Source organism: Ruegeria sp. ANG-R, from assembly GCF_000813985.1.
Taxonomy (GTDB): Bacteria; Pseudomonadota; Alphaproteobacteria; order Rhodobacterales; family Rhodobacteraceae; genus Ruegeria.
The window spans coordinates 226,741-389,936 of sequence record NZ_JWLJ01000011.1; the positions used below are offsets into that span (position 1 = coordinate 226,741).

A 163,196-nucleotide genomic window follows, 5' to 3' on the forward strand; every position below is an offset into this window, starting at 1 on the left:
ATCCGCTTTGATCAGGAGGATCAGAACGCGTTATGGCTCTACCGCATGGACGGCCCTGAGGCCGAGCGCGGCTTCCGTAAAATCCTGACCGGCCCGGCCCATCCAGACTATGAACCGTTCTGTCAGGGTCCGGGGCACGGCACAGGCTATCAGGATCAGATCATCATCGAAGCGCGCGATTTTCTGCACGCGATCGAAACGGGCAAACCGGTCTGGCCGACCTTCCGTGACGGGCATGAGGTCAACCGGATCGTCGCTGCGGCGCTGGCGTCGGCAGCGGACGAGAACTGGAAAAACATCGAAGATTTCTGAGCATCGGAGACAAGACAAGATGAGCATCAGAATTGGCAATGCGCCCTGTTCCTGGGGCGTGGAATTTGCGCAGGACCCGCGCAATCCGCATTGGAAAACCGTTCTCAGCGAATGCGCGGAGGCCGGGTATAAGGGTATCGAACTGGGCCCTGTGGGCTTCATGCCCGAGGACCCTGCGGTTCTGGCCGACGCGCTGGCCGAGCATGACCTTGAGCTGATTGGCGGCGTGGTCTTCCGTAATTATCACGATCCGGATGCGTGGGAAGATGTGCTGGACGCCACCCACCGTACAGCCCGCGCATTAAAGGCACACGGGGCGCAGCATCTGGTTCTCATCGATGCAATCTCTCCTCGCCGCGCGCCCACCGCTGGCCGCGCCGAAGAGGCCGAGCAGATGGACAAGGCGGAATGGGCGGCTTATCGCGACCGGATTGCCGAAAGCGCACGGATTGGGTCCGAGGAGTACGGGTTGACAGTGGGCATTCACGCCCATGCCGCAGGTTTCATGGATTTTGAGCCGGAACTCATCCGATTGCTGGATGAGGTTGATGAAAATCTTCTGAAGATATGCTTCGACACAGGGCACCATTCCTATGCCGGGTTCGATCCGGTGAACTTCATGCAGCGCTACGTTGACCGGATCTCGTACATGCATTTCAAGGATATTTCGCCAACCGTGAAGGCGGATGTCATTGCCAATCGGACGGGCTTCTATGACGCCTGCGGACAGGGGATTTTCTGCAATCTGGGTGAGGGCGACGTGGATTTTCCGGCGGTCCGTCAGGTGCTTCTGGATGCAGGCTTCACCGGGTGGTGCACGGTCGAACAGGACTGTGATCCGACGCTTGATCCCGATCCGGTGGGCGATGCACGGAAGAACCGCGAATACCTCGAATCCATTGGTTTCAATTAAGGAGGCCCGGGCGATGACCAAGCTGAAATGGGGTATGATTGGCGGCGGAGAAGGCAGCCAGATCGGACCGGCGCATCGCATGGGTGCTTTGGCGGATGGACGGTTCGACTTCACCGCCGGGGCGCTGGACCACCGACCCGATGTTGGTCGCGAATACGCCCAACGGTTGGGCATCGCGGCAGATCGCGCCTATGGCGATTGGACCGAGATGCTGGCCGGTGAACGCGGGCGCGAGGACCGGATTGATCTGGTGACTGTGGCCACACCGAATGCGACGCATTTTGAGATCACCAAGGCTTTCCTTGAGGCCGGGTTCAATGTGCTGTGCGAAAAGCCCATGACCATGACCGTGGAAGAGGGTGAAGAAATCGTCAAAATCGCCGAGAAATCCGGGAAGATCTGCGCGGTAAACTATTGCTATTCTGCCTATCCGATGGTGCGTCAGGCCCGCGCGATGGTGCGCGCAGGTGAGATTGGCAAGGTCCGTCTGGTCGTCACCAGCTTCAGCCACGGCCATCACGGAGATGCCACCGATGCCGACAATCCGCGCGTCCGCTGGCGCTATGATCCGGCGATGGCGGGCGTTTCCGGTCAGTTTGCCGATTGCGGTATCCATGCGCTGCACATGGCCGGTTTCATTGCCGACGATGAGGTTGAAACCCTGTCGGCGGATTTTGCATCGACCATCCCCAGCCGAGAGCTGGAAGATGACGCGATGGTGAATTTCCGCATGTCGAATGGTGCGGTCGGGCGTCTTTGGACCTCCTCGGTTGCGATCGGCCGGCAGCACGGGTTCGACATTCAGGTGTTTGGTGAAACCGGCGGGCTGCGCTGGGCGTCCGAGCAGCCCAACCAATTGATTTATACACCTGTGGGTGGTCGGACTCAGATCATCGAAAAAGGCGAAGGCGGCTTGCACGAGGAAGCTCAGCGCCTCAGCCGCGTGGCGATTGCGCATCCCGAAGGGTTTCCGCTGGCCGTTGCCAACATCTATTGCGATCTGGCGGATGCGATTGCCGGGGAAGCCCGTGACGGTCTGCCCAACGCGGCAGACGGTGTGCGTTCGATGGCTGCCGTTCATACTGCCGTGGCCTCGGCGAAAGGGGGCGGTGCTTGGATGGATGCCCGGCCACCGATGTTCCGCTGAGCTTAGGGAGCGGGGCGCAATGTGCCCCGTTCGATCACGGAACAGGGAAATATCCGTGCCTCGGGATATCGATCAGGCTCGTTCAGTGTCGCCACCATCAACTCGATTGACGAACTGACGATCTGGCGGATCGGCTGATGGATGGTGGTGAGATTAATATTCTCCCATCGCGCCATTTCCATGTCGTTCAGGCCGATGATCCCGATATCCCCCGGCACATCCAGGCCGCTGTCCAGGATCGCAGAAAGCGCCCCGATGGATAGCACGTCGTCGCCGCAGAAATAGGCTTCGGCTGGTTTGCAGTTCAACAATCGCAGCATCTCGCGTCGCCCCGCGTCGAAGGAATAAGCGTCGGCGAATGAGCAGGCCACCTCGATCTGCGGGTGCTTTGCCAGTTCTGACATGAACCCGGAATGACGGTCCTGCGTCGAGGTTGCAGCTTCGGGTCCGCCAAGAAAGGCAACCTTCGAATATCTGCGGGCCACCAATTCACGAGCGGCCATGCGCCCGCATTCCACATTGTCGATACCGACGACATGGACCTGAGGCGATGAAGATGATCGGCCAAAGCTGTGTACCACCGGCACACCCGCATCCCGGAACGCCTTGGAAAACCCCGGCGGCAAGGTAGAGGACGCGACGACCACGCCATCGACGGAATACTGTCGCAGCATCCTTACGGAATTCGCGGGGTCGACCTCGTCCGTCAAATTGACCAGCAGCGGACGCAGGCCGCGATCCTGCAAGCCGCGGGTGAACTGGTCGAAAACCTCCAGGAAAATCGGGTTATGGAAGTTGTTCGAAACCAGCCCGATCAGCTTGGTCCGCCCTGTGGTCAGTGACGACGCCAGTGCGTTCGGGCTGTAGCCCAACTCCTGTGCGGCCTTTTCCACCTTGCGGCGCATCTTGTCGGAAACCGAGGCCCCATCCGTGAAAGTGCGCGACACGGCAGAGCGGGAAACACCCGCGCGTTCTGCAACCTCTTTCAACGTGACAACCATGCTCTGTCCGGCCTTCCTAATCCTTTGTGGCAGCCCTTCTACCCATTTTCTCTGGCAGATGCAGTATGAAACACTCTCAATTCAAATTGCAACCGGTTGCAAAAATTTGACAGATATGTTCTAACTCGAGTCGGAAAGGTGCAGAGGACCGCCTTGTTCCGGAACAACGACGAGTTTTTGGGAGGACATCATGACTTCACTGACGAAAAAGCTGGCGCTGGCAGCAGTAGTGGCGGTGACGCCGCTGATCGCGGCCACTGGAGCAGCGGCGGAAGGTGAGAAATACATTCTGGTCAGCCATGCGCCGGATAGCGACAGCTGGTGGAATACAATCAAGAATGGCATCGCTCTTGCGGGTGATCAGATGGGCGTCGAGGTCGAGTATCGCAACCCGCCCACCGGTGACATTGCGGATATGGCACGCATCATCGAACAGGCCACAGCCTCAGGCCCGAACGGCATCATCACGACGCTGGCGGATTATGATGTGTTGAAAGGCCCGATCACGGCGGCGGTGGATTCCGGTATCGATGTCATCATCATGAACACCGGTACTCCGGATCAGGCCCGCGAAGTGGGTGCCCTGATGTATGTGGGACAGCCCGAATATGATGCCGGTCTGGCGGCTGGCCAGCGCGCCAAAGGCGATGGCATTGCCAGCTTCCTGTGTGTGAACCACTCGATCCAGCAGCCGACGCTTGCCGAGCGCTGCCAGGGCTTCGCGGATGGTCTGGGTGTGGAACTGGGCAATTCGATGCTCGACAGCGGTACCGACCCGGCGGAAGTTAAGAACAAGGTGCTGGCCTATCTGTCGGCGAACCCCGAAACCGACGCCATTCTGACGCTTGGTCCGGTCTCGGCAGACCCGACCGTTGCTGCGCTGAATGAAAACGGCATGGCCGGCGACATCTATTTCGGGACTTTCGATCTGGGTGAGGAAATCGTCAAAGGCATCAAGGATGGGACCATCAACTGGGGTATCGACCAGCAGCCCTTCCTGCAGGCTTACCTGCCCGTGGTGATCCTGACCAACTATCACCGTTACGGCGTATTGCCGGGCAACAACATCAACTCGGGCCCCGGTTTCGTTACGGCTGACGGCCTGACCAAAGTCGAGGAATTCGCGGGCGAATACCGCTGATCCTCATGGGTGGTGCCTGAACGCACCACCCACTCGATCCCCCATAGTTTTTTTGTGGAGACACCCCATGTCCACCACCAGTCAAGTCACTGACGAACGCGTCAAGGAAATGTCAGCGCTGCGACGTTGGCTGATCCGGCCCGAACTGGGCGGGATCGTCGGAACGGTCGCCGTATTCACCTTCTTCCTGCTCTTTGCCACCGATTCCGGCATGTTCAACGCACAGGGCATCATGAACTGGAGCACGGTTTCGGCGCAATTCGTCATCATCGCCGTCGGTGCCTGCCTGCTGATGATTGCAGGTGAGTTCGATCTGTCCGTCGGCTCGATGATCGGGTTCTCGGGTATGCTGATCGCGATCTTCCTTGTGATCCTCGGCTGGCCGGCGTGGATGTCGATCATCGTCACCTTCATCCTGTGCATGTTGATCGGCGCCTTCAATGGCTGGATTGTCATCACCACCGGGCTTCCCAGTTTCATCGTGACGTTGGCATCGCTGTTTATCTTGCGTGGCTTCACGATCTACCTGCCCCAGACGATCGAAAACAAAACCATCATCGGCGGCATTCGCGACGCAGCCGAAGGCGACTGGCTTGCGCCGGTCTTCGGTGGAAAGATCGGTCAGGGCATTTTCCAGTGGATGGGTGACAATGGGTGGATCGCGGTATTCGAACGCGGCTCTCAGCAGGGCAAACCGGTGGTTGAAGGCGTCCCGATGCTGATCGTCTGGGCAATCATGCTGGTCATCATCGGGCATATCGTTCTGACCCGCACCCGTTTCGGCAACTGGATATACGCCGCAGGCGGCGACGCGGAATCGGCCCGTAACTCGGGCGTCCCCGTGAACCGTGTGAAAGTGACAATGTTCATGTTCACCGCATTCTGCGCGACTGTTTTCGCCACCTGCCAGGTGATGGAGTTCGGTTCGGCCGGTGCTGACCGCGGCCTATTGAAAGAGTTCGAGGCGATCATTGCCGTGGTCATTGGTGGTGCGTTGCTAACCGGCGGATACGGTTCGGTTCTGGGCGCAGCGCTTGGCGCGCTGATCTTTGGGGTGGTCCAACAAGGCCTGTTTTTTGCAGGCGTGGAAAGCTCACTGTTCCGCGTGTTTCTGGGCGTGATCCTTCTGGGCGCGGTGATCCTCAACACCTATATCCGCCGCATCATTACAGGGGAGCGCTAAGATGAATCCCGAACACGCACCCATTATCCAGATGAAAAACATCGAAAAGCACTTTGGCAGCGTTATTGCGCTGGCAGGGGTGTCGGTCGATGTTTTTCCAGGCGAATGCCACTGTCTGCTTGGTGACAATGGCGCAGGTAAATCGACCTTCATCAAAACCATGTCCGGTGTGCATCAACCCACCCATGGCGAAATCTTGTTCGACGGCAAACCGATGCATTTCGCCGACCCGCGCGATGCCATCGCTGCGGGGATTGCGACGGTCCACCAGCATCTGGCTATGATCCCGCTGATGTCGGTCAGCCGGAACTTTTTCATGGGTAATGAGCCTGTGAAAAAAGTCGGTCCGATCAATTTCTTCGACCATGACTATGCCAACAAGGTCACGATGGAAGAGATGCGCAAGATGGGCATCAACCTGCGCGGGCCGGATCAGGCCGTGGGCACGTTGTCTGGTGGCGAGCGTCAGACGGTTGCGATCGCGCGGGCGGTGCATTTCGGGGCCAAGGTCCTGATCCTGGACGAGCCGACCTCGGCGCTGGGCGTGCGACAGACTGCAAATGTTCTGGCGACCATCGACAAGGTGCGCAAACAGGGTATCGCCGTGGTATTCATCACCCACAATGTCCGTCACGCGCTGGCGGTTGGCGACCGGTTCACTGTGCTTAACCGGGGTCAGACGCTGGGCACGGCGCAACGGGGACAGATTACCCCGGATGAGCTGCAGGACATGATGGCAGGTGGTCAGGAACTGGTTGAGCTTGAGGGGAGCCTTGGCGGCACCGTCTGATCCTTTGCACCTCGCTGGCCTTGCTGGCGGGGTGACTATTTTTTCTCGAAGAACAGAATAACCTCGCCCAGCCGCACGCCATAGCGCGAGACGTAGGCCCGGTTCAGCAGCCGGTCATCGGACAAGAGCCACATCCAGTCATCGAAATTCACCCGTATGGTGCCGTCTTTGACCGGCAGGTCGATCTTGTATGTCCAGTTGAACGTATCGCCCCGCTCAATTCCGCTGGCTGAACCCAGTACACCGGGCGCAGTGCCGGTCCAACTGTCCTCTCCGGTCTTGGTCAGGGTCCAAACGCGCTGTTCGGTTGCGCCGTCGTCATAGACGAAATCCTCGACCAACGTCAGCGTTTCACCGTCCCATGTTCCGTTGATGTCGACGGTGAAGCGACGTGGGACATTGCCCAATACATCCTGAAACTGGCCATATGCGACAGTCTTGCCCTCAAAGAACTCTTCAAGGTTCAGCTGACGGTCCGACAGGAACGTCTTCGGGACGCGTGGTTTGGCCGAGCAAGCGGCAAGCACCGCCAGCCCGACGAGAGTGACGATTGCAACAAGAGAGCGGCGGGCCATCATTGCAAAACCCTCAGTTCAGAGTCTGTATCGTGGCCATTTGCACCGTGCAGATGAGTCGATTTTACCTCGGGGGCCGGGCGCATCGTGGCGACCAGTTCGGCAACCTTGATGCCGAACTTGCGCATCTCGGATCGGTTCATGATCGCTCCGTTATCGGTCAGATACATCCAGTCGGTCACATCCAGCGTATGCCCGCCGGCGTCCTCGGGCAGGATGATCCGATAAGTCAGTTTCACGGTTGCGCCCGAGATCACGCCCTTGCCCTCGCCTACGATGTCGTCCGCAGTTGCAGTAAATGTGTTTCCCGTGCCCAGCGTCAGATACCATTTGCGGGTCATCTGTTTGCCGTTGGAATAAGTGAAATACTCGGACAATGTGCCGGTATTCCCGTCCCATTCGCCCACCATACGCGCGACAAAGCTGTTCGACATCTTGCCATTGGGACCGTAGATCAACCCTTCCGAGAGGATCTCGCCGTTCAGGTTCTTTTTCAGCGAAAATTCGGGCCCGGTGCCGCTGTAATCGGTTGGTGATTGCGACCGGAAGCTGAGGAAACGGTTTTTCACAGCGAACACAGCAAAAATGGCAAGCAGACAGAACAGGAGCGTTTTCATTTGGCAGAGACCTCTGTCGGGAGGGTCAGGACCAAGCCAAACGCTCCGAGTTTTAAGATGCAGGGCAGGACAGCATAGGCGAGCGTGAGAGTGTTCAAAGCCTCAGCCGAATTGGCCTGTCCGGGGGTGAAGCCGCTGCGTTCCAGCAGCGGCAGCGTGAAAAAGGCGGCTAAGGCGAGCCCCAGCTTGCCCGCGAAGGACCAGATGCCGAATGCGGCAGACGCGTTCAGCCCGGCGCGGGTCAGAACAACCGAGAACATGGCGGGCAGGACAACCATATCCGCGCCAAGCGCCGCACCCGAGGCGAGGCAAATGACCGCGAATCCGGTCAGATTGCCGGGCGCCAGCAGGGCGGCCCCTACAAAGCCGAGAATGGCCAGGGGCATCGCGATGATCAGAGTCTGTTTCGGGCCAATCCGGTTGCTGAGCCGCGCCCAGAACGGAACGCTGAGCCCGGCGCTGAGGAAGAACAGGATCAGCAGCGGCCCCGCTTTCCCCGGCAGTTGCAGCCGGTCTTCGACAAAGAACAGAAAAAGGGTTGAGGTGATCGCGACGGGCAGGCTGTTGATCAGCGCGAGGCTCAGCAAGCGCAGCGCCCCTGCCTGCGCCAGCCCGGTGTAGGACAAGCCTTGACCGGTGATCGGTGTACGCCTCCACATGGGCAAGGTTATGGTCAGTATCACGACGGCCAGAACGCCAAGGAACAGGCCGAAGGCAGGATAGCCCTGCGCCGTGGCGCCCAGAGCGACAAAGACGGCAGGTGTAGCGGCTGCGATGATCACACCTGCCAACTGGCCGCCCTCGCGGAAGGCCGCTTGTCTCATCAGCTCTTTCGGGCTTGCCTCTTTCGCAAGCGTCGCGCTGCGACCGTAAAGCAGGATGGTTCCAAGGCTGTACGCTGAGAACAGCAGGATCAAAATAGACACTAATACGGTAATATTTGCCCCATCCGGCAAACCAAAGAGCAAAGGAAACCCGATTGCCAGACCCAACGCGGCAGTGGCGGCAAACAACATCTGTCCACCGGGCCAGCGGTCAATCGCCCAGCCAATCAGCGGGTCTTGCACCAGATCGACCAGCCGGATGACCAGCAGAACGGTCCCGATCACACCCAGGCCGATGCCAAGGTTCACGGCAGCAAATCGCGGCAGGTGGATGTAAAGCGGGATACCCGCCGCAGCCAGCATCAATGCATAGAGGCTGACGCGCGGGTACAGCATCAGTTGCCTCGCAATGACCGCGTGAAGGCCGCCGAGCGGGTGTTGTCGCCCAGAAAGATCGACATGAAGCTTCGTTTGATCCCGGGATAGGATATGGTGCAGACTTTGCGCCCGTTCAGCCAGAAGCCGACCTTGTTCGGCCCCTGCGAGATCGCGAGATAGCGATCACCTTTGCTGACGGCGTCGAAACAGACCTCAAGCTGGGCGCGCACCGGGGCAGCGCGGCCGATCCGCTTCATCTCGTCCAGCGTCGAGTTCACAAGGGCCTTCTTGGAGAGTTTCCGGCGATACCGCAGCTCAAGACCGAAGTCTTTGCTCCAGTTCAGAGGTGTGCCTCCTGGCGTGAAAAGCTGCGCATCATAGATTGGGAAACCCAAGTAGCGGAAGGTTGCGGTACCGCGTAACTCGGCATCGTTGAGGGCGCCAAAAACGGGTGACGCTGCCAGTCCTCCAGGGGCCAGCAGCATCAGCGACACCAACGTCGCGGTCAGATTAGGCCGAGGCAGGAACGGCGAGTTCTTTCTCAGAAATACCATTGTCAGCTCCGATTATTTGCGGGGTGCCGGTGATGCGCTCGACCACGTGCATTGCGCTGGCAATCCCGTCTTCGTGAAAGCCATGCCGGTTGTAAGCTCCGGCGAACCATGTTCGGTTCTGTCCCTGTATCTCGCGGATTTGCCCTTGCGCACGCAAGGCGGCTTTGTCGAACACCGGGTGGGCGAATTCGACCTCGTCATAGATTTTGTCCGCGGGAATGTCTGAGGCGGCGTTCAGTGTTACAAACAGCGGATCGCTGTCGGGGATGTTCTGAAGCCGGTTCATCCAATATGTGACCCCAACATTGCCCTTTTGTGACCGGTAGGTCCAACTGGACCAGCAAGCGCGCCGACGAGGCATCTGGCGAGGATCGCAGTGAAGGATGGCTTTGTTCGGTTGATATTTGATCGCGCCGAACGCGTTTCTTTCGGCCTCGGTCGCGGCATCGCCCAGAATGGCTAGCGATTGATCAGGGTGGGTGGCCAGAATGATTTCGTCAAATAGAACGGCCTCGCCGCCCGAATGAACGGTCACACCCAGATCATGTCGTTCGATCCGCTGCACCGGAGAGGCGAGACGGATGTCAGCACCACGCGCACGCAGTGCGGCCTCGATCCGGCGCACATATTCGATGCTGCCGCCCTTCACCGTGTACCACTGGTGCTGATTGGCACGGCCCGACGCCAGCAGCGCATGGTTGCGGAAGAACTGCACCAGCGAACGCGCCGGGAACTGATCGACAAACTCAACAGGCGTTGACCAGATCGCGCCGCACATCGGCATCAAGTAATTGTGCCGGAACCAGTGGCCGAGGCGCAGTTGATCCACCAGCTCTCCGATTGTGGTGTCATCGTCCTGGGCGGCGTCGGGGGCCTCTTTACCAAAGCGCAGGATGTCGGCAATCATCTTGTAATAGGCCGGGCGGGCGAGGTTGCGTTTCTGAGCGGTCAGAGTGCGCAGGTTGTTCAGACCATATTCGATGCGGCCATTGTCGATGGTTGCACCAAAGCTCATTTCGCTTTTGGTGACTGGCACGTTCAACTCGTCAAACAGCCGGGTCAGATACGGGTATGTGGCATAATTGAAGACGATGAATCCGGTGTCGACCGGCTGATCGCCTTTGCGCCCCGCCATCACTGTTCGTGCGTGGCCACCCAGTCGGGGCTCGGCCTCGAACACGGTAATATCATGGTTTTCGGAAAGGTAATAAGCTGCGGAGAGACCTGAAATGCCTGCGCCTATGACTGCGATTTTTTTGCGTACGCCCCGGGTTTCGTCGAACATTCCATCCTCGTTATTCGGCTTTTACAATAGGATACGCAGGGAATGAGTCTCTGGATCAATCGGATTAGAAGTTTTTTTCCAATGCGCTATGCTTTGAGGTCTGGCCACCTGAATGCTGTACCGAAGGTCGGGCGTGATCCAGAGCGGTCAGCGGGTCGTAATGGTCTCAGAAGTATCGCTAAGGACCGGGTATGAGCAGCTTTGACGGAAAGACCTATTGGATCATCGGTGCCAGCGAAGGTCTGGGCCGGGCGCTGGCCGAAGCGCTGAGCCGTCGGGGCGCGCATCTGATCCTGTCCGCACGCAACGTGACCCGGCTTGCCGAAATTTGCGAGAAGCTACCTAACGCGCGCTCGGTTCCGTTTGATGTAACCGATTTAGAGGCTGTGCGCCGTGCTGTGGCTGATGCCGGTGCCTTTGATGGTCTTGTTTACAACGCAGGTGCCTATGAGCCGATCAATGCGGCAGATTGGAATACCGAAGTCGCTTTGACCATCAGTGACGTCAACTATTCGGGCGCATTGCGCGTGCTGGGCGAAACGGTGCCCGGTTTCGTTCAAGAAGGGCGCGGGGATATCACGCTGATCGGATCGCTGGCCGGATATCATGGGCTTCCCAACGCAATTTCATACGGGTCCAGCAAGGCCGCCCTGATCTCGCTGGCCGAGACCATGCGGCATGATCTGGCGGGCACCGGCGTCACCGTCCGGATCGTCAATCCCGGGTTCATCAAGACCCGCCTGACCGACAAGAACAGCTTTAAGATGCCCATGCTGATGACGCCCGAAGACGCCGCCGACCGCGTTCTGCGCGCCATGTCACGCGGCCGTTTCCGTACGGATTTCCCGGCTCCGTTTTCGTGGCTCGTGCGTCTGATCGACTATCTGCCCGACATTCTGGTGTACCGGGGAAAGTGAACTTACCCGCAGGTTAGTCTCTGAATGGTGCCCGCGCCGTTCACATAAACGTTCAACCGGTCTATGCGATAATCCTGTGTCGCTATGTCATCCGGCCCCAGAACGCGCGACCGCTCGGGAAGCTGGGCCTGAATGGTCGAAACCGGCTGACCAATCGTATCAGCGAACGGTTCACCCTTGCAAAAAGCCAGATCGACCGGTGCTTCTTCCGCTGCAAGCCCCGCTTCTTGCGGCGGCGGTGTTTCGGAACATGCGGTCAAAAGGATCAGGATCGGAAAAAAGCGGTACATTGGCGCAGGACTTTCTGGTGATGTCGTTTCTGAAATATCAAAGATTTAGCCAACCTGTCATGAAAGCGCAGTTGAAAAAACCCTGTATTTGACGCAGGGTCGGGGCAAAACAGACAGGGAGACAAGCCGAATGCGTACCCGTGCAGCCGTCGCCGTTCAGGCAGGCAAACCGTTGGAAGTGATGGACGTAAACCTCGAAGGCCCCAAAGCGGGTGAGGTTTTGGTCGAGATCAAGGCCACCGGCATCTGCCACACCGATGAATTCACCCTGTCAGGTGCCGACCCCGAGGGCCTGTTCCCGGCCATTCTGGGCCACGAAGGTGCAGGCGTGGTGGTCGAGGTCGGCCCGGGCGTGACCAGCCTGAAGCCGGGCGATCATGTGATCCCGCTTTACACTCCTGAATGTCGTGAGTGTGAATACTGCCTGCACCCAAAGACCAACCTGTGCCAGGCGATCCGTGAGACGCAGGGGCAGGGTCTGATGCCCGATGGCACCTCGCGTTTTTCGACTCTGGATGGTGATCCGATCCTGCACTACATGGGCTGCTCGACCTTCTCGAACCACACCGTCCTGCCCGAGATTGCGCTGGCCAAAGTGCGTGAGGACGCGCCTTTCGACAAGATCTGCTATATCGGCTGCGGCGTGACCACCGGCATCGGTGCAGTGATCAATACCGCCAAGGTGGAAATCGGAAGCCGCGCCATTGTGTTCGGTCTGGGTGGTATCGGCCTGAACGTCATTCAGGGCCTGCGCCTGGCTGGGGCCGATCAGATCGTCGGTGTCGACCTGAACCCATCCAAAGTGGAAATGGCCACCAAGTTCGGCATGACCGATTTCGTCAACCCGTCCGAGGTCGAGGGCGATCTGGTGCCCTATCTGGTCAATCTGACCAGGGGCGGCGCAGACTATACCTTTGATGCCACCGGCAATGTTGGCGTGATGCGCGCGGCACTCGAGTCGGCCCACAAGGGCTGGGGTGAATCGATTATCATCGGTGTGGCCCCTGCGGGCGCTGAAATATCGACTCGTCCGTTCCAACTGGTTACGGGCCGCTCATGGCGTGGCACCGCGTTCGGCGGCGCGCGTGGCCGGACTGACGTTCCCAAGATCGTCGATTGGTACATGGACGGGAAAATCGAGATCGACCCGATGATCACCCACACGATGGGTCTGGATGACATCAACCATGGCTTTGACCTGATGCACAAAGGTGAGAGTATTCGGTCGGTCGTCGTTTACTAGGGTTCTAAACCAATCGAACATGCCAGTAGCGGCGCACTTTTCGGTGCGCCGTTTTCATTCTCCCGGTCTTGACGCTCCGGTGTCCGACCGAGGCGACCTGACCCGCAACACCGGCGTGTTGGTCGAGGTCGTGTTCGACCGGCTCTCGCGCCAGACCACGAAGACACCTGACGCGATGATGATACTCGCGCCGATTGCGACCCAGATGTCCGGGTGCTCGTCAAAGAATAGTACGCCGAAGATCGTGGCCCAGATAATCTGACTGTACTGGCTGGGAGCAACGACCCCGGCAGGAGCCGCGCGGTAGGCGAGAATGATCAGATGTTGCGCAATTACCGAGAACACGCCGACCAGCGCCATCATCGCCAGATGCAGCAGCGATGGCGGTTGATAAACGGCCGGTTGTGCGATGCTCATGACGACGATAGCCAGAAGCATCGGATAGAGGATCAGGACCGCAGACCGCTCCTCGTTCCCGATCTTGCGGACCAGTACCGAGGCGAATGCGCTGCAAAAAGCCGCCGTTAGAGCCGCTAGATGACCCAGCGTGATCTCGGTCGTGCCGGGGCGCAACACAATGAGCACACCGATCAGGCCAACGCCGACGGCAGCCCACCTTTGGGCACGGACCACCTCACCCAGAATCGGGATCGAGAGAACGGTGACGATCAGCGGGAAGGAAAACAGCAGCGAATAGACTTCGGCCAGGGGCAGAACTGAAAAGGCATAGAACGCACAGGACATCGCAGTAACCATCAAAGCCGACCGCAGCAGCACCAACCACGGGTGGCGCGGCACGAAGTTACCGGTCGTCCGGTCCGCCAGAATGGTCACCGCCATCGGGACAAACGAAAACAGCGTGGCAAAAAAAATGATCTGCAATACCGAATATGTACCGCCCAGCACCTTGATCAGCACATCATGGGTGGCAAAAACGGCAAAGCCCATGAACGCAAAGGCAAGCCCACGAAGGGTGGTGTTCTGAGCGCTCATCGCAAAGCCTCAATCATGGTTGATTCATTTGGGGTGTTTAATGCCTGCTTAGACCCAAATTGATGCGACGGGTAGCCCTAATTTTACCGCTAACATTCCCTGGCAAGCAGTGTTGTGGAATTTGCAATGCGCAGGAAACGGGTCGAGCCTGAAACCAGCGATCGTCATGATCACCTTGAATCAAGGAGAGACGTCATGCACAGGATTTCAGCTTTATCGACCAAACAGGTTCAGGCCTATCGCGCGGGCGCGCCCGACAGTTATGGGAACCCGCCAGAGCGTGCGATTTCTGACGGCGGGGGAAATCCCTGCCGCCATTGTCTGAAACATATACCGGCGGGCAAAGAGATGCTGGTGTTGGCGCACCGGCCATTCCCGGAAACGCAGCCCTATGCGGAGACCGGCCCGATCTTCCTGTGTGCCGATCCGTGCGCACGCTTTGAAGATGACGAGATGTTACCCGAGGCGCTGACCGACTCGCCCGACTACTTGATCAAGGGGTATGGACCGGACGACCGGATTGTCTACGGAACCGGGATCATCACCCCGCAAGCGCAGCTGCATGAGGCGGCTGACAACATCTTCTCCCGCGCCGACGTCACGTATATCCACGTCCGATCGGCGCGGAACAACTGTTATCACGCACGGATCGATCGCGCCTAAAGCTTGACGCGGTGCATTCCCCGATGCGGCTGGTTCGGGTCGTTGACCGAGACGTCGTCGGCCCGGCTTGAGGTCAGCGCAAGGAACACATCCTCAAGATCGGCCTCTTCCGTGCGGACGTCCCGGATGCGGATATCGGCCTGACGCACCGCCTCGAGCACTTGTTCGGCCGTCGTCAGGGTGCTGTGATATTGCAGCACAAGATCGCCGTTCTCGCGTTGTGTCGCGGTTACGTTTTCGGTCTCTGGAAGAGTCTGCACAGGGCGATCCGGCACGATCACCATGGTCCGGCTGTCCATACGGCCCAGCAGATTGGCGGTGCTGTCCTGTGCAATCTTCTCGCCGTGATTGATGATGGCAATCTCGTCACACATCTCCTGTGCTTCTTCCAGATAGTGCGTGGTCAGGATGATTGTCATGCCCTGTTCGTTCAGCTTGCGCACATTGGCCCACAGCATCTGCCGCAGTTCGATATCCACACCTGCTGTAGGTTCGTCCAGCACCAGAATCTTGGGATGATGTACCAGCGCCTTGGCCAGAAGCAGACGCCGCCGCATCCCACCCGAGAGCGTCCGCGCATAGGCCTCGGCCTTGTCCCTGAGGCCAACGAGGTCGAGAATCTCTTCGCTGCGCCGATCTGACTTGGGAATGCCATATAGCCCGGCCTGAACCTCCAGCGCGCCGCGTGGCGTGAAGAACGGATCAAGGTTCAGTTCTTGCGGCATCACGCCAATGGCCGCACGCGATTGGCGCGGGTTCCGATCCTGATCGAAGCCCCAGATCGACACGTTACCGGATGTTTTGACCACCAGACCCGCCAAAATGTTGATCAGCGTCGATTTACCGGCGCCATTCGGGCCAAGCAGGCCGAAAACCGAACCCTGGGGAACCGTCAGATCGATCCCCTTCAGCGCCTGTTTCTCGGGCTGGCCTTTGCCGCCGCGATAGGTCTTGCGCAGTGCTTTGATCGTGATTGCCGCATCGGCCATGTGGCCCTTGCCCCCGGATTGCTCATCGCTCATAAACGCACCTAATACATGCCCGCGAGGCCGACAACCAAAGAAGGATCGCCAGCCGTGACCATCGAAGCGCCGGAAACCAAGATTGTCGACAAAACCCGTGTCGCCTGCGACGGCGGCGAGGGTGCACTGGGCCATCCGCGTGTCTGGCTGCAGATCCCTGAAGACACAGGCTGGGTCGAGTGCCCATATTGCGATTGCAAATACGTGCTGCGCGGCACTGTTTCAGAGCAGGGCGCATAAGAACCGCCAGCGTAAGCGCGGTTCGGTGCCGGCGAGGATAGACAATAATGCTGTTCACAGCCAAGACGATAGACCTTTCCGACAGCCAGCCAATTGCCAACGGGACCGTACGCAGTGTCTATGGTTTTCCCGGTCACCCCGACCTTCTGATCAAAGTGTTCACCCGGTCCGAGGACCGTGTGTCGCACAGGCTTGGCAAGCGCCTTGCCTGGAAATTGTTCCCCGAGGCGCAATTTCGCAGCACTCTGAAAGAGCTGGAATGCGAACTGCGCGTTTCCCTGAAGCTTGGCACAGGTATTGAGCACTCGCCCCTGTCCAGAATGTTGGGTGTGGTTCAGACCACGCGCGGGGCCGGAGTGGTCGTGGAGCGTATCGCCGGCCTTGATGGTGGTCTTGCGCCCAAGCTTTACGAAGTTTGCCGCAGCGGGTTGGACGACCCGGTGCTGGGTGCGCTGAATGCATTCGTGGGGCAGATGTTCGATCTTCATATCGTCGCGCGTGACGTCAAAAGCTCGAATATCGTTTACGGGACACGGGGCGCAGGGCCGGCATTCTTCCTGATCGACGGATATGGAGAGCGGAACCTCATCCCGCTGCGCAGCCTGTCCCGCCGTCTGAATGATCGCTCGCTGAACAAGCAGTTTGCATTGATCGCGCAAAAAGCGGGTTTGGCGTGGAGTGCGGATAAGCGCACTTTTTCGAATAGCTGAAACCAGACCTCGGGGAAATTAGGTCGGAACGAATTGGTCAAGCGGCCTCGTCTTTCGTTCTGCCCTTCGGTACAACTTGGCGCAACACAGCGCAGGAGCCTCATATGACTAGCACCCAATTCGGAAAAGGCTGCCATCTGCATCTGATTGATGGATCGGCGTTTATCTTCCGTGCCTACCACGCGCTGCCTCCGCTGACGCGCAAATCGGACGGGTTGCCAATCGGGGCGGTCTCGGGTTTTTGCAATATGCTGCAAAAATATGTCGAGGATAACGCGGGGCCGGATGCGCCGACCCATGTGGCGGTGATATTCGACAAGGGGTCACACACGTTCCGCAACGACCTTTATGACCTCTACAAAGCCAACCGCGAGGCGATGCCCGAGGATCTGCGCCCTCAGATGCCCCTGACGCGCGAGGCGACGAAAGCGTTTAACATCGCCTGCAAAGAGCTTGAGGGTTACGAGGCCGACGACATCATCGCAACCCTCGCCGTGCAGGCGCGCGAGGCGGGCGGCCGCGTGACCATCGTGAGTTCCGACAAGGATCTGATGCAGCTGGTTGGCGATGGGGTCGAGATGCTGGACGCGATGAAAAACAAGCGCATCGACCGGGATGGTGTTTTCGAGAAGTTCGGTGTCGGGCCTGAGCGTGTTGTGGATGTTCAGGCGCTGGCCGGGGACAGCGTGGACAACGTTCCGGGTGCTCCGGGGATCGGGGTCAAGACAGCGGCGTTGTTGATCAACGAATATGGCGATCTGGAAACCTTGCTGGACCGTGCCGAAGAGATCAAGCAGCCCAAGCGCCGTCAGACCCTGATCGAAAAACGCGACCAGATCGAGCTGTCGAAGAAGCTGGTGCAGCTGGACGAAAACACCCCGCTGGATTTCACGCTGGACGATTTGGAGGTGAAGGACCCCGAGCCGGACACCCTGCTGGCGTTTCTGGCAGAAATGGAGTTCCGCACCCTCACCAAGCGGATTGCCGACAAGCTGGGCGCTGAGGCTCCGGCCATCGCGGACACCCCCGCACCGGTTGACGAACCAGAGGCCGAGGCGATCCCGTTCGACGCTGCGAAATACGAATGTGTGCGCGATGCAGCAGCTTTGCAGAAATGGATTGACCAAGCCTATGAGCGGGGATGGATCGCGGTCGATACCGAGACCACCGGCCTGAACGAAATGATCGCCGATCTGGTCGGCATTTCCCTTTGCATTGAGCCGGGCGAGGCTTGCTATATCCCGCTGACCCATCGTGAAAGTGCAACCGACGACCTGTTCGGTTCGGATGCGCTGGCCGAGGGTCAGATGCCGCTTGATGAGGCTCTGACCCTGCTTAAGCGCATGTTCGAGGACCCCTCTATCCTGAAGATCGGGCAGAACATGAAGTACGATGCCAAGATATTCGCCCGCTATGGCGTGACCGTGGCGCCGATCGACGACACCATGCTGATGTCCTACGCGATGCATGGGGGTGAGCATGGGCATGGGATGGATACATTGTCCGAACGGTATCTGAGCCACACACCGATCCCGATCAAACCCCTTTTGGGGTCGGGCAAATCGGCGATTACATTCGACAAGGTGCCGATTGATGAGGCCACTGCTTATGCCGCAGAGGATGCGGATATCACGCTGCGCCTCTGGAAGCTGTTCAAGCCGCAATTGCATCAGGTTCAGGTGACCACGGTTTACGAGACGCTCGAGCGCCCACTGGTCCCTGTACTGGCCGAGATGGAGATGCATGGCATCAAGGTGGACCGCGATGTACTCAGCCGCATGTCCAACGCGTTTGCACAAAAAATGGCCGGGTTAGAGGCTGAAATTCACGATCTGGCTGGCGAAAACTTCAACGTCGGCTCGCCTGCGCAGCTGGGGGAAATCCTGTTCGACAAGATGGGTCTGGAAGGCGGCAAGAAGGGCAAGACCGGGAAATATTCGACCGGTGCGGATATTCTGGAAGACCTCGCGACCGAGCATGAGCTGCCGCGCCGGGTGCTGGACTGGCGGCAGCTCAGCAAGCTCAAATCGACCTATACGGACGCGCTGCAGACCCATATCAACCCCGATACGGGTCGCGTGCACACATCCTATTCGATCACCGGGGCGAACACGGGCCGTCTGGCCTCGACCGATCCGAACCTGCAGAATATTCCGGTGCGGACCGAAGAGGGGCGGCGCATTCGCGAGGCATTCATAGCCGAGCCGGGGAACGTGCTGGTCAGCCTCGATTACAGCCAGATCGAACTGCGTATTCTGGCGCATATTGCTGATATTCCGGCTCTAAAGCAGGCATTTGCGGATGGCTTGGACATTCACGCCATGACCGCATCCGAAATGTTTGATGTGCCGCTGGACGAGATGACACCGGATATCCGCCGTCAGGCCAAGGCGATCAATTTTGGTGTCATCTATGGTATCTCGGGTTTTGGTCTGGCGCGCAACCTGCGCATCCCGCGGGCCGAGGCGCAGGGGTTCATCGACCGTTACTTCGAGCGTTTCCCGGGCATCCGGCGCTATATGGACGATACGGTCGCATTCGCAAAAGAGAATGGCTATGTGCAGACTCTGTTCGGGCGCAAAATTCACACGCCCGAGATAAATGCAAAAGGTCCACATGCGGGATTTTCGCGCCGCGCGGCGATCAATGCGCCGATTCAGGGGACCGCAGCGGATGTGATCCGGCGCGCGATGGTGCGGATGCCGGGGGCGATCAATGGTCTGCCCGCCAAGATGCTGCTTCAGGTCCACGACGAATTGCTGTTCGAAGTGGCCGAGGACTCGGTGGATCAGGTGATCGGCGTGGCGCGGGACGTCATGGAGGGCGCTGCAGATCCCGCGGTGAAACTGGATATCAGATTGGTGGCAGACGCAGGGCGGGGCGCAAACTGGGCCGAAGCGCATTGATCGCTGGCACGGCAAGGGTGCCCGTCATCAGGCCCGGCGGGCCCTCTTCCCGGCAGGTCAGGTCTCAGACCTGACCAGTCGATCGATCATCCGTTTCACGATCGGACCCAGCGTCAGGATGACGGTGAAGGCGATGGGCCAGCAGAACGCCCACGAGGCCATCCAGTCGCCAAAGGTTGAAGGGCTGAAACCGATTGCCTTCACCGTGGCGATTCCGGTCACGACACAGGACATCAGGCCGGACATGATCAGGGCGAACAGAGCGTGCGCATATCGGGCTGGAATCATCGGGTATCGTCCTCAGTCTGTCTGGTCATTCATATGCGTGAATTGATATATGATGGCCGGTATTGATACCGGCCCTATTGTCGCATCCAGCCCAGCGATGCCTCGGTTCGCGACGTTGAGGGCGTGTATTCGGCACTCACCCAGCCGGAGTAACCGCAACAATCCATTGCATCGAACAGCGCTGGGAAATCGGTATCGCCGCGCCCGGGTTCGGAACGATCCGGCGCGGCGCCGATCTGTGCGTGGACGATGCGGTCGTGATGACGTTGCCAAGCCGAAAGGGCATCGCCATGGATCATCTGGGCGTGAAAACTGTCGTATTGCAGCCCTATGTTGGGCCGGTTCACCTGATCCAGCACGTCCGCTGCCAGATCATAGTCATTCATAAAATAGCCGGGCTGCGAGACCGGATTGAGTGGTTCAATTGTGAACTGCTGATGCGGTGCGAAATCTGCAGCCCATTGCAGGTTCTGAACAAAACAGTCAAAGGCTTCGGGCCCCTCGGCATAACCTGACATCACGTGGATCAGATCGGGGCGCAGTACCTCGGCATAGCGCAGAACACGGCGGATATCGGATTGGAAGCGCGCCCTGCCCTCAGGTACAGCCGCATAACCCGGTTCGCCACCCGCATAGTTCGGAGGAGGCGCGTTGATCAGTATAAGATCCAGGCCATTCGCCACCAAAGCGCGGCGGGTTTCTTTGGCGGCAACATCGTAGGGAAACAGAATCTCGACCGCGCTGAACCCGGCCCGCGCGGCAGCCTGAAACCTTTCGAGATAGGGGAGCTCGTTGAACAGCAGCGAAAGATTGGCGGCAAATCGGGGCATTGGGTGTTCGGTCTCCTGTTGCATGAAGCTTAACGGCCGAGCTGACCCGGTAAAAGAGACTGAAAACGACAGATTGTCGAAAATCGGCCAGATCATTGACCTCGAATCAGGAACCCTTTGGAGATGCGGCGCTCCGGTGCAGGCGTGCCGTGCTAACAGAAGGTGTGAACACGATGGCAATGAGCCCCGAACCCGTGCGCGGGCATACCCTTGCTATATCCCGCGGGCGTCAAACCGCGTTCACCGGGAATACGTTGGCGGTTGCGTCAATGCTGACATGGGCGGCGGGTTTCCCGGCAGCCGAGCTATTATTGCAGAGCTGGCCGCCTGTTGCGTTATTTGCCGCGCGCATGGTTCTGGCGGTGTCGGTTATGGTGCCGATCTGGATGTTGCTTGATGGACCCCAGCGGGTACTGCGCGCCCGCTGGGGGCACGCGCTGTTTGTGGGCGGTCTGGGGATCGGAGCCGGGATGTTTCTGATCATCGTGGCGCAGAAGCTGACCGACCCGGTCACTGTTGCCATCATTGCCTCTTGCGCACCGTTGATCGCGACTCTGCTTGAGCTTGCGGCGGGAACACGGCGGTTGCGGTGGAATTTTGCGCTCGGCATGGTGATCTCGGTCATCGGAGGGCTGATCGCCACCAGTGCGGTGGCACCGGCGCAGCTGGGGCCGGGGGCGGCTTGTGCGGTGGTGTCGACCGCATTGTTTTGTTGGGCCAGCATGGCCACGGCACGCGATTTTCCCGAACTCAGCCAACTGGGCCGCAGCACCATCACGCTGGCCGGAGGGCTGGCGACCGCAGCCGTGCTGGTTCCGGTCGCTTGCCTGCTGGGGTTCGACGTTATGCCTGCGCGGTCTGTCGATGCCGCGCAGATGGGGATGTTGGTGTTCTATGCGTTGTTTTCGCTGGGCCTCAGCCAGTTTTTCTTTATCGCATCTGTCGGCAAGCTGGGCGTCGCGCTGGCCTCGTTCCACATCAACACCGCGCCGTTCTACGTGATGGTGATCATGTTGGCTGTGGGAGAGGACTGGAACTGGACCCGGGCGCTGGGTGCGGCGCTGGTGGCGCTGGCGGTGGTGCTGGCGCAGGACCGTAAACCCAGACCGGTTCAGCCCTCGAGCGCCTGAGATGCGATGAGCGGAAAGAACTGACCGTCTGACCAGACCCCGAACCAATTGTCGTGATGACTGCCAATCTCGACCAGCCGGTAAAAGCTCTTGCGATCGATGCGGGCTTCAAGATTCGCGCGAACCAATACGTAGGGCGATGGCTCATCCGTTTCTGTATCGAGGACAATGCGGATGGGGTGCTCAGGCCCGGCGACGGCTGTGTCGCCCACCTGCGTCGTGAAAGTCAGGCGCTGAGCCTCACCTTCGCCGTTCTTTTCGAAGTCTGTTGCGATAAACGGCGCATCCTCGACGGTGATTCCCACCTTTTCAACCGGGGTAACCAGATAATACTTGCCGTCTTCTTTCTTAAGAATTGAGGAAAATAGCCTCACAAGCTCGAACCGGTTGATGGGTGAGCCTAAATAACTCCAAGTACCATCTTTTGCGATCCGGATGTCCAGATCGCCGCAAAACGGAGGATTCCATAGGTGAACGGGCGGTAAACCCTGTTTTTGGGCCGCTTTGACCGATGCCGCCAGACCGTCGGGCGAGGGGGTCACGGGTTTTTGTCCGCTCATTGCTTTTGCCATTTCCTCTCAGCGCGATACACTTCAATCATAACAGTCCACGGAAGGGAACCTCATGTCCGAACCTGCCGACCTCGTGTCCGAGATCGAAGCGCTGGAAAACAAGCTGCAAGAGGCCAAATCCTCGATCACCCGCCGCTTTATCGGGCAGGAGAAGGTTGTGGACCTGACCCTGACCGCGCTTTTGTGCGGTGGTCATGCCTTGTTGATCGGTTTGCCGGGCCTGGGCAAAACGCGGCTGGTCGAGACGCTTTCGACGGTGATGGGGCTACACGGCAACCGCATCCAGTTCACGCCCGACCTGATGCCCGCCGATATTCTGGGGTCCGAGGTGTTGGATACCGCCGAAGATGGCAGCCGCCATTTCCGCTTCATTTCCGGTCCGATTTTCTGTGAACTTCTGATGGCGGATGAAATCAACCGCGCCAGCCCACGGACACAATCGGCCCTGCTGCAGGCGATGCAGGAGCGCACGGTGACCGTTGCGGGAGAGGATCGCGAATTGGGCGTGCCCTTCCATGTGCTGGCCACGCAGAACCCGATTGAGCAGGAGGGGACCTATCCGCTGCCCGAAGCGCAGCTTGACCGGTTTCTGGTGCAGGTCGATGTGGAATATCCGGATCGCCAGACCGAGCGTGACATTCTGTTGGCTACCACAGGGGTCGAAGAAGCAGAAGCGCATCAGATTTTCACCAAGGAAGAATTACTAGCTGCGCAGGTTCTGTTGCGCCGGATGCCTGTAGGAGAGTCGGTTGTCGAACTGATCCTCGATCTGGTCCGTGCCTTCCGCCCGGATGAGGCGAGCGCGTCAGAGCGGGTGAAAGAAACGGTTGCCTGGGGTCCCGGTCCACGTGCTGCGCAGGCGCTGATGATGACCGTACGGGCCAATGCAATGCTGCAGGGCCGCTTGGCCCCGAATGCCGAAGATGTGCTTGAGATGGCGCGCCCGGTCCTCAGCCATCGGATGGCGCTGAACTTTGCAGCGCGGGCACGCGGCGACAGCTTGTCTGACCTCATCGAGTCCACCGCCGCCGGTCTTGTCCGAACCGAGGCTGCGGCGTGAACGCCGCCCAGACCTTACGCGAAAGATCCGAGGCCGAGGCGTCCCGGCTACCGCCCCTGTTGGCGCGTGCCGAACATCTGGCCGGGACCGTCTTGCTGGGCGACCACGGGCGCAGGCGCTCGGGTCTGGGGGATGATTTCTGGCAATACCGTCCTGCTCAAATCGGCGACAGCCGCCGTATGATCGACCACCGCCGTTCTGCGCGGGGCGATCAACAGTATGTGCGTGAGCGCGAGTGGCAGATTGCGCAGTCGATCATGCTCTGGGTCGATCAGGGCGCCTCAATGCGGTTCGCTTCCGATAGAAACCTGCCCACCAAAGCCGATCGTGCGCGCCTGCTGGGGCTGGCGACCGCGATCCTGCTGGTGCGCGGAGGGGAACGCGTGGGGCTGACAGGCACCACGTTGCCGCCCCGACGCGGCAATGCTCAGATCATTCGGCTGGCGCAGGCTTGGTCTGAGGATTCTGCAACCGACTATGCCCCGCCCGAGCATCGCGCCATGATACCGCACGCTCGCGCGGTTTTTATCTCAGATTTTCTGGGTCCGCTGGACGAGGTTGAACTGGCCCTGACCAAAGCCGCTGACCGAGGTGTGCGCGGGGTGCTGTTGCAGGTGCTGGACCCCAGCGAGGAGTCGTTTCCCTATGCGGGCCGCACCATCTTTGAAAGCGTCGGCGGTACGGCCCGCCACGAGACGCTAAAGGCGGCGGACCTGCGAGACCGCTATCTGGACCGGCTTGCGCGGCGCAAGGATGCGCTTACGCAGCTCTGCCATGCGACGGGTTGGCAGATGGGGTCGCACCATACTGGCGACAGCGCGCAATCGGCTCTGTTGTGGCTCTATCGTGCTTTGGATGGGGGTGCCCGATGACGGTTTTGGCAGGCATCGGCTTTACCGCGCCATGGGTTTTGCTGGGTTTGCTGACCCTGCCGATCCTGTGGCTGATCCTGCGCGCGGTCCCCCCCGCGCCGATCCGCCGGCTGTTTCCGGCGGTGACCCTGCTGTTGGGTCTGAAGGATGATGAAAGCGTTTCGGACCGCACCCCTTGGTGGCTGTTGCTGCTGAGGATGCTGGCGGCGGCTGCGATCATCATCGGATTGGCTGGGCCGGTTTTGAACCCGTCACGCGACGAAACCGGATCTGGTCCGTTGTTATTGGTTCTGGACGCAAGCTGGGCGGGTGCGACCCGCTGGTCGGCGACATTGGATCAAATCGACGCGCAATTGACCGAGGCGGGCCGGGCAGGCCGTCCCGTATCGATTCTGCGGCTGACCGAGCCCGAGGCCCCTGTGTTTCAGGCCGCAGAGGCGTGGCGGGGCCGTTTGCCGGGCCTGACACCGATGCCATGGCAGCCGGCAGAGCCGCAGATCGCGCAGATTCTTGCGGCGCTGGATCAGGTGGATGGCGGGTTCGACACCCATTGGTTCAGCGATCGCCTCAGTTATGGTGGCCATGATCGACTCGTCACTGCGCTACAACAGCGGGGAGATGTGACGGTGTATCAGTCTTCGTCCCCGGCAAAAGCGATCCTGCCCGCCGTCTATCAGGACGGGGCGATCCAACTCCGCGTTCTTCGGGCCAACCCGGGTCCGGCGGAAACGGTTACCGTTCTGGCGCAGGGCCGCGACCCGGCGGGTGCCATGCGTGTGTTGCAATCGACCGATGTTGAGTTCGAAAGTGGCTCTAAACTGGCGCAAATAGACCTCGCGCTGCCTTCGGAGCTGCGCGCGCGCATCACCCGGTTTGAACTTCAGGGCCAGCGCTCGGCGGGTGCAGTGACCCTCACCGACGACAGTTTGAGGCGGCGCGAAGTGGCTCTGATCGCGGGCACGCTGGACCGCGAAGGGTTGGAGCTGTTATCGCCGCTCCATTATTTGACACAGGTTTTGGTCCCGACCGCAGATTTCGTCGATGGTGGTCTGGGCGAGGTATTGCCCGCCAACCCGGATGTCATTGTGTTGGCGGATGTGGCCAAACTGTCTGAACCCGAACAGGTGGAGGTTATCGAGTGGGTCGAACAGGGTGGCCTGCTGCTCCGCTTTGCAGGCCCCCGTATGGCCGCCAGCGATCTGGGTCGGGATGAAGAGGATGCCCTGTTACCGGTGCGGCTCCGCAGTGGTGGTCGTTCTGTCGGTGGCGCGATGAGTTGGGGTGAGGCCAAGGGTCTGGCGCCATTCCCCGAAAGCTCTCCTTTTTATGGGTTGGCAATCCCCGAGGATGTGACGGTGACCACGCAGGTCATGGCGCAACCAGACCCTAATCTGGCTGATCGGGTCATTGCGTCCCTGTCCGACGGCACGCCGCTGGTCACGCGCAAACCGCTGGGGCTGGGTCAGGTGGTTCTGTTTCACGTGACCGCCGATGCGGAATGGTCCAGCCTGCCGCTATCCGGGCTCTTTGTTGAAATGCTTGACCGGCTGGCGGTCGCCTCAGCCGCCAAATCAAGACAGGAAGCGCAGTTGCTGGGCACGGTTTGGGAACCGATTCAGATACTGGACGGGTTCGGCACCCTGACCGACGCCGGTACATTGGCGGGTGTCGATGGGGTCCAACTGGTGTCGGGCGCGATCGGGCCGGAGTTGCGACCGGGGCTCTATGAAAGCGGCAAGCAAAAGCTTGCGCGGAACGTACTGACCGAGGATGCCGTGCTCGACCCGGCAATCTGGCCTGCCGGTATTCCGGTCCGTGGACAGGAGATCAGCACCGAAACGCCACTGGGCGGCATTCTGCTAAGCATTGCGATGGTTCTGCTGACGATTGATGTGGTCGCGTCGCTGGCCCTCTCGGGGCGGCTTGGACTGGCCCGCGCCGCGGCGGTTGCACTTGGTGCGCTGATCGTTGCGCCTGAAGTGCGGGCTCAGTCGCCCGATGAAATCGACTTTGCCTTAGGGGCAACGCACGAACTGGTTTTGGCCCATGTGCTGACCGGCAACGCACAGGTTGACGAAATCGCACTTGCCGGTTTGCGCGGCCTTGTGCAGACATTGCATTACCGCACTTCAGTAGAGCCCGCCGATCCCATTGGGGTCGATCTCGAACGGGATGAACTGGCATTCTTTCCGCTGCTATACTGGCCGATCACGCCTGATCAGCCGCAACCCTCGGCCGAGGCTTATGCCAAGCTCAATGCCTATCTGCGCTCGGGCGGGATGATACTGTTTGACACGCGCGATGCCGATATTGCCGGTTTTGGCGCCGCAAGCCCGAACGGACGCAAGCTGCAACAGCTGGCTGCACCGCTGAATATCCCGTCGTTAGAGCCTGTTCCACGCGATCATGTGCTGACCCGCGCCTTTTACCTGCTGCAGGATTTCCCGGGCCGTCATTCCGGTGCCGAAGTCTGGGTCGAGGCTGCGCCGCCAGATGCCGAACAGATCGAAGGGATGCCATTCCGCAACCTCAACGACAATGTGACGCCGGTGGTCATCGGCGGCAACGACTGGGCCGGTGCCTGGGCGGTGGATCGCAACGGGCAGGCTCTGTTACCTGTTGGGCGAGGCTATGCGGGCGAGCGTCAGCGCGAACTGGCCAATCGATTTGGCGTCAATCTGGTGATGCATGTCCTGACGGGCAACTATAAGTCCGATCAGGTTCATGTGCCCGCGCTGCTGGACAGGTTAGGACAATGACCGGAACCGTCATCTTTGATCCGCTGATTCCATGGCCTGTTCTGGCCGCTGTGGCTCTGATCGCACTGTTCGGGGTCGTTCTGGCGCTTTGGCGCGGTCTGTCGGGCTGGGCCCTGCGCGCTCTGGCGGCCTTGGTTGTTCTGGCAGCGCTGAGCGGGCCCGTCTATCAGGTGGAAGACCGCGCACCGCTGACTGATATCGTGCTGATGATCGAGGATGAGAGCGCCAGTCAGACCCTTGCGGATCGTGCCGAACAAACCGCTCTGGCAGCCGAGGAGCTGGCGACCGAAATCGAAGCCCGCGACAACACCGAATTGCGTCGTATTCGCGTTGGTGACGGGGACGGGGATGAGGGCACGCAGGTCATGGCCGCCCTGAACGCCGCCCTCGCGGAAGAACCGCGCGCGCGCGTTGCGGGGATCATCGTGGTCTCAGACGGCATTGTACATGACGTGGAACAAGCCCCTGACCTGCCCGCACCGATGCACCTGCTGCAGACCGGGCGCGCATCCGATTGGGATCGCCGCCTGATCGTGCGAAATGCGCCTGCCTTTGCCATTATCGGGGAACCGGTAACCCTGACCTTGCGGGTCGAAGATACCGGCGCTGCACCTGCAGGCATCACAAACGCGCCGCTGGAGATTTCGGTTGATGGCGCCGCGCCCGAACAGTTCACCATTCCCATCGGTCTCGATGTCGAACTTCCGATAACGCTGCCTCATGGCGGACGGAACGTCATCCAGTTCTCGGTGCCGCAGGCCGAGGGCGAACTGACAGATCGCAACAACACCGCCCTGATCCAGATGAATGGGGTACGGGACCGCCTGCGCGTCCTGTTGGTTTCGGGCGAACCGCATCCGGGCGGGCGCACATGGCGCAACCTGCTGAAATCCGACAGCTCGGTCGATCTGGTGCATTTCACCATTCTGCGCCCTCCTGAAAAGCAGGACGGGGTGCCCGTCGATGAGCTCTCACTGATCGCTTTCCCGACGCGCGAACTGTTTCTGGAGAAGATCAACGATTTCGATCTGATCATCTTCGACCGCTACAAACGGCGCGGCATCCTGCCGGCAATCTATCTGGACAATGTCGGTGACTATATCGTCAATGGCGGTGCGGTATTGGTCGCCGCAGGGCCTGATTTTGCCACAGCGGACAGCCTCTTCCGATCTCCGCTTGGTCCGGTTTTACCCGCAAAGCCCAGTGCCCGCGTCTATGAGGAGCGTTATGTGCCGGAGGTTACCGAACTGGGTCAGCGCCATCCGGTGACCACCGATCTGGGTGATGCAGAAACCTGGGGTGCCTGGCTTCGCCAGATCGATGTCAGCCAATTGTCCGGCGATCTGTTGATGACCGGGGTGGATGACCGACCGTTGCTGGTGCTGGATCGCGTGGGCGAGGGGCGGGTGGCGCTCATGGCCTCGGATCACGCCTGGCTCTGGAGCCGTGGCTTCGAAGGCGGCGGCCCGCAGTTGGAACTGTTGCGCAGGCTGGCGCACTGGATGATGAAGGAACCCGAGCTTGAGGAAGAGGCGCTGTGGGCCGAGGCGAACGGCCAGTCCATGCGTATCATCCGCCAAACGCTGGAGGATGAGGTCGGTCCCGTGACCGTGACCCGGCCCAACGGCGACACGCTGGAAATCACTCTGGATGAGGTTTCGCCCGGCCGGTTCGAAGCGCAGTATTTCGGCCCCGAGATTGGCCTCTACCGCCTGGAGGAGGGTGATCACTCCGCCGTGATCGGCCTTGGCCCTGCCGCGCCAAAAGAGTTCGAGCGTACCATTGCGACGGATGAGATACTCAGCCCGGTTCTGGCCAGCCTGCGCGGTGGTGCGATCCGGCTGGAAGAGGGCCTGCCATCGATCCGCAATGTCCGTTCGGGCCGGCCGGCGGCGGGTCGCGGCTGGATCGGTCTGACACCGCGCAATGCCTATGAAACCCGAGATGTCACCCAAGCCGGGTTGTTGCCGCCCTGGCTGGTTCTGTTGCTTGCCGGCGGCTTCCTGCTAGCCGGTTGGTTGCGCGAGGGACGTCACTAGCGCGACTTAAGCACTTTTTCATCCTCACTCGTGATGCTGGGTGCAAAGTATCGCGGGAAAAGCAAACATGAGCCTTGCAGAAAAACTGGCACAGGAACGGCGGGCACGTCTGGCTGCCGAGCGGCTTTTGCACCTGAAACAGGCCGAGTTGTCCGCCGCCAATCGCAAACTGGGCCGCCATGCCATCGCTCTGACGCGCCAGATCGACGAAACGCAGGCCGAGGTCGCCACGGTTCGTGACGAAAACGAAAAGGTCAAATCCGATCTGACCGTTGCGAATGCAAAGGTTGAAGTCGCCGAACGCCGCCTGTGGCACTCGGTTCAGACCATCCCCGACGGGTTTGCCTTTTTTGACGGCAGCAACACGCTGATCGGAGCCAATGCCGCGTATCTGAGCGTGTTTGACGGCATGGACGAGGTCGCGCCGGGCATCGCCTATGCCCGTATTCTTGAAATCCTCACCCATGAAGGAATCGTTGATATCGGGACCGAGCCGGTGGCTGACTGGCAGGCCCGTATGCTGGACCGCTGGGCCCAACCGCACCCTGAGCCTGAGGTGATTCAGCTATGGAACGGTCAGTATATCCGGCTGATCGATCAGCGCGGCCATGGCGGCGATGTCCTGAGTCTGGCGCTGAACATCACCGCTTCGGTCCGGCATGAGGCTGAACTGAACGCCGCCCGCGAACGCGCCGAGGCCGCGAACCGGGCAAAATCCGCCTTTCTGGCCAATATGAGCCACGAAATCCGCACGCCGATGAATGGTATCGTGGGTATGACCGAACTGCTGACCGAAACCCCGATGAACGAGGAACAAAGGCTCTATGTCAGCACAATCCGCAATTCCGGCGAGGCGTTGCTGGTCATCATCAATGACGTTCTGGACTATTCCAAGATCGAGGCCGACAAGCTGACATTGCATCCCGAACAGTTCGATCTGGAGCGCTGCATTCTTGAAGTGGCAATGCTGCTGCAGCCCAGCGTGCGCGACAAGGGGCTGACGTTGCTGGTGGATTATGACCTGTTTCTGCCAACGCTCTTTGTGGGTGATCCGGGGCGGGTACGTCAGATTTTGACCAATCTGGTGGGCAATGCTGTGAAGTTTACCGGGCAGGGCCATGTTCTGATCCGGGTAACCGGGGTGCCCGACGCAGAAGCTGAGAATTGCGATATCCACGTGGCGATCGAAGACACCGGCATCGGCATCGAGCCCGACAAGGTTCCCCACATTTTTGGCGAGTTCAATCAGGTCGAGGATGCCCAGAATCGCCAATTCGAGGGTACGGGTCTGGGGCTGGCGATCACCAAGCGCCTGATTACCATGATGGGCGGGACTCTCTGGGTTGAAAGTGATGCCGGCAAGGGATCATGTTTCGGGTTCCGCATATCGCTCCCCACCGCAGAAGGCCCGCAGCCTGTTCCGCCCGATCTGGCAGGGCAGTTGGGCCATGTTCTTGTAGTAGAAGATATGGCCGTGAACCGCGCCATCCTGACAAAGCAGTTGGGCCGACTTGGATCGCTGGCGTTAACCTGCGCGACGGGGGCCGAGGCGCTGTCGATTGTGGATGACACCATCGATCTGGTCCTGTGCGATCACGATCTGCCGGATATGGACGGTCTGGAACTTGCCACGACGCTTCGCGACAAAGGGTGGGAAAACCTGCCGATTGTGGTTATGTCCGCCAACCCAGGTGTGATTCACGCCGATCCGGCCCATCGCCTCATCGATGGCGTGTTGCAGAAGCCGATCCCGCGCGCCGAGCTGTATTCCCGCCTGATGGCGCTCGGCGCGCCTGTATTCAGGCCGGACCGCAAAGACAAACGTAACGCAGAACCAATGGTGCAAACGCATCTATCGCAGGATCAGAGGCTGATGCGCGTCCTTGCGGCTGAAGACAATCGAACCAATCAGCTGATCCTGAAGAAGATGACCAAGGATCTGAGTATCGATCTGAAATTCGTCTCCAACGGGTTGGAGGCGGTCGAAACCTACTCCGATTTCGATCCGGATCTGATTTTCATGGATATCTCGATGCCGAAAATGGATGGCAAGGAGGCGACGTGTGAAATACGTCGGCGCGAGATTGGAACCGACCGCCATGTACCCATCGTGGCTCTGACGGCTCATGCCATGGCGGGGGACTATCAGGGTATTCTGGCGGCGGGGCTGGATCATTATCTTACCAAGCCATTGCACAAGAAGCTGATCCACCAGATGATACTGGACAATTGCCCCGCCGAGGCCCGGCCGGTTGGTGGCGAGGGAGCAGATTAGGATAGACCTATGACAGATGACCGAGGGTTTCGCCCGCGAGAGTTGGGCGAGATTGCAATACGTTGCGCCGATATGGGCGCAATGGTGCAGTTCTATGAAACTGTGATCGGCTTGCAGCGACTGCACGGCGATCATAACAGCGCCATAACGTTCTTTCGTATTGCGGAAGGGTATGGCGGGCACACGCAGGTGCTTGCGCTGTTCCACCATTCTGTCGGGGTTGAGCCGGGGTCAGACAGGCCCCGGGAAGGGCCGGTTACCGGCATGGCCTCGGCCCTTCACCATATCGCGTTGTCGCTGCCGTTTGCCGAACAGGACGCGGTCATGCGCTGGTACGATAAGATCGGCCAGCCCTACCGGGTTGAACAGTTCGGCTGGATCGGCTGGCGTGGTATCTTCACCCAGGACCCCGAAGGCAACACGGTGGAACTGGTGGCTTACGACCCTTCGATGCTTGATCAGGCCTGATAGGGGCGTACAAAAACGGGTTTGTTTTCTTCCGACAGGTCGGCTCGGTATTCATAGCCGCCGCTATCAAAGTCCAGCAGGCCCTTGGGGTCTGTCAGTCGATGTTGAATGATATACCGGGCCATCGCGCCGCGTGCTTTCTTGGCAAAGAAGCTGACGATCTTGGGAGTGCCGCCCTTATCCTCCATGAAAACCGGGGTCACGACTGGTAACTTCAGCGCCTTCAGATCGACCGCGCCGAAATATTCCTGGCTGGCGCAGTTCACCAGAATCTTGCTGCCGGCCTCAGCGGCCTGGGCGTTCAGCGCCTTGCTCAGTTGATCGCGCCAGTATTCATAGAGGTTCTTCCCGCGCCGTGTTTTCAGCTTGCTGCCCATCTCCAACCGATAGGCCTGAATGGCATCCAGCGGGCGCAATACACCATAAAGCCCGGACAAGATGCGCAGGTGATCCTGTGCCCAGGCCATTTCATCGGTATCCAGCGAAGCGGCTTCGAGCCCTTGGTAGGTATCGCCGGCGAAGGCCAGAGCGGCAGGGCGTGTTGCATCTGCCTCAGGCGCGTCCGAGAATACACGGTACCTGTCCCGATTTAGTCGGGCCAGATCATCGCTCAGGTCCATCAGTTTTTTCAGATCGCTCAAGGTCAGATTACGTGCTGTCTTCGACAGGCGGATCGCGTCGTCCTGAAAATCGGGCTGGGTCACCTCGACGTTTCGTTCTGCCCAATCCAGCCGCTTGGCCGGGGAAATCACTACCAGCATATCCGCCCTCGTTTCTCGCCTGCTCAGGCGTATCTAGCCCGCCTGTTGCAGCACGTCCAGAAACGCCGCGCCAAACCTTTCGTGACGACGATCGCCAAGAACCTGTTCCATCGCCTGCGGATCATCGGGGCGCAGTTGCGCCACTTTGGCCAGTTGCGATGCCGAACAGCTCAGCGGTTTGTCGATCCCGTCAGGTCCGCGGGACAATTGCGACTGAACCCTGAGCAGCTGATCGTATATGTCGCCCTGATTGCGACCGGCCAATTTTCGTCGCGCTGGATGAAGTTCTTCCACCGCGCCGGTCAACACCTCAAGGAAGGTGGCGCCGTAACGTTCCAGTTTTTTCGCTCCGATGCCGCTGATCCGGGCCATATCGTCCAGCGTAGCGGGGCGGGTTTCGGCCATTTCGATCAGGGTGCGATCCGGAAAGATGACATAGGCCGGAACGCGCGCGGATTCGGCCAGCGCACGGCGTTTGGCCTTGAGTGCCGAGAGCAGAGGCGCGTCCTCTTCGGAAACCATCGCCTTGACTGCGGGTCGCCGGGTGGCTTTGCGGATTGTATCCTTGCGCAGATCGATTTGCGCTTCGCCCTTGAGGATCGGCTTGGCGGTTTCGGTCATGCGCAGCGCACCGTGGCGTTCGGGGTCGGGGCGGACAAGATCGTGGCCCATCATCTGCCGAAAGATCGCCTGCCATTGCGGGCGTGACCAGTCTTTGCCGATGCCGTAGGTGGACAGGTTGTCGTGTCGCCGCGCGCGGATTTTGTCGGTTTCATTGGCCAGCAGGATGTCGATCAGATGCCCTGCGCCAAACCATTCCTCGGTCCGAAGGATCGCGGACAGGGCCATGCGAACCGGCGTGGTGCCGTCGAACACTTCGGGCGGGTTGTCGCAGAGATCGCACTTGCCGCAGGGTTCGGCCTGCTCACCAAAATATCCCAACAAGGTCTGGCGGCGGCATTTCAGCGCTTCGGCCAGTCCGAGCAAAGCGTTGAGGCGCGCATGATCCGCCATGCGCCGCTCGGGCGGGGCCAGCCCTTCGTCAATTTGCGCACGCCGCAGACGAATGTCGTCGGGCCCAAACAGAGTCAGCGTCTCAGCCGGCGCGCCATCGCGCCCGGCGCGTCCGATTTCCTGATAAAAAGCCTCAATGGATTTAGGCAGGTCCGCATGGGCGACCCAGCGGATATCGGGTTTGTCGATACCCATGCCGAAGGCCACAGTCGCGATGACGATCAGGCCGTCCTCGCGCGCAAACCGGGTCTCGACAATGCGGCGGTCTTCGGCCTCCATCCCGCCGTGGTAATGGCAGGCAGAATGCCCATCGGCGCGCAGGGCCTGTGCAAGCACCTCGGTTTTGTTGCGCGTTCCGCAATAGACGATGCCAGACTGACCTTTGCGGGCTGCGGCGAAGTCCAGGATTTGCTTGCGTGGTCCATCCTTGGTGGCAAAGGCCAGATGGATATTGGGACGATCGAACCCGCGCAGGAATTTGCGAGGCATGGCGCCATCGAACAGCTTCTCGACGATTTCGTCCTGCGTTTCGGCATCTGCTGTGGCGGTGAAGGCGGCCAGGGGAACGTTCAGTGCGCGTCTAAGCTCTCCGATCCGCAGATAATCCGGGCGGAAATCATGCCCCCACTGGCTGACGCAATGCGCCTCGTCGACGGCGATCAGATTGACGTTGATCCGGCGTAACATGCCCAACGCCGAACCGGCGGCCAGACGTTCCGGCGCCATGTATAGCAGTTTGAGCCGTCCGGCTTCCAGCGCCTCCCACACGGCATCGGTTTCTTCAGGCGTGTTTCCAGATGTCAGCGCACCGGCTTCGACACCGGCCTCCTGCAGCCCGCGGACCTGATCGCGCATTAGGGCGATCAGCGGAGAGATCACGACTGTCACGCCATCGCGTAGTAGGGCAGGTAGTTGAAAACAAAGGGATTTACCACCACCCGTTGGCATGATGGCCAGCACGTTTTCGCCTGCGGTCACGGCGTCGACAATCTCTTCCTGCCCGGGGCGGAAGTCGTCGAATCCAAAGACGTCTCGCAACAAGGGTGCGGAGTCGAACATGCGTCGGAAGGCCCTGTATTAAGGTTTATCTGCTCTTAAGACAGGACCATCACATACTAAGATTCGGTGAACAAGTGGTCAGTAGAAATAGACCGCATTGTTGATCAGGACGATCCGCAGCGCATAGACACCGATCAGCACGACCAGCGGGGTCAGGTCCAGCCCGCCCATATTGGGCAGGATGCGCCGGATGGGGCCATAAATGGGTTCGAGAATGCGATTCAGGCCATACCAGATCTGAGCCACCAGTTGCTGATGCAGGTTAAGCACCTGAAAGTTGATCAGCCAGCTCATGATCACATGGGCGAGGATGATGAACCAGACAATGTCCAGGATCAGCAGCAGAATTTGGATCAGCGACAGCATGGGTAGTTCCTTTTTCGCGTTTTTTGAGACCTAAGCGCAGCAGTGGCAAAGAGCAAGCCTGTCCCAACACAACCCTTGCGAATTGCATCAAAGACCCGTCTTATGAAAGCAACGATAAACAGGGGCAGAGATGGCAGAGATTTCCAGGCGCAAGCGCATTTGGGGGTGGTGGTTTTTCGACTGGGCCAGTCAGCCCTACCACACGTTGCTGGTGACCTTTGTCTTTGGGCCATACTTTGCCGGTGCTGCGGCACAGTTCTACCTGACCTCGGGGCTGGAGATCGAGGCCGCCAGGGCGCAGGCGCAGGTGGTCTGGGCAAATTGCATGACCATCATCGGGCTGCTTATTGCTTTTGGCGCCCCGCTTATGGGGGCAATGGCCGATGTCTCGGGTCGTCGAATCCCCTGGATTTTTGCCTTTTCTGTCATGTATGCGGTGGGGTCTGCCGCGCTTTGGTACATGATGCCGGACGGCTCGAACATGTGGCTGATGCTGTCGGCCTTCGGTCTGGGCTTTATCGGTGCCGAATACGCGCTGATCTTCATCAATTCGCAACTGCCCGATCTGGGCGATGACAGTGAAGTGGGCGAAATTTCGGGTTCTGGCTTTGCCTTCGGCTACTTTGGCGGTTTGATTTCGCTGGCGATCATGCTGACGCTGTTCGTCGAGCAGACCAACGGAAAAACTCTGATCGGCATAGACCCGTTGTTTGGCCTGGATGCTGAAACCCGTGAAGGCACCCGTTTTGTCGGGCCATTTACGGCCGGATGGTTCATTCTGTTCATGGTGCCTTATTTTCTGTGGGTGCGTGACGATCCGAATGCGGAGAAGAAAGGCAGCGTGGCTGAGGCGCTGCGTCTTTTGGGCAGATCCATATCCAATCTGCGATACCGCACCAGCCTGGCCGCTTATCTGGGGTCGTCCATGTTCTATCGCGACGCTCTGAACGGGCTTTATACGTTTGGTGGCGTGTATGCGACATTGGTGTTGGCGTGGGATCTGATCAAGATCGGCGTCTTTGGTATTGTCAGCGTACTGGCGGCAGCCGCATTTTCCTGGGTCGGGGGCAAACTGGACAGACGATACGGTCCCAAACCGGTCATTCTGATAGCGATTTGGGTACTGATCCTTGTCTGCACCACCATTGTTTCAATGGACCGGACACAGGTGTTCGGCATCGTGCTACCCGCAGGTTCGGGTCTGCCCGATATGGTGTTTTTCGGGTGCGGCGTTCTGATCGGCGGCATGGGTGGCATTCTGCAATCTGCCAGCCGTTCGATGATGGTGCGCCATACTGATCCCGAGGCACCGGTCGAGAGTTTTGGTCTGTATGGCCTGTCCGGGCGCGCCACCTCGTTTGCGGCCCCTATGCTGATCGGAATTGCCACGGCGATGACCGGCAGTGCACGCTTGGGGGTGTCACCGATCGTTCTGTTGTTTATTCTGGGGCTATTCCTGATGCGCTGGGTCAGACCGGAAGGGGATCAGAGCAGATGATTTTATTACGTTTTTTGGCAGTTCTGGCAGCTGTCGCCTTGACCGGACCAGTCTCGGCCCAACCTCTTGCGAAACAGTTGTTTGGCGCCCAGAAAGCCAGTTCACAGCAAAAACCGGCTGCGTTTGGCAGTTATTCGCGCGGATGTGCAGCCGGGTCGGTGCAATTGCCCGAAACCGGGCCAACCTGGCAAGCGATGCGCCTGTCGCGCAACCGGAACTGGGGACATCCCGAGGCAATTGACTATGTTCAGGACCTCAGCCGGTTCGCGGCGAAGCAGCCGGGTTGGAATGGTCTCTATATCGGTGACATAAGCCAGCCGCGCGGGGGGCCGATGACCTCGGGACATCGCAGCCATCAACTGGGGCTGGATATCGATATCTGGATGCTGCCCGGTGACAATATGCGCCTGAGTCGCAAGGCGCGCGAGAATATCTCGTCGATTTCCTTGCGTCGCGCAAATGGTGCTTATGTGAATGGCAACTGGACCAAACAACACCATGCGGTGTTGCGTGAAGCGGCGAAAGACAAGCGTGTTGCGCGAATATTCGTATTCCCGGGGGCGAAGGTCCAGATGTGCAATGAAGAGAAGGGCAACCGGGCCTATCTGCGCAAGATACGGCCATGGTGGGGACATCATTATCATTTTCACGTTCGTCTGAAATGCCCGCGCGGCTCGAAAGGATGTGTCAATCAGGACCCGCCGCCCAAGGGTGACGGTTGCGCCGAGGCGCAGCAATGGGTGCGCAATATCCTGAACCCGCCACCACCTGATCCAAATGCGCCCCCACCGAAAAAGCGCCGTGAGTATCGTTTGGCTGATTTGCCCCAGCAATGCACCGCCGTTCTGCAGTCCAACTGATCTCGGCGCTGCTGCTGGCGGGACCCGTCCAGGCGGTCGAGGCCAGGGCAGCCTCGCTGCTTGGCAGCTATAACTGGAGCAATCGTGCGGACTGGTTTGGCGGTTTCTCAGCCATCCATATTTCCGAAAACGGCCAACATATGATCGCGGTTAGTGATCGGTCAAAACTTGTCACCGCGCGGATTGAGCGCGATGGCGATAAGATCAGCGATGTCCGAATCCTTGGTCACTGGCCGATCTTGTCGAGCAGGGGCGCTGCCTTGCGTGGGCGTGCAGGGGATTCCGAAGGGCTGGCGATCGCTGCGGATGGCAGCCTCTACATCTCGTTCGAACGTATTCATCGGGTTGTACATTACGCCGCACCTGACGCCCGGGCGCGAGTTTTACCGCGACCCCAGGCATTTTTGAATTTGGATCAGAACGGTTCATTCGAGGCACTGGCGATAGATGATCGCGGGCGACTTTATACGCTGGCCGAGAAGAGCCGCACGGCGCAGGGCGCCATTCCCGTCTTTCGTTGGGATGGTAGCCGCTGGTCGGCGCCTTTTGTATTGCCCGCGCGCGGTAGTTTTTTGCCGGTTGCTGCGGATTTCGGCCCTGACGGGCGGCTTTATGTGCTGGAGCGTGCCGTGTCGCTGATTGGTTTTCGGTCCCGCCTGCGGCGGTGGGTAATCGACGATGGGGTGCCTCAGGCCGAAGAGATCCTGTTCGAAACCGGCACCGGAAAGCATGACAACCTCGAAGGTCTGTCAGTCTGGCGCGATATGAAAGGCCGGTTGCGCGCCACAATGGTTTCAGATGACAACTTTTTCGCGCTGCAACGGACCGAGCTGGTCGAATACCTGCTGCCTGATTGACACGGACAAAGCAAAAGTCTAGAAGCGCGGCCTGCCTTGGGATGAGCCCTTGGCCAAGTCGCCGCTACCTTGTCAAAACGGGCATCAAAATATGCAACGCAGCTTTATCCCCGGCATTCTTGCCATGGCCGCCATTGTCGTGGCCTCAAACATCCTCGTTCAGTTCCTGATTTTTGACGGGCTGCTGACATGGGGCGCTTTCACCTATCCGCTCGCCTATCTGGTCACCGATATCACCAACCGCGTCTATGGCGTTGGTCCGGCCCGCAAGGTGGTGTTCGCCGGTTTTGTCGTTGGCGTCATCTGCTCGCTGATCGGTAGCCAGATCATGTTGCAGGGTGATGGGTTCACCTATGCCGCCGTTCCTCTGCGCGTGGCAGTGGCTTCTGGGGTTGCATTCCTGGTTGCGCAACTTTCCGACGTGACCGTTTTCAATGCCATGCGCGGTGGGCGCTGGTGGCGTGCGCCGCTGGCCTCGACGCTGGTGGGTTCGGCGCTGGATACGGTTGTCTTTTTCACCATCGCGTTTTCGGCCTCGGTGACGTTCTTCGGCGCCAACGCTGACGCAGCTATCAGCTGGGCTTGGGAGCCTGTGCCGTTCATGCTGTCCGGTCCTGAAGCCCCGCTTTGGGTGACGCTGGCATTTGCGGACTGGCTGGTGAAACTGGCGCTGGCGTTGATCGCGCTGATCCCGTTCAAGGTGATCGTTGCTCGTCTGACCGCGCAGCCCGCATAAAAAAGTGCTTTGAGAATGGCGCATCTTGTGTCAGGCTCAAAGCTAACCGCAACAGATAGAAAAGGAGGTGATCCAGTGTCGAGAAAGAGATTGGAGAGAGGTGTTGGAACAACCGGGGGGATCGCCCGTTAAGGCAGCCCTTGGCGGAGCGCTCGCTCCGGCTGGTCGATTGATCTAACCGACCCGACCTCCTGAACTTTCGAAGGGCCGTCCCGCCGGGGTGGCCCTTTCTGTTTTCTCGTCCGACGGTTATGGTCCGTCTCATGCTGCGCGTCACAGATGATATCACCCTGCAGGATTGGGAAATGACCGAAAGCTTTGTGCGGTCATCCGGCCCCGGCGGGCAGAACGTGAACAAAGTGTCGACAGCCGTGGAACTGCGGTTCGAAGCCGCGCGTTCGCCATCCCTGCCCGACCCGGTCAAGAACCGGCTAAAGCGGCTTGCCGGGCGACGCTGGACCAAAGACGGCGCGATCATCATTCAGTGCGAGGAAACCCGCAGCCAGGCCCGCAACCGCGAGATCGCGCGCGCGCGCCTGGCCGAGATGATTACACGCGCGCTGATAAAGCCCAAACGCCGGATCGCCACTAAGCCTACCTATGGTTCGGTAAAGCGGCGTTTGGCAGCCAAGAAGGCGCGGTCGGATGTCAAATCGCTGCGCGGAAAAGTCTCGGAAGATTAAACTGGCATCTTGCCAAGGCGTTGCTACTCTGCCCCGCACAGATGGCAGGGAGGCAGGGCCATGCGGCTGCAGGGAAAAACCGCAATTGTAACCGGCGGCGCGTCCGGGTTCGGTGCAGGGATCGCGCGGAAATTCCTGTCCGAAGGCGCTCATGTAATGATTGCCGATATCAACGGTGATGCCGCTGACGAAATGGCCGCGCAACTGGGTGTCGGCGCCCTGTCGCAGCAGGTTGATGTATCAGACAGGTCCTCGGTCCAGATCATGGCCGACACCGCCCTCAAGGAGTTCGGGCATCTGGACATTCTGGTGAACAATGCCGGGGTCACGCATTTGCCAACGCCGCTGGAGGATGTCAGTGAAGCCGATTTCGATCGGGTTTTCGCTGTGAACATGAAATCGGTCTACCTGACCGCCCGGGCTTTGATCCCACATATGAAATCCCGCGCTGCTGGCGCAGTCCTGAATGTCGCCTCAACAGCGGGGTTGTCTCCGCGCCCCGATCTCAACTGGTACAACGCGTCCAAGGGTTGGATGATCACCGCAACCAAGACGATGGCTGTGGAGCTGGCCCCTGCAGGCGTGCGCGTGAACGCAATCTGCCCGGTTGCGGGCGAGACGCCCCTGCTGAAATCTTTCATGGGAGAAGACACGCCGGAAATCCGCGCAAGGTTCCTCTCAACCATCCCGCTGGGCCGTTTTTCCACCCCGGAAGATATGGCCAATGCAGCCTGCTTCCTGTGCTCGGACGAGGCCAGCATGATCACCGGCACAGCCCTCGAGGTGGATGGAGGCCGCTGCATCTGATCCGTCTCTTCATCTGGCCATAAATATCCCCGCCGGAGGCAGCGCGCCCCAGCGCGCTTCCCCGCCCAACACCCGAGATCGAAATGACCCCCGGACCCAGAAATTTGATCACCGATGTCCCCGGCTTGAAAGTCGGCAATGCACAGGACGAAACGCTGAAATCGGGCACAACCGTTCTGACGGCAGACCAGCCCTTCACCGCGTCGGTGCATGTCATGGGGGGCGCGCCGGGAACGCGGGAAACCGATCTTCTTGCACCGGACAAATCCGTTGAACGGGTGGATGCGATCGTCCTGTCCGGCGGGTCTGCCTTTGGATTGGATGCCTGCTCGGGCGTCTCGGATGCGTTGCGGACCGAAAGTCGGGGCTTTCAGGTCGGGAGGGCAATTGTACCCATTGTGCCTGGGGCGATCCTGTTCGATCTGCTTAATGGCGGCGATAAGAACTGGACCGAAAACCCCTATCGCGCCTTGGGTATGGCGGCATATCTGTCGGCCACGCCGCAATTTGACCTGGGAACCACAGGTGCGGGCGTGGGGGCTTTGGCGGCGATGCACAAAGGGGGCCTGGGGTCTGCCTCACTGATGCTGGAGGATGGCACAACAGTTGGCGCGTTGGTCGCGGCCAATCCGCTGGGCAGTGTCACCACGCCGGGTGATCGCCATTTCTGGGCCGCGCCTTTCGAGATCGGGAGCGAGTTTGGCGGGCTTGGACCAGACCCGGCATCCGGCCTCGGTCGCGCCCATGTCAGTCGCAAAGCCGAGGCGATTCACCCGGCATCTCCGGACAAGGCCAACACGACAATTGCAATTGTCGCGACCGATGCAGCCTTGTCCAAACCGCAATGCCAGCGGCTGGCCGTGGCGGCCCATGACGGCATCGCCCGTGCGATTGTCCCGGCGCACACACCGGGGGACGGAGATCTGGTGTTTGGCGTCAGCGCCGGGGCGCATGAAGTTGAGGCCAGCGCTCTGGCGTTGCTCGGCCATGCGGCATCGATCTGTCTGGCGCGGGCGATTGCACGTGCCATCTATCTGGCGTCGCCTTGTGCGGGCGATCTTCTCCCCAGTTGGTCCGAGGTACATGACTTAGGTTAAGGACGGCTTGAGTTGTGCTGTGACACAGTGCCATCGCGCGGCAATCTGCGCGTTGACTCTCTGCTGCGCCAGCGGTCCATTCGGTGCAGCCAATTTGTATCGGAGCTAAAAGCTATGAATCGTATCCTTGCCACCGCAATTGTTGGCCTGATGGCCCTTCCAGCCTATGCCGAAGGTGATGCCGAAGCCGGTAAGAAAACCTTCAACAAGTGCAAATCCTGTCATCAGATCGCCGACCCTGCGGGCGATGTGATCGTCAAAGGCGGTAAGACGGGGCCGAATCTCTATGGTGTCGCGGGCCGCACGGCAGGGACTGTGGAAGGGTTCAAATACGGCGACAGCATTGTGGCCGCCGGTGAAAACGGCCTGGTTTGGGATGAAGCCAATTTCGTCGAGTATGCTCAGGACCCGAAGGGGTTCCTGAAATCCTATCTGGACGATACGTCTGCAAAATCCAAAATGACCTTCAAGCTGAAGAAGGGCGCAGCAGATGTCTACGCCTATATCGCAAGCGTTTCCGGCGAATAATCTGATCCACCGATGCGTGTGACTGATGCAAAAGGCCGCAGTCCCTGCGGCCTTTCGTGCGCTTGATCGATGCCCCGAACAGCGTCACTTTGGTGAAAAACCGGTAAGGCCACGCGCACCGGGGATCGCCAACAGGAGACGACAGATGGGAATCATGATCCCGGCCTGGGTTGAGGGCGAACTGACACCAGTCGATAAGCTGGAGGCGCATGAAAAGGGTCTCAAGCACAAGGCTGTGTCGGTCTTTGTCGTACGCGGGACCGAGATTTTGCTGCAGCGCAGGGCGATGGGCAAATATCACACGCCCGGTTTGTGGGCGAATACCTGTTGCACGCATCCCGACTGGGAGGAAAGCGCCTCGCATTGTGCCGTGCGCCGCCTGAGCGAGGAACTGGGCATCACCGGACTTTACCCCGAATATCGCCACAGGCTCGAGTATCACGCCGATGTCGGCAACGGTCTGGTTGAGAACGAAGTGGTCGATGTCTTTCTGGCCCATGTGCGCGGACCGCTGAAAATCGAGCCTAACCCGGACGAAGTCATGGATATTCGCTGGGTCGATTATCATGACCTGCTGGCAGAAGTTAAGCGGCACCCGGACCGTTTCACGCCGTGGCTCAAGATCTATCTGCACAACCACGCCGACACGATCTTTGGCCCTGACCTGATAATCTCGGCCAATTCGTAACCCCGCCTTGCAAGGCACGCGCAAGCGGCATACATCAACGCGTCATGGCCAAGCAGAAGCAGAACACTGACCCGAACTACAAAGTGATCGCCGAAAACCGGCGTGCGCGCTTCGATTATGCGATCGAGGACGATATCGAGTGCGGCATTGTTCTGGAAGGGTCCGAGGTCAAATCCCTGCGCGCGGGCGGCTCGAACATCGCCGAAAGCTATGCCTCCGTCGATGACGGAGAGCTTTGGCTGATCAACAGCTATATCGCGCCATACGAGCAGGCGAAGGTCTTCAAACACGAAGAACGCCGCCGCCGTAAGTTGCTGGTATCGCGCAAGGAGTTGTCAAACCTCTGGAATGCGACCCAGCGCAAGGGCATGACGCTGGTGCCACTGGTTTTGTACTTCAATCACAAAGGCCGGGCGAAGCTGAAGATCGGCATCGCCAAGGGTAAGAAGCTGCACGACAAGCGCGAAACGCAGGCCAAGCGCGACTGGTCACGCCAAAAGCAGCGCCTGATGAAAGACCACAGCTAGAACGCCATGGTCGCCTGAACGGCCCGCTGCCAGCGCGCATAGGCCGCATCTCGGTCCGCTTCGGCCTTCAGGGGCTCAAACCGGCGATCCAGGTCCCAGGTCTCGGCGAATCCTGCCTGATCCGGGTAGACACCTGCTTTCATGCCCGCCAGCCATGCGGCACCCAGTGCGGTGGTTTCCTGCATCACCGGGCGGTCGACGGGCGCGCCCAGAATGTCGGATAGCCCCTGCATGGCCCAGTCCGATGCGCTCATCCCGCCGTCGACGCGCAGGATCACATCGGCGTCGGCCCCCCAGTCACCCTGCATCGCGTGCCACAGATCACGGGTTTGAAATGCGATGCTTTCCAGAGTGGCCCGCGTGATCTCGGCACGGCCGGAGTTACGGGTCAGGCCAAACATGGCTCCCCGGCAGTCGGGTTTCCAATAGGGCGCCCCCAGCCCGGTGAAGGCGGGGACGAGAACAACATGCTGGTTTGGATCAGCCTGCGCGGCCAGCTCCCCGCTTTGCGGCGCGGCCTTGATGATCTGCAGCGCATCGCGCAACCATTGCACGGCAGCTCCCGCGATGAAGATCGAGCCCTCAAGCGCATAGGTTTTCTGGCCGTCCAACTGATAGGCGATCGTCGTCAGCAACCGGTTCTTCGACTCCACCGGCTGCGCACCGGTGTTGAGCAGCGCGAAACACCCCGTGCCATAGGTGGATTTCATCATGCCCGGCTGGAAACAAGCCTGCCCGATGGTGGCAGCCTGCTGATCCCCGGCCACGCCGAGAATTGGGACATCCCCACCAAGCAGCGCGGTTGAACCGAAATCTGCCGCGCAATCCCGCACGTCAGGCAGCAAGGCCAGCGGGATATCCAGCAAGTCGCAAATCTCGCTGCTCCATTCCCCTTTGTGAATGTCGAACAGTAATGTGCGGGCCGCGTTGGTGGCGTCCGTTGCGTGCACACGGCCTTGGGTCAGCCGCCAGATCAGGAAGGTGTCGATGGTGCCGAACAACAACTCTCCCGCCGCGGCGCGGTCGCGTGCGCCGGGGACGGTATCCAGCAGCCATTTGACCTTGGTGCCCGAGAAATACGGGTCCAGCAACAATCCCGTCTGGGCCGTGACGTCATCCTCGCACCCCGCTTTGCGAAGACGCTCACAGATTTCAGCGGTGCGTCGGTCCTGCCAGACGATCGCGTTGTGAATCGGAGTGCCGGTGGCGCGGTCCCAGATGACGGTGGTTTCGCGCTGATTGGTGATCCCGATTCCGGCGATCTGTGCAGCGGATACGCCTGCCGTTTGCATCACTTCACGGCAGACCGTCAGAACACTGTCCCAAATCTCTTCGGGATCATGCTCGACCCAGCCTTCCTGCGGGAAATGCTGCGTAAACTCGCGCTGTGCCGTACCGACACGCTGCATTTGCGCGTCAAACAGGATCGCGCGAGACGATGTCGTGCCCTGATCGATTGCCAGAATATAGGTCATGCCTGCGCCCCTCCCGCTTTGGTTTTGCGGGACTTTAGCGCAAACACTGCCGGACGTGCCAGAGGGGAAATCAGACCTGTGAAACCGGCAGATTGTCGATCAGCCGCACGCCTTCGACCAAGGCTGCCGCAAACAGCCGCGCCGGGCGATCGGCACGGGACAGCGGTTCCAGCGTTTCGGCGCAGCGCAATTGCAGATACTCGACTTCGCTGAAACCGGCGGCCAGAAGATCGGCCTGCGCCTGCGGTCGTAAGACGTCAAATTCTTCGCCATTCTCCAGTGCCTGAACCAGAGTGCGCATGATACGGTGTTTTTTCGCTGCTATGGCCAGACCTGCCTGCGACAGTCGCTGATTGCGCGAGGACATCGCGAGGCCCGAGGGCTCGCGCACTGTAGGGCAGCCGATCACCTCGATCGGGATATCCAGATCGCGGGCCATCCGACGCACGATCATGAGCTGCTGATAGTCTTTTTCCCCGAAATAGGCTCGATCCGCTTGCGTCTGCAGGAACAGCTTGGCGACCACAGTTGCCACACCGTCAAAATGACCGGGGCGGAATTCACCCTCCATCGTGTCTGTCAGGCCCGATACCGAGACGGTGGTGGCGAAGCCTTCAGGGTAGATCTCGTCTGGGTCGGGCACGTAAATCGCGTCGACGTTGTAAGGCGCGAGCTTTTCCGCGTCTTCCTGTTCCGTGCGCGGATAGTTGGCGAGGTCTTCGGGGTTGTTGAACTGCATGGGGTTCACGAAAATCGTTACGATCACCCGGTCGCAACCCGTCTTTGCGGCTTCTGCAAGGGACAGATGCCCCTCATGCAGCGCGCCCATTGTAGGGACAACGCCGATCACTTCGCCCTTTTTGCGCCATTCACGGGTCAGAGCACGCAAATCCGCCAGCCGTCGCAGAATAGGCGCTGTCATGTCTTGAGTCCTTTGGCGGGTGCTGCATCAGCAAAGACATGTTCGTCCGCCGGAAAACTGCGTGCGCGCACTTCGGCGGCGTATTCCGCAATGGCGGCCTCGGCCAACGGGCCAAGATCAGCATAGCGTTTGACGAATTTCGGTTTGAAAGCTGTGAAGAAGCCCAACATGTCGTCCACCACCAGAATTTGCCCGTCACACCCGGCCGAGGCACCGATGCCGATTGTGGGGATCGCGATCTCGGAGGTTATCCGGTTGGCCAGACCTTGCGGAACCTTTTCTAACACGACCGAAAACGCGCCTGCCTCGGCGACGGCATGGGCGTCGGCCAAGACGGCCTCGGCCTGTTCGTCACGGCCCTGAACCTTGTAGCCCCCCAGCGTGTTGATCGATTGTGGCGTCAGGCCGATATGCGCCATCACCGGAATACCGCGTTTCACCAGAAAACGGATGGTCTCGGCCATCTCGATGCCGCCTTCCAGCTTTACCGCGCCTGCGCCGGTTTCGGCCATCAGGCGGGCCGCGTTGCGAAAGGCTTGTGCAGGGTCGTGCTCGTAACTGCCAAAGGGCATGTCGATCACCATCATGGCCTTGTCCAGACCACGGGCCACGGCCTGGCCGTGCAGGACCATCATCTCCATCGTCACCCCGAGGGTCGAGGTCAGCCCGTGCAGCACCATACCGACGCTGTCGCCGACCAGAACGAAATCACAATGGGCATCCATTAGCCGGGCCATCGGCGTTGTGTACGCGGTAAGGCTGACTAGAGGTTCGCCGCCTTTCTGGCTGCGGATATCCTCGGCGTTCGGGGCTTTCTTGCGGGCGGTGGCGCTCATGATCGCTCCTCGCAGGGTTCATGTTGCAGCGCGGCATAGCAGATGCGGCAGGGACTAAGGAACCCCGGTTGCGCGAACAATCCCTTGATTGACCTCGGGTTTGCGGGGACATTGGTCGCAGATCGGCCCGAAAAACGCAGGGTCAGCCATTTTCAGTGGGGAGAGATTTTCATGACAAAGCAGCGCTTTCGCTCGTTCGCGTCGGCCCTGGCTCTGGGCGCCAGCCTGTTTGCCACGCAGACCTTGGCCAAATCGGACATCACCATCGCCATGCAGCTTGAGCCACCGCATCTGGACCCGACCAGCGCTGCCGCGCAGGCTATCGATTCGGTTGTCTACACCAATATCTTCGAAGGTCTGACCCGGTTCATGGGCGATGGCTCGGTGGTGCCAGGGCTGGCCGAAAGCTGGGAAATCTCGGATGACGGCACCGTCTACACCTTCAAATTGCGCGACGGTGTAACCTTTCACGATGGCACCACGATGGATGCCGAGGACGTCAAGTTCACCCTTGACCGCGCCACGGCGGAAGACAGCGCCAATGCGCAGAAAGCTCTGTTTTCAGGTATTGAAACTGTCGAGGTTGTGGACCCTCTGACCGTTCGGGTGACGTTGAAAGAGCCAAACGGCAATTTCCTTTTCAACCTCGCGTGGGGTGATGCGGTGATCGTGGCGCCCGAAAGCATCGAGAACATCAAGACCAATCCGGTGGGCACCGGCGCCTTTACTTTTGGGGACTGGGTGCAGGGTGACAGCATTACCCTGAACCGCAACCCTGACTATTGGGGCGATCAGCCCGCATTAGAGACTGCAACGTTCAAATTCATCTCGGACCCGACTGCCGCCTTTGCCGCGATGATGGCCGAGGATGTGGATGTGTTCGACAATTTCCCCGCGCCCGAGAACCTGCCGCAATTCGAGGCCGATCCGCGCTTTCAGGTCCTTGTCGGCTCGACCGAAGGGGAAACAATCCTGTCGACCAACAACAAGCAGGAGCCTTTCGATGATATCTTAGTCCGGCAGGCGCTGGCCCATGCCATCGACCGGCAAGCCATCATTGACGGCGCGATGTTCGGGTATGGCACGCCCATCGGCACGCATTTCGCACCACACAACCCGGCCTATGTCGATCTGACCGGAAATTCGGTCTATGACCCGAATAAAGCCAAGGCCCTTCTGGCCGAGGCGGGGTATCCCGACGGATTCGAGACGACGCTACACCTGCCACCGCCATCCTATGCCCGCCGCGGGGGTGAGATCATCGCCGCTCAGCTGGCCGAGGTTGGCATCACCGCCGAGATCATCAATGTGGAATGGGCGCAGTGGTTGGAAAGCGTGTTCAAGGGTAAAGACTTTGGCCTGACCATCGTCAGCCATACCGAGCCGATGGATATCGGCATCTATGCCCGGCCCGACTATTATTTCCAATATGACAGCACCGACTTTCAGGCGTTGATGGACACGCTGAATTCCACCACGGACCCCGAGGAACGCGACCGACTGCTGGGTGAGGCGCAGAATCTGATTTCGAACGATTACGTCAACGGATATCTGTTCCAGCTAGCAAAGCTCGGGGTGGCGAAGGCTGGCGTACAGGGCCTGTGGGAAAACGCGCCCACTGCGGCGATTGACCTGACCGGGATCAGTTGGGACGAGTAGGACGAAAGGAGGTCCGCGCATGATCAGGCCATTCCTCGCCGCGTTTTTGCTTGCGGCGCAGGTTGCAGTCACGCCCATCGCCCGGGCCGATACTCCGTTCGAGCAGGCCGTGGCCTTGTGGCTGCAGGGGGACGATACGCAGTCTCTGCCGATGCTGGCGGAGCTTGCGGCCGAAGGTAACGTCGAGGCGCGTTTGCTGCTGGCTCGGATCGAAACATCTGACTTGGGCCCGTCACCTTTTCGCCAATCGCTCGATCCCGCGCAATCGCGTGAGCTATTCCGCCAGAAGGACTGGTCGGCCTTCGGGCAATCGTGGTTGACGGTCGAGGCCCGCGCTGGCAACGAACTGGCTCAGGCGCTGCTGAACGCAAAGCGCCCGGAGCCGGACCCGGATCTGATCATGCGGCTCAATGCGTTTGGTGAGCATCAGGCAACCGATTACCCCACGCGCATCATCGCCCTATACGGGGATGCGGACATGCGGCGGAAACTGCTGTCCGATGATCGGCTTATGCGGGACCTGAAACCGTATCTGACCTATCTGTCCAACACCCCTGAGCCACGTGGGGACGGGGTGGCCGCGCTGCGCCATATTCAACCTGATGCGGTCGAGGCAAGTTCGGAACAGGCATTGGGCATGGCGGGCCTTCTGGCGCTTGGGCTGGGCTATGGTGACACGTCCCCGGACAACCCCTGGCGACCGGCGGTTGAAAACTGGCTGATGACGTCGGCATCGACCCGGCCCATCGCGCAGCTTTGTACCGAGCGATGCACCGATGACGCGCCAACCTGTGCCTTTGCGCTATTGGCCCTGACCGGCGGGTATTTCGAAGTAATCCGCACCGACAGTCCGCTTGAAACGGTCATCCCGCAAGCGGAGTTTCTGGACAGCCCGCGCGCCCGGCTGATGGTGCTGCGCCGTGCCGCGCTGGCGCGCACCGAAACCAATCTGGAATGGCTGTCCGAGACCGAGCCAGCCGCCGCGCTTTCAGCCTGTGCGATCAACCTGATCCGGGAAGAGCGCCAAGCTTACAAGTAGGTGCTGGACCCGCGCAATCCGCGCACTTAACCTGTTACCAATGCTACGTTATGCCCTCAAACGCCTGCTCTCGCTGGTCCTGAGTCTGGCTGTCGCTTCGGTCGTCATCTTTGCGGTGATCGAGGTCGCGCCCGGTGACCCGGCGTCGTTCATGTTGGGTGTGAATGCGCAGGCCGATACGCTGGCTGCGCTGCGGGCCGAATTGGGTCTCGATGTCTCGAAGATCGAGCGGTATTTCAACTGGGTCGGCGGGATGCTGGCGGGGGATTTCGGCACGTCCTACACCTATCGCACGCCGGTATCGCAGATGATTGCGGATCGGTTGTGGGTATCGCTGCCGTTGGCCATATATGCGCTGACGCTGTCCACATTGATTGCTTTCCCGGCCGGCCTTTATGCCGCTGCGCGGCGCGGCAAGCCGGGAGACGTTGCTGTGATGGGGGCGACGCAGTTGGGAATTGCGGTGCCGAATTTCTGGTTCGCGATGATGCTGGTCCTTGTCTTCGCCATCAATCTGCGTTGGTTCAACGCCGGAGGGTTCGCGGGCTGGGAAAACGGGCTCTGGACGGGTCTGCAATCGCTGACCCTGCCAGCCATTGCGCTGGCCCTGCCGCAGGGGGCGATCCTTGCGCGGGTCATGCGATCGGCGCTGTTGGACATTCTGGCCGAGGATTTCATGCGCACGGCACGCGCCAAGGGCCTGTCGCGTCGGCAAGCGCTGTGGCGGCACGGGGTGCGGAATGCGCTGATCCCGGTGCTGACGATCATCGGGCTGCAGTTTTCGTTCCTGCTGGCGGGTTCGATCATCATCGAACAGGTTTTCTATCTGCCAGGCCTCGGGCGGCTGGTGTTTCAGGCGATCTCGGCACGTGACCTGATCGTGGTGGAATCGGTCGTCATGCTACTGGTCTTCGCCGTCATCATGGTGAACTTTCTGGTTGATCTGGCCTATGCCGCCGTCGATCCAAGACTGAGGAGCAGGACATGAGTCGCAACCTGATCCTTGGTGCGGCGCTGTCGTCAATGGTGGTTCTGGCCGCGCTGGTGTCGTTTGTTTGGACGCCACATGACCACGCCGCGCTGGATATCCCGGCCAAGCTGCAACCGCCAAACGTGCAGCACTGGTTCGGCACGGATCATTTCGGACGCGACATGTTCTCGATGATCATGGTCGGTGCGCGCACCTCGATTGCTGTGGCGCTGGTGGCCGTCGGGATCGGCATGGCGCTGGGCGTTCCCCTGGGCCTGACTGCTGCGGCGCGCAAAGGATCGTGGCTGGACGAGGTTATCATGCGCGGCAACGATCTGGTCTTTGCCTTCCCGTCGCTGGTCATCGCCATCCTGATCACCGCCGTCTTTGGCGCAGGCGCAATTAACGCAATCATCGCCATCGGGATATTCAACATCCCGGTCTTCGCGCGCATCACTCGCGGTGCGGCCCTGTCACTGTGGGAGCGTGAATTCATCCTGGCGGCCCGCGTGTCGGGCAAGGGGGCTGCACGGATATCGGCCGAACATATCCTGCCCAACGTTGCCAATCTGCTGATTGTTCAGGGAACCATCCAGTTCTCACTGGGCATTCTGGCCGAGGCGGGGCTGTCCTATGTCGGACTCGGCGCGCAACCGCCCACGCCAAGCTGGGGCAGAATGCTGGCTGATGCGCAGACAATGGTCAGTTTTGCCCCGCATTTGGCTCTGATTCCGGGCTTTGCGATCATCGTGACGGTGCTGGGCCTGAACCTGCTGGGTGACGGCTTGCGCGACTGGCTGGACCCTCGGATCAGGGTGGCCCGCGTATGAGCTTACTTCAGATCAAGGACCTTTCGCTGACCATTCACGGTGCGCAAATCCTGAAACGGATCAACCTGTCGATTGATGCAGGCCAGATCGTGGCCGTCACGGGCGAGAGTGGTTCAGGCAAATCCATGACCGCCCTTGCCGTAATGCAGCTTCTACCCAGCGGGGCCGAAGCGGATGGGTCGCTGCAGCTGGATGGTCAGAACCTGCTGAACCAATCTGAGGCTCAGATGTGCGCCCTGCGCGGCGCTGCAATCGGGATGGTTTTCCAAGAGCCGATGACCGCCCTGAACCCGGTGAAAACCATCGGCGATCAGGTGATGGAGACCATTCTGATCCACAAGGCGATGCCACCCGCTAGGGCGCGCGCGCGGGCCAAAGAGGTTCTCTCCCGTGTGGGATTGCCGACTCACCGATTTCCGATGTCACGTTATCCGCACGAGCTGTCGGGTGGCCAGCGCCAACGGGTGGTGATTGCCATGGCGATTGCGTTGCGCCCCCGACTGCTGATCGCGGATGAGCCTACAACGGCGCTGGACGTGACGACGCAGGCGCAAATCCTCGACCTGCTCAAGGGGCTGGTGTCGGAATACGGCATGGGGCTGCTGATGATCACTCATGATCTGGCAGTGGTCGCCGATATGGCGGATCAGATCGTGATCATGCGACATGGGGAAGTGGTTGAAACCGGCACAACTGAACATCTGCTTCACCATATGCAGCACCCCTATACGCGCATGTTGTTCGAGGCCTCGGGGCATCAGGTTTCCCTGCCCCTATCTCCGAACCCGTATCCGTTGCTGGAAGTCGAAGATGTGGTTCGGGACTACCGCCTGCCCCGAACGCACCTGTTTGGCGCACCCGGTCATCATCGGGCGGTCGATCAGGTCAGCTTTACCCTGAATCGCGGAGAGCGTTTGGGGCTGGTCGGAGAGTCGGGTTGTGGAAAATCGACCCTAACACGAGCTATTTTAGGGTTGGAAGACGTTCAGCACGGCCGGATTTCCCTCGGAGGGCAACCTGTTTTCACAGGTCACACACCCAATCTGGCAGTGCGCCGCAAGATGCAGGTGGTGTTTCAGGACCCCTACGGCAGCTTCAATCCCCGCCATCGCGTCGCCCGCCTGATCACCGAGCCGTTTCACCTGCTGGATACCCCGCCAACCGGCTCCGAACGGCGTGATCGCATCGCCGAGATGCTCGTTGCAGTCGGTCTCAGCCCGAATGACGCAAGCAGGTACATTCACGAATTTTCGGGCGGGCAGAGGCAGCGGATCGCCATTGCCCGCGCGCTGATCATCCGGCCTGAACTGATCTTGTTTGATGAGGCGATCTCGGCGCTGGATGTCTCGGTCCGTGCCCGAATCCTTGATCTGCTGGCCGAACTTTGCGCGACATACGATCTGACCTATCTGTTCATAAGCCACGACCTGAGCGTCGTCCGTACGATAACCGACCGCGTGCTGGTGATGCAGGCCGGTAGAATAGTCGAGCAGGGCGCAACTGAGCAGGTCTTTGCCCAGCCTCGGCACCCCTACACACGAACGCTCATCGATGCAGCGCCTCGTCTGCCAGAGATGGGGCAGGGGGCTGCATGATCCAAATGTCCATACTTAGAGCCTATTTTAGGAGTTTTTGATGTCCGATCCCCTCTGGTTCGATCCCGCTCTGTGCCTGATTGGTGGCGAATGGAAGGGGCCTGCGTCAGGGCAGACCTTGACGCTGGTCAATCCGTCAGATGGCTCTGAACTCTGCCAAATCGCTCGAGGCAGCGAACGCGATATCGACACCGCTGTGCTGGCCGCCCGTTCCGCGCGCGACGGCGCGTGGGGTTGCATGACCGCGCTGGAACGGGGCCGTATTCTTGCCCGGCTGGGGCACCTGGTTCTAGAGCGGGTGGATGATCTGGCACAGCTTGAGGCGACGGATGTCGGCAAGCCGTTGTCCCAGGCACGGGCGGATGCGGTCGCCTTGGCGCGATACTGCGAATTCTACGGCGGCGCGGCGGATAAGGTGATGGGGGAAACTATCCCCTATCTGGATGGGTATACGGTTTACACTCTGCGCGAACCGCATGGTGTAACCGGCCATATCGTGCCGTGGAACTATCCGATGCAGATCATTGGTCGTTCGGTCGGGGCAGCGCTGGCGATGGGCAATGCCTGCGTGCTGAAACCTGCGGAAGAGGCGTGCCTGACAGCCCTGGCCTTCGCCCATCTGGCGCATGAAGCTGGTCTGCCACCCGGAGCGCTGAACGTGGTGCCCGGTTTGGGGGGCGAGGCGGGTGCGGCACTGTCGGCGCATCCGGGTGTCGATCATATCTCCTTCACCGGGTCGGTCGCGACGGGGGCGTTGGTGCAGCAGGCGGCGGGTCGAAACGTGGTCCCGGTGACGCTGGAATTGGGCGGCAAATCCCCGCAGCTGGTCTTTGACGATGCCGATCTGGATGCGGCGCTGCCGTTTCTGGTGAATGCGGGCATACAGAATGCGGGTCAGACCTGCTCGGCCTCGTCTCGCATTCTGGTTCAGCAGGGCGTTTATGAGCAGGTCAAATCCCGCATGGCCGAGGCTTACGGTCAACTCACCGTGGGGCCTGCGATGAACGATCTGCGCGTCGGGCCGCTGATCTCGGAGCGGCAGAAACAGATCGTCAACGGTTTTCTGGAGAAGGGAGCCGATCTGGCCATTGCCGGTCAAGGACGAATTGTAGATGACGCCCCCGTCTCCGGGGCTTATGTTCAGCCGACACTCTTCGCGGATGTTGGTTCCGATCATGTGCTTGCGCAGGATGAAATATTTGGCCCTGTTCAGGTTCTGATCCCGTTTGAAACTGAAGAACAGGCTCTAACCATAGCCAATTCCACCGAATATGGCCTTGTCGCCAGCGTCTGGACGCGGGACGGAGCCCGCCAGATGCGCCTGGCCAAGGGGCTGCAGTCGGGGCAAGTCTTCATCAACAATTACGGCGCAGGCGGCGGTGTCGAGTTGCCTTTCGGCGGCGTCGGCAAATCCGGTCATGGCCGCGAAAAGGGGTTCGAGGCGCTGTATGGCTTCTCACAGCTGAAAACTGTGGCGGCCTATCACGGCTAGACGATGACTTCGATCGCCTCCTGCGCGCCAACGCCGAAAACCCGCTTGTACCGCTCAATCTGATTCGCTGGTCCCATTGCCTTTTCCGGGTTGTCCGAGAGCTTGACTGTCGGGCGACCGTTGGCCGAGACCGCCTTGCAAACCAGCGAGAATGGGGCGAGCGCGTCATTCGGTACAAGTTCGCGGAAGTCATTGGTCAGCAGCGTGCCCCAGCCGAAGGACACATTGGTCTGGCCTGCGAACTGAGTGTGCAACTCGCGGATTTTATCCACGTCCAATCCGTCGGAGAAAATGATCCTTTTCCGGGTTGGGTCCTCGCCACGCGATTTCCACCAGTTTATCGCGATCTCAGCCCCGGTTGCCGGGTCGCCGCTGTCAACACGGATGCCGGTCCAGCCCGCCAGCCAGTCGGGTGCACGATCCAGAAATCCTTTGGTACCATAGGTGTCAGGCAGAATGATGCGCAGATTGCCGTCATGTTCCTCATGCCAGTCGCTGAGGACGTCGTATGGCGCCTGCGCCAGCGCGGCGTCATCTGTGGCCAGTGCAGAATAGACCATAGGGAGTTCGTGCGCGTTGGTGCCGATAGCCTCGACCTCGCGCCGCATGGCGATCAGGCAGTTCGAGGTGCCGGTGAAGGAGGACCCCAAGCCTTCGATCATCGCCTGCACGCACCAGTCCTGCCACAGGAAGGAATGTCGCCGCCGCGTGCCGAAATCCGCGATCCCCAACCCGTCGATGGTGCGGAGTTGGGCGATCTTCTCCCAGACGCGGGTCATCGCGCGGGCATAAAGTACCTGCAGCTCGAACCGGCGCATGTCGTTCAGAACGGCGCGTGATCGCAATTCCATCAGAACGGCCAGTGCCGGTATTTCCCAAAGCATGACCTCGTGCCACTTACCTTCGAAGGTCAGTTCGTACTGATCGCCTTTGCGTTCAAGGTGATATGGGGGCAGGCGCAGGTTTTCGAACCACTCCATGAAATCCGGACGGAACATCTGACGTTTGCCGTAGAATGTATTGCCCCTCAGCCAGGTGCTTTCCCCGCGGCTGAGGCTGAGCGAACGGATGTGATCCAACTGCTCGCGTAGCTCGCCTTCATCGATCAAACGGGCCAAAGGCACGTGATTCGAGCGGTTGATCAACGAAAATACAACGTCGGTTTGGGGCTTATTTCGAAACACTGACTGGCACATCAGCAGTTTGTAGAAATCTGTATCGATCAATGACCGGATAATTGGGTCAATCTTCCATTTGTGATTGTAGACCCGCGTCGCGATATCGACCATGGGGACCTCCTGCGATTTCCGTTGTTAGATCAATCGGAGCGCGGAATGGCAAGAGTCGCGGAATTGGTAACAATGCCCACGACAGAACACATTGCGGGCTTATTGTGGGTGCCCTTCACGGTTTAGTGAGGGGGTGGGGATGGTAATAAAGGTTGAATTTGGTGAATGAGTCTCGCGTACGACTTTGACATTGTAGCGATTGCTCCGGATGAGGTTGACCCGGAGCATGGGCATACGGCGGTAACAGGGCGACCCCCGGTACGGGCGCAGTTTCGCGACATCAAGACTGCGGACGCCTTGCGCGCGGCATCACCCAAGATTCGCAGGATATTTTTGGAATCCGGCTTCAGTCTGGATACGGTGGGCGACCATCAATCAGGCGGGTTTTACCAGCCAGAGGATACAGAGGATCGAAACCTGATCCTGAAGAGGCTGTTTGCCAATATTCGGAACATGGGTGTTCAGGGCGAATATAGCGGTGAATTCGATTTCCATCACTTTCTGGCGCATGTGAGGTCGGCAAAACCCGGCAATGTCGCGCACGCCGCGCCGGTGCGGCCTTCGCGACCACCTAGCCCCGGGGCGGCGCGCCCCGAGCGCCGCACCATAGCCGGGCGCATAGGTTTTGCATTGGGGTTGGCTGTGATCCTGTTTGTGTTTCTGAAGCTGCTGGCCCAGCACGGCGCAGCGCTTTGAACATCAACCCAGAGTCACCCCTGCTTCGCGCATGGCCTGTTCTGCAGCGGTCAGTGATCCGTCCATGTCGATGGCACGGCACAGTTGGGTTTTGACCGTGACATCAAACCCCAGCCGCGCCGCATCCACGGCCGAGTAATGGACGCAGAAATCTGTCGCCAGCCCGACCATCGTCAGTCGCGTGATCCCGCGCGTCTCAAGATACCCCTTCAGGCCGGTGGGAGTGGAATGATCGTTCTCGAAAAACGCCGAGTAGCTGTCGATGGAACTGCGAAATCCCTTTCGGATGATCAGATCGCCATCGGTACGCAAATCTGGATGGAAGGCCGCGCCTTTACTGCCCTGCACGCAGTGATCGGGCCACAAGACCTGCGGGCCATAGGGCATCTCGATCATCTCGAACGGTGACCTTCCGGCGTGTGAGCTTGCGAATGACGAATGGCCCGCCGGGTGCCAGTCCTGAGTCAGGATCACCGCGTCGAAATTATCCATCATTGCGTTGATCGGGGCGACGATCTCATCCCCGCCTGCGACAGCGAGCGTGCCGCCCGGGCAGAAATCGTTCTGAACATCGATAACGAGCAGGGCGTTGGACATGATGGCCTCCTTAAGTTGCGTTATCGGTATGGCGCGCGGCGGGGATCGTCAATGCTGTCTCTTGTGTGTTTTTGCCGGGGGCATTAGATCGCGCACATGTACACAATCGCTGCCCTCTACCATTTCACGCGTTTTCCCGACCCCGATGCGTTGCGCCCTGCCTTGCAGGAGCTTTGCCGCGCGCAATCGGTGAAAGGCACCCTGCTGCTGGCGCAGGAGGGAATCAATGGCACCATAGCCGGGCCCCGTACCGGGATCGACGCTGTCCTGGCGCATATCCGCGCGCTGCCGGGTTGCGCCGATCTGGAATGGAAAGAGGCGACCTCGGACCACCCGCCCTTCGGCAAGATGAAGGTGCGGCTGAAGAAAGAAATCGTCACTATGGGTCAGCCTGATGTCGACCCGCGCGCCAGTGTTGGAAACTACGTCGAGCCGGAGGACTGGAACGAGCTGATCCGCTCGGATGATGTGGTCGTAATCGATACGCGCAATGACTACGAAGTTGAGATCGGTACGTTCGAGGGCGCAATCGACCCTAATACAGCCAGTTTCCGCGATTTCCCTGCCTGGTGGCAGGAAAACAAGGACCGCTTCCACAACAAGCGCGTCGCGATGTTCTGCACCGGTGGTATCCGCTGTGAGAAATCCACCAACTACCTGCTGGGGCAGGGGGTCGAGGATGTCTATCACCTCAAGGGAGGCATCCTGCGCTATCTGGAAGAGATGCCGCCGGAAGACAGCGCCTGGCAGGGCGAATGCTTCGTATTCGACAATCGCGTCTCGGTCGGTCACGGATTGGTCGAGGGGCCCCATAAGCTTTGCCACGGTTGCCGCCGTCCGATCCTGCCCGAAGATGTGAAACGCCCTGAATACGAACACGGCGTCTCCTGTCATCGGTGCATTGATGAGACCTCCGAACAGGACAAGGCACGGTTCCGTGAACGGCAAAAGCAGATCCATCTGTCCCGCGCACGGGGTCAGGAACATCTGGGGTCTGACTGAAATCAGCTTGCAGGTCGCGTCGGAAACCGGATGATGCGATCAGACCAGCCTGACGGAGCGTAAATGACTCACGAACCCAGAACCCTGGACGAATGGAAATCCACCTTGCTGGCGGCGTTGGGGCTGGTTCTGGCCAGCTTTCTCGCGTGGTATGGCCTGTCGCGCCTGGATGAGACCACTGCGGGCGATACCATCGGTACCGTTGCATCCGTCGGCCTGGTGGTCTGGATGGTGTCGCAGTCGTACTACTATATGACTCAGGTGAAATCCCCGCGCAGAATGCTGTTTCTGATGGGGGTGTCTTTTATTCAGGTCGTGCCCTTCCTGTTTGCCGCCGTTTATGGGGCCTTCGGGTATGAGGATCGCTGCGTCGTCGGTGCGAAAGGGCCGGGGGATATCCTGTATTTCTCGTATGTCACATTCACGACGGTCGGATACGGGGATATGTCCCCGACCGGTCTCTGTCGCGGGTTGGCGGTGGCCGAGGCTGTGACAGGCTATATCCTGCTGGGCATGTTTGTTGCCGCCGCCGTGGCGCTTTATGCGCGCAACCACGGCAAATAGACCGGCTTATTTGTTCTGGTCGATCCACCGCGACATCATCTGCTTGTCTCGGAAACACTCGGACGGGATCGGACGGCGCTTGCTGCGCGAGATACGCTCGGCAAAAGCCACCTGCTTACCCGTCGGGTAATTGGCGAAAGGTGACGGATCATGCGGTTTATGCGCTGAAATCCAGTCCGATAACGATCTGCGGTCATTTTGCGCCTCGACCGGAATCTCCAGCGCGGACTGTTGCGCGATGGCGCGGGCATAGCGCATCTGCCGATCCGTTACAGGCAGCAGGTGATAATCGTTTGACGGGCCGCTCGGGGCGGAACTTCGCATGTTCTGGGCCATCGGGTGATCCTCTGACTGTGTAGAACATAAATAGAACATTAACCTTTCATTTCAAGTGAAGGCGCCCCGGATTCGGCGATAACCCGCCAATTCACGGTTTTATTGACTGAGCAATCAATAAAATATAAGCCGGTCCGAAACGCTCCCTATCTCTTTGCTAAAAAGGGATATCCGATCAGAAAAGGAACCGGCATGAAGTTTCAGCCAAAGGCCAGCCATTTCATCAATGGCGAATATGTCGAAGACACCAGCGGCGCACCGATCGATGTTATCTATCCTGCCACGGGCGAGGTCATTGCGCGGCTGCATTCCGCCACGCCTGAAATCGTGGAACAGGCTCTAAATAGCGCAAAAGCGGCCCAGTCGGCCTGGGCCGCGATGTCAGGAACCGAACGTGGCCGGGTGTTACGCCGTGCCGCCGACATAATGCGGGATCGCAATCGTGATCTTTCGATCATCGAAACACATGACACTGGTAAACCCCTGCAGGAAACGCTGGTGGCCGATGCAACCAGCGGTGCGGACGCGCTGGAGTATTTCGGCGGTTTGGCGGCCTCGTTGACCGGCGAGCATATCCCACTGGCTGGCGGTGACTTTGTCTACACAATCCGCGAGGCGCTGGGCGTCTGCGTGGGCATCGGTGCATGGAACTATCCGACCCAGATTGCGTGTTGGAAGGGCGCCCCGGCGCTGGCTTGCGGCAACACGATGGTGTTCAAACCGTCCGAGACCACGCCTCTGTCGGCCTTGCAGGTGGCAGAGATTCTGATTGAAGCGGGTGCGCCCAAAGGCATCTATAACGTCATTCAGGGCTACGGGGACGTGGGCGCTAGCCTGGTGACCGATCCGCGTGTGGCCAAAGTCTCGCTGACCGGATCGGTTCCGACGGGGCGCAAGGTCTATGCGGCGGCGGCGGATGGCATGAAACATGTCACCATGGAGTTGGGCGGCAAATCCCCGATGATCGTGTTCGACGATGCGGATATCGAAAATGCCGTGTCAGGCGCGATTCTGGGCAACTTCTATTCCTCGGGGCAGGTCTGTTCCAACGGTACCCGCGTATTTGTGCAAAAGGGCATCAAGGATGCGTTCCTTGCGCGCCTGTCCGAACGCCTTGCCACCGCGAAAATCGGCGATCCGATGGATGAAGAGGTCAACTTTGGCCCGATGGTCAGCGAAAACCAGATGAATATCGCCCTTGGCTATATCGAAAAAGGGAAGGCCGAGGGTGCGCGGCTGGTGTATGGCGGTGAACGGGTTGAAGGCGATGGGTTCTACATGCAGCCGACGGTCTTTGCCGACGTCACCGACGAGATGACAATCGCGCGGGAAGAGATTTTTGGCCCTGTCATGTCGGTACTGGATTTCGAGACCGAAGAAGAGGTCCTGGCCCGTGCGAACGAGACCGAGTTCGGTCTGGCCGCAGGTGTCTTTACCAACGACCTGACCCGCGCCCACCGCATCGTGGCCGGGTTCGAGGCGGGCACGTGTTATATCAACACCTACAACCTCGCCCCGGTTGAAGCTCCGTTCGGCGGGTCCAAGATGTCGGGTGTGGGGCGCGAGAACTCGAAACTGGCGATCAACCACTTCAGCGAGATGAAGACGGTTTACGTTTCGATGAACGATGTTGAAGCGCCCTACTGAGTAAAACCGGCCATTCAAGCTCTGTTCCCGACATTTCGCGTCGGGAACAGAGCATAACCTGCCCCCTACCTGTGGCTGACTTTCCTGAAAGCGCTTCGCCCGCAAACAGGAGATCAGCCAATGAAAACCCACGCGCAGGCCGTTGTGATCGGAGGAGGGTTGGTCGGCTGCTCGATCCTCTACCATCTGGCTAAACTCGGTTGGACAGATGTTGTCCTGCTGGAACGGGATGAGCTGACTTCGGGCTCGACCTGGCATGCGGCGGCCAATATCCACGGGCTGCACGACAACAACAACATCACTCGCATCCAGCATTATACAATGAACCTGTATAAGGAGCTGGAGAACGAGACCGGCCAAGGCTGCGGTGTTTTCCAGTCCGGGTCACTGTATCTGGCGCAAACCGAAGACCGCGAACATCAGTTGCGCTTGCAAGAGGCAAAGGCGCAGTTCTACGGGTTGAACTTTTATGAGATTAGCCGCGAACAGGCGAAAGAGCTGCATCCTCTGGCGCAGTTTGACGATATTCGCTGCATCATGTTCGAACCTGATGGTGGCAATGTCGATCCTTCCGGTGTGACCCACGCCTATGCAGCCGGGGCACGCGCGCTTGGCGCTACGATCCAGCGGTTTTGCCCTGTAATAGGGACTGAACAACAGCACGATGGGTCATGGATCGTACGCACCAAAAAGGGCGATATTCATACGCAATGGGTCGTCAATGCAGGTGGCCTTTGGGGGCGTGAGGTCGCCGCGATGGCCGGGCTCGAACTGCCGCTGCAGCCAACCGAACACCAGTATTTTGTCACCGAGTCGATTGATGAAGTCGCCTCACTTGGCCGCCGTCTGCCCTCGATTGCCGACCGCGACGGAGAATACTACTTTCGGCAGGAAGGCAACGGATTGCTGATTGGCGCTTATGAGAAGGACATGCGGTTCTGGGCCGAAAACGGCACCCCGCTGGATTTCGCCCACGACCTTTTCCCCGATGATCTGGACCGGATCATGGAAAACGTCATCCGTGCCACCGAACGGGTGCCCGTCGCGGCAACTGCGGGCGTCAAACGGGTGATAAACGGGCCGATGATCTGGTCTCCGGACTCCAACGCGATCTGGGGCCCAGTGCCCGAGCTTCGGAATTATTTCTGCTGCACCGGCATCATCCCCGGTTTCTCGCAATCTGGCGGGCTGGGCCTGCTTTCCGCGCAATGGATGATCGAAGGTGAACCGCAATACGACATGTTTGCATGGGACCTGGCCCGGTTTGGGGACTGGGCAGACAAGGCCTTTACCAAGGCTCGGGTCGAGGATGTCTACACCCATCGTTTCGCAATCCACTTCCCGAATGAAGAGCGCAGCGCCGGTCGGCCCGCCCGCGTGCGCCCGGCCTATCAGATGCAAAAGGACATGGGCTGTGTTTTCGGTCTGAACTGCGGCTGGGAGCATCCGCTCTGGTTCGCAGACCGGCCCGGCACGGTGGAAACCAATGGTTTCACCCGCCAGAACTGGTGGCAGCCCGTGGGTCGTGAGGTGCAGATGCTGCGGGACCACGTGGGCGTCATCGATATCTCGAACTTTGCCAACTACGTCATCAAAGGCCCCGGTGCACATAACTGGTTGGACCGCCTTGTCGCCAATCGTGTGCCGACCGAGGTCGGGCGCTCCTGCCTGACCCCCTTGATTTCAGTCCGTGGCGGTGTTGCCGGCGATTTCACCATCACCAAGGTTGCTGAGGACGAATATATGATGATTGGCTCGGGCATGGCCGAGCGCTATCATCAGCGGTTCTTCAACATGGTGGAAATGCCTGAAGGCACCACGTTTGAGGTCGCGACCAACCGTATCGCGGGTTTCAACGTTGCCGGTCCCAACGCGCGGGATTTGCTGCAGCGCCTGACCAATGCCGACCTGTCAAACGATGGTTTTCGTTTCATGCGCTCGCGTATGATCGAGGTTGCAGGTGTGACCTGCCTGGCCATTCGTGTCAGTTTCACCGGAGATCTGGGGTGGGAGTTGCACTGTGCCGAAACCGATCAGATCAGACTCTATTCGGCGCTTCTGGAGGCTGCGAAAGAGTTGAACGGCGGCCCGGTCGGCGGCCGGGCGCTGGGGTCGCTGCGCATCGAAAAGGGCTATGGCTCGTGGGGGCGTGAGTATTCGCAGGAATACTGGCCGCAGGAAGTCGGGCTGGACCGGCTTGTCAAACTGGACAAGGATTTCCTGCATAAAGAGGCATATCTGGCTGTCAAAGACAGGCCAGCGCGCGAAGTGCTTTCGATCTTCGAAGTCGAAGCCGCCGAGGCTGACGCCAGCGGAGGTGAGCCGATCTTTACACCGGATGGCAAACCTGTGGGGCGCGTAACGTCGGGGGCGTACGGGTATTCGGTTGGCAAATCTCTGGCGATTGGCTTTGCCGACCCCGGTGTCGCAGGACCGGGCGACATGGTCGAGGTTTATATTCTGGGCCGGCCCCACACGGCACGTATCCTGTCAGCACCACCTTTTGACCCCGAAGGTTCTCGCCTGCGGGGGACAAAGCCGGTCACGGCAGAGCCTGCACTATGACCAATACCCTTGATCAGGTCACAGAGTTTACCCTGAACCGCTCCGCCGAAGACATACCGGCGTCCGCCCGCGAAGCTGCAGCCCTACTTTTGCTGGATACGATCGGTGTTCTGATCGCAGCAGGGCCGATGGAGGCAGGAGTGATCGCCCGCGACACTGCCGCCCTGATGTTTGCCAGTTCAGATCCCGCATTTAGTGCACGGATGCTGTTTGACGGGCGTCGCGCCAGCCTTGCGGGGGCGGCCTATGCAACCGCGACCCAGACCGATAATCTGGACGCTCATGACGGCTTCAACCCGGTCAAAGGGCATATCGGAGTCGCCGTGGTTCCCGCTCTGGCCGCATTGGCCGAGCAACGCCCTGATCTGAGCGGGCCCGATGCGCTGGCGGCCATGATTGTCGGATATGAGATCGCGGGCAGGGCAGGTCTCGCCTTACACGCAACTGTAAGTGATTATCACACATCTGGTGCGTGGAATGCCTTGGGCGTGGCTGCGATGGCGGCTCGAATGCGCGGCTATTCATCTGAGCAGCTTCGACAAGCGCTCGGTATTGCCGAGTTTCACGGCCCCCGCAGCCAGATGATGCGCGAGATCGCGACCCCTACCATGCTGCATGACGGCTCTGGTTGGGGCGCCTTGGTGGGGCTGTCCGCTGCCATCCTGGCCGAGCGCGGTTTTACCGGTGCCCCTGCCATCACCATCGAAGCTGACGAGGTCGAGGCGCATTGGGCTGATCTCGGCAGCGTTTGGCAGGTCGAACAGCAGTACATCAAGCCTTATCCGATTTGCCGCTGGGCCCATGCCGCGATCGATGGCGTTCGGTTGCTGATGCATCAGCATAGCCTGTCGCATCAGCAAATTAAATCTATTCGCATCAACAGCTTCCATGAGGCGGCCTGCTTGTTCTCTGACCGTCCCCAGACCACCTCTCAGGCGCAATACTCCTTGCCTTTCGCCGCTGCCGCTCAGGCGGTCCACGGTCGCATCGGGGTCGAGCATATTTCCGGCGCGGGCTTGGCTGATCCTGAGGTGGCAAAGGTGATGTCCCGGATCGAGGTCGCAGAAAGCCCGCGCCATTCGGCCAGATTCCCACAGGGGAGATGGGCAGATGTCGTGATTGAGACGACGGACGGAGCGGCTTATGAATCGGGGGACCTGAATGCGCGCGGAGGTCCGGAATCGCCGCTGAGCCAGCCGGAGATCATCGACAAGTTCACCGGATTTGCAGCGCCTGTCTTAGGGGCGGCACGGGCCGACAATATCCGCGCTGCCATACTGGAGCTGCCCCAATCGGGATCAGTTTTTTCCAGGCTATCCGGCCTTTTATACGATCCATCCGCAGGATAATGTTGAGGGCCGATAACTCCGAGCTCTACGTTTTTTCTTTATTAGAGTCTGTTTTCAGAACGCCATCGGGCTGCCCTTTTGAGTTGGTGGAACAGCGTCGATTTGAACGCGGCGCGCATCGATCAATTCAATTCGCCCGTCCGCACGATCTTAAGCATGTCAGCGATCTGTTCTCGCGCGACCGCACTTTGCTGCAACAGCACCGATGCGTCTGCCAGCGGCTTTTCCGGTTGCCGTTCAATCGGCCTGGCCAGAGAGACTCTGATCCGGTTCAGATCGGCGAAGACGTTCGATGCTTCCTCATCAACATCGTCGGAACCGGCCAGCCAAGAATAACGGTCAGCCGCCTCGGTTTCACCAATCTCGCGCAACGTGCGCGCGGTGGCTTCGAAATCCTGCGTCTGCATCATGGCCTGCGCGCGTAACTCCTGAGCGGCGTCAGACGAGTCCTCGGCGATTTCCAGCAACGCCTGATGAGGACGGCTGTCCAAAAGATCCACACGCGCCCGAAGCCGCGCACGGTCATGGCTACGCCCGCGATCCTGAGGTCGATCTGCGAGCGCATAGGCCTGTGCTGAAAACCCCAGATCAGCCAATCGTTCAGCGATGGGTACAGCAGCTTCAACCGCCAGTGCATCTCGCGTTCCGTCTTTGAGCGGCAAAGTATGGCGCAAGAAAGTTATATCATCCGCCCGCTCTGCGAGCAGTTGCAACACCTGATCGCGTGTCCGCCGCCAATCATCCGAGCCTAAGGTGCCCTCGATACCCTTCAACGCGCCATCGAAATCCTGCGACAAAGCCATAGCCAGAACGTGCGTACGCGCCATCATTGGGCCAATTTCGGATTTTCGAAACTCACGCGCATAGCCTGCCGCCAGGTCGAGGTCGCGGGGTGAGACCGTGCCGTGGTCCGACCAGCGTTTCTCGACCAGCCGCGCCAGCGCCAGCGGTGCCTCGGCCGCGGCATCGGGGGTAGTGATGACTTCGGTCAATAGCGACTCGGCAACATCGGCCTTCCCCTCTGCGTCCGCTATCGTGGCTTTGGCAAGGGTCACATCGGCGGGCTCGACCTTCTGGACCCGTTCAACGGCGCGCAATATGCGGCGTGACGCCTCCAGCCGGCCCGCCGAGATAAGCATTTCAGCCAGAGTCGGGCCAAGCTGCTCTCTAAGGTGTCGGGGAAGCTGGCCAAAGGTGCGTTCGACCGCATTAAGATGAGCATCTGGTTGCAGTGCACCCTCGGTCAACAATGCCCAGAGCGCGGCGGCGCCGTCACATCTTTGCTGCCCCTCGAACGGGTTCGGTATCGGTGCAGACAGGCCATCCATGGCGAAGGCAATAGCTGTCAACCTGCTCTGCTCTGCCGAGGACCCGGACATCAGAGTCAGTGCCTGACGTGCTTCGGCCCCGAACCCGAAATAGGTATAGAGCTTTGCCAGCTTCAGCGCGTGCGTCTGGTCCACGCGGTCAAATTCCTGATACAGCCCAACTCGCAGGCTCGCCACCTGATCGGAAAATGACGAATTGGCCGCCCATGTTCCGAATGCCATTTCGCTGTCCGTGATGCACTCGGGCTTGGTGTCAATCGGTGGGATTGCGAGATTGGTCAGCCCCTGAACGTCGTCCAAAACCGAAGATACTCGCAGGTTCGGCGCCAGTTCCCCCACCGGATTCAACGGACCGAAACCGGCAGACTGCCTGCGCCCAATGCCTGCGAGTTCGAGATCGACGACCTCTCGGTCAGCGCTTTGCAAGATGCGCGATATCAACCGGTCTTCGAAATTCCGATGGCTGAGATGCAGCAGGGGCAGTGCCAGTTCGGTGGCTGGGGCTTCTACTGATAAAGGGTCAGCCGCCGCGGCAATCGTGGGAAGCGACTGTATCGGCGCCTCCGTGTCCTCATTGGGTATAAACGTGCCCGGAGCGATATCTACAACCACCATGGTTTGACGAAACAGAAATGCCGTGGCCACACATTCGCACCAGAACGTCATCTCCAGCGCCGCACCGGGTGCGGGTTGTCTTAACGATTTTAGCCGTTTGCCGGAGAGGCGTTCGAAAACGGCGGCGGTGTCGAATGTGGCGTTGTCTATCGCGATATTCAGACGCGCGCCGTTCTGGTACTGATCCAGAACCCAACCGGTGCCAGGGGGAACCTCTATCACGAGGCGCGTATACCCATCATGTTCCCCGGATCGAACGCGCAATGCTTGTGCCGACGCGTTTGTCCCAATGAAAATCAAGATCAGAATCAATACCCGGATCATGCGGCAGCCTGCTTGAGTTCCTTCAGAGCATCTTCGAGCTCGGAGAAGCCGGGACGGTTGTGCGTCGGCGTGTTTTGCCGGCCAACCTCGATACACATGGCCGCATTGTGGTTGTGCAGGTTCGCCACCAGAACCTCTTTGATCAGTTGATAGAAATGGTTGTCCTCTTCAACAACCGCCTTCAGCTTGCCGGCGAAGGGCCCGACAAGCCCGTAGGCCAGGAATACGCCCAGAAATGTGCCGACCAGCGCACCGCCGATCAGCTTGCCCAGCACTTCGGGCGGCTGGTCGATCGAACCCATGGTTTTGATCACGCCCAGCACCGCCGCCACGATCCCCAGGGCGGGCAAACCGTCGGCCACGGTTTGCAGCGCATGGCTGGAGTGCATGGCATGGTGAAAATTTGCATCCATCCGCTTTTCCAGAACCTCTTCGACCTGGTGCGGATCGTCATAGTTCATCGCCGCCGAGCGCATGGTGTCGCAGATCAGCTCTACCGCCTCCTGATCGGCTTGGATTTTGGGATAGGCTGAAAAAAGTGACGAGTTCTCAGGCTCTTCAATATGCTGCTCGACCTCCACCGGGTTGGCACGCGCGATGCGGATCAATGAAAACAGCAGGCACAGCAGGTCGCGGTAGTCCTCTGGCTTCCATTTTGGGCCCTTGAACACCTTGGCCATATCCTTAGCGGTATGTTTGACACCACCCATGTCATTGCTGATCAGAAAGGCACCGATGGCAGCTCCGCCGATCATCATCATCTCGAAGGGCAGTGATTTCATGATGATGGCCATTTTGCCACCAGCGGCCAGGTAGCCACCGAACACCATGACAAAGATGACGGCAATTCCGATGAGTCCGATCATGAAACATCTCCGGCAATTGGGGTACAAAGGTGGGTGTACATTGGGCTTACTCCTGCGGGGCGTTTGCGTTGCGCCCCGCCATGACGACGCTGATCGTATAGGCAACTTCAGGGCTGAGACCGGCCATTACATTTGCGGCGGCATCGGGCGGCATCCGGGACAGGAAGCCAGCTGCGAATACCGGGTCCATCGTCTCGAACAGAGCGGCCGCATCCTTTGGCTTCATGCTTTCGTAGACATCCGTTAGTTGGGTCAGGTCGTTTTCGGCGGCGCTTTCGGCGATTGCCACCGTATCGCGCAGGGTTTCTTCGGCCTCCTGCAGCATGGCCAGCCGCGAATCGATGGCCTGACCGGCGATGTCCAGCGCCCGTTCCCGATCCACAATCGTGTTTTCCCGCCGGTTCAACTCGTCTTCACGGCGCAGCAATTCGGTCAGCAAAAGCTGCAGGTCCGCCGCGTCGGCGGCAGTCTTGCCCCGTGCATCGGCCGGAGCAGCCATGGCGGGTTCGGCCCCGCGGGCCAGCGCCGGCCCGGCTTCGAGCCCGACGCGAATGATGGCGGAACCGATCATCAACAGCGAGATGACGGTCAGCACACCTCCGCGTGCGCGGCGGTCCGGCACCTTGGCCCCCTTGCGGGTCATTGCGCCGCCCCGCCAGATGTTGCTGCGTGCCGAAAGAACATCAGGCCCTCGGGTTTCTTTGCGGGTTTTTCGGGCGCGGTTTCTGGCGCCTCGACAGGCGGTTCGGCCACATCCTCATCCGGCGCATCCTGCGGCGGGTCGTCCGGCATATCGGGATCTGCGGACTCTTCCGGTACGACATCGTGCATCGAGGCCATCATCAGCTCCAGCCGCTGCGCGACGGTTTCCGCCCGCTCGGTCAATGCCTGCAGCGCGTTTCCCGAGTCGTCCGAAGCCTCGCGCGCAGCATCGAGCGATTTTCGCAACTCCTCCGCCTGTGCGGAAAGGACGGACACAGCGCCGCCCACGCCTTTTTCAAGATCCGTAAATCGCCTCAGACGTCGCGCAAGAACGAAACAGTACAGCCCCGCCCCAAGCGCGCCCGCAACCAGCAGAATATCGGCAATCAGCTCCACCTTCGCCTCCTAATTCAATACAAATTCCATCACCAGAACGTCGCGCACACGGCCTTCGCCCACGACGATTCCGATTCGTCTCAGCAGATGTCCGCGGATGCGCATCAGAGCCAGAGAATCTTCGAGATCGGTCAGTTCGATCGCGCGCAGGTAGCTGTTCAGAACATCCATGATTCGCGGCTGCATCTTTTCGACCTCGGCGCCGTAGCCTGCATTCACCTCAAGCTGCGCGTGGAACTTCAGATGCCGCGAATCGCCCGCGTTGACCGAGACAATCACCGGCGGAAGATCGACAAACGTAACATCGGCCAATGCCTTCACAGGTGCCTCTTTGTCTTTCTTTTCAGTGTCCGCAGCGATCTCGGCAGCTCCGATCGGCAACAGGCCGGATGCGGTTATGAAATAGCCGCCAACCCCACCTGCGATGGCTAGAATCAGCCCGACAACCAGGCCCTTTTTTCCTGATTTCTTAGGGGGTTCTGCCTCATCCGCGGTTGCGTCGGTCATGCCGTCCTCATTGATCTGTTCGGCAACCGTCATAACCCCTCAGGGACTAACCGATTGTTAAGGGCAATCGTCCAAACAAGGGCTGAGCCGAACAGAATGTCGGTGAGTCGGAGGTGAGCGTGCAGCAGATCGGAACTGTCTGGGCAAGTTTGGACAGGCGCAAACAAATTATCGTAGCCGGTGCCGTGGCATTGGTGTTTCTGGGCATGCTCGCGATGTCGCGGATTGTGACGACGCCCTCTATGACGTTGCTTTATGCAGGGCTGGAAAGCGGCGCGGCGGGGGATATCGTACGGTCGCTGGATCAGCGCGGTGTTCCCTACGAGATACGCGGTGGCTCGATCTACGTACCCGGTGCGCAGCGGGATGAGCTGCGCATGACCCTGGCCAGCGAAGGGCTGCCAGCAAACGGCAATCGTGGCTATGAGCTGTTGGATTCACTCAGCGGGTTCGGCACCACATCCCAGATGTTCGATGCCGCCTACTGGCGCGCGAAAGAGGGCGAGTTGGCGCGCACCATTGTCGGCAGCCCCTATGTCAGCCAGGCGCGGGTCCATATCGCTAACGGCTCGGCCAATCCGTTTCAGCGCAGCGTTGCACCGACTGCCTCGGTCTATCTGGTGCCGTCGGGGGCACAGATCACCGGGGAACAGGCGAAAGCAATCCGATTTCTCGTGGCGTCGGCTGTCAGCGGGCTGGCCCCGGAAAACGTCACCGTGATCGATTCGAATGGTGCCGTGATCGGAGCGCAGGAAACGGCGGCTGCTGCGGACACCGCGGATGACAAGGCGCGCCAGCTGCGTGAAAAAGTCTTGCGTCTGGTCGAAGCTCGGGTCGGTGCGGGGAATGCGGTGGTTGAGGTCAGTGTCGATACGGTGACCAAGACCGAATCGATCCGCGAGCGTCGCTTTGACCCCAAAGGACGTGTCGCGATCAGCACGGATGTTGAAGAACGTTCCGACAGTGTGCGCAATCAATCTGCGGATGTGACCGTTGCCTCCAACCTGCCGGATGGCGATGGGTCCGGCGGTGACGAATCCAATTCGAACGCCACCCAGACGCGCGAACGCGTGAATTACGAGGTTTCCGAAACCGAACTTGAGGTTCATCGCGCGCCGGGTGCCATCAAACGTCTGACCGTTGCGGTTCTGGTTAATGGCGCACGCACGGTGGATGCAGACGGTGTCGAGAGTTTTGTCCCCATGCCGCAGCCCGAGCTTGATGCGCTTGAGGAACTTGTTGCCTCAGCCGTTGGTTTCGACGCCGAACGCGGTGATGTGATCACCCTGAAATCGCTTGATCTGCCGGTGGTTGAACCGCAGGGCACACTGGTGTCGGCGTCGATCTGGCAGAAGATTCACCTTGATGCCATGTCGCTGATCCAGATGTTGGTTCTGGCGCTGGTTTCCATTGTATTGGGGCTGTTTGTCATTCGGCCAATCCTGACAAAGTCTGCAGCGGCCCCCGCTCTGCTGCCAGCGGGCGCTTCCCCCGATGCGGACCCGGCATCGTACCTCACCGGAGAAATCGCGACAGGAGACGCACAGGATTTCACGCCGCTGCCGGAATCGGCGCATCTGAATGTTCCGGCGATCGCCAGTGCGCCCGCCGAGGATGCCGTCGACCGCCTGCGCGCCATGATCGGTGACAAGCAGGAAGAAACGGTTGAGATTCTGCGCAGCTGGCTTGAAGAAGGCGAGGAGAGGGTGTGATGTCGATCGCTCATCTCCTTGAAGACTTTACCGCTCCAGCCAATGGTGTCGCAGTGCATCTTCTGGATGAGGAAGCCCTGGAGGAGCAACGGCTTGCCGCGTTCGAGAAGGGCTATGGTGCGGGCTGGGAGGATGCCATTCAGGCGCAGGAACAATCGGGCGCGCAGCTTGGTACAGAGTTGTCCGCAACCTTGTCCGACCTGTCATTTACCTATCAGGAAGCGTTGACCCGCATGACTCTGTCGCTGGAGCCGATGTTTCAGAGTCTAATTCAGGTTGTTTTGCCGGAAACCGTCGAACGTGGGTTTGCCACAAGACTGACAGAGCAGCTGTGTGAGATGGCGCAGGACCAGATCGGACAGCCGATGCAACTGACGGTACCAGCAGGCACCACTGAGCAGGTCGAGGCGGTCCTGCCGCAAGATTTCTCGCCACGTCCCCGTATCACCGAGGACCCGTCCCTTCAGCCGGGGCAGGCGAGATTGCAGGTGGGCACCGCCTGCAGTGAAGTCGACTGCGCCGCGTTACTTTCGTCCATCGCCGCTGCGTTCGACGCATATCTGTTTGAAGCAAAAGAGGCTTTGTCAAATGAATGATCCCCAATCTCCGAAATCCGAAAAACCAAACCCGTTCGAGACGGTTCCGATCGAGGTTACGGTATCAGTCGGTCGGGCGCGGCCATTGATCCGTGACTTGCTGAATATGGGCGAGAACGCCGTGCTGACTCTGGACAAGCGGATCGAAGACCCGGTGGATCTCTACGTCGGGGACCAACTTGTCGCGCGCGGACTTCTGGAAGAAATGGAGGGGGACCAGGCGGGACAACTGGCGGTACGCCTGACTGAAATTTCGGACCTGCAGAACGGGATAGGATGATGCGCCAGCTGATCTGGTTGGTATTCCTGCTGCTCATCCCCACCAGCGGTGCCGCACAGGAGCTGTCGCTATCGCTGGGTGACGGTGGGTCGATCTCGGCACGAACCATCCAATTGATCCTGCTGATCACGGTACTTAGTCTGGCGCCGGGTCTGGCAATCATGATCACATGCTTTCCATTTCTGATTACCGTGTTGGCGATCCTGCGTCAGGGCCTTGGCCTGCAACAGTCGCCGCCCAACATGCTGATCGTAAGTCTGGCCCTGTTTCTGACCTATTTCATAATGGAGCCGGTTTTCACCGAGGCGTGGGAGGCCGGAATTCAGCCAATGATCGACGAAACGCTCGACGTGGAGCCAGCGCTTGAACGCGCGCTGGTGCCGTTTCGCAGCTTCATGGCTGCGCGTCTGGATACCGATACGTTTCAGGCAATGGCTGCGCTGCGACCGGATGGGGCGGCAATGCAGTTGTCGCCCGAGGCGCCACTGTCCGTCTTGATGCCTTCGTTTATGCTGTCCGAGATTGCACGGGCGTTTCAGATCGGATTTCTGATTTTCCTGCCATTCCTGATCATTGATCTGGTGGTCGCGGCAGTGCTGATGTCGATGGGGATGATGATGGTGCCCCCGGCCACCGTGTCGCTGCCGTTCAAGCTGGCGTTCTTCGTGATTGCCGATGGCTGGGCGTTGATCGCCAGCGCCTTGGTGCGCAGCTATGTGCCCTGACCTATTGCCGGGTGATCTGCAGGCGGGCGCGCAGGCCCTGCTCTCCGGCCTCGAAACTCAGGGTTCCGCCATGTTGCTCGGCGACGGTGCTGGCGATGGTCAGGCCCAGACCGAACCCGTCTGACGACCCGATGTTCGAACCGCGTTGAAACGGGGTCAACAGCGCCTCGATATCCTCGACCGACAGGTCGGTGCCCTTGTCCTCGACAATGATAGTGGCGGTCTGCGCGTCGGTTTCCAGAGCAACCTCGGCACGGCGCCCGTATTTCAGGGCATTGTCGATCAGGTTGGTCAGCGCCCGTTTCAGCGAGATCGGCCGCCCCATCACCAGAATGCGCCGGGTTTCCGGCAGCGACCCATGCCCCCGGCGCGACATGAAGACCGAGGGTGCGCCCTCGACTGCGACCGGATCAACGGCTTTCAGCGACACAGGCCGATCCATGTCCTGATAATCGGCGACCAGTGACTCCACCAGCGAGGTCAGAGAGATCTGACGCGGATCTTCGACACTCAGCTCCGACCGGGTATAGGTCAGCACGCTTTCGATCATGCCCGTCATCTGATCCACGTCCGCTTCCAGCTTTTCACGCAATTCTGTATCGTCGATCAGGGCGGCGCGCAGCCGAACACGGGTCGCGGGTGTGCCCAGATCATGACTGACGCCCGACAGGACGATCGCCCGCTTTTCCAGTTGTGCACGCTCAGCGTCCAGATGATCATTCACGGCCGCCACAATATCGCGAAGCTCCTCAGGACCGTCAGAATCATAGCTCTGGGGCCCCCCCCGGCGTTTGCGATCACCAAGGGCCTGGGCAAAGCGCGTAAAACTGTCCGAAACGTTGCCAACCGAGGTCAGAAGCACCGCAAGCGCAACAATCCCCAGTAAGATGGCGGGCAGGCGCAGGTCCGCCGGAGCGGCTTTGCAGCCCCATATTTCCGTTCCGTCGATTTGCTGCCAGGCTCTGCGCCCGAATTGCGCGATCAGGATTGGTTCGCTGCAATAAGTTGCCAGCAGGCGCGTCAGGTTGCCCAACTTCTCGGGTCCGGTCTGATCGCTGCCCGACACGATGTCCGAGACCGGATAGACCAGCCGATCCGATAAGACGGCCAGCGTCAGTTCACGCCCGCTGAGTGGCGCGGAACTGTCCGTCAGGATCGACAGGTTGGTGACGAAGCTGCGGCCGGCAAAGCCGGGCATCTTCTGAAACTCACCCATCTCGGCCAGTGCGGCGGCCTCGGCGGGCAACGGGGTAATCGTCAGTCCGGGCGGCGGCGCCATGCCGGTACGCAGCTCTTCATAGACCGCGAACCCGGCCACAAATGAGTCTGTCAGATACCGGTTCCAGGCCTGAGTCGAGGCGGACCATATCCCGGCTGAGAGCAGACCGGCGGCAAAGGCAGAAAATGTCCAGATCCAGCCAAGGCTGCGCAGACGCAGGGTCATGCGTCCTCATCCACCGAGATATCGGCGGTGAAGACATAGCCGACCCCACGTTCGGTGCGCAGCATCTGGGGGTCTTTGGGGTTGGCCTCGATCTTCGACCGGAGCCGTCCCACCAACATGTCGATGGCGCGGCCCTGCGCCTCGGGCTTGTCGGTCTCGCCGGTGACATCCAGAGCAGCGGCGATTTCATCCCGGGTCAGCGGGATATGCGGATTTGCCAGCAGCACCTTCAGCAGCGCGGATTCGCGTTGGGAGAGGGACACCAGATAGCCCTCGGGCGAATGCACCTCGTCCCGCTTTCCGTCATACACCCAGCCGTCAAAATGAAAGGTGCGGGTGCGGCGGCGATAGGCCAGAGACGGAGTACGCCTTGCGCGCTGCATCACCGCGCGGACGCGGGCCAGCAGAAGCTGAGGGTTGAACGGCTTGGCGATGTAATCGTCCGCACCGACCTCATACCCCGCCATGCGTTGGTGATCCGCCGACAGGGCCGAGACCAGTATGATCGGTACATCCTGTTCACGCCGCAGCCGGGCGCAGATTTCAACGCCGTTTTCATCTCCAAGCATGACGTCCAGCAGAATCAGGTCGATCCGCCCCGAGGTCAGATGAGAACGTATTTCGTTTTCCGAACTGGCGGGTAAAGCGATGTACCCGTTCTGCTGAAAGAACTGGGTCATCATCGACCGCATCTCCGAATCGTCGTCCACCACCAGGAGCCGGGGAATGCCCACTCTGATCCTCCTCCTCACCTTTCTCCGCTGCCGCCAATTGTAACGAATGGAAACGGATTCAAGGTCAACGTAACATGGCGTAACAAAAGCGGTGAAAATTTCCACCTTGTCAGGGTATTGCAGCGGATTACGCGTTGCCAGATGGCATTCTGGCCGCAGTATGTCGGGCATGGCCGCCCACGGGGTGGCACCGAATTCTCAGGGAGGAGACAAAAATGAAGCGTTTTGCATTTGCCACCGTATCGACTCTGGCCGTTGCGGCCGGGTCGTCCGCGGTGGCTGAGCCTCAGGCCGAGGTTCTGCACTGGTGGACATCCGGCGGCGAGGCCAAATCCGTGGCTGTTCTGCAGGAAGAATTCGCCTCGAACGGCGGTACATGGACAGATATGCCGGTTGCGGGTGGCGGTGGTGATGCGGCGATGACCGCATTGCGCGCCCGTGTTCTGGCCGGTAATGCGCCAACTGCCGTTCAGCTGAAAGGCCCGGCCATTCAGGAATGGTATGAAGAAGGCGTTCTGGCCGATATCTCGAACGTTGCCGAGGCCGAGGGCTGGGCAGAAGTTCTGCCTGCCTCGATTGCTGGTCACATGAAGTGCGAAGGCACGTGGTGTGCAGCGCCAGTTAACGTGCACCGTATCGACTGGATCTGGGCCAACGCAGATGTTTTGGCCGCCAATGGCATCGAAATGCCCAAGACATGGGACGAGTTCAACGCGGCGGCCGAGAAGCTGCAGGCTGCAGGTGTCATTCCGCTGGCACATGGCGGTCAGGCTTGGCAGGACGCCACCGTGTTCGAAGCGGTTGTGATGGGAATCGGCGGCCCCGAGTTCTATCAAAAAGCATTGGTTGATCTGGACCCCGAAGCACTGACCTCGGACACAATGGTTCAGGTGTTTGACCAGATGCGCACCCTGCGTGGTTACGTGGACGAGAACTTCTCGGGCCGTGACTGGAACCTCGCCACCGCGATGGTGATGAATGGCGAAGCCGCGTTCCAGATCATGGGTGACTGGGCCAAGGGCGAATTCCTGGCGGCTGGCAAGAAGCCCGGCGAAGATTTCCTGTGCGCCTCGACCCCCGGCGATGGTTATCTGTACAACGTCGACAGCTTTGCCATGTTTGACGTTGACGGTGATGACAAGCGCGCCGGTCAGGAATTGCTGGCCAAACTCATCGTTGCACCGAACTTCCAGGAAGTGTTCAACCTGAACAAGGGCTCGATCCCTGCGCGCACCGATGTCGCATTGGACAAGTTTGATATCTGTGCCCAGATTTCTGCCGAAGACATGGGCTCGACCTCGGCCAACGGGTCGCTGCTGCCCTCTTACGCGCATGGTATGGCGCTGCGCGGGTCGCAGGCCGGTGCGATCACTGATGTTGTGACCGCGCATTTCAACTCGGATATTTCCTCGCAGGACGCGGTTCAGCAATTGGCTGACGCAGTGGCAAACAGCTACTGATCCAACACGCTCTGCCCCCTATGCTGAGGGGCAGAGCATCTTTCCCCGGAGGCTAAAATGTCCGAATGGCTGGAAAACCACCTGCCCAAGGTGGTGCTGGCACCGTCGTTCATTGCTGTATTGATTTTTGTCTACGGCTTTATCGGATGGACGGCATGGGTGTCACTAACCCGATCTAAACTACTGCCGAAATACGAGATCAAAGGCTTCATCCAATATGAGCGCCTGTTCGATTCCCCACGCTGGGATACGGCAATCAACAACCTGTATATCTTTGGTGCGCTGTTCATAGTGATCGCGATGGTACTGGGCCTGTTGCTGGCCATCCTGCTGGATCAGAAGATCCGTGTCGAAGGAGCCATCCGCACGATCTACCTGTACCCGATGGCACTGTCGATGATCGTGACCGGTACGGCGTGGAAGTGGATTTTGAACCCGGGCCTGGGCATCGAATCCATGGTGCAGGGCTGGGGTTTCCCGAATTTCGAATTCGACTGGCTGGTGAATCCCGACTACGCGATCTACACAATCGTGATCGCCGCGATCTGGCAGAGCTCGGGCTTCGTCATGGCGCTGTTTCTGGCCGGTCTGCGCTCGGTCGATGGTGAGATCATCAAGGCCGCACAGGTCGATGGTATCCCCACATGGCGCATCTACACGGCGATCATCATCCCGTCGATGGCTCCGATCTTCCTGTCCGCCTTCATCGTACTGGCGCATCTCGCGATCAAAAGCTTTGACCTTGTCATTGCCCTGACAGGCGGTGGTCCGGGCTACGCGACTGACCTGCCCGCCACCTACATGTACGCCATGGCGTTTTCGCGCGGCGATATCGGTCAGGCGGCCTCGTCTGCGATGATCATGATGCTGGTCGTCTTTGCCATCGTGGTTCCCTATCTTTACTCAGAGCTGAGGGCGAAAAATGACTGATCTGTCGATGCCCCAAACCCAACCCCGAACCCAAAGTGCCACCGGCAAGATTGCCCTGCGTTGGTTGCTTTACGTCTTGCTGGGTCTCTTCGCGCTGTATTACCTGATGCCGCTGTTCGTGATGTTGACCACATCGCTGAAGAGCCTTGAGGAAATACGCACAGGCTCGTTGATCTCACTGCCGCGAGAGGTCAGCTTCGACGCTTGGAAAACTGCATGGTCCGGCGCTTGTACCGGTATCCAGTGTGAAGGTCTGCGGCCCTACTTCTGGAACTCGGTCCTGATTGCGGTCCCTGCGGTATTTTTGTCGACCCTGCTGGGTGCGCTGAACGGCTATGTCGTGGCGCAATGGCGGTTCAAAGGGGCCAATATCATCTTCTCGCTGATGCTGTTTGGGTGCTTTATCCCGTTTCAGGTTGTCCTGCTGCCGATGGCGCGGCTTCTGGGCATGATGGGGATCGCTGGCACCATTCCGGGCCTGATCTTCGTTCACGTCATCTACGGGCTGGGCTTCACCACACTGTTCTTCCGCAACTACTATGTCACCATTCCGTCCGAGCTGACCAAGGCGGCGCGTGTCGATGGAGCCGGGTTCATGCGGATCTTCTGGTCGATCTTTCTGCCGCTGTCGCTGCCCATCATCGTGGTGACCGTCATCTGGCAGTTCACGCAGATCTGGAATGACTTCCTGTTCGGCGTGTCGTTCAGCCAGGCGGGCACACAGCCTGTGACCGTGGCGCTCAACAATATCGTAAACTCCACCACCGGTGTCAAAGAATACAACGTCGACATGGCCGCCGCGATCATCGCGGGGCTGCCGACGCTGCTCGTCTATGTCGTTGCCGGTAAGTATTTCATCCGCGGTCTGACCGCTGGCTCAGTGAAGGGATAGACCAATGGCTCCCATCCTCGATATCAACAAACTCTACAAGAATTACGGCCCTGTCGAAATTTTGAAAGACATCAACATCTCGATTGAACCCGGCGATTTCCTGGTCCTGGTCGGCCCCTCGGGCTGCGGTAAATCCACCTTGCTGAACTGCATTGCTGGGCTTGAGGAAATAACCGGAGGCACCCTGTCCATCGGCGGTAACGACATGACCCATGTCAGCCCCAAGGACCGCGACATCGCAATGGTGTTCCAGTCTTATGCGCTCTACCCGACCATGTCGGTGGCCAAGAACATCACCTTTGGCATGAAAGTGCGTGGGGTCGATCAGGCCACCCAGGACGCCAAACTGAAAGATGTGGCCTCGCTATTGCAGATCGAGCCTTTGCTGAACCGACGCCCAAGCCAATTGTCGGGCGGTCAGCGTCAGCGGGTCGCAATGGGCCGGGCGCTGGTGCGCGATCCTAAGCTGTTCCTGTTTGACGAACCCCTGTCGAACCTTGATGCCAAGCTGCGGGTCGAGATGCGGACCGAGATCAAGAAACTGCACCAGACGCTGGACGCCTCCATCGTCTACGTGACCCACGACCAGATCGAAGCGATGACGCTGGCCACCAAGATCGTCGTGCTTAAAGGCGGGATCGTGCAGCAGATCGGAACACCGGCCGAGATCTACAACAACCCGGCCAACCTGTTTGTGGCTGATTTCATGGGCTCTCCGGCGATGAACCTGATCCCGGCGCAGGCTTCGAACAATGGGTCAGGCACACAAATCTCAATCGCGCGGGAAACCGGGGAGACCCTGGTGTTGAACGATGCGCGCGATCTGTCATTGCCGCAGGATGTGATCCTTGGCTTGCGCCCGGAAGACATCGCTGAGGCCGGTTTCCGCGCCGGGGCAGGTGTTCAAGAGGCCGCCTGCATGGTCGATATGGTCGAACCTGCCGGGGCCGATACCTATGTGGTGTCGGAGCTCGGCGGCAAGCAGGTCACAGCGCGGCTGCACGCGGAAACCAGCGCGCAGGCGGGCCAGATGCTGAACCTCGCCTTTGACATGAGCAAAGTGTCTTATTTTGCCAAGGAAACCGGCGAACGGCTGAATTAAGGACCAGATGGCCCGCGTCGTCTTGGGGCGGGCCACGGCAAATACGATCGGTTTTAGCCGGTTAATTTGAAATATGCTATCTTGGTACATAGCGAAGGGAGGCGCGCTATGTCCGATCCGTATTCCGATCTGGCCGGGCAGGAAATCTCGGTTCAGGAACGTATCGCCGAGGCGATGGAAGCCCGGTGTCTGGAACCGGCGCAGAAAGAAATCAGGGATAGCTATCTAAGCGACCTGCACGTGCCTGATGGTGGTTTCGCGGTTGAGCTGGGTTCCGGCACCGGGCACATCACGCAAGAGCTGCTGTCGGTCGGCGGGGTGGAACGCGCGCTGGGCATCGAGCCTTCACCGGTTATGGTCGAACGTTCGAGGAACAGCTTCGCCAGCGAGAGTGACCTTGTATTCGAGACTGGCGACGCCAAAGCTACCGACCTTGAAGACAGCTCCGTCGACCTTGTTCTGGCGCATACCCTGTTGTGCCATGTGCCCGGTCCCGAGGATGTTGTTTCCGAGGCATTCCGGATACTGAAACCCGGCGGGATACTCGCGATTTGCGATGGGGACTATGACACCGCCACAGCGCAGATTGCCGATTTTGATCCGCTGGATCAGCTTGTCCGGTTCATGATCAATCAGAATGTCACCAACCTTTGGATCATGCGCCAGATTGGCGGATTGCTGACCCAAGCCGGGTTTGAATTGGGCCGCCGCCGGGGGCACGGCTATGTGGCCGAGGGTGAGGCGACTTATTTCCTCACCGTCATTGACCGGGGTGCGGATCGAATGGCTGAAACCGGGCTGCTACAGCCTGAAACGGCGCAAGCGCTGAAATCCGAGGCCCAGACGCGCGTATCAGAAAACACGTTCTTTGGCTACATGTCCTATGTCAGCCAGATCGCGCGCAAGCCTGCCATTTGAACAAAAAAGCCACCGCGCGAACGGGTCGGGCGGTGGCCTGTGCAGAGTAAACCTTCTGATCAGCCAGTCTTTTTCAGATCCTTGATCAGGCGATTCAGATCGCCGCCGCGTGCATCCAGCATCGCGCCGATTTCGGTGCGCTCGGTCAGCAGCAGGTTCACGCCTTCGATGAACATGTTGTAGAACTTGCCACGGCCTGACTTGTCCGACACCAGAAATGTCACCTCAAACGGGGACGAGCCGCGCAGTTTGACCGAGGTTCTGACCTCGTATCCGGTCTTGATCTTGCGGGCGTTACGCACAGTGACTTCACCGCCGATGAATTCGCGGAACCGTCGACCGTATTTGCGCGAGATATAGCCCTCGAACGCTTTGGTGAACTGACGCAGCTGCGAGGATGACGCCGTGCGTGCATCCGCCCCCAGCGCATAGCGGGCCATGATCGGCACGTCACCGTATTGCACGAAAATCTTCTGAAAATCACGCAGCATGGCGTTCTCGGATTTGCCGGAATCGATGATGCGCGTGATATCGGCCACAACGCTGTTGACCAGTTGTTTGGCCTGCGCTTCGGTCAGCGCAAACGCGGGCAGAGGCAATGCGGCAACTGTCATCCCGGTCAGGGCAGTGGCCACAAAACGGCGTCGGTTCAACAGGTTATTCGGCATAGGGGTCCTCATACGGGTCAAGATAGGGGTCTCTGACAGGGTCGGTCCCGGTGGCGGCGTAAGGATCGTCATACAGTCCCAGATAGGCGTCTTCATCATCCCTTGCCAGTTCGAAGCGGCGATTTTGCAGGTAGATCGTGCGGGCCTGCGCGTAACTGTCTGCACTTTCATACAGAATCGAATCGACCGTGTCCGAGAACCGTCCACGATCCCCCATCCTCCGCACGACTTCGGCATAAACACCGATATTGTCGACCGGGCGCACCGGAGAGAAGTTAATCGGGTTGGAGAACAGATTGACCACAACGCCTACGGCGTCGCGGGTGGTCGATGGGCCGTAGAAGGGCAATTCGACATAGGCACCCTCACCGAAGCCCCAGACATGCAGGGTTTCGCCAAAATCGGTGTCAACCGGCGGCAGGTTCAACTCATCCGCCGGGGCTGACAATCCGAATCCGCCCACGGTCGAGTTGATCAGAAACCGCAGCAAGGCATTGCCCGACTGTTTCAGGTTGCCTTGCAGCAGATAGTCCAGCGCCTGCCCGGGCATGGTCAGATTTTCGGCAAAATGGTTGAAGCTTGTAACCATCGGATCAGGCACAATCTTCACATAGCCCTTTGACGCCGGACGGAACAGGAATCGGTCAACGCCAAGATTAAACTTGTGAATTCCACGATTTGCACCTTCATACGGGTCGAAAATCTCACCTCGGGCTGCCGCGTCCTGAGGCTGCGTCGCGCAGGCCGACAGAACCGTCATGGTGGCCAGAATGACCAGGTGCTTCAGGCGAATATAGCTTGGCACAGTCTTCGTTACTCCGAAAATGCCCGGTGCTGAGTCGGGCTTTCAATCAATACGGTGTTTGCGTCCACAGGGGCGCAATTGGTGTCACATAGACCCTTCGCGCTGAATTTGAAACAACTACCCGGGTTTAACCCAGCCACGCGGGTCGCGTAAAGTGACACGAATTCAACACTTGCTGAATAAGAGGAGACCTGCCCAGATCGCCGGCAATCGGGAAAATGCCGCTTTCCCGCTTTCCGAACCCGTCTTTCCCGGGTAGCGTCCGGCTCGAGTCAAAATGAGGTGAGGACCAACAACATGAGCATCGCAGCAAAACTGGACAGCCTGGGCATCAGCTTGCCGGACGGGCCCGCTCCGGCGGCGAATTACGTTCCTTTCGTGCGCATCGGCAATATCGTCTATGTGTCGGGACAGATTTCAAAGGCGGATGATCTGATCACCGGCAAACTGGGTGATGACATGGATGTCGAGGCCGGTGCCGCTGCGGCGAAGGTCTGTGCCATCAACTTGCTGGCACAGGTCAAGGCGGCCTGCGGTGGCGATATCGACAAGCTGGTGCGCGTGATCAAGCTGACCGGGTTCGTTAACTCGACCGCGGATTTCACCGCGCAACCGCAGGTGATCAATGGCGCGTCCGACTTCCTGGTTGAGGCGTTGGGCGAGGCGGGCCGACACTCACGCTCGGCCGTCAGCGCGGCGTCGTTGCCGCTGGGCGTCGCGGTTGAAATCGAAGGCATCTTCGAGGTTCAATGACACCTTCCCTGCCTCCCGAATTTCTGCAGCGTCCGATTGCACACCGGGCGCTGCATGACGTTACAGATCAGCGCCCGGAAAACAGCCGGGCTGCCATCCGTGCCGCGATAGATGCCGGATATGGGATTGAGATCGATCTGCAGCGCACCCGTGATGACCGGGCCATGGTGTTTCACGATTACGATATGACCCGCCTGACCGGGCAGACCGGCCCGATCCAGCAGATCACTGCGGCACATGCACAGGCACAGCCGTTGCTGCATTCCGATGGTGAGGGCATTCCGTCACTGGATGAGGTGCTGCAGCTTGTCGCGGGCAAAGTGCCTTTGCTGATCGAGCTGAAGGATCAGGACGGTGCGATGGGCCCCGAAATCGGCGCGCTCGAGGCTGATGTCGCGCGCGCACTGCACGGATATGATGGGCCGGTGGCGCTGATGTCGTTCAATCCGCACTCGGTCGCGGAACTGAGGCGGCTTGCGCCGGAGCTACCGCGCGGGCTTGTCACCAGTTCCTACGACCCCAAGGCCGAGCTTCTGCCGCAAGCTGTCTGCGACCACCTGCGCGATATTCCGGATTTCGACCGCGTCGGTGCCAGCTTTATCAGCCACGGAGTCGCTGATCTTAGTCGCCCACGTGTCGCCGAACTGAAAGCACAAGGTATACCGATCCTAACTTGGACCATTCGCTCGCCCGAGCAGGAGGCCGAGGCGCGCAAGGTTGCCGACAATGTGACCTTCGAGGGGTATCTGGCCGCACATCCCGCTTGATCCCGGCTCGTGCAATCACAGATAAGGGTGAGGCGCGGAGGGCACATGGATCAGGCACAGATCGAAGTTCGGATTCTGACGTCGCTCTCGCAGATAGCCGCGAGCGACTGGGACAGCTGCGCCTGCCCCGAAGCGGCGGATGGTGGCCGTCCGCTTGATCCGTTCACGACGCATCGATTCCTGCTGGCTTTGGAGGAAAGTGGCTCGGTCGGGCGGGGCACGGGCTGGCAGCCGCAGTACCTGACCGCTTATCTGGACGGGATGCTGATCGGGGCAGCTCCGATGTATGCCAAATCGCATTCGCAGGGCGAATATATCTTCGATCACAGCTGGGCCCACGCCTACGAAAGCGCGGGCGGGCGGTATTATCCCAAGCTGCAGATCGCGGCGCCTTTTACGCCGGCCACCGGGCGGCGTTTTCTGGTTCGGCCAAGCTATGATGCGGTGGGCATTTCGGCGCTGGTGCAGGGTGCGGTGCAACTGGCCGCAGAAAACCGCATCTCATCGCTGCACGCGACCTTCTGCACCGAGGCTGAGGCGCTGGCGGGCGAGCAGATGGGTCTGATGGTCCGACATTCGCAGCAGTTTCACTGGCTCAATGATGGTTACACCGAATTCGATGACTTTCTGGCTGCGCTTTCGTCGCGCAAACGGAAAAACATCCGTAAAGAACGGGCGAGGGCTTGTGATTTCGGCGGACAGATTCGCACGATCACCGGTGATGATTTGCGGCCAGAGCACTGGGATGCCTTCTGGCGGTTCTACCAAGATACCGGCGCACGCAAATGGGGCGCGCCTTACCTGACCCGGCAATTCTTTGATATCGCTCATGAAACCATGGCCGATGATATGGCACTGGTGTTGGCCGAACGGGGCGGGCACCCCGTCGCCGGTGCGCTCAACTTCATCGGTCGCGAAACGCTCTATGGCCGCTATTGGGGCTGCGTCGAACATCACCCCTGCCTGCATTTCGAACTGTGCTACTATAGGGCGATCGACTTTGCCATTGCGGAAGGCCTCGCCCGGGTCGAGGCCGGTGCGCAGGGCGAGCACAAGTTGGCGCGCGGTTATCTGCCGACGCGCACGCATAGCTTGCACTGGGTCGGTGATCCGGGTTTTGCTGATGCGGTTCAGAAATATCTGGACGCCGAAGCCCACGCAGTGGGAGAAGAGATCGAGATTCTGACGGATTACGGTCCGTTCAGGAAATCGAACCCGGAGGAACAGCAATGACCGAACTTTTGTCGACCGAGACCCGCGGCCCGCTGCTGGACCCGCTGTTCAGAAATGGCTGGACCATGGTCGAGGACCGCGATGCGATTACAAAAACCTTCATCTTCGACAATTTTGTCGCTGCGTTCGGCTGGATGACGCAGGTGGCGATCTGGGCCGAGAAATGGAATCACCACCCCGAATGGTCGAATGTCTACCGCACCGTCGAAGTGGTGTTATCAACCCATGATGTCGGCGGACTGTCGGCACAGGATGCCAAGCTGGCGCGTAAGATGGACAGCCTGATTTAACGGCCCGACCCCTATCGTTGCGACCCTGTGCCTCCGGCCATCAAGGCCGCGGTGCCGAGTTCTTTGAACTCGGCAACCGCTATCGTTCCGTCACTGACATCGATATTGCCGGGGATACTGATCGTACGGCTGCCGATAGACCGGACACTGCGGACCGCGGGGTCGATATCCAGACAACGCGTTTCATAGCAGGTCAGGCCGTCGGTGTTGATCTGAATGCGCACTTGCCCGTCGGGGCCGGTGACGATCGGAGCTTGCGGCACATCACAAGCCGCCAAGGCCGCCATTGTCCCTATTCCGACCCAAACGCGCATGGCACTCTCCCGCTTACTTCAGCCGGGTATCAGTCCAACCGGCCATTGCCGTCCTGATCGGCCGAGGTGAAATCGCTGTCCATCTGTGCATCGTATTCCCCGCGAGAGACCACGTTGTCCCCGTTCCGGTCGATGGTCTGAAACTGCTTTATGTCCAGAAACGGCTTGGCTTCGCTTTGACCAAGCGTGCCGTTCTTGTCGTCATCCATCGCCTGAAAGGCATAGTCCGAAAAGGCGTTGAACTCGTCCTTTGACAGGAACCCGTCGTTGTTCTTGTCGATATTGTTCAACTCGGTTTGGTTCAGTTCCGCGACGCTTTCGGCAGATGCGGCACCGGCCAGCATAATCGCTGTGGTGATAATCAATACTGGTTTCATTTCTGTTCTCCTCAGCACGCGAAACGGTCGCCAGACACGCCACCGGCGGCAGCACCCGCTGCGGTCAGAATGGCCTTGCCCGATCCGCCGCCGAATTGATTTCCTATGGCTCCGCCGATCAGCGCGCCGCCCAATGTGCCGCTGAGACAGGCAATCTCGTGCTGTCGTGCCGCCTGTTGCTGGGGTGTGGGTGCAGGGCCGCAAGCGGCCAGCGCGCCCGCGCAGCCGAGAAACAAAGTGAATAATTTCAGTCGCATCGAAGAACTCTCCCGGGTTGTGCGCGCCAAGTATTGGCACATCGGGGCGTTGTATCAAGTTAAATACGCTTCATGTGGCCCCGATCATGCCGGGGCCAGCAGGATCAGATGACGTCCAGCAATCCTTCGCCGGCTGAAATCCCGCAAGCGCCGGGGTTCTCCTCGAGATTCAGCGCGACGATCCTGCCGTCTTCGACCAGCATCGCGTAGCGCTTGGAGCGTGCCAGCAGGCCAACCGGAGGCGCGTCGAAATCCATACCGATTGCTTTGGTGAATTCTGACGCGGCGTCGGCCAGCATGGTCAGCCCGGCCTCGGTGGCGCCGGTGCTTTCACCCCATGCGCTCATCACAAAGGGATCGTTGACCGAGATGCAGATGATTTCCTCCACACCTTTGGCATCGAACTGGTCTTTGGTCCGCATGAAGCTCGGGACATGCGCGGTTGTGCAGGTGCCGGTAAACGCTCCGGGCACCGCGAAGATCACCACCTTACGGCCCTTTGTCTTGTCTGAAACCCGAACTTCTTCCGGACCATCCGCTCCCATCTGGATCAGGGTTGCCTCGGGCAGCATGTCACCTGTTGAAATCATTTTTATGCTCCTGTCATTTGGATTTGCAGAGTCGGGCTTTGCCGCAATATAGGTGGTCGAAACAAAGTGACCATGGAAATTCTGCAGGGTGGGTAAAACATGAGCCATATTGTTGTGATCGGCGCGGGACAGGCTGGTGCTTCTCTGGTGGCGCGGTTGCGCAAGGATGGCTTTGCCGGAGAGATCACTTTGATCGGTGCCGAGCCGCACCCGCCCTACCAGCGCCCTCCGTTATCAAAGGCTTATCTGTTGGGTGAGATGGAACTGGAACGCCTGTTCCTGCGGCCCGAAAGTTTCTATGCCGAGAACGACATCACCTTGCGCCTTGGCCAGCGGGTGACCGGAATTGACCCCAAAGCCAAGACGGTGACAGTGGGTGATGACGTGATCGCCTATGACGAGCTGGCTCTGACCACAGGGTCGGACCCGCGCCGCCTGCCGGCTGCGATCGGCGGTGATCTTGAGGGCGTTCACGTGGTACGCGATCTGGGTCACGTGGATGGTATGGAGCCCTGGGTGAAAGAAGGCGCCCGTGCGTTGATCGTGGGCGGCGGATATATCGGACTCGAGGCCGCGGCTGTCTGCGCCAAGCGCGGAGTCAAGGTGACTCTGGTCGAAATGGCCGACCGTATCCTCCAGCGGGTCGCCGCACCTGAAACCAGCGACTATTTCCGTGCATTGCATACGGAATACGGGGCTGACATTCGGGAAGGCGTGGGGTTGGATCGTCTGGTGGGCGAAAACGGCAAGGTCACCGGGGCTGTCCTGACCGACGGCACCGGGTTAGAGCTTGATTTTGTCATTGTCGGTGTTGGGATCGCGCCCTCGACGCACCTGGCTGAAATGGCCGGGCTCGAGCTGGACAACGGCATCAAGACCGACGCCCATGGCCGCACCTCGGACCCGTCGATCTGGGCCGCGGGGGATTGTGCGTCTTTCCCTCATGCCGGCGGGCGTATCCGTCTGGAAAGCGTGCCCAACGCCATCGATCAGGCCGAGATCATTGCCCAGAACATGCTGGGCGCCGCCAAAGACTACACTGCGACCCCGTGGTTTTGGTCGGATCAGTATGACGTCAAGCTGCAGATTGCGGGGCTGAACACCGGCTATGACCGCGTCGTGACCCGCAAAGGCGAGGGCGCGACGGTGTCGTTCTGGTACTACAAGGGTGATCAGCTGATCGCGGTAGACGCCATGAACGACCCCCGCGCCTATATGGTTGGCAAACGCCTGATCGACGCGGGCAAAACCGCTGATCCGGCGGTTGTCGCGGACGCGCAAGCGGACCTGAAACCGCTGCTCAAAGCGTGAGGATCATCGCCGGAGACTTCCGGGGCCGGGCTCTGGCCTCGGTCGGCAAGGGCGATGCGGGTGCGCATCTGCGACCCACCACGGATCGGGTGCGCGAAAGCCTGTTCAACGTTCTGAACCATCAGATCGATTTTGACGGTTTGCATGTGCTGGACCTGTTCGCAGGCACCGGCGCGTTGGGCCTTGAGGCGCTGTCGCGCGGGGCGGCCCATGTAACCTTTGTCGATGACGGACGGGTTGCACAGGGTCTGATCCGCAAGAATATCGACCTGACGGGAAGCGCCGGTCAGACCAGTTTGACCCGTCGCGATGCGACCCGGCTAGGCGAAAACCCGGGCGCGGCCTGCGACCTGGTTTTTCTCGACCCGCCCTATGGAAAAGCTCTGGGCCAAAAGGCTTTGGCCGCAGCCCAACAGGGCGGATGGCTGGCTGACGACGCCCTGATCGTCTGGGAAGAAAACGCCCCGATGACCGCGCCCAACGGGTTCACGCGGCACGACACGCGAAAATATGGCGATACGCATGTCTCGCTGATGCGGCGCGAGGAGGATTGAGATGCACGATCTGGTCATTTTCGACTGCGACGGTGTTCTGGTCGACAGCGAGGTTTTGTCCAATCAGGTCATGGTCGACAATCTCGCAGGTTATGGTCTGCATCTGAGCCTTGCCGAATGCATGTCCCTATTTGTCGGCGGCACCATGACTGGCGTGCGCGACAAGGCGCGCGAACTGGGGGCCGACCTGCCGGATGATTGGACCGATCAGATCTATTCGGAAATCTACACGAGGCTGCGCACGGGCACGCCGCTGGTTGATGGCATTCCTGAGTTGCTGGCGCAACTGGATGCGCAAGGCATTCCCTACTGCGTCGCCTCTAACGGCCGGCCAGAGAAGATGCAGATCACTTTGGGCCAGAACGGGCTGTGGGAGCGGTTCAGCGCGGTCATGTTCTCGGCCCATGTGCTGGGCTCAGGCAAGCCCGACCCCACACTGTTCCTGACTGCCGCGCAACATTTCGGCGCCACATCCCCGGTCGTAATTGAAGACAGCGAAAACGGCGTCACCGCCGCCATCCGGGCCAATATGCGCTGCCTTGCCTATGCGGCCCATGACGACGGCGCGCGGTTGGCCGCTTTGGGGAGCGAGGTTTTCACGGATATGTCACACGTACCCGCGCTTTTGGGACTCTGACCGCGAAACATGCTATGGTCGATGCATGGATCGCGCCATCTCACCTCCGTTTTGGGTCTTTTCGACAGACAGCGACACTACCACCGGGCCGCCACCGAAACCGATGCGCGCACCGGTTTTCATCCACGATGCTGTGATCCCGTGGCGGGATGAGACTTTGCTGCTGAAACTGTTACGCGATCAGGCGAGCGATCAGGACGAATAGGTCGGGTGATACTTGCCACCCGGTGAGAGCGTGAAAATCTCAACTCCATCTGCGGTTACACCGACCGAATGCTCAAACTGTGCCGACAGCGATTTGTCGCGGGTCACCGCGGTCCAGTCATCGGCCAGTGTCTTGGTTTCAGGCCGTCCCAGATTGACCATCGGTTCGATGGTAAAGAACATGCCTTCTTCCAACACGGCCCCGGTCCCTGGGCGACCATAGTGCAGAACATTTGGCGGAGCATGGAAGACACGACCCAGCCCATGGCCGCAGAAATCCCGCACAACGCTCATGCGGTGCGCTTCGACATAGGCCTGGATCGCGTGGCCGATATCGCCGAACGTATTGCCCGGCTTGACCATCTCGATGCCCTTGAACAGCGCATCATGGGTGACCTGGATCAGACGCTCGGCCTTGCGGGGCAGCTTGCCCGCCACATACATGCGAGACGTGTCCCCGAACCAGCCATCGACAATGACGGTGACGTCGATATTCAGAATATCGCTATCTTTCAATCTCTTGTCGCCGGGAATGCCGTGACAGACCACGTGGTTCACGCTGATACAGCTGGCGTGCTGATAGCCCTTGTAGCCAATGGTCGCCGATTCCGCGCCTGCGTCTTCGACCATCTGCGTGATCAGCCCGTCAATCGCGCCCGTGGTCTGACCGACAAACACGTGCTCAGCGATATCGTCCAATATCCGCGCAGCCAGCGCCCCTGCCGCGTGCATCCCGGCAAAGTCACCCTGTTCATAGATGCGGATACCGTCCTTGGTCAGACGGCCACGATGTTCTTTCATCGGTGCGAGACTCCAAATATTTCGCGCAGCACTTCTTTTACGCTGCTTGTGCAGAAAGTACCAGAGGGTGCGTGGTTGCGAATTTCAGATGGAGAATGAAACGGTATCTTCAAGACTTGGCTGCAAGTTCGCATCTGAGCGGAAGCGATATTTGGCGAAAAGGCGTGTACAGAGGGCCTGGATTGGTATCTGCAATGGCGACAAAGCGGACCTTCGTTTCACCAAGCACTTTCCCTAATTAGGCGCGATTTCAGGACAAGAATCCTCAGGGTCTCAGGGCGGTGAACCGGCGGCGTCGTGCTGCTCGGAAAACGCTAGTTTTCTGAATTTCCAAAGACAGACAGCAAGCTTTGTGTAAATTGCAAAGGCAGCCTGCATCACTCAGCAATTTGGCACTCCAAAAGCGGAAACTCGTCTTCTATTGATAATTTCAACAATGCGCTTGCGAGTTGGCGTGAAAAGAAAATCAAACTCGTCGCAACCAACGGTTCCACCCAAATATCTGCACCCTTAAGCGCGGACGAACTGAGGACCACCGAACCCTCACCTGATTTAGCAGCGAGATCATCTATTACATAGTTGCCATGGCGGAGCACTTTTGCAGTCGAGACACTTTCACACCAAGTTCGCTTCTTTTCGCCGACGTAGACGGCAAAGTACGAACACTTCCCAAGCCCTTCATACCTCAACGGCCAAACACGCCCTTCCCCAAGATCAAACTGAGCAATGACCTCAGCGAATTCGGGCGACACGATCAACAAAGACATGAACGGAAAAATTCGTGGCAGCGGATCGGGAAGGGCAAGTCCGCGATATTTCAGAACTGTCGGAAGGCTATCAACATCGACTGGCTCACGCCGAATAATAGCTTCCCCAACTTCAGCCAGCGAGAACTTACATTCCCCATCTTGTTCAAGCGTAAAGTCTCGGGCGCTTCGAAATTTGCCACGCAGTGTTCGCGCCATGTACGCTGTGTTCAATCTTTGCACTCCAAATTCGTTAACTGTCCGTCAGTGAAGCGCTGCCAAAAGCAAGCAAAACCTATGGGAAGGCCGATCTCGTCCTTGCCTCGCTGATGCGCCGTTCGCACATAAAATGGGTTTGGCTCAATGATTGCAAGCCAAAGCGATTATGACTGCGGACCACTACACATAGGGTGGGCTTTCGGCTCAAAGCAGCCTTTATCTGCTACCGGTTGAACACTTGCCAAACACCAACGTCCACCCAAACCCCTTCCGGAGAAATCCGAGTTCCGCAAATCATCCGTTCAACACCCGATGCCTGAGCCACCTCAAACGCTGCCGCATAGGCCGGATCAATATCCGCTGCCAGAGCAAACCTGTCACAATCCGTGCGCTGCACCAGATAGAGCATGATTGCGCGGTGCCCCTGTGCGGCCATCGCCGCCAGCTCTCCCAGATGTTTGGTGCCGCGCGTCGTGACGCTGTCGGGAAACTCGGCGAGGCCCGGTTCGCGAGACAGCGTGACGCTTTTGACCTCGACATAGGCATCCGGCAGGCCGGGCTGGGTCAGCAGGAAATCGATGCGGCTGTTTTCGCCGTATTTGACCTCGGGGCGCACGGTTTCATAGGCGGCGAGTTCGGGGATTTCGCGCGCCTCCAAAGCGGCCCGAAGCGCTTTGTTCGGGACCGAGGTGTCGACGCCGGTAAAATGCCCGTTTTCGTGATCGACCAGCCGCCAGCCGTATTTCAGCTTTTTCTTCGGGTCGTCATTGGGCTCCAGCCAGATTTTCTCACCCGGTTCCGCCAAGCCCATCATCGATCCGGGGTTGGCGCAATGGGCTGTCACCTCGCGCCCGTCCTCCAACGTACAATCGGCCAGAAAGCGTTTGTATCGGCGGATCAGGCGGGCGGGGACAAGGGGGGTTTCAAATCGCATGGCCTAGGGCCTATACCTGCCGTTAGGGCCGATCAAGAGGGAGGGCGCGCCATGGCCAATCCAACCGCTGCAATGCTGGTGATCGGGGATGAAATTCTCTCGGGCCGCACCCGCGACGCGAATATGCACTATCTGGCAGGTGAGTTGACCAAGCAGGGTATCGACCTGAAAGAGGTTCGCATCGTCAGCGATGATGCCCCGGCGATCGAGGCGGCGGTCAAGGCGCTGGCCGAAGCTTACGACCATGTCTTCACCAGCGGGGGCATCGGGCCAACCCATGATGACATCACCGCCGACTGTATTGCCCGTGCCTTTCGGGCGCATATCGACGTGCGCGACGACGCGCGGGCACTGCTTGAGGCGCATTATGAGAAATCCGGGCTGGAACTGAATGAAGCGCGCCTGCGCATGGCGCGTATCCCGGATGGGGCGGCGCTGATCGATAACCCGGTTTCAACCGCCCCTGGCTTTACCATCGCAAACGTCCATGTGATGGCCGGCGTGCCTTTGGTCTTTCAGGCGATGGTGGCGAGTGTTTTGCCCACGCTGACCGGAGGCAGCCCGCTTTTGTCTCAGACCCTGCGCGTGGACCGGGGAGAGGGCGATATCGCGGCGACCCTGGCCGCTCTGGCCGAGGATTTCGACGACCTCTCCATCGGCTGCTATCCGTTTCAGACGAATGGCGTATTCGGGGCCAACGTCGTGGTGCGGGGCACTGATGGGGGGCGCATCGATGCGGCCATGACGCGTCTCGCGAAAGAGATCGAGCTTTGAGTGTCGACTGGGCCGCAATCGTTGACGGCACATGGCCTGCGGCGGGATATCAGACACAAGGGCCTTTCCGATTGCGGCAAGGCCAAGGCGGAGGCTCGCGCGTGTCAGCCGCCAGCCGTATCGCAGCGGTGAGCGGGGCTGATATCGACGCAGCCGAGGGTGCAATGCGCGCGATGGGCCAAAAGCGCATTTTCTGCCTGCGTCCGGGGGATGAGGCGCTGGATGCGATGCTTGCGGACCGTGGCTACGATATCCTCGATCCGGTCAATATCTATGCCTGTCCGACCCGGCATCTGACCGATACTCCGATCCCGCGTGTGACGGTGTTCAACATCTGGGAACCTCTGGCGATCATGCGCGAGATCTGGGCGCAGGGCGGCATAGGTCCCGAACGGCTTGCGGTCATGGCCCGGGCCAGGGGACCCAAGACAGGTTTTCTGATGCGTCACAGCGATCAACCCGCTGGTACCGGCTTTGCTGCGGTCCAGGATGGCATCGCGATGGTACACGCGCTGGAAATCCTGCCGCATCACCGTCGACGGGGAATGGGCGTCTGGGCCATGCGCGCCGCGGCCTTTTGGGCGCTGGACAATGGCGCGCAGACGCTTAGCGTGATCTGCACCAAGGCGAATGCGGGGGCCAATGGCCTCTATCACTCGCTCGGGATGGAGATCGTCGGGGAATACCACTACCGACAGCGCGTCTGAGGAGAGCGATTTGACCAAACAGGACATGCCAACCGCCCTGAATCTGCCCATGGTGGACCCGCTTCCGCCGGAAACGCAGAAATACTTTGATATCTGCGTGGATAAGCTGGGCATGGTGCCGAACGTGCTGCGCGCCTATGCCTTCGATATCGAAAAGCTGAATGCCTTCACGGCGATGTATAACGACCTGATGCTGGCCAACAGCGGGTTGACGAAGCTCGAACGCGAGATGATCGCGGTTGTCGTCTCATCGATCAACAAGTGTTTCTATTGCCTGGTGGCCCATGGCGCCGCCGTGCGGCAGCTTTCGGGCGATCCTCAGCTTGGAGAAATGCTGGTCATGAATTACCGCGTTGCCCAACTGGACGACCGCCAGCGCGCGATGCTGGATTTCGCCGCCAAGATGACCACAGCCAGCACGACAATCGAGGAACCCGACCGCCAGCTTCTGCGCGATGCGGGCTTTACCGACCGCGATATCTGGGACATTGCCAATGTCACCGGTTTCTTCAACATGACCAACCGCGTCGCCAGCGCCATCGCAATGGTCCCGAACCCCGAGTATCACGCCCAGTTCCGATGATCCGCTTTCTGTTCTTCTGTTTGGCCATGCTGGCCGCCCCTGCCATGGCGCAGGAACTGACATTGCCTGCCGGCGCAAGGCAAATTTCTGACCGTACCAGCGCGCTTGACAGTTATGATCTGCCGGTCGGCGTGTTTGCCGACGGAGCGGTGCCGTCGCGCACTGTCGAAGGGCGCGTCGAGCGATTGACATGGCGGCTTCAGGCCGGGTCCAGCACAACGCTGCAAATCCTCGCACCGCTGCGGGATCAGCTGCAGGCGCAGGGTTTTGAGATCACCTTCGAATGTGAGGCCCGCGCCTGCGGCGGGTTCGATTTCCGCTTTGCCACCGAAGTGGTACCGACACCCGATATGTATGTAGCGATTCACGATTACCGCTTCCTGTCCGCCGAGCGCGGCGATGAAGTGGTAACCCTGCTGATCAGCCGCAACCCGCCCGATGGCTATGTGCAGATGATCCGGGTCACACCGGTGGGGACCCAACCTGCGCCCCCCCTGGTGATCGAGGAAACGGTTGATGGTACAGCGGGTTTGTTAAGTAACCTGACGCGCGACGGCCATGTCATCCTCGACGATCTACACTTCCAGACAGGCGAGGTGGCGCTGGGAGAGGGGCCCTTTGCGTCACTAAATCTGCTGGCCGAGTATCTTGCCGAAAACCCCGGAACGCGGCTGGCGCTGGTCGGGCATACCGACGATACCGGCGATCTGCAGGCCAATATCGCGGTCAGTACCAAACGGGCCGAGGCGGTGCGCACCCGCCTGATCGAAGGCTACGGCATCGCGCCCGACCGGGTCGAAGCGCAAGGCGTAGGCTACCTCGCCCCGATCACCTCAAACGCAACGCCCGAAGGCCGCGATATCAACCGCCGGGTCGAGGCGGTGTTGCTGGTCAACTGACCCACCACAGATACAGCGGCAGGCCGATAGTGATGTTGAACGGGAACGAGACGCCCAGCGACAGGGTAAGGTAAATCCCAGCCTCCGCCTTGGGCAAAGCAATCTTCATCGCCGCCGGTACGGCGATGTAAGAGGCCGAAGCCGACAGCACCATGAACAGGAACAGGCTGCCCTTGGGCAGGCCGATCATCGCGCCCACAGCCCAAGCCATCAGCGCGCCGATCAGCGGCATCAGCACGCCAAAGGCAAACAGACCCACCGACAGCTTGTCGCGGTTGCCAATCAGGCTGCGCCCCGCCGACAGGCCCATATCCAGCAGGAACAGGCACAGGATGCCGGTGAAGGGCGTTACGATAAAAGGCGCGATCATCTGCATCCCTTCGCCACCGGTGATCGCTCCGATCAGGAAGGCCCCGGTCAGCAATACGATCGAGCCATTGGCCAGAAGGTCGCGCCACAGCTTGTCGTCCTTCACGCCGTTGCTGCCGCTCTTATGCGCCAGCCACAGCGCCGACAGGATCGCAGGCACCTCCATCGCGGCGGCCACGGCGACCATGAATCCGTCATGGGGCAGTCCCACCAGATCCAACAGGCTGATGGCGGTCACGAAGGTCACAATCGAGATTGAGCCGTAGTGTCCCGCCACCGCTGCTGCGTTCAGCGGATCAAGCCGAGTCATCACCCGCAACAGACCAAAGGCCACGAAGGGGATCGCAAAAGACAACGCAACGCCGCCCAGCAGGGTCAGGAATAGCTGCAGATGGATACCATGTGCGGCCAGACTGGCCCCGCCTTTGAACCCAATGGCCAAGAGCAGATAGAGCGACATGAATTTCGCCGCCCCCGCCGGGATCGAAAGATCGCTGCGCACAAATGCCGCCAACAGCCCAAGAGCGAAAAACAATATGGTTGGCACCAGCAGGTTGCTGGACAACGTTTCAATCACACCGGGCATGTTTAGGCTCCTGTTCCCTCAGTTTCGGAGCTAGGTGCCTTGTTAATTTGATTTCGCCAAATACTATCTTTTTAACTTTTGCATAGTTATAAACTATATATGCGTCCAACCTTACGCCAATTGGAATATATCGTCACCGTCAGCCGTCTGGGCCGTTTCAGTCTGGCTGCCGACGTTTTGAACGTCAGCCAACCCAGCCTGTCAGCCCAGATTGCGACGGTAGAACAGGAACTTGGCGTTCGAATATTCGATCGCAATCGTGGCGGGGTGCAGGTCACAGCGAAGGGTGAGGACTTTATCTCGCGCGCGCAGAAGATCATTGCCGAGGTCAAAGACCTGCGCCACGCCATGTCCAGCGACCTGCCGGTTGGAGGGCGCCTGCGCCTCGGGGTATTGCCCTCGATCGGGCCCTATCTGCTTCCGCAGGTCATCAAAGAGGTCCACCGTCTACGCCCCGGTCTCCGCATCGTTGTGCGCGAAGAAAACACCCGTGATCTGGAACAGGGGCTCAAGACAGGTCGCTTTGATCTGATCTTGTCGACGCCCGAGGACCATCCAAACACGGTTCAACAGCGCTTGTTCAATGAAACCCTCTGGGTCGCGGTCGCCGTTGATGACCTGCTGGCCCGCGGCCTGCAAGGCGTCGCGGCCCAGGACCTGCAAAACCGGTTATTCCTGACGCTCGATCAAAGTCACCGGCTTTCGCGCATTGTCTATGCACTTGCTGCAGAATGCGGTGGTGTGGTGTCAGATGAATATGAGGGCACTACACTCGACTCAATTGTCCTGATGGCGGCCTCCGGGGTTGGCGTCGCGATTCTGCCGGACCTTTATGCGCGCAGACAAGGGATTTACCGCGATGAAGTGCGCCTGCGCCCTTTATCCATCCCCAACGCCAACCGCGATATCGCTTTGCTGTCGCGCAACACCGAATCTCCGCTACCCGGGCAAACGGTGCTGACCGAAAGCTTGCGCTCGGTTGCGCGCAACATGGGACTTTCGGTGATCGGTCCATAAAAAAGACCCGTGCAGTTCAGCACGGGCCATCTAGGTGCCGTCGGGAGAATTCTACCAGTCCATCGGGCCCTTTTCAGCAAAGGAATCGACCAGAAAATCAATGAATGCCCGCACCTTGGGCTGGGTGAACCGGCCCGGTGGATATACGGCATAGACGCCCTGAACTTCATCCGGCAGCGATGGCATGGCGTCCACCACCTCGCCTGATTTCAGCGCGTCGGCGTAAAGATAGCTGGGCAGATGTGCGATCCCCAACCCCGAGATGGCCGCGTTCAGCAGCGATTGGCCGTCATTCACGCTCAGCCAGCCAGCGGTGCGGACCTGACGTTTTTCGCCCGATGGCGCCGTCAGTTTCCACACGCTGCCCGAGGACTGGCTGGAATAGTGCAGCAGCTTGTGTTCGTTCAGGTCGTCGATCTTCTGGGGGCGACCGAACTGCTCGATGTATTTCGGCGAGGCGACCATGCGCTTCACGGTTTCGGTCAGTTTGCGGGCGCGCAGGGTGCTGTCTTCCAGCTCACCAATGCGCACGGCCACGTCAAATCCTTCGGAAATCAGTTCCACATAACGATTGTTCAGCACCATGTTCACGGTGATATCGGGATAGACGGACAGGAAATCGGACAGGACCGGCGACAGGTGATTAACGCCGAAATCCGTCGCAACACTGATTCGCAGCAGACCGGAAGGATCGGATTGCATCGAGGTCACCAACGCATCCGCCTCGCCTGCGTCGTTCAGTACACGGCGCGCGCGGTCGTAATACGCCAGCCCGATCTCGGTCGGAGACACGCGTCGTGTCGTGCGGTTCAGCAGCCTTGCCCCTAACCGTGCCTCAAGACTTGAAACGTGCTTGGACACGGCTGATTTGGAGATGCCCATTTTCTTGGCCGCGTCGGTGAAACCACCCTGGTCCACCACGTTGGAAAAGGCCTCCATTTCGGTCAGTCGATCCATTCTCGTTCCCCAGGTCTTCCGTTCGTTGTCTCTTTATCGCGATCAATCTGGGCAAGAACGGGGCAGACATGGGATAATATCAGGGTTTTGAATCGGATCGTTTGCGACTGGGAAACGCCGACGTCTCCACGTCGCAGTTTGGTCTATCCGGTGCAAAACCCCGGTTTCTGGACTTTTTTCCAATCGTGCTATGATGAGAATGGCATTTTTGTGACCAAGGAGGAGACAATGAAAGCCTTTTTCTCAGCTGCTGTCCTGTGCCTGTCCGCCAGCCTCGTGTGGGCCGGAGGGGAAACGCCATCAAATCCCGATGCCAAGGTTTATTTCGTCAACCTGTCCGACGGAGATACGGTTCAATCACCCGTTACCATCGTGTTCGGATTAAGCGGTATGGGCGTCGCACCCGCCGGAACCGAGAAGGAAAATACCGGACATCATCACCTTCTGGTTGATCGCCCGCCGCTGGGGCAGGGCGAAGACGGCGCGGATGAGCTGGCTTATGGTCTGCCTGCGGATGACAATCACATCCATTTCGGCGGTGGCCAGACCGAGGTCACGCTGGACATGGCGCCCGGAGAGCACACGTTGCAGTTGGTGTTGGGAGATGCCGGGCATGTGCCGCATTCCACGCCTGTTGTGTCCGAGGTAATCACGATTACGGTGGAATAATACTCAAGTGCTGAATAGCGCGTCGAACTCTAACGCTCCGGCGCGGGTAAAGCGGATTATGCGGCTGTCGGGTTTGCGCGCCAGCCAGTTGATCTCTTCCATGCGGGCCAACAGGGCACGGCCGAGTTTCCCGGCCAGATGCGTTTCGCGTTCGCTCCAATCGAGACAGGGGCGGCAAAGCGGTGCGCGGCTGCGGCCAAGCCCGTCCAGATCGATGCCGAAACTGGTGCAGAACTGAACACCCTTTGGGGTCAGAGACACCGCGTCGTCCGCGGCGTCGAGGTACCCTCGTGCCTGCATGGCGGTGAACATCTGCACTCCGCGGCTGCCAGCCAGATGGTTGTAGCAAACCCGCGCTGCCCGCATCTCAGCGTCGTGTGGTCCGGTCCGTGTCCGCAGGTGTCCCCGCCCGGCAGCCAGACCCATCAGGTTCTCCAGCACATGCGCCACATCCCCGCCGGACAGTCCGTAGTATTTGTGTCGTCCCTGTCCGCGCACCCGTATCAGGCGACCTTCAAGCAGTTTCTTCAGGTGTGAGCTTGCGGTCTGGGGGCTGATCCCGGCCTCGCGCGCCAATTCTCCTGCCGTCAGTGCTTTGCCCGACATCATTGCCGTCAACATATTTGCGCGTGCGGGATCGCCAATCAGCGCAGCAATCTGAGCGATATCCGGTCCGTTTCGCATGTTTCGACCGTAATCGAAACATAAGCGCCAGCCAAGAGGTTAATCTTTGTCGATCATCAACCGGAGGCAACGATGCTGACTTGCATAATCCAATACCAGATCGACCCAACGAAAAAAGAGCAGTTTCAGACCTATGCGCGCAATTGGGGGCAGGCGATCCCGCGGTGCGGCGCTGATTTAATCGGATATTTCGCCCCGCACGAGGGGTCATCGACATTGGCCTATGGGATCTACAACATTCCCAGCCTCGCTGAGTACGAAGCCTACCGCGCGCGTCTGTCAGCTGATCCACTTGGGCAGGAGAACTATGCCTTTGCGCAAAAAGAGCGCTTCATTCTGCGGGAAGACCGGACTTGGCTCACATGTGCCTCAACCCCGCATGGAGACGGCGCATGATTGCCGTGATCTTCGAGGTCGAGCCAGCAGGGGGCGAGATCCAGACCTATCTCGAAATCGCCGCCGACCTGCGACCGATGTTGGATGGTATTGACGGCTTTGTCTCGGTCGAGCGGTTTGAAAGCCTGACAACAGCCGGCAAATACCTGTCGCTCTCCTTCTGGCGAGATGAAGAGGCCGTCGCCGCCTGGCGTCAAACAGCCCGGCACCGGGCCGCACAAGGCACGGGGCGCGCCGGGTTGTTCAAAGACTACCGTTTGCGTGTGGCGGCAGTGGTCCGTGACTATGGTCTGAATGACCGGGCGCAAGTGCCTTGAACGCCCTGGCGACTCAGAACCCCGCCGCCAGCCGCGTCCCCTGATTGATCGCGCGTTTTGCGTCCAGCTCGGCGGCCACATCCGCGCCACCGATCACATGAGGCGTTACTCCGCGCTCGATCAACGCGTCGGCCAGTGAACGGTCCGGGATCTGACCGGCGCACAGAACAACGGTATCCGCCGGGATAACGGTCGGGTCATCGCGGGTTTCACCAAAGCTGACATGCAGGCCATCATCGTCAATGCGCTCATAGTTTACGCCTCCCACGAAATTGACGTCTTTCATCTTCAGCGTTGCGCGGTGAATCCACCCGGTTGTCTTGCCCAGCCCCTTGCCGTGGCGCTGTGCCTTGCGCTGCAGCAGCGTGACCTGCCGCGCGGGGGCTTCGGGCTGGGGCCCCTCGGGCGCCAGGCCCGCGCGATGTTCGGCAGGATCGGTCACACCCCATTCCTTCATCCATACAGGTAGGTCCGTGGTCGGGCTGTGGCCGTCCTCCAGCAGGAATTCGGAGACATCAAACCCGATGCCGCCCGCTCCGATCACCGCGACCGATTTGCCGACCTCGGCCTTGTCACGCAGCACGTCTATATAGCTGAGCACGTTGACCCGCTCCTGCCCCGGTATCTGCGGATCGCGTGGGGTGACACCGGTGGCAATGACCACTTCGTCAAAGCCGGTCAGGTCATCTGCGCCGACCTCGCGGTCCAGTTCCACCTTCACGCCAAGGTCGTCCATCATGGTACGATACCAGTCGACCAGACCCCAGAATTCCTCTTTCCCCGGCACTTGTTTGGCCATGTTCAACTGCCCGCCAATTTCCGACGCACGGTCGAACAATGTCACGTCATGACCGCGCTGGGCGGCGGTCATCGCGGTGGACAGACCCGCCGGACCTGCACCGACAATAGCGACGGTCTTGGGGGTATCTGCCTTGCCGATCACCAGTTCGGTCTCATGGCAGGCGCGTGGATTCACCAGACAGGACGTCAGCTTGCCGCTGAACGTGTGATCCAGACAGGCCTGATTGCAGGCAATGCAGGGCGCTATTTTCGCGGCCTCACCCGCTATCGCCTTGTTGACGAAATCCGCATCCGCCAGCATCGGACGCGCCATCGACACCATATCGGCGCAACCGGTCGCCAAAACCTCTTCGGCGACCTCGGGCGTATTGATCCGGTTCGAGGTGATCACCGGGATGCCAACCTTGCCCATCAGCTTTTTGGTGACCCAGGCAAAGGCCGCGCGGGGAACGCTGGTCGCAATCGTTGGAATCCGGGCCTCATGCCAGCCGATCCCGGTATTGATGATCGTCGCCCCGGCCTGTTCGATCCGCTGCGCCAGCTCCACCACCTCTTCATGGGTCGAGCCGTCGGGCACCAGGTCAATCATCGACAGACGGTAGATGATGATGAAATCGGTCCCCACAGCCTCGCGCGTGCGGCGCACCACTTCGATGGGCAGGCGCATCCGGTTCTCGTACGATCCGCCCCAGCGGTCGGTGCGTTTGTTGGTATGGGTCACCAGGAACTGGTTCAGGAAATACCCCTCGGAGCCCATGATTTCGACCCCGTCATAGCCCGCCTTTTGGGCCAACCGGGCGGAATTCACAATGTCGCCGATCTGCTTCTCGATGCCCTCTTCGTCCAGCTCGTGCGGCGGAAACGGCGAGATCGGCGATTTCACCGGGCTCGGTGCCACGCATTTCGGCCCATAGGCATAGCGCCCAGCGTGCAGGATCTGCATCGCGATCTTGCCACCGGCCTCATGCACGCGCTGGGTCACGATGGAATGGTTCGCCACCTCTGTGTCATTGGTCATCATCGAGGCCCCCGGCAGCACCGAGCCCTCAAGATTCGGACCAATCCCGCCCGTCACCATCAGCGCCACACCGCCGCGCGCCCGATCCGCGTAGAACTCGGCCACCCGATTCCAATCGCCGGTCTCTTCCAGCCCGGTATGCATCGAGCCCATCAGCACCCGGTTTTTCAGCGTGGTAAAGCCCAGATCCAGCGGGGCCAGCATGTTTGGGTACGCAGTCATGGCGAACTCTCCCTCCCGAAATTGAGGGTTAGATTGACGTTCACGTCACCTTTGTCACGCGAAACCTAACGTCATTCCCTTTGCGTTTCCCGCCCCGCTTGTTACAGACGCTGCACACCCTGCTGATGAGGCCGCACATGACCCCTGACCAGATCGCCAAACTGCCCTATCGTCCCTGTGTCGGGCTGATGTTGATGAATGCTGAGGGCAGAATCTTTGTCGGTCAGCGTAATGATCGCCACAAAGACGCATGGCAGATGCCCCAAGGGGGCGTGGACAAGGGCGAAGACCCGCGCGATGCGGCTCTGCGTGAGCTGTGGGAGGAAACCGGTGTGACCGGCGACCTGGTCGAGATCATTGCCGAAACCGATGGCTGGCTGCCCTATGACTTGCCGCATGATATCGTGCCGAAAATCTGGAAGGGCCGGTATCGCGGGCAGGAACAGAAATGGTTTCTGATGCGGTTCCTCGGCCGGGATGACCAGATCGATATTCAGACCGAACACCCAGAATTTACCCATTGGAAATGGCAGCAGCCAAATCGGTTGGTCGCAGAAATAGTGCCGTTCAAACGCAGCGTTTACGAACAGGTTCTCGGGATTTTCTCGCCCTATCTGTCGTAAATGCGATCCCGTCCCCGACCGGGTGTTTCTCCGACAGCCTCGCCGGCAGGCCATGTCCGATCAGGCTGCGGCAGCGCAGACGTCGACGTGAGTTTAACCGGGCTCGGATTTGTGCCACTGTCCAATCGAACTATGGTGAGGAGCAACTGATTTTGAGGGATGCGTTTTCATGACCACCGAGGCGGAACTTCTGGCTGAGTTAGAGAAACTCCGGGCGCGCAATGCGCAACTGGAAGAAAAAGAACGCGATGAACCCGCCGGGCAGGCGCGGCACGAGGCAACCGCATCGGCGAAAACCTCTGACGAGATTCGCAAGCTTCTGACGGAGCACGGCATCGACCTGGGCAAGGCCGAGGCCTTTGGCGACGAGGTGGTCGAAGAGTTCGGAAGGCTCCAGAAAGACTATCCGATCACCGCCCTGCTGGTCGCTTTCACGCTGGGATACGCCGTTGGCCGGTTGCAGGGATAGGAATTCGGAATGCGTAGAATTAGTCGGAATTTGACAACGATCTATCGGACCGAGCGCCTGATCCAGCGCCGTCATCTGGCCGTGATCCAACAGCAGACCATCATGATAGCGCTGGCGGGGATCGCGGTGCTCTCGGCGCTGGTGCTGTTGAATATCAGCCTCTATTTCGTTTTGAACGCGTGGATGTCTCCGGCGTTGTCCGCCGCGGCTCTGGCGGCCGCCAATCTGACCCTGGCCTGTTTGCTGGTCCTGGTCGCAAAGCGTACCAATGTCGAGCAGGAGATCGCCCCCGCCGTCGAGGTCCGGGATATGGCGATCGCCGATATCGAAGACGAACTGTCAGAGATGGCAACCGAGGCGCGCGAGATCGTTGGCGCGATCAAGGGCATCGGCTCCAACCCCCTGGGTTCGTTGCCGACGCTGCTGATCCCGCTGCTGACGGCCCTGCTAAAAGATCGGAAAGACAAATAGCCGGACGGCCCGGCGCCTAAAGCAACCCTTCGTTCCGCAACAAATCCATCATGTTCGCTTCGGGACGGGGGCCGATATGGCTGATCACCTCGCGGGCACAGACATTGCCGATCCGCGCGCAAGTCTCGTAATCGCGGCCCGTTGCCATGCCAAACAGGAACCCGGCGGCGAATTGATCGCCCGCGCCGGTCGCGTCCACAGGTACGACCTTTTCAACCGGCACGTCGATGCGCGCGTCGCCGTTCAGTACGGTCACCCCATCGCCCGACCGCGTGCAGACGACCAGAGGGCAAATCTCGGCTGTTTTGGCCAGCGCTTCCTCAAGATCGTCGGTTTCAAACAGCGATTTGATCTCGGCCTCGTTGCCGATCACGAAATCCAGTTCGTTTTCGATCAGCAGCAGGAAATCGACCCGGTGCCGTTCAACACAGAACGGGTCGGAAATGGCGATGCCGGCCTTGCCGCCGCCCTTGTGGCAGTTGCGCGCCGCTTCCAGGAACGCCGCCTTGCCCTTTTCTTTGTCGAACAGATAACCTTCGAGGAACATGATCTGGCTGTTGCCCGCGACCTCCTCCGAGACATCCTGAGACGACAGCTCGGACGAAATACCCAGATAGGTGTTCATCGACCGCTCACCATCGGGCGAGACAAAGATCATCGACCGCGAGGTAGGCAGCTCTCCCCCCGGCACCGGTGGGTTCACGAAATCCACCCCATCCTCGTTCATCGCATCGGCATAGAACCGGCCCAGTGCGTCATCATGCACCCGCCCGATAAACGCCGAATCCAGACCCAGTGCACCCGCACCCGCGATGGTGTTGGCAACCGAGCCACCCGGCGTCTGCACCCGGCCTTCCATCGAGGCGTACAATACCTCGCCGCGTTCCTGCTCGATCAGCTGCATGATGCCCTTTTCGATGCCCATCAGCTCAAGGAAACTGTCATCGGCCTGGGAAATTACGTCCACAACGGCGTTTCCGATGCCGGTCAGTTGGTAGGTCTTCATAGAGTCTTATCCTCAAATTCGCAGAGATCGCGGATGATACAGGTGGGGCATTGCGGTTTGCGCGCCTTGCAGTGATAGCGGCCGTGCAGGATCAGCCAGTGATGCGCATGTAGCTGGAAATCGGTCGGGATGTTGTCTTCGATAGCGCGTTCGACGGCGTCCACGTTCTTGCCCGGGCAGATGCCGGTGCGGTTGCCGACGCGAAAGATATGCGTGTCCACCGCTTGCGCCGGATACCGCCACCACATGTTCAGCACGACATTCGCGGTCTTGCGTCCGACACCGGGCAGAGATTGCAACGCCGCACGGGAATTGGGCACCTCGCCATCATAGTCTTCGACCAGAATGCGGCTCAGCTTGATCACATTCTTGGCCTTCTGCCGGAACAGGCCGATGGTCTTGATGTGCTCGATCAGACCTTCTTCGCCCATATCCAGCATCTTTTGCGGCGTGTCAGCGATCTTGAACAGCTCTTTCGTCGCCTTGTTGACCCCCGCATCGGTTGCTTGCGCAGACAAAGCTACGGCCACCACCAGCGTATAGACATTCACATGATCCAACTCGCCCTTGGGCTCAGGATCAGCCTCCTGAAACCGGGTAAAGACCTCGCGGATCGTATGATATCCAAGTTGTTTTGCCATTCCGGCCTTAATGCCGCCCGACGCCGCGCGACACAAGCCCAAAGCCATTGCGCATGTTCCGGGTCGCAGGGGCGTGGTCTGCGCGCTATGGTTTATCCAAGCGAATGAGGTGAAACCCATGAACATCCAGAACCCCGAAAGCGGATATCACTACAACGTCATGCGGCGCGCGATAGAGCTGATCGATCAGGGCGGAGAAACGCTCAGCCTCGAGGAGCTGGCCTGCCAGATGGACATGAGCCCGGCGCATTTCCAGCGCCTGTTCTCGCGCTGGACCGGAGTGTCGCCCAAGCGATACCAGCAATATCTGACGCTGGGCCATGCGAAGGCGCTGCTGCGAGAGCGGTTCACGACGTTAGAGACTGCGCATAACGTCGGCCTGTCCGGCAGCGGGCGGCTGCATGATCTGTTCCTGAAATGGGAATCCATGAGCCCCGGCGAATACGCCCGCAAAGGTGCGGGCCTGACAATCTATTGGGGCTGGTTCGAAAGCCCCTTTGGCCCCGCGCTGGTTATGGGAACCGATAAAGGCATATGTGGCATGGCCTTCGGTGCCGAAACCGGTGAAGAAGACGCGATGGAAGACATGCTTTCCCGCTGGCCGCAGGCCGCGTTTGTCGAGGACCCGATGCGCCTGCGCCCGTGGGTGCTCAGTGCCTTCGGTGCCGCCAGTGACCGCTTGCAGCCGACCCCGCTCTATCTGATCGGCTCGCCGCTGCAGATCAAAGTGTGGGAGGCGTTGATGCACATCCCATCAGGACAGGTCACCACCTATTCCGAGATCGCGCAGCGGGTTGGTTCACCGCAAGCGGTACGCGCCGTGGGCACCGCTGTCGGGCGCAACCCGGTCAGCTGGCTGATCCCGTGTCACCGTGCGTTGCGCAAATCCGGTGGCTTGGGTGGCTATCACTGGGGTCTGCCCGTGAAACGCGCCATGCTGGCCTATGAGGCGGCCCAAGCCGACGTCTGATTGACATTTTAGCGCATCGTTGCCATATGGCACGGCAGGTTCGGGTCCCCTGCCGTTCGCGGTCTTTGGCTTTGGTGAAACCCGGTTGGAATATCATCTGTTGCCCTTTCCCGGCGCGCGGATGGCAATGCGAACCCCGTCCAGATTTCGCGCCCGTTCAAGGAAACGAGGCATATCATGGCAAATGTCCAGAACATCGCTCCGATTTCGGAGCTGAAAGAGCAGGCAAAACGCCTGCGCAAACGGTTGCAGGACAGCGGCGTCAAGCTGTCCAATAGCGAGGCGTTGGAACTGCTGGCGCATCAACACGGTGCGCGGGATTGGAATACGTTGCACGCAATGGCTGGTAACCGAATGCAACTGCGCGTCGGTGATCGGGTTGAGGGCCGGTATCTGGGCCAGCCCTTCACCGCTGAGGTCCGTGGCCTGACCAAGCTGGGCGATGGAACACATCGTCGGGTGACGCTGCAATTTGATGCGCCCGTGGACGTGGTCCGGTTCGACAGTTTTTCGTCCCTGCGCCAACGCGTGACCGGAGAGATAGGTTGGGATGGCCGGTCCACCCGCCACACTTCGGACGGAGAGCCTCAGCTCACCATACGACCAGTCTGACAGCGCGCTCCTGCCCGGCAATCACAGGGCAGGAGCGTTCTTGGTCTACCCGCAGCATCCGCTCCCGGTTGATTTTGCGGACGCGCTGGGTGCTTCGTTCAGGTTTGCGCCTCGCCCAAGCCAGGTGCGCTCGGCCAAATAAAAATCCGAGAACTTCTTATTGAAATCTGCGGGTACGGATTTGGCCGGAATACCCGTCCGCAGCACAGCCTGCTGCCAGGCCTTCACTTTGGGATAACCTGCAAGCATGTCATACCCGCTGTGTCTTTCGACAATTGCCGCGCGGTGCAGCAATGGCAACCAGGCGATATCCACATTGCCGGGTTCGTCACCGGCGAAAAATGATGCCTCGCCCAGTTGTTTCTCAACCCTGGCGAACGATGCGTCCAGCTTGCGGATGCGATCATCCAACGTCGCCTTGTCGGCGCTCTGCATCGTACTGCATTGGACCAGATAATGTTTTGTCGCCTGATAGCTCCAAGCGCGATTAACTGCGCGTTGCTCGGGCGATATGTCTGTCTGCAATGGCGCTGTGACATCGTCGATATATTCTACGATCGCGTCAGATTCGAACAGCGCGGTACCGTTCTCGGTTACCAGGACAGGCACTTGGCCCGTCGGTGAAATTTCCAAAAACCAGTCCGGTTTGTTGCTTAGGCTGATGTATTCCACGTCGTAGGCTACGTTTTTTGCTTCCAGCATCGCGGTGACACGCTGCACGAACGGGCAGATTTTGAAGCTGATAATTTTGATCATCGTTTTATCCTTTTGATACGTTCACCTGTAAGACGGCGCCCGCATCAAAAAGACGAAGAATGGCTCAACATTTTTTGCAGTTATCAGATTTTAAATGATATTCCGCGATATTTCCGCGTGTATCGATCGTCCAGTTACAGCAATCGTCAAATGCTTTACGCAGGTCGTCGCGACCCTTTTGAACTCTGGATTTCAATGTCGAATAAGATAGTCCGTGAGCCTTGGCATATTCTTTTTGGGACATGCCATTGATGTCGATGTCCATAAGCAACTTTGCCGTCTCGGCGGGCAAGCCGCGGATAAATGGCTCGACGCAATTTTCCAGGTCCTGACGGATGCCAGGATCGTCACTGGAATACCAAAGATCTTCGGGATCAACGGTCTTTGCCCGCGCGTTTTTTCTGTAGAAATCGATAATTGTGCGGTCAGCTGTCTGGAACAGCCAGGATTGCAGCTTGGAAGGGTCGCTGAGTGTTGGCAGCCCTGTGAAAACCTTTATCGAGATTTCCTGCAAAAGGTCGTCTACATCCGCCGGGTTTGCCACCTTGGAATGCAGGAACGCCTTGATACGTGCGCGGTAGTTTGGCCAGATTTCTTCTATTTGCATAACTGGCAGGTATGGTCACCCAGAAGGCTTTTTTCAAGTTTGGACAGTTCCGAGACGCTGGGATTCGTATCCAAATGAAAGCGGAGCGCGCCTGCGAAGCGCACTCCCCCAAGGTCGAATTCTAAGGTTACTTACTCCGCAGCCCAGCCGCCTACGGCCTTCACTTCGAGGAAGTCTTCCAACCCCCATACGCCGCCTTCACGTCCGTTCCCGGATTGCTTCATGCCTCCGAACGGGGACCCGGCACTGCGCGACTGACCGTTCATCTCGACCATGCCCGACCGCAACACGCGGGCCATTCGATTGGCGCGGTCTCCATCCTGTGTCTGGACATAGTTGGTCAGACCATACGGTGTGTCATTGGCGATCTCGACGGCTTCTTCTTCTGTGTCGAAGGGGATCATGGTCAGAACCGGGCCAAAGATTTCCTCGCGCGCTATGGTCATCTGGTTGTTGGCATCAGCAAAGACGGTGGGGCGCACATAGTAGCCCTTGTTCAGACCCTCCGGTCGACCAGTGCCGCCCGCAACCAGACGTGCGCCTTCGTCGATGCCTTTCTGGATCAGGTCCTGAATCTTGGTCCACTGCACCTCATTCACCACCGGCCCGATATGGCGACCTTCCTCGGACGCGCTGCCCACTGCCACCTTGTTTGCCACCTCGGCGGCGGTCTCAACCGCCTGATCGTAGATCGGGCGCTGTACCAGCATCCGGCTGGGTGCGTTACAGCTTTGGCCGGTGTTGTTCATCATATGCAGCACGCCGCGTTTAACAGCCTTCTCATCGGCATCGGCAAAGACCACATTGGCGCCTTTGCCACCCAGTTCCAGATGCACCTTTTTAAGGGTATCGGCAGCGTTCTTGGAAATCGCGGTACCGGCGCGGGTCGAGCCGGTGAAGCTGACCATATCCACATCCGGATGCCCAGACAGCTGAGAGCCCACGCCCACACCATCGCCGTTCACCAGATTGAAGACACCGGCCGGGAAACCGGCCTCATCCATCATCTCGGCAAAGATCATTGCGTTCAGCGGGCTCTGTTCCGATGGTTTTATCACCATCGTACAGCCCGCAATCGCCGCTGCGCCGACCTTGAGCGTGACCTGGTTCATCGGCCAATTCCAGGGCGTGATCAGGGCGGCGACACCTACCGCCTCATAGATGATCCGGTCATTCGGCGCGTGGTCGCCCAGTGGACGTTCGAACTGAAACGCTTTGGCAGCACGGATGAAATTCTTCAGGTGATAGATTCCCGCACCCGATTGCTGGCTGCGGGCCATATCGATCGGCGCTCCCATCTCCATCGACATCGCTTGGGCCAAGTCCTCGGAGCGCGCGGCGTAGATATCAACCAGTTTCTCCACCAACGCGATACGCTCTTCGACCGGGGTGGCCATCCAGCCGGGCAGGGCGGCCTTGGCCGCGGCAACAGCGGCGTTTGTGTCCGCCTCTGACCCAAGCGAAATCACCGCGCAGGGGTCTTCGGTCGAAGGGTCGATCACTTCGAAATCATTCGGCGCAGACGGGGCGACCCATTTGCCGTTGATATAGAAATCACGTTTTTCGATCATGGCTCATCCTCCGGAGCAGAAATCAGCCGACCGAGCGGTCGGTTTTCGAGGGCACTCTGTCACCCGTCCCGGCATGGGGCAAGGGGCAATTCGCAATTTGATCAAATTATGTATCCACCGAATCTTCTGACAGGGCAACATGAATGGTTTAACCTCTGCGCAAAGTGATTAGGTTGGCATCGACCGACTCGGATTTTTTCGCAGGAAAGGAGTTTCCCTATGGGTTTGCGTATCAACGACACTGTCCCGAATTTCACAGCAGAAACGGATCAGGGCACCGTCCAGTTCCATGACTGGATTGGCGACAGCTGGGCCATCCTGTTCTCACACCCCAAGGATTTTACCCCTGTCTGCACCACCGAGTTCTCGGCTGTGGCGCAGCTGAACGATGAATGGGCAGCCCGGAACACCAAAGTGATCGGCGTATCGGTGGACGGCGTCGAAGACCACAAGAAGTGGAAGAAAGATATCGAAGAATACGGCAAGGCCAACCCCGGCTTTCCGATCATCGCCGATGACGGTCTGGCCGTATCCAAAGCCTTCGACATGCTGCCTGCCGAGGCATATCTGCCCGACGGTCGCACTCCTGCCGATAGCGCAACGGTGCGCTCTGTCTTCATCATCGGGCCGGACAAGCAGCTGAAACTGTCGATGACCTACCCGATGACCGTAGGCCGGAACTTTGCTGAAATCCTGCGTGCTCTGGATGGGCTGCAGATGAGCGCCAAGGGCGTCGCAACCCCCGCCAACTGGGTTCCGGGCGAAGACGTGATCATCCCGCCGACCGTGTCGAACGAAGACGCCAAGGCCAAGTTCGGTGAGTTCGAAACGATCTTCCCCTACCTGCGCAAAACCAAAGCGCCGTCCTGATCGGACAGATGATCAACGGGGGGCGAAAGCCCCTCGTTTCCATTACGCATAGCCCATTACGGATAGCCCGCCGTTCGGTGACCATGGGCAACCAACACCGAGCTAGTGAACCAACGCTGACGTCGCCCTGGCTGGTGCGGTAAGATCCTGGCGCAACATCCGCACCTCATGCGGTTTCAGAACCGGCAGCGCGGTCTCGCCAAATGCGCCCTTGTTGGACAGAAGCTCTGGAAACAGGGCGAACAACTCCTCTTTTGTCGCGGCAGACATCGCATCCAGCGTGCAATCGCCCGGGAAAAACGACTCGGACCAGAGCCCTTCGACGTTAACCAGCTCATGCCTGTCAAAGAGGATATGAATGTACTCAACATTCTGATCGGGTGGCACCTGCGTGATCGTATCGCCATTCACCAGAGCTTTGGCGGGTGCCAGCATCACCGGGTCAAAGTAATGCAACTCCATCGAAGGCGAGGAAACCACGATACGATGCTGCGGTGACACCATCATGTCCCGTGTGGGCAGCCGGTCTCCAAGCCCGCCCGCCTTGATGCGGATCGGGCAGAACTTTGGCGCTTGCTGCAATTCGCGCCTGCTCAGACGTCGGCGGCCAACCCAGCGGACAGGGCGGCTGTTGCCGTCTCCTATGATGACCTGATCCCCCGGCCGGATGGTTTCGATCAGCCGTTCACCGGTCGGGGTAAGAATCATGGACCCCGCAGTGAAGCAGACAAAAGTCGGAAGTGTATCATATTCGGCCGGGGGTGCCGTGACTTGAGTGCGGATGTTATTGGACAGGACATCATTAACGGCGACGGTCCCGGATGTCACAACGATGTACTGTGTGCCGGAGAACTGCAAAAGCGTATAGGTCACCGGAGATCCGCCGACATTCGCGCTGTAGTTTTCAAAAACCTGAAAATCTTCGGAGGTGCTTAATCCGGGGATCGAACTGACGTCAAACTGTTGACCGCCATCGGCATCCGGGTCCTCGAGGAAGTCGTCGTTGTCCGTGATTTCAACCTGAAAGGCATTGTTCACCGTGACACTGGGATTGAAAAGCGGGTCAGCATCAATCTGATAGACTGTAAAGAAAGGCATTTTGAATGACGCTTCCGATTGCTTTTGAACGATACTCTCGACCTTTCTACACTTTAAGCGTGTAAATTTAAACAGTTGAGAGTGTTCGGTCTCCGCGAAGCTCTCGTCAGGCCGGGTCACAACTGGCATCGGGTATACCGCGCAAACGAACAGTCGGGTCGATTGACACCGCTTGGATGCCACGACAGACTGCAGGTTTTTTAACCTCCTGGGGCTTTGACATGAGCGATTTCGAAGAAACATTGGACCCGGATGATTGGACATCGTCGCGTAACCTTGGGCATCAGATGATTGATGACGCCATCGCGCATCTGTCCGAAATGCGTGAACGTCCCGTCTGGCAGGAGATGCCCGACACGGTTCGGAGCTTCTTCAAGTCACCTGCCCCAATGGCACCGCAGCCGCTCGATGCGGTCTACGCCGACCTTCGGGAAAACCTGCTTCCCTATTCCATGGGGAATATCCACCCACGGTTCTGGGGCTGGTATATGGGATCGTCCAATTTTACCGGCGCGCTGGGTGATTTCCTTGCGGCCATAGACGGTTCGAACCTGGGGGGCGGCAATACCGCTGCCGCCATGATCGACATACAGGTCGTCAACTGGTTCAAAGAGCTTATGGGCTTTCCCGAGGACGCAAGCGGGACCCTGACCAGCGGTGGCTCGATGGCCAACATGGTGGCGCTCAACGTCGCGCGCAACGCGCTTGCCGGCGTCGATGTGCGTGCCGAGGGGATTCTTGGGATGCCACAGCCGATCAGGTTTTACGCGTCGGATCAGGTTCACAGTTGCCACCAGAAGGCGCTGGAAACACTGGGCCATGGCGCCTCGGCGCTTACAGAAATCGAAAGCGACGACCATAACCGGATAAGCATCCCTGCCCTGCAGGACGCGATCGCAAAGGACCGGGCCAATGGCATCAAACCCGCGTGTATCATCGGGACGGCAGGCACCACGAATACCGGCGCGCTGGACGATCTCGTTTCAATTGCCGAGATCTGCCGCCGCGAAGGGATATGGTTCCATGTGGATGGATGTATCGGCGCCTTCCTGCGCCTTGCGCCCCGCCACAAACATCTGGTCGACGGCATAGACCAGGCGGATTCCATTGCCATGGACCCGCATAAATGGCTGCACACCCCGTTTGAGGCCGGCTGCGTGCTAATCCGTGATGCACAGCGCCATTTCGGTACCTTCGAGATGCACGGCCACTATCTTCAAATGCAAGAACGCGGGCTGATGGCGGGCACATTTCTGGCCGATTACGGTTTTGAACTGAGCCGGGGATTCAAAGCCCTCAAGATTTGGATGTCTTTGAAAGAGAACGGTGTGGAAAAGCTGGGCCGACTGATCGATCAGAATATCGAACAAGCCAGGTACCTACAGCAGTTGATCGCTGCCAACCCAAAGCTTGAACTGGTCGCGCCGGTCGATCTGAACATCGTGTGCTTCCGCTACACCAACGGGGTTACTGATGAAGATCGGCTAAAGGAACTGAACACCGAGATCATGCTGCGGGTTCAGGAATCCGGCCTCGCGGTTCCGTCCGATACCACGCTGGACGGGAAGCACTGTCTGCGTGTGGCGATCAACAATCATCGCACGCGGCGGCAGGATCTGGGTCTGTTCCTCGACACTGTTCTGCATATCGGGGCGGAACTGGAAGGCGAGCGCCGCGCCAACGCATAGCTCCGGCGGCAAGCCTCTTTGCTGCCCATGCGGGTCAGCGAGACAAAAAAGGCCCCGGCTTGAACCGGGGCCTTTCGTATTCAGACAGGGAAGGCAGATTACTCTGCGCTTTCCTCTTTCTTTTCTTTCTTCTCAGGCACGACCTCTTCGCCGGTTTCCTGATCGACAACCTTCATCGACAGGCGAACCTTGCCGCGATCGTCAAAGCCCAGCAGCTTGACCTTCACTTCCTGACCTTCCTTCAAAACATCCGACGGATGGTTCAGGCGGCGGTTCTCGATTTGCGAGACGTGCACCAGACCGTCGCGCTTGCCAAAGAAGTTCACGAAGGCGCCGAAATCGACGATCTTGACCACTTTACCGGTGTAGATCTGACCTTCTTCTGGCTCAGCCACGATCGAGTGGATCATCTCGTATGCCTTCTTGATCGATTCACCGTCGGGCGAGGCGATCTTGATGACGCCATCGTCGTTGATGTCGACCTTCGCACCCGAAACCTCGACGATTTCGCGGATGACTTTACCGCCCGAGCCGATCACTTCACGGATCTTGTCGGTCGGGATGTTCATGGTCTCGATGCGCGGGGCGTGGACCGAGAATTCGTTGGTCTCGGACAGGGCTTTGCCCATCTCACCCAGGATGTGCATCCGGCCGTCCTTGGCTTGCGCCAGGGCTTTCTCCATGATCTCGGGCGTGATGCCCGCGACCTTGATGTCCATCTGCAGCGAGGTGATGCCGTTTTCGGTACCCGCCACCTTGAAGTCCATGTCGCCCAGGTGGTCTTCGTCACCCAGAATGTCCGACAGGATGGCGTATTCGCCGTCATCTTCCAGGATCAGGCCCATGGCCACACCGGCAACCGGTGCTTTCAGCGGAACGCCCGCATCCATCATCGACAGCGAACCGCCGCAGACAGACGCCATCGAGGACGAGCCGTTGGATTCGGTGATCTCGGACACGATACGGATCGTGTAGGGGAAGTCGGTTGCCGCAGGCAGAACCGCCTGCAGGGCGCGCCATGCCAGCTTGCCGTGGCCGATCTCACGACGGCCGGGGCCACCAACGCGGCCAACTTCACCAACCGAATAGGGGGGGAAGTTGTAGTGCAGCAGGAAGTTCGATTTGAAGTTGCCATGCAGCGCATCGATGAACTGCTCATCGTCACCGGTGCCCAGCGTGGTCACGGCCAGCGCCTGTGTTTCACCACGGGTGAACAGGGCGGAACCGTGGGTCCGCGGCAGCATCGAGGTCTCGGCCACGATCGAACGGATATCGGTGGTCGAACGACCGTCGATCCGCTTACCGCCTTTGACGACGTCACCGCGCAGAATGCCTGCTTCCAGCTTTTTCATCGCGGAACCCAGGTTGCCGTCTTCCAGCTGGTGCTCGGTCAGCGCTTCCTTGATCGCTTCGCGGGCAGCGGCAACAGCGGCGGTGCGCTCTTGCTTGTCGGTGATTGCGAAGGCGGCGCGCATCTGCTCTTCACCGGCGGCCTTAACGGCTGCATACAGGTCCGAATAGTCGGGCGCTTCGAATTCAAACGGCTCTTTCGCGGCGTCTTCTGCCAGCGAGATGATCAGGTTGATGACCGGCTGGATTTGCTCATGCGCAAAGTTCACCGCGCCCAGCATTTCCGCCTCGGACAGCTCGTATGCTTCCGATTCCACCATCATCACGGCGTCTTTGGTGCCGGCAACAACCAGATCCAGACGCTGTTCGGGGTTCAGGCGCAGGTCCTGCATGTCGTCGACGGTCGGGTTCAGGACGTATTCGCCATCCACGAAACCAACGCGGGCACCGGCGATCGGGCCCATGAACGGCGCGCCGGAAATGGTCAGAGCAGCGGATGCCGCGATCATCGCGACGATGTCGGGGTCGTTGACCAGATCGTGGCTCAGCACGGTGCACATGACCAGAACTTCGTTTTTAAAGCCGTCAACGAACAGCGGGCGGATCGGACGGTCGATCAGACGCGCGGTCAGCGTCTCTTTCTCGGTCGGGCGCGCCTCGCGCTTGAAGAAGCCACCCGGAACCTTACCGGCGGCATAGTATTTCTCTTGGTAGTGGACGGTCAGCGGGAAAAAGTCCTGACCGGGTTTTTGCGCCCGTGCAAAGGTCACGTTTGCCATCACGCTGGTTTCGCCCAGCGTGGCAATCACGCTGCCGTCGGCCTGACGGGCAACCTTGCCGGTTTCCAGTGTCAGCGTCTCTTCGCCCCACTGAATCGATTTCTTTGTTACATCAAACATATGCGTATCCTAGAACGGAGCACTCCCGCCCCTGCGGGTCTCCGGTTTGCATGGCGGCCCCATTGCCGCCGACCCCACTTTATCTTCCATTCGAGTGCCGGGGTCAGGGCACAACGTCTCAGATGTGTGGCCCATACATCAGTTTGCAAGCTTTGGAAAGTCGGGAGTTTTTGAGGGGCAGGGGATTGCCTAGCCCCCGCCCAAACCGGGCAGGGGTCGATATTTCAAAGGATCGCGTGCGCCAGGATCATCACCACGCCGCAACCCAAGGCATAGCCGGTATCGACCGCGATGGCGAAGCCGCTTTTCTGCGCCCATGCCCCGACCGAGGCCGTCTGTGCTGCGACTGCCAGTATTGCCAGTACCGCAACCCCAAGGCTGTTGGTCGTCTCAGTTACGGCGATCACTGAGGCCAGCAGGATCAAAAACACGATCTGGGCCGCCATCTGCGGCAGAGGTGGAGACGCGGGCGGGGTGGGATCGATCCGCGTTCCTTCGGCCCAGCGTTTCTGGAAACCAACGGGGCCGTAGATCAACCACCCCAACAGAAAGGCGGCGATGACTCCCGCGCCAAGGGCAAGCCAGTTGATCACAGCGCACCCTCCAGCGATTCAAGTATCCGGGTCCAGCCACCTTCATGGTTGTTGCGGCTTTCTTCTGAAGGGAAGCGGATGTGGTGCAATCGCAGTTCGGTGCCCTTGTCAGTTGGTGTGAAATCCAGCGTCACGGTGGAATCGTCCTGACTGTAGGGGGAATTCCAAGTGAATTGCAGCCGGTTGGGCCGGTCTATGACCTTATATTCGCCCTCATGCGGGAGGTCTCCGGCCTCGGGTGCGCGCATGATGATCTTGAACCGGCCACCGACCTTGGCGTCAGAATGCACTTCGGGCACCGACATATTGGGGCCGGGCAGCATGAATTTAGCCAGCATTTCCGGGTTCAGCCATGCGTCGAATACCTTTTCCGGCGGGTGCGGGATGGCGCGCGTTATTTCAAGGGACAGTTCCGTCATCTTCTGGGTCCTCCAAAGCAGTTTCCAAGGCGTCCAGCCGAAGCGCCCAGATTGAACGCAGCCCGGCGAACCATTCATCTACGGCTGACAAGGGGTCCATCTGCACCTCGATCAGATGTTCGCGCCATTCTGTCCGACGCTGCACCAGCCCGGCATTTTCCAGCACCTTGATGTGCTTGGATACCGAGTTGAGGCTCATCTCGAAGCGCCGCGCGATATCCGTCACCCGTAAGGGACCCTGCTGCGCCAGCATTGTCAGGATCGCCCGGCGTGTCGGGTCGGACGCGGCCTTCAATATTGCGCTCAGGTCATAGCGACTCTCTCGTTCAACCATTTGGATGAATTATATCCTTTTCCTGCTTCAGTCAACCATATGGGTGAATAACATATCACCCGTGTCTCTGGCCAGTCAGTGCCTTGAGCTGATTCCACAGAATTCCGATGGCGGGCTGGCCCGGTCCCGCCTTGCGCGCGGCACAGATGTTCCAGGTAATCTGTGGGGTGGTTTCGATCAGCTTGACCGACCCATCGGCAACCCGTTCGGCAAATGTCTCGGGCATACCGCCCACGACAAACTCGGGTCCCGATAGCAGTGATAACAAAAAAGCATAGTCATCACTCTCTACCTGCGGCAGCGACCTGACCTTTTCTGCCGCCTCTTCGGTGCCGCCTAATGCCTGAGTGATCGCCGCGCGCCAATGCTTGTGCAGATGCGGCGATCCGAACGGGTGCGAAAACAGCTTGTTCAGAGTGACCGGAGAGGCTTCATGCAATGGATGCGAGACATGTGCTGCAAACACTACCGCGCGTTTTTCGAACATCATCAGCTCGATATTCTCGGTTTCGGGCGTATGGGTCAGATCGCCCAGATAGATATCAATCTCACCGCTTTCGAGCATCTCAATCGGCGCTTGACGCGCGCTGACATAGACCCTGATCCGCAAGGCAGGGGACTGCTGCAGCGCCGCCTGAACCGCAGGTCGCAGCAGCGTGCGCGGCGTCAGGGGGCCACAGCCGATCCTCACCGTCTGCCCGGTTTCCGACCGGATATGGGCGACCTCATCGGCGCAACGCCTCAGGTCTGCCCGCAGTCTTTGCGCCACCGGCAGAAACTTCTGCCCCTCGCGCGTCAGCCCGTTATTGCCGCGTTTTCGGTGAAACAGGGCGAACCCCACTTGTGCTTCGGCCATCGCGACATAGCGCGACAGAGAGGCGTTCGAGACGCCCATCCGCTTGGCGGCCTCCTGAAAATTGCCGGTTTCCGCAAGATGCAAAACAGCCGACAGGGCGTTGTCATTCAGCACGGCTCTCTCCTGATTTCAGATCTCAGTGATTACGTTTCAGATTCTGCAAGAATGTAAACCCACGTTTGCGATGCAAATGACCCTGCCGCTAGGACATGGGGCATAACGGCCTATTGGCCCTCTCGATTGGACGCAGGAGTCGGAATCAATGTTTCGAATCAAATCTTTATCAACCAGTATGGCTGCGGCTCTCTGGGCAGTCGCCACCGCCGCCGTCGCGCAAACCGACAAGCCCAATATTCTGGTGATCATGGCTGATGATGTGGGCTGGGCCAGCCTTGGCAGCTATCATCAAGGTGTCAAAAGCATCCAGACCCCGAATCTGGATCAGCTTGCCGCGGAAGGTGCTCGGTTGACCGACTATTATGCGCAACCCAGCTGCACTGCTGGGCGTTCTGCCTTTATCACCGGTCAGTTCCCGGTGCGTACGGGGATGCACACGGTGGGCCTTCCGGGTGATCCGGTCGGGCTGAGCGACGAAGACCCGACGCTGGCAAACATCCTCAAATCCATGGGCTATACCACCGGACAATTCGGCAAAAACCACCTGGGCGATCTGAACAAGTACCTGCCGACAGCCAAAGGCTTTGATGAATATTGGGGCTGGCTCTATCACCTCAATGCGATGGAATACGCCAATGACCCGGATTGGCCCGATGATCCGGAATTTGCCGCTCAGTTCGGACCACGCAACATTATCCATTCGTTTGCCACCGATACCGTTGACGAAACCGTGGACCCGCGCTGGGGGCCGGTGGGCAAACAGCGCATCATTGATGATGGCCCCGCGCCGCCCGAACGTCAGAAAACGCTGGATGATGAGGTCACGGCCCATACCATCGATTTCATCGACCGCGCTGTCGACAGTGACACGCCTTTCTTTGTCTGGATGGCCCCGGCCCGGGCGCATGTCTGGACCCATCTCAGCCCGGAATATGAGGCGATGCTGGGCGACGGGCGCGGCCTGCAGGATGTGGTCATGAAAGAGCTTGACGACAATGTCGGCAAGGTGACCGCGCATCTGGAAGAGCTCGGTATCGCCGACAACACCATCGTCATCTTCACTTCGGATAATGGTCCGGAAACCATGACGTGGCCCGATGGCGGCACCACGCCTTTTCACGGCGAAAAAGGCACCACGTGGGAAGGCGGTTTCCGCGTTCCTGCCATCATCCGCTGGCCCGGTCAAATCGCCGAAGGTCAGGTGCTGAACGGTATCTTCGACGGAATGGACTGGATGCCCACGCTGGTCGCTGCCGCCGGGGGCTCGCAAGACCTGCCCGCCGAACTGCTGAACGGGTATGAAGGCTATCAGGTGCATCTGGACGGGTATAACCAGCTGTCTTACCTGACCGGTGAGACGCCCAGTAACCGTAAGGAAATCGTCTATTACGAGGGCACCGATCTGCAGGCGATCCGCTATAACGACTGGAAGGCGCATTTCACCATTCAGGAAAAAGGCTGGGCTGGCCCCAAAGAGGAACTGAACGCGCCATTGCTGTTCAACCTGCGCCGCGATCCGTATGAAAAGGCCGCCGAGGAATCTGGCATGTACACGCGTTGGATGGGCAACAAGATGTGGGCCTTCGGGCCAGCCGCCCGACTGGTGCAGGCGCATCTGGCCAGTTTTGCCGAATTCCCGCCACGTGGCGCGAGTGTGGGTAATGAGACCCACGTTCAAGAACAGGTCAGCAGCGAAGGTGGGATGTCGCAATAGCGCCCGCCCGCTCGTGCGAAAACGCCCGACAACGTACGGGCGTTTTTTCACTATGTCATTCCATAAATAGAATATATTTGGTGAAAATTTAGTATCCGTATAGGCTGAAACCACCATACCTGCGGTCGAAACGACGGAAACGCGCCAAGGGAATATAAATATCACCTCCGTCCGCCGGTCGAATACCTTGGCGTTTGCATGTTGCGAACAGAAGGGCAGACGCATGGCTGAAACCAAGAAAATGCTGGATCCGGACCCCCGGATTTATGATTTTGAGACCGAATACGAGCTTGGGCAGGACAACGTCCGCCCGTTCGGTCTGGACATCCACAACCCGGTCTTTTTGATCTCAAGTATCCTGATTTTCGCGTTCGTCCTGATCGCGTTGGCAAATCAGGAGGCCGCGGCTACGTTTTTCGGCTGGCTCCGGCCCTGGCTGACCAGCACGTTTGACTGGTTTCTGGTGCTGTCGGTCGATGCAATCACCCTGTTCTGTCTGGTTCTGATCATCCTGCCGGTGGGCAAGGTGCGGATCGGCGGCAAGGACGCGCAGCCCGACTATTCCTATGCCGGCTGGATCGCGATGATGTTCGCCGCAGGCATCGGTATTGGCCTGCTGTTTTTCGGCGTGATGGAGCCGGTCTATTACAACTTTGCCGAGGGCGGAAACGCGGTACCGCTGGGTATCGATATCGCGGTGCCGGGGAACGAATATGCCGGTGTCATGGGAACGATCCACCATTGGGGCCTGGAAGGTTGGGCGGTCTACGCGGCTGTTGGTCTGGCGCTTGCGATATTCAGCTACAATCTGGGCCTGCCTCTGACCTTGCGCTCGGCCTTCTATCCGATCCTGGGCGAACGTGTCTGGGGTTGGTGGGGTCACATCATCGACACGCTGGCCGTGTTTGCCACGCTGTTTGGTCTGACAACTTCCCTTGGACTGGGCGCGCAGCAGGTTGCATCGGGCCTGTATGAGGTCTTTGGTATCGAACCCAGCCCGACGGTGACGGTTCTGTTGATCATCGGCATTACGCTGATCGCGATGGGCTCGGTCCTGCTGGGCATGGATGCCGGTGTGAAACGGCTGAGTGAGATCAACATGATCATGGCCGTGGGCCTGTTCATCTTTGTGATTGTAGTCACCGGCGTCGGCACTGCGATCGCCAGATACTTCAACGTCATGGTGGACTACGTGCTCCATTTGCCGGCGCTCTCCAATCCGTTCGGTCGGGAAGACACAAGTTACTTCCATGGTTGGACGACCTTCTATTGGGCCTGGTGGATTGCATGGTCGCCGTTTGTTGGCATGTTTATCGCCCGCATTTCCAAGGGTCGCACGGTGCGGGAATTCATGATCTGTGCGCTGTTGGCCCCGACGGCGGTCTGCGCCTTGTGGATGTCGACCTTTGGCGGTGCTGCCATCGACATGCTGAACACAGGTGGCGCCGAAGGTGTCCGGGCCACGGTGATTGACAGCTATGCCCCTGAGGGCGCGCTGTTCGGCTTCCTGAAAGAGCTTCCGCTTTATGGCATCATCGCGCCCATTGCGCTGGTCCTGATCGTGGTGTTCTTTGTCACCTCGTCCGACTCGGGCTCACTGGTGATCGACACGATCACCGCGGGGGGCAAGATGGATGCGCCGGTGGTGCAGCGCGTGTTCTGGTGCACGCTTGAAGGTCTGGTTGCCATTGCGCTGCTGCTCGGAGGAGGCCTCGCCGCGTTGCAGGGCGCTGCCGTCTCGACGGGTATCCCGTTTACACTGGTGGTTCTGATTATGTGCTATTGCCTCTGGCTGGCGCTGAAATCGGAACGCTCGAAGATCTAAGCGTCACAGTCTGAAAACACGAAACGCCCGCCGGAAAGGCGGGCGTTTTTTGTATCCTCGCGGGTGTCGGTACTCCCCCGCCAATCCGTATCAACACCTCCGTCGGCGGGCAGCCTGCGCGTCCTGTCGAGGCGCGTCCTCACCCGCGCGCTGGGTGGGATAACCCATCTGTTCGTCCTTTAGAATTCCTCGGAGGACGGCCGCGGTTCCCGCTTTTGAAATCGACTTTCTCATGACATCCAGTTCGGATGGCATCGCCGATGTATGGGCCGTGTCGGAATCGTGAAACATCTTGGCTGCAAACACCCGGTTCAGAACAGTTTTCAATGGCATTATTCAACTCCAGCATAAGTTGGGTCGTCAAATCTCTGCCGCTGCGGGTCAGATCCGAGCCACCTGAGGGAAGGGCTCAAAGACCATCTTCCGTGAGCGGAAACCCGCAGCGACATGGCGCATGTAAGGAAGAGTTGATCCTGCGTCAGGGGGAAGAAAACGGTGTTTTGCATCATTTTTTTATCGCGTGGTAAAAAAATGAAAGCATTGCTTACGCTTGCGTCAACTTGCTGAACCAGCCCCCCTTGTTTCGCGACGCTGCGTCACAACTCAGGTTCTGTGGGTAGGGACCTCGATGGATGTGTCGAAAAACATCCGAACATAGCGTTGTGCCAGATGAATGCCCTGTTCGTCGTGGGTTGATCTGTCACCAAAGAAAATGGACGCACCCACCACAGGCGCGCCCAGTAAAAAGGGAGGACTATGAAAAACCTGACGCCCGAAACAAAAAGAGGCGCCTACTCACTAACAATCTCAGGATGACGCAAGTCTGGAGACGGATCAGTGAAGTGGTTCACATGAGGTGAAGAATTTTGTCTTCGTGCAATAACGATAACAATTCGAAGCTTTGCGTCGAGGTAGAGTATTCTTGCAGAGAAGACGTTTACGGTGTGTCGAACATCGGGCCAACTTCGCAAGATATGGCTGAAGAACTGGCGATTTCTTTGCTCAGAGCAACGACGCCTTCATTGGGTGTCACTGGTCACACAAATCAAGAATTCGCTTGAGACCACTCTGGGCATTTTATGCAGACTTAACCCCTAGTTAACTGGATTTAAGTCTGACCAAATTGTCGGATTGTTTGCAAATTAACTAAAAAATGGTACCCTACTCTCATTCTGAGTGTTTTTTCTGAGTGCTTTTCTGGGGGAAAGTTATGGTTAAACTGCTTACAGGCGCTTCATGCGCCGCAATTCTCATCGCATCCCAAACGCAAGCCGCGACGGTAACCATCGGCGATGGTGTTGTCTATCCAGCGAACGGATTGGACGGTGGTCAAATAGATGCAGGTCGCAGCGGAAATGGTTCTGTAACCATTGATGGCGGAGATGTTGTCACGCTGGAAAGCGGAACATCATCTGAGGAGTTTGCAGCACGCCCCAAGATAGACGTGGGTGATGGCGGGGTTGGTACCGTCACCATAACCGGTCTGGGGACCACGGTGAACCTGAACGGTACGAACTCTGGTTCCAAGCTTGAGGTTGGCACTTTTGTAGGCAACGCCGGGACTTTGGAAGTTCTTGATGGGGCCACGATCAACATGACGGATGATGGTCCAATTTCGGGTGACGACAACGAGAATGTCTTCCTGCAGTTTGGTGAAGATCAAGCTGATGGCACGCTCCGAATGAACAATGGGACGATTAATGCCTCCGGGCACAGCCGGGTTGGTCTGTTGGTCGGCGTTCACGGAAATACCGCAATCGCCGGGAATGGTGTCATCGACATGACCGATTCAACGATCGACATGACAAACCTCACCACGACGCGGGAAAGCTTCATGGTTATAGGGGATCAAAGCAACGGTACCGCTGATATAAGCATGGTGAATTCAGATCTCACTATGACCACACCCAACGGAAGTACCTATATTGGGCTTGGAACAGATGGTGGATTTGGTGATATTTCAATGGTATCAACCTCAAATTTTACGGTAAACGCTGACGGAATAGACGCAGTTTTTGGGGAAGGTGCAGGCTCTCGTGCAATAATGTCTGTTCAAACCGGTTCCACTGCCACATTGCACTCAACAGGTGAGGTTAATCTTGAAGTCGGACGTAGTGCCGGAAGTCAGGGCGTTGTTTTGGTTGGCTCTGGAGGCCTTTTTGAAGTCCACGGTACATCTGGTCGCGTGCAGATAGGTTCTGATAGTGCGACTGCGGAATCTGGTTCTGCTACTTTGTTCGTCTCAGATGCAACTTTCGACTCGAATGTCGGTATTCAGCTTGGTTCAGCTTTCTCTGGCACCAACAATCAGACTGGCGAAATTCGAATGAATACCGGTGTGGTCCGAGCTCCGGAAGTTGTCGTTGGTACAGGCGGCAGTATTACCGGCACCGGTACGATCGATGCAGTACAAACGGTTTTGTCCGGTGGGTCTATTTCAGCGGGTTTCTCGCCGGGGATACTCGAATTTACCGGTGATCTGGAACTGCGCAGTGGATCAATGCTGTTCGAGATAGGGGGCACTGCCCCATCTCTATTCGATTCAATTCTGGTGGGTGGCCGCCTGTTTGCGACCGACATTTTCGATATCGAGATTAGTTTCATTGACGGCTTCCTGCCATCGGAAACGGACAGCTTCGAGCTTTTCAGAGCAGATTCGATAGATTCAAGTTTCTTTTCGTTTGCGAACTTTTCGTCGGATTCTCCATTCTCGTTTGAAAACAACAATGGGTCGTTGAGCTTAAGTTTTGCAGAAGTTTCACCTGTTCCGGTTCCAGCGGGTTTGCCGATGTTGCTCACTGCTTTAGGGGTGACCGCAATACTTCGAGGTCGTCGTAGAACAACGCTGAACGGCAACTAGGTTTCTACCCAGAAGCCTTCGACGATAAAAAACTCTAGGCCAAAACTATTGATCGGGGGGACAAGCAAATACGCCCGCCGAATGGCGGGCGTACAAGATGTACAATTTGTACAATTTGTACAAACCGGCTTTCAGCGCTTGTACAACACGAACAAAACGCGTTTAGCGGCGGATGCCCAGCTTTTTGATCAGGTCCTGATAACGTGCTTCTTCTTTGCCCTTCAGGTAGTCCAGCAGCTTACGGCGCTGGGCAACCATCTTCAGCAGACCGCGACGACCGTGGTTGTCTTTCTTGTGGGTCTTGAAGTGTTCGGTCAGGGTGGTGATGCGCGAGGTCAGGATGGCAACCTGGACTTCCGGCGAACCGGTGTCGCCGTCCTTGGTGCCGAATTCTTTCATGACGCGTGCTTTTTCAGCGGCAGTGATCGACATCGGGGTCTCCTTTGAAAGGTTAGAGTTGATGGCGCAGGCCGGGATGTCGTCCAGCACAGGCCCATGGAGAAAACCGCACCGATTCCGATGCGGATGGGCGCGTATAAGCGCATTTGTGGTAAATGGCAAAGGGATTCTGCTGGCTCAGCCGTTGAAGGCGTATTGTGCCAGTTGGGCTTCGGTCACGAACTGAATATCCTCGGCCGTAAGACCTTCTGCACCATAGAGTTGCGCGACCTCTTCGCCGTTGACCCTGACGTGCGTCAGGCTGCTGTTTTCACTGTCTGGCTCGATGATCAATTCCGGATCTTCAGGGCTGTCCCATGTGATCAGCAGCTTGTCGTGCCCAAGCTGGAAATCCATGATCGTCGTGGCCTCCTGTTCGGATTCCGACTGCACGACGATTTCATCTTCGCCGTCTCCGCCGGTCACCACATCGCCGCCCTCAGCCAGGATGACGTCATCCCCGGCGCCGCCGTTCAGGAAGTCCGATGACGCCTCACCCGGACCATCATCGCCGGTCAGGATGTCATTGCCGTCCCCGCCGAACACGGCATCCTCGCCCGCGCCGCCTGCGAGGTGATCGTCGCCGTCCCCACCTTGCAGCGCATCATCCCCGTCTCCCCCGTTCAGAGAGTCATCGCCCTGACCGCCAAACAGCCGGTCATCGCCACCGCCGCCGTCCAGTTCATCCGCACCGAAATGGCCGTAAAGGTCGTCATGTCCCGACATGCCGTTCAGGATGTCGTCGCCATACTCACCATGGAGGACGTCATTGCCCATGTTGCCGATCAACGTATCCTCTCCGATACCGCCGTACAGGACATCATTGCCGCCGCCGCCATCGATAATGTCGTTGCCTGCATATCCGTTGATCTGATCGTTGCCGTCCTGTCCGGTCAGATCATCCGAACCCTCATCGCCCGCGATGACGAGGTGACCCTCATACTCGGATATGACTTCGCCCGGGTCAGAGCCGGTTTCGTCGGGCGAAACGGGTTCCTCGATATTCTCGTCCACGTCAAGGAAGTCGCCTTCCGGCACTTCGTCTTCAACGGTCTCCTCAATCCGATCGTCTTCGTTTTCACTCTCGTCTTCCGGGAGTAGAACGTCGCTTATCGCATAGGCCGCACCGCCCATGGCGGCCATCCCGAATAATCCGATCAGAAACATGAGACCCCTCCGCAAGCGCATCTGCCCCGAGTGTAAAACATCTCATGCTGTCAACGGCTTGGTCAAAGCGAAGTTGAGGGCGTGGTTAACCCTTTGTCACCAGGGTTCCGGTTGCTGCGCATAAGCGATGTAGAGCGGGTGTTTGGGATGGCCGTCCTTGGTCAGCCCCAGATGAAACAGCGGTTGCCCGGTGCCGCGCAGCAGAGCCTCGACGCAGGGGCCGCGATTCAGATGTGTTCCATGCGTTCCCCAGGCGGCGATGACCCGATCGGCCCAGCCGGCGCCCTCCAGAATCGCGGTATCGTTTTCAGGCCCGACAGGATCAGCCGCGGCACGCATCTTGCGCGGGTCGGTATCGCGCCACGCAAAGATGTTGGTGACCTGAAACGCACCAAACCCCAACGTGCGCGCGCGCCGCTCACAGCGTTCTACGGTCGGGTCATTCTGAACCTCCGTCGCGGTCGAGGGATTCAGCATCACGAACAGCGCCTTTTGCCCGGACGGGTCCCAGATACGGGTCAGGCTATAGCGATATTTCTCGCAATCGGAATAAACGGCGGTCGAGGGCGCGTCGCCCTTGGTGTGGGAACGGGTGATCATGACGGTGGCCTAACACGGCATTCAAACAACGAACACCCGGCTGGGATGCAATTCGCCGGATTTGTAAATGCCGACGGCCACGGCCTTGCCGTCCAGCGAAGCCCAGGCCTCGTCGCCGTATTCTACGTCCGAGGCCAGAACCATGCCCGGATTTCCATTGCGCAGGCGGGCGGCGCCTTCGGGGGTGCATTTTAGCTCGGGCAGGTCCGACAGGCCGGTTTCCAGCGGGTGAAGGTAATCGTCCAGCGCGGTGGTCTTGGCCATTTCGTCGATCTGCTCGATGGTCAGGCCGTCTTCGGCCTCGAACGGACCGGACCAGATGCGGCGCAGTTCCCTGACATGCCCGTGGCAGCCCAGCGCGTCGCCCAGATCGCGGGCGATCGAGCGGACATAGCCGCCCTTGCCGCAGGTCATCTCCAGCACCACGTGGTCTTCATCAGGGCGGTCAACAAGGATCAGCTCTTCAACCCAGAGGGGGCGGGCCGACAACTCCACATCTTCGCCATCGCGGGCCAGCTTATAGGCGCGTTGCCCATCGATCTTCACGGCCGAGAATTTGGGAGGCACCTGCATGATATCCCCCAGAAACGGGGCGAGCGCCTGTTTGATGTCCTCGTCCGAAGGGCGCGCAGAACTTTCCGAGATAACTTCGCCTTCGGCATCGTCGGTATTGGTCGCCTGTCCTAATCGCACAGTGAATGAGTAGGCTTTCAGCGCATCGGTGATGTAGGGAACAGTCTTGGTCGCTTCGCCCAATGCCACCGCCAGAACGCCGGTTGCTTCGGGGTCCAGAGTACCGGCATGGCCCGCTTTCTTGGCGTCCATCGCCCAACGCACCTTGTTGACGACCGCGGTCGAGGTCATGCCTGCAGGCTTATCCACCACCAGCCAACCGGAAATGTCTCGACCCTTGCGTTTGCGTCCCATCTTGCACCTTGAATCTTGCTGAGGCGCGCGGCCTAGCGGATCGCTTCGACGCTGTCAATTTCCGGGCGTATCTTCGACGACGCCCACGATAGGCCCCAGCGAGAATCCGGCATCGGATCGGTTGCTCGCGCGATCATACATGCGTGAGATATTGCCATCGAAGAACAGCGCATTCGGGGTGTTCAACACGTCGCGGAACAGGCTGCCGAACTCGTGGAAGGTGACGTAATCGTCCGATATGGCAAAAAACGCCCGCGTTCCATCCGCGTTGGTTCCGACCCCGTTGCGCACATAGAGCGAGGTCGAATCCGGCAGGAATCGGGGGTGCAACTCTCCGTCGATGACAAGCATCGGGCCGGACTGGGTGGCGAACCGGCACTCCGGTGCTCGATCGATGTAATCCAATGTCTCAAATACATCGGCGCGTCCGTCGCGAATGCAGAACACACCGTTGGGCAACAGACCGAAGTTTCCCGGACCCGCATTCGGGATCACACGCATCTGTTCTTTGCCATCCTCAACAAAATGACCCACGGGAGAGCGATCATCATGATACATGCCCGCGTTCATCGCAAAGGCCAGACGCTTACCGTCAAGTGCCAAAGCTTCGTTCACTGACGAGAAATGGCCCAACAGGTCGCCATTCTCATCGTTCAGGAACAGGCGCAAATCTTCGGATGCCGCGTCTACCTCGCAAATGGTGTAGCGCTTGTCCTCGTGGGTCAGCTTTTCACAAGTCACTGCCCCAGCCTGTGCGGCCCAAACAACTGCGCCTAATGTGACAGATAGGCGGATCACTCGTCCAGATCGCGGCGCACCGCGTCCTGTTCGAACATGCGACGGGTGTCGTCGAGACGGTCGAACGTGTCATCCAACCGGAACCGCAGATCGGGAGAGAATTTCAGTCCGACCTTCTTGCCGACCATGCGCCGCAATTCGCCTTTGTTGCGGGCGAGCAGTTCGATCACATCCTCTTGCCCCTTGCCGCCCAATGGCAGCACATAGGCAGTGGCGATCTTCAAATCGGGCGAGGTGCGCACCTCGCCCACGGTGATCGACATGCGGTTCAGGTCGGGGTCGTGGACATCTCCGCGCGCCAGAACCTCGGACAAGGTACGGCGGATCAGTTCGCCGACACGCAGCTGTCGTTGGGACGGGCCGGGGCCATCGTGGAATTTGTTCTTTGCCATAAACCCCGATCTAAGCGCAAAGCAGGGCTTTGCCAAGCGGGTGCGAACGGGGTAGGAGGCTTTGAGCCGACTTTAGAAAAGGACCAGCGCAATGACCCATATTCCGGGGATCGTCATTACAGGGGCTTCGGGCCGTATGGGGCAGATGCTGATCAAGACCGTCACCGACAGCGATCAGGCACGTCTGGTTGGCGTAGTTGAGCGCAAAGGTCATGATTGGATCGGTCAGGACATCGGCGAAGCGATGGGGGGTCAGGCGCTGGGCGTCCATGTGACCGACGACCCGCTCGAGGCGTTTGCGCAGGCGCAGGCGGTGATCGACTTCACTGCGCCCGAAGCGACGCTGGAGTTTGCCGCTTTGGCCGCGCAGGCGCGATGTGTCCACGTGATTGGCACCACCGGCATGAGCGACGAACAGGTCGCGGCGCTGGAACCTGCGTCGCGCCATGCTGTGATTGTGCGGGCAGGCAACATGAGCCTTGGGGTCAACTTGCTGGTGCAGCTTACCAAAAAGGTCGCCGCGGCACTGGACGAAGATTTCGACATCGAGATCATCGAAGGCCACCACCATCACAAGGTCGATGCGCCATCGGGCACCGCTTTGATGCTGGGTGAGGCTGCCGCCGAAGGGCGCGGCGTCAAACTGGCGGATGTGGCCGATCGGGGTCGCGACGGCATCACTGGCGCGCGCAAACGCGGCGATATCGGCTTCCACGCCATTCGCGGCGGGGACATCGTGGGCGAACATGACGTCCTGTTCGCCGCGCCGGGAGAACGCATCGTCTTGCGCCATCTCGCCACGGACCGCGCCATATTCGCCCGCGGCGCGTTGAAAGCGGCGCTGTGGGGGCAGGGCAAGGCCCCCGGCCAGTATGACATGGTGGATGTGTTGGGGCTGTAAGCCATAGACGCATCGTCAATCGACGCTAAGCTCTGGCATATGCGGTTTGCGAAATCCGGAGTGGCAATCAATGCCTTGATTGCGGTGTTCTACCTGACACTGCTGCCATTCGTGTCGCATGGCTTCAGTATGATCCGCATCGGATTGTCCGAGGACGCCGCCCTGCAAAGCTATCTGTTCACGGATGAAGCGCGCGTCGGCAACGCAGCCATGATGCTGCATATCTTCGGTGGAACGCTGTTGGTAGCGTTGGTGCCACTGCAACTGATCCGTGCCCTTCGCCAGAGGTTTAACCGGTTTCACCGGGCATTGGGTGCGGTGCTGATCGCACTAGCGTTGATTACCGGTTTGTCTGGAATGACCTACATCCCGCTGCGCGGAACGATCGGCGGGCCGGTTATGTCTGCCGCGTTTTTCCTGTATGGGCTGTGCCTGTTCGCCTCGGCCTTGATGCTGGCTCGGATGGCGCGGATTGGGAACCGCGAAGGGCACTGGGCCTGGGGTTTGCGGTTGTTCTGGCTGGCACTTGGGTCATGGCTATACCGTGTGCATTACACGCTTTGGTACCTGCTGACCGGTGGAGTGGGGTCAGAGCCTGATTTCTCGGGCCCTTTCGATCTTGTGCAGAACTTCGCGTTCTTCGTGCCTTATCTGCTGGCGGTTCAGCTGTGGATCATTCGCAAGCGTTCTGCGCATCAAGGGGTACTGGCTACAATTCCCTGACCTTGTCCGCCCGCAACGGGCAGGCGAGATAGACACCGAACTCTTTCCCGATATCAGCGCTGACCCGGGCATGAACAGCCCCCTGACGGTCAAGGAAACGCTGGTTGTCTTCGACCGGGAAAATCCCCTCGTGCCAGATGCCAGGATGGATATAGAGGCCACGCGAGCCATCACACCAGAACGCCACCACTTTTTCTGGCGTCAGGTTGTCGCCGGGCAGGGCGGCGGGAACGATGAATGGCAATTTGTCCAGCGGCCAGAACATTTGCCCCCCGTCGGGGTGATAGTTCATATGCCACAGCAGAACCTGATCGCGCGGTGCGGTTTGACGGTCGGTCTGCGCCTGTTGTGGATCGGCGGACCAGCCCAGAACGTAATGGCCTTTGACGGCCTCGTTCTCGCCATAGAGCACATCACCCTGCCAGTCGCATTTGAAGGTGCCTTCGACCCAGCCGCCCTCGTCGCCGGTCCCTTCGTCGATGGGCCGCCAACCCTGTTGTGGCCAGCGGGCAATCTCGATTTCGAAGCCGTCAGGGTCATCGACCAGACAGCCATAGCCTTTGACCGAGGTGTCCGTGGCCCGGATCAGCGGCACCTCGTGCCAGGGCAGCGACGGTTTCGAGCTGGCTTCAAAGATGTATTCCGGGGCGTTCATGATGCCCCCAGATGCCTGTCTACCATCCGCTGCACCATCGGAGCGAAATGGGCGAAATCCGGGGTCTTCATGTCAGCGCGTTTGCCGGCCTCGTCCAGATAGCGCACCTGAATGATCTCTTTCAGGTTTGGGTTGGCCTCGAATTCGGCAACTTCCCTTGCGTTCATCGGACCGCCCTGCAGTTCGAGCGTATGGACCGATGCGGCGGACAAACGGTTGAAGTACTCGGGTTTGGTGGCGCAGAGATACCGCTTTGCTGCCACATGGTATCGGCAGCAATCGGTAATGACCGAAGGGAAGAACTGCTCCAGCACTTCGGCGCCTGCGTCTTCGTGATGGCGGTCCTCGGTATCGTCGGGGTGATAGGTGCCGAATTCGGATGTGAAATGGCCGATATCATGTAGCAGCGCGCCGACGATGATTTCTTCGGCCTGTCCGTTCTGTTCAGCAATGGTGGCGCCCTGCAGCATATGCTCGGCCATGGTGACGGGCTCACCCAGATATTCCTCGCCGCCTCTGCGCTCGAAGATATCGCCGATGAAAGCCACGATGTTGTCCCGGCTCAGAGTGGAAAAATCAGGTTTCATTCTGCCGCCTCCGGCTGTGCCATCTGCATGGCGGCCAGTGTCGAAAGAAGCCCGTCCTTGTCTGCGTAGCAGCCCTGCAACCAGCGTGAGCCTGCACCGGAATAGCCCAATCGTGCGTGTAGCACGCGAGTGTTGTCGACGATGAAGCTTTCCCCCGGTTCCAGCTTGAAGGACACGCCCATCGCGGGGTCGTCGATGATCTCACCCAACTGACGATAAGCGGCGTAGTAGGCCTCCATTTGCTCAAAGGGCACGTCAACGAACGGGGCGGAGGATCGGTTGTTGAAGCGGATGCCGATCAATTCGCCATCAGGTGACAGTTCGATCATTGGGCGGCGCGATTGCAGGCAGACGCCGTCCGAGCCTTTGTATTCGAACCGCGCCGGATAACCCGCCAGCAAGGCAAATCCCGCGGGGTTCTGATCCCGTAGACGCTCGGCGGCGCGGAAGCCGTCGACCACGATGGAATCGCCACCCTCGGCCGAGTTCTCCAGGCAATAGAGAATCTGTAGCGTCGGCACCGGATCGCGGTAGGGATTGTCAGTATGCGCCTGCAGACCCAATCCGGTATAGGCGAGGTTGGTCGGGTTCACTTCGGTCCGGACCTCGAAGTAAGGGCCATAGTTGGTTTCGCGCACGTATCCGAACAGATCGGCCACTTTCAGCAGCGATTCAGGTTCGGTCGGACCACCTGTCAGCTTCGCAAAGCCGTATTCGGCCACTGCGGACAGCCAGTCGCGCTTGGCCGCCGGGTTGGTGTGCACCGCGTTCCAATCGCCGCTCGGCGCGCCGATACCGCGCTCCCAAGTTGTGATGCCCGGGGCTATGCGGCCGATCTGGCGGTCCTGAGCGCAATCATAGACGTGTTCGGCCAACCAACTGGCCGGGAATGTCACGGTTTTGTCTTCGGGCAGGAAGGTGACGCGCAGATCGCCGCCCTCAACCTCCGCTGTGCTGATCGAAACGTCGGCGGGAATGTCGCCGATGGTGATCAGGCGCTGGCCGTTACCCGGTGCGCGGGTTTCGGGGTCCAGCGCGTTGTCGCGCAACCAGATGGCGTGAAAGCGGGATTGGGTGCCGTTGGCGAATTCTACGGTGACCATCGAGGGGTCATGGGTGGCAGAGCGCAGCATGGGGAATCTCCTGTTCAGCGCGGGCTTTGCTTGAGGAGATACGGTGCCTGTGGCATTACTACAATTAATCCTTCTTTCTGCTTAGACTTGGAAAAACTTATGGCTAAGAAAAATGTCGGTCTGCCGCCACTGGATTGGCTGCGCGTGTTCGAGGCTGCCGGGCGACTGGGTGGCTTCTCTGCAGCTGCACGCGAGTTCGGGCTGACGCAGGCGGCCGTCAGTCAGCGGATCGGTAACCTTGAGGCGTGGTTGGGCCGGTCGCTGTTTGTGCGCGAGGCGCGGGGCGTGTCACTGACGATTGAAGGCGAAAGCTATCTGCCGCTGGTGCAGGACAGTCTGCGGGCTCTGGAGCGCAATACCGAGGATCTGTTCGGCAAATCCCCGCGGGAACTTCGGGTTGCGGGTTTGTCGTCGCATATTCACGCTTTGGTTCTGCCTGCATTGTCAGCGTTTCTGGAGATGCGACCGAAAGTTCGCGTCATGACGGATTCCATGGCGCGCCGGTCTTCGCTTGAAGAAGAACGGACATGGCTGCAAATCCGCTATGGTCGCGGCAATTGGGCAGGACGCAAGGCTAAGCTGATCGCGCCCGAGATACTGGCGCCGATGGCTGCCCCCGGCGTGAGCTGGGGCGCGCCCGTGATCGAACTGCGCGGCGAACGCCCCGGCTGGCAGGACTGGGCGCAGGTTGCAGGGATTGATGAATTGCCAGCGGGCCGGATCAGTTTCGATTCCGTTGGCCATGCGATCACCGCGGCGCGGCGGGGTATGGGGGTTGTGCTGGGGTCGGTCCCTCTGGCTGCAGGCAGCTTGCAGACTGGCCGATTGTGCAGGCTGGACCTGCCGGAGCTGAAAACCAAAGACGGCTATTGGTTGACGTGGCCGGAAGACCGGGTGCGCTCCAAACGGCAGCGCGCATTGATTGACGATTTCCTTTTGGCCCTTCGCGGGGTTGCGTGAGGCTCAGAAATCGATGGCGATGCCTTTCTTCTCCCAATCCCCATAGCGGGCCGGGTCCGGGCCATCGCGCCCACCCAGTTCCTTTGGCATGACCCTGGCCTCGGCTTCGGCCTTGCGGCGACGTTCTTCGGCCTCGGCCAGTGCTCGCTGGGCTGCGGGGGGCAGGTCTTTGCGTTCGTCACTCATGACATTGGGTTCCTTTCCGTACAGGGCCTTGATATACGCCCTCGTCCGCCCAAGGCAATGCGGGCGCAGGTCATGAGATACAGGCAGGATCATGTCGAACTCCGCAACAGCCGCGCGGCGCAGCGCAATCTATCTACTGGATCAGATACTGGGTGAGGGGCGGTTGCTTCCTGAATGTCTGGCGGCAGGCGCGCTGGACCGTCTTGCTCCCGAAGATCGTGCGCGTGCTCAACGATTGACGATCGAAACCTTGCGCGGCTTGGAACGCGCCGACCGGCTGCTGGCCGACCATCTGCGTCAGACACCTGCGCTGACGGTTCACAATGCCCTGAGGTTGGGTACTGTCGAACTGTGTCAGGGTGAGGCCGCGCATGGGGTGGTCAATTCGATGGTCGAGATCGTGGGCCGCTCTCGCAAGCATGGTCGGCTCAAGGGTCTGGTGAATGCGGTTTTGCGCAAGATCGCAGCTGAAGGGCCGGATGCGTGGCCGAAGATGCGCGTACCTCGCCTGCCGGAGTGGTTGCGCGAACCGTTGATCATGGCGTGGGGAACAGATGCCGTGAAAGGCATGGAACAGGCGCATTTTGCGGGCGCGCCGCTGGATGTGACGTTGAAACCGGCTGGCGGAGCACCGGGTGGCGAGACCCTGCCAACGGGTTCGGTCCGATTGCAGGATGCGGGACAGGTATCGGCCCTGCGGGGGTACAAGGACGGAAATTGGTGGGTTCAGGACGCAGCGGCGGCGATTCCTGTGCGAGTGCTGGCTCCGAAAGCCGGGGAAAAAGTGCTGGACCTCTGCGCGGCGCCCGGGGGCAAGACGTTGCAATTGGCTGCTGCGGGGGCAGAGGTTACGGCACTGGATATCTCTGACACGCGGCTGGAGCGGGTGCGGGAGAACCTGAAGCGGACAGGCCTCAAGGCAGAGGTCATTGCAGGTGATGCGCTGGACCATCAGGGCCAGTACGATGCCATTCTGCTGGATGCACCCTGTTCTGCAACAGGTACGATTCGGCGTCACCCTGATTTGCCTTTCGCCAAAGACGGCTCGGAATTCGGCGGGTTGATCGAGTTGCAGGCACGGATGCTTGCCCATGCGTGGACCTTGCTGAAACCCGGTGGGCGGTTGGTGTATTGCACCTGTTCGCTGTTGCCGGACGAAGGTGAGGTGCAGATCGAAGAGGCCTTGGATCAGTATCCAGACATGCGGATCGACCGCGCCGCACTTGAGATTTCGGGTGTCGAAACAGATTGGATAACCGAAGAAGGCGGCCTGCGACTGCGCCCGGATTTCTGGCCCGACAAGGGCGGCATGGACGGGTTCTATATCGCCTGTCTGAACAAATCCGCCTGACGCGACGCTTTTCGATGACTTGACGCGCGGACCGGTCTATCGTGTGCTCAAGCGCCCGCAGAGCGCAAGGGGCAGAATCGCAAGCGTCATGTCAAAATCGGACACAATGGCCAATCGCTGGATGCGGTTTCAGAACCGCCTTTACGCGCGCCTGAGCCAACGGCAGAAGGCGGTTGCGGGATTCGTCAGCCAGCCTGAGCCGCGCACGGTCGGTTCATTTGCACGCGGACGACAACTGGTGGCCGGGAATCTCCTTTTCGCAGGATATCTGGTCGAGGCGGATGACACCGATCTCTGGGATGTTGCTGCACCCAGTCCGGATTTCGATGACGAACGCCACGGTTTCATCTGGCTGGATGATCTGGCAGCCGTGGGCGATATGCGCGCCCGGGACAAGGCACAGCGATGGGTCTGGGGCTGGATCGATGCGCATGGGCGCGGGAGGGGTCCCGGCTGGGCGCCGGACCTGACCGGGCGGCGGGTGACGCGCTGGATCAACCACGCGCAATTCCTGCTGCGCGGCGCTGATGAGGCGCAAAGCAGAGCTCTCTTTCGCTCCTTGGCACAACAAACATGGTTTCTTTCCAAACGCTGGACAGCAGCAACACCGGGGTTGCCGAGATTCGAAGCGCTCGCCGGTCTGGTTCAGGCTGGTTTAGCCTTGGAGGGGTTAGAGCAGAAGGCTGACCCTGCCTTGCGCGCACTGGCCCGGGAATGCGACCGCCAGATCGATGCCGAGGGCGGCATTCTCACCCGCAACCCAGAGGAGCTACTGGAGGTCTTCACCCTGCTGGCCTGGACCTCAGCCGCCCTTAGCGAAGTTGGCCGGGGCACGCCGGCCTCTCAGACCGGGGCGATCAAACGCATTGCGCCGACGTTGCGCAATCTGCGCCATGCAGACGGATCACTGGCCAGGTTTCACGGGGGCGGTCGCGGGCTTGAAGGGCGACTGGATCAGGCTCTGGCGCAAAGCGGCGTCAAACCGCAGCAGCATTCGGACCTGTCGATGGGCTATGCGCGATTGGCGGCCTCGCGCACTACGGTTCTGGTGGATGCTAGTGCACCCCCGAAAGGCGCGGCATCATACAATGCCCACGCCTCGACCCTTGCGTTCGAGCTGACCTCGGGCCGCCGTCCGCTTATCGTGAATTGCGGCTCAGGCGGCAGTTTCGGTCAGGACTGGCGCCGGGCCGGGCGCGCAACCCCGTCGCATTCGACCCTCTGCGTCGACGGGTACTCCAGCGCCCGGCTTGCTGAAGTTGCAAGCAGGCCCTCGCACGAGGCGCTGGTGGACGGCCCGCAGGATGTGCCTGTGGATTTCGAAGACGCTTTCGAGGGTACCCGGTTCATGGTCGGTCACGACGGCTATGCCAAGGTGTTCGGCTTGACCCATGCGCGAACTCTGGAATTGCGCTTCGATGGGCGCGAACTGGTGGGTGAGGATATATTGCTGACCGCAACCGACAAGGCCAAGCGGCAGTTTGACCGGGCGATGGATGCGGCGAACCTCAAAGGGATCGCGTTCGATATCCGTTTTCACCTGCATCCTGACGTCGATGCGGCGTTGGATCTGGGTGGTGCGGCGGTTTCTATGGCGCTCAAAAGCGGCGAGATATGGGTTTTCCGCCATGATGGTGTTGGAAAGTTGTCAGTCGAACCAAGCGTTTACCTGGAAAAAGGCCGATTAAAGCCGCGCGCGACAAAACAGGTCGTTCTATCTGGCCGCGCAATGGAGTATGCGACGCGCATCCGGTGGACGCTCAGCAAGGCTCAGGATACAGCCTATGCCGTGCGGGATACGCACCGGGACGAGCCCGTTTTCGACTGACGCCAAAAGGATCTTTGGACCCATGACCGACCTTCACCCCGTGCGCCGCGCGTTGCTTTCCGTTTCCGACAAGACCGGATTGATCGAACTGGGCAAGGCGCTGTCCGAGCGCGGGGTCGAGTTGCTTTCGACTGGCGGTACGGCCAAAGCGTTGCGCGATGCTGGCCTTGAAGTCAAAGATGTGAGCGAGGTCACCGGCTTCCCCGAAATGATGGATGGCCGGGTCAAGACGCTGCACCCGATGGTGCATGGTGGTCTGCTGGCCCTGCGTGATAATGACACGCATGTTGCCGCCATGGAGGAACATGGAATCGGCGCAATCGATTTGCTGGTCGTGAACCTCTACCCGTTCGAGGCCACTGTGGCCAAAGGCGCTGCCTATGACGAGTGTATCGAGAATATCGATATCGGCGGTCCGGCAATGATCCGTGCGGCGTCGAAGAACCATGCCTTCGTGAACGTCGTGGTGGATGTCGAGGATTATTCGTCTCTGCTGGATCAACTGGAAGAGAATTATGGCCAGACATCCTATGGGTTCCGCCAGTGGCTTGCGCAAAAGGCTTATGCCCGCACCGCCGCTTATGACACCGCCGTATCCAACTGGATGGCCGATGCGTTGCAGCTTGAGGCCCCCAAACGCCGCGCTTTTGCGGGGGAGCTGAAACAGACCCTGCGCTATGGTGAGAACAGCCATCAGCAGGCGGCGTTCTATACCGACGGCTCCGGCCGCCCCGGCGTTGCGACCGCAGTGCAGCATCAGGGCAAGGAACTGAGCTATAACAATATCAACGACACTGACGCGGCGTTCGAACTGGTGGCCGAGTTTGACCCGGCGGACGGTGCCGCATGTGCCATCATCAAGCACGCCAACCCCTGCGGTGTCGCCAAAGGCGCGACTCTGCTTGAGGCCTACAAAGCCGCGTTCGACTGCGACCGCACTTCGGCTTTCGGCGGGATCGTGGCGCTGAACCAGCCGCTGGATGCGGAAACTGCGCAAGAGATCACGGGTATCTTTACAGAGGTCGTGATAGCTCCGGGTGCGTCGGATGAGGCCAAGGCAATCTTTGCCGCAAAGAAAAACCTGCGCCTGCTGACCACCGAGGGTCTGCCCGATGTGACTGGAGGTGGGAAAACCGTGCGCCAAGTGGCGGGCGGGCTGCTGGTACAGGACAAGGATAACGGCTTTGTCGGCATGGATGACCTGAAGGTCGTCACCAAGAAGACTCCGAGCGATGAACAAATGCGCGACCTGTTGTTCGCGTGGAAAGTGGCGAAACACGTCAAATCCAACGCCATCGTTTATGTCAAAGACGGCGCGACCGTCGGTGTTGGCGCGGGGCAGATGAGCCGCGTCGATTCCGCGCTGATCGCCGCCAAAAAAGCGAAACGCATGGCAGACGCGCTGGGCTTGCCGCAACCGCTGACCATCGGTTCGGCCGTGGCCTCGGACGCGTTCTTCCCGTTCCCTGACGGGCTGATGGAGGCCGCCGAGGCCGGGGCCACCTGCGTCATCCAGCCCGGCGGTTCGATGCGCGATGATGAGGTGATCGCGGCTGCGGACGAGGCCGGTCTGGCGATGGTCTTCACCGGTATGCGGCATTTCCGTCACTGATGCGCAGCCCGCTCCTCCTCTGGGCCGGTCTGGCCGCGTTTCTGATCGACCAGATCAGCAAGTATCTGGTCGTGCATGTGCTGCGCGTGGCGCAGGGCGATATCGACGTTTTGCCGCCGCTGCTGATCTTCAAATACGGAGAGAATCGCGGCATCAACTTTGGGCTGTTTCAGGGTAACTCGGACGCCGCCCGCTGGGTGCTGATCGGGATTTCTCTGGCGATCTGCCTGGGCGCCCTAATCTGGCTGGGGCGCATCGCCCCTACGAAGTTTCAGCAATTCTGCGGCGGTCTTCTGATCGGCGGCGCGCTGGGAAATGTCGTGGACCGGGTGCTTTACGGATACGTTCTGGATTTCCTGAACATGTCATGTTGCGGCATCGACAATCCGTTTGTGTTCAATCTGGCCGATGTGTTCATTTTTGCGGGAGCTTTGGGCTTGGTTCTGTTCGACGGCAAAAAGCCCTCGTGACGCGCCCGGTGATATGCGATAAAAGCGCCTGAAACTGGCTGGAGACACTGATGCGTATGCCACGCGCCATTCTTGTTCTGACGCTCGCTGCTTCTGTTGCGGGCTGTTCCGATATTGGTTTGCGCAATCTTGAACCGCCGGGGCAGGGGCCGGACGAATTCTCGGTGCTGCCGGTCAAACCGCTGACCCCGCCCAAGGATTACGCCTTTCTGCCCGCGCCCACGCCGGGCGGTGCGAATCTGACCGATCCCAACCCCAAGGCCGAAGCGGTTGTGGCGCTGGGCGGCAGTGAGGCCGCGCTGAATCCCAATACGCCTATCCCCGCGAGCGATGGTGCGCTGGTGACGGCCTCAAGTCGGTATGGCGTTCCGGCCAACACGCGCCAGGTGACCACCGAAGAGGACGCAGCTTTCCGCAAGCGCAAAGCGCGCTGGACCCGGCTGCGTCTGTTCCCGGTTGACCGGTATGCACAGGCCTATGACCGCGAGGCCATCAACGCGAACAATGCAAACGAAGCAGCGCGCCAGCTTGGGATTGAAACGCCTTCGGCTCCTCCGCTTGAATGAATTCTTCTTAACTTTCCGTCATTGGCCTTGAACCCCGGCGGCGCCACCGTAGTTTGAACACCAGAAACGAAACGGAGGATGCCCCATGGTTCGGGCCCTGGCATTGTCGGCTGCCCTGATCGCCGCCACCCCCTTGTTCGCCAAAGAGGGGCACGAGGCGGTCACCACTTTCACGCTCGATAACGGCATGGATGTCGTGGTTGTCGAAGATCACCGCGCGCCGGTGGTGCAGCATATGGTCTGGTATCGGGCCGGGTCCGCAGATGAACCTATAGGATCTTCGGGTGTGGCGCACTTCCTTGAACACCTGCTGTTCAAGGGGACCGACACGATGGAGCCGGGCGAATTGTCTGCGACCGTCGCGGCCAATGGCGGCAATGACAATGCCTTTACTTCGTATGATTACACCGCTTACTTCCAGCGCGTCGCTGCTGACCGCCTGGAACTGATGATGCGGATGGAGGCGGACCGGATGCGCAACATCCGCCTGACCGAGAATGATATCGCCACCGAACGCGACGTGATTCTGGAAGAACGCAACCAGCGCACTGAAAACAACCCCCGGTCTTTGTTTGGCGAACAGATGAGTGCGGCGCAGTATCTGAATCACCGCTATGGCGTGCCCATTATCGGCTGGAAGCACGAGATGGAAGAACTGGACATGGGCGATGCGCTGTCCTTCTACCAGACCCACTATGCGCCCAATAACGCCATTCTGGTCGTTACGGGCGATGTCGACCCGGATGAGGTCAAGACGCTGGCAGATCAGTATTACGGTGTGATTCCCGCCAATCCGGATTTGCCAGAACGGGTTCGCTCGCAAGAACCTCCGCAGACAGCAGAGCGTCGCCTGACATATAAGGATGCCCGTGTGGCACAGCCCTACGTGCAGCGCAGCTATCTGGCGCCCGAGCGTGATGCCGGAGCGCAGGAAAAAGCTGCTGCGTTGTATCTGCTGGCCGAGCTGCTGGGTGGTGGCACCACATCCTATCTGAATGAAAAGCTGCAGTTCGACCAGCACAAGGTGGTCTATACCGGCGCGTTCTACCGGGGCGTCTCGCTGGACGACACGACCTTTGATCTGATCGTTGTACCTGCCGAGGGCGTCTCGCTGCAGGAGGCCGAGGATGCGATGGATCAGGCTGTTGCCGACTTCATCGCCGAGGGTGTGAACGAAGACGATCTGAACCGTATCAAGATGCAGCTCCGCGCCGCGCAGACCTATGCGCGCGATAATGTCGACGGGATCGGAAATCGCTATGGCCGCGCGCTGACCAGCGGACTGACGGTCGAGGACGTGCAGGCCTGGCCCGATATTGTGCAAGGCGTCACGGGGGATGAAATCATCGCTGCGGCCCGCGAAGTGCTGCAGCCCGAAACCTCCGTAACCGGCTGGCTGATGCGCGACGATGAGGTGACGCAATGAAACGGATTATCGCAACACTGACCGCGCTGATCATCGCCGTTCCCGCATGGGCGGAAATCGAGATCGAGGAAGTCACCTCACCCGGCGGCATCACAGCATGGCTGGTCGAGGATCACTCGATCCCTTTCACCGCTCTGGAACTGCGGTTTCGTGGTGGTACTTCATTGGACGACCCGGACGCACGGGGTGCGGTTTATCTGATGAGCGGCTTGATCGAAGAGGGTTCAGGCGACATGGATGCCCGAACGTATGCGCGGGAACTTGAATCTCTGGCGGCATCGTTCAGCTACCGGGCGACGGATGATTCGGTCTCGATCTCGGCACGGTTTCTGACCGAGAACCGGGATGACGTGGTCGATCTTTTGCAGACCACGATTCACGACCCCCGATTTGATCAGGAAGCGATCGACCGGGTGAAGGCGCAGGTGATTTCAGGCCTGAAATCAGACCAGACGGACCCAAGCGATATCGCCGGACGCCACTTTGCTGAAATGGCCTATGGGGATCATCCTTACGCATCGGATGGCAAGGGTACGATTGAAAGCGTCTCGGGCCTGACCCGTGACGATATCGTCGCCGCCTATGACAATGTCTTTGTCCGAGACAGGCTTTATGTCGGCGCTGTCGGCGACATCACGGCCGAAGAACTGGGTGTATTGCTGGACGAATTGCTGGTGGATCTGCCAGCAACCGGAAAACCCATTCCGGACAAGGCAGAAGTAACAATCGATGGCGGTGTGAATGTGGTGGACTTCAACACTCCGCAATCGGTTGCTCTGTTTGGACAGAACGGCATCGACCGTGACGATCCCGATTTCTTTGCGGCCTACGTCCTGAACCACATTCTGGGTGGCGGCGGTTTTGAAAGCCGCCTGATGCAGGAAGTACGTGAGAAACGTGGCCTGACCTATGGTGTCGCGACCTATCTGGTACCCAAGGATCTGGCTTCTGTTTATCTGGGTTCGGTCTCGTCAGCCAATGACCGCATCGCCGAGGCGGTCGAAGTGATCCGTCAGGAATGGGCGCGTGCGGCTGCCGAAGGCGTGACGCAAAAGGAACTGGATGACGCCAAGACCTATCTGACCGGAGCTTATCCGCTGCGGTTTGACGGCAACGGCCAGATTGCCGGGATCATGGTGGGGATGCAGATGGAAGATCTGCCAATCGACTATATTGCGACTCGCAATGACAAGGTAAATGCGGTGACGTTGGAGGATGTGAACCGGGTGGCGTCCGAACTGCTGGACCCCGACGGGCTGCACTTCACCATCGTCGGGAAACCGGAAGGGTTGGACGGCTGAGGTCGTCCATCCACCCACTGCCGAACAGACTTACTTGTTGTTATTGATTGATTTTTCTTGGATTCAACGCCAATGGGTGATGCGAGCCACCGGCGAAAACAGTAACTATGTGACCCTCTGAAGTGCGCTGCGCCGGATAGAGGATCGGCAAATCTCCGCCTTAAGTAATCGTTAACTCGTCTTGGCCATACTTTGGCCAGAAATGTCGAGAATTCTATGTTAGTCGGGAATGGAGATGGGATTCAGAAGATCAATATCTCCTGTGAGAAGGCTTGGGACGGATAGCGGCGCCATGATAGTAGCGATAATGGGATTGGGAACGCTTGCAGGGTTGTTAACCTTTGCTGCCGCTTTGGTTCTCGGTCAATCCCTGCTCAGCGCGTTTGCACTGTACGTGGTCGCCGGTACGCTGACATCGCTTTTGGTTGCGGCGGGTCTCTATTTCAGAAGCTCTTAAATTAGATGTGCTGGAGATGAAGCCCAGCGACTGAGTATTTCAGTCGCTAGGCCAAACCCTGCGCCCTCGCCTAAGCTTAGTCCTTTTTCGCTGCGCGCAGCATCTGACCCATCATCTGGCCAAACTTGCCTGAGCCGCGCTGATACAAAGCCCCATCAACCGCCATGACCGTGCCGCTGATATAGCTGGCCATATCGGAGCTGAGAAACAGGCAGGCATTGGCCACATCCTGCGGCTGACCCCAACGCCCCAGCGGGACGTCTCGGCGCAGTTCTTCATGGGCGTTTTCGGTCGGGGCGAGCCGTTTGGCGCCTTCGGTTCCCTCGATAAAGCCCGGCACGACCGAGTTCACGCGAATGCCCTCGACACCCCATTCCATCGACAGGGTTCGGGTGATCTGATCGACGCCCGCTTTGGCTGCGCAGACATGGGCCTGACCTTCGTAAGGCAGATAGGATTGTGGGGCCGAGATGTTGATGATGCTGGCACCGGGACGTTTAAGATAGGGATAGGCCCCTTTCATGACGTGGATCGTGCCCATCAGATCGATATCTATGACTGCCTTGAACGCGTTGACCGACATTTCCGATGCCAGCGCCGGGAAGTTGCCTGCTGCGCCCGAGACCAGCACGTCAAAATCTCCGAGCGCGTCGTGGAACTGTTTCAGCCCCGTCGCCACGGCTTCTGGGTCACGCACGTCAAACGCTGCACCGATGGCATCTTTTGCACCAGCGGCTTTCAAAGCCGCGACCGTATCGTCAACCTTGTCCTGCGACCGGCTGGCAACGGCCAGTTTGGCACCCGAGGCCGCAAAGGCCTCGGCAATGCCACGATTGATGCCGCTGGTGCCGCCAATGACGATGACGGTTTTTCCTGAAAAATCCATGTAGGCCTCCCCTGGCAGGGAGCCCTACTCGCCGTAGGGCACCCAGATGTTTTTCACTTCGGTCGCAGCCTGAAGGAAGCGGCGGGAATGGTCCACGCCCCAATCGATTGCCGTTGCGTTATTCACCCAGGTTCGCTTCAGGTTCCCGGCTGAGACGACCTCGATCTCTTTTGACAGATCGGTGGATGAGAACGACCAGACCGCGTCCACGTTCAGATGCGAGGCCAGCGGTTTTGCCAGTTCCGCATGGCTGCCAGTCAGGATGTTGACCACGCCAGCGGGGACGTCCGAGGTTTCGAGGATCTGGTAAAAATCTGTGGCTGCCAGCGGATAAGGCTCGGATGCCACCAGAACTGTCCGGTTGCCCATCGCAATTGCTGGTGCCATGGCCGAGACAAGGCCCAACAGGGGCACTTCGTCGGCGCAAAGGGCACCGATCACGCCAACGGACTCTTTCATCGCAATAGCAACACCGCGGATCGGAACGCCATGTACCTGACCGTCATATTTGTCGGCCCAGGCAGCAGCTGTGAACAGACGCTGGATCGAGGCATCGACCTCTTTCGCGCCGTCCTTCTTGCCAGCCATGGCGTCGATGCGAGCGGCGAATTCATCGGCACGGGCCGAGAGATTTTCGCCGATGTAATACAGAATCTGCGCCCGCAGATGACCGGTGGTTTTGGACCAGCCTTTGGCACCTGCCGCAGCTTCAACCGCATTGCGCACGTCCTTGCGGTTGGCAACGCCCACATGGCCCAGCAGACCGGACTTGCCCCAAACGGGTTTGGAATAACCGCTGTCGGGCCGCGCCTGTTTGCCGCCGACATACATCTTGGCAGTACGATCGATGGGGTCAACCGGAGGACCTTCGCCCATGGTCGACTCGATCTTCGCCAGCGGTTTACCTTTGCCCTTGGGCTTTGTGTATGCCGCCAGACCTTCCCAGCCGCCTTCGCGACCAAAGCCGCTTTCGCGCACGCCGCCGAACCCGGCAGCGGCGTCGAACAGGTTGGTGGCGTTTACCCAGACCACGCCCGCAACCAGCTTGGGCGCAATATCTAAGGCGAGGTTCACGTTCTCGGTCCAGACCGTCGCGGCCAGCCCGTAACGGGTGTTGTTTGCCAGCTCGACTGCCTCTTCCGGAGTGCGGAAGGTAGACGACACCAGAACCGGGCCAAAAATTTCCTCCTGCATCAGCGGGTCCGAGGTTTCGAGGCCTGAGATCAGTGTCGGCGGGTAATAGCAGCCATTTGCGGGCAACTCGCAGGTGGCTTGATGCACATGGCCAGCCGTGTTGCTCTCGACCATGCCTTTGATGGTTTGCAGCTGGACCGGGTCCACAACTGCGCCCACATCGATGCATTTGTCCAGAGGGTCGCCGATGCGCAGCGTGTCCATCCGGGCGCGTAGCTTTTCATGGAAACGGTCGGCGATGCCTTCCTGTACCAACAGGCGAGACCCAGCACAGCAGACCTGGCCCTGGTTGAACCAGATCGCGTCGACCAGACCTTCGATGGCGCTGTCGATATCGGCGTCGTCAAAGACGATATAGGCGGATTTACCACCCAGCTCCAAAGTCAGTTCCTTGCCCGAACCTGCGGTGGCTTCGCGGATACGGCGGCCAACCACGGTCGAGCCGGTAAAGGCAACCTTGTCCACGTCCGCGTTCACGATCATCTCGCCCACGGCACCGTCACCGGTGATGATGTTGACCACGCCTTTCGGCAGCCCGGCCTGCGAGCAGATATCGGCGAACAGCAAAGCGGTCAGCGACGTATATTCGGCTGGTTTCAAAACCACCGTGTTGCCCATCGCAATCGCCGGGGCGATTTTCCACGCCAGCATCAGTAGGGGGAAGTTCCACGGTATGATTTGCCCGCAAACGCCCAGTGCTTCGGCATCGGGCAGTTCGCTTTCCATCAACTGCGCCATGCCAGCGTGGTAATAGAAATGCCGCTGTGCCAGCGGGATGTCGATATCGCGCGATTCACGGATCGGCTTACCGTTGTCGAGGCTTTCCAGCACGGCAAACAGGCGCGAATGCTTCTGCAGCAGGCGTGCAATCGCGTAGAGATAACGTGCACGTCCCGCACCACCCAGCTTCTCCCACTTGGGTTGCGCTTTACGTGCAGCAGAAACCGCGGCGTCCACGTCACCCTGTTTCGCTTGCGTCAGCTTGGCCAGAACCTCTCCGGTCGCCGGGTTGCGGCTGTCAAACCCTTTGCCGGGCTTGGTGAATGCGCCGTCGATATAGTGGCCGAACTTGTCGCCCTGATCGACCAGCCAGGCCAATGCCTCGGCTGCGCTTTCGGGGGCGGGGCCGTAGTCCATGGCCTCGAAAATCTCTTTGACTGTCATTGTTCTTGTCCTTTTCCCGGGGCTTCGCCCGTTCAGCGCTGAAATCGCTCCACCGGAGCGATTTCCGGGCGCGCCTCACCCCATAGAATGACGGTAACCGGCGGAATATGCGCCTGTCACATAGTGTTCTAACTGCCGCTCAATGTCGCCCAGCAGTGATGAGGCACCAAAGCGGAACAGATCTGGTTCCAGCCAGCGGTCACCCAGCTCATCCTTGATCAGCGACAGGTAGACAAGTGCATCCTTGGCTTTTGATATTCCGCCCGCCGGCTTGTAGCCTACGCGATATCCCGTGCGGTCATAGTAGTCCCGGATCGCGCGGATCATTACCAGCGACACAGGCAAGGTTGCATTGACGCTTTCCTTCCCGGTCGAGGTTTTGATGAAGTCCGCTCCTGCCATCATGCAAACCAGCGAGGCGCGGGCGACGTTGCGCAGGCTGCCCAACTCACCGGTTGCCAGAATGGCTTTGACATGGGCATCGCCGCAGGCCACGCGGAACGCTTTCATTTCGTCATACAGGGCCTGCCAGTCGCCGGACAGCACATGACGGCGCGAGATGACGATGTCGATCTCTTCGGCACCCGCTTTCACACTTTCTTCGATCTCGGCCACACGCAGATGGAACGGAGAGAGCCCGGCCGGGAAGCCAGTGGAAACCGCAGCGACCGGAATGCCAGTGCCTTCCAATGCGTCCACAGCCGTTTCGATCATATCGTGGTAGACACAAACCGCTCCGGTTGTGATTGGTGGCATGTCCAGTGCCTGCAGGACCGAGGGCGCTACGGGTTGGCGCGCCTTGGCGCACAGGCGGCGAACCCGCCCCACCGTATCATCGCCAGACAGGGTGGTCAGGTCGATCATCGTGATCGCTTTCAACAACCAGGCAGCCTGATATTCCTTCTTCACAGACCGTCGGCCGGGCAGGGTCGCGGCGCGGCGTTCGATGGCCGAAGTATTGGCCTGTACGGCCCTCACCCAATCCAGGTCAAGATCCATTCCCGGGTTCCGGGGTTCTGTAACTTGCGGCAGATGCGGGGTGCGCACGGGGCTTTCTGAGCTCTGCGTTTCCATCATTCCGTCCTTTTGGAGGTTCGCGTCAAATTCGCATGGGACGCGGCGAAAGGGAAGGTGTGCCAATAGCCGGAAGTGGTAAAATTTTGACCAAATGGACAAAAATATGGGTTTTCTTGCGAATAATTCGCATTTGCATTGACTTAGTTGCGAATGGTTCTCATATTTGAGTGTAGCAGGACACCTGAACGGAGTCGGACATGATTCGTCGCACCTTTCTTGCAGCATTGGCGTTCGTAGCTGCATTGCCGGCTGTCGCCATGGCCGAGGCACCACTGAAAGTGGTCGCCACCACCGGCATGATTGCCGATGCGGCCCGTCAAGTCGGCGGCGATCAGGTTGAGGTCAAAGGCTTGATGGGCCCAGGTGTCGACCCACACGCCTACCGCCAGACCCGCACCGATATCCTGGCGATGACCCGGGCCGATCTGGTGTTGTGGCACGGTCTCTATCTGGAAGCGCAGATGGAAGACTTCTTTGACGATCTGGGGCGCAAGCGGACGGTGGTCGCCGTGGCGGATGGCCTCGACACATCGAAACTGCGCGCCCATGACGATTACGCCGACAAATACGATCCTCACGTGTGGATGAGCCCTGCTCTGTGGCGCGATGTGGTGATCGAGGTGCAAGAGGCGCTCACCAAAGCCCGTCCCGAAGCGGCAGATGAGTTTGCAGCCAACACGCAGGCGTTTCTGGCCGAGATCGACCAGCTGGATGCCTATGGCAAACAGGCGCTGGCCTCGGTTCCCGAGAATGACCGGGTATTGGTGACCGCGCATGACGCGTTTGGCTATTTCGGCGAGGAATTCGGATATGACGTGCTGGGCGTTCAGGGTATTTCAACCCAGTCCGAAGCGGGGTTGAACCGGATCGGAGAGCTGGTCGACACGCTTGTAGATCAACAGCTGAAGGCGGTTTTTGTGGAAAGTTCGGTCTCTGACCGTTCAATGCGCGCCCTGATCGAGGGCGCCGCGGCAGAAGGTCACGATGTGGGCGTTGGCGGAGAGCTCTATTCCGATGCCATGGGCGAGCCCGGCACCTACGAGGGAACCTATATCGGTATGCTGGATCACAACATTACCGTGATTGCAGGAGCGCTGGGTGCGGATGTGCCAGAGCGTGGCATGAACGGCAGATTGTCGGCGGGGTTCTGAGTCATGTTGGAACTTGCCACAGTTCAGGGGGTTTCGGTCGAAGAGCAGGGCGTCGATTACAGCCCGCTCGCCATTCGTGGACTGACGGTCTCTTACGGGCAAAAGCCTGCGGTGTTCTCGGTTGATATGGCAGTGCAGCCGGGAGCGATGACCGCGATCATCGGGCCGAACGGGGCTGGTAAATCGACCTTGCTCAAGGCCGCTTTGGGGATTGTATCGCCTCTGTCCGGTCTGGTGACCGTGTTTGGTCAGCCGCTTGAGGACCAACGCGCCCGCATCGCCTATGTACCGCAACGCGCCAGTGTGGACTGGGATTTTCCGACGCGCGTGATTGACGTGGTGCTGATGGGCTTGTCGCGTCAGTTGGGGCTGTTGGGCCGTGTTCGCGCGCGTCATATGGCACGCGCGATGGATTGTCTGAACCGCGTTGGAATGCGGGAATTTTCCGACCGTCAGATCGGGCAGCTCTCGGGTGGCCAGCAGCAACGGGTCTTTCTCGCGCGTGCACTGGCCCAGGATGCCGATCTGTATTTGCTGGACGAGCCTTTTGCTGGGGTCGACGCCGCGACCGAGAAGGCCATCATCGCCGTGCTGAAATCGCTGAAAGAGGCGGGTAAGACCGTTGTTGTGGTGCATCATGATCTGGCCACCGTCACGGATTACTTTGACCATGTATTCCTGATCAACACCCGAAAAGTGGCCGAGGGGCCGGTGGCGCAGGCCTTTACCGCCGAAACGCTGCAAGCCGCATATGGCGGGCGTCTCGCAACGGCCCAGATCGATCAAATCTCGCGCGCGTTGGGATAACCCATGCTTTGGCAGGCCCTGACTTTGCAGCTTGGCTATAATGCCACGCTGGTCGCTATCGGTGCGACATTGCTGGGCATTTCAGCAGGTGTGACAGGCACGTTTCTTTTCCTGCGTAAACGCGCGTTGGTCAGCGATGCCATCAGCCATGCGACCCTGCCGGGGGTTTGCCTTGCTTTCATGGCGCTGGTGGCTTTCGGCGGCGATGGGCGCAATCTGATTGGCCTGCTTGCTGGTTCGGCTTTATCCGCATGGGTGGGTCTGCTGTGCATGAACTGGCTGACACGCCATACACGGCTTGCGGAAGATGCCGCCATCGGCGCAGTTCTGTCGGTGTTCTTCGGGTTTGGCGTCGTTCTGCTGACTGTCATTCAATCCATGGGTGTTGGTCGGCAGGCCGGATTGGAAGGGTTCTTGCTGGGGTCAACCGCAGGTATGCTCTGGGCGGATGCTCTGGTCATTGCAGTCGGCGGTGCGGCGACGTTGGCGCTGGTGATGATTATCCGCCGCCCGATGATGATGGTGGCCTTTGATCCCGAATATGCGGTAGCTCGTGGGCTGCCCATGCACCGCATCGATCTGATGATGATGGGGCTTGTCATGGCCGTCACCGTTGTCGGGTTGAAGATTGTTGGGCTGATTCTGATCGTCGCTCTGCTGATCATTCCGCCAGTGACCGCACGATTCTGGACTGACCGATCTGACCGAGTGGTGGTGCTGGCGGGGCTGGTCGGTGGTCTTGCGGGTTACCTTGGGGCGGCGCTGTCCGCCTCGGCACCGAATCTGCCGACCGGCCCGATCATCGTTCTGGTCAGCTTTGGGTTCTTTGCTCTGTCATGGCTGCTTGCGCCGGTTCGAGGCGTGCTGGCTGCCGTTCTGCGCCATCTGCGGTTCCAGCGCCGCGTGCATATCCGGCAAGGGTTGCTGGCATTGGCGCAGGGGCAGAAAATATATGAACCCCTGACCATTCGCCTGTTGTGCCGCGCGGGCGTCGTGCGCGCCGATGGCGTGGCGACGGAGGCCGGGAAAGCGTGCGCGGCCAAGGCCCTGCGGGATGAAAAGCGATGGGAAATCGTGCGTGCCGATCAGGCGCACGAGGCGACCGCGGCGCTGTATGATGGGCTGCGCGATATCGAGACGGTTCTGACGCGCGATCAGATCGCCGAGATCGACCGCCGTATCGGTGGTCCGCAGGAGGTCACGTCATGAGCGGTGAAGAATTCGTCCCCCTGTCGCTGACGCCTTTGTTGATCGGGACATTTGCGGCCATCGCCTGCGCGCTGCCCGGGAATTTTCTGGTGCTGCGCAAACAGGCTCTGATCGGCGATGCGATCAGTCATGTGGTATTGCCCGGTATTGTCGTTGCGTTTCTGCTGACGGGGGCGATCTCGACTTGGCCGATGATGCTGGGCGCGGCCGGTGCCGCCGTTGTCGCCGTGGTGATGATTGAGGCCATCCGGCGATTGGGTCAGATCGAGCCCGGCGCCGCGATGGGCGTTGTGTTCACAACCATGTTCGCGGGCGGCGTTCTGCTGCTTGAGCAGACCGATACCTCGACCGTTCATCTGGACGTGGAACATGCGCTCTATGGCAATCTGGAGAGCCTGATCTGGCTGGATGCGACGGGCTGGTCCTCGGTGCTGGATGTGCAGGCACTGGCCGGGCTGCCGCCCGAATTGCCACGCATCGCGCTGACGTTGGCGGGGGTCATCCTGTTTACATGGCTGTTCTGGCGGCCGCTCAAAATCTCAACCTTCGACGAAGGCTTTGCCCGTACCATCGGTATCCGAACCGGCGTGCTGGGGATGGCACTGGTGATCACTGCGGCGATTGCAGCTGTGGCGGCCTTTGACGCCGTGGGTTCGATCATCGTTATCGCCATGTTCATTTGCCCGCCGGCTGCGGCCCGGATGATGACCAACCGGCTCGAATCCCAGATCGCCTGGAGCGTTCTGTTCGCCACGGTTTCCGCGATGTCCGGCTATGTGCTGGCGGGGTATGGTCCCCTGTGGCTGGGTGGCGCCGATGCTGTCAGTGCTGCGGGCATGATTGCGACAGTATCGGGCTTGCTGCTGGCGCTGGCTGCCGTCTTTGGCCCGTGCCGAACCCGCGCCGGAGCGCCAGGTGGCGCTTGACTTGGCATATTCACGCCAATGGCTCGCGCATGGTTTCGGCTAAACTTCGCCAAATGGAAACAATAGCTCAATCTTAACGGGATTTATTCCGAATCGCGTGGTACGAAACCTTCAATTGTTAACCGCATGACCACCACTCACTTTGGTTTGTCCGGCCAGTTCTGACCTTAGTCGCTACCCCCTTATCGGCGCGGTCCCACTGGCCGGACACCTTGTTCAAGGCCCTATCGCATCCCTTCAAACCTGTGGTCGAATCGCGCGTACCTGTGCTAGGTATAGCGGTATGATGAATGCGGACCCCAATATCAGCGACAATCGCCCGGTGATCCGACAGCTTGACGATGCCGCTATCAACCGGATTGCGGCGGGTGAGGTTGTGGAACGACCGGCCTCAGCGGTCAAGGAACTGGTCGAAAACGCCATTGATGCCGGGGCCGCGCGTATTGCCATCGATATTGCGGATGGCGGCAAGACCCTGATTCGAGTCACCGATGATGGGTGCGGGATTGCCGCCGAGGATTTGCCGCTGGCGCTGTCGCGCCATGCGACCTCGAAGATTGACGGATCAGATCTTCTGAATATCCACACATTTGGGTTTCGCGGTGAGGCGCTACCATCGCTGGGGGCTGTGGGGCGTCTGACCATCAGCAGTCGCGTACCGGGGTCTGACGCCGCCTCGATCTGCGTATCGGGTGGCAAGATGGACGCAGTAAGGCCCGCAGCCCTGCGTGCTGGGACCGTTGTAGAATTGCGAGACCTGTTCTACGCCACGCCGGCACGGCTGAAATTCATGCGCACGGACCGGGCCGAGACACAGGCGATCTCGGACATTGTGAAGCGATTGGCGATGGCTGAGCCTGCTGTTGCGTTCACCCTGCGTGATGTATCGGGCGGGGGAGAAGGGCGCGTGACCTTCCGCGCCGACCGCGAGAATGGCGATCTGTTTGATGCGCTGCACGCCCGATTGGCGCGCGTTCTTGGTCGTGAATTCGCCGAGAATGCTTTGCAGATCGATGCCACACGCGAAGGGCTCAGGTTATATGGCTATGCGGCGCTGCCGACCTATTCGCGTGGGGCTGCCGTGGCGCAGTATCTGTTCGTCAACGGACGACCGGTGCGGGACAAGATGCTGACCGGTGCCCTGCGTGCGGCCTATTTCGATTTCCTCAGCCGTGACCGGCATCCGGCGGCGGCGCTGTTCATCGACTGCGATCCGACGCTGGTGGATGTGAACGTGCATCCGGCGAAATCCGAGGTGCGATTCCGCGATCCGGGTCTCGCGCGCGGCTTGATCGTGTCCAGTCTGCGTCATGCACTGGCCGAGGCCGGGCACCGAGCCTCGTCGACGGTGGCCAACGCAACCCTGGGTGCGATGCGGCCCGAACCTGCGCCCGCCGCGCCAGCGCGGGTGTATCAGATGGACCGTCCATCGCCCATAGCACGTCAAGCAGCCTATCGGGCGCAATCCCCGGGTTTTGCGGAGCTGTCGCAGGATTACAGTGGGCGCATCGTTGAATCAGTGCCCGACAGCACGCCGGTGGAAGAACCACAGGATCTGCCCTTGGGCGCCGCACGCGGGCAGGTGCACGAAAACTACATCATTGCTCAAACAGCGGATGGCGTGGTGATCGTGGACCAACACGCGGCGCATGAACGTCTGGTCTACGAAAAGCTGAAGACTCAGATGGCTGAGAACGGCGTTTCTGCACAAGCGCTTTTGATCCCCGAAATTGTCGATCTGACTGAAGGGGATTGTGCGCGACTGATGGCCGTCGCTGAGGACCTGTCCCGTCTGGGCCTGACCATCGAACCCTTCGGCGGTGGAGCTATCGCGGTACGCGAAACTCCTGCCATATTGGGAGAGGTCGATGCCCGCGCGATGATCCTCGATATCCTTGATGAGCTTGCCGATCAGGGCGAAAGCCAGACGGTGCAGGCGCGGATCGAGGCGATCCTGAGCCGGGTGGCCTGCCATGGCTCGGTCCGATCCGGTCGCCGGATGCGGGCTGAAGAGATGAACGCCCTGCTGCGCGAGATGGAGGCGACACCCCATTCCGGGCAATGCAACCACGGGCGGCCAACATATGTGGAACTGAAGCTGAGCGATATCGAACGCCTGTTCGGCCGCAGTTGATCCGCCGGCCCGCTCGGGCTATGAAGAATAAAACAAGAACATCCGAGGCGACATGATCGAGATAGCTGGCACCCAATATGCGTTGAATGACCCCGTCATCTTGACTGTGGGCGGGGTGGTGGCATTGATCCTGCTGCTTCTGTTTCTGTCGCTTCGGGCGTCACAACGCTCGGCCCGGATGGCGGAGCCACTGGCGCGGCAGATGGCGCATCTGGGACAGCATGTACAGCAGCTTGGTCAAGGGCAGGAACAACTGCGCGGCGGGTTGCAGCATGTCTCGGACACGCAGGCCAATGCGCAGGTGCAGGTGATCCAAACTGTCGAATCCCGCCTGTCTTCGGTGCAACAGCAGATGAATGACCGGCTGGCGGATAACGCGATGAAGTCGGCCCGCGCGCTGGCCGAGATGCAGGAGCGGATGAAGGAATCGCTGCATGGATCATCGAAACAGACGGCGACGTCTCTGACACAGCTGCAGGAACGCCTGGCGGCTATCGACAAGGCGCAGGATAACATCACCAAATTATCGGGCGATGTGCTGAGCCTGCAGGATATCCTGTCGAACAAACAGACGCGCGGAGCGTTCGGGGAAATCCAGCTGAACGATATCGTCTCGAAGGCGTTGCCATCGGACAGTTTTCAGCTGCAGGCGACATTGTCGAACGGGCGGCGGGCGGATTGCCTGATCAATCTGCCCAACCCGCCGGGCCCCATTGTGATCGACAGTAAATTCCCGCTGGAAGCTTATGAGGCGCTGATCGGATCGACCAACGACGCCGAGTTCAAGGCTGCCGTGCAGATGTTCCGCAGCACTGTGCGTAAGCACATCACCGATATTGCTGAAAAGTACATTCTGGATGGCGAAACCGCTGATGGTGCACTAATGTTCCTGCCGTCCGAGGCCGTCTATGCCGAGCTGCACGCCAAGTTCCCCGAGCTGGTGCAGGAAAGTTTTTCGAAACGCGTTTGGATCGTTTCACCCACCACTTGCATGGCGACACTGAACACCATGCGGGCGATCCTTAAAGATGCGCGTATGCGCGAACAGGCCGGTGCGATCCGCAAAGAGCTGGGCCTGCTGCACAAGGATGTAGAGCGTTTGGGCGACCGCGTATCCAACCTCGACCGTCATTTCGGGCAGGCCGCTAAGGATATCTCGGAAATCAAGATCAGCGCGGACAAGGCGGGTCGCCGGGCGCAACGGCTGGATAATTTCGATTTCGAAGAGCTTGCGCCGGACGATCATTCCAACGTGGTGCCACTGGGAAAAACCGAAGGCTGAGCCTTACTGGATCGAAAGGTCCAGACTATACCCGACGGTTTTGTCCGTGTCGCGATCATTCCCCATCAGGTAAACACGTATGGTGTAGTCGCCATCGTCAGGAAGCCTGATCCGCGCGGTATTGCCATCGATTGAACCATTGTAGATCGCGACCCCATCGCTGTTTGGTGGCAGGATATTGAAATAGATCACGCCATAGCCGTTGGTGTCACTGACCTTAAGGTCGGCGAACATCTCCTGCCCTGCCTTGGCACCCAGTTTATAGTCGAAATACTCGTCGCCGGTGACAGTACCATTCACCATCGTACCGAAATTGCCCGGTTGGAATTTCACATCTGCCGTCATCTGGGCGGAAACGCTAGCTCCAAAAGCCAACAACAGCGTTGTGACTGCCATCCTTAAGAACATTGAATTCCCCCATTTGGTTGCCACCGACAGGCGACCCTACCACAACGGTTCAGATCCGAAGGAATGGCTGGAACAGGCGCGGCATAAGTTTGCTGAACTTCAGCGGGGCGTCGGTGACGGCCAAGCAAATGCAATCCTCAGAAATATCTGCCGTGGGCGTATGGTGGATGGTCTGGTCGGCAATTTCGACATCGCCGCGGGCGAAATGATCAATCTCGTCGGAGAATGCACCCTGCAGGACCATCGTCAGTTCTACGCCATTATGGCTGTGATCCGGAACCGCCGCTCCGGCAGGGATGAACAACAACCGTGCGGTGGCTTCGCTGGTCGTCGGCAGAATTGCCTGTTTGACACCCATGCCAACGGGCTTCCATTTGATCGAGTTCACATCACCGCCGACATAATCCTGCAGCGGCGACGGAAGAACTGAACAGGATGGGCGCGCGGGTTTCGCCTTGGGTGTGCCCTGAGCAATCAACGCCATTGTTGCTGCCAGCGACCCGTCGCTCATGCTTGAAGACGCATCCTGTTCCTGCAAGACACAGCCACCGACGGCGTCAAAGCTTTCGGCCCGGGCGCGGCAGTGGTCGCACAATGACAGATGCGTCGCGACCATCAGGTCGAACGCTTCGGGCAGATTGCCTGCGGCATAGGCCATCAGCAGGTCGTCTGTCAGGTGATGTTTGATCTCGTTTCTCATGCTCGTCATCTCAGTTCATCGCGTGGCGCAAGCGGTCCAGCGCCAGCCGTATCCGTGATTTGATCGTCCCCAAGGGCAACCCGGTCTGAGATGCGATTTCTCGATGGCTCAGATCTCCGAAGTAGGCCTTCTCGATCAGCTGTCTTTGCGCCTCAGGCAACGCCGCCATGGCATCACGCAGTTGCGCGGTTTCCTGCTGCAGCGCCAGAACGTCTTCCTGTTCGGGCTCCGCCTCTGGCCCCCAACCGAGGTCTTCAGGTTCGGGGCGGCGTTGCTTGCGCAACACATCGATGCGCTTATTCCGCGCAATCGTGAACACCCAGGTCGCCACGGTCGCCCGGGACGGATCGAACAGGTGTGCCTTGTGCCATAGGGTCGCCATGACCTCTTGCGCGCATTCTTCGGCCAGCGTGGCATCCGATCCGGACTTGATCAGGAACGCTTTTATGCGGGGCGCGAAATGCTGAAACAGTTCGGCAAACGCTACCTGATCCTGAGTGTCGCGAATGCGACGCACGTGGCTGACCCACTCTTTCCTGATTTCGCAGGTTTTGTTTTGTCCGTTCACCGGCTTGCCTTTGATCCGTTTGGGTCCGCGCCAGACGGGCTTGGCGGCGCATTCGGCCAATGGTTCGTCCAAAGTCGCGGTGTCGATCTCGGTAAACATAACCACAATACGGGGCGTGGCCCAAGGTGGATCAGTTTGACGGAATAATTTTCATCCAAATCGCGCCATCTATCGTAATGTAATGAGAAAAGACGTGCGGAAAAGAATGTCATTTGAACAGTTTGCAGGCAGTACGGAATAGCTGCACCATGAACAGCGTCGATCACATCGCGGGTCATACCTATCACGGGCGGAAGGGTACGATTGAGAATGCGTTTCGGTACTCGGTCGACTACATTCTGCTCGACCCGGAGTCCTGCCCCAAGACGCCATCGTTGTTTTCGATCAATGGCGCCAATCTGACCAACTGGCGTGATCGCGATCACGGTGGCGAACCCGGGCAGGGGCGCGGCGCGATCTGGCTGCGCGAGTGCTTCGCTGCGCTAGGCGTTGCGCAACCCGCCAGGATAACGCTGTTGACCCAACCGCGCGTTTTCGGACATGTATTCAATCCGGTCAGTTTCTGGTTCTGTTTTGATGAGGCAAATCAGCTTTATGCCGTAGTGGCCGAGGTGACCAACACTTACGGCACGCGCCACAGCTACCTGTGCCAAAAGCCGGATCTTTCGCCGATCACACCCACCGACCGGATTCTGGCTGACAAGCAGATGCATGTTTCTCCGTTTCAGAAGATCGAAGGCACCTATACCTTCCGGCTTGACTATCGGGATGAGCGCGTCGGCGTCTGGATCGACTATGGACGCGAACGCGGCGGCCTGATCGCGACGCTGACGGGCCCTCGCCAACCGCTCAGCAACCGTGTTATTCTAAGATCGCTTTGGCGGCGTCCGTTTGGGGCGCGTCGGGCGGTATTTCTGATCCACTGGCAGGCGGTGAAGCTGTGGTTCAAACGGGCGCGGTTCAGCCCGTTCCGCACCGCGCCGGTCCCTGATCGGCCGGTATCTCGGTCGCGCCAGTAAAGCCTGCCGCTTTGCGCAAGATCAAAGACGCTCATCTCTTGGATCGTTCAGATGGGCCGGAACCGCGAACACGAGGAGCTGGTAAAGATGTTGGAAATCTCGGCAAGAAAAATCGCCCAGGTCGCCATGATGGGGCGTGAACTGGACCGGGCCGAGGGCGAATTGCGCGCATTCATCGAGCGTATGGGCGAGGATGAACAAGCGGAGCTGGTGGCCGTCATGTGGATCGGTCGCGAGAGCTTTTTCGCCGAGGATCTGGCTGAGGCCATTGCCACGGCGAAGTCAGAAGCTTCGACCCCGTGTGCCGATTATCTGATCGGAACACCACACTTGTCGGACCATCTTGAGAACGGGTTGGATGCGTTGGGAATATCCGCTGAGGATGTCGAGAACGATCTGATGTAATTGTGCGTCCCACACCAGCTGCAAGTCGATCGTCGGAGCGGATCAAACGCTGAATCGGTCGTTCAACAGACGTTAACAGAATTTAATGTGCCGCTACGGCACCTTTAATGTCGACTTCTTTTATCAGGTTCATCACCAGCCCTGGCGCTGAAACTTGGAGGAGAACGACATGGCACACGTCAATGCAACTGCGGCGGATCATCGGGATCTGTTCTTCGGCCAACTCATGGACCGACCCGAGGTGAAAACAGCATGGCAACGCCACCGGGTCTATCGCAGAGCGATACGCGCGCTTGAAAAGCTCAACGATCGCGAACTGCGCGATATCGGCATCCCGCGCGCCGAGATAAGGCATCGTGTTTACCAAAACGTCTACCAAAACATGCCTTATCATGCGCACGCCTGATCCGCGTGCAGATGCCAGACCGCTGACTTGAACACGTATCATGAGGTAATGAGTATGCTGGATGCCAACACACCCCCGAACCAAAACCCGTCAACCAATGCATTGTTGCTGTTTGACCGGGCAATGAAGATGCGTGCGATCCGAGCCGACATAGTCTGCGCTGCGCAGGAGCTGAATCGTCTTCCCGATACCGATCTGTCGGAATTGGGCATCAACCGCAGCGATGTCGAAGCCGTGATCGCGCAATACATCTGATTGAGTAGCACTCAAAACAGCCACTCCGAGACCTTCGGAGTGGCTTTTTGTGTTTCAGGCGGTGTGATTCACGATCTGCAAATGTTGCGCCAGCGTATCGATCTCGTCCATCCAATCCCGAACCAGCTTCGGATCGCTCGGCGCGGCGTGGACGCCTGCCGGGATGGCGCGGTTCAGAACGGCTTCGACGGCCAGTGAAACAGGAATGGACACAAGACGTGCCATGGCGGTCCCGCGCGCATCGCCCCAGGCGTCCATGACATAGGTTTTGTGCCAGACCGGGATGCCGTCTTTCTCGGCCTTCAGCCCAACGCACAGGACCACACGGTCGGGTTCGCCCTCATCATAAGCGTTCTCGGCCCAGAACTGATCGGACATTTCTTTCAGGCGCGCATCGCCTTCTGGCCCCGACAGGGTTTCGATTTCGGTGAATACATCCGACCACGCGTCGGCCCAGCCGTTCAGGCGCAGGGTACCGCGGACAAATTCCTTGACGGTCCAGTGATCCTCGAACTGGTATTCCTGCATAAAGGGGATCGAGTCACGGTTCGGGTAGACTTCAAAACTTTCGGGCGTTGGAAGGGGGGCGATATAGCTGCTGATCGCGTCCCAGGGGCGGGCAACATCCAGCGGGGCGTAGTCACGGACCGATTTCGACGGCGAGCGCAGCGCTTTGAGCACGCCCAACGGCGACCAGCTGAATTTATAACGGAACGGGTTGGGGTTCTTGGGTATGCCGCCGCAATAAGAAATGAAGCTCAGGTGATTTTGCGGATCGAACGCATCAGAGGCGCGGTAGTCGGCGACCAGAGCGTGCGCCATCAAATGATCTATCCCCGGGTCCAACCCGACCTCGTTGACCAGCGCGACACCGGCCTCACGCGCCTTGTCGTCCAGAGCGCGCATTTCGGGAGCGATGTAGGAAGATGAGACAAAGTTGGCTTCTTTCGAGATCGCAAGCTCCGCCAGCGGCACATGCCAGTCGCCGGGCAGCATCGATACGATGACGTCACCCTTCTCCAGCACCGAGCCTAAAGCTTCAATGTCAAAGGCAAGAATGTCGTCGGTCAGGTCTCCGACCTCGGCCTTGGCCTTTTCAACGGTCCGGTTCCAGACGGTGACCTTATGCCCGCCTTCAATCAGACGGCGCAGGCCCGGGATGGCCGACAGGCCGGTGCCACACCAGTGAATCGTCATCGCTCAGATCCCTTCGATATGTGTTTTGTAAGTTGCTTCTGCCCGACCCCAGACCCCGCTGTCCAGATCGGTGAGGGTCGACAACGACGGCAGCAATTGCGCCGCGTAGTCCTCGGAACTTTCGACCGGCAGCATCGACGGCAGGTTGTCGATGGCCATTACGTCCATCACCGGGTCACTGGCCACGCGCAGGGCGGGGGCATCCCATGTGGTGGCGCGGTCATAGACCGGAACCGGGTTGTAATCGCTGTCCGGGTCGCAGGCCACATCGCCGATAGCTGTAAGGTTCCGCGAGGCGGTCAGCGCCGACCGTGGGACAAAGACCGGTGTGCCGGGACGGGCGAAGATGCAGTTCAAAAACAGGTCATGGTCTAGAATTTCAGGGAATGGTCCGCCGCTTGCAGTCTCGGCCATGTCCCACTTGGTAACGCTGACGCCCATCGCTTCGCACAGGTCTGCGGCACCCGTTCCAACGCGCCCCAATGCCCCAATGACGATGGCACGGGGGCGGTCGACATTGGTGGCGTCCAGTTCGGTCAGCAATTCGGAATTCAGTGCGTCTTTGCCGGAGTAAACACCCACCGGTGGACATTCCTCATCCCGTTGCTGAGCGGCCCATGTTTTGAGTGTGACGGCAGCGCCCGCATAACCGGCCCAATAGCCAAAGGCGGCAACACGGCGGCCGTTTTCTTCGACCAGGTATTCCAGATCATAAAGCGTGCCGCCACCGGCCTTGAACCGCTCCAGCAGCGCGCGGCCGGAATGCTGGCCCTTATAAGCGTGGCCAAACATGATGTGGCGGTGGGGAAGGGGCGTGCCGTCCTCGGGCAACTCCTTCAGGCCGAAGATGATGGCGTCCTGAGGGGCTTCGGGCCAGGAATTCTCGACTGCAATCTCGCACCCGGCTTCCTTGTATCCATCGATAGGGATCGCGCGAACCGAGCTGTCCTCGACCGTCACGCGAATACCGGCGGCAATCAGCGCGGCGGCACCTTCAGGGGTCAACCCCACCCGTTCCTCGTTCGGGCGCTGTTCTGCCCGGACCCAGAGATGTGTCATCGTATTTCCTTTTGTCAGAGCATTCCGGCGGCGCGTACCGCCTGAACAGAGGGGCGCGCCTCCATGGCTTCCCGGAACGCGATGATCTTGGGAAAGGCCGAGACATCGACACCATCGCCTTCCAGCCAGCTGCAGACGACGTACAGATATACATCGGCCAGCGAAAACGCCTCACCCAGCACTAAGGGCCCGCGTAACCCGTTAGAGCAAATGTACTCACAAGACGTAGTCATCGTTTGCGCGACTTTGCCTTTCATGTCCTTCCAACTGGATGTCTTGTCGGCCCAGCGGTGTCCGCGCAATTTGTGTGCATGGTTCACATGCATGGTCGAGGCGAGGTAGTACATGACTTCGCGCATCCGGGCCGCAAGGACCGGATCGTCAGGCACCAGCCCGGCCTCGGGCGCCTTGGCTGCGACATATTCCAGCAGCGCTCCGGTTTCGGTCAGGATGCCGCCGTCAACCACCAGTGCCGGAACCCGGCCTTTGGGGTTGATCTGTTTGTAGGCGGGCTGGGTCTGCTCACCCCCTGCAAAATCCAGCTGGATTGCTTCGTACTCCAGCCCGGCCTCCTCCAGCGCGATGGCTACAGCGATCGAAATCGTGCGCGGGGCAAAATAAAGCTGCATTGGGGGCCTCCGGGGTTACAGGTGGGTTTGCGCGAAATGCCGGTCAGGTGCTTCCAGATGGGGGACCGCATTGAACAGAACCGGGCTCAGTTGCGCACCAATCGGGTGCAGACGATGCATCGACGTGTTCATGATGGCAAGGGCCACCCGCGCCATCGACGGGATATCCAGCCCCATCGCCTGCCGCACCACCATCGAGATCAGCCCGCCCGAGGTCACAACGATGGCAGGTCCGCCTGCGGTTCCGATCTCTTGCAATGCATCCGAAACCCGCGTTTCGAACGCCTCGAAGGTTTCCGGGGTATCGGCAATCTCGCCGTTGGCCCAGGCCGCAAAGGTTTTGGGGAGGTGTTCGACGAATCCCTCACGATCAGTCGGAATTGTCACGCCGTGCTGGTCCTGAAACAACTGCGCGAGGGTGAAGTACTCGATCTCGTTCAGCCGCGCGTCGCGAACCGGCTCCGCCAGGCCCATGCTGGCGGTGGTCTCAACATGCCGGGTCAGCGTGCCACAATAGACGCGCGGATGGTGAGCCTTCGTGTCTTTCAGATGTGCGCCGAGCCAACGGGCCTGTTGATGGCCCAGATCGCTGAGCTTGTCATAGTTAATCTCGTCCCGCGCGGTTGTGTTGGCCTGCCCGTGACGCACCAATGTAATATGCGACATGTCGATCCCTCTTGCGCTTTGGTCTTAGGGCAGGTTCCGGGCCGGTGCCAGAGGGGTTTCGCACTTGTCGAAAAAAAGCCTGCCCCCTCGGCTGTTTGTGGTTATTGTCGGTCCCGAACAATTAGCCGGAGAGAGCAATGGCCGTCGACCCTACCCGTTTTCTGGCCGATCTGCACAAGCTGCGTACATTTGGCGCCTCGGGCGTAGGCAAAGGCGTTGTCCGACCCGCCTATTCCGAGGCCGACATCGCCGCACGCCAGTGGCTGGCCGAGCGTATGGCCGAGGCTGGCCTGACCCCGCATTTCGACTCAGTCGGCAATCTGTTTGGGCTGGCCGAGGGGCGGTCGCTTCTGATGGGATCGCATTCCGACAGTCAGCCCGAAGGTGGTTGGCTCGATGGTGCGCTGGGCGTGATCGCCGCGCTCGAAATTGCGCGATCCAGTGGCAGGCCGATTTCGGCCGTCAGCTTTCAGGATGAAGAAGGGCGGTTCGGGGTCACAACCGGGTCGGCGGTCTGGTCAGGGGGATTGCCGCTGGAAAAGGCAGATGGCCTGACCGATGGCGCGGGTATCAGCTTTGGCACCGCGCGGTCCTCGATGGCAGAATTGTCGCAGGGCTTCGTCGACCCCGCCCGATTCAGCGGTTTTATCGAGATGCATATCGAACAGGGGCCGTCTCTGGATGCCGCTGGCGAACAGATCGGAGTGGTCACGGATATCGTTGGCATCCGCGATATGGCTATCACCTTCCAGGGGCAGCAGAACCATGCCGGAACTACTCCCATGCATCTGCGTCGCGATGCCTTTCAGGCTCTGTCCTTGTTCAACACGCGGCTCAACGACCGGTTTCGGAATGTAGTGACGCCACAAACGGTCTGGACCATCGGGCGCGTCGACCTTCACCCGAACGCATCGTCCATCGTGCCGGGGCGGGTGCGGTTCTCGATGCAATGGCGGGATGGCGACGCCGAGCGGCTGTTGCGTATGGAAGAGATCATTCGGTCCACTGCACAGCAGGTGGCCGAGGAACAGGGCATGGCACTGGATTACGGCCCGATGCTTGGGCTGGAGCCTGTCGGCATGGATGCCGCCTTGCGTGGCGCGTTGGAAAGCGGCGCTCAGGCAGTCGCCCCGGGCGGGTGGCGCAGGATGCCGTCAGGAGCGCTCCACGATGCCACCAACGTCTCACGCCTGATGCCGGTTGCGATGCTTTTCGTGCCTTCGATCAATGGAATCAGTCACGATTTCGCCGAGGATACGGCTGAGGATGACCTGATCGCTGGCCTGGAAGTGCTGGAGCACGCCGTTCAGTCTCTCGGTGAGGACATGCCGTAAGGCGTAGTGAAAATACAAGTTTTCCAGCAGGTTGCCCTGAGGTAGGTGGGGTGGTGCATACAACGTCTTGCTGGGTGAACGCCAACCCTTCTGCTTCGGAATGAGGAGTGTTGCCTAACGGAAAAAAGTTTCCTATAGGAACATTGTTGATGCATGGGCCCGTATACAGACCCGCCGCGACGAAAGCGAATTGCCAGAAATCAGGGCTGAATCGTTGCAATATGCGTAACTTGGGTCAGACTGGCGGACATGCGAACTGATCAGAAGACATAAGGACGGTATCCGCCATGACATCCCTAAAGCGCACGCCTCTTCACGCTTTGCATGTTGAGTTGGGAGGTAAGTTGGTTGATTTTGCTGGGTGGGAGATGCCTGTTCAGTATCCTCTGGGGATCATGGGGGAGCACAAGCAGTGTCGTGAGAAGGCGGCGGTGTTTGATGTGTCTCATATGGGCCAGGTGATTTTGCGGGGCGAGAATGTGGGTGAGAAGCTGGAAGCTTTGTGCCCGCAAGCTTATGCGACGCTGAAAGAGGGCAAGGCGCGGTACGGGTTCTTTACGAA

171 protein-coding genes and 1 pseudogene (1 of these 172 running past the window's edge) are annotated in these 163,196 nt (G+C 59.3%); 99 read left to right on the top strand and 73 right to left on the bottom strand.

Translation table 11 applies throughout. The features are described from left to right. The 3 genes in view from RA27_RS19430 to RA27_RS19440 are tightly spaced (at most 19 nt apart) and all read left to right on the top strand, a layout consistent with a single transcriptional unit that may run on beyond the window. Positions 1 to 312 carry the final stretch of a Gfo/Idh/MocA family oxidoreductase gene (locus RA27_RS19430; RefSeq protein ID WP_039543222.1) on the top strand. The gene continues 792 nt to the left of window position 1, outside the view, so 312 of the gene's 1,104 nt are visible here — the last part of the coding sequence; its start codon lies beyond the left edge, outside the window; it ends in the stop codon at positions 310 to 312. 19 nt (positions 313 to 331) lie between these two features. Further along, entirely contained in the window at positions 332 to 1,225 is an 894-nt protein-coding gene (locus RA27_RS19435) for a TIM barrel protein (RefSeq protein WP_039542952.1), read from the top strand. A 13-nt stretch (positions 1,226 to 1,238) separates the two neighbouring features. Then, positions 1,239 to 2,372 carry a Gfo/Idh/MocA family oxidoreductase gene (locus RA27_RS19440; RefSeq protein WP_039542953.1) on the top strand — a complete coding sequence of 378 codons (1,134 nt, stop codon included), beginning with the start codon at positions 1,239 to 1,241 and terminating at the stop codon, positions 2,370 to 2,372. A 2-nt stretch (positions 2,373 to 2,374) separates the two neighbouring features. Here the strand turns inward: RA27_RS19440 and RA27_RS19445 are convergent, their stop codons facing one another. Next, positions 2,375 to 3,373 carry a LacI family DNA-binding transcriptional regulator gene (locus RA27_RS19445; RefSeq protein WP_039542954.1) on the bottom strand — a complete coding sequence of 333 codons (999 nt, stop codon included), beginning with the start codon at positions 3,371 to 3,373 and terminating at the stop codon, positions 2,375 to 2,377. Positions 3,374 to 3,563: 190 nt separating this feature from the next. Between RA27_RS19445 and RA27_RS19450 the strand changes: the two genes are divergently transcribed. From RA27_RS19450 to RA27_RS19460, 3 genes are all read left to right on the top strand, one after another. Beyond that, complete coding sequence (locus RA27_RS19450; RefSeq protein WP_039542955.1) at positions 3,564 to 4,514, top strand: sugar ABC transporter substrate-binding protein; 951 nt, start codon at positions 3,564 to 3,566, stop codon at positions 4,512 to 4,514. Between the two features lie 67 nt (positions 4,515 to 4,581). Next, the gene (locus RA27_RS19455; RefSeq protein WP_039542956.1) at positions 4,582 to 5,697 is read left to right on the top strand and encodes an ABC transporter permease; all 1,116 of its coding nucleotides are present in this window, start codon (positions 4,582 to 4,584) and stop codon (positions 5,695 to 5,697) included. A gap of 1 nt (position 5,698) precedes the next feature. Continuing rightward, positions 5,699 to 6,487 carry an ATP-binding cassette domain-containing protein gene (locus RA27_RS19460; protein ID WP_039542959.1) on the top strand — a complete coding sequence of 263 codons (789 nt, stop codon included), beginning with the start codon at positions 5,699 to 5,701 and terminating at the stop codon, positions 6,485 to 6,487. A gap of 35 nt (positions 6,488 to 6,522) precedes the next feature. Here RA27_RS19460 and RA27_RS19465 read toward each other — a convergent pair whose 3' ends face one another. The 5 genes from RA27_RS19465 to RA27_RS19485 are packed head-to-tail and all read right to left on the bottom strand — an operon-like array spanning position 6,523 to position 10,720. After that, positions 6,523 to 7,065 (bottom strand): DUF3833 domain-containing protein, encoded by a 543-nt coding sequence (locus RA27_RS19465; RefSeq protein ID WP_039542961.1) that lies wholly within the window; start codon positions 7,063 to 7,065, stop codon positions 6,523 to 6,525. Next, positions 7,062 to 7,679 (bottom strand): DUF3833 domain-containing protein, encoded by a 618-nt coding sequence (locus tag RA27_RS19470; protein WP_039542962.1) that lies wholly within the window; start codon positions 7,677 to 7,679, stop codon positions 7,062 to 7,064. Before RA27_RS19470 ends, RA27_RS19465 begins: the two co-directional genes overlap by 4 nt. After that, positions 7,676 to 8,899 carry an MFS transporter gene (locus RA27_RS19475; RefSeq protein ID WP_039542964.1) on the bottom strand — a complete coding sequence of 408 codons (1,224 nt, stop codon included), beginning with the start codon at positions 8,897 to 8,899 and terminating at the stop codon, positions 7,676 to 7,678. Before RA27_RS19475 ends, RA27_RS19470 begins: the two co-directional genes overlap by 4 nt. Continuing rightward, positions 8,899 to 9,435 (bottom strand): hypothetical protein, encoded by a 537-nt coding sequence (locus tag RA27_RS19480; RefSeq protein WP_039542966.1) that lies wholly within the window; start codon positions 9,433 to 9,435, stop codon positions 8,899 to 8,901. Before RA27_RS19480 ends, RA27_RS19475 begins: the two co-directional genes overlap by 1 nt. Next, a complete protein-coding gene (locus RA27_RS19485) occupies positions 9,392 to 10,720 on the bottom strand; it encodes an FAD-dependent oxidoreductase (RefSeq protein WP_039542967.1) in 1,329 nt (442 codons plus the stop codon). The genes RA27_RS19480 and RA27_RS19485 overlap by 44 nt, the downstream gene beginning before the upstream one ends. Positions 10,721 to 10,911: 191 nt before the next feature. On the opposite strand from RA27_RS19485, the gene RA27_RS19490 reads away from it, so the two are divergent. After that, positions 10,912 to 11,637, top strand: a complete 726-nt coding sequence (locus RA27_RS19490; protein ID WP_039542968.1) for an SDR family NAD(P)-dependent oxidoreductase — start codon at positions 10,912 to 10,914, stop codon at positions 11,635 to 11,637. A 2-nt stretch (positions 11,638 to 11,639) separates the two neighbouring features. On the opposite strand, the gene RA27_RS19495 is transcribed toward RA27_RS19490, so the two are convergent. Beyond that, the gene (locus RA27_RS19495) at positions 11,640 to 11,927 is read right to left on the bottom strand and encodes an I78 family peptidase inhibitor (RefSeq protein WP_039542970.1); all 288 of its coding nucleotides are present in this window, start codon (positions 11,925 to 11,927) and stop codon (positions 11,640 to 11,642) included. A gap of 130 nt (positions 11,928 to 12,057) precedes the next feature. Between RA27_RS19495 and RA27_RS19500 the strand changes: the two genes are divergently transcribed. Further along, positions 12,058 to 13,170: an S-(hydroxymethyl)glutathione dehydrogenase/class III alcohol dehydrogenase gene (locus RA27_RS19500; RefSeq protein ID WP_039542972.1), complete on the top strand. Its 1,113-nt coding sequence runs from the start codon at positions 12,058 to 12,060 to the stop codon at positions 13,168 to 13,170. A 54-nt stretch (positions 13,171 to 13,224) separates the two neighbouring features. Here the strand turns inward: RA27_RS19500 and RA27_RS19505 are convergent, their stop codons facing one another. Next, complete coding sequence (locus tag RA27_RS19505) at positions 13,225 to 14,163, bottom strand: DMT family transporter (protein WP_039542973.1); 939 nt, start codon at positions 14,161 to 14,163, stop codon at positions 13,225 to 13,227. Between the two features lie 195 nt (positions 14,164 to 14,358). Here RA27_RS19505 and RA27_RS19510 point away from each other — a divergent pair, with 195 nt between their 5' ends. Continuing rightward, entirely contained in the window at positions 14,359 to 14,826 is a 468-nt protein-coding gene (locus RA27_RS19510) for a DUF1203 domain-containing protein (RefSeq protein ID WP_039542975.1), read from the top strand. Here the strand turns inward: RA27_RS19510 and RA27_RS19515 are convergent. Further along, complete coding sequence (locus RA27_RS19515; protein ID WP_241484114.1) at positions 14,823 to 15,848, bottom strand: ABC transporter ATP-binding protein; 1,026 nt, start codon at positions 15,846 to 15,848, stop codon at positions 14,823 to 14,825. The two genes, RA27_RS19510 and RA27_RS19515, sit on opposite strands and share 4 nt — an antisense overlap. Positions 15,849 to 15,902: 54 nt before the next feature. Between RA27_RS19515 and RA27_RS19520 the strand changes: the two genes are divergently transcribed. The 3 genes from RA27_RS19520 to polA all read left to right on the top strand — a co-directional run bounded on the left by RA27_RS19520 (position 15,903) and on the right by polA (position 19,704). Further along, positions 15,903 to 16,088, top strand: coding sequence for a zinc-finger domain-containing protein (locus RA27_RS19520; RefSeq protein ID WP_039543223.1), 186 nt, complete (start codon positions 15,903 to 15,905; stop codon positions 16,086 to 16,088). Positions 16,089 to 16,135: 47 nt separating this feature from the next. Continuing rightward, a complete protein-coding gene (locus RA27_RS19525) occupies positions 16,136 to 16,798 on the top strand; it encodes a YrbL family protein (protein ID WP_039542979.1) in 663 nt (220 codons plus the stop codon). A gap of 104 nt (positions 16,799 to 16,902) precedes the next feature. After that, the gene (gene polA, locus RA27_RS19530) at positions 16,903 to 19,704 is read left to right on the top strand and encodes a DNA polymerase I (RefSeq protein WP_039542981.1); all 2,802 of its coding nucleotides are present in this window, start codon (positions 16,903 to 16,905) and stop codon (positions 19,702 to 19,704) included. Positions 19,705 to 19,761: 57 nt separating this feature from the next. Here polA and RA27_RS19535 read toward each other — a convergent pair whose 3' ends face one another. Then, positions 19,762 to 19,992 (bottom strand): DUF2798 domain-containing protein, encoded by a 231-nt coding sequence (locus RA27_RS19535; RefSeq protein WP_039542983.1) that lies wholly within the window; start codon positions 19,990 to 19,992, stop codon positions 19,762 to 19,764. Positions 19,993 to 20,066: 74 nt separating this feature from the next. Next, on the bottom strand, positions 20,067 to 20,822 hold the full coding sequence (locus tag RA27_RS19540; protein ID WP_039543225.1) for a TIM barrel protein: 756 nt from the start codon (positions 20,820 to 20,822) through the stop codon (positions 20,067 to 20,069). 173 nt (positions 20,823 to 20,995) lie between these two features. Here RA27_RS19540 and RA27_RS19545 point away from each other — a divergent pair, with 173 nt between their 5' ends. Continuing rightward, the gene (locus tag RA27_RS19545) at positions 20,996 to 21,952 is read left to right on the top strand and encodes a DMT family transporter (protein WP_241484115.1); all 957 of its coding nucleotides are present in this window, start codon (positions 20,996 to 20,998) and stop codon (positions 21,950 to 21,952) included. Here the strand turns inward: RA27_RS19545 and RA27_RS19550 are convergent. Further along, positions 21,934 to 22,512, bottom strand: a complete 579-nt coding sequence (locus RA27_RS19550) for a DUF1285 domain-containing protein (protein WP_039543230.1) — start codon at positions 22,510 to 22,512, stop codon at positions 21,934 to 21,936. The two genes, RA27_RS19545 and RA27_RS19550, sit on opposite strands and share 19 nt — an antisense overlap. A 64-nt stretch (positions 22,513 to 22,576) precedes the next feature. Between RA27_RS19550 and RA27_RS19555 the strand changes: the two genes are divergently transcribed. From RA27_RS19555 to RA27_RS19580, 6 genes are all read left to right on the top strand, one after another. Further along, positions 22,577 to 23,584, top strand: coding sequence for a MoxR family ATPase (locus tag RA27_RS19555; RefSeq protein WP_039542986.1), 1,008 nt, complete (start codon positions 22,577 to 22,579; stop codon positions 23,582 to 23,584). Further along, positions 23,581 to 24,456, top strand: a complete 876-nt coding sequence (locus RA27_RS19560) for a DUF58 domain-containing protein (RefSeq protein ID WP_039542987.1) — start codon at positions 23,581 to 23,583, stop codon at positions 24,454 to 24,456. Before RA27_RS19555 ends, RA27_RS19560 begins: the two co-directional genes overlap by 4 nt. Further along, positions 24,453 to 27,215, top strand: a complete 2,763-nt coding sequence (locus RA27_RS19565) for a DUF4159 domain-containing protein (RefSeq protein ID WP_039542988.1) — start codon at positions 24,453 to 24,455, stop codon at positions 27,213 to 27,215. Before RA27_RS19560 ends, RA27_RS19565 begins: the two co-directional genes overlap by 4 nt. Next, entirely contained in the window at positions 27,212 to 29,254 is a 2,043-nt protein-coding gene (locus RA27_RS19570) for a membrane protein (protein WP_039542990.1), read from the top strand. Before RA27_RS19565 ends, RA27_RS19570 begins: the two co-directional genes overlap by 4 nt. 67 nt (positions 29,255 to 29,321) lie before the next feature. Beyond that, entirely contained in the window at positions 29,322 to 31,529 is a 2,208-nt protein-coding gene (locus tag RA27_RS19575) for a response regulator (protein WP_039542992.1), read from the top strand. A 9-nt stretch (positions 31,530 to 31,538) separates the two neighbouring features. Next, positions 31,539 to 31,997 (top strand): VOC family protein, encoded by a 459-nt coding sequence (locus RA27_RS19580; RefSeq protein WP_039542994.1) that lies wholly within the window; start codon positions 31,539 to 31,541, stop codon positions 31,995 to 31,997. On the opposite strand, the gene yaaA is transcribed toward RA27_RS19580, so the two are convergent. The 3 genes from yaaA to RA27_RS19595 all read right to left on the bottom strand — a co-directional run bounded on the left by yaaA (position 31,988) and on the right by RA27_RS19595 (position 35,197). After that, positions 31,988 to 32,758: a peroxide stress protein YaaA gene (yaaA, locus tag RA27_RS19585; RefSeq protein WP_039542996.1), complete on the bottom strand. Its 771-nt coding sequence runs from the start codon at positions 32,756 to 32,758 to the stop codon at positions 31,988 to 31,990. The two genes, RA27_RS19580 and yaaA, sit on opposite strands and share 10 nt — an antisense overlap. Positions 32,759 to 32,791: 33 nt before the next feature. Continuing rightward, complete coding sequence (recQ, locus tag RA27_RS19590; protein WP_039542998.1) at positions 32,792 to 34,831, bottom strand: DNA helicase RecQ; 2,040 nt, start codon at positions 34,829 to 34,831, stop codon at positions 32,792 to 32,794. A 78-nt stretch (positions 34,832 to 34,909) separates the two neighbouring features. After that, positions 34,910 to 35,197 carry a YggT family protein gene (locus tag RA27_RS19595; protein ID WP_039543000.1) on the bottom strand — a complete coding sequence of 96 codons (288 nt, stop codon included), beginning with the start codon at positions 35,195 to 35,197 and terminating at the stop codon, positions 34,910 to 34,912. A 130-nt stretch (positions 35,198 to 35,327) separates the two neighbouring features. Between RA27_RS19595 and RA27_RS19600 the strand changes: the two genes are divergently transcribed. The 10 genes from RA27_RS19600 to smpB all read left to right on the top strand — a co-directional run bounded on the left by RA27_RS19600 (position 35,328) and on the right by smpB (position 43,478). After that, positions 35,328 to 36,695 carry an MFS transporter gene (locus RA27_RS19600; protein WP_039543002.1) on the top strand — a complete coding sequence of 456 codons (1,368 nt, stop codon included), beginning with the start codon at positions 35,328 to 35,330 and terminating at the stop codon, positions 36,693 to 36,695. Then, the gene (mepA, locus tag RA27_RS19605; RefSeq protein WP_039543004.1) at positions 36,692 to 37,555 is read left to right on the top strand and encodes a penicillin-insensitive murein endopeptidase; all 864 of its coding nucleotides are present in this window, start codon (positions 36,692 to 36,694) and stop codon (positions 37,553 to 37,555) included. The genes RA27_RS19600 and mepA overlap by 4 nt, the downstream gene beginning before the upstream one ends. Next, the gene (locus RA27_RS19610; RefSeq protein ID WP_039543006.1) at positions 37,528 to 38,412 is read left to right on the top strand and encodes an esterase-like activity of phytase family protein; all 885 of its coding nucleotides are present in this window, start codon (positions 37,528 to 37,530) and stop codon (positions 38,410 to 38,412) included. The genes mepA and RA27_RS19610 overlap by 28 nt, the downstream gene beginning before the upstream one ends. 91 nt (positions 38,413 to 38,503) lie before the next feature. Beyond that, on the top strand, positions 38,504 to 39,148 hold the full coding sequence (locus RA27_RS19615; RefSeq protein ID WP_039543008.1) for a queuosine precursor transporter: 645 nt from the start codon (positions 38,504 to 38,506) through the stop codon (positions 39,146 to 39,148). 263 nt (positions 39,149 to 39,411) lie between these two features. After that, complete coding sequence (gene arfB, locus RA27_RS19620; protein WP_039543232.1) at positions 39,412 to 39,831, top strand: alternative ribosome rescue aminoacyl-tRNA hydrolase ArfB; 420 nt, start codon at positions 39,412 to 39,414, stop codon at positions 39,829 to 39,831. Positions 39,832 to 39,891: 60 nt separating this feature from the next. Then, positions 39,892 to 40,638 carry an SDR family oxidoreductase gene (locus RA27_RS19625; protein WP_039543009.1) on the top strand — a complete coding sequence of 249 codons (747 nt, stop codon included), beginning with the start codon at positions 39,892 to 39,894 and terminating at the stop codon, positions 40,636 to 40,638. Between the two features lie 83 nt (positions 40,639 to 40,721). After that, on the top strand, positions 40,722 to 41,735 hold the full coding sequence (locus RA27_RS19630; protein WP_039543010.1) for a P1 family peptidase: 1,014 nt from the start codon (positions 40,722 to 40,724) through the stop codon (positions 41,733 to 41,735). A gap of 114 nt (positions 41,736 to 41,849) precedes the next feature. Then, the gene (locus RA27_RS19635; protein ID WP_039543011.1) at positions 41,850 to 42,263 is read left to right on the top strand and encodes a c-type cytochrome; all 414 of its coding nucleotides are present in this window, start codon (positions 41,850 to 41,852) and stop codon (positions 42,261 to 42,263) included. A 145-nt stretch (positions 42,264 to 42,408) separates the two neighbouring features. Further along, entirely contained in the window at positions 42,409 to 42,951 is a 543-nt protein-coding gene (idi, locus tag RA27_RS19640) for an isopentenyl-diphosphate Delta-isomerase (protein ID WP_039543012.1), read from the top strand. A 44-nt stretch (positions 42,952 to 42,995) separates the two neighbouring features. Then, positions 42,996 to 43,478, top strand: a complete 483-nt coding sequence (gene smpB / locus RA27_RS19645) for an SsrA-binding protein SmpB (protein WP_039543014.1) — start codon at positions 42,996 to 42,998, stop codon at positions 43,476 to 43,478. Here the strand turns inward: smpB and glpK are convergent. From glpK to panB, 3 genes are all read right to left on the bottom strand, one after another. Continuing rightward, entirely contained in the window at positions 43,475 to 44,953 is a 1,479-nt protein-coding gene (gene glpK / locus RA27_RS19650) for a glycerol kinase GlpK (protein ID WP_039543015.1), read from the bottom strand. The genes smpB and glpK overlap by 4 nt on opposite strands. A gap of 70 nt (positions 44,954 to 45,023) precedes the next feature. Beyond that, the gene (gene panC / locus RA27_RS19655) at positions 45,024 to 45,875 is read right to left on the bottom strand and encodes a pantoate--beta-alanine ligase (protein ID WP_039543016.1); all 852 of its coding nucleotides are present in this window, start codon (positions 45,873 to 45,875) and stop codon (positions 45,024 to 45,026) included. Then, entirely contained in the window at positions 45,872 to 46,711 is an 840-nt protein-coding gene (gene panB / locus RA27_RS19660; RefSeq protein WP_039543017.1) for a 3-methyl-2-oxobutanoate hydroxymethyltransferase, read from the bottom strand. Before panB ends, panC begins: the two co-directional genes overlap by 4 nt. A gap of 171 nt (positions 46,712 to 46,882) precedes the next feature. On the opposite strand from panB, the gene RA27_RS19665 reads away from it, so the two are divergent. Genes RA27_RS19665 through RA27_RS19690 form a run of 6 tightly spaced genes read left to right on the top strand, consistent with a single transcriptional unit; the run spans position 46,883 to position 54,296 of the window. Continuing rightward, positions 46,883 to 48,370 (top strand): ABC transporter substrate-binding protein, encoded by a 1,488-nt coding sequence (locus RA27_RS19665; protein WP_039543018.1) that lies wholly within the window; start codon positions 46,883 to 46,885, stop codon positions 48,368 to 48,370. Between the two features lie 19 nt (positions 48,371 to 48,389). Next, positions 48,390 to 49,409, top strand: a complete 1,020-nt coding sequence (locus RA27_RS19670) for a hypothetical protein (protein ID WP_039543019.1) — start codon at positions 48,390 to 48,392, stop codon at positions 49,407 to 49,409. Between the two features lie 40 nt (positions 49,410 to 49,449). Further along, positions 49,450 to 50,397 (top strand): ABC transporter permease, encoded by a 948-nt coding sequence (locus tag RA27_RS19675; RefSeq protein WP_039543021.1) that lies wholly within the window; start codon positions 49,450 to 49,452, stop codon positions 50,395 to 50,397. After that, positions 50,394 to 51,209 (top strand): ABC transporter permease, encoded by an 816-nt coding sequence (locus RA27_RS19680; protein WP_039543022.1) that lies wholly within the window; start codon positions 50,394 to 50,396, stop codon positions 51,207 to 51,209. The genes RA27_RS19675 and RA27_RS19680 overlap by 4 nt, the downstream gene beginning before the upstream one ends. After that, positions 51,206 to 52,804, top strand: coding sequence for a dipeptide ABC transporter ATP-binding protein (locus RA27_RS19685; RefSeq protein ID WP_039543024.1), 1,599 nt, complete (start codon positions 51,206 to 51,208; stop codon positions 52,802 to 52,804). Before RA27_RS19680 ends, RA27_RS19685 begins: the two co-directional genes overlap by 4 nt. Before the next feature lie 40 nt (positions 52,805 to 52,844). Then, on the top strand, positions 52,845 to 54,296 hold the full coding sequence (locus tag RA27_RS19690; protein WP_039543026.1) for an aldehyde dehydrogenase family protein: 1,452 nt from the start codon (positions 52,845 to 52,847) through the stop codon (positions 54,294 to 54,296). Here RA27_RS19690 and pncB read toward each other — a convergent pair. Continuing rightward, on the bottom strand, positions 54,293 to 55,585 hold the full coding sequence (pncB, locus tag RA27_RS19695; protein ID WP_039543027.1) for a nicotinate phosphoribosyltransferase: 1,293 nt from the start codon (positions 55,583 to 55,585) through the stop codon (positions 54,293 to 54,295). The genes RA27_RS19690 and pncB overlap by 4 nt on opposite strands. A 165-nt stretch (positions 55,586 to 55,750) precedes the next feature. Between pncB and RA27_RS19700 the strand changes: the two genes are divergently transcribed. Next, on the top strand, positions 55,751 to 56,281 hold the full coding sequence (locus tag RA27_RS19700) for a hypothetical protein (RefSeq protein WP_039543028.1): 531 nt from the start codon (positions 55,751 to 55,753) through the stop codon (positions 56,279 to 56,281). A 3-nt stretch (positions 56,282 to 56,284) separates the two neighbouring features. Here RA27_RS19700 and pncA read toward each other — a convergent pair whose 3' ends face one another. Then, complete coding sequence (pncA, locus tag RA27_RS19705) at positions 56,285 to 56,878, bottom strand: bifunctional nicotinamidase/pyrazinamidase (protein WP_039543030.1); 594 nt, start codon at positions 56,876 to 56,878, stop codon at positions 56,285 to 56,287. Between the two features lie 96 nt (positions 56,879 to 56,974). Here pncA and RA27_RS19710 point away from each other — a divergent pair, with 96 nt between their 5' ends. Further along, positions 56,975 to 57,880, top strand: a complete 906-nt coding sequence (locus tag RA27_RS19710; RefSeq protein ID WP_039543031.1) for a rhodanese-related sulfurtransferase — start codon at positions 56,975 to 56,977, stop codon at positions 57,878 to 57,880. Between the two features lie 63 nt (positions 57,881 to 57,943). Next, complete coding sequence (locus tag RA27_RS19715; RefSeq protein WP_039543032.1) at positions 57,944 to 58,444, top strand: potassium channel family protein; 501 nt, start codon at positions 57,944 to 57,946, stop codon at positions 58,442 to 58,444. A gap of 6 nt (positions 58,445 to 58,450) precedes the next feature. On the opposite strand, the gene RA27_RS19720 is transcribed toward RA27_RS19715, so the two are convergent. Beyond that, positions 58,451 to 58,780 carry a hypothetical protein gene (locus RA27_RS19720; RefSeq protein ID WP_039543033.1) on the bottom strand — a complete coding sequence of 110 codons (330 nt, stop codon included), beginning with the start codon at positions 58,778 to 58,780 and terminating at the stop codon, positions 58,451 to 58,453. A 192-nt stretch (positions 58,781 to 58,972) separates the two neighbouring features. On the opposite strand from RA27_RS19720, the gene betB reads away from it, so the two are divergent. From betB to RA27_RS19735, 3 genes are all read left to right on the top strand, one after another. Then, positions 58,973 to 60,427 carry a betaine-aldehyde dehydrogenase gene (gene betB, locus RA27_RS19725; protein WP_039543034.1) on the top strand — a complete coding sequence of 485 codons (1,455 nt, stop codon included), beginning with the start codon at positions 58,973 to 58,975 and terminating at the stop codon, positions 60,425 to 60,427. Between the two features lie 120 nt (positions 60,428 to 60,547). After that, complete coding sequence (locus RA27_RS19730) at positions 60,548 to 62,992, top strand: FAD-dependent oxidoreductase (RefSeq protein WP_039543035.1); 2,445 nt, start codon at positions 60,548 to 60,550, stop codon at positions 62,990 to 62,992. Next, positions 62,989 to 64,341: an MmgE/PrpD family protein gene (locus RA27_RS19735; protein ID WP_039543036.1), complete on the top strand. Its 1,353-nt coding sequence runs from the start codon at positions 62,989 to 62,991 to the stop codon at positions 64,339 to 64,341. The genes RA27_RS19730 and RA27_RS19735 overlap by 4 nt, the downstream gene beginning before the upstream one ends. Positions 64,342 to 64,463: 122 nt before the next feature. Here the strand turns inward: RA27_RS19735 and RA27_RS19740 are convergent, their stop codons facing one another. Genes RA27_RS19740 through RA27_RS19760 form a run of 5 tightly spaced genes read right to left on the bottom strand, consistent with a single transcriptional unit; the run spans position 64,464 to position 69,079 of the window. Beyond that, the gene (locus tag RA27_RS19740; RefSeq protein WP_039543038.1) at positions 64,464 to 66,608 is read right to left on the bottom strand and encodes a hypothetical protein; all 2,145 of its coding nucleotides are present in this window, start codon (positions 66,606 to 66,608) and stop codon (positions 64,464 to 64,466) included. Continuing rightward, a complete protein-coding gene (motA, locus tag RA27_RS19745; protein WP_039543039.1) occupies positions 66,605 to 67,474 on the bottom strand; it encodes a flagellar motor stator protein MotA in 870 nt (289 codons plus the stop codon). The genes RA27_RS19740 and motA overlap by 4 nt, the downstream gene beginning before the upstream one ends. 46 nt (positions 67,475 to 67,520) lie before the next feature. Continuing rightward, positions 67,521 to 68,117: a hypothetical protein gene (locus RA27_RS19750; protein WP_052265399.1), complete on the bottom strand. Its 597-nt coding sequence runs from the start codon at positions 68,115 to 68,117 to the stop codon at positions 67,521 to 67,523. Beyond that, positions 68,114 to 68,572, bottom strand: coding sequence for a hypothetical protein (locus RA27_RS19755; RefSeq protein WP_039543040.1), 459 nt, complete (start codon positions 68,570 to 68,572; stop codon positions 68,114 to 68,116). Before RA27_RS19755 ends, RA27_RS19750 begins: the two co-directional genes overlap by 4 nt. Positions 68,573 to 68,581: 9 nt before the next feature. Beyond that, entirely contained in the window at positions 68,582 to 69,079 is a 498-nt protein-coding gene (locus RA27_RS19760) for a flagellar basal body-associated FliL family protein (protein ID WP_039543234.1), read from the bottom strand. Between the two features lie 119 nt (positions 69,080 to 69,198). Between RA27_RS19760 and fliF the strand changes: the two genes are divergently transcribed. From fliF to fliP, 4 genes are read left to right on the top strand one after another with little or no spacing between them, the layout of a single operon-like run. Beyond that, positions 69,199 to 70,791: a flagellar basal-body MS-ring/collar protein FliF gene (fliF, locus tag RA27_RS19765; RefSeq protein ID WP_039543041.1), complete on the top strand. Its 1,593-nt coding sequence runs from the start codon at positions 69,199 to 69,201 to the stop codon at positions 70,789 to 70,791. Next, a complete protein-coding gene (locus RA27_RS19770; RefSeq protein WP_039543044.1) occupies positions 70,791 to 71,387 on the top strand; it encodes a hypothetical protein in 597 nt (198 codons plus the stop codon). Before fliF ends, RA27_RS19770 begins: the two co-directional genes overlap by 1 nt. Further along, positions 71,380 to 71,667 (top strand): FliM/FliN family flagellar motor C-terminal domain-containing protein, encoded by a 288-nt coding sequence (locus tag RA27_RS19775; RefSeq protein WP_039543046.1) that lies wholly within the window; start codon positions 71,380 to 71,382, stop codon positions 71,665 to 71,667. The genes RA27_RS19770 and RA27_RS19775 overlap by 8 nt, the downstream gene beginning before the upstream one ends. After that, a complete protein-coding gene (gene fliP, locus RA27_RS19780) occupies positions 71,664 to 72,392 on the top strand; it encodes a flagellar type III secretion system pore protein FliP (protein ID WP_039543048.1) in 729 nt (242 codons plus the stop codon). Before RA27_RS19775 ends, fliP begins: the two co-directional genes overlap by 4 nt. Position 72,393: 1 nt before the next feature. On the opposite strand, the gene RA27_RS19785 is transcribed toward fliP, so the two are convergent. Both RA27_RS19785 and RA27_RS19790 read right to left on the bottom strand, forming a co-directional pair. Further along, on the bottom strand, positions 72,394 to 73,836 hold the full coding sequence (locus tag RA27_RS19785) for a HAMP domain-containing sensor histidine kinase (protein ID WP_039543049.1): 1,443 nt from the start codon (positions 73,834 to 73,836) through the stop codon (positions 72,394 to 72,396). Continuing rightward, entirely contained in the window at positions 73,833 to 74,570 is a 738-nt protein-coding gene (locus RA27_RS19790; RefSeq protein ID WP_039543050.1) for a response regulator transcription factor, read from the bottom strand. The genes RA27_RS19785 and RA27_RS19790 overlap by 4 nt, the downstream gene beginning before the upstream one ends. A gap of 215 nt (positions 74,571 to 74,785) precedes the next feature. Here RA27_RS19790 and RA27_RS19795 point away from each other — a divergent pair, with 215 nt between their 5' ends. The 5 genes from RA27_RS19795 (at position 74,786) to RA27_RS23300 (ending at position 79,872) form a co-directional block, all read left to right on the top strand. Next, complete coding sequence (locus RA27_RS19795; RefSeq protein ID WP_039543052.1) at positions 74,786 to 76,030, top strand: ABC transporter substrate-binding protein; 1,245 nt, start codon at positions 74,786 to 74,788, stop codon at positions 76,028 to 76,030. A gap of 57 nt (positions 76,031 to 76,087) precedes the next feature. Next, positions 76,088 to 76,960, top strand: coding sequence for a sugar ABC transporter permease (locus tag RA27_RS19800; protein WP_039543053.1), 873 nt, complete (start codon positions 76,088 to 76,090; stop codon positions 76,958 to 76,960). Next, positions 76,953 to 77,852, top strand: a complete 900-nt coding sequence (locus RA27_RS19805; protein WP_039543054.1) for a carbohydrate ABC transporter permease — start codon at positions 76,953 to 76,955, stop codon at positions 77,850 to 77,852. Before RA27_RS19800 ends, RA27_RS19805 begins: the two co-directional genes overlap by 8 nt. Before the next feature lie 4 nt (positions 77,853 to 77,856). After that, a complete protein-coding gene (ugpC, locus tag RA27_RS19810) occupies positions 77,857 to 78,954 on the top strand; it encodes a sn-glycerol-3-phosphate ABC transporter ATP-binding protein UgpC (RefSeq protein ID WP_039543056.1) in 1,098 nt (365 codons plus the stop codon). A 108-nt stretch (positions 78,955 to 79,062) separates the two neighbouring features. Further along, on the top strand, positions 79,063 to 79,872 hold the full coding sequence (locus RA27_RS23300; protein WP_052265401.1) for a methyltransferase domain-containing protein: 810 nt from the start codon (positions 79,063 to 79,065) through the stop codon (positions 79,870 to 79,872). 59 nt (positions 79,873 to 79,931) lie between these two features. On the opposite strand, the gene RA27_RS19820 is transcribed toward RA27_RS23300, so the two are convergent. Further along, positions 79,932 to 80,540 carry an ABC transporter substrate-binding protein gene (locus RA27_RS19820; protein WP_039543057.1) on the bottom strand — a complete coding sequence of 203 codons (609 nt, stop codon included), beginning with the start codon at positions 80,538 to 80,540 and terminating at the stop codon, positions 79,932 to 79,934. Further along, entirely contained in the window at positions 80,530 to 81,345 is an 816-nt protein-coding gene (locus RA27_RS19825) for a VacJ family lipoprotein (protein ID WP_241484116.1), read from the bottom strand. The genes RA27_RS19820 and RA27_RS19825 overlap by 11 nt, the downstream gene beginning before the upstream one ends. Positions 81,346 to 81,642: 297 nt before the next feature. Between RA27_RS19825 and RA27_RS19830 the strand changes: the two genes are divergently transcribed. The 4 genes from RA27_RS19830 to RA27_RS19845 are packed head-to-tail and all read left to right on the top strand — an operon-like array spanning position 81,643 to position 84,388. Then, complete coding sequence (locus RA27_RS19830; protein WP_039543058.1) at positions 81,643 to 82,098, top strand: RidA family protein; 456 nt, start codon at positions 81,643 to 81,645, stop codon at positions 82,096 to 82,098. Continuing rightward, positions 82,095 to 82,865 carry a glycerophosphodiester phosphodiesterase family protein gene (locus RA27_RS19835; protein ID WP_039543059.1) on the top strand — a complete coding sequence of 257 codons (771 nt, stop codon included), beginning with the start codon at positions 82,095 to 82,097 and terminating at the stop codon, positions 82,863 to 82,865. Before RA27_RS19830 ends, RA27_RS19835 begins: the two co-directional genes overlap by 4 nt. 45 nt (positions 82,866 to 82,910) lie before the next feature. Further along, positions 82,911 to 84,098 carry a GNAT family N-acetyltransferase gene (locus RA27_RS19840; protein WP_039543060.1) on the top strand — a complete coding sequence of 396 codons (1,188 nt, stop codon included), beginning with the start codon at positions 82,911 to 82,913 and terminating at the stop codon, positions 84,096 to 84,098. Next, positions 84,095 to 84,388, top strand: coding sequence for a 4a-hydroxytetrahydrobiopterin dehydratase (locus RA27_RS19845; RefSeq protein WP_039543061.1), 294 nt, complete (start codon positions 84,095 to 84,097; stop codon positions 84,386 to 84,388). Before RA27_RS19840 ends, RA27_RS19845 begins: the two co-directional genes overlap by 4 nt. Positions 84,389 to 84,399: 11 nt before the next feature. Here RA27_RS19845 and RA27_RS19850 read toward each other — a convergent pair whose 3' ends face one another. The 4 genes from RA27_RS19850 to RA27_RS19865 form a co-directional block, all read right to left on the bottom strand. Then, on the bottom strand, positions 84,400 to 84,702 hold the full coding sequence (locus RA27_RS19850) for a hypothetical protein (protein WP_039543062.1): 303 nt from the start codon (positions 84,700 to 84,702) through the stop codon (positions 84,400 to 84,402). 29 nt (positions 84,703 to 84,731) lie between these two features. Further along, positions 84,732 to 85,079 (bottom strand): hypothetical protein, encoded by a 348-nt coding sequence (locus RA27_RS19855; RefSeq protein ID WP_039543063.1) that lies wholly within the window; start codon positions 85,077 to 85,079, stop codon positions 84,732 to 84,734. Between the two features lie 11 nt (positions 85,080 to 85,090). Then, entirely contained in the window at positions 85,091 to 85,336 is a 246-nt protein-coding gene (locus RA27_RS19860; protein ID WP_039543065.1) for a glycine zipper 2TM domain-containing protein, read from the bottom strand. Positions 85,337 to 85,440: 104 nt separating this feature from the next. Then, positions 85,441 to 85,926 carry a peroxiredoxin gene (locus tag RA27_RS19865; RefSeq protein ID WP_039543066.1) on the bottom strand — a complete coding sequence of 162 codons (486 nt, stop codon included), beginning with the start codon at positions 85,924 to 85,926 and terminating at the stop codon, positions 85,441 to 85,443. 99 nt (positions 85,927 to 86,025) lie between these two features. Here RA27_RS19865 and RA27_RS19870 point away from each other — a divergent pair, with 99 nt between their 5' ends. From RA27_RS19870 to RA27_RS19885, 4 genes are read left to right on the top strand one after another with little or no spacing between them, the layout of a single operon-like run. Then, on the top strand, positions 86,026 to 87,237 hold the full coding sequence (locus RA27_RS19870) for an FAD-dependent oxidoreductase (RefSeq protein WP_039543067.1): 1,212 nt from the start codon (positions 86,026 to 86,028) through the stop codon (positions 87,235 to 87,237). Beyond that, positions 87,234 to 87,791, top strand: a complete 558-nt coding sequence (gene rsmD, locus RA27_RS19875) for a 16S rRNA (guanine(966)-N(2))-methyltransferase RsmD (RefSeq protein WP_039543069.1) — start codon at positions 87,234 to 87,236, stop codon at positions 87,789 to 87,791. The genes RA27_RS19870 and rsmD overlap by 4 nt, the downstream gene beginning before the upstream one ends. A 1-nt stretch (position 87,792) precedes the next feature. Next, positions 87,793 to 88,428, top strand: coding sequence for an HAD family phosphatase (locus tag RA27_RS19880; protein ID WP_039543071.1), 636 nt, complete (start codon positions 87,793 to 87,795; stop codon positions 88,426 to 88,428). Between the two features lie 25 nt (positions 88,429 to 88,453). Further along, positions 88,454 to 88,633, top strand: coding sequence for a hypothetical protein (locus RA27_RS19885; protein ID WP_039543073.1), 180 nt, complete (start codon positions 88,454 to 88,456; stop codon positions 88,631 to 88,633). Here the strand turns inward: RA27_RS19885 and map are convergent. The 3 genes from map to sfsA all read right to left on the bottom strand — a co-directional run bounded on the left by map (position 88,621) and on the right by sfsA (position 91,332). Beyond that, entirely contained in the window at positions 88,621 to 89,433 is an 813-nt protein-coding gene (gene map / locus RA27_RS19890) for a type I methionyl aminopeptidase (RefSeq protein WP_039543075.1), read from the bottom strand. The two genes, RA27_RS19885 and map, sit on opposite strands and share 13 nt — an antisense overlap. A gap of 377 nt (positions 89,434 to 89,810) precedes the next feature. Then, positions 89,811 to 90,398, bottom strand: a complete 588-nt coding sequence (locus RA27_RS19895; RefSeq protein ID WP_039543077.1) for a hypothetical protein — start codon at positions 90,396 to 90,398, stop codon at positions 89,811 to 89,813. A 223-nt stretch (positions 90,399 to 90,621) separates the two neighbouring features. Further along, positions 90,622 to 91,332: a DNA/RNA nuclease SfsA gene (gene sfsA / locus RA27_RS19900; RefSeq protein ID WP_039543079.1), complete on the bottom strand. Its 711-nt coding sequence runs from the start codon at positions 91,330 to 91,332 to the stop codon at positions 90,622 to 90,624. 51 nt (positions 91,333 to 91,383) lie between these two features. Here sfsA and RA27_RS19905 point away from each other — a divergent pair, with 51 nt between their 5' ends. Genes RA27_RS19905 through RA27_RS19920 form a run of 4 tightly spaced genes read left to right on the top strand, consistent with a single transcriptional unit; the run spans position 91,384 to position 94,295 of the window. After that, the gene (locus tag RA27_RS19905; protein WP_039543080.1) at positions 91,384 to 92,106 is read left to right on the top strand and encodes a molybdopterin-binding protein; all 723 of its coding nucleotides are present in this window, start codon (positions 91,384 to 91,386) and stop codon (positions 92,104 to 92,106) included. Beyond that, positions 92,103 to 92,813, top strand: coding sequence for a GNAT family N-acetyltransferase (locus RA27_RS19910; protein WP_039543081.1), 711 nt, complete (start codon positions 92,103 to 92,105; stop codon positions 92,811 to 92,813). The genes RA27_RS19905 and RA27_RS19910 overlap by 4 nt, the downstream gene beginning before the upstream one ends. A 10-nt stretch (positions 92,814 to 92,823) precedes the next feature. Then, a complete protein-coding gene (locus RA27_RS19915; RefSeq protein WP_193746551.1) occupies positions 92,824 to 93,396 on the top strand; it encodes a peroxidase-related enzyme in 573 nt (190 codons plus the stop codon). Then, complete coding sequence (locus RA27_RS19920) at positions 93,393 to 94,295, top strand: OmpA family protein (protein WP_039543082.1); 903 nt, start codon at positions 93,393 to 93,395, stop codon at positions 94,293 to 94,295. Before RA27_RS19915 ends, RA27_RS19920 begins: the two co-directional genes overlap by 4 nt. On the opposite strand, the gene RA27_RS19925 is transcribed toward RA27_RS19920, so the two are convergent. Next, entirely contained in the window at positions 94,288 to 95,250 is a 963-nt protein-coding gene (locus RA27_RS19925; protein ID WP_039543084.1) for a sodium-dependent bicarbonate transport family permease, read from the bottom strand. The two genes, RA27_RS19920 and RA27_RS19925, sit on opposite strands and share 8 nt — an antisense overlap. 99 nt (positions 95,251 to 95,349) lie before the next feature. Here RA27_RS19925 and RA27_RS19930 point away from each other — a divergent pair, with 99 nt between their 5' ends. After that, positions 95,350 to 96,267, top strand: coding sequence for a hydrogen peroxide-inducible genes activator (locus RA27_RS19930; RefSeq protein WP_039543085.1), 918 nt, complete (start codon positions 95,350 to 95,352; stop codon positions 96,265 to 96,267). Positions 96,268 to 96,318: 51 nt separating this feature from the next. Here RA27_RS19930 and RA27_RS19935 read toward each other — a convergent pair whose 3' ends face one another. Continuing rightward, positions 96,319 to 97,224 carry a LysR family transcriptional regulator gene (locus tag RA27_RS19935; protein WP_039543087.1) on the bottom strand — a complete coding sequence of 302 codons (906 nt, stop codon included), beginning with the start codon at positions 97,222 to 97,224 and terminating at the stop codon, positions 96,319 to 96,321. Positions 97,225 to 97,452: 228 nt separating this feature from the next. Here RA27_RS19935 and RA27_RS19940 point away from each other — a divergent pair, with 228 nt between their 5' ends. Beyond that, a complete protein-coding gene (locus tag RA27_RS19940) occupies positions 97,453 to 97,893 on the top strand; it encodes a DUF4399 domain-containing protein (protein ID WP_039543240.1) in 441 nt (146 codons plus the stop codon). A 3-nt stretch (positions 97,894 to 97,896) separates the two neighbouring features. Here RA27_RS19940 and RA27_RS19945 read toward each other — a convergent pair whose 3' ends face one another. Next, positions 97,897 to 98,577, bottom strand: a complete 681-nt coding sequence (locus RA27_RS19945) for a winged helix-turn-helix domain-containing protein (protein ID WP_039543088.1) — start codon at positions 98,575 to 98,577, stop codon at positions 97,897 to 97,899. A 72-nt stretch (positions 98,578 to 98,649) separates the two neighbouring features. Between RA27_RS19945 and RA27_RS19950 the strand changes: the two genes are divergently transcribed. Together RA27_RS19950 and RA27_RS19955 are read left to right on the top strand one after the other, a co-directional pair. Beyond that, complete coding sequence (locus RA27_RS19950) at positions 98,650 to 98,973, top strand: NIPSNAP family protein (RefSeq protein ID WP_039543089.1); 324 nt, start codon at positions 98,650 to 98,652, stop codon at positions 98,971 to 98,973. Then, positions 98,970 to 99,290 carry an antibiotic biosynthesis monooxygenase gene (locus tag RA27_RS19955; protein ID WP_039543091.1) on the top strand — a complete coding sequence of 107 codons (321 nt, stop codon included), beginning with the start codon at positions 98,970 to 98,972 and terminating at the stop codon, positions 99,288 to 99,290. Before RA27_RS19950 ends, RA27_RS19955 begins: the two co-directional genes overlap by 4 nt. Before the next feature lie 13 nt (positions 99,291 to 99,303). On the opposite strand, the gene RA27_RS19960 is transcribed toward RA27_RS19955, so the two are convergent. Continuing rightward, on the bottom strand, positions 99,304 to 101,331 hold the full coding sequence (locus tag RA27_RS19960) for an NADPH-dependent 2,4-dienoyl-CoA reductase (protein ID WP_039543092.1): 2,028 nt from the start codon (positions 101,329 to 101,331) through the stop codon (positions 99,304 to 99,306). 137 nt (positions 101,332 to 101,468) lie between these two features. Between RA27_RS19960 and RA27_RS19965 the strand changes: the two genes are divergently transcribed. The 3 genes from RA27_RS19965 to RA27_RS19975 all read left to right on the top strand — a co-directional run bounded on the left by RA27_RS19965 (position 101,469) and on the right by RA27_RS19975 (position 102,894). After that, on the top strand, positions 101,469 to 101,954 hold the full coding sequence (locus RA27_RS19965) for an RNA pyrophosphohydrolase (protein ID WP_039543093.1): 486 nt from the start codon (positions 101,469 to 101,471) through the stop codon (positions 101,952 to 101,954). Positions 101,955 to 102,123: 169 nt separating this feature from the next. Continuing rightward, entirely contained in the window at positions 102,124 to 102,423 is a 300-nt protein-coding gene (locus RA27_RS19970; RefSeq protein ID WP_039543094.1) for a hypothetical protein, read from the top strand. Positions 102,424 to 102,432: 9 nt separating this feature from the next. Next, the gene (locus RA27_RS19975; protein ID WP_152610751.1) at positions 102,433 to 102,894 is read left to right on the top strand and encodes a hypothetical protein; all 462 of its coding nucleotides are present in this window, start codon (positions 102,433 to 102,435) and stop codon (positions 102,892 to 102,894) included. A 16-nt stretch (positions 102,895 to 102,910) separates the two neighbouring features. On the opposite strand, the gene RA27_RS19980 is transcribed toward RA27_RS19975, so the two are convergent. Together RA27_RS19980 and nth are read right to left on the bottom strand one after the other, a co-directional pair. Then, positions 102,911 to 103,900: an adenosine kinase gene (locus RA27_RS19980; RefSeq protein ID WP_039543096.1), complete on the bottom strand. Its 990-nt coding sequence runs from the start codon at positions 103,898 to 103,900 to the stop codon at positions 102,911 to 102,913. Next, complete coding sequence (nth, locus tag RA27_RS19985) at positions 103,897 to 104,541, bottom strand: endonuclease III (RefSeq protein WP_039543241.1); 645 nt, start codon at positions 104,539 to 104,541, stop codon at positions 103,897 to 103,899. Before nth ends, RA27_RS19980 begins: the two co-directional genes overlap by 4 nt. A gap of 118 nt (positions 104,542 to 104,659) precedes the next feature. Here nth and RA27_RS19990 point away from each other — a divergent pair, with 118 nt between their 5' ends. Both RA27_RS19990 and RA27_RS19995 read left to right on the top strand, forming a co-directional pair. Further along, positions 104,660 to 105,511 (top strand): bifunctional helix-turn-helix domain-containing protein/methylated-DNA--[protein]-cysteine S-methyltransferase, encoded by an 852-nt coding sequence (locus RA27_RS19990; protein WP_039543097.1) that lies wholly within the window; start codon positions 104,660 to 104,662, stop codon positions 105,509 to 105,511. A 177-nt stretch (positions 105,512 to 105,688) separates the two neighbouring features. After that, entirely contained in the window at positions 105,689 to 106,123 is a 435-nt protein-coding gene (locus RA27_RS19995) for a glyoxalase superfamily protein (RefSeq protein ID WP_039543098.1), read from the top strand. Between the two features lie 45 nt (positions 106,124 to 106,168). Here the strand turns inward: RA27_RS19995 and RA27_RS20000 are convergent, their stop codons facing one another. The 3 genes from RA27_RS20000 to RA27_RS20010 form a co-directional block, all read right to left on the bottom strand. After that, entirely contained in the window at positions 106,169 to 106,879 is a 711-nt protein-coding gene (locus tag RA27_RS20000) for a glutathione S-transferase family protein (protein WP_039543100.1), read from the bottom strand. 64 nt (positions 106,880 to 106,943) lie between these two features. Beyond that, on the bottom strand, positions 106,944 to 107,486 hold the full coding sequence (gene sigZ, locus RA27_RS20005) for an RNA polymerase sigma factor SigZ (RefSeq protein WP_039543101.1): 543 nt from the start codon (positions 107,484 to 107,486) through the stop codon (positions 106,944 to 106,946). A 131-nt stretch (positions 107,487 to 107,617) separates the two neighbouring features. Beyond that, on the bottom strand, positions 107,618 to 109,057 hold the full coding sequence (locus tag RA27_RS20010) for an aldehyde dehydrogenase family protein (protein WP_039543103.1): 1,440 nt from the start codon (positions 109,055 to 109,057) through the stop codon (positions 107,618 to 107,620). Positions 109,058 to 109,276: 219 nt separating this feature from the next. On the opposite strand from RA27_RS20010, the gene RA27_RS20015 reads away from it, so the two are divergent. Next, positions 109,277 to 109,927, top strand: a complete 651-nt coding sequence (locus RA27_RS20015) for a peroxiredoxin (RefSeq protein ID WP_039543105.1) — start codon at positions 109,277 to 109,279, stop codon at positions 109,925 to 109,927. A gap of 102 nt (positions 109,928 to 110,029) precedes the next feature. Here the strand turns inward: RA27_RS20015 and RA27_RS23305 are convergent, their stop codons facing one another. Then, entirely contained in the window at positions 110,030 to 111,025 is a 996-nt protein-coding gene (locus RA27_RS23305) for a Hint domain-containing protein (protein WP_052265402.1), read from the bottom strand. 221 nt (positions 111,026 to 111,246) lie between these two features. On the opposite strand from RA27_RS23305, the gene RA27_RS20025 reads away from it, so the two are divergent. Next, complete coding sequence (locus RA27_RS20025; protein WP_039543107.1) at positions 111,247 to 112,713, top strand: aminotransferase class V-fold PLP-dependent enzyme; 1,467 nt, start codon at positions 111,247 to 111,249, stop codon at positions 112,711 to 112,713. Between the two features lie 98 nt (positions 112,714 to 112,811). On the opposite strand, the gene pnp is transcribed toward RA27_RS20025, so the two are convergent. From pnp to RA27_RS20050, 5 genes are all read right to left on the bottom strand, one after another. Then, complete coding sequence (pnp, locus tag RA27_RS20030; RefSeq protein WP_039543108.1) at positions 112,812 to 114,962, bottom strand: polyribonucleotide nucleotidyltransferase; 2,151 nt, start codon at positions 114,960 to 114,962, stop codon at positions 112,812 to 112,814. 224 nt (positions 114,963 to 115,186) lie between these two features. After that, positions 115,187 to 115,555: a DUF1761 family protein gene (locus RA27_RS20035; protein WP_039543110.1), complete on the bottom strand. Its 369-nt coding sequence runs from the start codon at positions 115,553 to 115,555 to the stop codon at positions 115,187 to 115,189. Continuing rightward, entirely contained in the window at positions 115,552 to 115,974 is a 423-nt protein-coding gene (locus RA27_RS20040) for an SRPBCC domain-containing protein (RefSeq protein ID WP_039543111.1), read from the bottom strand. The genes RA27_RS20035 and RA27_RS20040 overlap by 4 nt, the downstream gene beginning before the upstream one ends. Then, entirely contained in the window at positions 115,955 to 116,308 is a 354-nt protein-coding gene (locus RA27_RS20045) for a metalloregulator ArsR/SmtB family transcription factor (RefSeq protein WP_039543113.1), read from the bottom strand. The genes RA27_RS20040 and RA27_RS20045 overlap by 20 nt, the downstream gene beginning before the upstream one ends. 55 nt (positions 116,309 to 116,363) lie before the next feature. Continuing rightward, positions 116,364 to 117,278: a LysR family transcriptional regulator gene (locus RA27_RS20050; RefSeq protein WP_039543115.1), complete on the bottom strand. Its 915-nt coding sequence runs from the start codon at positions 117,276 to 117,278 to the stop codon at positions 116,364 to 116,366. A 148-nt stretch (positions 117,279 to 117,426) separates the two neighbouring features. On the opposite strand from RA27_RS20050, the gene RA27_RS20055 reads away from it, so the two are divergent. Then, positions 117,427 to 118,995: an arylsulfatase gene (locus RA27_RS20055; protein ID WP_039543116.1), complete on the top strand. Its 1,569-nt coding sequence runs from the start codon at positions 117,427 to 117,429 to the stop codon at positions 118,993 to 118,995. A gap of 223 nt (positions 118,996 to 119,218) precedes the next feature. Continuing rightward, complete coding sequence (locus RA27_RS20060; RefSeq protein WP_039543118.1) at positions 119,219 to 120,820, top strand: BCCT family transporter; 1,602 nt, start codon at positions 119,219 to 119,221, stop codon at positions 120,818 to 120,820. A 90-nt stretch (positions 120,821 to 120,910) separates the two neighbouring features. Here the strand turns inward: RA27_RS20060 and RA27_RS20065 are convergent, their stop codons facing one another. Beyond that, positions 120,911 to 121,153 carry a hypothetical protein gene (locus RA27_RS20065; protein WP_039543119.1) on the bottom strand — a complete coding sequence of 81 codons (243 nt, stop codon included), beginning with the start codon at positions 121,151 to 121,153 and terminating at the stop codon, positions 120,911 to 120,913. An 877-nt stretch (positions 121,154 to 122,030) separates the two neighbouring features. Here RA27_RS20065 and RA27_RS20070 point away from each other — a divergent pair. Further along, positions 122,031 to 123,680, top strand: a complete 1,650-nt coding sequence (locus RA27_RS20070; RefSeq protein WP_039543121.1) for a VPLPA-CTERM sorting domain-containing protein — start codon at positions 122,031 to 122,033, stop codon at positions 123,678 to 123,680. 162 nt (positions 123,681 to 123,842) lie between these two features. Here the strand turns inward: RA27_RS20070 and rpsO are convergent, their stop codons facing one another. The 6 genes from rpsO to rbfA form a co-directional block, all read right to left on the bottom strand. Continuing rightward, complete coding sequence (gene rpsO / locus RA27_RS20075) at positions 123,843 to 124,112, bottom strand: 30S ribosomal protein S15 (protein ID WP_039543122.1); 270 nt, start codon at positions 124,110 to 124,112, stop codon at positions 123,843 to 123,845. A gap of 144 nt (positions 124,113 to 124,256) precedes the next feature. Next, positions 124,257 to 125,285: a calcium-binding protein gene (locus RA27_RS20080; protein ID WP_039543123.1), complete on the bottom strand. Its 1,029-nt coding sequence runs from the start codon at positions 125,283 to 125,285 to the stop codon at positions 124,257 to 124,259. Positions 125,286 to 125,381: 96 nt separating this feature from the next. Beyond that, positions 125,382 to 125,885, bottom strand: a complete 504-nt coding sequence (locus tag RA27_RS20085; RefSeq protein ID WP_039543124.1) for a DUF1643 domain-containing protein — start codon at positions 125,883 to 125,885, stop codon at positions 125,382 to 125,384. 21 nt (positions 125,886 to 125,906) lie between these two features. Further along, on the bottom strand, positions 125,907 to 126,812 hold the full coding sequence (gene truB / locus RA27_RS20090; protein ID WP_039543126.1) for a tRNA pseudouridine(55) synthase TruB: 906 nt from the start codon (positions 126,810 to 126,812) through the stop codon (positions 125,907 to 125,909). Between the two features lie 54 nt (positions 126,813 to 126,866). Next, positions 126,867 to 127,610, bottom strand: a complete 744-nt coding sequence (locus RA27_RS20095; protein WP_039543127.1) for a phosphodiester glycosidase family protein — start codon at positions 127,608 to 127,610, stop codon at positions 126,867 to 126,869. Next, entirely contained in the window at positions 127,607 to 128,002 is a 396-nt protein-coding gene (gene rbfA, locus RA27_RS20100; protein WP_010438628.1) for a 30S ribosome-binding factor RbfA, read from the bottom strand. The genes RA27_RS20095 and rbfA overlap by 4 nt, the downstream gene beginning before the upstream one ends. A gap of 91 nt (positions 128,003 to 128,093) precedes the next feature. Between rbfA and dapB the strand changes: the two genes are divergently transcribed. Continuing rightward, positions 128,094 to 128,903, top strand: a complete 810-nt coding sequence (gene dapB / locus RA27_RS20105) for a 4-hydroxy-tetrahydrodipicolinate reductase (RefSeq protein ID WP_039543129.1) — start codon at positions 128,094 to 128,096, stop codon at positions 128,901 to 128,903. 60 nt (positions 128,904 to 128,963) lie between these two features. Beyond that, a complete protein-coding gene (locus RA27_RS20110; protein WP_052265404.1) occupies positions 128,964 to 129,626 on the top strand; it encodes a DUF2306 domain-containing protein in 663 nt (220 codons plus the stop codon). Here the strand turns inward: RA27_RS20110 and RA27_RS20115 are convergent. The 3 genes from RA27_RS20115 to RA27_RS20125 are packed head-to-tail and all read right to left on the bottom strand — an operon-like array spanning position 129,613 to position 132,001. Then, complete coding sequence (locus RA27_RS20115; protein ID WP_039543132.1) at positions 129,613 to 130,281, bottom strand: ureidoglycolate lyase; 669 nt, start codon at positions 130,279 to 130,281, stop codon at positions 129,613 to 129,615. The two genes, RA27_RS20110 and RA27_RS20115, sit on opposite strands and share 14 nt — an antisense overlap. Continuing rightward, positions 130,278 to 130,868, bottom strand: coding sequence for an HD domain-containing protein (locus RA27_RS20120; protein ID WP_039543133.1), 591 nt, complete (start codon positions 130,866 to 130,868; stop codon positions 130,278 to 130,280). The genes RA27_RS20115 and RA27_RS20120 overlap by 4 nt, the downstream gene beginning before the upstream one ends. Then, positions 130,865 to 132,001 (bottom strand): gamma-butyrobetaine dioxygenase, encoded by a 1,137-nt coding sequence (locus tag RA27_RS20125; RefSeq protein WP_039543134.1) that lies wholly within the window; start codon positions 131,999 to 132,001, stop codon positions 130,865 to 130,867. The genes RA27_RS20120 and RA27_RS20125 overlap by 4 nt, the downstream gene beginning before the upstream one ends. 99 nt (positions 132,002 to 132,100) lie before the next feature. Here RA27_RS20125 and RA27_RS20130 point away from each other — a divergent pair, with 99 nt between their 5' ends. Further along, on the top strand, positions 132,101 to 132,961 hold the full coding sequence (locus RA27_RS20130) for a LysR family transcriptional regulator (protein WP_039543135.1): 861 nt from the start codon (positions 132,101 to 132,103) through the stop codon (positions 132,959 to 132,961). 3 nt (positions 132,962 to 132,964) lie between these two features. On the opposite strand, the gene RA27_RS20135 is transcribed toward RA27_RS20130, so the two are convergent. After that, positions 132,965 to 133,147 carry a DUF1674 domain-containing protein gene (locus RA27_RS20135; RefSeq protein ID WP_039543244.1) on the bottom strand — a complete coding sequence of 61 codons (183 nt, stop codon included), beginning with the start codon at positions 133,145 to 133,147 and terminating at the stop codon, positions 132,965 to 132,967. A 91-nt stretch (positions 133,148 to 133,238) separates the two neighbouring features. Between RA27_RS20135 and RA27_RS20140 the strand changes: the two genes are divergently transcribed. The 8 genes from RA27_RS20140 (at position 133,239) to RA27_RS24480 (ending at position 142,158) form a co-directional block, all read left to right on the top strand. Next, entirely contained in the window at positions 133,239 to 134,498 is a 1,260-nt protein-coding gene (locus RA27_RS20140; protein ID WP_039543137.1) for an RsmB/NOP family class I SAM-dependent RNA methyltransferase, read from the top strand. A gap of 88 nt (positions 134,499 to 134,586) precedes the next feature. Next, positions 134,587 to 136,326, top strand: a complete 1,740-nt coding sequence (locus RA27_RS20145) for a heparinase II/III family protein (protein WP_039543138.1) — start codon at positions 134,587 to 134,589, stop codon at positions 136,324 to 136,326. Between the two features lie 22 nt (positions 136,327 to 136,348). After that, on the top strand, positions 136,349 to 137,938 hold the full coding sequence (purH, locus tag RA27_RS20150) for a bifunctional phosphoribosylaminoimidazolecarboxamide formyltransferase/IMP cyclohydrolase (protein ID WP_039543140.1): 1,590 nt from the start codon (positions 136,349 to 136,351) through the stop codon (positions 137,936 to 137,938). Further along, a complete protein-coding gene (gene lspA / locus RA27_RS20155; RefSeq protein WP_039543142.1) occupies positions 137,938 to 138,408 on the top strand; it encodes a signal peptidase II in 471 nt (156 codons plus the stop codon). The genes purH and lspA overlap by 1 nt, the downstream gene beginning before the upstream one ends. 50 nt (positions 138,409 to 138,458) lie before the next feature. After that, positions 138,459 to 138,974 carry a DUF3035 domain-containing protein gene (locus RA27_RS20160; protein WP_039543144.1) on the top strand — a complete coding sequence of 172 codons (516 nt, stop codon included), beginning with the start codon at positions 138,459 to 138,461 and terminating at the stop codon, positions 138,972 to 138,974. 85 nt (positions 138,975 to 139,059) lie between these two features. After that, the gene (locus RA27_RS20165; protein ID WP_039543146.1) at positions 139,060 to 140,400 is read left to right on the top strand and encodes a pitrilysin family protein; all 1,341 of its coding nucleotides are present in this window, start codon (positions 139,060 to 139,062) and stop codon (positions 140,398 to 140,400) included. Continuing rightward, a complete protein-coding gene (locus RA27_RS20170; RefSeq protein WP_039543147.1) occupies positions 140,397 to 141,701 on the top strand; it encodes a pitrilysin family protein in 1,305 nt (434 codons plus the stop codon). The genes RA27_RS20165 and RA27_RS20170 overlap by 4 nt, the downstream gene beginning before the upstream one ends. A 292-nt stretch (positions 141,702 to 141,993) precedes the next feature. Continuing rightward, positions 141,994 to 142,158 (top strand): hypothetical protein, encoded by a 165-nt coding sequence (locus RA27_RS24480; protein ID WP_193746552.1) that lies wholly within the window; start codon positions 141,994 to 141,996, stop codon positions 142,156 to 142,158. 76 nt (positions 142,159 to 142,234) lie between these two features. Here RA27_RS24480 and RA27_RS20175 read toward each other — a convergent pair whose 3' ends face one another. The 3 genes from RA27_RS20175 to deoC all read right to left on the bottom strand — a co-directional run bounded on the left by RA27_RS20175 (position 142,235) and on the right by deoC (position 146,476). Continuing rightward, positions 142,235 to 143,044 (bottom strand): SDR family oxidoreductase, encoded by an 810-nt coding sequence (locus RA27_RS20175; RefSeq protein ID WP_039543149.1) that lies wholly within the window; start codon positions 143,042 to 143,044, stop codon positions 142,235 to 142,237. Positions 143,045 to 143,068: 24 nt separating this feature from the next. Further along, a complete protein-coding gene (locus RA27_RS20180; protein WP_039543150.1) occupies positions 143,069 to 145,402 on the bottom strand; it encodes an aldehyde dehydrogenase family protein in 2,334 nt (777 codons plus the stop codon). 75 nt (positions 145,403 to 145,477) lie between these two features. After that, positions 145,478 to 146,476, bottom strand: a complete 999-nt coding sequence (deoC, locus tag RA27_RS20185; protein WP_039543247.1) for a deoxyribose-phosphate aldolase — start codon at positions 146,474 to 146,476, stop codon at positions 145,478 to 145,480. 200 nt (positions 146,477 to 146,676) lie between these two features. Here deoC and RA27_RS20190 point away from each other — a divergent pair, with 200 nt between their 5' ends. The 6 genes from RA27_RS20190 to rmuC all read left to right on the top strand — a co-directional run bounded on the left by RA27_RS20190 (position 146,677) and on the right by rmuC (position 153,988). Continuing rightward, complete coding sequence (locus RA27_RS20190) at positions 146,677 to 147,630, top strand: zinc ABC transporter substrate-binding protein (RefSeq protein ID WP_039543151.1); 954 nt, start codon at positions 146,677 to 146,679, stop codon at positions 147,628 to 147,630. A gap of 3 nt (positions 147,631 to 147,633) precedes the next feature. Further along, a complete protein-coding gene (locus RA27_RS20195) occupies positions 147,634 to 148,437 on the top strand; it encodes a metal ABC transporter ATP-binding protein (protein WP_039543153.1) in 804 nt (267 codons plus the stop codon). 3 nt (positions 148,438 to 148,440) lie between these two features. Further along, entirely contained in the window at positions 148,441 to 149,646 is a 1,206-nt protein-coding gene (locus RA27_RS20200; RefSeq protein ID WP_039543154.1) for a metal ABC transporter permease, read from the top strand. Then, positions 149,643 to 150,572 (top strand): metal ABC transporter permease, encoded by a 930-nt coding sequence (locus tag RA27_RS20205; protein WP_039543155.1) that lies wholly within the window; start codon positions 149,643 to 149,645, stop codon positions 150,570 to 150,572. Before RA27_RS20200 ends, RA27_RS20205 begins: the two co-directional genes overlap by 4 nt. Positions 150,573 to 150,855: 283 nt before the next feature. Next, entirely contained in the window at positions 150,856 to 152,706 is a 1,851-nt protein-coding gene (gene mutL, locus RA27_RS20210; RefSeq protein WP_039543156.1) for a DNA mismatch repair endonuclease MutL, read from the top strand. A 52-nt stretch (positions 152,707 to 152,758) separates the two neighbouring features. Next, positions 152,759 to 153,988, top strand: coding sequence for a DNA recombination protein RmuC (gene rmuC / locus RA27_RS20215; RefSeq protein ID WP_039543158.1), 1,230 nt, complete (start codon positions 152,759 to 152,761; stop codon positions 153,986 to 153,988). A gap of 3 nt (positions 153,989 to 153,991) precedes the next feature. Here the strand turns inward: rmuC and RA27_RS20220 are convergent, their stop codons facing one another. Genes RA27_RS20220 through RA27_RS20230 form a run of 3 tightly spaced genes read right to left on the bottom strand, consistent with a single transcriptional unit; the run spans position 153,992 to position 155,763 of the window. Next, a complete protein-coding gene (locus tag RA27_RS20220; protein ID WP_039543159.1) occupies positions 153,992 to 154,396 on the bottom strand; it encodes a hypothetical protein in 405 nt (134 codons plus the stop codon). A 49-nt stretch (positions 154,397 to 154,445) separates the two neighbouring features. Then, positions 154,446 to 155,096, bottom strand: a complete 651-nt coding sequence (locus RA27_RS20225; RefSeq protein ID WP_039543160.1) for a ChrR family anti-sigma-E factor — start codon at positions 155,094 to 155,096, stop codon at positions 154,446 to 154,448. A 10-nt stretch (positions 155,097 to 155,106) separates the two neighbouring features. Then, positions 155,107 to 155,763: a sigma-70 family RNA polymerase sigma factor gene (locus RA27_RS20230; RefSeq protein ID WP_039543161.1), complete on the bottom strand. Its 657-nt coding sequence runs from the start codon at positions 155,761 to 155,763 to the stop codon at positions 155,107 to 155,109. Positions 155,764 to 155,912: 149 nt separating this feature from the next. On the opposite strand from RA27_RS20230, the gene RA27_RS20235 reads away from it, so the two are divergent. From RA27_RS20235 to RA27_RS20250, 4 genes are all read left to right on the top strand, one after another. Next, complete coding sequence (locus RA27_RS20235) at positions 155,913 to 156,683, top strand: DUF1365 domain-containing protein (RefSeq protein WP_039543164.1); 771 nt, start codon at positions 155,913 to 155,915, stop codon at positions 156,681 to 156,683. 87 nt (positions 156,684 to 156,770) lie between these two features. Then, positions 156,771 to 157,088, top strand: a complete 318-nt coding sequence (locus tag RA27_RS20240; RefSeq protein WP_039543249.1) for a DUF3775 domain-containing protein — start codon at positions 156,771 to 156,773, stop codon at positions 157,086 to 157,088. A gap of 169 nt (positions 157,089 to 157,257) precedes the next feature. Further along, on the top strand, positions 157,258 to 157,494 hold the full coding sequence (locus RA27_RS20245) for a DUF1127 domain-containing protein (RefSeq protein ID WP_039543165.1): 237 nt from the start codon (positions 157,258 to 157,260) through the stop codon (positions 157,492 to 157,494). A gap of 54 nt (positions 157,495 to 157,548) precedes the next feature. Next, positions 157,549 to 157,749 (top strand): DUF1127 domain-containing protein, encoded by a 201-nt coding sequence (locus tag RA27_RS20250; protein ID WP_039543166.1) that lies wholly within the window; start codon positions 157,549 to 157,551, stop codon positions 157,747 to 157,749. A 54-nt stretch (positions 157,750 to 157,803) separates the two neighbouring features. Here RA27_RS20250 and RA27_RS20255 read toward each other — a convergent pair whose 3' ends face one another. From RA27_RS20255 to RA27_RS20270, 4 genes are read right to left on the bottom strand one after another with little or no spacing between them, the layout of a single operon-like run. Beyond that, positions 157,804 to 158,946: a saccharopine dehydrogenase family protein gene (locus tag RA27_RS20255; RefSeq protein WP_039543168.1), complete on the bottom strand. Its 1,143-nt coding sequence runs from the start codon at positions 158,944 to 158,946 to the stop codon at positions 157,804 to 157,806. Between the two features lie 3 nt (positions 158,947 to 158,949). After that, entirely contained in the window at positions 158,950 to 160,005 is a 1,056-nt protein-coding gene (locus RA27_RS20260) for a saccharopine dehydrogenase (RefSeq protein ID WP_039543169.1), read from the bottom strand. A gap of 14 nt (positions 160,006 to 160,019) precedes the next feature. Beyond that, positions 160,020 to 160,634: a glutathione S-transferase family protein gene (locus RA27_RS20265; protein WP_039543171.1), complete on the bottom strand. Its 615-nt coding sequence runs from the start codon at positions 160,632 to 160,634 to the stop codon at positions 160,020 to 160,022. A gap of 15 nt (positions 160,635 to 160,649) precedes the next feature. Continuing rightward, a complete protein-coding gene (locus RA27_RS20270) occupies positions 160,650 to 161,300 on the bottom strand; it encodes a histidine phosphatase family protein (RefSeq protein WP_039543172.1) in 651 nt (216 codons plus the stop codon). A 137-nt stretch (positions 161,301 to 161,437) separates the two neighbouring features. Here RA27_RS20270 and RA27_RS20275 point away from each other — a divergent pair, with 137 nt between their 5' ends. Together RA27_RS20275 and gcvT are read left to right on the top strand one after the other, a co-directional pair. Beyond that, complete coding sequence (locus tag RA27_RS20275; protein WP_039543174.1) at positions 161,438 to 162,634, top strand: Zn-dependent hydrolase; 1,197 nt, start codon at positions 161,438 to 161,440, stop codon at positions 162,632 to 162,634. Between the two features lie 287 nt (positions 162,635 to 162,921). Continuing rightward, positions 162,922 to 163,196 (top strand): annotated as a pseudogene (gene gcvT / locus RA27_RS20280) (glycine cleavage system aminomethyltransferase GcvT); the annotation flags it as partial.

Bases quoted from the DNA above. Each gene is read 5' to 3' on its own strand.
- rbfA (WP_010438628.1), bottom strand. From the start codon at position 128,002: ATGGCAAAGAACAAATTCCACGATGGCCCCGGCCCGTCCCAACGACAG.
- RA27_RS23300 (WP_052265401.1), top strand. From the start codon at position 79,063: ATGTCCGATCCGTATTCCGATCTGGCCGGGCAGGAAATCTCGGTTCAG.
- pncA (WP_039543030.1), bottom strand. From the start codon at position 56,878: ATGTCCAACGCCCTGCTCGTTATCGATGTTCAGAACGATTTCTGCCCG.
- RA27_RS19820 (WP_039543057.1), bottom strand. From the start codon at position 80,540: ATGCCGAATAACCTGTTGAACCGACGCCGTTTTGTGGCCACTGCCCTG.
- RA27_RS19440 (WP_039542953.1), top strand. From the start codon at position 1,239: ATGACCAAGCTGAAATGGGGTATGATTGGCGGCGGAGAAGGCAGCCAG.
- truB (WP_039543126.1), bottom strand. From the start codon at position 126,812: ATGGGACGCAAACGCAAGGGTCGAGACATTTCCGGTTGGCTGGTGGTG.
- RA27_RS19685 (WP_039543024.1), top strand. From the start codon at position 51,206: ATGAGCTTACTTCAGATCAAGGACCTTTCGCTGACCATTCACGGTGCG.
- ugpC (WP_039543056.1), top strand. From the start codon at position 77,857: ATGGCTCCCATCCTCGATATCAACAAACTCTACAAGAATTACGGCCCT.
- RA27_RS19625 (WP_039543009.1), top strand. From the start codon at position 39,892: ATGCGGCTGCAGGGAAAAACCGCAATTGTAACCGGCGGCGCGTCCGGG.
- sigZ (WP_039543101.1), bottom strand. From the start codon at position 107,486: ATGCAAATAGAAGAAATCTGGCCAAACTACCGCGCACGTATCAAGGCG.
- rpsO (WP_039543122.1), bottom strand. From the start codon at position 124,112: ATGTCGATCACTGCCGCTGAAAAAGCACGCGTCATGAAAGAATTCGGC.
- RA27_RS19450 (WP_039542955.1), top strand. From the start codon at position 3,564: ATGACTTCACTGACGAAAAAGCTGGCGCTGGCAGCAGTAGTGGCGGTG.
- RA27_RS19495 (WP_039542970.1), bottom strand. From the start codon at position 11,927: ATGTACCGCTTTTTTCCGATCCTGATCCTTTTGACCGCATGTTCCGAA.
- RA27_RS19630 (WP_039543010.1), top strand. From the start codon at position 40,722: ATGACCCCCGGACCCAGAAATTTGATCACCGATGTCCCCGGCTTGAAA.
- RA27_RS19455 (WP_039542956.1), top strand. From the start codon at position 4,582: ATGTCCACCACCAGTCAAGTCACTGACGAACGCGTCAAGGAAATGTCA.
- RA27_RS19925 (WP_039543084.1), bottom strand. From the start codon at position 95,250: ATGCCCGGTGTGATTGAAACGTTGTCCAGCAACCTGCTGGTGCCAACC.
- RA27_RS19675 (WP_039543021.1), top strand. From the start codon at position 49,450: ATGCTACGTTATGCCCTCAAACGCCTGCTCTCGCTGGTCCTGAGTCTG.
- RA27_RS19540 (WP_039543225.1), bottom strand. From the start codon at position 20,822: ATGCCCCGATTTGCCGCCAATCTTTCGCTGCTGTTCAACGAGCTCCCC.
- RA27_RS19470 (WP_039542962.1), bottom strand. From the start codon at position 7,679: ATGAAAACGCTCCTGTTCTGTCTGCTTGCCATTTTTGCTGTGTTCGCT.
- RA27_RS20115 (WP_039543132.1), bottom strand. From the start codon at position 130,281: ATGAACGCCCCGGAATACATCTTTGAAGCCAGCTCGAAACCGTCGCTG.
- glpK (WP_039543015.1), bottom strand. From the start codon at position 44,953: ATGACCTATATTCTGGCAATCGATCAGGGCACGACATCGTCTCGCGCG.
- RA27_RS19845 (WP_039543061.1), top strand. From the start codon at position 84,095: ATGACCGAACTTTTGTCGACCGAGACCCGCGGCCCGCTGCTGGACCCG.
- RA27_RS19980 (WP_039543096.1), bottom strand. From the start codon at position 103,900: ATGAAGACCTACCAACTGACCGGCATCGGAAACGCCGTTGTGGACGTA.
- RA27_RS19895 (WP_039543077.1), bottom strand. From the start codon at position 90,398: ATGGCGCGAACACTGCGTGGCAAATTTCGAAGCGCCCGAGACTTTACG.
- RA27_RS19785 (WP_039543049.1), bottom strand. From the start codon at position 73,836: ATGACCCTGCGTCTGCGCAGCCTTGGCTGGATCTGGACATTTTCTGCC.
- RA27_RS19680 (WP_039543022.1), top strand. From the start codon at position 50,394: ATGAGTCGCAACCTGATCCTTGGTGCGGCGCTGTCGTCAATGGTGGTT.
- RA27_RS19570 (WP_039542990.1), top strand. From the start codon at position 27,212: ATGACCGGAACCGTCATCTTTGATCCGCTGATTCCATGGCCTGTTCTG.
- RA27_RS20000 (WP_039543100.1), bottom strand. From the start codon at position 106,879: ATGATCAAAATTATCAGCTTCAAAATCTGCCCGTTCGTGCAGCGTGTC.
- RA27_RS19860 (WP_039543065.1), bottom strand. From the start codon at position 85,336: ATGCGACTGAAATTATTCACTTTGTTTCTCGGCTGCGCGGGCGCGCTG.
- smpB (WP_039543014.1), top strand. From the start codon at position 42,996: ATGGCCAAGCAGAAGCAGAACACTGACCCGAACTACAAAGTGATCGCC.
- RA27_RS19955 (WP_039543091.1), top strand. From the start codon at position 98,970: ATGATTGCCGTGATCTTCGAGGTCGAGCCAGCAGGGGGCGAGATCCAG.
- RA27_RS20180 (WP_039543150.1), bottom strand. From the start codon at position 145,402: ATGACAGTCAAAGAGATTTTCGAGGCCATGGACTACGGCCCCGCCCCC.
- RA27_RS20165 (WP_039543146.1), top strand. From the start codon at position 139,060: ATGGTTCGGGCCCTGGCATTGTCGGCTGCCCTGATCGCCGCCACCCCC.
- RA27_RS19505 (WP_039542973.1), bottom strand. From the start codon at position 14,163: ATGAGCGCTCAGAACACCACCCTTCGTGGGCTTGCCTTTGCGTTCATG.
- RA27_RS19800 (WP_039543053.1), top strand. From the start codon at position 76,088: ATGTCCGAATGGCTGGAAAACCACCTGCCCAAGGTGGTGCTGGCACCG.
- RA27_RS19855 (WP_039543063.1), bottom strand. From the start codon at position 85,079: ATGAAACCAGTATTGATTATCACCACAGCGATTATGCTGGCCGGTGCC.
- RA27_RS19635 (WP_039543011.1), top strand. From the start codon at position 41,850: ATGAATCGTATCCTTGCCACCGCAATTGTTGGCCTGATGGCCCTTCCA.
- RA27_RS19770 (WP_039543044.1), top strand. From the start codon at position 70,791: ATGTCGATCGCTCATCTCCTTGAAGACTTTACCGCTCCAGCCAATGGT.
- RA27_RS19970 (WP_039543094.1), top strand. From the start codon at position 102,124: ATGACCACCGAGGCGGAACTTCTGGCTGAGTTAGAGAAACTCCGGGCG.
- RA27_RS20205 (WP_039543155.1), top strand. From the start codon at position 149,643: ATGAGCGGTGAAGAATTCGTCCCCCTGTCGCTGACGCCTTTGTTGATC.
- RA27_RS19690 (WP_039543026.1), top strand. From the start codon at position 52,845: ATGTCCGATCCCCTCTGGTTCGATCCCGCTCTGTGCCTGATTGGTGGC.
- RA27_RS19500 (WP_039542972.1), top strand. From the start codon at position 12,058: ATGCGTACCCGTGCAGCCGTCGCCGTTCAGGCAGGCAAACCGTTGGAA.
- RA27_RS20025 (WP_039543107.1), top strand. From the start codon at position 111,247: ATGAGCGATTTCGAAGAAACATTGGACCCGGATGATTGGACATCGTCG.
- RA27_RS20175 (WP_039543149.1), bottom strand. From the start codon at position 143,044: ATGGATTTTTCAGGAAAAACCGTCATCGTCATTGGCGGCACCAGCGGC.
- RA27_RS19750 (WP_052265399.1), bottom strand. From the start codon at position 68,117: ATGACCCGCAAGGGGGCCAAGGTGCCGGACCGCCGCGCACGCGGAGGT.
- RA27_RS19465 (WP_039542961.1), bottom strand. From the start codon at position 7,065: ATGATGGCCCGCCGCTCTCTTGTTGCAATCGTCACTCTCGTCGGGCTG.
- RA27_RS19940 (WP_039543240.1), top strand. From the start codon at position 97,453: ATGAAAGCCTTTTTCTCAGCTGCTGTCCTGTGCCTGTCCGCCAGCCTC.
- rmuC (WP_039543158.1), top strand. From the start codon at position 152,759: ATGATCGAGATAGCTGGCACCCAATATGCGTTGAATGACCCCGTCATC.
- RA27_RS19485 (WP_039542967.1), bottom strand. From the start codon at position 10,720: ATGTTCGACGAAACCCGGGGCGTACGCAAAAAAATCGCAGTCATAGGC.
- RA27_RS20080 (WP_039543123.1), bottom strand. From the start codon at position 125,285: ATGTTTCTGATCGGATTATTCGGGATGGCCGCCATGGGCGGTGCGGCC.
- RA27_RS19930 (WP_039543085.1), top strand. From the start codon at position 95,350: ATGCGTCCAACCTTACGCCAATTGGAATATATCGTCACCGTCAGCCGT.
- RA27_RS24480 (WP_193746552.1), top strand. From the start codon at position 141,994: ATGATAGTAGCGATAATGGGATTGGGAACGCTTGCAGGGTTGTTAACC.
- lspA (WP_039543142.1), top strand. From the start codon at position 137,938: ATGCGCAGCCCGCTCCTCCTCTGGGCCGGTCTGGCCGCGTTTCTGATC.
- pncB (WP_039543027.1), bottom strand. From the start codon at position 55,585: ATGGTCGATATCGCGACGCGGGTCTACAATCACAAATGGAAGATTGAC.
- RA27_RS19735 (WP_039543036.1), top strand. From the start codon at position 62,989: ATGACCAATACCCTTGATCAGGTCACAGAGTTTACCCTGAACCGCTCC.
- RA27_RS20055 (WP_039543116.1), top strand. From the start codon at position 117,427: ATGTTTCGAATCAAATCTTTATCAACCAGTATGGCTGCGGCTCTCTGG.
- RA27_RS20170 (WP_039543147.1), top strand. From the start codon at position 140,397: ATGAAACGGATTATCGCAACACTGACCGCGCTGATCATCGCCGTTCCC.
- RA27_RS19435 (WP_039542952.1), top strand. From the start codon at position 332: ATGAGCATCAGAATTGGCAATGCGCCCTGTTCCTGGGGCGTGGAATTT.
- RA27_RS19700 (WP_039543028.1), top strand. From the start codon at position 55,751: ATGAGTCTCGCGTACGACTTTGACATTGTAGCGATTGCTCCGGATGAG.
- RA27_RS19950 (WP_039543089.1), top strand. From the start codon at position 98,650: ATGCTGACTTGCATAATCCAATACCAGATCGACCCAACGAAAAAAGAG.
- RA27_RS20260 (WP_039543169.1), bottom strand. From the start codon at position 160,005: ATGACACATCTCTGGGTCCGGGCAGAACAGCGCCCGAACGAGGAACGG.
- RA27_RS19870 (WP_039543067.1), top strand. From the start codon at position 86,026: ATGAGCCATATTGTTGTGATCGGCGCGGGACAGGCTGGTGCTTCTCTG.
- RA27_RS19665 (WP_039543018.1), top strand. From the start codon at position 46,883: ATGACAAAGCAGCGCTTTCGCTCGTTCGCGTCGGCCCTGGCTCTGGGC.
- RA27_RS19920 (WP_039543082.1), top strand. From the start codon at position 93,393: ATGATCCGCTTTCTGTTCTTCTGTTTGGCCATGCTGGCCGCCCCTGCC.
- RA27_RS19990 (WP_039543097.1), top strand. From the start codon at position 104,660: ATGAACATCCAGAACCCCGAAAGCGGATATCACTACAACGTCATGCGG.
- RA27_RS20220 (WP_039543159.1), bottom strand. From the start codon at position 154,396: ATGTTCTTAAGGATGGCAGTCACAACGCTGTTGTTGGCTTTTGGAGCT.
- RA27_RS19720 (WP_039543033.1), bottom strand. From the start codon at position 58,780: ATGGCCCAGAACATGCGAAGTTCCGCCCCGAGCGGCCCGTCAAACGAT.
- RA27_RS20230 (WP_039543161.1), bottom strand. From the start codon at position 155,763: ATGTTTACCGAGATCGACACCGCGACTTTGGACGAACCATTGGCCGAA.
- RA27_RS19975 (WP_152610751.1), top strand. From the start codon at position 102,433: ATGCGTAGAATTAGTCGGAATTTGACAACGATCTATCGGACCGAGCGC.
- RA27_RS19805 (WP_039543054.1), top strand. From the start codon at position 76,953: ATGACTGATCTGTCGATGCCCCAAACCCAACCCCGAACCCAAAGTGCC.
- RA27_RS19965 (WP_039543093.1), top strand. From the start codon at position 101,469: ATGACCCCTGACCAGATCGCCAAACTGCCCTATCGTCCCTGTGTCGGG.
- RA27_RS20060 (WP_039543118.1), top strand. From the start codon at position 119,219: ATGGCTGAAACCAAGAAAATGCTGGATCCGGACCCCCGGATTTATGAT.
- RA27_RS20125 (WP_039543134.1), bottom strand. From the start codon at position 132,001: ATGCTGCGCTCTGCCACCCATGACCCCTCGATGGTCACCGTAGAATTC.
- RA27_RS19960 (WP_039543092.1), bottom strand. From the start codon at position 101,331: ATGACTGCGTACCCAAACATGCTGGCCCCGCTGGATCTGGGCTTTACC.
- RA27_RS20065 (WP_039543119.1), bottom strand. From the start codon at position 121,153: ATGCCATTGAAAACTGTTCTGAACCGGGTGTTTGCAGCCAAGATGTTT.
- deoC (WP_039543247.1), bottom strand. From the start codon at position 146,476: ATGGAAACGCAGAGCTCAGAAAGCCCCGTGCGCACCCCGCATCTGCCG.
- RA27_RS23305 (WP_052265402.1), bottom strand. From the start codon at position 111,025: ATGCCTTTCTTTACAGTCTATCAGATTGATGCTGACCCGCTTTTCAAT.
- RA27_RS20140 (WP_039543137.1), top strand. From the start codon at position 133,239: ATGTCGAACTCCGCAACAGCCGCGCGGCGCAGCGCAATCTATCTACTG.
- RA27_RS19710 (WP_039543031.1), top strand. From the start codon at position 56,975: ATGTACACAATCGCTGCCCTCTACCATTTCACGCGTTTTCCCGACCCC.
- RA27_RS20015 (WP_039543105.1), top strand. From the start codon at position 109,277: ATGGGTTTGCGTATCAACGACACTGTCCCGAATTTCACAGCAGAAACG.
- purH (WP_039543140.1), top strand. From the start codon at position 136,349: ATGACCGACCTTCACCCCGTGCGCCGCGCGTTGCTTTCCGTTTCCGAC.
- RA27_RS19795 (WP_039543052.1), top strand. From the start codon at position 74,786: ATGAAGCGTTTTGCATTTGCCACCGTATCGACTCTGGCCGTTGCGGCC.
- RA27_RS19475 (WP_039542964.1), bottom strand. From the start codon at position 8,899: ATGCTGTACCCGCGCGTCAGCCTCTATGCATTGATGCTGGCTGCGGCG.
- RA27_RS20190 (WP_039543151.1), top strand. From the start codon at position 146,677: ATGATTCGTCGCACCTTTCTTGCAGCATTGGCGTTCGTAGCTGCATTG.
- RA27_RS20235 (WP_039543164.1), top strand. From the start codon at position 155,913: ATGAACAGCGTCGATCACATCGCGGGTCATACCTATCACGGGCGGAAG.
- RA27_RS19670 (WP_039543019.1), top strand. From the start codon at position 48,390: ATGATCAGGCCATTCCTCGCCGCGTTTTTGCTTGCGGCGCAGGTTGCA.
- RA27_RS20270 (WP_039543172.1), bottom strand. From the start codon at position 161,300: ATGTCGCATATTACATTGGTGCGTCACGGGCAGGCCAACACAACCGCG.
- RA27_RS19905 (WP_039543080.1), top strand. From the start codon at position 91,384: ATGGCCAATCCAACCGCTGCAATGCTGGTGATCGGGGATGAAATTCTC.
- RA27_RS19490 (WP_039542968.1), top strand. From the start codon at position 10,912: ATGAGCAGCTTTGACGGAAAGACCTATTGGATCATCGGTGCCAGCGAA.
- recQ (WP_039542998.1), bottom strand. From the start codon at position 34,831: ATGTTCGACTCCGCACCCTTGTTGCGAGACGTCTTTGGATTCGACGAC.
- RA27_RS20145 (WP_039543138.1), top strand. From the start codon at position 134,587: ATGTCAAAATCGGACACAATGGCCAATCGCTGGATGCGGTTTCAGAAC.
- arfB (WP_039543232.1), top strand. From the start codon at position 39,412: ATGCTGCGCGTCACAGATGATATCACCCTGCAGGATTGGGAAATGACC.
- RA27_RS20045 (WP_039543113.1), bottom strand. From the start codon at position 116,308: ATGGTTGAACGAGAGAGTCGCTATGACCTGAGCGCAATATTGAAGGCC.
- RA27_RS19515 (WP_241484114.1), bottom strand. From the start codon at position 15,848: ATGAGCGATGAGCAATCCGGGGGCAAGGGCCACATGGCCGATGCGGCA.
- dapB (WP_039543129.1), top strand. From the start codon at position 128,094: ATGACCCATATTCCGGGGATCGTCATTACAGGGGCTTCGGGCCGTATG.
- RA27_RS19740 (WP_039543038.1), bottom strand. From the start codon at position 66,608: ATGATCCGGGTATTGATTCTGATCTTGATTTTCATTGGGACAAACGCG.
- RA27_RS19715 (WP_039543032.1), top strand. From the start codon at position 57,944: ATGACTCACGAACCCAGAACCCTGGACGAATGGAAATCCACCTTGCTG.
- sfsA (WP_039543079.1), bottom strand. From the start codon at position 91,332: ATGCGATTTGAAACCCCCCTTGTCCCCGCCCGCCTGATCCGCCGATAC.
- RA27_RS20245 (WP_039543165.1), top strand. From the start codon at position 157,258: ATGGCACACGTCAATGCAACTGCGGCGGATCATCGGGATCTGTTCTTC.
- RA27_RS19730 (WP_039543035.1), top strand. From the start codon at position 60,548: ATGAAAACCCACGCGCAGGCCGTTGTGATCGGAGGAGGGTTGGTCGGC.
- RA27_RS19615 (WP_039543008.1), top strand. From the start codon at position 38,504: ATGCAACGCAGCTTTATCCCCGGCATTCTTGCCATGGCCGCCATTGTC.
- RA27_RS20265 (WP_039543171.1), bottom strand. From the start codon at position 160,634: ATGCAGCTTTATTTTGCCCCGCGCACGATTTCGATCGCTGTAGCCATC.
- RA27_RS19945 (WP_039543088.1), bottom strand. From the start codon at position 98,577: ATGCGAAACGGACCGGATATCGCTCAGATTGCTGCGCTGATTGGCGAT.
- RA27_RS19935 (WP_039543087.1), bottom strand. From the start codon at position 97,224: ATGGATCGACTGACCGAAATGGAGGCCTTTTCCAACGTGGTGGACCAG.
- mutL (WP_039543156.1), top strand. From the start codon at position 150,856: ATGATGAATGCGGACCCCAATATCAGCGACAATCGCCCGGTGATCCGA.
- RA27_RS20070 (WP_039543121.1), top strand. From the start codon at position 122,031: ATGGTTAAACTGCTTACAGGCGCTTCATGCGCCGCAATTCTCATCGCA.
- map (WP_039543075.1), bottom strand. From the start codon at position 89,433: ATGAAAGAACATCGTGGCCGTCTGACCAAGGACGGTATCCGCATCTAT.
- RA27_RS19525 (WP_039542979.1), top strand. From the start codon at position 16,136: ATGCTGTTCACAGCCAAGACGATAGACCTTTCCGACAGCCAGCCAATT.
- RA27_RS20255 (WP_039543168.1), bottom strand. From the start codon at position 158,946: ATGACGATTCACTGGTGTGGCACCGGCCTGTCGGCCATCCCGGGCCTG.
- RA27_RS19600 (WP_039543002.1), top strand. From the start codon at position 35,328: ATGGCAGAGATTTCCAGGCGCAAGCGCATTTGGGGGTGGTGGTTTTTC.
- RA27_RS19550 (WP_039543230.1), bottom strand. From the start codon at position 22,512: ATGAGCGGACAAAAACCCGTGACCCCCTCGCCCGACGGTCTGGCGGCA.
- RA27_RS19480 (WP_039542966.1), bottom strand. From the start codon at position 9,435: ATGGTATTTCTGAGAAAGAACTCGCCGTTCCTGCCTCGGCCTAATCTG.
- RA27_RS19535 (WP_039542983.1), bottom strand. From the start codon at position 19,992: ATGATTCCAGCCCGATATGCGCACGCTCTGTTCGCCCTGATCATGTCC.
- RA27_RS19885 (WP_039543073.1), top strand. From the start codon at position 88,454: ATGGATCGCGCCATCTCACCTCCGTTTTGGGTCTTTTCGACAGACAGC.
- RA27_RS19510 (WP_039542975.1), top strand. From the start codon at position 14,359: ATGCACAGGATTTCAGCTTTATCGACCAAACAGGTTCAGGCCTATCGC.
- RA27_RS19830 (WP_039543058.1), top strand. From the start codon at position 81,643: ATGAGCATCGCAGCAAAACTGGACAGCCTGGGCATCAGCTTGCCGGAC.
- RA27_RS19565 (WP_039542988.1), top strand. From the start codon at position 24,453: ATGACGGTTTTGGCAGGCATCGGCTTTACCGCGCCATGGGTTTTGCTG.
- RA27_RS19610 (WP_039543006.1), top strand. From the start codon at position 37,528: ATGCACCGCCGTTCTGCAGTCCAACTGATCTCGGCGCTGCTGCTGGCG.
- RA27_RS19840 (WP_039543060.1), top strand. From the start codon at position 82,911: ATGGATCAGGCACAGATCGAAGTTCGGATTCTGACGTCGCTCTCGCAG.
- panC (WP_039543016.1), bottom strand. From the start codon at position 45,875: ATGACAGCGCCTATTCTGCGACGGCTGGCGGATTTGCGTGCTCTGACC.
- RA27_RS19555 (WP_039542986.1), top strand. From the start codon at position 22,577: ATGTCCGAACCTGCCGACCTCGTGTCCGAGATCGAAGCGCTGGAAAAC.
- RA27_RS20200 (WP_039543154.1), top strand. From the start codon at position 148,441: ATGCTTTGGCAGGCCCTGACTTTGCAGCTTGGCTATAATGCCACGCTG.
- RA27_RS20040 (WP_039543111.1), bottom strand. From the start codon at position 115,974: ATGACGGAACTGTCCCTTGAAATAACGCGCGCCATCCCGCACCCGCCG.
- RA27_RS20135 (WP_039543244.1), bottom strand. From the start codon at position 133,147: ATGAGTGACGAACGCAAAGACCTGCCCCCCGCAGCCCAGCGAGCACTG.
- betB (WP_039543034.1), top strand. From the start codon at position 58,973: ATGAAGTTTCAGCCAAAGGCCAGCCATTTCATCAATGGCGAATATGTC.
- RA27_RS19760 (WP_039543234.1), bottom strand. From the start codon at position 69,079: ATGACCGACGCAACCGCGGATGAGGCAGAACCCCCTAAGAAATCAGGA.
- RA27_RS19995 (WP_039543098.1), top strand. From the start codon at position 105,689: ATGGCAAATGTCCAGAACATCGCTCCGATTTCGGAGCTGAAAGAGCAG.
- RA27_RS19460 (WP_039542959.1), top strand. From the start codon at position 5,699: ATGAATCCCGAACACGCACCCATTATCCAGATGAAAAACATCGAAAAG.
- RA27_RS20160 (WP_039543144.1), top strand. From the start codon at position 138,459: ATGCGTATGCCACGCGCCATTCTTGTTCTGACGCTCGCTGCTTCTGTT.
- RA27_RS20130 (WP_039543135.1), top strand. From the start codon at position 132,101: ATGGCTAAGAAAAATGTCGGTCTGCCGCCACTGGATTGGCTGCGCGTG.
- RA27_RS20120 (WP_039543133.1), bottom strand. From the start codon at position 130,868: ATGAAACCTGATTTTTCCACTCTGAGCCGGGACAACATCGTGGCTTTC.
- RA27_RS19865 (WP_039543066.1), bottom strand. From the start codon at position 85,926: ATGATTTCAACAGGTGACATGCTGCCCGAGGCAACCCTGATCCAGATG.
- RA27_RS20195 (WP_039543153.1), top strand. From the start codon at position 147,634: ATGTTGGAACTTGCCACAGTTCAGGGGGTTTCGGTCGAAGAGCAGGGC.
- RA27_RS19775 (WP_039543046.1), top strand. From the start codon at position 71,380: ATGAATGATCCCCAATCTCCGAAATCCGAAAAACCAAACCCGTTCGAG.
- RA27_RS19595 (WP_039543000.1), bottom strand. From the start codon at position 35,197: ATGCTGTCGCTGATCCAAATTCTGCTGCTGATCCTGGACATTGTCTGG.
- RA27_RS19850 (WP_039543062.1), bottom strand. From the start codon at position 84,702: ATGCGCGTTTGGGTCGGAATAGGGACAATGGCGGCCTTGGCGGCTTGT.
- RA27_RS20085 (WP_039543124.1), bottom strand. From the start codon at position 125,885: ATGATCACCCGTTCCCACACCAAGGGCGACGCGCCCTCGACCGCCGTT.
- nth (WP_039543241.1), bottom strand. From the start codon at position 104,541: ATGGCAAAACAACTTGGATATCATACGATCCGCGAGGTCTTTACCCGG.
- idi (WP_039543012.1), top strand. From the start codon at position 42,409: ATGGGAATCATGATCCCGGCCTGGGTTGAGGGCGAACTGACACCAGTC.
- mepA (WP_039543004.1), top strand. From the start codon at position 36,692: ATGATTTTATTACGTTTTTTGGCAGTTCTGGCAGCTGTCGCCTTGACC.
- RA27_RS19545 (WP_241484115.1), top strand. From the start codon at position 20,996: ATGGCAATGAGCCCCGAACCCGTGCGCGGGCATACCCTTGCTATATCC.
- RA27_RS20275 (WP_039543174.1), top strand. From the start codon at position 161,438: ATGGCCGTCGACCCTACCCGTTTTCTGGCCGATCTGCACAAGCTGCGT.
- yaaA (WP_039542996.1), bottom strand. From the start codon at position 32,758: ATGCTGGTAGTGATTTCCCCGGCCAAGCGGCTGGATTGGGCAGAACGA.
- RA27_RS20250 (WP_039543166.1), top strand. From the start codon at position 157,549: ATGCTGGATGCCAACACACCCCCGAACCAAAACCCGTCAACCAATGCA.
- RA27_RS20225 (WP_039543160.1), bottom strand. From the start codon at position 155,096: ATGAGAAACGAGATCAAACATCACCTGACAGACGACCTGCTGATGGCC.
- RA27_RS19880 (WP_039543071.1), top strand. From the start codon at position 87,793: ATGCACGATCTGGTCATTTTCGACTGCGACGGTGTTCTGGTCGACAGC.
- RA27_RS20240 (WP_039543249.1), top strand. From the start codon at position 156,771: ATGTTGGAAATCTCGGCAAGAAAAATCGCCCAGGTCGCCATGATGGGG.
- fliP (WP_039543048.1), top strand. From the start codon at position 71,664: ATGATGCGCCAGCTGATCTGGTTGGTATTCCTGCTGCTCATCCCCACC.
- RA27_RS20010 (WP_039543103.1), bottom strand. From the start codon at position 109,057: ATGATCGAAAAACGTGATTTCTATATCAACGGCAAATGGGTCGCCCCG.
- RA27_RS19580 (WP_039542994.1), top strand. From the start codon at position 31,539: ATGACAGATGACCGAGGGTTTCGCCCGCGAGAGTTGGGCGAGATTGCA.
- pnp (WP_039543108.1), bottom strand. From the start codon at position 114,962: ATGTTTGATGTAACAAAGAAATCGATTCAGTGGGGCGAAGAGACGCTG.
- RA27_RS19445 (WP_039542954.1), bottom strand. From the start codon at position 3,373: ATGGTTGTCACGTTGAAAGAGGTTGCAGAACGCGCGGGTGTTTCCCGC.
- RA27_RS19835 (WP_039543059.1), top strand. From the start codon at position 82,095: ATGACACCTTCCCTGCCTCCCGAATTTCTGCAGCGTCCGATTGCACAC.
- polA (WP_039542981.1), top strand. From the start codon at position 16,903: ATGACTAGCACCCAATTCGGAAAAGGCTGCCATCTGCATCTGATTGAT.
- motA (WP_039543039.1), bottom strand. From the start codon at position 67,474: ATGATCGGACTCATCGGAATTGCCGTCATCTTTGTCATGGTGTTCGGT.
- panB (WP_039543017.1), bottom strand. From the start codon at position 46,711: ATGAGCGCCACCGCCCGCAAGAAAGCCCCGAACGCCGAGGATATCCGC.
- RA27_RS19575 (WP_039542992.1), top strand. From the start codon at position 29,322: ATGAGCCTTGCAGAAAAACTGGCACAGGAACGGCGGGCACGTCTGGCT.